This window comes from Fibrobacter sp., from assembly GCF_045131395.1.
Lineage (GTDB): Bacteria > Fibrobacterota > Fibrobacteria > Fibrobacterales > Fibrobacteraceae > Fibrobacter.
The window spans coordinates 1-176,175 of the sequence record NZ_JBGUQY010000022.1 but is presented as its reverse complement, the minus strand read 5'-3'; the positions used below and the strand labels follow the sequence as shown (position 1 = coordinate 176,175).

Annotated in this window: 143 protein-coding genes and 3 tRNA genes; 72 read left to right on the top strand and 74 right to left on the bottom strand. The window is 50.8% G+C overall.

Annotation, left to right across the window (positions count from 1 at the left end; all coding sequences use genetic code 11):
* Positions 1-43 precede the first annotated feature (43 nt).
* From ACJMNB_RS06520 to ACJMNB_RS06510, 3 genes are all read right to left on the bottom strand, one after another.
* Positions 44-116: transfer RNA gene (locus tag ACJMNB_RS06520), tRNA-Gly, on the bottom strand.
* 31 nt (positions 117-147) lie between these two features.
* Complete coding sequence (locus ACJMNB_RS06515) at positions 148-1,161, bottom strand: adenylate/guanylate cyclase domain-containing protein (RefSeq protein ID WP_405340256.1); 1,014 nt, start codon at positions 1,159-1,161, stop codon at positions 148-150.
* 70 nt (positions 1,162-1,231) lie between these two features.
* A complete protein-coding gene (locus tag ACJMNB_RS06510; RefSeq protein WP_405340253.1) occupies positions 1,232-1,411 on the bottom strand; it encodes a hypothetical protein in 180 nt (59 codons plus the stop codon).
* Positions 1,412-1,476: 65 nt separating this feature from the next.
* Here ACJMNB_RS06510 and hemW point away from each other — a divergent pair, with 65 nt between their 5' ends.
* The 3 genes from hemW to ACJMNB_RS06495 all read left to right on the top strand — a co-directional run bounded on the left by hemW (position 1,477) and on the right by ACJMNB_RS06495 (position 9,790).
* Positions 1,477-2,646: a radical SAM family heme chaperone HemW gene (gene hemW, locus ACJMNB_RS06505; RefSeq protein WP_405340262.1), complete on the top strand. Its 1,170-nt coding sequence runs from the start codon at positions 1,477-1,479 to the stop codon at positions 2,644-2,646.
* Positions 2,647-2,783: 137 nt separating this feature from the next.
* Entirely contained in the window at positions 2,784-5,495 is a 2,712-nt protein-coding gene (locus ACJMNB_RS06500) for a hypothetical protein (protein WP_405340250.1), read from the top strand.
* A gap of 23 nt (positions 5,496-5,518) precedes the next feature.
* Positions 5,519-9,790, top strand: coding sequence for a hypothetical protein (locus ACJMNB_RS06495; protein ID WP_405340247.1), 4,272 nt, complete (start codon positions 5,519-5,521; stop codon positions 9,788-9,790).
* 272 nt (positions 9,791-10,062) lie between these two features.
* Here the strand turns inward: ACJMNB_RS06495 and ACJMNB_RS06490 are convergent, their stop codons facing one another.
* Positions 10,063-10,875 carry an RNA polymerase sigma factor RpoD/SigA gene (locus tag ACJMNB_RS06490; protein WP_072800257.1) on the bottom strand — a complete coding sequence of 271 codons (813 nt, stop codon included), beginning with the start codon at positions 10,873-10,875 and terminating at the stop codon, positions 10,063-10,065.
* A 267-nt stretch (positions 10,876-11,142) separates the two neighbouring features.
* Between ACJMNB_RS06490 and ACJMNB_RS06485 the strand changes: the two genes are divergently transcribed.
* From ACJMNB_RS06485 to ACJMNB_RS06460, 6 genes are all read left to right on the top strand, one after another.
* A complete protein-coding gene (locus tag ACJMNB_RS06485) occupies positions 11,143-11,922 on the top strand; it encodes a class I SAM-dependent methyltransferase (RefSeq protein ID WP_405340244.1) in 780 nt (259 codons plus the stop codon).
* A 3-nt stretch (positions 11,923-11,925) separates the two neighbouring features.
* Entirely contained in the window at positions 11,926-13,068 is a 1,143-nt protein-coding gene (locus ACJMNB_RS06480) for a glycosyltransferase family 4 protein (RefSeq protein ID WP_405340241.1), read from the top strand.
* Positions 13,061-14,095, top strand: coding sequence for a lysylphosphatidylglycerol synthase transmembrane domain-containing protein (locus ACJMNB_RS06475; RefSeq protein WP_405340238.1), 1,035 nt, complete (start codon positions 13,061-13,063; stop codon positions 14,093-14,095). Before ACJMNB_RS06480 ends, ACJMNB_RS06475 begins: the two co-directional genes overlap by 8 nt.
* A gap of 62 nt (positions 14,096-14,157) precedes the next feature.
* Positions 14,158-16,374 carry a UvrD-helicase domain-containing protein gene (locus ACJMNB_RS06470; protein ID WP_405340235.1) on the top strand — a complete coding sequence of 739 codons (2,217 nt, stop codon included), beginning with the start codon at positions 14,158-14,160 and terminating at the stop codon, positions 16,372-16,374.
* A complete protein-coding gene (gene murI, locus ACJMNB_RS06465) occupies positions 16,371-17,180 on the top strand; it encodes a glutamate racemase (protein ID WP_405340232.1) in 810 nt (269 codons plus the stop codon). The genes ACJMNB_RS06470 and murI overlap by 4 nt, the downstream gene beginning before the upstream one ends.
* A gap of 140 nt (positions 17,181-17,320) precedes the next feature.
* Positions 17,321-17,959: a hypothetical protein gene (locus ACJMNB_RS06460; RefSeq protein ID WP_072800263.1), complete on the top strand. Its 639-nt coding sequence runs from the start codon at positions 17,321-17,323 to the stop codon at positions 17,957-17,959.
* Positions 17,960-18,085: 126 nt separating this feature from the next.
* Here ACJMNB_RS06460 and ACJMNB_RS06455 read toward each other — a convergent pair whose 3' ends face one another.
* Positions 18,086-19,672 carry a T9SS type A sorting domain-containing protein gene (locus ACJMNB_RS06455; protein WP_405340229.1) on the bottom strand — a complete coding sequence of 529 codons (1,587 nt, stop codon included), beginning with the start codon at positions 19,670-19,672 and terminating at the stop codon, positions 18,086-18,088.
* A gap of 158 nt (positions 19,673-19,830) precedes the next feature.
* On the opposite strand from ACJMNB_RS06455, the gene ACJMNB_RS06450 reads away from it, so the two are divergent.
* Entirely contained in the window at positions 19,831-20,523 is a 693-nt protein-coding gene (locus tag ACJMNB_RS06450; RefSeq protein WP_405340226.1) for a hypothetical protein, read from the top strand.
* On the opposite strand, the gene nth is transcribed toward ACJMNB_RS06450, so the two are convergent.
* The 9 genes from nth to ACJMNB_RS06405 form a co-directional block, all read right to left on the bottom strand.
* Positions 20,524-21,138, bottom strand: coding sequence for an endonuclease III (gene nth / locus ACJMNB_RS06445; protein WP_405340223.1), 615 nt, complete (start codon positions 21,136-21,138; stop codon positions 20,524-20,526).
* 17 nt (positions 21,139-21,155) lie between these two features.
* Positions 21,156-21,944 carry a serine O-acetyltransferase gene (gene cysE / locus ACJMNB_RS06440; protein ID WP_405340221.1) on the bottom strand — a complete coding sequence of 263 codons (789 nt, stop codon included), beginning with the start codon at positions 21,942-21,944 and terminating at the stop codon, positions 21,156-21,158.
* The gene (locus ACJMNB_RS06435) at positions 21,941-22,447 is read right to left on the bottom strand and encodes a hypothetical protein (RefSeq protein ID WP_405340218.1); all 507 of its coding nucleotides are present in this window, start codon (positions 22,445-22,447) and stop codon (positions 21,941-21,943) included. The genes cysE and ACJMNB_RS06435 overlap by 4 nt, the downstream gene beginning before the upstream one ends.
* Positions 22,448-22,993 carry a hypoxanthine phosphoribosyltransferase gene (gene hpt, locus ACJMNB_RS06430; protein ID WP_405340215.1) on the bottom strand — a complete coding sequence of 182 codons (546 nt, stop codon included), beginning with the start codon at positions 22,991-22,993 and terminating at the stop codon, positions 22,448-22,450.
* A gap of 2 nt (positions 22,994-22,995) precedes the next feature.
* A complete protein-coding gene (locus ACJMNB_RS06425) occupies positions 22,996-25,410 on the bottom strand; it encodes a DUF3536 domain-containing protein (protein ID WP_405340212.1) in 2,415 nt (804 codons plus the stop codon).
* Positions 25,411-25,431: 21 nt separating this feature from the next.
* A complete protein-coding gene (locus ACJMNB_RS06420) occupies positions 25,432-27,348 on the bottom strand; it encodes a glycosyl hydrolase (protein ID WP_405340209.1) in 1,917 nt (638 codons plus the stop codon).
* Positions 27,349-27,364: 16 nt separating this feature from the next.
* Positions 27,365-29,113, bottom strand: a complete 1,749-nt coding sequence (locus ACJMNB_RS06415) for a glycosyl hydrolase (RefSeq protein WP_405340206.1) — start codon at positions 29,111-29,113, stop codon at positions 27,365-27,367.
* 132 nt (positions 29,114-29,245) lie between these two features.
* Positions 29,246-31,075, bottom strand: coding sequence for a glycosyl hydrolase (locus ACJMNB_RS06410; protein ID WP_405340203.1), 1,830 nt, complete (start codon positions 31,073-31,075; stop codon positions 29,246-29,248).
* Positions 31,076-31,236: 161 nt separating this feature from the next.
* On the bottom strand, positions 31,237-32,262 hold the full coding sequence (locus ACJMNB_RS06405; protein WP_405340200.1) for an aldose 1-epimerase: 1,026 nt from the start codon (positions 32,260-32,262) through the stop codon (positions 31,237-31,239).
* Between the two features lie 110 nt (positions 32,263-32,372).
* Here ACJMNB_RS06405 and mnmE point away from each other — a divergent pair, with 110 nt between their 5' ends.
* Together mnmE and ACJMNB_RS06395 are read left to right on the top strand one after the other, a co-directional pair.
* Positions 32,373-33,689: a tRNA uridine-5-carboxymethylaminomethyl(34) synthesis GTPase MnmE gene (gene mnmE, locus ACJMNB_RS06400; RefSeq protein ID WP_405340197.1), complete on the top strand. Its 1,317-nt coding sequence runs from the start codon at positions 32,373-32,375 to the stop codon at positions 33,687-33,689.
* Positions 33,679-34,551 carry a GRP family sugar transporter gene (locus tag ACJMNB_RS06395; protein ID WP_405340194.1) on the top strand — a complete coding sequence of 291 codons (873 nt, stop codon included), beginning with the start codon at positions 33,679-33,681 and terminating at the stop codon, positions 34,549-34,551. The genes mnmE and ACJMNB_RS06395 overlap by 11 nt, the downstream gene beginning before the upstream one ends.
* Here ACJMNB_RS06395 and ACJMNB_RS06390 read toward each other — a convergent pair whose 3' ends face one another.
* Complete coding sequence (locus tag ACJMNB_RS06390; protein ID WP_405340191.1) at positions 34,552-36,726, bottom strand: glycoside hydrolase family 9 protein; 2,175 nt, start codon at positions 36,724-36,726, stop codon at positions 34,552-34,554.
* 169 nt (positions 36,727-36,895) lie between these two features.
* Between ACJMNB_RS06390 and ACJMNB_RS06385 the strand changes: the two genes are divergently transcribed.
* The 6 genes from ACJMNB_RS06385 (at position 36,896) to rplI (ending at position 42,528) form a co-directional block, all read left to right on the top strand.
* Positions 36,896-38,914 (top strand): hypothetical protein, encoded by a 2,019-nt coding sequence (locus ACJMNB_RS06385; protein WP_405340188.1) that lies wholly within the window; start codon positions 36,896-36,898, stop codon positions 38,912-38,914.
* A gap of 385 nt (positions 38,915-39,299) precedes the next feature.
* Positions 39,300-40,241, top strand: coding sequence for an aldolase catalytic domain-containing protein (locus tag ACJMNB_RS06380; protein WP_405340185.1), 942 nt, complete (start codon positions 39,300-39,302; stop codon positions 40,239-40,241).
* A gap of 235 nt (positions 40,242-40,476) precedes the next feature.
* Positions 40,477-41,316, top strand: coding sequence for a hypothetical protein (locus ACJMNB_RS06375; RefSeq protein WP_405340182.1), 840 nt, complete (start codon positions 40,477-40,479; stop codon positions 41,314-41,316).
* A 125-nt stretch (positions 41,317-41,441) separates the two neighbouring features.
* Complete coding sequence (gene rpsF / locus ACJMNB_RS06370) at positions 41,442-41,813, top strand: 30S ribosomal protein S6 (RefSeq protein WP_072801479.1); 372 nt, start codon at positions 41,442-41,444, stop codon at positions 41,811-41,813.
* Positions 41,813-42,064: a 30S ribosomal protein S18 gene (gene rpsR, locus ACJMNB_RS06365; RefSeq protein ID WP_072801474.1), complete on the top strand. Its 252-nt coding sequence runs from the start codon at positions 41,813-41,815 to the stop codon at positions 42,062-42,064. Before rpsF ends, rpsR begins: the two co-directional genes overlap by 1 nt.
* A 14-nt stretch (positions 42,065-42,078) precedes the next feature.
* Positions 42,079-42,528 carry a 50S ribosomal protein L9 gene (gene rplI / locus ACJMNB_RS06360; RefSeq protein WP_072801475.1) on the top strand — a complete coding sequence of 150 codons (450 nt, stop codon included), beginning with the start codon at positions 42,079-42,081 and terminating at the stop codon, positions 42,526-42,528.
* Between the two features lie 116 nt (positions 42,529-42,644).
* On the opposite strand, the gene ACJMNB_RS06355 is transcribed toward rplI, so the two are convergent.
* Positions 42,645-43,283 (bottom strand): PolC-type DNA polymerase III, encoded by a 639-nt coding sequence (locus ACJMNB_RS06355; protein ID WP_254794079.1) that lies wholly within the window; start codon positions 43,281-43,283, stop codon positions 42,645-42,647.
* A 51-nt stretch (positions 43,284-43,334) separates the two neighbouring features.
* Positions 43,335-43,850: a lysophospholipid acyltransferase family protein gene (locus ACJMNB_RS06350; protein ID WP_405340177.1), complete on the bottom strand. Its 516-nt coding sequence runs from the start codon at positions 43,848-43,850 to the stop codon at positions 43,335-43,337.
* Between the two features lie 82 nt (positions 43,851-43,932).
* Between ACJMNB_RS06350 and ACJMNB_RS06345 the strand changes: the two genes are divergently transcribed.
* Positions 43,933-44,005 (top strand) — tRNA-Cys (locus tag ACJMNB_RS06345).
* Positions 44,006-44,131: 126 nt separating this feature from the next.
* Here ACJMNB_RS06345 and ACJMNB_RS06340 read toward each other — a convergent pair.
* Entirely contained in the window at positions 44,132-44,782 is a 651-nt protein-coding gene (locus ACJMNB_RS06340; protein ID WP_405340174.1) for a hypothetical protein, read from the bottom strand.
* 148 nt (positions 44,783-44,930) lie between these two features.
* On the opposite strand from ACJMNB_RS06340, the gene ACJMNB_RS06335 reads away from it, so the two are divergent.
* The 3 genes from ACJMNB_RS06335 to ACJMNB_RS06325 all read left to right on the top strand — a co-directional run bounded on the left by ACJMNB_RS06335 (position 44,931) and on the right by ACJMNB_RS06325 (position 48,931).
* On the top strand, positions 44,931-45,593 hold the full coding sequence (locus tag ACJMNB_RS06335; RefSeq protein WP_405340171.1) for a DNA alkylation repair protein: 663 nt from the start codon (positions 44,931-44,933) through the stop codon (positions 45,591-45,593).
* 103 nt (positions 45,594-45,696) lie between these two features.
* Entirely contained in the window at positions 45,697-47,670 is a 1,974-nt protein-coding gene (locus tag ACJMNB_RS06330) for a 4-alpha-glucanotransferase (RefSeq protein WP_405340168.1), read from the top strand.
* A 1-nt stretch (position 47,671) separates the two neighbouring features.
* Positions 47,672-48,931: a glycoside hydrolase family 13 protein gene (locus ACJMNB_RS06325; protein WP_405340165.1), complete on the top strand. Its 1,260-nt coding sequence runs from the start codon at positions 47,672-47,674 to the stop codon at positions 48,929-48,931.
* A 21-nt stretch (positions 48,932-48,952) separates the two neighbouring features.
* Here the strand turns inward: ACJMNB_RS06325 and ACJMNB_RS06320 are convergent, their stop codons facing one another.
* Positions 48,953-50,146, bottom strand: coding sequence for a class I SAM-dependent rRNA methyltransferase (locus ACJMNB_RS06320; RefSeq protein ID WP_405340163.1), 1,194 nt, complete (start codon positions 50,144-50,146; stop codon positions 48,953-48,955).
* 60 nt (positions 50,147-50,206) lie between these two features.
* Between ACJMNB_RS06320 and ACJMNB_RS06315 the strand changes: the two genes are divergently transcribed.
* Positions 50,207-50,635 (top strand): VanZ family protein, encoded by a 429-nt coding sequence (locus ACJMNB_RS06315; protein ID WP_405340160.1) that lies wholly within the window; start codon positions 50,207-50,209, stop codon positions 50,633-50,635.
* Positions 50,636-50,639: 4 nt separating this feature from the next.
* Here ACJMNB_RS06315 and murB read toward each other — a convergent pair whose 3' ends face one another.
* A complete protein-coding gene (gene murB, locus ACJMNB_RS06310) occupies positions 50,640-51,566 on the bottom strand; it encodes a UDP-N-acetylmuramate dehydrogenase (protein ID WP_405340157.1) in 927 nt (308 codons plus the stop codon).
* Positions 51,567-51,603: 37 nt separating this feature from the next.
* Here murB and ACJMNB_RS06305 point away from each other — a divergent pair, with 37 nt between their 5' ends.
* From ACJMNB_RS06305 to ACJMNB_RS06295, 3 genes are read left to right on the top strand one after another with little or no spacing between them, the layout of a single operon-like run.
* Positions 51,604-52,725: a CHC2 zinc finger domain-containing protein gene (locus tag ACJMNB_RS06305; RefSeq protein WP_405340155.1), complete on the top strand. Its 1,122-nt coding sequence runs from the start codon at positions 51,604-51,606 to the stop codon at positions 52,723-52,725.
* Positions 52,725-53,750, top strand: coding sequence for a monofunctional biosynthetic peptidoglycan transglycosylase (gene mtgA / locus ACJMNB_RS06300; RefSeq protein WP_405340152.1), 1,026 nt, complete (start codon positions 52,725-52,727; stop codon positions 53,748-53,750). The genes ACJMNB_RS06305 and mtgA overlap by 1 nt, the downstream gene beginning before the upstream one ends.
* 48 nt (positions 53,751-53,798) lie before the next feature.
* Entirely contained in the window at positions 53,799-55,070 is a 1,272-nt protein-coding gene (locus tag ACJMNB_RS06295; protein ID WP_405340149.1) for an argininosuccinate synthase, read from the top strand.
* Positions 55,071-55,205: 135 nt separating this feature from the next.
* Here ACJMNB_RS06295 and ACJMNB_RS06290 read toward each other — a convergent pair whose 3' ends face one another.
* A complete protein-coding gene (locus ACJMNB_RS06290; RefSeq protein ID WP_405340147.1) occupies positions 55,206-55,706 on the bottom strand; it encodes a hypothetical protein in 501 nt (166 codons plus the stop codon).
* Between the two features lie 114 nt (positions 55,707-55,820).
* Here ACJMNB_RS06290 and ACJMNB_RS06285 point away from each other — a divergent pair, with 114 nt between their 5' ends.
* Positions 55,821-56,693, top strand: a complete 873-nt coding sequence (locus ACJMNB_RS06285; RefSeq protein WP_405340144.1) for a DUF3078 domain-containing protein — start codon at positions 55,821-55,823, stop codon at positions 56,691-56,693.
* 72 nt (positions 56,694-56,765) lie between these two features.
* Here the strand turns inward: ACJMNB_RS06285 and rdgB are convergent, their stop codons facing one another.
* Both rdgB and ACJMNB_RS06275 read right to left on the bottom strand, forming a co-directional pair.
* Entirely contained in the window at positions 56,766-57,389 is a 624-nt protein-coding gene (rdgB, locus tag ACJMNB_RS06280; protein ID WP_405340142.1) for an RdgB/HAM1 family non-canonical purine NTP pyrophosphatase, read from the bottom strand.
* Positions 57,389-57,580 carry a TM2 domain-containing protein gene (locus tag ACJMNB_RS06275; RefSeq protein WP_405340139.1) on the bottom strand — a complete coding sequence of 64 codons (192 nt, stop codon included), beginning with the start codon at positions 57,578-57,580 and terminating at the stop codon, positions 57,389-57,391. The genes rdgB and ACJMNB_RS06275 overlap by 1 nt, the downstream gene beginning before the upstream one ends.
* 72 nt (positions 57,581-57,652) lie before the next feature.
* Between ACJMNB_RS06275 and ACJMNB_RS06270 the strand changes: the two genes are divergently transcribed.
* Both ACJMNB_RS06270 and ACJMNB_RS06265 read left to right on the top strand, forming a co-directional pair.
* The gene (locus ACJMNB_RS06270; RefSeq protein WP_405340136.1) at positions 57,653-58,297 is read left to right on the top strand and encodes an ABC transporter permease; all 645 of its coding nucleotides are present in this window, start codon (positions 57,653-57,655) and stop codon (positions 58,295-58,297) included.
* Positions 58,298-58,554: 257 nt separating this feature from the next.
* A complete protein-coding gene (locus ACJMNB_RS06265) occupies positions 58,555-60,384 on the top strand; it encodes a polysaccharide lyase family 1 protein (protein WP_405340133.1) in 1,830 nt (609 codons plus the stop codon).
* Here ACJMNB_RS06265 and ACJMNB_RS06260 read toward each other — a convergent pair whose 3' ends face one another.
* Together ACJMNB_RS06260 and ACJMNB_RS06255 are read right to left on the bottom strand one after the other, a co-directional pair.
* The gene (locus ACJMNB_RS06260) at positions 60,385-61,275 is read right to left on the bottom strand and encodes a hypothetical protein (protein WP_405340130.1); all 891 of its coding nucleotides are present in this window, start codon (positions 61,273-61,275) and stop codon (positions 60,385-60,387) included.
* Between the two features lie 373 nt (positions 61,276-61,648).
* Entirely contained in the window at positions 61,649-64,396 is a 2,748-nt protein-coding gene (locus tag ACJMNB_RS06255) for a valine--tRNA ligase (protein ID WP_405340127.1), read from the bottom strand.
* A gap of 101 nt (positions 64,397-64,497) precedes the next feature.
* Here ACJMNB_RS06255 and ACJMNB_RS06250 point away from each other — a divergent pair, with 101 nt between their 5' ends.
* The 6 genes from ACJMNB_RS06250 (at position 64,498) to ACJMNB_RS06225 (ending at position 69,859) form a co-directional block, all read left to right on the top strand.
* Positions 64,498-65,010 carry a pyridoxamine 5'-phosphate oxidase family protein gene (locus tag ACJMNB_RS06250; RefSeq protein ID WP_405340124.1) on the top strand — a complete coding sequence of 171 codons (513 nt, stop codon included), beginning with the start codon at positions 64,498-64,500 and terminating at the stop codon, positions 65,008-65,010.
* A gap of 180 nt (positions 65,011-65,190) precedes the next feature.
* Positions 65,191-66,933 carry a DUF262 domain-containing protein gene (locus tag ACJMNB_RS06245; RefSeq protein ID WP_405340121.1) on the top strand — a complete coding sequence of 581 codons (1,743 nt, stop codon included), beginning with the start codon at positions 65,191-65,193 and terminating at the stop codon, positions 66,931-66,933.
* A 49-nt stretch (positions 66,934-66,982) separates the two neighbouring features.
* Complete coding sequence (locus ACJMNB_RS06240; RefSeq protein WP_405340118.1) at positions 66,983-67,732, top strand: PIN domain-containing protein; 750 nt, start codon at positions 66,983-66,985, stop codon at positions 67,730-67,732.
* Positions 67,733-67,888: 156 nt separating this feature from the next.
* Entirely contained in the window at positions 67,889-68,377 is a 489-nt protein-coding gene (locus tag ACJMNB_RS06235; RefSeq protein WP_405340115.1) for a hypothetical protein, read from the top strand.
* 93 nt (positions 68,378-68,470) lie between these two features.
* Positions 68,471-69,541 (top strand): hypothetical protein, encoded by a 1,071-nt coding sequence (locus ACJMNB_RS06230; protein ID WP_405340112.1) that lies wholly within the window; start codon positions 68,471-68,473, stop codon positions 69,539-69,541.
* A gap of 3 nt (positions 69,542-69,544) precedes the next feature.
* Complete coding sequence (locus tag ACJMNB_RS06225; RefSeq protein WP_405340109.1) at positions 69,545-69,859, top strand: hypothetical protein; 315 nt, start codon at positions 69,545-69,547, stop codon at positions 69,857-69,859.
* Positions 69,860-70,046: 187 nt separating this feature from the next.
* Here ACJMNB_RS06225 and ACJMNB_RS06220 read toward each other — a convergent pair whose 3' ends face one another.
* Positions 70,047-70,211, bottom strand: a complete 165-nt coding sequence (locus ACJMNB_RS06220) for a hypothetical protein (RefSeq protein WP_405340106.1) — start codon at positions 70,209-70,211, stop codon at positions 70,047-70,049.
* Positions 70,212-70,224: 13 nt separating this feature from the next.
* Here ACJMNB_RS06220 and ACJMNB_RS06215 point away from each other — a divergent pair, with 13 nt between their 5' ends.
* Entirely contained in the window at positions 70,225-71,727 is a 1,503-nt protein-coding gene (locus ACJMNB_RS06215) for an RNA-binding domain-containing protein (protein ID WP_405340103.1), read from the top strand.
* 34 nt (positions 71,728-71,761) lie between these two features.
* Complete coding sequence (locus ACJMNB_RS06210) at positions 71,762-72,130, top strand: hypothetical protein (protein ID WP_405340100.1); 369 nt, start codon at positions 71,762-71,764, stop codon at positions 72,128-72,130.
* An 11-nt stretch (positions 72,131-72,141) separates the two neighbouring features.
* Here the strand turns inward: ACJMNB_RS06210 and ACJMNB_RS06205 are convergent, their stop codons facing one another.
* From ACJMNB_RS06205 to ACJMNB_RS06195, 3 genes are all read right to left on the bottom strand, one after another.
* A complete protein-coding gene (locus ACJMNB_RS06205) occupies positions 72,142-73,218 on the bottom strand; it encodes a hypothetical protein (RefSeq protein WP_405340097.1) in 1,077 nt (358 codons plus the stop codon).
* A 101-nt stretch (positions 73,219-73,319) separates the two neighbouring features.
* Complete coding sequence (locus ACJMNB_RS06200; RefSeq protein ID WP_405340094.1) at positions 73,320-74,840, bottom strand: DUF4832 domain-containing protein; 1,521 nt, start codon at positions 74,838-74,840, stop codon at positions 73,320-73,322.
* Positions 74,841-74,874: 34 nt separating this feature from the next.
* Positions 74,875-76,083 (bottom strand): glycoside hydrolase family 18 protein, encoded by a 1,209-nt coding sequence (locus ACJMNB_RS06195; protein WP_405340091.1) that lies wholly within the window; start codon positions 76,081-76,083, stop codon positions 74,875-74,877.
* Positions 76,084-76,219: 136 nt separating this feature from the next.
* On the opposite strand from ACJMNB_RS06195, the gene der reads away from it, so the two are divergent.
* The 3 genes from der to ACJMNB_RS06180 are packed head-to-tail and all read left to right on the top strand — an operon-like array spanning position 76,220 to position 79,304.
* On the top strand, positions 76,220-77,662 hold the full coding sequence (gene der / locus ACJMNB_RS06190) for a ribosome biogenesis GTPase Der (RefSeq protein ID WP_405340088.1): 1,443 nt from the start codon (positions 76,220-76,222) through the stop codon (positions 77,660-77,662).
* On the top strand, positions 77,595-78,230 hold the full coding sequence (gene plsY, locus ACJMNB_RS06185; RefSeq protein WP_405340085.1) for a glycerol-3-phosphate 1-O-acyltransferase PlsY: 636 nt from the start codon (positions 77,595-77,597) through the stop codon (positions 78,228-78,230). Before der ends, plsY begins: the two co-directional genes overlap by 68 nt.
* Before the next feature lie 42 nt (positions 78,231-78,272).
* Positions 78,273-79,304 (top strand): NAD(P)H-dependent glycerol-3-phosphate dehydrogenase, encoded by a 1,032-nt coding sequence (locus tag ACJMNB_RS06180; RefSeq protein WP_405340082.1) that lies wholly within the window; start codon positions 78,273-78,275, stop codon positions 79,302-79,304.
* 69 nt (positions 79,305-79,373) lie between these two features.
* On the opposite strand, the gene ACJMNB_RS06175 is transcribed toward ACJMNB_RS06180, so the two are convergent.
* Both ACJMNB_RS06175 and ACJMNB_RS06170 read right to left on the bottom strand, forming a co-directional pair.
* A complete protein-coding gene (locus ACJMNB_RS06175) occupies positions 79,374-80,321 on the bottom strand; it encodes a lysylphosphatidylglycerol synthase transmembrane domain-containing protein (protein ID WP_405340079.1) in 948 nt (315 codons plus the stop codon).
* A gap of 17 nt (positions 80,322-80,338) precedes the next feature.
* Complete coding sequence (locus ACJMNB_RS06170; protein ID WP_405340076.1) at positions 80,339-81,427, bottom strand: glycosyltransferase family 4 protein; 1,089 nt, start codon at positions 81,425-81,427, stop codon at positions 80,339-80,341.
* 148 nt (positions 81,428-81,575) lie between these two features.
* Here ACJMNB_RS06170 and ACJMNB_RS06165 point away from each other — a divergent pair, with 148 nt between their 5' ends.
* The 3 genes from ACJMNB_RS06165 (at position 81,576) to ACJMNB_RS06155 (ending at position 88,393) form a co-directional block, all read left to right on the top strand.
* Positions 81,576-83,408, top strand: coding sequence for a LamG-like jellyroll fold domain-containing protein (locus ACJMNB_RS06165; protein ID WP_405340073.1), 1,833 nt, complete (start codon positions 81,576-81,578; stop codon positions 83,406-83,408).
* Between the two features lie 79 nt (positions 83,409-83,487).
* On the top strand, positions 83,488-87,348 hold the full coding sequence (gene dnaE / locus ACJMNB_RS06160) for a DNA polymerase III subunit alpha (RefSeq protein WP_405340070.1): 3,861 nt from the start codon (positions 83,488-83,490) through the stop codon (positions 87,346-87,348).
* The gene (locus ACJMNB_RS06155) at positions 87,335-88,393 is read left to right on the top strand and encodes a lipid-A-disaccharide synthase (RefSeq protein WP_405340067.1); all 1,059 of its coding nucleotides are present in this window, start codon (positions 87,335-87,337) and stop codon (positions 88,391-88,393) included. The genes dnaE and ACJMNB_RS06155 overlap by 14 nt, the downstream gene beginning before the upstream one ends.
* Here the strand turns inward: ACJMNB_RS06155 and mutL are convergent.
* Positions 88,361-90,259, bottom strand: a complete 1,899-nt coding sequence (gene mutL / locus ACJMNB_RS06150; protein ID WP_405340064.1) for a DNA mismatch repair endonuclease MutL — start codon at positions 90,257-90,259, stop codon at positions 88,361-88,363. The two genes, ACJMNB_RS06155 and mutL, sit on opposite strands and share 33 nt — an antisense overlap.
* A 111-nt stretch (positions 90,260-90,370) precedes the next feature.
* Between mutL and ACJMNB_RS06145 the strand changes: the two genes are divergently transcribed.
* Entirely contained in the window at positions 90,371-91,669 is a 1,299-nt protein-coding gene (locus ACJMNB_RS06145) for a hypothetical protein (protein WP_405340061.1), read from the top strand.
* Between the two features lie 480 nt (positions 91,670-92,149).
* Here the strand turns inward: ACJMNB_RS06145 and ACJMNB_RS06140 are convergent, their stop codons facing one another.
* Together ACJMNB_RS06140 and ACJMNB_RS06135 are read right to left on the bottom strand one after the other, a co-directional pair.
* On the bottom strand, positions 92,150-94,960 hold the full coding sequence (locus ACJMNB_RS06140; RefSeq protein WP_405340058.1) for a DNA topoisomerase: 2,811 nt from the start codon (positions 94,958-94,960) through the stop codon (positions 92,150-92,152).
* A complete protein-coding gene (locus ACJMNB_RS06135; RefSeq protein WP_405340055.1) occupies positions 94,957-95,580 on the bottom strand; it encodes a hypothetical protein in 624 nt (207 codons plus the stop codon). Before ACJMNB_RS06135 ends, ACJMNB_RS06140 begins: the two co-directional genes overlap by 4 nt.
* Positions 95,581-95,798: 218 nt before the next feature.
* Between ACJMNB_RS06135 and ACJMNB_RS06130 the strand changes: the two genes are divergently transcribed.
* A complete protein-coding gene (locus ACJMNB_RS06130; RefSeq protein WP_405340052.1) occupies positions 95,799-98,585 on the top strand; it encodes a fibro-slime domain-containing protein in 2,787 nt (928 codons plus the stop codon).
* A 95-nt stretch (positions 98,586-98,680) separates the two neighbouring features.
* Here ACJMNB_RS06130 and ACJMNB_RS06125 read toward each other — a convergent pair whose 3' ends face one another.
* The 11 genes from ACJMNB_RS06125 to ACJMNB_RS06075 all read right to left on the bottom strand — a co-directional run bounded on the left by ACJMNB_RS06125 (position 98,681) and on the right by ACJMNB_RS06075 (position 108,418).
* Positions 98,681-100,024 carry a tRNA (N(6)-L-threonylcarbamoyladenosine(37)-C(2))-methylthiotransferase gene (locus tag ACJMNB_RS06125; protein ID WP_405340049.1) on the bottom strand — a complete coding sequence of 448 codons (1,344 nt, stop codon included), beginning with the start codon at positions 100,022-100,024 and terminating at the stop codon, positions 98,681-98,683.
* 4 nt (positions 100,025-100,028) lie between these two features.
* The gene (locus tag ACJMNB_RS06120; RefSeq protein ID WP_405340046.1) at positions 100,029-101,534 is read right to left on the bottom strand and encodes a SpoIID/LytB domain-containing protein; all 1,506 of its coding nucleotides are present in this window, start codon (positions 101,532-101,534) and stop codon (positions 100,029-100,031) included.
* Positions 101,535-101,656: 122 nt separating this feature from the next.
* Positions 101,657-102,196, bottom strand: coding sequence for a peptide deformylase (gene def, locus ACJMNB_RS06115; protein WP_405340043.1), 540 nt, complete (start codon positions 102,194-102,196; stop codon positions 101,657-101,659).
* A gap of 10 nt (positions 102,197-102,206) precedes the next feature.
* Entirely contained in the window at positions 102,207-102,587 is a 381-nt protein-coding gene (gene yajC / locus ACJMNB_RS06110) for a preprotein translocase subunit YajC (RefSeq protein WP_405340040.1), read from the bottom strand.
* A gap of 50 nt (positions 102,588-102,637) precedes the next feature.
* On the bottom strand, positions 102,638-103,549 hold the full coding sequence (locus ACJMNB_RS06105) for a Crp/Fnr family transcriptional regulator (protein ID WP_405340037.1): 912 nt from the start codon (positions 103,547-103,549) through the stop codon (positions 102,638-102,640).
* Positions 103,546-104,463, bottom strand: coding sequence for a cyclic nucleotide-binding domain-containing protein (locus ACJMNB_RS06100; RefSeq protein WP_405340034.1), 918 nt, complete (start codon positions 104,461-104,463; stop codon positions 103,546-103,548). The genes ACJMNB_RS06105 and ACJMNB_RS06100 overlap by 4 nt, the downstream gene beginning before the upstream one ends.
* Before the next feature lie 14 nt (positions 104,464-104,477).
* Positions 104,478-104,825 carry a 50S ribosomal protein L19 gene (rplS, locus tag ACJMNB_RS06095; protein ID WP_297700928.1) on the bottom strand — a complete coding sequence of 116 codons (348 nt, stop codon included), beginning with the start codon at positions 104,823-104,825 and terminating at the stop codon, positions 104,478-104,480.
* 15 nt (positions 104,826-104,840) lie between these two features.
* The gene (gene trmD, locus ACJMNB_RS06090; protein WP_405340031.1) at positions 104,841-105,545 is read right to left on the bottom strand and encodes a tRNA (guanosine(37)-N1)-methyltransferase TrmD; all 705 of its coding nucleotides are present in this window, start codon (positions 105,543-105,545) and stop codon (positions 104,841-104,843) included.
* Positions 105,542-106,168, bottom strand: coding sequence for a ribosome maturation factor RimM (gene rimM / locus ACJMNB_RS06085; RefSeq protein WP_405340028.1), 627 nt, complete (start codon positions 106,166-106,168; stop codon positions 105,542-105,544). Before rimM ends, trmD begins: the two co-directional genes overlap by 4 nt.
* A gap of 45 nt (positions 106,169-106,213) precedes the next feature.
* Positions 106,214-106,654, bottom strand: a complete 441-nt coding sequence (gene rpsP / locus ACJMNB_RS06080; RefSeq protein WP_072798517.1) for a 30S ribosomal protein S16 — start codon at positions 106,652-106,654, stop codon at positions 106,214-106,216.
* A gap of 288 nt (positions 106,655-106,942) precedes the next feature.
* Complete coding sequence (locus ACJMNB_RS06075; RefSeq protein WP_405340025.1) at positions 106,943-108,418, bottom strand: amidophosphoribosyltransferase; 1,476 nt, start codon at positions 108,416-108,418, stop codon at positions 106,943-106,945.
* Between the two features lie 153 nt (positions 108,419-108,571).
* Between ACJMNB_RS06075 and ACJMNB_RS06070 the strand changes: the two genes are divergently transcribed.
* Both ACJMNB_RS06070 and ACJMNB_RS06065 read left to right on the top strand, forming a co-directional pair.
* Entirely contained in the window at positions 108,572-110,359 is a 1,788-nt protein-coding gene (locus tag ACJMNB_RS06070; RefSeq protein ID WP_405340022.1) for a GGDEF domain-containing protein, read from the top strand.
* A 73-nt stretch (positions 110,360-110,432) separates the two neighbouring features.
* Complete coding sequence (locus tag ACJMNB_RS06065) at positions 110,433-111,917, top strand: DUF1846 domain-containing protein (protein WP_405340019.1); 1,485 nt, start codon at positions 110,433-110,435, stop codon at positions 111,915-111,917.
* A 251-nt stretch (positions 111,918-112,168) separates the two neighbouring features.
* On the opposite strand, the gene ACJMNB_RS06060 is transcribed toward ACJMNB_RS06065, so the two are convergent.
* The 5 genes from ACJMNB_RS06060 to ACJMNB_RS06040 all read right to left on the bottom strand — a co-directional run bounded on the left by ACJMNB_RS06060 (position 112,169) and on the right by ACJMNB_RS06040 (position 117,762).
* Positions 112,169-112,873, bottom strand: a complete 705-nt coding sequence (locus tag ACJMNB_RS06060) for a hypothetical protein (protein ID WP_405340016.1) — start codon at positions 112,871-112,873, stop codon at positions 112,169-112,171.
* A 20-nt stretch (positions 112,874-112,893) separates the two neighbouring features.
* The gene (dapA, locus tag ACJMNB_RS06055; protein WP_405340013.1) at positions 112,894-113,850 is read right to left on the bottom strand and encodes a 4-hydroxy-tetrahydrodipicolinate synthase; all 957 of its coding nucleotides are present in this window, start codon (positions 113,848-113,850) and stop codon (positions 112,894-112,896) included.
* Between the two features lie 101 nt (positions 113,851-113,951).
* On the bottom strand, positions 113,952-115,034 hold the full coding sequence (locus tag ACJMNB_RS06050; RefSeq protein ID WP_405340010.1) for a hypothetical protein: 1,083 nt from the start codon (positions 115,032-115,034) through the stop codon (positions 113,952-113,954).
* Positions 115,035-115,115: 81 nt separating this feature from the next.
* On the bottom strand, positions 115,116-116,927 hold the full coding sequence (locus ACJMNB_RS06045) for a hypothetical protein (RefSeq protein ID WP_405340007.1): 1,812 nt from the start codon (positions 116,925-116,927) through the stop codon (positions 115,116-115,118).
* A gap of 1 nt (position 116,928) precedes the next feature.
* Positions 116,929-117,762, bottom strand: coding sequence for a TIGR02147 family protein (locus tag ACJMNB_RS06040; RefSeq protein ID WP_405340004.1), 834 nt, complete (start codon positions 117,760-117,762; stop codon positions 116,929-116,931).
* 220 nt (positions 117,763-117,982) lie between these two features.
* Here ACJMNB_RS06040 and ACJMNB_RS06035 point away from each other — a divergent pair, with 220 nt between their 5' ends.
* The 6 genes from ACJMNB_RS06035 to ACJMNB_RS06010 all read left to right on the top strand — a co-directional run bounded on the left by ACJMNB_RS06035 (position 117,983) and on the right by ACJMNB_RS06010 (position 126,439).
* Positions 117,983-119,656, top strand: a complete 1,674-nt coding sequence (locus ACJMNB_RS06035) for an FISUMP domain-containing protein (protein WP_405340001.1) — start codon at positions 117,983-117,985, stop codon at positions 119,654-119,656.
* A 254-nt stretch (positions 119,657-119,910) separates the two neighbouring features.
* On the top strand, positions 119,911-121,524 hold the full coding sequence (locus ACJMNB_RS06030; protein WP_405339998.1) for a phosphomannomutase: 1,614 nt from the start codon (positions 119,911-119,913) through the stop codon (positions 121,522-121,524).
* Positions 121,525-121,547: 23 nt separating this feature from the next.
* Positions 121,548-122,360: a hypothetical protein gene (locus tag ACJMNB_RS06025; RefSeq protein ID WP_405339995.1), complete on the top strand. Its 813-nt coding sequence runs from the start codon at positions 121,548-121,550 to the stop codon at positions 122,358-122,360.
* Positions 122,361-122,389: 29 nt separating this feature from the next.
* Positions 122,390-123,133, top strand: coding sequence for a YebC/PmpR family DNA-binding transcriptional regulator (locus ACJMNB_RS06020; RefSeq protein ID WP_072798534.1), 744 nt, complete (start codon positions 122,390-122,392; stop codon positions 123,131-123,133).
* 79 nt (positions 123,134-123,212) lie between these two features.
* A complete protein-coding gene (locus ACJMNB_RS06015) occupies positions 123,213-124,997 on the top strand; it encodes a DNA repair helicase XPB (RefSeq protein WP_405339991.1) in 1,785 nt (594 codons plus the stop codon).
* Positions 124,998-125,140: 143 nt separating this feature from the next.
* Positions 125,141-126,439, top strand: coding sequence for a hypothetical protein (locus ACJMNB_RS06010; protein WP_405339988.1), 1,299 nt, complete (start codon positions 125,141-125,143; stop codon positions 126,437-126,439).
* Positions 126,440-126,483: 44 nt separating this feature from the next.
* Here ACJMNB_RS06010 and ACJMNB_RS06005 read toward each other — a convergent pair.
* Positions 126,484-126,556: transfer RNA gene (locus ACJMNB_RS06005), tRNA-Thr, on the bottom strand.
* Between the two features lie 109 nt (positions 126,557-126,665).
* On the opposite strand from ACJMNB_RS06005, the gene ACJMNB_RS06000 reads away from it, so the two are divergent.
* Positions 126,666-127,349 (top strand): tetratricopeptide repeat protein, encoded by a 684-nt coding sequence (locus tag ACJMNB_RS06000; RefSeq protein WP_405339985.1) that lies wholly within the window; start codon positions 126,666-126,668, stop codon positions 127,347-127,349.
* Here ACJMNB_RS06000 and ACJMNB_RS05995 read toward each other — a convergent pair.
* Genes ACJMNB_RS05995 through ACJMNB_RS05980 form a run of 4 tightly spaced genes read right to left on the bottom strand, consistent with a single transcriptional unit; the run spans position 127,346 to position 131,718 of the window.
* Positions 127,346-128,353, bottom strand: coding sequence for a rhomboid family intramembrane serine protease (locus ACJMNB_RS05995; protein ID WP_405339982.1), 1,008 nt, complete (start codon positions 128,351-128,353; stop codon positions 127,346-127,348). The two genes, ACJMNB_RS06000 and ACJMNB_RS05995, sit on opposite strands and share 4 nt — an antisense overlap.
* Before the next feature lie 9 nt (positions 128,354-128,362).
* The gene (locus ACJMNB_RS05990; protein WP_405339979.1) at positions 128,363-129,940 is read right to left on the bottom strand and encodes a hypothetical protein; all 1,578 of its coding nucleotides are present in this window, start codon (positions 129,938-129,940) and stop codon (positions 128,363-128,365) included.
* Positions 129,940-130,857, bottom strand: a complete 918-nt coding sequence (locus ACJMNB_RS05985) for a hypothetical protein (RefSeq protein ID WP_405339976.1) — start codon at positions 130,855-130,857, stop codon at positions 129,940-129,942. Before ACJMNB_RS05985 ends, ACJMNB_RS05990 begins: the two co-directional genes overlap by 1 nt.
* A gap of 6 nt (positions 130,858-130,863) precedes the next feature.
* Entirely contained in the window at positions 130,864-131,718 is an 855-nt protein-coding gene (locus ACJMNB_RS05980; protein WP_405339973.1) for an outer membrane protein assembly factor BamD, read from the bottom strand.
* A gap of 64 nt (positions 131,719-131,782) precedes the next feature.
* Between ACJMNB_RS05980 and ACJMNB_RS05975 the strand changes: the two genes are divergently transcribed.
* The 8 genes from ACJMNB_RS05975 to nrdG all read left to right on the top strand — a co-directional run bounded on the left by ACJMNB_RS05975 (position 131,783) and on the right by nrdG (position 142,033).
* Positions 131,783-133,195, top strand: coding sequence for an LptF/LptG family permease (locus tag ACJMNB_RS05975; protein ID WP_405339971.1), 1,413 nt, complete (start codon positions 131,783-131,785; stop codon positions 133,193-133,195).
* Positions 133,192-134,331 (top strand): LptF/LptG family permease, encoded by a 1,140-nt coding sequence (locus tag ACJMNB_RS05970; RefSeq protein WP_405339968.1) that lies wholly within the window; start codon positions 133,192-133,194, stop codon positions 134,329-134,331. Before ACJMNB_RS05975 ends, ACJMNB_RS05970 begins: the two co-directional genes overlap by 4 nt.
* Before the next feature lie 10 nt (positions 134,332-134,341).
* A complete protein-coding gene (locus ACJMNB_RS05965; RefSeq protein ID WP_405339965.1) occupies positions 134,342-136,177 on the top strand; it encodes a sensor domain-containing diguanylate cyclase in 1,836 nt (611 codons plus the stop codon).
* Positions 136,178-136,197: 20 nt separating this feature from the next.
* Positions 136,198-137,691, top strand: a complete 1,494-nt coding sequence (locus ACJMNB_RS05960; RefSeq protein ID WP_405339962.1) for a sodium:solute symporter — start codon at positions 136,198-136,200, stop codon at positions 137,689-137,691.
* 20 nt (positions 137,692-137,711) lie between these two features.
* The gene (locus tag ACJMNB_RS05955) at positions 137,712-138,482 is read left to right on the top strand and encodes an SIMPL domain-containing protein (protein ID WP_405339959.1); all 771 of its coding nucleotides are present in this window, start codon (positions 137,712-137,714) and stop codon (positions 138,480-138,482) included.
* A 400-nt stretch (positions 138,483-138,882) separates the two neighbouring features.
* Positions 138,883-141,213 (top strand): anaerobic ribonucleoside triphosphate reductase, encoded by a 2,331-nt coding sequence (locus ACJMNB_RS05950; RefSeq protein WP_405339956.1) that lies wholly within the window; start codon positions 138,883-138,885, stop codon positions 141,211-141,213.
* Between the two features lie 26 nt (positions 141,214-141,239).
* Entirely contained in the window at positions 141,240-141,386 is a 147-nt protein-coding gene (gene nrdD, locus ACJMNB_RS05945) for an anaerobic ribonucleoside-triphosphate reductase (protein WP_144264974.1), read from the top strand.
* An 83-nt stretch (positions 141,387-141,469) separates the two neighbouring features.
* On the top strand, positions 141,470-142,033 hold the full coding sequence (gene nrdG / locus ACJMNB_RS05940; RefSeq protein WP_405339952.1) for an anaerobic ribonucleoside-triphosphate reductase activating protein: 564 nt from the start codon (positions 141,470-141,472) through the stop codon (positions 142,031-142,033).
* A 3-nt stretch (positions 142,034-142,036) separates the two neighbouring features.
* Here nrdG and ACJMNB_RS05935 read toward each other — a convergent pair whose 3' ends face one another.
* Positions 142,037-143,029, bottom strand: a complete 993-nt coding sequence (locus ACJMNB_RS05935) for a bile acid:sodium symporter family protein (RefSeq protein ID WP_405339949.1) — start codon at positions 143,027-143,029, stop codon at positions 142,037-142,039.
* A gap of 183 nt (positions 143,030-143,212) precedes the next feature.
* Positions 143,213-146,320 (bottom strand): GH116 family glycosyl hydrolase, encoded by a 3,108-nt coding sequence (locus ACJMNB_RS05930; protein WP_405340259.1) that lies wholly within the window; start codon positions 146,318-146,320, stop codon positions 143,213-143,215.
* 239 nt (positions 146,321-146,559) lie between these two features.
* Here ACJMNB_RS05930 and ACJMNB_RS05925 point away from each other — a divergent pair, with 239 nt between their 5' ends.
* Genes ACJMNB_RS05925 through ACJMNB_RS05915 form a run of 3 tightly spaced genes read left to right on the top strand, consistent with a single transcriptional unit; the run spans position 146,560 to position 149,414 of the window.
* Positions 146,560-147,606 (top strand): outer membrane protein, encoded by a 1,047-nt coding sequence (locus tag ACJMNB_RS05925; RefSeq protein WP_405339946.1) that lies wholly within the window; start codon positions 146,560-146,562, stop codon positions 147,604-147,606.
* A gap of 28 nt (positions 147,607-147,634) precedes the next feature.
* Complete coding sequence (locus ACJMNB_RS05920) at positions 147,635-148,072, top strand: hypothetical protein (RefSeq protein ID WP_405339943.1); 438 nt, start codon at positions 147,635-147,637, stop codon at positions 148,070-148,072.
* Positions 148,073-148,082: 10 nt separating this feature from the next.
* Entirely contained in the window at positions 148,083-149,414 is a 1,332-nt protein-coding gene (locus tag ACJMNB_RS05915; protein ID WP_405339940.1) for an FISUMP domain-containing protein, read from the top strand.
* A gap of 65 nt (positions 149,415-149,479) precedes the next feature.
* Here the strand turns inward: ACJMNB_RS05915 and ACJMNB_RS05910 are convergent, their stop codons facing one another.
* From ACJMNB_RS05910 to ACJMNB_RS05835, 16 genes are all read right to left on the bottom strand, one after another.
* Positions 149,480-150,913, bottom strand: coding sequence for an NADH-quinone oxidoreductase subunit N (locus ACJMNB_RS05910; protein WP_405339938.1), 1,434 nt, complete (start codon positions 150,911-150,913; stop codon positions 149,480-149,482).
* A gap of 8 nt (positions 150,914-150,921) precedes the next feature.
* Complete coding sequence (locus ACJMNB_RS05905) at positions 150,922-152,433, bottom strand: NuoM family protein (protein ID WP_405339935.1); 1,512 nt, start codon at positions 152,431-152,433, stop codon at positions 150,922-150,924.
* Between the two features lie 14 nt (positions 152,434-152,447).
* Positions 152,448-154,403 carry an NADH-quinone oxidoreductase subunit L gene (gene nuoL, locus ACJMNB_RS05900; protein ID WP_405339932.1) on the bottom strand — a complete coding sequence of 652 codons (1,956 nt, stop codon included), beginning with the start codon at positions 154,401-154,403 and terminating at the stop codon, positions 152,448-152,450.
* Positions 154,396-154,692: an NADH-quinone oxidoreductase subunit NuoK gene (gene nuoK / locus ACJMNB_RS05895; protein ID WP_255369194.1), complete on the bottom strand. Its 297-nt coding sequence runs from the start codon at positions 154,690-154,692 to the stop codon at positions 154,396-154,398. Before nuoK ends, nuoL begins: the two co-directional genes overlap by 8 nt.
* Positions 154,693-154,697: 5 nt before the next feature.
* A complete protein-coding gene (locus tag ACJMNB_RS05890; RefSeq protein ID WP_405339927.1) occupies positions 154,698-155,276 on the bottom strand; it encodes an NADH-quinone oxidoreductase subunit J in 579 nt (192 codons plus the stop codon).
* Positions 155,276-155,749 (bottom strand): 4Fe-4S binding protein, encoded by a 474-nt coding sequence (locus tag ACJMNB_RS05885; protein WP_297697658.1) that lies wholly within the window; start codon positions 155,747-155,749, stop codon positions 155,276-155,278. The genes ACJMNB_RS05890 and ACJMNB_RS05885 overlap by 1 nt, the downstream gene beginning before the upstream one ends.
* A 1-nt stretch (position 155,750) precedes the next feature.
* Positions 155,751-156,869 carry an NADH-quinone oxidoreductase subunit H gene (locus ACJMNB_RS05880; RefSeq protein WP_405339924.1) on the bottom strand — a complete coding sequence of 373 codons (1,119 nt, stop codon included), beginning with the start codon at positions 156,867-156,869 and terminating at the stop codon, positions 155,751-155,753.
* Positions 156,870-156,872: 3 nt separating this feature from the next.
* On the bottom strand, positions 156,873-158,012 hold the full coding sequence (locus ACJMNB_RS05875) for an NADH-quinone oxidoreductase subunit D (protein WP_405339921.1): 1,140 nt from the start codon (positions 158,010-158,012) through the stop codon (positions 156,873-156,875).
* A complete protein-coding gene (gene nuoB / locus ACJMNB_RS05870; protein WP_405339918.1) occupies positions 158,012-159,271 on the bottom strand; it encodes an NADH-quinone oxidoreductase subunit NuoB in 1,260 nt (419 codons plus the stop codon). The genes ACJMNB_RS05875 and nuoB overlap by 1 nt, the downstream gene beginning before the upstream one ends.
* A gap of 4 nt (positions 159,272-159,275) precedes the next feature.
* On the bottom strand, positions 159,276-159,656 hold the full coding sequence (locus ACJMNB_RS05865) for an NADH-quinone oxidoreductase subunit A (RefSeq protein ID WP_405339915.1): 381 nt from the start codon (positions 159,654-159,656) through the stop codon (positions 159,276-159,278).
* A gap of 30 nt (positions 159,657-159,686) precedes the next feature.
* A complete protein-coding gene (locus ACJMNB_RS05860) occupies positions 159,687-160,280 on the bottom strand; it encodes a hypothetical protein (protein ID WP_405339912.1) in 594 nt (197 codons plus the stop codon).
* Positions 160,277-162,376: a RelA/SpoT family protein gene (locus ACJMNB_RS05855; RefSeq protein WP_405339909.1), complete on the bottom strand. Its 2,100-nt coding sequence runs from the start codon at positions 162,374-162,376 to the stop codon at positions 160,277-160,279. The genes ACJMNB_RS05860 and ACJMNB_RS05855 overlap by 4 nt, the downstream gene beginning before the upstream one ends.
* Positions 162,377-162,808: 432 nt before the next feature.
* The gene (locus ACJMNB_RS05850; RefSeq protein ID WP_405339906.1) at positions 162,809-163,885 is read right to left on the bottom strand and encodes a TIGR04133 family radical SAM/SPASM protein; all 1,077 of its coding nucleotides are present in this window, start codon (positions 163,883-163,885) and stop codon (positions 162,809-162,811) included.
* A gap of 35 nt (positions 163,886-163,920) precedes the next feature.
* Positions 163,921-164,289, bottom strand: coding sequence for a hypothetical protein (locus tag ACJMNB_RS05845; protein WP_405339903.1), 369 nt, complete (start codon positions 164,287-164,289; stop codon positions 163,921-163,923).
* Positions 164,286-165,014 (bottom strand): hypothetical protein, encoded by a 729-nt coding sequence (locus tag ACJMNB_RS05840; protein WP_405339900.1) that lies wholly within the window; start codon positions 165,012-165,014, stop codon positions 164,286-164,288. The genes ACJMNB_RS05845 and ACJMNB_RS05840 overlap by 4 nt, the downstream gene beginning before the upstream one ends.
* Positions 165,015-165,031: 17 nt before the next feature.
* Positions 165,032-165,694, bottom strand: a complete 663-nt coding sequence (locus ACJMNB_RS05835; protein WP_405339897.1) for a hypothetical protein — start codon at positions 165,692-165,694, stop codon at positions 165,032-165,034.
* 408 nt (positions 165,695-166,102) lie between these two features.
* On the opposite strand from ACJMNB_RS05835, the gene ACJMNB_RS05830 reads away from it, so the two are divergent.
* The 7 genes from ACJMNB_RS05830 (at position 166,103) to trpA (ending at position 175,574) form a co-directional block, all read left to right on the top strand.
* A complete protein-coding gene (locus ACJMNB_RS05830; RefSeq protein WP_405339894.1) occupies positions 166,103-167,551 on the top strand; it encodes an anthranilate synthase component I family protein in 1,449 nt (482 codons plus the stop codon).
* Between the two features lies 1 nt (position 167,552).
* Complete coding sequence (locus tag ACJMNB_RS05825; protein ID WP_405339891.1) at positions 167,553-169,148, top strand: bifunctional anthranilate synthase component II/anthranilate phosphoribosyltransferase; 1,596 nt, start codon at positions 167,553-167,555, stop codon at positions 169,146-169,148.
* 126 nt (positions 169,149-169,274) lie between these two features.
* Positions 169,275-170,201, top strand: coding sequence for a LysR family transcriptional regulator (locus ACJMNB_RS05820; RefSeq protein ID WP_405339889.1), 927 nt, complete (start codon positions 169,275-169,277; stop codon positions 170,199-170,201).
* 108 nt (positions 170,202-170,309) lie between these two features.
* Positions 170,310-171,497: a cytosine permease gene (locus ACJMNB_RS05815; protein ID WP_405339887.1), complete on the top strand. Its 1,188-nt coding sequence runs from the start codon at positions 170,310-170,312 to the stop codon at positions 171,495-171,497.
* Between the two features lie 19 nt (positions 171,498-171,516).
* A complete protein-coding gene (locus ACJMNB_RS05810; RefSeq protein WP_405339885.1) occupies positions 171,517-173,028 on the top strand; it encodes a bifunctional indole-3-glycerol phosphate synthase/phosphoribosylanthranilate isomerase in 1,512 nt (503 codons plus the stop codon).
* A gap of 516 nt (positions 173,029-173,544) precedes the next feature.
* Entirely contained in the window at positions 173,545-174,816 is a 1,272-nt protein-coding gene (trpB, locus tag ACJMNB_RS05805) for a tryptophan synthase subunit beta (protein ID WP_405339883.1), read from the top strand.
* 5 nt (positions 174,817-174,821) lie between these two features.
* Complete coding sequence (gene trpA, locus ACJMNB_RS05800) at positions 174,822-175,574, top strand: tryptophan synthase subunit alpha (RefSeq protein ID WP_405339881.1); 753 nt, start codon at positions 174,822-174,824, stop codon at positions 175,572-175,574.
* Positions 175,575-175,628: 54 nt separating this feature from the next.
* Here the strand turns inward: trpA and ACJMNB_RS05795 are convergent, their stop codons facing one another.
* Positions 175,629-175,943 carry a YbjQ family protein gene (locus ACJMNB_RS05795; protein ID WP_405339879.1) on the bottom strand — a complete coding sequence of 105 codons (315 nt, stop codon included), beginning with the start codon at positions 175,941-175,943 and terminating at the stop codon, positions 175,629-175,631.
* Between the last annotated feature and the right edge of the window lie 232 nt (positions 175,944-176,175).

Below are 176,175 nucleotides of genomic sequence, written 5' to 3'. Positions count from 1 at the left end.
AAAAAAAGAAAGCCACCTGATAGGTGGCTTTTCTTTTTTTTAGAGCGGGAAAAGGGACTCGGACCCTCGACCCCGACCTTGGCAAGGTCGTGCTCTACCAACTGAGCTATTCCCGCGGGGTGACCCAATTATAGAATAATATTTAGGCTATGTCAAGGGCAAATGAAGAGAAAAAATCAAAATTCCATTTTTTTTGCCCCTTAATTCGAAAAATCCGGCTTTTACGCTGATAAATCCGTGGGGTAGGGGCAGGGGGAGCTTGGTGTATAGGTCTTCCGATATCAAGAAATCTTGCCCTAGCTTGGAGCAGAGGGCCTGGATTCTTGAGGTGGTGTTCAGTACGTCGCCGTGATAGGCCATTTCGCTTCCGAAGTTTCCGACTTCGGTGGAGATGACTTTTCCGCAGTGGGCGGCGGCCTTGAATGCGGGGATTACTCCGTAGCGTTTCTTGAACTTGTATGCAGTGCGTTCCAGGCATTCCTTGAAATCGTAAAAGCAGTCGATGGGTCTGGCCTGTTTTCTGCAGTCGCTGATCTGCCAGGTCAAAAAGGCTCCGTCGCCTGCAATCTGGTAAATTTCGCCGTGGTTTTCTTCGCAGCAGTTTGAAAGCAGCCTATAGTAGTCCCGAATGTAGTTGCTGTACTTGACATGTCCCAGTTCTTCGGCAATTTCTGTGGAGTGCTTCATGTCGATGAACATGAATACCAGGTCTTCTTCCTTGGGATCCTGGTTCTTGCCGAGAAGGGTATTGATAAAGACTCTGGTTCCGAATTTCTTGTGGACCGAACGGATAAAGGTAACCAGGTGCCCGAGCAAGAACAGCTCGAAAATCAAAATGTGCGTGCTAGACAGTTTGAACACGTCCAGTATGTGCCGCATGGCGGCTTCGTTGATAAGGCCTTCGCTTCGGTCAATGTCCCAAATGAGAATGCACAGCGTAAGGTTCGCACAAATGCTGGCCAAGAAAAACCAGGAGCGGATACACAGGGCCGCAGCGACCGGTCTCTTGTCCATTTCGTCTTGCAGGATCATCACGTCATAAATGGCGTGAGAAAGTCCGGTCAAGAGCGACAACTGTAGCATGTACAGCATGCGGGTTGAATCGAACCCATTGCCGGCGCCATAAGTAAAAAGGGCCGAGGCGCTCAAGGTAAATGCCACCCAGGTCAAGATATAGAAAGCAATTGCTTTGCATTTGCGTTGTGTTAGTCGAGACATGGCCATAGCAACTTCAGTGGATAAATAGGGGCAGCGCCCAAATCATGGCGATAATGATGATGTCTTTATAGGATTCGTCCAGTAGCAGGGTCGATGCCAAAAAGAAGATGGTGGTGGACAACGTCAGAAAAATCAGGAGCGGAATCCGCTTCTTCAGTTTTTTCTTGAAATTGTTTCGTTTCTTGTCGCCCATACTACTTATATAATCTAAATTTTGGTAAAAAGGTAGGAATTAATTTTTTTTAATTGTTGAAAAAGATGTTCGGTGTTTACATCCATATCCCGTTTTGCCGAAAAGTCTGCGATTATTGCGATTTTCGCGTCATGCCATCGCAATCGAAGCTTTTCGGTGAATTCACGGGTCTGCTTTGTAAGCAAATTGTATGTTTTGAAAACCTGCATCCGGGACTGCTTTCCTCTGCAGAAACCCTTTATTTGGGTGGTGGAACTCCGTCGGAGCTTCCGCCGGAATTTTTGCGCCAGATTTTCGATTGCCTAAAGTCTGTGGGCGTTGATCCTTCCAGGCTGAAAGAAGTCTCCATGGAATTCAACCCGGAATCGACAAGCGAGGCGACTGTACAAAATGCCCTGGATTTAGGGGTGAACCGCGTCAGCCTTGGCCTCCAGAGTTTTGACCCTGCCATATTGAATATGGTGGGACGAGCCCATTCGGTGGAGACGGGGATTGCTGCGTTGCGGCTTTTGACCTCTATTCCCCATTTGCAGGTGAACGGGGACCTGATGTTTGACTTGCCGGGGCAAAGTGTGCAGGGGTTCTTGGACGATGTGGACCGCCTTTCGGATTTTCCCTTGAATCACGTGAGTTTTTACGGATTGAACGTTTCTCCCCGTTCCAGGCTGGGGCATAGGGTGAGTCGTGGCGAACTGACCGTAAACGAGGACCTGTACGAATCCATGTACACGGGCGGTGTCGAAATCCTTGAAAAAAAAGGTCTGAGGCGTTACGAGGTATCGAATTTTGCGCGACCGGGTTTTGAAAGCGCCCACAACCAAAATTACTGGAATCGTGGCGAATATGCGGGTTTTGGCCCCGGTGCCCACAGTTATTTGGGGAAAACGCGTTATTATGCCCCGGAAATTTACCCCCGCTGGCGGGAATATGTGCAAAAAAATTGCCCCAAATTCCTGCTTTCTCTAGATGAATTGGATAAAGAGGCTGCAATCATGGAGTTTTTGTGGCTATCTCTCCGGCAGTCCAAGGGGATTTCTGCCGAGGAACTGCAAAAAATGGGTATTTCCCTGGATAAATCGGTGTGCGACCGATGGATTTCGAAGGGTTTCCTAAAACACGAAATTATGTCAAATTTATTACAACGTAAATCTTGCTTTCGCCTTGAAGGGCGCGGCTGGATTTTTATGGACGATATTGTCACGGATTTGGCGAATTCTTATTCCAACTTGGAATAATCCTCGTTGGAATCGCCTTGCGATTAGGGTCACAACGTAAATTTTTGTTGTCCGTTTTCTAAAAAAAAATCATATCTTTGGTATTGATAGTTTGCAAAGAAATGTTTGCAGAGTTTGGTCGCTATATTGAGGTTGCAATGCGGTTCATAAAAGGTCACATTCTTTCGTTTGTCTTGGTATCGTTGCTTAGTCTTGCAACGGGTGCTTTGGGTGTCGAAAGCATTGATTGCATTAACTACACTGGCAAGCCCGACGTGCGCTGCATGTACTATCGAATCTTTGATAGTCGCGGAGCTAGCCTTTACGTAGTTCACCCTGGTGACACTCTTAAAAAGAAATATGCAATCAAGGGAGCGTCGTTCTATGTCTACGCTCCACAAGAAAAAGAAATTGGCCGTGATACTTTGACCTTGCAGCTGTCTGCAGACTCCTCGGATATCTTTAACCTCAGGGCTGTCAAAGCCGACGAAGATTCGGGCCTTGTAAAGTTGCGCATCAAGAGCAACTACAAGCTCTACAACTTCCAGCTGGGTACTTCCGATGACGCCTCTGCGACAGACCCCATTGTGAGCCTTGTCTACAACTTTTATGTTCCCTACCTCAAGTATTATGTTAAGGGTGAAGAAGTGACCGACGTGTCCAAGCTTTCGTTCGAAGTGGGCGATACCATGCATGTGGACGTGGAAGCCATTATCCCCATCGGAAAGGCGAAGGACCGTGTTGATTCCGCTCTTGACAGAACCTTCTACTTTGAAGCCTTTGGTGAAAGCCAGAACCTGAAGTTCCTGAGCGAAGGCGGTGAAGACTTGAAACTGTCGGACGGCACCATCAGGCTCAATATCCAGAAGGGCAAGGGCAAGTTCCTGGTGGTTGCACCCAAGGCCATTACCGATGGTTCGAGCTTCAGCATGAATGCATTCAAGGACCCGAAGGATACCACCAAGTTTATTCTGACCGATCCGTTCCCCGGCGAATACCAGTTCACGAACCCCGACATGCCGACTCTCGATAATGCTGCCATTTACGATACCGATGGCGATGGCATTGGCGACAGCATTGCGACCTGGTTCGGCGGTAAGACCGATTCCATGAAGGTGAACGGTTTCTATTACAGCTGGCCGGACGACGAATCCTTTAAAAAGTACAGTGGCGAAGAAAAGCCGAATGGCGATCGCGATATGTATGGCCTGCCCGGTGTGGAAGTCAAACTGCAGACCGATTCTGCAACGGGTGCCGTGAAGGCTTACGTTTGCTCGGTCGGTAATCGCTGCGATACCTTGAAGACCGCTCTTGCCGATAGCATCGGTGCCGCCATTCAGTCGGCAACTCTCGTGAAGGGCAATGGCGGAACGGATACTTTGATTGTTCGCTTCAACAAGGATATGGATCCGTCTTGGACGAGCGGTCGTGGTTTGAAACTCAACGGTGACGCTATCGACGTGACTGCCCTCTCTAAGAAGGGTAACCAGTGGGCCTTCGTTGTGGAGTCTGGCGTGGTGTCTGTAGGCGACATGCTCAAGATCGAAACGATCTGCAGCAGCAAGGAATGCCCCGATGGAATTCTCACCGCCGCCGATGGTGTGCCCACTAGCAAGAACAACCAGGAAGTGCCGGTGCAGAATGCGGGCCGCATTTACGTGGACAACGAGAAGAACGGCTTCTATGACCGCGATGGCGATGGCCGCATGGATTCTACCTCCCTCGGTTTCGAAACACCCATTACCGAAGACGATCTCAAGAAGATGGATATCACCTTCTACTGGCTCGACAATGACGGCGAACTGGTGGCCATCAAGCCGAACCTTGCCGACCTCACGATTTCGGAAGGCGGTACGTTGCTTGGCTTTGCCCTTGATCCCGAAAAGTACGACGTCAAGAATATGCTGACAGGAATTGACAAGTCCTATTCGAAGGACGGCGAAATCGAATACGGCTACGCTTCGATTTCCAACAAGGTTACGGTTGAAGGCAAGGAATCGGAAGAGGAAATGTTGTACGGCATGAACGACTACATGGCTCCGGTAATTTCTTCTACCTTCTTGAACCCGGAATCCTTCCAGATGATGGAACCGGATAAGTTCAAGATTACCTTCTCCGAAGCCATGGACCAGAAGAACGTGAATCTCTCTGACGATTGCCTCGCCTTCTATGTGGATGGTCAATGGGTGCATTTCAGCCTGAGCTCTTCGGAATGGAGCGATGACGGTCTCGAACTGACTCTGTTCATGGAAGCGGGCGAAGACCTGGCCTCCCGTATGAACCCTGCAGATTCCGTGCGCTTTGACAACTTTACCAATGGCTTGGTTGACAAGAAGGGTAACAAGGTTTCTGAACTTGCGCCGGCCGTAATGGTTGAAGGTGACCCCCGCGTGATCATGAAGACCAATTCCTTTGCAGACTTGAACAAGGCTGAAGAACTCAGCGAACGCGTAAAGCCCTTTACCATTGAACACGTGAAGGATGCCAAGCAGGCTTCTGACCAGTCTTCTCTGGGCGTGCTCATGGATATCGGTTATTCTACCATCATGCAAAAAGATTCTACTGGCCAGTCTGTACCGAATATGGAAGACATTGGCCTCCACTGGGAACTTTATGTGTACACCAACATCGGCAACTATGTGGGTGGCGCTTCGGGCAGTATCGCTTGCGATGACAAGTTCTTCGACGGAAACTGCCTTGAAAATCCGGACAAACTCTACGTTCGTTGGAACATGCGTTCTGATAAAGGCCGTAGGGTGGGCGCCGGTATCTATCTTGCAAAATTCAGAGTGAAAGTTTACGGAGCAAAAAGTGACTTTAAGGTTGAAAGAATCTTTAGGTGGGGCATTTCTGCAAAGAAGTCTAAATAGGGATTCTTTTAGAGGATAGGAACATGAGAAAACCAGCAAAAATCATATCGATGCTTTTATGGTCTGTGGTTGCAGCTTCTGCTGCAGACATCGAAATTCCTGCCCCGGAAAATCCGGCGACAGGTATTTGGATTCAGCAGATCGGAGACATTGTTCCCCATGCCTCGACGAAGGCGACCTTGTTCTATACCAAGTACGAGAAGGAAGACCGCGTGAAGAGCATCAGTTATCTGTACGATGGTGCAGGTTACTTGCTTATGAAACCTTCCGACAAGAAAACCCTTTGTACAATGACTGATGGTATAGAAGGTGCTGACGGTATTGTTCACCACCCCGATGGTGACCTGTTGGTTGCCGGTCAGGGCGAACGCATTTATAAGGTGAGCAAGACGGCAAAGGCAGCGAATGATCCGAATAAAAAATGTCGTGTAGCTACGGCGACTCCTGCAACGCAGAGGGGCGGCTTTTGGCATTTGATGATGGACCCGAAGGGTGATAACCTTTGGGCAGCCGGTATTCCTGGTTATCTGTATCGTTTCTCTACCAAGGAGGATCCTGCTAATCCTGGTAGCCATAACTTTGCAACGACCGGTTATCAAGTAGAACTGAATCCCAAGGGTCCCAAACATAAGGACGTCAAAAAGTTGGCAACCGTAATTTGGGATGGCGAAGGAACAGCCTTCTTTACGCATTCCGACTATTATGGCGGTGGTTGTGAAGCCGGGGGTGGAACTAGGCCTTGTGATGCTAAGGAACGCGCGGATCATGAAAAATATCATTCGTATGGCATTAAAAATTCCTTCTTTGGTGTGTTTACCGATACCACTTGGGTGACCGTGGATGATGGAAATATTGGTAAGTATGGTGGAAAAAAGGGTGATAGGGTTATTGCTTCGATTGGAACCAAGGTCCTGATTGACTCCCTGGAAGGTGCCCATGGTGGTGCCTACGATACCTATTCCAAGACAATCTTTGTGTTCGGTGGCTCCAAGATTGTGCAGATTCAGCCCTATCGCGAAAATGGCACTGTCAAGGCGAAGGTTGTCGCGGAAATTGACTTGCGTGAATATTTCTTTGTGGAATCCAATGAAAATTTGACTGGACCGAGAACAAGTGGCGTGGGTTGGCGTCTTGACCAGGGTACCACAGATGGTTACGGTCATCTTTTTGTCGCATCTAATACGGGTCACATGATTTTTGTGGACTTTGCCGCAAACCCCAAGAAGTTGATTAAGGACAATGTCTTGATTCACGTGCAGTGGATTGACAATTACTTGGATGACTTGGCCCCGCTTTCGGGTGTGGGTGTTGTCCGTGATCCCGGCCATTCTGGTGAAGATGAAGATCTCTCTAGCAGTTCCCAGAGCAGCTCTTCGCTTGTGGAATATCATGAATCCTCTAGCAGTGCAAAGTCCAGCAGCAAGCTGAGTTCTAGCTCCAACAATGGCGGCAATTCTAGCGGCGGAACCAACCTGAGTTCTACAGGCAATGGCAATTCCAGTGGCGGTGACTCTAACTTGAGCTCTGCCGGTGGCGATGGCTCCAGTTCCAATAGCAACAATGGAAGCTCCAATAGCAATGGCAACAGTTCTGCCAATGATGGCTCCAGCTCTGATAGCCAGGGTGGAGGCAGCTCCGGTAATGACAATGGTAGCAGCGGAAACGACGGCACTAGCAGCGGTGGCGAATCCAACTTGAGCTCCGGTGGCAATGGTGGCGATGGCTCCAGCAGCGACAGCAATGGCGGCAATGGCAACGGTTCTTCTTCTAGCCGTGATAATGGCAATGGCGAAGATAACGGTGACAAGTCCTCTTCTAGTAGGTCTATCGGTGCTGGCGAAGATGACGGTGGTAAATCCAGCTCGTCCAGAATGTACTTCGGTGCAGAAGACTACGAAGATGACGATGACAGCGGCTTTGACCTGTATCCGACGGTGGAACGTTTCGAAAAGGGTGACTCCATTGTTTCCAAGACGGTTGTCCTTGTTCCTACTGATCCGGATCCCAGCGACCCGAAGGTTGTCAAGATCAATGGCAACAACTATAGGCTGACCAATGATCCTACGGGTATCCCCATGGATTTGCGCTACAATTCCGGTCTGGATTCCGCCAAGGTGGGCGACGTGGTGGCCATTACTCTGGATCCCAAGAAGGTGAAGGAATACTTCGGTTCTTCCGAAAACTTGAGAATTGAAGCCAATTCCGATATCAAGCTGATTAATCCTGCTACGGGCGAAAAGGTGGATGTAATCGAAGTGAACGCAGATGGTTCTGTCACCGTGTTCGTGACTGCCGACAAGGTGGTTCAGGGTGGGTCCATTAAGGTGTTCGGCGACAACGAAATGGTTGTTATCGACAACATCAACTTCTACGATCCGATTCCGGATACCCATATCGGCTACATCAAGGATACCGATGGCGACATGGCTTTGGACTACGTGGAAATCCTCCTGAAGGATACCTTGTCCTCTAGCTATGACCTTAGCGGCGTGCAGCTCGTAATCGACGGCAAGGTTCTGGATTGCGTGGACTACAAGCTGAACAAGTCTCGTGACCGCATCCTCGTCGATGTCTCGGATCTGAAGGGTATCCCGGCTGTGGGCAAGTTCCCGAAGGATGCCAAGGCCCTTGTGTCTTATATCGACAAGAAAACCCCGGATGCAAGCTACGTGCGTGAATCCCCGATTGTCGAAGTGGGTAGCAACGTGATTAAGGATGCCTATGCCATTCGCAGCGTGAAGGGCACGGACTCCCTGTTTGTCCAGTACAATATCGACCTGTTCCCGGTTGATATCGAAATCCCCGAAATGATGGTGATGCTCAAGCATGAAATGTCTGAACGTTATGGCTTCGATGTGGACCAGATCAAGAAGGTTTACATGCCGGCCAAGGATATCGTCATCTTTGTCGGAAAGGATTTCAAGCTGAAGGGTGATAATAAGGACAGCGTGTCGCTGTATCCGGGTGCAACCTTCACGAACCTGCCCTACATTACTTCTGACGAATACGAACGCGAAGTTCCTGTTCAGGTGGTGGACAGATTCCCGCAGGTCAAGAACGTGGAATACTGGGATACCGATGGCGATGGCGTTCTGGATCGTATCGTGGCCGTGTTTGACAAGAAGTTGACGAAGGATGACCTGGATGAATCCCTCTACATGAGCTTCCCGTGGTACAGCTATCGCGGCATGATGATTCAGTTGCAGGCTCAGCCGGAAGACATGAAGATTGACCCGAAGGATCCGACCCGTGTTATTTGGGATGTTATCTCGACTACAAGGCTCACCTCCGGTGTTACCAGCATCAGCGACGATCTGCCGCAGGCCAATATCTACACCTACTACAAGGTCTTTGGTGAAACCTTCGTGACCGAAGAAGCCGCTCCGCTGGTTGACAAGATGTCTCCGATCGTGTCCAGCGCAACGCTTAGCTACGGCAAGAAGATCGATACCTTGGTGATTGTGTTCTCTGAACCGATCATGACCAAGAACCTGAAGGATGTCGATTACTTCTCCTATATCCATGGTGACTCGGTGCATGTGCTGAATCCCACGAGAATCGACTGGTCTTCTGATGGCCGTACCGCAAAGCTTGTCCTGAACGGTAGCGATGGTACGATTATGCCGGGTGACTCCATTATGGTGCATAAGGGTGTCAAGGATGCTATCAAGGATAACTACGGTAATGTCGCTGGCGAAAATCCGCAGTCGGTCATTATCGGCGGTCTCTTGAACCACTTGGTCGAAGCCACGCAGATGGGTACCTTCGATATCAATGACGATACCCCGAAGGAAGATGCTGATGGCAAGACCTACACCTTGCAGACGGTAAGCTCGGTGAACCTGCGCTATGTGCCGGGTTCTACCACCAAGGAAGACATGGAAAAAGAAGGCGCCCTTGGACAGTTGGTGCAGCTGGGCGAACGCTTTGTGCCGCAGCTCCTGGACCGCGCCCAGGTTTCCGATGACGGTTCCTATGACCCGTCGGTGCTGGATTCCTTGAAGCCCGAAGACGTGTACATCTCCTTCATCGTGAACTACTTCGATCACCTGGGCCAGTACGTGAACGACACCATTATCACGGTGCCTTGCGAAAGCCCGAAGTTCGGTGGCAACTGTCTTGAAACCGACAAGAAGGTCTTTGTGAACTGGAACTTCAAGGATCACAAGGGTCGCTTCGTGGGAACCGGCGTTTACAACGTCCAGTTCAAGATGGTGGTCCGCTACGAAGACAAGAAGATCGTAGAAGAGATCAAGGACAAGTGGGGCGTGCGCCGCAAGAAACACAAGAAGTAGCGGCTTGCGTCGCCTTAGACGCTTGTATCAATAATTGTAAAGTGACCGCCTGGTAGCGGTCACTTTTTGTATATGTATAAAAAGCAAAACGCCCCGGTTGTTGAACCGGGGTGGCTTGCGGGGTGAAACGAAGTGAACCCTTTTATAGATGCTGATCAATTTCTGGGGTAAGGCATAAACGTGGGTGAGAGCGCGAAGCGCGAACAAGTATAAAAAGCAAAACGCCCCGGTTCTTAAACCGGGGTGGCTTGCGGGGTGAAACGAAGTGAACCCTACTTATTAATGGCTGCCAAAAACGCGTCCTTCTTGTCTTGGAGGAATTCCTTGCTGTTGTACTTGCGGATGCGGCGGAGGGCCTGGTCACGCAACTGGCGCACACGTTCGTGGGAGATGTTCATGGATTCGCCCACTTCGCGCAACGTCTGCGGAGCTTCCTGGTTGATACCGAAGATACCGGTAATCACCTTGGCTTCGCGTTCCGGGAGCTGTTCCATGAGGTCGCGGGCCAAAGCTTCGACGCTCTGGATTTCGGATTCGTTTTCCGGGTTCGTGGCGGTGCCATCGGGCAGCACTTCGGCATAGGTTGCCTTGGAGTCTGCCTTCAGAGGGCTATCGAAGGAAACGCCGCGCTGACCGATCTGGATAAGTTCACGGATTTCTTCGTTGATTTCTTTACCGCGGCTCTGTTCGTGCAAAGCCTTACGCACACGGAGGTGCTGGTTAGCCGGCAAACGAATCAAGTTGCCCTGTTCGTTAATGGCGCGGGTAATATAAGCCTTAATCCACCACACGCCGTAACTAATGAACTTAAGACCACGAGTGTGTTCAAAGGATTCAATTGCACGTACAAGGCCCATGGCGCCTTCGCTCACCAAGTCCGGCAGAGGAATGGGGCAGCCACGGTATTGAATTGCAACTTTCAAAACGAAACGCATGTTTGCAGAAATAAGCTTCTTACGGGCGATTTTGTCGCCTTCTTTTGCTTTCTGGAAAAGAATCTGCTCTTCTTCACGGGAGAGGGGAGCGGTGCGTCTAATATCTTCGAGGTAACGTTTTAGAGTAGTATCAGTAGAATCAATATGCATTTTATAACCTTACGTCCTTAATATCGTTTATTTTTTAAGCAAGATGCGTGCCAAAAGTGTAAAAAAAATGCAAAGTGTATCAAATTTCTCGTATATTGTCACACTTTGCTGAATTTTGTCGTTAAATATACAAATTTTGTTTCTAAATTTCAACTATTGTCATTATTTTATGACTGATGCGGGGCTTTAAGGGCATAACTCCTATGCCGAGAGGTTGTAAAAGTCCCGGCTGTTGCCAGACAAATGAATTAGTATATTTTACACGCTATGTCTATTAAAGAACCCGATCAGTCTGTTTGGAACAGATTTTGGCAGCAGAAGAACGATATGGAGAAGGTTTACCCTTCGTCCCCGTCCGTGCTGAATACGATTAAGAAGAATTTTAAGCTCGAAGGCCTGAAGGTTTTGGAAGTGGGCGCCGGTACCGGTCGCGACAGTGCAGAACTTGCTCGCCTGGGTGCCGATGTCTATGTGCTCGATTATGCTGAAAATAGTTTGAAGATTGTAGACGCCATTCGAGCCAAGGATAACCTTTACGACAATTTGAAGTTGGTCCGCGGCGACGCCTTCAAGGCGCCCTTCCCGGATTGCACATTTGACTTGGTTTTCCACCAGGGCCTGGCCGAACACTTCAAGGATTCGCTCCCCCTCATTAAGGAAAACTACCGCATTCTTAAGCATGGCGGTCACTGCCTTTGCGATGTGCCGCAGACGGTTCACCCCTACACGGTCATCAAGCATATCTTGATTGCCATGGACAAGTGGTTTGCCGGTTGGGAAAAGCAGTTCACCATGCCGCAGCTCAAGAAGCTCATGACCGATGCGGGCTTTGAATGCGTTTACGATTATGGCGACTGGATGCGCCCGAACCTGTTCTACCGCATTGTGCGCGAAGTGGGTTTCAAGGTGGGGGTCGAACTCCCGAAGTATCCGCTGCAGGGTTCTGCCTACCAGAAGGTCAAGGACAAGATTCTTGATTCTCTCGAAAACAATTCGCTTATGCACTACACGCAGTTGTGCATTGGAGTCCTGGGCAAAAAGCCCTAGCTGATGAACATCCTTGTCGTAAATTATCGCGATCGGTTGCATCCCGCCGCTGGGGGCGCCGAGAAACACTTACACCGCATTTTTTCCCTGATTGCAGAATCGGGGCACAAGGTTGTGCTCCTGACGACGGCTTTTCCCGGTTGCAAGCCTCGCGAGACGGTGGACGGTATCGAGGTGATTCGCAAGGGTGGCGATTTGCTGTTCCAGCTTACCGTGGCGATGAATATCCGCAAGCTGGATCGTGAATTCAATTTTGACATGGTGGTGGAAGACCTGAACAAGCTTCCGCTGTTCACGCCTTTCTTGACGAAGAAGCCGGTGCTGGTGCAGATGCACCACTTGTGGCGCGGCTCCATATTCCACGAGGCCTCGTTCCCGGTGGCCTTTGTGGTGTGGGCTTTTGAACGGATGATTCCCTGGTTCTACCGCAAGCAACCCTTTGTGGTGGTGAGCCCGAGTACCAAGCGGGAACTGGAAGAAATCGGGATTGCCGAAGACCGTATCTCGGTAATCTACAATGGGTCTGATGATGAGGTCCCGGTTTCTGCTTCTGATGCACCGGTCGAAGAAGAATCTTCTGTGCCTTATTTCTTGTGGCTGTCCCGCGTGCACCGCTACAAGGGCATTTGGACGGCGTTGGAAGCGTTCAAGGAATTTGCCGAGAACCATCCGGATGTGAAGCTGGTGGTGGCCGGCGACGGTCCGCTTTTGAAAAAGATTCCTGCCTGGCTCAAGGAACAGTGCCTTGAGGAACACGTTGAACTTTTGGGATTTGTTTCGTCCGAGAAGAAAAAGAAGCTGCTGGCAAATGCGGTGGCTCTCTTGCAGACGAGTTTCAAGGAAGGCTGGGGTTTGACTGTCGTGGAGGCTGCCAAGCTCGGAACCACGACGATTGCCAGCGATGTGCCTGGGCTCAGGGACAGCGTGCGCAATGGCGAAACGGGACTCTTGTTCCCGGTGGGCGATGCCCACACTTGTGCCATGGAAATGGATAGGCTTTATAGCGACGACGACTTGCGTACGAGACTTTCGCAGGCGGCCAAAAGCTATGCGGGGGAATTCCGTTGGGATAGCGCTGCGGAGCAGACTCTTGACCTGATTCAAGAGGCGGTTATCCAGCGTCAGGTAGGGGGAGGAGATGAGTAAAATTGATGGCCGACTGAAGTCGGCTCTGATTTTTTGTTTGAAGCTGGTGGTGACCATTGTTCCCGCCTACTTTGTGTACCGAAACATCGTGATGGCTCCGGACTGGAGTGTCGACGATCTGTATCGCCTGTTCAGTACGCATAGCATTTGGCCTTTGTTCGTGGCGCTTTTGTGCCTCGGCCTTTCGAACTTTACGGCTTGCTTGCAGTGGAAGCTTTTGCTTGAAAAGCAGAACGTGAAGCTCGGTTATGGGCATTTGCTCAAGCTCTATTACGTGGGCCTGTTCTTCAACAACTTTATGCCTGGCAACGTGGGCGGTGATGCCAAGAAGGTTTACGACATCCGCATGCAAGGCGGACAAGATTCCGTGGGAGCCGGGCTTACGGCCACAATCTTTGACCGTCTTTATGGGCTTTACTTTATTACGTTGTTTGCGCTGGCGATGGGCCTATTGTTCTTTATGCACGACGAAGCCCAGCGTTCCTTCATGTGGCCTTCGGTGTGGATTTTCTTGGGTTTCTGTGCGCTCTTTGCCGCCCTTTGCAGCCGTAGACTCGGTCGCCTGCTGTGCAAGGTGTTAACGAAGGTTTTCCCGAAAAAGATTAACGAACGCCTGATCCACATGTTTGAACGGTTCCAGCATTTCCGTTCGATGAAGCTGCTGGTGTTGGTCAACTTGCTTTCTGCAGTGACGCAGGGACTTCGAATTCTGGTGCATTATTTTTGCGGAATCGCGGTGGGCGTGGACCTCTCGATTTCGTGGTACTTCTATTACATTCCGCTGGTGGCAATCGTGAGCGCGCTCCCGATTTCCATTGGCGGCTTTGGCCCGAGAGAACTTTTGGCGCAGTCGCTGTTTGCGCGTGCCGGAGTGCCCGGGCTTGAATCGGTGGTAATCCAGCTGTTGGCTTATTTTGTAAGCCTGGTGCTGAGCCTGTTCGGTGCGTTTGTTTTCTTGCTCGGAAACGGACCTGCCGCAGTGAAGGTTGCCCCCGATGTCAATGACGGTGTTGCCTCTAAGGGGTAGCAACGGTTTTTAGATAGCGGTGGCGATTTACATGTACTTCGCCCCATTCCATACGAGGCGTTATGGACGCCGAAGAAATTTTGAAGGGATTGAATTCCGACCAGCGTGCAGCGGTGTTGCACGACCATGAGAAAAGTGCGCAACTCCTGATTTTGGCGGGGGCCGGCTCGGGCAAGACTTCCGTCTTGACCAAGCGAATCCAGTATAGGATTCTTTGCGGTGTAGAACCTGAAAAAATCTTGGCGCTGACCTTCACCGCAAAGGCCGCCGCCGAGATGCGTGAACGGGTGCAGAAGCTGTTCCCCAATGCGGGCGTGCGACTTTGCACGTTCCATTCACTTGCTCTATACATGCTCAAGTGCAAGGTTCCCTGCGGTGGGGAAGGTGCGGGCGGTGAATGCCCCGCTTACGAAATCCTTGGCTTCAAGAAAATTCCTTCGCCCACGGAATCTTCGGAACGGGAATTTTCCCAGGCGCTTTCAAAACTCAAGCTGAAAGCTAAAATTTCACGTGAAAATCTTTTCTCGGATTGTTATGGTGCGGCGGTGTCGACGAAACTCCGCCCCCTTCGTGAAACCGTGTTGCAGACGGGACAGGTGGTTTTCGAAGACTTGATATATCTTGCGATTCACCTGCTTGAAACGAATGAGGTTGCCTGTAATTATTTCCGGGAACAGTGGAAAGAAATCCTGGTGGATGAATACCAGGATATCAATCCATCTCAATACAGGCTGGTCAAGAACTTGCTAGGGGAGCGAAAGCAACTGTTCGTGGTGGGGGATGACGACCAGGCCATTTACGGTTTCCGCGGAGCCGATATCGGAAACATTGAACGCTTTTGCGAGGACTTTAAGGAAAGTACGCTGATTCGTCTGGAGTGGAATTACCGCTCGGTACCCAACGTACTGTACCTTGCCAATGACATCTTCAGGAACAAGCCCGTTCACTTGCGCAAGGTGCTTCGGGCGGGGAACATGAACGGTTCCGGCGGCAACCCCTTGTACAAGGAGAATCGTAAGCCAGTCGTTTGGGTGTCCGACAATCCGGTTGAAGAAATCCAGAAAATCGTCTTGTCCATCAAGGAACTTCGGGAAGGCTACGACTTGGCATGGAAAAACTTCGCGATTCTGGTGCGCTACAACCGCCAGCGCCTTTACTACGAGCAGGCTCTCCGGGACTACAACATTCCCATTGTTGGTGATGTGGTGGAGATGGCCGAGCCGGGGTCAAGTGCGGAGGGCTCGCCAGAGGTGACTATAGAAGATGGTGTGCATGTGGAGACGGTACATGCATCCAAGGGACTCCAGTATGCGGTGGTGTACTATGCGGGGCTTTGCGAGAAACTTACCCCCGGCCAGTGTACGGGGAGCCGCAAGGCTCGTAAAAAGCAACTGGACGAGGAACGTAGGCTTTATTACGTGGGGGTGACTCGTGCAGAGGCCGGCCTGTTTTTGTTATATTGCAAGCGTAGATTCTGGAAAGGTCGATTGCGTCGGTTTAGACGTTCCCGGTTTTTGCCTAAGGAATCGAAAACGAATTCGGTAGAATTTATGCCTGTTATTTTATTTAAAGTCTATGTGGCCGTTGCGGTGCTTTCGTATATGCTTTTTTATATACTTGCGTTGCCGTACTTGAAGCTGCGTTACGGAAAAAATTTTGATGCATGGCTCGAACATAAAATTCAGGATTTTTCGAGATTCTGCATGAAGGTGCTTCGTGTGGACTTGACCATCGAAGACCAGGCTCAGTTGGGTAAAGTGGATTGGAACCGCCCTGTGTTCGTGGTGGGTAACCACAATTCCTTCGCCGATATTCCGATTGTATTTTTGACTCTCCAGAAGACGGTTGGCTTTGTGGCGAAAAAATCCCTTGGCCGAATTCCGTTCCTGAATTTCTGGATGTACAAGATTGGTTGTATTCTGGTGAACCGCGAAAAGGGGGGGGCGGCCAAGGCCGTGCGTAAGGCCATTGCCGAAAGGGGTAATGCCGTGCGTGTCTTTATCTTCCCCGAAGGTACCCGCAGCAAGACCGGAGCTCTCGGAAATTTCAAGAGTGGAGTATTCCGCTTTGCCTGCGAAAACAATGCCCTTATGCTTCCGCTGGTGATTACGGGCTCGGGCCCTGTTTGGGAACGCCGTAAAGATATGGCCCGTTGTAAGGTGAATGTGAAGGTCCTTTCGCCCATTGATGTCTTGGAATGCCGCAAGGAAAACGAAAAGTTTGACCCGAAGGTGAATTTGCTCCCCATGGTCCACAAGATGATGGAGGATGCCCTGTGATAGGCGTTTTCGATTCGGGTTTTGGTGGCTTGACTATTTTAAGGAACCTGCAGAAGGTTCTTCCGCAGTACGACTATCTTTACCTGGGCGATAACGCTCGGGCCCCTTATGGTTCCCGTAGCTTCGAAACGATTTTCCGCTATACCCTGCAGGCCGTTCGTGAGCTTTTTAGCCGGGGCTGCCCCTTGGTGATCCTGGCCTGTAATACAGCGTCTGCCAAGGCGCTCCGTAGCATTCAGCAGGACGTGCTCCCGTACGAATTCCCGGACAAGCGTGTCTTGGGCATTGTGCGGCCCACCGCCGAAGAAATCGGCAAGTTCAGCAAGTCCGGCCATATCGGTATTTTCGGTACGGCGGGAACGGTTTCTTCGGGGAGTTACCTGATAGAAATCAACCATTTCTTCCCGGACCTGAAGGTGACGCAGCATGCCTGCCCCATGTGGGTGCCCCTGGTGGAATATGGCGAACGGGAATCCGAAGGTGCGAAGTTCTTTGTGAAAAAGGACGTGGATGCCCTTTTGAAGGAAGATCCGGAAATCGATACGCTCTTGCTGGCCTGTACCCATTATCCGCTGCTGGAGGGGGCTATCCGTGCCGCCCTTCCCGAAAACGTGAAGCTGGTGTTCCAGGGGGATATTGTTTCCGAGAAGACGGTGGATTACCTGAAACGCCACCCGGAAATGGAATGCCGTCTTACAAAAAATGGAAAAACCCGGTTCCTGACCACCGATACGGCGAAATTCTTCGAAAAAGGGGCATCTCTCTTTGGAATGACCGGTTTTTCGGCAGAATCTATCACTTTTTAGCTTATAAATTTGTATCTTGCATATTGAAAATAAGCATCGGACTGCCATATGTAGTCCGTTTGTAAGATTTATATAAAAAGGGGACTCCGGGCCTAAAGTTCGGGGTTCCCAAAGTTTAACCTAACTAGAGTGGATGACAAATGCCTAAAACACAGATCAATCTCGAAGGTTGGCAGGACTACCGCGGTAACGCTGCCGGTAGCTTGCTTTACGTCGAAACCAGCCACCAGTCCGAAATGCCGGTCCGCGACCAGCTGAACGAAAACGGTAAGGGTTTCCTTTATGAACCCAACTACGAAACCAGCACCTACGGTCTGATGAGCTGCTATAACGTGAAGGCGATCAACGCAATCCTCAAGGCAAAGAGCCGCTATATTCTGTTTGGCACCCGTTACGAAGGCCTGAGCGATTCCGAACTCCGCAACAAGTACTTGATTATGGGTTACATGCGCGTCGACAAGATCAAGGACGTTCGTACCCGCCACATCCAGCGCTACATGGCTAACCCGGAACTCCAGGAACCGGAATGCATGCAGATGGAACACAACTGGGCTGTCTATGGCCCCATGCGCTTTGTCTCTATGAACGACGCCTTCGTGGTCACCGACGAAATCCTCAAGGAATGGGGCTACCGCGGTCACGCATCTCGCCAGCTCAAGGCCGTGTTCAAGAAGGAACACTTGGAACAGATCCTTTCTTACCTCGATTCCAAGGAAGACAAAATTGACGAATACATCGCTACCGTCGATGAATTCAAGGAAGCCCTCGAAGAAGGGTAATTGCGTCGCTTACGCTCCGCAAAAGCAGAAAGCCTCCGTTATGCGGAGGCTTTCTGCTTTTTATGTGGAATGTGTGGTGTGTAGTGTGAAATGATTAATTATACATCACACATTAGTCATTGCACATTATTTTTTGATTGCCTTGACGGTGGAAGACTTGGTCTTCACGAGGTACATGCCCTGATGGAGGTCCAGGCGGAGGCTTCCGTCGGCGTTAAGGGCTGCATTCTTGAGACCGGTCCATACCAGGTTGCCGTTCAGGTCGAAGACCTTGGCGGTAGCGTTCTGGTCGTTGACCAGGTTCGATGCAACAGGGGTGCGGATGCTATTGGGAGTATCCGAAAGGAACACGACTGTCGTGATAGATTTTGCCGGAACGGAAATCGTTTCCTGGGGTGAGATTTCCTTGCTCTTGTCGCCGTTCTCAACGGATTGCACGGCGTAGATGGCGGAATAGTTGTCAAGAGGAATGCTCAGTTCCGTTGCTGCGGACTTGTTGATGGCTACCACGGTGATGGAGTCTCCGTTTGCGCTGCTGAATGCGACCGTATACAGATTGTTGTTGTCGCTAGTAGAGCTGATCACTTTCCAGCCCGGATTCACGAACTTGGAATAGTGACGCATGGCGTGGTATTCGGGGAAAATCTTGATTTCCTTTTTTTCGCACACGTGCTTGCCGTCTCCGGAGAGATCCCAGCCTGCACCGGGGCAAACGCCGATCATTTGAGCATGGTAACCGTAGAAAAGCTGCCAGGCGATGTAGCCGCTCAGTTTTCCGTCGGTGAAGCCGACCTGCATGATATGGGCGAGGCCGAGCATGTCCTCTTCGCGAGGTTCGTCAAGCATCGGGCAGAATTCCGTCATGAAGATGGGCTTGGTGCCGTAAGTACTGGCAATCGATTTCATGGGGGCTCGGAAATTTTCCGGGTTCAGGTAGTTGGTTCCGGAGTTGTCTCCGTTCATTGCATGGTACAGATGGTAGGCATAGCCGTCCAACTTATTTGCATCGAGTTCCTTGGCGTATTTGTCGAAGTTGCCGTATCCGATTCCAAGAGGTTCGGGACCGAGAATTTTGGCTTTCCCTTTGACGGCGTCATAGACGGCGTTCAAGGCTTCCTTGTAGCCTGCGATTTCATTTGTTTCTGTGGGCTCGAACAGGGTTTCTTCGTAGGAAGCTTCCATGTCCGGCTCATTCTGAAGGCTGATGTAGTCCGGAACGATGCCCTGTGCGGCGTAGGATTCAAGGCTCTTCTTCCACCAGTTGGCAAAGTCGGTGTAGGCGTAGGCGCCGTAGGCGTCCCCGTTCGCCTTTTTCAGGGTCTTGTCTGATTTGGAATGTCCTTCGTAGCCGTTGAGGCCGCCGCTCGGCTTTAAGTTGCCGGGGGCGCTCCAGCTGGACATTTCGATTTTCAGGTGGTTGCCAAGGCGCTTTTGGGCTGCCTTTACAATGTTGATGTCGTCAGTTAGGTCCTTGCTTTCGTCCTGGAGCCAGTTCGCGATACGGAGTATCGAAAGGTTCAGTCCCGTGAAGGCGGTGTCAAAAAGCGCTTCCTGGTCTTCGGCGGGAAGGTTCGCAATCCAGTTCTGATAATAGACGGATGCACCACCGAAGCCAATAATTTCTTGCTTGGTATCGGCGGGATCTACGGTAATGTTTGCTGCAGAAGCGATTGTGGCTGCAGCGAGGGCTGTAACAATTGTTTTTTTCTTCATAAAAACCAACTCCATTTTCTTTGAAGATAGCTTTATTTTGCCGTTCTGTTTACCCTTGAAATGTAAAAAAGAAAGGGAGAAATAGGGGGTATGCGTGAAAGCCGTATTTTTAGGAACAGATTGTTCCGTGTTGTAAGTTTTTGGGTATATTTGAAGCAATGGAAAAACAGAAGGCTACAGAACAGGTGCAGTTGAATCTGGTGACGGTAAAGCATGAAACCCCGTCGTCATTTCACTTAGACGATCCCGGAACGTGGCCCGTGGTGGTTCAGTTCTTGCTGTACCCGAAAACGCTGGGCGGAGCGCATTTAGTTCCCTTCAGGTTGCTGCTGGTGGTTGCCATGATCTTCTTTACGGTGCAACTGATGCGCGACGGTTACGATGCCTGGATTGCGCAGTACTTGCATTGTTTGAATCTGCCGGTGCATGAAACGGGTCACCTGGTTTTCTCGATATTCGGAAACCGCGTCATCCATTCCCTGGGCGGTTCTCTGTTCCAGATTATAATGCCTCTTGTATTCTGCTTTGCGTTATGGATTAAACCGCGGGATATTCTTGGCGCGTCGGTGGCACTTTGGTGGGCTTTCGAAAATTTTATTGATGTGGCGGTGTACATCGATGACGCTCTGCATATGAGATTGATGCTTATCAGTGGCGGTACTGGGGCCGAAGCTCCCTATGGTTTTCATGACTGGAACTTTATCCTGTCAGAAATGGGATTGCTTTTGAAGTACGATACGATTGCAAACGCTGTTTATACGGCTGGCTACGTAGGAATGTGGCTTTGCGTGCTGTGGGGCGGCTGGAGCCTGTTTTATTACTGGTTCTACCAACGCAAGAATTTAGACTGATTACAGCTTACTGCATATCGGGCATTGTTCGGGCTTGTGGCCCAGAGCCTTGCAGTATGTACGTCCGAACAGGATGATTTGCAGGTGACGCTTTTCCCATTCGCATTCAGGGAAAATTTTCTTCAGGTCTTTTTCGGTCTGCTCTACGGAGGAACCGTCGGAAAGTCCCCAGCGCTTGGCGAGGCGGTGAATGTGGGTATCCACGGGGAAGGCCGGAACCTTGAAGGCATGAATCATCATGACGCTGGCGGTCTTGTGACCCACACCGGGTAAAGCCTCTAGTTCTTCGAATGTGCGGGGAACTTCGCTGTTGTATTTTTCTACAAGAATCTTGGACAGGTTGAATATGTTCTTGCCCTTGGTGGTAGAAAGCCCGCAAGGCTTAATGATTTCGGTGATTTTTTCGACGCCCAGCTTGACCATGGCCTTGGGCGTTTTCGCTTTCTTGTAGAGTTCCTTGGTGACAATGTTGACGCGGACGTCGGTGCATTGGGCGCTCAAAACGACGGCGACCAAGAGCGTGTAAGAATCGGAATAATCCAGCGGAATCGGCGGATCGGGGAATAGCTCGTCGAGCTTGTCCCCGATGAATTTGATTTTGCTCGCGCGATTCATAAATCCGGTTTCTGAAATTACACGCAGTCCTGCGTGAAGTCCTGCTGCATGTTGAAGCTGGGCATTTCGTCGTGGGGCTTACCGACTTGTACGGCAGGCACGCCTGCGTAAGTCGTGTGGGCCGGAACGTCGCTCACCACCACAGCGCCTGCGCCAATCTTTGCTCCGTCGCCAATGTGGATGTTGCCGAGCAACTGTGCATGGGCACCGAGCATCACGCCGTTTCCGATTTTCGGGTGACGGTCACCGACTTCGTTGCCGGTACCGCCGAGGGTCACGCCGTGCAAGAAGCTCACGTTGTTCCCGACCACGGCGGTTTCGCCGATGACAATGTTCGTGGCGTGGTCAATCAAAAGACCATAACCGATTTTGGCGGCTGGGTGAATGTCCATGCCGAACTTGCGGCTAATGATACTCTGGAGCATCTTGGCGGGGAAGGATCTGCCTTCCAGCCACAGGGCGTGGGCGGCGCGGTAAGCCTGCAGTCCCTGGAATCCCTTGAAGAACAGGAGCGGTTCCAAGAAACTCGTGCAAGCCGGATCGCGAAGGACCGTAGCGTACAGGTCCTTGCCTGCGCAGGTCACCAGTTCCGGATACTTGAGATAAAGAATTCCGAAGACTTTTTCAAGTTCATTACGGTCAATAACTTCGCCGGCAAGCTGACATGAAAGAGTGACTGAAAGCATTGCGGCAAAATTCTTGCTGTTGAGAATTTGCTCCGTAATCATCAGTACCGAAAGGGGCTCGTCGTGAACCAACTTTTCGGCTTCGCGGCGAATTTTCTGTTCTATCTCTTCGATGTTCATTTCTTGGCTTTGTCCTTAGCTTCGCCTTCGTCTTCGTCTAAAGTCGGAATAACCTTGTTTTCGCGGCACAGGTTTTCTTCGCGGATCTTAAAGGTGAAGTCTACGAGGTTGTTTTCAAACATTTTCTGGTAGGGCTTTTTCTTCTGCACGCTTTCTAGGGCGCAGGTGCAATAGTTGATACGCTGGATGAGCGTTTTTTCGCTGCTAGGCGTGCCCTTGCCAAAAACGCATTCGTGCATAATGGCGTATTCCATGGCGCGGTCGTAGCGGTACTTGCACTTGTTGGGCATGTCGGGCTGGGCGGCCACGCGTTCGATAATGCCTTCGTTCGGAATGCTCGTGAATATGCTACAAGTGATAATGCCTGCAACAAAGAACAGCAGGCATACGCCAAGGTTGATCAAGAAACGCTTGCCGCGACCAATCTTGTTGTAGCTGCGTTCCACAGCTTCGAAAGCTTGGGTGGCATGGAGTCGGACGTCATCTAAATCGTTATTTGCCATTTAGTTGGTCTCCTGTAGTGTCCAAATGTCCGGTAGGAATCGGTAATCGTTTGCGTAGTCGAGCCCGTAACCTACCACGAATTCGTTTGCTATTTCAAAACCTACAAAATCTGCCGTGATATCAACTTCGCGGCGCTCCTGTTTGTTCAGTAAAACGCAGGTGCGAACCTCTTGGGCGCCCCCTTCCTTGAGCATTTTGCATAGCCCGAGCAGTGTGGTTCCCGTGTCGGCGATATCGTCGACCATCAGGATCCTTTTACCCTTGAGGTCGACTTTTTCGAGACCCCGTACCTGGAGCTTGCCGCTTGATTCGGTAGAATCGCCGTAGCTGGAGGCCTTGATAAAGACAACCTTTTTCTGGACGGCCTTGTCGCTATGAGCGTTGGCGAGTTCTCGGCTTAGGTCGGCGGTGAACATGTAGGCCCCCGTGAGGGCCGAAAGCAGGATGTCGTAATCGTAGGCAGCCGTAATTTCGCGGGCGAGTGTAGCCACCCGTTCGCGAATTTCGTTTGCGCTAATCAGCGGTTTTTCGGACATCCTGAACATTCTTACACCTCGAAGTTCAACCAGCTGAACATGGGCTTCAGTGCCGAAAGCTTGCCCGCAGGATCCTTGATGAATTCCTGGTAGGCGGGGAATACCTTGTTTTCAAGGCTGGTCTTGTCGATTTCCAGCTTGAGCCAGTCGGCAACGGTGATAAGCCCCGTAATATGGTGGACGGAATCTGCGTCGAAACTTTCGATTACGGAATTGATCAACTTGACAAGCTTTGCATGGAACATGCGACCCGTTCCGCCAAAGGAATAATGGGTGTGCAAGGCGTTTGCTTCGTCAATCAGGTCCTTGATTTCGTCGTAAATCTTCTGGTCGTCGTTTTCCTTGTATTCCAGCGCCAGGTGGTGGATCTTGGAATTGATTTCCAGCGAAAGGATTTTACGCATGGTATCCGGCAGCGTATGGTCCAGGTCTGCAAGGCTGTCGATGGAAAGCCCGTGGGATAGCGCGAAGTTCGAGAAGGATTCCGTCAGGTCGTTCAGATATTTCTTGGTAGAAATCTGGTTGATGCGCTTGATGGAATCGCTCATGAGGTTGCGCATACGCACCACGTAGGCGGTGGGGTACACGTTCTGCAGTTCCTGGGTGCTCATGTTGGGGTTTTCGACGAACTTGAGGCCGTTCTGCTGGTTTTCGCCGTCGGCGACCACCAGGTTGATGCGTCCCAGCATGTCGGTAATGGCCAGTACGGTAGAAATGCGGCGTTCGTTGATAAACTTGTCGTAGTACTCCGTACGTACAAGGGTCTGGCGCCTGCGAGAAGCGATCTTGGTGGCGACAATCTTCTTGTTCTTTTCGGAGTTGTCTTCCAAGTTCAAGTGGAACATGGCTGCCTGTTCGGCCATTTCCTTTACGACCACCGGCACTTTTTCTTCGGCATAGTTGGTAAAGACTTCGGCTCCGTTCCACTTGTGTTCGTTACTGGTGGCGCGGGCGAGAATGCTGATGACCTCGTTCTTGATATGGTGACCATAAGGCAAGAAGGGTTCCAGAAGTTCCATGGCACGGAGGGCGTAACGCATGTTCTGTACCGGTTCCAGACCTTCGATGTCGTTGAAGAACCAGCCGCAGCTCGTGAAACTGAACAGGCAGAATTTCTGGATTTCCAGAAGGCGGATTGCCTTGGCGCACATGTCGGCGTCGTTGGGGTCCTTCACGGTCTTTTCGAGGTAGGCCTTGACGCGGGATTCGTCTTCGGGGGCCACCAGGGCTTCTACGTAGTTGTTACGTGCATCCCACGGATCCACCTTCGAAATCTTTTCGAATTCGCGTACGAAAATATCGTCGGCCAGCTTTTTCAAGTGATTGAATGCGTCGCGGAGCGGACCACGCCATTTCTGATTCCAGTCCGGGCCACCGCCTGTCGAGCATCCGCAATCGCGGTACCAGCGTCCAACGCCGTGGGCACAGCTCCAGGCGCAACCTTCGCTGTAGAAATTCTTGAGCAGGACTTCGTGTTCGGGCGGGAATTCTTCCAGGAACCAACCGTAGTTCACCGGCACCATGTTGTGTTCAGGTGCGTAGTGGTTGTAGAGCCAGGCGGCGCACATGTCGCCGAAGGGTTCGTGGTGGCCGTAAGATTCGCCGTCGGTACCGATGCTGACCAGCTGCGGGTCCTTGCGCTTATCGTCCCAGGCGTCCTTGATGCGATTGCCGAATGTTTCGGCGTTGCGGAGCAGGTGTTCAAAACCTACGGCAGAAGAAAGCCAGGGGTTGTAGAAGAACACGTCCAGGTAACCGTCGCAAACAAGCTTGCCTTCCTTGTCGCGGGGGTAAATGCGGTAGGGGCGAGTGGTGTCGATGTCGGTGTTGCAGCAACCGGTCCATTCGCTGTCGCCCAGTTTGCGGAACTTGTCTGCCTGGGTGGGAGAAAGGATGGTGAACTTGATGCCCGCCTTGATGAGTTCCACTACCGTTTCAAAGTTGATGGCGGTTTCGGCAAGCCACATGGCTTCGGGCATGCGGCCAAAGTGGAACTTGAAATCTTCGATACCCCAACGGATCTGCGTCTTTTTGTCTTCGGCAGAGGCGAGAGGCATAATGATGTGGTTGTAAACCTGGGCAATGGCGTTGCCGTGACCGTTCAGGCGTTCTTGGCTCCGCTTGTCGGCTTCCTGGATACGCTTGTAGGTGTCTGGAGTATTGGTGCGGATCCATCCCATAAGGGTCGGACCCATGTTGAAACTCATAAAATCGTAGTTGTTGACAATGTCGACAATACGGCCCTGAGGATTCAAAATACGGCTTGCAGAATTGGGACTATAACACTGGCTTGCAATACGGTCATTCCAGTCGTGAAAGGGACGCGCGCTGGGCTGGTTTTCGATAACGCCAGTCCAGGGATTTTCGCGGGGCGGCTGGTAAAAGTGACCGTGAATCGTAAAATAGAGGGGATGCTTCTTTTCCATGATGGGAAAGATAGCATTTTTTTACTTCACCCTTATTCTTTTAGAGTAGTTAGCTCCGCCGATTTTAGCGCGGACAATGTAGTTGCCGCTAGCGATGCCTTCAAGGTTGAATTGTGCAATTCCCGCTGTAATATTTCCGTATGCAAGGGTTGCGATTTTGTGGCCCAGCATGTCGAACAGGGCTATGTTTGCGCTGCTTGTAGCGGCATCGCCGATATTGACTTCCAGTGTCTTGTTATTTAAACTGATTGTTAGTTTGTTTGTGATTGTGGGGCGGCTTGCCAACGGGATTTCTGAAGGGGCGATGATGGCGCCCTTGGAGCTGGTGTCGGCAACGACTTTATCCCAGCCGGGCATATCGTCCAAGGCGATAACGCGATCGTCGTCCAGGTTCTTTTTCCACATGTCGATAGGCGTCTTTTCCAAGAAGTTTCCGCTCCAGGTCTGGCTCCAGGTCATCCAGTAACTCCAATAAGCCTTGTCTTCGGCGATGCTGTCGATATCCGGAATGGCTCCGTTTTCGCTCAGGGCTATCATCTTCTTGGTGCCTACATCGCTGACGATTTTATTGAAGTAGTTGGCACCGGAATTATGGTCGTTCAGCGGATCGTAAATATCGACCGCTACGATGTCTACATATTCGTCGCCAGGGTACCAGGCCGCATTGAGGGCGCTGTAATCGTAGCCGAATTGGGGATCTGTATTGATGTTCCATACCCAAATCAGGTTCTTGAGGCCGTTGGTACCGACCATACGGTTAAATACCAAACGGTAGAGTTGCACATAGCATTCGGCGCTGCCAGCACCCCACCAGAACCAACCACCGCTGGCTTCGTGAAGCGGGCGCCATACCACGGCGATACCCTTGTCTTGCAGTTGCTTGAAATATCCGGAAACGATGTCGATGTCTGCAACGATATCCTTGTATTCCTGGGAGGTGGCGTCAATTTCTTTGCACTGTTCGCCCTTGAATGCCTTGGTGTAATTGAAGCAGGTGTTGTTTTCACTGGTGCCCTTGACGCCTTCGGTGCAACCGCTGGCGTTGAAACCGTTGTTGGGGTAGGTATCCTTGGTGTAGAATACGGTGTCTTCGCCGACTTTCCAGTGCCACGTGTAGGTCGGGATGCCTCCCATTTTCCACAGGTCTTCGGTCATGAGCAGGTTGTTTTCGGTGTAACCCTTGAACCAGCCTTCTTCATGGTGACCGCCTGCGGCAAACAGCATGTCGAAACCGCCAATGGCAGGGTAGTGGCCGCTACGCTTGTAGAATTCGGCAATGTCGGTCTGGCCCTTCCACGACACTTCGGCATCGCTGTACTTGCAGGAGTCTGCAGGGGTGCAGCCACCGGGCGGAATAATCTTCATGTTGCCGTAATCGTAGTTGAAATTCTGGTCGCTAATCATCATGCCGCTGATGGTCTTTTTCATGAAGTTGTCGCGGAGGAATGTCTTGACCTTCTTGGCGCTCTCGGTGGCGTTGGGCGTCACGGGGAGGGCGCTAATCTTGAATTCCGGATCTGGATGGCGTTCCACGGTAATGTAGTCTACACCAAGAGCGCCGCCGTTACCGACGGTAATGGTGTTCTCGCCGACCTTCATCTTGGCCGATGCCGAAATTACGAAGGCGGAATCGCAGGTGCGGGGCTTTGTCAGTAACGATCCCGCTTCGACGCCGTTTACGACAATCTTCGATTCGAACCAGTCGTATTGCTTGATGAGTACCTTGGTGGTAATGTCGTAGACGGCAGTTTCTTCCACCTTGACGATGAAGGAGAGTCCGCTTGCATCGGTGGGTTCCGCATACTTGCCGCCCGAAAATTCGGCATTTTCTTTAACGCTTGCACCAGTCAAGGATTCTGCTTCGTACTTGGTGGGGGCGGCAAATGTGATTGCCACCGCCGATAACACGGCGATAGCCGTCAAAGTTTTACATCCCATAACACACTCCTTAGATTTACTTGATTAAAATTTTCTTCGCAAGGGCTTTGCCCAGGCCTTTGACTTGTACGATGTATTGTCCGCGGGCGAGGCGCGAAAGCGAAATGGAGCCGCTTCCGTTCATGTTCTTTGTCAGAACATGGTTGCCTTGCATGTCGTAGATGGCGAGCTGGGCGGCAGTATTCAGATTCACCTGGAGTTCGCGGCCGGCAAGGAAAAGTGTTGGGGCACTCTTCGCAGTCTTTGCGATGATGGTGGTCTGCATTTCGTAATTGTCCCAGCCGGGCATATCTTCCAGTGTGATGATGTAGTCGTTGTTCATCACGGTCTTCCAACTTTCGGCGGTGTTGTCGTTAGCCCAGCCTTCCATGGCGTAGTCACCGTACCAGGGCATGAACCAGCTCCAGTTGGCCCCATCGGCCTTCATGCTGTCGGGGTAGGGGACAGAACCGTTTTCGGACAAGGTGACAATCTTTCTGGCTCCGTACATTTCCTTGATTTTTTCGAAGGAACTCACGAGAGAGGCGTGGTTCGCTTCGCGGGGGTAGTAATAGTAGTCGCGGCCCACAACGTCCACGTATTCGTCGCCGGGGTACCATTCCAATGCATCGGGGGCCTCGTCGGTGGTCCATACCCAAATCAGGTTGTGGAGTCCCTTCTTGTTCACGAAGGTGTCGAACATGAGTTTGTACAAGGCCACGCAGGCCTTAGCGCCGTCGGTACCCCACCAGAACCATTTTCCGCTGGCTTCGTGAAGCGGGCGCCACAGCACGGCAACACCTTCTTTCTGCAGTGTGAGCAGGGAGTCGGCTATTATTTCCATGTCATGCATCAGGGCCTTGTATTCGTCGCTATCGGTTTTCCATTTTCCGGTGGTGGTATCGTAAGCGAGACCGATGCTGAATTTGGTGTAGGGATCGTTATCGCTAGATTGGGTGTAGAAGGCTTCTACGATCTGCGTGGGGTCTTTCCAGTGCCAGTTGAATTGCGGAATGCCGCCCTTCTTCCAAACGGTCTTTGCCATTTCCAGGGAAGCGTGGGTATAGCCCTGGTACCATTGTTCGCCTGAGTTCAAGCCGGTGGAATGCAAAAAGTCGAAACCGACGAGAACCACGTTCTTGCCGCTAGTCTTCTGGATGTAGCTGAGTTCGGTCTGGGTGTCAAAATCTTGGGGGGTGTACTGCCCGTTGTTTTCGAAGGGGCGTTCTGTCATCACGCCACTGATGGTGCGCTTGCCGAAATTTGCAAGCAAGAAGTTGTAGAGTTTCTGGGCGCTTTCGGTGGGCTCCGGAGTCACGGGCTTGGGGCTGATGTTCCAGGGGGTTGCTTCGTATTCGGTAATTTCGATGTAGTCGATATCGACCCATCCCCAGGAATGAACGATGCCGATGGTGTTCTTGCCCTTGGAAAGCTTTAGTTTGCCGGCTGCCTTGATCTTGGCGAAGTCGTCGCTTGGGCCGAAGGTGACCTGCCCTGCGGAGCTGCCGTTTAATGTCAAATTCTGGGTCTTGTTTCCGCGATCGGAGGGAAGCAAGTAGTTGATGAAAAGTGTGTAGTAGCCATCGCTGGGCATGTCTACGGTGAATTCGAGGTTGCCATCGGCCATTTCCACATACTTGCCGCCCGAAGCCTTTTCGTTAGTGACGGTTTTGATCTTGTGGTCATCGGCAGGTACGGCGTTTTCGGCTTCGAAACGCAGGGCTTCTGCCATGGAATAGGTTGAAAGTGCGAAAGCTGAGATTGTTAAAAATTTATAGATGTTCATACCACCTCCAGTTCAATTTAAAATACATTTTTTTTGCTTTTTCTGAAAAACTGTAGCGTAAAAAGAAGAATCCCCGCAGCCAACTTGCGTTAAACCACGGGGATTCTAGGAGTCATGAAGAGAAACTTGTTGTTAGTTCCCGTTACCCATGATGGTGGCGGTCACCAGGTTGCCTTCTTCAACCTTGATAGTTTGCTTTGTGTTGAAATCAGCGATGACAGTTGCGTCGTCAATCTTGATATCGTCGTAATAAACGGTTCCGTTGAATCCTTCAGCATAGACTTCGAGATAAAATTTCGAAATGTTGCTCATGAAACTGGTGTAGTCGTCACCTTCCAAGACAACTTTGTCTTTAGCGGTGGTAGCAAGATCAATTTCACAGAGTGTTTCTTCGCCTGGGTTGATCCAGCATCCGTCGGGTTGTGCCCATGCCCAATCCGGTGCGCCTGTAAGGAATGCGATAGTGAACCAAATTCCAGACATCTGGTTGGTGTTATAGACCTTCAGGGTGACCTTCTTTGCTGTAGACAGGTCGGGAATATTCTTGTCGAGAACGACGATATTGCCCTTTGCTGTATCTTCTGCACCGGCAGTAAGTTTTACCTGCAACCAGCCGTTTGTTTCAATGTCGCTTGGGAAAACTTCTTCGATGATGCGGGCGGTGTCAAGTTTGCCAAGTTCGTAGCCTACTTCGCAAGCGGCAACAGGGGTGCTCGAAATGGTGTACTTGTCCCAGCCCGGCATCGATTCTAGGCTAATGGTGCAGGGACTTTCCATATTGGCTTTCCAGACGGCGCTAACAGTCTGGTCGAGATACTTTCCGCTCCAGCTTTGGTACCAGGGCATCCACCAGGCCCACTTGCTGTTGTTTGCGGCCATGGCCGACATGTCGGGAATGGATCCGTTTTCGGAGACGGCGAACATTTTGCCGGAACCATAATTTGTAGTGAGTTCGGAGTATGCCTTGGTGTACAAGGTTGTGTAATCCCAAGCGTTGTAAATGTCGAGGCTGATGATGTCGTATTTGGCTGCACCCGGATTCCAGTCGGTATCCTTGCTGTATTCGGGGTTCCAAACCCACACCAGGTTCTTGACACCCTTTACAGAAACCATTTCGTCGTAGACGAGGTTGTAGAGAGCCTGGAAGGCGGCTCCGCCCTTGGTGCCCCACCAGAACCACTTACCGCTTGCTTCGTGAAGCGGACGGAAAATAGCGGCAACGCCGGCATCCTGCAGGCCGAGGAACATATCGGCGATTTCATCGATGTCGCTGACGAGCTGCTTGTAAGTCTCGGATTCGGTGTTCCATGCACAATTTGCGGTGCAGGCGGGGTCAACAAAACCCTGGGTAAAATCGAAGTCCGTGTATTCGCTGGAGTTTCCAGACTTGGTGTAGAACGCGTCAATTTTGTCGCTGGGGTCTTTCCAGTGCCAGGTAAAGGCCGGAATACCGCCCTGATTCCACAAGTCCTTGGCGGCGTCGAGAGCCATCTGCGTGTAGCTCTGGTACCAGGCATCCGTTGCCTTTAAGCCAGTGGCGAACAAGAAATCAAAGCCTACGAGGGCGGGGTACTTACCAGTGTAGACAAAGAATGTGTCTACATCGACGAGTTCCTTGAGGGTGGAGGAATTCACGTCGCCGGTCATAACGCCTGCGACGGTTTTTACGCCGTAGTTCGTGGCAAGGAAATTGTAAAGCTTTTGAGCGCTTTCTGTGGCTCCAGTTGTGACTGGAGCGTAGCTGAAGGCGCCAGGAGTTGTGTTTGCTTGAGTAGACGAACTCGATCCTTCCGGATTTTGGGTTGCTTCTTCAGAAGAACTGGACTCGATTGCAGGAGTCACATCGGGTGTCACATCAGGAGTCACATCGGGTGCGCTGCTAGATGAATCGTCCGAGCAGGCAATGAAAGATGCTGCAATTGATGTTAGTCCAAGAGAGAGGATTATCTTTGAAAGATTCATACATGCTCCTATATTTCACTTGGAAAATAGGTTTATAAATACGGGATTCAAAGGAATTTTTGAAGGCCGTTGAATAAAACGTTGGGTAATTCTCAACAAAAAAATCCGCCTGAAAAGGCGGATTTTGTAAAGAATTGTCTACGTATGTTTTGCGTAGTAAATTACAGCTCGATGCCCATTTTTTCGTGGAAACGGAAACCGAAGGTAAACGTGCGTTCTTCGCCAGGCGGAATCACGATGAGACCGCGATGGTGGTTCAATGCATCGGGTTCCGTAGTCATGGGCTCGATGGCAATGCTCATACGGTCAGGCGGAGTGTATACTTGAATGGCGTTGTACTGTTCAATTCCGGCCTTCTGCCAAATGTCCAGGGTGTAGCGGTCACTTTCGAGCAAAACATGGGCGTTGTTGATAAAGTCGGAACCTACGGCCTGTAACTGGGTGACGTCCTTTTCCAGGCAGAAGCAGTCGTTAATGAATTCGTCGTTGATCTTGCGACCGCTTTCAAAACGGGTGTCTTCCTTGTATTCGCCGGTGGGAATGTCGGCTTTGTCCAGAAGGGCCAAGGAACACTTGGGCAGCTTCAAGCTCAGATTGTCGATTTTTTCGCCCAACATGAAGTAGGGGTGCCAGCCTTCGGAGTAGGGCATGTCGGTCTTGCCGACATTCTTGACAGTCGAAGAAATGGAAACGCTTTCTCCGGTAAAGGTGACGGCATTCGTTGCGCGGTAGGGGAACGGGAATCCAGCAAAGGCGCCCGGCCAGTCGCAGCTGAATACGGCGGTGCAGCAGTCGGCTTCGCTTTCGAAGGATTCGAATTCCCAGGGCTTGTCCTGCAAGAATCCGTGGAGGGCATGGGGTGCCCAGCTTACGTTATTGACGAGTTCGTAAGTTTTGCCCTGCCAGCTGAATTTTGCGAAGGCGGTACGTCCCGGGAAGGGAGTGAGCCTGCAGCCGGCATTGGTGTCAGGAGAAATTTTACGGAGAGTCGCTTCGTCCCTGTAGCCGTAGAGCAAGTCGAGCATGGTCGAGGTGCGTGTGTTCTGGGTGTTTTCGACGGGTACTCGCCAGGCGTTCAAGCCGCTGCCGAAACCGCTCAAAATTTCGATTTCGGCTCCGTCGTCACGTTGTAACACAAAACAGGGGATAGTGCCCAAGGGGCGGGAAATAAGCTTGAATTGACTCATATGGAAGTAATTTAAATAAAAAACCGGTTAAAGTGTTCCTTTGCAACAATCAAATAAGAAAATATTAAAATACAATGCGACGGTGGACTGGTTTTACTATCTTTCGCCCTATGGATTCCCAAACCATAGTTGCACCGATGACGCCCATGGGCGTGAGTGCCGTGGCAGCCCTCCGTGTAAGCGGCTCCCGCGTCCGAAATGTCGTTGAGGCCCTGTTTGGCCCCAAGGCCGCCGAAAGGCTTGAACCCCGAAAGGCGAATCTCGGAACGGCTCGCGACCCGGAGTCGGGAAAAGTTCTCGACAGCCTCTTGTTCATCTATTTCGAATCGCCCAATTCCTACACCGGCGAAGACGTGCTGGAACTCTACCCCCACGGAAACCCGCTGATTGTCAGGGACCTGTTGCAGGCCATTCGTGGCATCCAGGGGGTACGCCTTGCGGAACCGGGGGAATATACCCGTCGGGCCTTTTTGAACGGAAAGATGGATTTGACCCAGGCCGAATCCGTGGCCGACGTGATTCACAGCGCGAATCGTGCGGAACTGGAAAATGCCCACCGTCTCTTGTCGGGGGCTCTCTCGAAAAAAATCGCGACTCTCTCGGCCCAGGTGAAGGATATCTCTGCCCGCCTGGAACTGGATGTGGATTTTGCCGAAGAAGAGGCGGATCCGGATTTCGCCGGTTGGGAAACGCGGTTTGTGTCGATCCGTGAATCGATCCAGCAAATTTTGAACAGCTTCCGTGGCAAGGCCTCTTTGAGCAGGCTTCCGCTGGCGGTGCTTTATGGCGCCCCCAATGCGGGCAAGTCCAGCTTGGTGAATGCGCTCCTCGGCGAAGACCGCGTGCTCGTAAGTAATGTGCCGGGTACCACGAGAGACTTTGTAGAGGTAAGATTGTTCTTGGACGGCGGTGAAATCCGCCTGGTGGATACCGCGGGCATTGCGGACAAGGCCACCGACGAACTGGATGCCCTCAGCATGAAAAAGAGCCGCGAAATTTTGGAAGAAGCGGACCTCAAGATTTTAGTCGTCGATGGAACCGATTCGAAGGATCCGGTTGTTCCGCCCGATTTTGTAGTCCACTCCAAGTGTGACTTGCGTGAGTCTGTTCCCGAAACCGGACTCTGCATTTCTTCTAAAACGGGTGCGGGTCTCGCGGACCTCAAGAAGTTCATGAATGGGGCCTTGTTCAAGAAGAACGAAAATCAGGAAGACCTCTGGATTACCAGTGAACGGGAAAAAACTTGTCTCGAAGAGGCCCTCGCCGGAGTCAACCGCGTACTGGACCTGCTCAAGACAAATCCGGCTGTGGAATTGCTGGCTTTTGAAATGCAGTTGGTGCGTCGCGCTCTGCAGAGCATAACGGGCGAAATTTCGTCCGAAGATATTTTACAATCCATATTCGCGGGGTTCTGCATTGGAAAGTAGTTACATTGGTGCGATTCTTGCCATTTTTGTCTTTGGCTCCTACATGGTGCCGCTAAAAAAATGGCCGTCCTATTCTAGCTGGGCATATCTTTCGATGATGACCTTGGGTGCTCTCCTTAGCGCCTTGGTGGTGGCTTTTTATACGGGAACCTTCAATCTTCATCCGGTGGGCCTCTTTTGCGGTCTTCTGTGGGTGGCGGGTGGAGCTTTCTGTTTTTGGGCGGTGCAGGCCGAAGCGGATCTTGCCGGGGCTGGCGTTCGTTCCATGGGCGTGAGCATTCTGGCCTCCTTCCTTTCGGGGGTGTTCCTGTTCCACGAAGAGTCGAAGTTCATTCTTTCTGTTCCGGCCATCGCTTGTTTTTTGATTGGACTTTCCCGCCTTTCTCCGTCTCACGGTGGTTCCGTTTTCAAGAACTGGCGTTCCCTTTTGGGCGGTCTCGCTTTTGGCTCTTACCTGATTCCTTTCAAACTGTCGGTCCAGTCTGGGCTTTCCATGACGGATGTGGAATTCCTGTGTCCTTTTACGATTGGCCTGTTTGTCGGTAGCCAGGTTCTCATTGCCATCATTGAAATTCGCCGCAAGAAAATGTTCAATTACACTCGTGTCCCGAGCCTTGTGACCATTTTGATGGGTGTCCTGTGGATGGTCGGCATGCACGGTTGCTTCTGGGCTATCGATGTGAACGGGGTGCTGGGTTATGCTATCGGTTACCCTCTCACGCAGTTGAATTTGCTGGTAAACTTGGGCTGGGGAGTGTTTGTTTTTGGCGAATACAAAACGGCCCGCGAACGAATCAAGCTGCTTCTTGCAACCTTTATCATTCTTGCGGGCGCAGTACTTTTGACTTTGTCAAAAGGGTAATTACTTTACCGCAATTTTCTTTGTGCCAAGGCCTTCGACCTTGACCAGATAGATTCCGCCGTGGACGTTGCCCAGATTCAGGGTGGCGTGACCGGCAGTCAAGTTGCCTGATGCGATTTTTGCGCCGTTCAGCGTGAATAGCTCCACTTGCCCTTGCTGTTTTCCCGACACGGCGATGGACAGGGTGCGCCCTTGCTGTTGAACGCTCATGTCTTTAGCGGAGGCAATCCTTTTATTGTGGATACCGGAGCTCACAATGATCTTTTGGGGGTTCTCGTCGTAACGGGTGACCAGTGCGTTCAAGTACCAGGTGCTATGGGGGAGCCATTGCTCGATCCATCGCCAATTGTTCCAAGATTCCTTGAGGGGATCGAAACCGACTGCCGATACTCCGTCGTCATCCCAGGCAATTCCGGAGCCATCGTTATTCTTGCCGGTGATTCCATTGGCGATGCCACCCTGCAGGGTGGTGGCGTAAATGGATTGGCCGCTATATTTGGCGGGGTTCTTTTTACCGATACCGTACATCATGCAGGTGCCGTAGGGGTTCTTGCCCAAGATCCAGTCTAGCTGATCGGTGGCGTACTTTTTTGCCGCACTGGAATTGCTGTAACTCAGGGCTTTGATGGCGTAGGTAGTTGCGGCGGCCAGGCTTGCGATACGGGCGTCTTCGCCTTGCCACCAGTAATTGCTCTCGTTGTCGTGGGGGATAAAGAAACCGTCCTTGATGGATCCGTTGGTCTTGTAGGTCTGACGGGCGTAACCGAAGGGATTTTCGACTTTGTTTGTGATAGAGAGTAGCCAGTTTAAATGTTTGGTGACTGCTTCATAAGCTTTGCTGATTGCGATTTCGCCTGGGTTAAGGGAGCAGTCCGCGTTGGCGGGGCACGGTTCTCGCTCGATTCGCATTTCTGCTTCGAGGAATCGTAAAAGAGCGATTATCGGGAGGCCCGCGTCGCTGGCGTGCCAGAAGGGACGAGTCTTGGCGTTGTCGCTCCAGAAGTAACCATCGTTGCTGATACGTTCTGCCAGGTTGGCGGCGCGTTCTTCCATGTCGTTCATGTATTCACCTTTCCCGTTGGTGGCGAAGAAAAGTTCTGTTGCGGCAAGAAGCGCGGTGTAGTCGTCGATGATGTTTTCTTTGTTGTCGTCGCAGTAGGCGCAGCTGCCGCCGATGCTTTGTTTCGATTTTAAGTGGGCGTAGGCTTTTTGAGCCGCGTCCAAGTATTGCTCGCTGGTATAGTCGCCCTTTGCGCCGAGTTTAGAAATTCGGGCGAGGGCTGCGATCGCCATGCCGCCGCCTTCACGGAATGCGGTCTGGTAGTTGGCGCTCAAAGTGCCGTTGGAACCGGAAAAGGCGCACAGTTTGCGAGAACTTGCTCCCCAGCTGTCGAAAACGGTCATGTAGAAGAATCCCTGGTCGTCTAGCATGCGGACCAAGAAATCTGCGCCGTAGGCTGCTTCATCGCTGGCCGTTGCCTTGGTAGGGGTGCTTTTGAGGAGGCTCGGAATGCGTTCTGCGGCAAAGGCGAGCGACCATACGGTCAAAGGAATCTGCTGCGGGTTCAAGTAGTTGGCGTAAGAAAGGTGGCTGAGGTATTTGCTGGCGTCTCCGCTGGCGTCGTACCAGCCGCCCCTTGCATCGTGGGTGACTCCGCTGCTTCCGTAGACAGGGAGTTCTTTGTCTTCTTTCTGGATGGCGTCTGCGGAGGCGCGGTCATTGTAGAAGTAGTCCATGACCATGCCGAGCGTTTTTTTGGCAAGTGTCTTTTCGCCGACGTAGAATTTGTCTGATGACGATGGACTGCCTGTAGCCACTTCAATGTGAAAGTGTCCCGGTTCTATAATGGGGTCGGCGGGCAAGACTGTAGTGTATGTGGGGAGCTTTTGGGTCAAATCAAGGAAGTAATACTTGCCGTTTTTGGCCCAGTTGTCCGGGTTAACGCCTTTGCCGAATGTTCCCGTTGATACGGATGCCCCGGTTGAGCCGTCTTCGGGATCGTACCAAAGAGTCCATTGGGTGCCTTCGAGTTCATCGGTGCTTTGCACCACAATAGAAACCGGCTTGTCGTTGTCGTAGCCGGCCTCGTTGATGAAAAAGGTGTTGTTGGCTGAAACTGCGGTGGCTGCAGTCGAAACAGCCAAAGAAATCTTTGCAAGGCTCTTAAAATTCATAAGGCCAATATAAACTAAAACGCCATTGATTTCAAATGCTTTGTTACGGATGTTCTGAATATGTGATAATCGTCAATGTTGTTTTACCGGGCAGCGATATTTGTAAATATTTCTTGACATTATCCATTTTTGTATATATATTATGGCGGTAAAAAAGAGGTGTTCCTTTATGAAATTTGAAAAAATTCTCTTTTCCGCTGCTCTCGTATTAGCGGCCTGCGAATCCACTAACGTGGTTGATTCAAACCAGTCTAACTCCGGTACGCAGAATTCCGTATCAGGCTCGATCCAGAATGTGGCGACCTGCAAGATGTCCCAGACCTCTGCTGGAATCGATGTGGTGTGTGATGGCGAGGTTGTTGGTTCCCTGATCAATGGCGCAAATGGCAGCGACGGCGTTGGCTGTTCCTTGACCGAACTGGACGACAATTTGGGCTATACCGTCCGATGCGGAGACAAGACCGGAATCATTCTTAATGGCGCAAAAGGCAAAGATGGTACGGACGGTATTGACGGGACTTCTTGCGAAACATCCATGATTCCCGATGGGAGCGGTATCTATGTCATTTGTGGCGAGACCGCTGTCGCGGTGCTGAATGGAAAGAATGGCATCAACGGTATCAATGGCGTTGATGGCAAGAGCTGTTACGCAACGGCATACGAAGTTGGCGACGATTCCGGATACAGTCTCTATTGCGCCGATACCTTGGTTGGCGTAATCCTCAACGGGAAAAATGGCGTCGACGGTATTAATGGAAAGAATGGCATCGATGGTATCAATGGCGTTGATGGCAAGAGCTGTTACGCAACGGCGTACGAAGATGGCGACGATTCTGGATACAGTCTCTATTGCGCCGATACCTTGGTTGGCGTAATCTTCAATGGAAAAAACGGCAAGGACGGGAAAAATGGTGAAGATGTTAGCGGTGCAGGCTGTTCTGCCAAGGCTTTAGGCGACACCGCCGTGGCGTTTATCTGTGGCAAGGACTCTGTAATCATCAGTAATATAATTCCTGGCGAAAAGGGTAAGGATGGCGAGAGTTGTAAAATTGCGTCCGCCACCGACACCACCGTTACCTTTGTTTGCGGAAAAGACACTAGCACCATCAAGGGGAACATCAACATCACGAATAATTATAACGGCAAGGGTGAGTTGATCAGCACCACCATGGATCCCATCACCGTTTACGTGTCCTCCAGTTCCCGTTCTTCATCTTCTGCTACGGTTATCATCATCAATGGCAGCTCCGCCTCCACGGTGGAGTACACACCGGGAACCGGAAATGTGACAGGGTATTGCCAGCCGTTGGGTTATGGACATTGGCATGATGAATACGGAAATTGTCATGATTCAAAATGGGTTTATCGAGGTGACACGGCAACATGGAAACTCTATACCTATGATTCTTCATCTATCGATGACATTGCGTCATCAACCTACGAATGGAAACTGAAGGGCGCGGAGATTGCAACCTATGTCGGTCAAGGTACAGATGGCTTAACGGTAAAAAGCGTGTACGACAGAATTGGTACCTGGAAAGCTTATCTTTCCATCAATGGCAATGACAGCATCCAATGTCAAGGTGTCGTAGAGGTTCGCCCCTCTACCCTCACGGGCTGTTCCTGCCGCGAAAATACAGATGCCTCCACAAAGGAATCTACTGCCTGGGTGGTTTCAGGTTGCAAGTCATATGCTCCCATTGCCAACTACACCTGGACGGGAGTGGATTCCGCCGATACCGAAGGCAATGCCTACACCTCCAAGAGTTACACCGGCATCACCAAGGTTACCGTCATGAACGAGGATTCTACCACCATGGACTTGTCTTGTGGCTACTCCTGTGGCACCAATTGCGGTAATGCCTTGAACAGCACCACGGGATTGACATTTGATGTTGGCACCTACGATCTGACATACGCCTGCTCTGAAATTGGCTACAACAGCGTTAGGTTTTATTCCTACTACTCCGAATACGACGAAGATACTGGAGTTACCGTATCGGGCTATGGTACTGGTACCTGGTTGACTAGCACCAATTCCGGAGAAATTACTGGCACAAATTCCAGTAGTTACTACGAATACAGCACCCTTTTTGGTAGCAGTTCCAACGAATCTGCCTACGGTTCCACTATCAGGCTTACTGTTAAAACAGGAAAAATCAGGGTCAGTTGTAACGATTGGCACTAATTATTGGTGACAACATTCTCGACATTTGGCGGATGCTCCGTGTTGGAGCGTCCGTTTTCTTTTGTTGGTTTTGTTCTTTGCTGGTTGTCGGATGTTTTTTTTACGCAGATAATGCGTTAAATCTTAAAATGGTGGGAAATGACGTTCCGTTTCATTTGTGTTCGAAATTGCAGTAGGAGGCGATTCTTACATTTTGTAGAAGATGATTACTCTGTTGGAACGTGCTCTAATGTGTTGAAATTTACGGATTTATAGCTCTTTATTCTTTATTGACGCAAATATTGCGTTGAAAATAGTCTTTTTTGAACTCTTTTTATTGCGACTATTGATTCCTCGGATTTATAGAGCTACATTTGCTCGCGAAAACAATTAAAGGATAGTCACTATGTACTACGAAAGCATTAAGGTTTTGGACTGCACCATCCGTGATGGCGGTCTTGTGAACAAGCACGACTTCTCCCTCGAATTTGTGCGTCGCCTTTACACCCTCCTGTCTGCCGCCGGTGTGGACTACATGGAAATGGGTTACAAGAACTCTCCGGATCTCTTTGACCCCAAGGAATATGGCCCGTGGAAGTTCTGCGATGATGACCTGCTCTGGAAAGTCAAGGATGGTATCGATTCCAAGATCAAGATGGCTGTGATGGCTGACGTGGGCCGCGTGAACATGGACGCCGTGAAGCCCGCCAGCGAAAGCCCGTACCAGATGTTCCGCGTGGCTAGCTACGTGAAGAACATTGACAAGGGTATCGAAATGGTGAATGCCTTCCACGACATGGGCTACGAAACCACCCTCAACATCATGGCCGTGAGCCGTGACCGTGGTCCGGAACTCGACGAAGCCCTGCACCAGGTCAACGAAGAATGCAAGGCTGACGTGCTTTACCTCGTGGATAGCTTCGGCGCCTTCTACCAGGAAGACATCGATAAGGAAATTGCCCGTTACCGCGGTATCGTGAAGGGCAAGAAGTTCGGCTTCCATGGTCACAACAACCAGCAGTTGGCCTTCTCCAACACCATCCAGGCTATCATTGACCACGTGGATTACCTCGACGGTTCCGTGTCCGGTATGGGCCGTGGCGCCGGTAACTGCACCACCGAACTCTTGCTCGGCTTCCTCAAGAACCCGAAGTACGATCTGCGTCCGGTGCTCGATGCCTACCAGGAACTCTTCCTCCCGCTGAAGGAAAAGTACGAATGGGGCTACATCATCCCGCAGATGATTACCGGTATGCTCAACCGTCACCCGCAGGACGCCATCGCCATCCGCAAAACCGAAGACAAGGACAACTACACTAAGTTCTATAATCATATGATGAACGATTAATAAAGCGAATGCCGCGACGGCAAGTGTGGTGAATTTATCGAAGAAGGAGTGCATTAATGCACTCCTTTTTGATAAATGAAACCACGGACGCGAAGCGTCTGTTAGACTTGCCGGCATGGCTGAGCTAAAAAATCGCGGACTTGAGCCCGTAGGGCGAAAGTCCCACGACTAATCAAGAGGCGATTCATTTAAAAAACGGCCCTATATCGGGCCGTTTTTTTTCTAACTTAGGGTCGTGCCTTTCTTATTCTTGCTGATTGCGCTTGTGTTTGGTTCTTCTGTCGCCTTTGCCGCAGAAGACGTGGATCCCCTTTCCTTGGATACCCGAGAAACCATTCCTCTTCCGGGGCAAACGGCTTATATGGGCGAGGGCCTTTCTTTTGGTCTTAGTTTGGGTGTTTATGACCCGCTGGCCGAATGCGACTGCATGGGGGCGTGGCAAGCCCAGTTGGAATACTTCTACAAGGAATGGCTGAGCGGTGGCACGAATGTCCGCTTTTTTGGCGGGGACTTGGACCGTGATGTGATGGTATTGTACCAGCGTTACCGCTTGAACCTGCGTTTCCACAGTTTTTCGGACAAGTTCGACCTGTATGCAGAACCGTTTCTTGGCTTCGAAAATACCAGCATCTCTTCTTTCAGAAAACAGGTGCGCGGTAAAAAGGTTGAAGAACAGCATTACTGGTGGGAAAAGGCTGCCGATACAGACGATGAATTTCATAAGAGAGAAGTAGAAGAAATTGAAGACGATTCTACTCTGGCCGAAAAAGACGATTGCCAAAAATTGTTTGCCCTAGACGGTTTCTCTATTGGGCTGGGTATTGGCGGCGGTGTTAATTTGTCTAGACTGTTCGGTGCGACCGGCGAAATACATGTGGAATACAACTTCTCGAAGGAATTGCTGCTGAACGTGATGCCGGGAGTTGCCTTTAATTTCCGTGAAGTGTGGCCTTGGGCCAAGCGTACGCTCCGCGCGATGTGGATTTCTTTCGAAATTGGCGGTCAAAAGACCTTCAACCGGGGGGTTGATGGGTGGTCGAATACCTATTTCCTGGGTGCGCAGCTAGGGGTGTAAGACCTGACCTCCACTCCAGGTTTGACACCAAAACCTCGTTTTTCTATATTTGGGGCACCGATTTTAATCGGAACCCTCCCGGAGCCAATGTCGGTTTTCCGGGCGATAGACCAAAGGGACTCATTATGAGACAATACGAAACGATGGTGATCATCGACGCTATGATCTCTGACGACGCTATCAAGGCCGAAATCGAGACTATCGCCGCTAACATCACCAAAGGCAACGGAGAAATCCTCCGCCGTGACGATTGGGGCAAGCGCAAGCTCGCTTACACCATCAAGAAGCGTCAGCATGGCTTCTATGTGATTTTCTACTACAAGGCTGAAGCCGCTACGGTCGCCTCTGTGGAAGCCGCTCTCAAGCTGAACGAAAACGTCCTCCGCTGGATGACTCTCGCTGATTATCCGATGAGCGAAATTGTTTACGACCAAACTCAGACCCAGTCCACCGAAGAAATCATTCCGGTTGACGCAGAAGAAGGGGAGGCTGAATAATGGCTTTTGAAGATAAGAAGCAGGCAACCCGTATCCGCCGCAAGAAGACTTGCTGGTTCACGGAAAACAACATCAAGTTCATTGACTATAAGGACGAAAAGACTCTTCGTCGCTTTATCTCTGAACGTGGTAAGATCATTCCTCGCCGCATTTCTGGCACCTCTGCCAAGTATCAGCGTATGCTGAACGAAGCTATCAAGCGTGCCCGTCAGATGGCTATTCTCCCGTTCGTTTCGGACAGTCTGCGCTAAGGAGGAACTAGACTATGGAAATTATTCTTAAGGCCAACGTTCCCCACTTGGGCAAGATGCTTGACGTCGTGAAGGTTAAGGACGGCTATGCCCGTAACTACCTCTTCCCGCGCAAGCTCGCTGTTCGTGCTACCAAGGAAGCCAAGCTCGAAATCGAAAACAACCGCGCTGCTGTTGAAGCTCAGTTCCAGAAGGAACTGGCTGCCGCTGGTGACGTGGCTGCTAAGCTTTCTCAGATTTCTGTTAACCTCGAACGCCGCGTTGTGGAAGGCGAACGTCTGTACGGTTCTGTGACCGCTTCTGACATCGCTGACGCCATCACCAAGCAGGGCGTTAAGGTTACCCGTGCTCAGGTTGCTCTCGAAGAACCGATCAAGCAGCTCGGTGTTTACACCGTGACGATCAAGGTCTTCAGCGACGTTGAAGCTCAGGTCAAGGTTTGGGTGGTTGCAGAGAAGGCATAAGTCTTTTCTTAATCACTAAGAATCTTAAAAGCCGTTCCTTCGGGAGCGGTTTTTTGTTTATAATAAAAAATGCGGACAAATGAATGTCCGCATCAAAAGCTGTATCTTGAGAATGCTTACTTGTTGATGAACTGGGGAATGCCCTTGTACTTTTCCATGTTCTTCATGATGCAGGCCATTTCCCAGTCCTTTTCCTTGAAACGGCGACGGAGCAGGGCCACGAACACTTCCATGAGCATCAGGCAGTCGTAAACGGCACGGTGCATCTTGTCGGATTCAATCTTCATGCTGATTTCGTCGCGGCGCTGGAACATGTTTGCCAAGATGCCAAGCTTGTGGGAACTGGCTTCGGGGAGAATCGCCTTGGAAATTGCGAGGGAGTCGATGACCGGGTTGCCGGGCACCAGCTGCGGGTTGTTCTTGTAGGCCACGCGCAAGAAGCTTGCGTCGAAGTTGGCGTTGTGGGCGAGCAGGATAGAGCTCTGTCCGCAGAATTCAGTGAACTTCTTGATGGCATCGCCAACGGCCGGGGCGTCTTGCACGTCGCTGTCGTAGATGTGGTTCACGGCGGAGGCTTCGGCCGGAATCATCATGTTCGGCTTCACGAAGGTTTCCAGCTCGCCGAGCAGCTTGGGCACGACTTTGCCGTTCTTGGTTTCTACGGTGAACTTGACGGCACCGATTTCGATGATTTCGTCTTTTTGGTTGTTAAGACCTGTGGTTTCAAGGTCGAAGGCGACAAATTTGGGTGGCATTAAAATCACGATACAATCCTTAGTTTATATGAATATCACCTTGGTTGGTTTTCAGTCACAAAGATACTTAATTTCGATGTCTATAGATGTCAGCGGCAGGGGCAAAACAAACTTATCCCAGGTTTTTAGGGTGATGTGCGCTCCGTATTTGGCGTTGACAAGCCAGAGCGGGCGACCGCTGGATTTTGCAAGCCACGGGGAGCCTTGCTTGACTTGGAGAGCCGGTCCGCGTGGACCGTCCAGGGCCATGCCTACAAAGCGTCCTTCTTTAAGGGGTGTGAGCAAGTGGCGCACGTTGGTGGCACCGTGAGTGCTCGATCCGCGTGTGACGCTGTATCCGAGATTCTGTACGATGGTCGCAAACAGGTCGCCGTCATTGGACTCCGAAACGAGCGTGTGTACGCCCCAATTTTTAAAGGCGGCGGCGCAGGCCAGCAAATCTTTATGCCATACTCCAAGGATCCCGGGCTCAAGTGGCTGGGGTGTTTTGAGCCTGATGCGCAGGCTTTTAATCCACAGGGTTACAAGAAATGCCTTGAACCGGACCTTGAATGACGGCTTTTGCATGATTAAAAGATAAAAAAATGCAAAAAATGGCGGGTTTGCCCTTGAAAAGCGACGAATTATTACCTATATTGCGTTTCACTTTGGCGACGTACCCAAGTTGGTAAGGGGCGGCTCTGCAAAAGCCTTATTCATCAGTTCGAGTCTGATCGTTGCCTCTTAAAACTCCTTCTCACCCCGAGAAGGAGTTTTTTGTTTTTTGACAACATATCAAAAAAAGCGGGGCATAGCCCGCTTTTAGGTTTTCGTTTTAGTTTGTTTGCTGTAGAGCGCGAACGGTTGTTTTAAACAATCGGATTCTTACGGGGGCGTCCACGACCGCGCTTGATGGGCTGACCGTCAGGCATGGTGGTCGCTTCGGGATGCTTGGCTTTAAAGAAGTCCTGGATTTTCTTGGCCCGTTCCTCGGCCTTCTGTTTGGCGTGGTCTGCGGCCGATACGATTACGGCCTTGGGCTTGTCGCCGGTCTTTGCGCCAAAAGATGCCTTGAGTACTCGGCCCGAGGCGGGCTTGGGAGCTTCCGTAACCATGGCTTGCGGCTTGCCGTGTTCGGACTTTTCTTTAAAGTTGTAAACGCTGTAGCCTTGGCTTTCTTCGGTAAAAGAGGTCTTCAGCATCATCTGCTTTTCCAGGGGGAGTTCGCTCATGGGCGGGATTCCCGGAATCTGTGTCTTGGGCTTGAAGTACAGGTCTTTTTGCTTGGCGACGGAACCGAAAATTTCGGAGGCGATGTTTTCTGCTTCGAGATAAGCCTTCCGTTGCTTCAGGGCAATGCGGTCTTTCTTGGAGGGGCGGGCCGCACCGTTCTTGCGTTTGCCGTTAAAATCTTTCCGGTTCCTTTCGGAATTCTGGATGATTTCTTCGTCGGAGAGTCCCCGGAGTTCATGGGGAACTTCGATGATATTCAGCGCGATATTAGACAAATTCTGATTCATAAAACCTGGCTTTTTGGCGGTTTTTCGCCTGTCAAGAGTAAAAAAAGTCATTTTATTGTAAAAAATGCGACCCAAATTTAAAAAAAATGCAAAAAAATGCTTGTCAAGACCTAGAAAAAAAATTTTTTTTGGACTATTTTTGTAATACATGCTTCGGTTTACTCAAGAAATATTACTTGCTCTTCGCGCAATCTCCAATGAGGAGGAAGCGCACGAAATGTCTAAGAAGGCTCGTGAACAGTTCGATTTCCTCGGAATTCGCCTTGTTCCCCGTCGCGAAGTGACCTACCCCATATTCGACAGAAACCCGCCGAAGGACGGAGATGAATTGGTGGCCAGGGTTGAGGACATGTGGGCACAGCCGTATCGTGAAATCCAGTATGCGGCTTGTGACTATTTGTTCCGTCACAGGGCACTGCTCGGTGGACAGCACCTTGCCTTCCTTAAAAAGTTGATCAAGACCCGCGCCTGGCGCGATACCGTTGATACCCTCGCCGCTTGCGTGTTGGGTGACCTGGCTCTTCGTTTGCCGGCGCTCCGTGGAAAGATTGCATCTTGGATTCGCGACCCCAACGTTTGGGTTCGCCGCAGTGCGATTATTTTCCAGATTCAGTACAAGGACCGCACGGACTGGCCGTTGCTCAGGCAGTTCTGCTTGACTTGCGCCAAGGATGACGACTACTACATTCGTAACGGTATCGGTCGCGCTCTTTCTGAATATGCACGAATCAATCCTACCGAAGTCCGTCGCTTTGTGCAAGACAATACCTTTGCCGAACAGACCGCCCAGGAAATCCTGAGATTGATTTAAATAACAAATAAATAAACTATTGAAATTGCCTTTTCTGCACGGAATGTGGAAAAGGCTTTTTTTTGTTCTTGATTCCGAAAAGTGAATTAGTTAAATTTGGACTATGCGTTACGGTGACATTTCTTATTTCCAGAGCGGCGTGGCCGTTCCCCTTTTTAGTCTTTATAGCAGGCAGAGCATCGGTATCGGTGAATTCCTGGACCTGATTCCCTTTGCCCGTTGGGCCGCTTTTTGCAATTTCAATATTATCCAGCTTTTGCCGGTGAACGACACGGGTGCCGAATCTAGCCCCTACAGTGCCCGCAGTGCTTTTGCCTTGAACCCTGTGTTTATCAATGTGCAGTCGGTTGAAGGTTCTTCTGAATACGAAGACGAAATTCAGAAGGGCAAGACCGAATTCCAAAAATACGGAAAGATTGACTACTACAATATTTCTACCTGGAAGCGTTTGGTCCTTCGCAAGATTTTTGACAATCGCTACGACGATCTGAAAAAAGACAAGGTGCTTTTGCGCTGGGTCGATGACAATGCTTGGGCAAAGCCTTATTGCATTTACTGCACGCTGAAGGCCAAGAACGATGAAGCCAGCTGGAAGGAATGGAAGGATTATCGCGATCCCACCGCCAAGGATATCGAAAAGCTTTGGAAGAAGTTTGAAAAGGATAATTTGTTCCAAGCCTGGATGCAGTTCGAAGCCGAAAAGCAGTTCAGCGCTGCCGTTGCCGAAGTCTCGAAGATGGGTGTCCGCATCAAGGGCGACATTCCTATCTTGATCAACGAAGACAGTGCCGACGTCTGGGCTGACCGCAAGTACTTCTCGCTGGATGACCGCGCTGGCGCTCCTCCTGACATGTTCAGCTACAGCGGCCAGAACTGGGGATTCCCCACGTACCGCTGGGATGTCATTGAAAAGGATGACTTTGAATGGTGGCGCCGCCGCCTGGATCAGGCCAGCAAGTTCTATCATGCCTACCGCATTGACCATGTGCTGGGATTCTTCCGCATTTGGTCCATTCCGCAGACCGAAACCACGGGCATTCTGGGTTACTTTAACCCCTGCGTGCCGCTGACTTACGACAAGCTTGCTTCTGCGGGCTTTATGCGCGAGACTCTGGAATACCTGCGCCGCCCCAATTACGGCTATGACCAGTTGCGAGACTTCTTGGGTGATGATACCGATAGGCTTGCTCCCGTTTGCTTTATGCAGCTGGAAGGCCACCCGGATCGCCTGATTCTTAAGCCTGAATACAGTTCCGAAAAGGCTATCCTTGCCATGCCTGAATCCCAGGAAGTCAAGGACAAGTTGCTCAAGGTTTATTGGAACCGCGTATTTGTTCCCTCGGGTGACGAAAATACGTTCTACCCCTATTGGTACTGGTACAATGCTCCGGTGCTCTATACGCTCCCCGATTACGAACAGGAAAAGCTTCGCGGTCTCATGAAGGAAAACGAAGATTCCCAGAACGGCTTGTGGGAAGCCAACGCTACCAAGCTCTTGTCGGTGCTTTCTCAGGAAACCGATATGCTGGTTTGCGCCGAAGACCTGGGCGCCGTGCCGCCTTGCGTGCCCGCCGTATTGAACAAACTCAACATTCTTTCTCTGCGTATTGAACGCTGGGCCCGTAACTGGAATGCTCCTTATTCTCCGTATTACGATATGGATGAATATCCCCGCATGTCCGTGTGTGCCACTAGTTGCCACGATACGTCGACGTTGCGCGGCCTGTGGCAAGAAAAGGATTTTGACCGCCAATTGTACTGGTCTCACGCTCATTTGCCGGGCAAGGCTCCCGAAGAGGTTACGCCGTCGGTGGCTCGCCAGATTCTGGCCCATGTGTACTCGACCAACAGCCTGTTCTGCATTTTGCCCATACAGGATTACTTCGCCCTTTCGGCAAGCCTTTCCAAGTGCGCGCCTGAAGCAGAACGCGTGAATATCCCGGGTACCGTGGGCGGCACCAACTGGTGCTACCGTATGCCCTGTTCCGTGGATGAACTGATGGATTACTCTTCTCTCAGTTCCGATATTCGCATGCTCGTGGATGTGCGCAAGCGCCGCCCCATGTGGAAGATTTAGGATGTTCGCTCCAGCCTGGGTCAAAGACGCAATCTTTTATCAGATTTTCCCGGATCGGTTCTGCCGTTCGGAGCGTTACCATGCTGTAGGCAAGTTCGTGGAGTGGGGGAGCAAGCCCACTCGCGAAAACATGTTCGGCGGAAACCTGGCGGGTATCGAAGACAAGTTGGAGTACATTGCGGGCTTGGGCGTAAACGCCATTTACCTGTGCCCGATTTTCAAGAGCAATTCCAACCACCGCTACCATACGGTGGACTACTTCGAAATCGACCCGGTGCTGGGCACCATGGAAGATTTTGACCGTCTAGTCAAAAAAGCACACAAGTTAAAATTGCGCGTCATTCTGGATGGCGTGTTCAACCATTGCTCTCGCGGATTCTTCCAGTTCAACAGTCTCATGGAACTGGGACAGAATTCGCCCTACGTGGATTGGTTCCATGTGAAGGGCTGGCCCCTGAATGCCTACACCGATAAGCCCAATTACGAATGCTGGTGGAACTTTCCGGCATTGCCGAAATTCAATACAAATTGCCCTGACGTGCGGGAATACCTTTTCTCGGTAGGGGAATTCTGGATGCGCCGCGGCATTGACGGCTGGCGCCTGGACGTTCCTAACGAAATCAACGACGATTCCTTCTGGCAGGAATTCCGCCGCCGCGTCAAGAAGGTGAATCCGGATGCCTATATCGTGGGCGAAATCTGGGATGCCCCGGAGCGTTGGCTACAGGGGGACCAGTTCGACGGCGTAATGAATTACGTGTTCCGCAAGGCGGTGATGCAGTACCTCTTCGACGAGAATTCCATTTCTACAGAAGAATTCTGCAAGCGCTTGCGCGAAGCATTTCCCGAAGGCCGTGGCGATATGCCCATGAACCTGCTGGGAAGTCACGACACCACTCGCCTGAAATCGCAGCCCTGCGCCAGCTGGGAACGGATCCGCTTGGCCCTTACGCTGATGTTCTTTATGCCGGGTGCTCCTTGCATCTACTATGGCGAAGAACTGGGCATGAAGGGCGGCAAGGACCCCGATAATCGTCGGAGTGTGCCTTGGAGTAAGCTTCCCGAAATGCAGCGGGAACTGGTGTATGGCCTTGTGAAGGAACTGACGGAATTGCGCAACAAGAATGCCGTACTTCGTGACGGCAAGCTGGAGATTGTCTGCGATGGCGATTCCTTCTCGGTGGTACGCACCCTCGGCCGCAAGAAAATGACTCTTGCGGTATCCTTTACCGAAGACCAGCCTACGTTTGAAATAAAGTAGGCTGATAGAATTTCAAAATAATTAAATGACCTGAACCAGCAAGCCCTTGAGGTACTGGCCTTCGGGGAAGGCTGTATTCACAGGGTGGTCGGCGGGTTGGCCGAAGCGTTCAATGATTTGAACGCGCCGATGGGCATCGGCGGCGGCATCCGCGATAATCTTCTGGAATAAGTCCATTTCCATGAGTCCGGAACAGCTAAAGGTCGCGAGCATGCCGCCCTCGGCCAAAAGCTTCATGGCGAGCAAGTTGATGTCCTTGTAGCCGCGGGCTCCCTTCTGCAGGTTGTCCTTGCTTTCCACAAACTTGGGCGGGTCCAGCACAATCAGGTCGAAGGTTTCGGCCTTGTCGCGGCATTTGCGCAAGTACTGGAATACGTCGGCTTCCACGTGGGTGGCATGGGCGGTGCTGAGCTTGTTGCGCATGATGCCTTCCTTGGCGAGCTTGAGCGCGTCCTTGGAAACATCCACCTGATAAACTTTTTCGCAACCGCCGCGGAGGGCATAAAGTCCGAAGCCGCCGGTATAGCAGAAGCAGTTGAGGACCTTCTTGCCCTTCGAAAGTTCGCCAATGCGGCGGCGAGCGTCGCGCTGGTCCAGGTAGTAACCGGTCTTGTGGCCGTTCTTCACATCGATGGGGAAGAGAATTCCGTTTTCGTTGATGATGACCGGTTCGTCGGGCACTTCGCCGTATACGCAACCGGTGCGCAGCTGCAGGCCTTCTTTTTTGCGCACGTCAGAATCGCAGCGTTCGTAAATGCCGCGGCAGTGCGTTTTTTCGGCCAGCAGTTCATAAATGTCTTTGCGGTGGACTTCGGCACCGGCAGCCAAGATTTCCACGGAATAGATGTCGGCGTACTTGTCGATGATGCATCCCGGGATGCCGTCGTTTTCGGCGTTAATCAGGCGGAAGGCGCGGTCCTTGTCTTCGATGTCAAAGCCGCGGCTCTTGCGGGCGGCAATGGCGCGGTCTAGCAAGTCGCTAAAGAATTCGCGATCGATGTTAGCCTTTTCGCCGAAGGTCCAGAAACGCCCACGGATCTGGGACTTGGGCGAGTACGCCGCAAGACCCAGAAAATCGCTCTTGTAGCTGTAAACTTCAACGGTGTCGCCAAGTTCCGGGTCGCCGATAACTTCGTCAACGGCTCCGCTAAAAATCCAGGGGTGGTAACGCAATGCGGACTTTTCGCGTCCGGCTTTCAAGGTAATCGCTTTCATGAGTGTAAATGTAGAAAAAGCTGTTGCCGCCTAGGGAAAATTTCTACATTTGGCGCCACGATGTTTGAGAGTCTTTTTGACAAGTACCCTTTTTTCCGCGCAGTGCCTTGCGTGCTTTGCATGGCAATCATTTTCAAGTTGTCTTCGCTTACCAATGAAGAGCTTGAAGATTTTCCGCACATCTGGGATAAGCTGGCTCACTTTTGCGAATATGCGACCCTCGCCGGTTGCTACGCCATGCTCTGGACTCGCAATGAATGGTCCAAGCGCCAGTGGCTGCGCGTGCTGATTGTGGGCGTGCTTGCTCTCGCTTACGGTTGCACCGACGAATACCACCAGAGTTTTGTAGAAGGCCGCGACTGTAGTGCGCTGGACCTTGTGGCCGACTTGACCGGTGGTCTGACGGGCGGTGTGGTTTACGCCATTGTAACGCGGATTCTAAACCGCTACGACCCGGTGCCTGAAAAACAGCCCGCCGCCGAAGAATAAAATTTTAAAATTCGCCGAGCAGTATAATTTCGCGGTGCAATTCAATGCCGAATTTTTCGGCGACTTTCTTTTGCACGTGTTCGCTTAGTTGCTTGATATCGCTGGCGGTAGCGCCACCTGCGTTCACGATGAAATTCGCATGCAAGGTGCTGACTTCGGCACCGCCAATGCGGTAACCCTTGAGACCCGCTTGCTCAATGTAATAGCCCGGCGCAATTTGTGTGGGCATTTCTACGGAGCCGTGTTCCAGGCGCTTGAAGGTGGAGCCTGCATTCGGCATGTTCAGCGGCTGGCTAGCCTTGCGCTTGGCCATGCATTCGGCAAGTTCGGCTTCCAGGTCTGCGATGGATTTTCCTTCGGCAATCGGCAACTGGAATGTGGCGGAGATAATCGTTTCTGGATTGCTTCGGCCCTCGGCCTCGCAATGACGTAAAAAAATGCTGTGTCTGTAGCCGAAAGCGCATTCGTTTGCGGCGTGTTCGTGCAAGTTGCCGTCGGCGTCAATCGTCGTGACCATTGTGCAGCAGGTTCCGATTTCTTGGCCATAGGCGCCTGCATTCATGTAGATGGCGCCGCCCAGGGTTCCCGGGATTCCGGCCAGCTTATGGATGCCTGCAAAACCTTGCTTTAGTGTGGTGCGTGCAAATCGTCCCAACGGGGTAGCAGCGCCAACTTTGAATGATCCATTTCCAAGATCCTGAATCTCTGAAAATTCACCAGCAAGGGTAATGACGACACCGTCAAAGCCCTTGTCGGCAACCAGCAGGTTCGTGCCGTTCCCTAAAATAAAGTAGGGGAGCGCTTTTTCGCGGGCAAGGGCGAATGCCGCCTTCAAATCATCGGCGTTTTCTGCTTTTACGAAATAGCGTGCCGGCCCTCCCACCTTGAAGGAGGTGTGCTTGCACATGGGCTCATTTTCAAGAAGAATCATGGCAGAAATATAGAATTCTTGCTATTATTTCTCCACCATGACCAACGAAGAACTGAAACAATTCAAGTCGGCGATTTCGATTACGGCCGTCGCACAGAGCCTAGGGGTGAATGTATCCCATGGCAAGTGCCGTTGTTTCTTTCCCCTTCGTCATGCCCATGAAGACCGCACGCCCTCGGTGTCTATTTCCGAAGAACGGGGAACGTTCCGTTGCTGGGTTTGTGACGATGTCCGTGGCGACGTGATTTCGTTGGTGCAACTTTTAAAAGATTGCAGTTTTACCGAAGCGCTAAACTGGCTCATGGAACAGTTCCCGTTCCTGGTGCCGGCCTCGGCCCGTAAGGAAATGGCGAAAATTGCGGAGCGCGCGGCAAATGCCGCTGGACGCCCGCATTCGGTGTCGCCTGTTGCGCGGGTCCCTGAAGTGGCCCCGCCGCCCGAACCCGAAGAACCGCCCCTTGTTTCCGAAGATGACCGCAAAAAGATTATCCTTTCGTTCCTCAAACGATTGAGTCCGGTGGACAACACTCCCGCAGGCAAGTGGCTTTCTCGCCGCCGCATTTACAAGCCCGTGTGGGACAAAATGCTTTTGCGCACCATCACCAATTACGAAGAGGTGAACAACAGCCTTAAGGCGGACTTTGGCGAAGAAGTTCTGAAGTTCGTGGGCCTGTTTAACGACAAGGGGCATTTGCGCTACTATAAGCACCCCTTGATATTCCCGTATTTGGACCCCCAGCGCCGTGCGTTCTATTTCCAGTCCCGTGCGATTGACAACACAGTAGTTCCCAAGGAACTTAATTTGCGCGGTACCGTTCCTTACCCCTACAATATGGTGGCCTTGGATCAAAAACCGGGCTGGGTGTACCTGTGCGAAGGCGTGGTGGATACTCTCACCTTTTTAGGACAAAAGATCAATGCGGTGGGAATTCCGGGTGTCCGCAGCTTCAAGGTGGAGTGGTTGAATCTTTTTAGAAACAAAAATGTGGTACTTTGTCTGGATCATGACGAAGCAGGCCGCTCTGGCATGGAATATATCGGTAAGCTATTTACGCAAGCGGGCATCCATAATGTAATTTTGGGCGAAGGTATGGAAAACTTGCCGACAGCCATGAAAGAAGGCGAAGATATCAATGACTGGTTCGGAGGAAAGAAGTAATGGAAAAGGTGAAATTGTATTTTGACAAGGTGAAACACTTTTTTAAATGGTTTACGAACACCACGTTTGCCAAGGTGTCGGGCTTTATTATCAAGTGGCTTTACCGGACTATCAATTTCATTATCCGCCAGGCCTTATTGATTTTGATTATTTATTCGGCCGTTTTCTCGGTGGCGGCATCTTATGCCCTGTACCGCGCCTTTATTTACGGCTACGATATTTACGATGGCGTGTCCCAGCTTAAAGAGACCCAGCCCGAAATGAGCAAGTACATGGAAGCCCTGCGGGATTCGAACCCGAATATCGAAATCAAGCATACCTATGTACCGCTGGATTCCATTAGCCCCTACTTGCGCAAGGCGGTCATTGCAAGCGAAGACGCAGGCTTCTACTTCCACCCGGGTTTTGACATCCGTGCCATTGCCGAAGCGCTTGACGCAAACCAGATTGCCGGAAAAACCAAATTTGGCGGTTCGACCATTACGCAGCAGCTGGCCAAGAACCTGTTCCTGAGCGGCGAACGTTCTTTCAACCGCAAGTTCAAGGAACTGGCCTATGCCCTTTTGATGGAACATGAACTGGGCAAGGACCGCATCCTGGAACTGTACCTGAATTATGCCCAGTGGGGCAAGGATATTTTTGGCTGCCAGGAAGCTTGCCGTACGTACTATAAAAAGAGCTGTGCCAAGCTCAGCGTGGACCAGGCGATAAACCTGGCCGCCATGCTTGCAAGCCCGGGCAAGCACCACCCCAACATGCGCGAAAGCCAGTTCATGGCAAAGCGTCGCGCCGTGATTTACCAGAACATGTTCCCCAAGAAGGACAGCGTTCTGGTGGATTCCCTCCGCCAGCTGATGGCGCCGCTTCCGAAGGACAGCTCCGCAAAGAACGGGGCGAAGGGATCGGAAAAAACTATGGAAAGGGCCTCCGCTAAAACTTTGGACAAAAAAACGGAGAAGGGGTACTCGAAGAACTCTGCGAACGGCTCTGCAAAGGCTGAGAAAAGCTCTACCAAAAAGAAATAAAAGTTTCTATATTTTACTCGTCTAAAATTTTCTTAAAGGACGCTACAAATGGCTAAGAAAGAATCCAAGAAAAAGGTTGTCCTCGCTTATAGCGGTGGACTCGATACTTCCATCATCATCCCCTGGCTCAAGGAAAACTACGACTGCGAAGTGATCGCTTTCGCTGCCGACCTCGGTCAGAACGATTTCCCGGATGCCAAGGCTCTTGAAGACAAGGCTCTCAAGACTGGCGCTTCCAAGTGCTACGTTCTCGACCTCAAGAAGGAATTCCTCGAAGACTACGTTTGGCCCACCGTTCGCGCTGGTGCCAAGTACGAAAGCACCTACCTCCTGGGTACTTCTTTCGCCCGTCCGCTCATCGCCAAGTATCAGGTGAAGATTGCTGAAAAGGAAGGCGCCTACGCTGTTGCTCACGGTGCTACCGGTAAGGGTAACGACCAGGTCCGTTTCGAACTGACCTACGCCGCTCTCAATCCGAAGCTCGAAATCATCGCTCCGTGGAAGGACCCGAAGTGGACGTTCCACAGCCGCGAAGACGCTATCGACTACGCCGCTGCCCACAAGATTCCGCTTAACGGCATCAGCAAGAAGAAGATTTACTCTGAAGACGGTAACCTGTGGCACCTCTCTCACGAAGGTGGCGTCCTGGAATTCCCGGAACAGGAACACAAGTACGAATTCCTCAAGCACACCGCCACGTACGAAAAGGCCCCGAACAAGGCCGACCACGTGACGATTACCTTCGAAAAGGGTAATCCGGTGGCTATCGACGGCAAGAAGATGGGCGCTGTCGAACTCCTCGAATACCTGAACAAGATCGGTGGCAAGAACGCTTGCGGTCTGCTCGATATCGTTGAAAACCGCCTCGTCGGCCTCAAGAGCCGCGGCGTGTACGAAACTCCGGGTGGCACGCTCCTGTACAAGGCTCACGAATGCCTGCAGCAGCTCGTGCTCGACAAGGAAACTTTGTTCGAAGCCCAGAAGATGTCTATGACCTATGCAAACCTCGTTTACAATGGCCAGTGGTTCACTCCGCTCCGCCAGGCTATGGACGCCTTCTTCAACGAAGTCAACAAGGTTGTGACTGGTGAAGTGACCCTCAAGCTTTACAAGGGCAACATCATTCCGGCCGGCATCAAGAGCCCCTACAGCCTCTACGACATGGGCCTCGGTGGATTCACCGATGTGGACATGTACGACCAGAAGGACGCTACGGGCTTCATCCGTTGCTATGGTCTGCCGCTCAAGACTCGCGCCCTGTTGCTCGGCAACAAGACCAACGTGGACTTCGGCAAGCCGGTTGTGCTCCCGAAGAAGTAATGAGACCGCCTGTCATCCTGGAGCCGTAGGCTCCGGGATCCATCCGGTTTTATATCTGCGCTTGAAAAAAGAAAAATCCCCGGTCCAGTTCATCTGACCGAGGATTTTTTTATCTCACATTTGCCACATTTCACATTAAAACTCGAATATGTAACCCGCGCCCCAGAAAACTTTGTGCGCGTCGTGTTCGGCGAACTTTTTGGTGGGAACGCTAATTTGTGTGTAGAAGCCGTAGAGGCGGGTCCACAGTTCTATCGAAATGTCTCCGAGTTCCTTGTAATTGTAGGGGAACACGATAAGACCGTTGGCTTTGTCCAGGGCTTCGTGCATTTCGTTGGGGGCTCTGGTGTATTCGTACCCGCCGCCGATGCCTGCGTCAAGGTTGAAGGGGGAATCTTTGAAGAATGTCCAAAGAAGGCTTCCGCGGAATCCGCACCAGTAGTCGTTCTGGTTGCGGATATAGCCCATTCCCTGTGCGCGGAATATCAACTCTTTGTAGCCTAATCCAGCAATGGCGACAACCGGGGTCTGATTCCGGATACCGAGACCGGCATTAAAACGCCAGTCGCTTGCATGGCTGCAGACGGCAAAAAGAGAAATAAATAGCAGCGTACAAAAAAAACGGGAGCAAAACATAGTCCAAATATAGACAAAATGTGCGGTTATACTCGCAAAAAGGTGTTTTTATTCCTATATTGTTTTGCATAAAACTCGGCTCGCCGTAGCACGGGCCACAAAAAAGGAATCAATATGAAGATGAAATCACTTATCAAGGCGTGCGCATTTGCTTGCGCTTTTGCCGTTCCTGCAATGGCTGAAGGTGGCATGTTCGAAGGGACTCTCCCTGAAAACTGGACCGCCGACGTGGTCGCTGCAGTTCGCTATAACTGGTACAACTTCAGCAACTGGCAGAAGGACGGTACCTCCAACTACACTTGGCTCGTGACCTACGATGCCGATGTACAGGGTAAGTGGAAGGTGGCCAACTGGCGTAACCTCATCGATATCGATCTCGGCCAGACATGGACCAAGGGCGTGGGCAAGCGTAAGTCCAATGACCGCCTCTTCTGGGAATCCATGGTGGACTTCAACATGACCGAAGTTCTGAAGCCTTACATTGGTAACCGCTTCGAAACCCAGTTCATGAAGGGCTACGAATATAGCGAAGACGAAGATGGCAACGAAGTCAAGAAGGCTATTTCCAGCTTCATGGATCCGGCCTACGAAACGCAGGTCGCCGGTCTTGCTTACATCCCGAACGACAACTTCTCTCAGCGCCTCGGCTTTGCTAACCGCATGACCATTTCTAACGGTTACGGTTACGCAGACGATCCGGACACCGATAAGTTCGAAAAGTTCCGTGACGAACCCGGTCTCGAATCTATCACCGAAGCCAAGTATGCCTTCTCTGACATTGTGAGCTTCAAGACCCGTCTGTGGGCCTTCTGCAACTTCGAAGGCACCGAAAAGATTGACGGCCTTTGGGAAAACCTGCTCTCTGTCATGATTGCTCCGCTGATTGAACTTCAGGTGGGCTTCGACATGGCTTACGACTGGGATCTGGACGAAGATACTCAGTACAAGAGCATGGTGCTCTTCGGCCTGACCTGGCGCTGGTTTTAATAGAAATTAAAAAGCGGATAAAAAATCCTCGGTTGCTGCCGAGGATTTTTTTTGTATGGGATGAATTTCTGTTTAGCCTTCCAGGTCTTTTTTCATGGCGCGGATGGCGTTGCCGCGATGGCTGATGCCTTTCTTTTCAGAGAGTTCCATCTGGGCGAAGGTGCGGTCGAATCCATCGGGTACAAAGAGGGGGTCGTAGCCGAATCCCATGTCACCGACGGGGGCGAAGTTGATTTGTCCGCGGCATTCGCCTTCGTAAATCTTGGGCTCGCTCACGGTCCACTTGCCGTCCACTTCGGCCACTTTCTGGTAAGAGAGTGCGCAGAAGTAACGGGCGGTGCGGTCCTTGACGCCTTCCAGCTTTTGCATGAGCTTGTCGTTGTTGGCCTGGTCGTTGCCGTGGTAGCCGCAGTAGCGGGCGCTGTAAATGCCCGGTTCGCCGTTCAAAGCGAATACTTCTAGACCGGAATCGTCTGCAAGCACCGAGGCTTCGATTTTCTTTTCACAGAGCCACTTGGCAACGGTACTCGACTTGATGATGGCGTTTGCCTCAAAGGAGTCGCCGTCTTCTACGATGTCCCCTTCAAAGCCGATGTCCTTGAGGGTCTTGAATTCCTTGTTCTCGGTTCCGAGAATGTGGGCAAAGTCCCTGATCTTTCCGGGATTGCCTGTTGCGATAACGAATAAATGTTTCATTAGTAGTGTTCCGGTTTCAACACGATGAGAATGGCGTCAACAATAACGCCTACGCCACAGAGGCCGCCGGTACAAAGCCATAGAATGCCGGTCCAAATTTTGCCTTCGTAAAAACGATGCAGGCCCAGGTAGCCCAGCAATATGCAAAGGGCCAGGGCAATCCATTTGTTGTGTTCGCCTTGTGCGGGCATAAAAACTCCTTGGTTTTAGGCTGTCCAAATATAGAAAATAGCGGTGCTGCAAAATTTTTCTAAATTAAGGTTGTGCTTCACGTATTTAAACACGAAATGCGACTGATTTTCAGGGATCCCCGATTCTGGATTCCCTTCATTATTCCGCCGGTGATTCTTGCGGCGTCCCAGGCTATAGCCGTATCGCGTTACGGTGGGCAGATTATGCAGGGCATGGAAGGCTACATGATGCTTCTGCTGGGTTGCCTGATGGCGCCCATGGGTTCGCCCCTGGCGGCTGACAGCTTTGCGGGGGAGCGTGAAAGAAATTCCCTGGAGCTTTTACAGCTCGCGCCCATCAAGCCGACCCGCCTCTTTTGGGGCAAGCTTCTGGCCGTGTTGCCTTTCCCGGTGGTGTTTTCGCTGCTGGCGGAACTTGCATACTGGTTTTCGCATCCCGTAATCTCTAAGACGGTGGCGGTGGCTTCTGTTTTGGGGGCTCTCTCTGCGGTTCTTCTCACGACATCTTTCTCACTGATGCTTTCGCTCCGGGTCAAGACGGTCCGTGCGGCGACCCATCTTTCGCTCTTCGTGGTGGTTCCCCTTTTGTTGCTGGTGCAGCTGGGCCACGAGGCCTTTTTGCAGGGAGTATTTATTCCTGCGGTTGTGTTGGTGATTTCTGTTATCATTTGCGCTCTTTCGATTTTTGTCGGTATGCGCAAGTTCGTGAGTCTGTAGAACTTCGATTTGCCGAATTTTGGCGGAAATCGCCGAAATTTCTGAAAAATGTCAAAAACGCCTCCCGGGGGCGTTTTTTTTTGTGTCCTGTTGACAAAAATCTTAAATTTGTAAAATATTTTTTGAGAACATGAAAACTGCGTAAATACTATTGACTTTAGCTAAAAATTAATGTAATTTGAGAAAGAAAATGAGAACATTTGGTGAGAACAGTGGTGTGTTTTTGCCGAATGTCCTATAAACATAAGGATGATGTTATGGGATGCAATTTGGTTTCGTTTAAAAAGTCGCTTTCGGCGGTACTTGCCCTCGGGGCAACTGTGGCGACTTCCGCGTTCGCTGTGACTGCTCCGGATTTGCCGATGGCGGGATGGGCCACGCAAAATGGCGGCACGACCGGCGGCGCGGGCAAAAGCGTCGTTACCGTGAGCAATGTGAGCGACCTCCGCAAATATGCCGAGGCGGGCAACTACACAATCTATGTGAAGCCCGGTACTTACACGGTGCCTTCCAAGAGTGCCATCAAGGTCGGTAGTAACGTGACCATTTACGGCTATCAGGGTGCGGTCCTTGCGCAGACCTATACCGGCAACAAAGACGAAGACAATACCATCATGAACGTGGCGGGTAAGAATGTCATTATTCGTAACCTCACCTTCAAGGGCGCGGGCGCTGTCGACAAGGATGCCGGCGACTGTTTGCATGTTCAGGGCGGCACCAACGTGTGGCTCGACCACTTGGATGTCTACGACGGCGAAGATGGTAACCTCGACGTAATCAACGGTGCAAACTACGTGACCATCTCTTGGACTCGTTTCCATTACACCAGTGCTTCCAAGGAACACCAGTTCTCGAACCTCATCGGTAATAGCGATAACAAAACCACCGACGATGGCAAACTCAAGACCACCCTTCACCATAACTGGTGGGATGATGGCGTCAAGGAACGCATGCCCCGCGTGCGTTACGGCCAGGTCCATGTGGCGAACAACCTCTTTACGACCAACAGTTCCAGCACCTGCGTGCGTGCGGGCAAGAGCGCTGACCTCCGCGTTGAAAACAACGTGTTCATCGGTGTGAACAATCCGATTGACCTTTACAATGGTGACTACAAGGCCGTCTATTCCGGTGGTAACTACACCGAAAACATCAAGAAGGGTGACGCCAAGGGCGATGCCAAGAGCGGTGCTTTCACGCCTTCTTATTCCATGAAACTGACCGATGTGAGCAATCAGTCCAAGGCCTATGCCCTCCGCGATTCTATCAAGCTTTATGCGGGCGCAACGCTCCCGGATCCGGGTTCTACGCAGGTGACGCCGGTTTCTTCTTCTAGCGTGCAGCAGTCAAGCTCTTCGCAGGCAAAGTCCAGTTCTTCGCAGGCGAAATCCAGCAGCAGTAGCGTTGTTCCGGTTTCCAGTTCTTCTGTCGCCGTTTCTAGCTCCAGCGTTATTGCTGGCGAGGCCACACTCACCAAGCACGGAACGGGAAGCTCTAACCAGGAAGTGGCTCAGGGTGCTGCCATTGTAGAGTTCTACTACACAATCGCTGGCGCAACGGGTGCATCTGTAACGGGTCTTCCGCAAGGTGTTACGGGTACGCTGAAGGGAATGGACTATTATATCTCGGGAACGGTTGCCTCTACAGTGGCGCCGGGTGCATACAAGTTCACCGTGACCACGACGGGAGCCTCCAAGAACGCTACCAAGAGCGGAACCATTACGGTCGCTGGCACGGGCTTTGGTGCGGGTACAGGGGCTACGGTTCCTGCATCCAGTTCAAGTATCACCGAGTCAAGCTCTAGCGAATCGGAATCCAGTTCTTCGGAAACGGTACCTGGCTCCAGCGAATCTTCTGAAACCAGTACGACAGCTTTAAATGTTTCTCAGGCTCCGCATTTCAATGTCTCTATCGAAGGCCGAACTATATCGGTGCTAGGTGCTACTCGTGCGGCGTACCTCCTTGACGCTCAGGGTAAGCTCATCGCGAAAGTTCAGCCCACGGGTAACGTGTGCTCTATTGCAGTGCCTCGCGCCGGTTCTTACCTCTTACGCATCGGTAATGAATTGCGCCGCGTGTCTGTGCGGTAATTAGTCCTTCAGATAAAGGCTTCGCCCGTCGTTCAACATCAGGATGACGGGCAATTTTTTTGCCGTAAATACGCCGTTATTCAAGATGCCGCTTTCCATCAGTTGGCCGTTCAGGCTGAATGCCTTGTAAGGCGTGGCGGGAGCGACGTCTGCGATTTGGTAGCGGTTAAAGCCGAGTCGTGCAAATTTGGCCTTTGCGCGGGTTTGGGGCAAACTTTGCGGCGGTGTAATATCTTCGGCCGGGTACTTGTAATCCGGGCAGAAGTTCAGTGTGTCGAGGATGATGCTGAATTCGCCGGCAACGGCAGACATCGCCAGCGGGCCGTCAGCCATGTCGACATCATGTCCTTGGTTGCGCCCTCTGTCGTAAGGAGGGTTGTATTCGCAGCCGGTGTAGCCAAATTCCTTGCAGTAGAATTTGCTGCATAGGTCAAAAACGTGGTTCACGAGAGAGTCCGCTTGTTCGGCCGTTCCCTTGAAAACTCCGGCCTTTTGCAGGCGTGGAAATTCGTCCTTGAATACGGCGTCGTGATGCACGGAGAAAAGTGAGTCTACGAAATCTCTATCGTTGTTGGAATAGGCGACTCGTGCCACCTTCACGAATTTTTCCGTCACAATCACGAAGAGTGTTGAGTCAAGCTCGGATTTGTACACCCATGCGGTGTCGGTACCCGAGACGTTCTTGACGGCGGGCTCGCGCTGGTCCATCTTGGAAATGTCCAGATAGCTGTCTTCGAAAAGGTAGATGGCTGTAGCCGGGTAGCCAAACGACATGTCGGCACTCGATGAGCCCCTTGCAGGGGGCGTAAATTCGCATTCGGCCGCATATAGGCTCACGGACAAAATGCCCACGGACAGAACGCCTGCACGTAAAATTGCTGTGAAATTCATGTTCTCTTCTCCTTATTAGTCCATCTCCTGAATAAGTTAGTAAAAAAAGAGACCGATTTTCAAGCATTTCAAAAATGCGTGATTTGAGTCATCGGAAAATGAAAAACAGGTGCCCGCTTGGAGCGCCTGTTTTAATTTTACGTCATTGCGCAAGCGCATGAGTGCTGCGGCTCGCGAATGCGTCCATAAATGGCCGCGCTTGCTCGCCTTGCAACGTCATTGCGAGCCCCAAAGGGGCGAAGCAATCCATCGCAGAACTACTTCAACTCTTTAAGAGCAGGCTGTACTTTCGCTTCGCTCAAGTACCAAATGCTGGGCTCGGTCATATCCATGCAAGCATGGCTGCGACTCTCGCCCTACGCATTTGTCATTCTTATCTTAGCTCAGCAAGAGCTTTTTCATTCTTTTCGATAATATCCTGCTGAGTTGCGAGCTTGGTGCGTTCGGCGTTCACCACGGCTTCCGGAGCACCAGAAACGAACTTCTCGTTAGAGAGCTTCTTTTCGATGCTGGCGGCGAATGCCTTGGCCTTTTCGATTTCCTTTTCGAGGCGGGCGATTTCTGCAGCCGGGTCGAGGATTCCTTCCAGCGGGATGTAGAGTTCGCCACCGGGAACCACGGCGCTCGCGCTGAACTTCGGCTTGGCGGCCTTCACGGCGACCGTGAGGTTTTCAAGACCGGAAAGTTCGGTGATGATAGCCATGCAGTCCTTCACGCTGGCTTCCGTTGCGGCATCGTCGACGCTCACCACGGCGTTGAGCTTGGTTGCGGGGCTCACGTTGTAGCGGCCACGCACACCACGCACGCTTTCCACCACGGCGAATGCCTGGTCGAATGCGGCTTCGATCTTAGCGTCGATGAGAGATTCGTCGGCCTTGGGCCAGGCGCGGCTGATCACCAGTTCGGAACCCTGGAACAGAATGCCGTTCAGCTCTTCGGTAATGAAGGGCATCACCGGGTGCAGCAGGTCAATCACGTTCTTCAGCACGTGGCTGAGGATTGCCATAGCGTTCTTCTTTTCGGCGTCGAGCGTTTCGCGGTTGATTACGGCCTTCTTAATTTCCAAGTAGCTGGAGCAAACGTCATCCCACACGAAGCGGTACAGGAAGCCGGCGAGTTCTGCGAAGTGGTATTCTTCGAGCATGCGCGTGGCGTCCTTGATGGTCGTCTGCAGGCGGCTAAGAATCCAGCGGTCTTCGAGAGCGAACAAGCTAGAATCCATCGGGAGTTCGGTAGCCAGAGCCCCGGCCTGTTCCAGGTGCGGGTACAAGAAGCGGCAGGCGTTCCACAGCTTGTTGCTGAAGTTACGGCCGATTTCGAACTTTTCCGAAGTGTTGATTTCGCGGCCATCCGGCTGCTTTTCCTTCTTCACCGGCAGGCGCACGTCCTGGTTGTCGGTGCAAAGGCTTGCCATCACAAAGCGCAGAGCGTCGGTGCCGTACTTTTCTTCGATATCCATCGGGTCAACGCCGTTGCCCTTGGACTTACTCATGGTCTGTCCGTTGCCGTCGAGGATCTTCGGGTGGATGTACACCGTATGGAACGGGACCGTACCCATGTTTTCCTGGCTGAACAGCACCATGCGGGCGACCCACAGGGTAATGATGTCGCGGCTCGTCACCAGCACGCTAGTGGGGTAGTAGCGCTTGAGCGTGTCGGTGTTTTCCGGCCAGCCCATGGTGGAGTGCGGCCACAAGCCACTGGAGAACCACGTGTCGAGCACGTCTTCTTCCTGCTTGAGCACGCGGCCCGGCACTGCGTCTTCCTTCAGGTCTTCTTCCTGGCTGCACACGAGGTAGCCACCGTTTTCGGCCTTGTAGAAGAAAATGTCGTCGCGGCCAGCAAATGCGGCCTTCAATTCGTCTTCGCTAGCGTCCGTGTGCCAAATAGGAATGCGGTGGCCCCACCAGAGCTGACGGCTAATGCACCAGTCGCGCTTTTCGGCGAGCCAGTCGAGGTACTTGTTGGCGTAGCGTTCGGGGATAATCTTGATTTCGCCCGACTTCACGGCGTTCATCGCGTTTTCGGCGAGCACGTCCATCTTCACGAACCACTGGTCGCTGAGGTACGGCTCGATAACAGTCTTGGAACGGTCGGAGTGACCCACCTGCATTTCGTGGTCTTCCACCTTGATCAACAGGCCCAGTTCTTCGAGACCGGCCACCACGGCGTCGCGTGCGGCCTGGCCCTTCAGGCCCTTGAACTTGCCGGCATTCTCGTTCAGACTGCCATCGTCGTTCATGATGTTGATCATCGGGAGCTTGTGGCGCAGACCCGTCGCATAGTCGTTGGGGTCATGGGCCGGAGTCACCTTCACGGAACCCGTACCGAAATCCTTGTCCACCAAGATGGCGTCGGCAATCACCGGGATTTCGCGGTCCACGAACGGCACCTTCAAGGTCTTGCCGATGAACTGTGCATAGCGTTCGTCGTTGGGGTGCACGGCGAGGGCGGTATCGCCCATAATCGTTTCAGGACGGGTGGTCGAAACGGGGATGAATCCCGAACCGTCGGCCAGGGGGTACTTGAACGTCCAGAAGTGGCCCTTGACGGTTTCGTAGTAGATTTCGTCATCGGCGACGGCGGTCTGGAGCTTGGTATCCCAGTTCACCAGGCGCTTGCCGCGGTAGATGAGGCCCTTCTTGAAAAGGTTGAAGAAAGCGTGGCGCACGGCCTTGGCGCAGACCGGGTCCAGCGTGAAGCGCTGACGGCTCCAGTCGCAGCTGACGCCCAGGCTCTTGAGCTGCTTCGTGATACGGGCTTCGTATTCGTCCTTCCATTTCCAGATGCGTTCCACGAGGGCGTCGCGGCCGATGTCGTGGCGGGTCTTGTGTTCGTCCTGGAAAAGGCGCTTTTCGACGACCGCCTGCGTGGCGATACCTGCGTGGTCGGTGCCCGGAATCCACAGGGTGTCGCGGCCGGTCTTACGGCGGTAGCGGACCAGGATATCCTGGAGCGTGTCGTTGAGGGCGTGGCCCAAGTGAAGCGCGCCGGTTACGTTAGGAGGCGGAATCACGACCGAGAACGGTTCGCCCTTTCCGCTGGGTGCAAAACTGTTTTTTTCGGCCCAGGACTTATGCCAACGGGCCTCCACATCTTTAGCGTTATAACGAGTTTCCATAGTGCGGGCAAATTTAGAAAAAAACGAAGGTTATGGCAAAAGTGTTTTTATATTTCCTAGGGGTTTCATCCCTGCAAAAAGCTAAAACTGGTGGCGAAAACATGCGACGTAAAGACCGCGAAATCAAGGAATTTGACGAAATCATCGACGTTCTCAGCCGGTGCAAGGTCCTGCATCTGGCTTTAATCAGCGACGGCAAACCCTATGCCGTACCGGTCAATTTCGGGTACGCCGTAAGCGAATGCGACGGTCAAAAGAAACTCGCGCTCTATTTCCACGGAGCAGGCGAGGGCAAGAAACTCGACGCCATCAAGGCAAACCCGCAAGTGAGTTTTTGCGCAGAAACATCCGTCGAAGCCAGCGGCCCGCAAGATGCAAACGCAGATGCCTGCAAATGGACCTGCTTCTACGAAAGCGTCATCGGGTTTGGAACCGCCACGCTCGTAGAAAATTCAAAAGAACGCACCGCCGGGCTAGATACCATTATGCTCCACAACGGCTACAAGATTCCCTTCGGCGTCAAAACCATCGCCTACAGCGCCATGGCCCTTGCACGCACCGCCGTCGTCAAGATCGACGTTTCTGAGATTACAGGGAAACATCACTTGAAATAATTTGAAGGGGAAAGCCTTCCCCTCGCTCGCACTTCGTCGCTCGCTACCCCTTCGCCTAGGGGCTCCGCCCCTAAAACCCCGCACTATCCCTGCTTTCTTTTTAGGTTGTTGCAGATGCTTTTTTTTTGAATGATTGAATAGAATTAGTTTATATTTTAGATGTTAAACAAGGAATATTATATGTCTAAACTAAATATCGATCAAAAAACGATTAGTGAATTGTTTGCTGATAAAAAGGCTGATTTTCTCATTCCCGATTATCAGCGCCCATATGCATGGGAAGACACTGAATGCCAAACTCTTTGGGAGGATATTTTTTCGTTTGCGTTCCCAGACAATGATTATTCAAAATTCAATAGTGATAATGATGAATATTTTCTTGGTCCGATAGTTACATTTAAAAATGATTCTGGAAAAATGGAAATTATTGACGGGCAGCAGCGCTTGACAACATTGATGTTGCTGTTACGAGCCTTTTACGAAAAATATGGAAACATGAAAGATGAAAATTCTAAGAAAACGAGGGAAAGACTTGAAAAATGCATATGGAAAACCGATGAATTTGGAACACCGAATAAGGATGCTTTAAAAATAAATTCAGAGGTCGCTACAGATAATGACAAGGATGAATTCCTTACTATACTTCGTTCTGGAAAAATTGCAGAAAAAATGAAGAGTAAATACGCTCTTAACTATCAATTTTTCCAAGATAAGATAAATGATTTTTTGAATGATTATCCGAGTTATTTCTCATATTTGCCAACGCGCATATTGAATAATTGTATTCTGTTGCCTATTGAAGCAGAATCTCAAGATACCGCATTGAGAATATTCTCTACATTAAATGACCGAGGATTGCCTTTGTCGGATGCTGATATTTTTAAAGCTCAATTTTATAAATATTATTCAGCAAAAGGTGAGAAAGATACTTTTATAAGAAGGTGGAAGTCGCTAGAGGATTTATGCGAAAAGAATTTCCATCCGATAACAGGTACTGCGATGGATGAATTGTTTACGCGCTATATGTATTACGAACGCTCGTTGCAAAAGAATAAATCGTCGACGACTGAAGCTCTGCGTAAATTTTACGAGAAAAATAGTTATGCTTTGTTAAAAAAAGATGATACGCTGGATAATCTTGAATGCTTGGCAGATTTTTGGAATGATGTGTCTAATCAGGATTCGGAACGGTTCTCTGAACGAATCTTGAAACAATTGTTCGTGTTGAATTACGCTCCCAATGGAATGTGGAATTATTTTGTATCAGTGTATTTTATGCATAACAAAAATACAGAAAATATGCTTGATGAAGAAAAGTTCAGTATATTTCTCAATAAAATAACTGCTTTTATTTGGACTTATGCATTTGTTCATCCAGGCCTTAATGCTCTGAGAACGCCTGTTTATACGGAGATGATAAACATAATTGAAAATAAATCGATAGAATTTTCGGATTATCTCTTTGATGAAGAAAATGTGAGGGCTGTATTCCATAGTTTTAAATTTGATAACAGACGTCCTATTACAAAATCAATGATTACATGGTGGGCTTTCCAGAACGAAGGACAAGAACTTCTTTCTCTGGAAACAACTCTTGAAATTGAACATATATACGCTAAAAAGAGACAAGAAAATGAACAATCGTTAAAAGATTCGAAAAATTTAGAGATTTTAGGCAATAAAGCCTTGTTGGAAAAACGCATAAATATCAGGGCTGCTGATTATCGAATAGAAGATAAGAGAAAGTATTATATTGGTTTTGTTAATGGGAAAAAGAAGAAAAGAGAGGGAACAAAAATTGTAGAACTTCGTAGGTTGGCTGAAGATAAAACTGACTTTATGGAATCCGATATAGTTGCTAGAGATGCGGATATATTGAATGCGTTCATTCGTTTTCTGAGAGAAAATAAATTGCTGGCTTAAACGTTATGTTATTTATTAGTTAGTATTTTTTGCTGGACAAATTGAACCTATGTCAACCTCTAAATATCCCATATCTCATGTCCTTGTGGATTGCGAAAATGTCGGGCTGAACGGCTTGACGGATTTGGTCGTGAATACTGATGGATCTCCGCTGAAGTTCATCCTGTTCCACAATTCTAGCAATAAGATTAATCTTTCGCTCACGCAACTGAAAGATTTTGGCTATGCGTTGAATGAAGGTCGCGTTGAACTCGTTGAGCTTGCGATTCCTGAAAAGATGACCAAGAAACAGGCTGAAAATGCGCTCGATTTTTATATCGCGTTCTATATGGGCACGGTAATGCCTTTTGAACCGTTTAACAGCCACTGCGTAATTCTATCTAAGGATCATGATTACGATCCGCTCATTCTGCATGTGCAGAGTCAATTTGGTATGGATCGTTGTGAACGGGTGGAATCTTACGATGATCTTGCGAAACTTCTTGGGGTTGAGGTAAAGCCCAAAGAAACGAAAAAAGTCCAACAGCCTAAAAAGCCTGTCGTACAGCCGACGAAAGCGACTAAGAAGACCCCGACACCGAAGGCCTTTGATTTGCAAAAGTCCCTTGAAAAAGCGAAGTCGAATTTGAAGGGAATGTCAAAGAATCGTCCTACGACCAAGACTAAGTTGCTTAAGTCCCTTAAAAACTGGTTTACAGCAGAAAAACTTACCGATGCAAATATTCAAAGCCTAATAAACTCCCTTCAAAAGGTAAATTTTCTGGAAATCCTAGATAATAATCAGGTTAAGTACAAATAGTTTTTTATGATTTTGGTGAAGCTTCTCGAATATGTTCGTGTGTGGGCGCAAATGGAACGTGGTGTGTTCCCAATTGGAAAAAGTAATCAAGTAAAATTTAAAAATGTCATTATTTGACGTATTGTTTTTCTATTTTAAGGGGTGAGGTACTTGATTATGCGTTCAAAGAACTACGAAAATCAAATTTTTACGGAAAAAGTTGAAGTCTTGGAGGGGTCCTCAACATTTGAAAATTGCTTTTTCGAAAAAGGTGTATATATCAAGGGCGATAATAAACGTCATTTTCTTGTGGGTGGAGTAGTGCGTGCGAATTTCTTGTCCTGCATCTTTCGCTCCAAGGGCGATGAACCATGCGTTGCTCTTTGGACGCGTGCTCAAGGTGAGTTCGTTGGTTGCAAAATGTCCTCTGAAGACTTTGTTCCGGTCCGTATAGATTCGGGATCCCATGGGGTATTCCGTGATTGTTCTATAGATTATCCCGCTAAAAGATGTGGCGTTGCGATTATGGTCGCCGCGTCGGGAGATTTTGAAAACTGTCGCTTTTGCCGTTTTGGAGAAGATCCTGTTAAGGTTGACCCGGTGTATTTTGATGCTCACGATAAAGAAAAAACTCGTTTTGAGAACTGTTTCTTCTGCAAAAAGTAATCTGGCGGATTGTTAAAACGTTTATGTATTTTTGTCACTTTATGACATCTATTTGAATGTATATTTATAGGTGGCTCTAAAAAGGAGGCTCCTATGCAGGCAAACAACGAAAATAAGAACTTGGAATACTGTCGCTATTATCATGGCGAACTGCGGAATCCGTATTTGGACTCCTTCAAAGAGTGCGCGTGGGAGGCCGAACAATTGGCTAGTGAAGAGGCCTTTGATGAGGCGAAAGATTTCTTGTCATTTGTTGTGACGCACATTCCCATTAGGATTTCCAGTGGTAATGAACTGAATGTTAATCGCTATATAGCTTTTTTTGAACATTGCTCTTTAGAAGAAAAACTTGAAATTGCGAGAGAATTTGGGCTGCGTGAGGTCTTTTTAACGGAAAAACCCAGGGGACGGACTGTGTTTGAAGAGTTCTGGGAGGGAACGTACACACCTACCTACGGTGGACTATTTCTGTATTATGATGGTCGAATTGCCGTGAAAATAGGCAATCGCTATCCGGATGATGTCGCTTATTATTTGTTGATCGCTCGTGATAAATATGTTGCCGATGCTGTGAAAAAGCTTATCAAGGAAAATTGGGCCGCCATATCGGCATTGCCGAAAAAAAGCGATTGTTTGGAAATTTGTGATGGCTCTTATAATTACTATAAATTCTTGACTAAGCGTTGTGGTGGATATGAGTACGAGGAATCTGAGGGCGGAAAGGCGGTAAAACCTTTTCATGACCGGATTCTCAATATTTTCTATCGGACGAATACTCCGTCATACGAATGGTTTGAATCCATAACAGATGTAGAAACCTTTGTTGAAATGTGGAGCTTATTATTAGACGAAATAGATGCGGATGAAACCCGTGCCAAAGTTTATGATTTTATTGATGCTCGGTTTGCGGAAGATTGTCAAAATCTGGGCTTTGAAATGGATGTTTTTGAAAGTTTTTACAAACACTGCGATTATGATCCTGAAAAAGGACCAGAAAAAACATTCGAAGAATTACTTTCCGTTTGCACGGATTATCATATTCTAGGTAATGCGATTTATAGCCAGTGGCGTTATTATAACCACTGGGCCTACGATGTAAAGGCTGAGTTTGAAACACGATGGTTTAGAATCGCTTTTAAAAGGCTCTCAGAATTGGCTGGTTAGCATATGACAGCTCAGAAAGTGATAAAGTTCTTCAAATATTATAAGGGTGAAGCAGAGAACCCTTTTATTCAAAAGGATGAAAATGCCGCATTGTGGTGGAATGGCGAAAGACAACTTCTTGAAAACTTAAAGAATGAGCCTGGATTTTGGAATAGAATGAAATGTTCCTATAATGAGGCTTTAGAGAATGGGGACTGTTCTGGCGTTCTTGCAGACATGAGCATTCCAAAGGAAAAACGTATTATAGTGTATTTCCTCGATCTTTGGCATGGTAAATGGTTCCCTTACGATTCTTGGGACGCCATCAAGGAATATTGAAAAACAACTAACTTTTGTCCTTGACATAGCCATTCCGTTTATATATATTACTCCCGTAATTCGATAATCCTCGCGACAGTCGACATAGACCATTCGGTCCGTACGTGCATTCGCGGCGGGGCCCTTCAACTTTCTTGATGGTCCTGTTGGATAGCTGGCAGGAACACGACCTGCTCGGGTGCGTTTGCTAAAGCGAACGCCAAGTAACGCCGGGGAAAGCCCCCGCCAACAGGATTGCAAGATCATCCCATTCCGCGCTAGACGTGGAAAATTCCAATACGAAGTAAACAAGCAAGAGCATGGTTTGCGCCGTTCCTGTCGGCGTATTTGTGCGATTGTGACGTATTCTCACAATGGAGAATAGAATGGGAGATTTATTAAAAGATTTCAATATTGACTCGTTCAGAGAAGGTAACCGATTCGAAGCGAAACTAGCCAAAGGCGGTTTTCCTAAAAGCCTCTGGGAAACTTATTCCTCGTTTGCAAATACCGATGGAGGGTTGATTCTTCTTGGTGTAAAGGAAAATAGGGACCATTCATTTACCATAGAAGGTGTAGAAAATCCTGAACACATGGAGAAGCTGTTTTGGGACAATGTGAATAACAAAAAGGTTGTAGATATTAACATTCTAAGCAATAGCGATGTTGAAGTAAAAGAAATTGCCGGAAAGCATATTCTATCTATCGTGGTTCCTAGAGCGGATCGGATATATCGTCCCGTTTTCTTGGGTACAGACATGTTCTCTGGAACATTTAGGCGCAATGGTGAAGGTGATTATCTTTGTTCAAGAGATGAAGTTGGTGCTATTTTCCGCGACGCCGGTCATATAAGCCAAGACTGCAAAATCATAAAAGAAGTTAGTCTAACTTCCCTTTGTAAAGAGACTATCTCTCATTATAGGCAAAGATTTCGCTTGTCTCACGATGGACATGTTTGGAATAGTCTTCCCGATATGGAATTCTTGAAAAAGATTGGTGCAGCAAAAATAAACCAAGATGACGGGAAAGTCTATCCGACGGCTGCAGGTTTGCTGATGTTTGGATACGAGTCGGAAATCGTTTATGAATATCCGCTTTATTTCTTGGATTATCAGGAACATTTCGATGAAACGACAAGATGGTCTGATCGATTTGTTTCAAACTCGGGTGAATGGAGTGGAAATATATTTGACTTTTTCTTTAAGGCTGTAAACAAGCTGTCTGAAGACATAAAAAGGCCGTTCAAACTTGATGGAATCTATAGGGTCGATGATACTCCCATTCACAAGGCTATTCGAGAAATCCTTTTGAATACGCTGGCAAATGCGGATTATTATGGGCGGGCCGGAGTCGTCATCAAAAAATACAAGGAATATTTTGCCTTTGAAAATCCGGGAATGTTCAGAATTAGCGTGAAGGAAGCGATAAATGGTGGAATGTCTGACCCGCGTAACGCGACCATTCTCAAGATGTTTTCGATGATTGACATCGGTGAACGGGCTGGCAGTGGAATTCCCGGGGTGTTTTCTGTATGGAACAAAGAATTTGGACTTTTGCCTGAGTACACGCAGAGAATAACACCTGAAAGAACCATAACGGTGCTGAAATTGACGAATGGTGTCCTGAGTTATAAAAAAACGGATAATGTGTCAGATGACACAATAAATGATACAATAAATGACACGATAAAATTGAGCGAGCCGGAATCAAAGATTTTGAAACAGATTGAAAAAGATAACGAAGTTACACGCGAGCGATTGGTTTTTAATACAGGACTTTCTGACAGTACTATTGCCAGGGCGCTCAAAACATTGCAAGAAAAGGGGATTGTTGGGCGTCAAGGAAGTAAGAAAACTGGATTCTGGAAGATTCTCAATCAGAAGAATTGACAATTCATCTTAAAATATGACTAAGGAGAATAATATGTCCGGTGGAACATTCAATTACCAAGAAATGCATATAGAAAGAATGGCTGAATATGTACGTAGTACATATTTAAAGCACAAAAGTAAAGAGTGGATGCTTTTTGCGCAGACTCATAGAAACGAATATTTTCAACCGTATTCAAAAGAAACTTTGGCTGTTTTTAAAAGGGCTTACAAAATCCTGCGTATGGCCTATATCTGTGCGAAGTGTATAGACTATTTGCTATCTGGCGATGACGATGAACAGTCATTTCTAGAAAAAATACGACAAAAAGAAGAGTCTTTAAATAAAGAATTTAAAGACTCGTTTAAGGTTTCACCAGAAGATGTTGAATCTTGGAAAACTGAAAAAGAGGATTCGTTCTGAATAGAATCCCTCTAATCATCCTTCGTCAAGCACTTGTTAATTTGCTTCCTGACGTATGCCTTGTTGGAATCGAGTTTTGCCTGATAGCGCGGGTTCACGGTGGTGTCGCCGTCGCAAATCTGCTTCGTGGCTATGGGGCCTCGCGGGTTCATGTAGGTGGTTCCGCCGTCGATATCTTTTCTCATATTCATGGACGTAACGTTCGAATCAAGACAATTTTTCAGTGCGTCGGGAAGGTTGTTGCCGAATGTAGCCTTTACGCTGTCAATCAAAGTTTCCTTATCCGATTCGAAATTGTTGGGTAATGAACCAACGAATGTCCTTTCTTTTCCTGATTCCATATACGGGGCCCCGCCACAGAGGATAAAGTCGGTTTTCTGGCAAAGGGGAGAGGGCTTGTCGGGATCCTGGTTGGGGAATTTTTCCTTGTATTCTTCTCTGGTGTATAGCACGCCATCTTTGGCGACGTGAGTGCTTGTCGTGTAGGTGGAATCGTTCGTGCATTCGAATTTTGAGGGGTATGTTGGCCCTCCTGTTGTACTTGGAGAACCGTAAAGAACTCCGTAGTTGAGCGATTCTTCGAGGTTGTCTTCGACTAACTCAAGTGCTTCAACTGAAAGGGTCGTGTTGTTTTCGAGAGAGTCCATTAGTTCAGTGGGACTGCTTATGCGTGAACTCAGATAAGTTCTTACGACTTCAGTCACTTCGCATGTGGTGCTGGTGTCGCGGGCCAGTTTGTACGTGCCAAAACTGGGATATGTTGTCTTGCTGGAACTGGATTGTGCGATTTCGCTGGAACTTGATTCAGCTTCGCTAGAACTGGACTGTATCTCTTCAGAGGAACTTGAACAGGTGTCGGCGCTGGATACTGCGCCCGAGTCAGCGTTGTAAACAGGCCTGATTCCGTAAAGGGTGTCAATCTTGATTCCGTCTAGATCGTCGGGATTGACAATGGAATCGGGGTTAACAGGGTCTTCGTTGATTGTTCCGCCTGCTACAGACGAACTTTCGCTGTCGCCGCCACAACTAGCCCAAAAGAGGGCGGTAGAAGACAATAAAATCTTTTTCCAGTGTTTGCGAATATTCATATGTTCTCCTCGATTTTCTATAACAGAAAATACCCTTTTTTAAGGGCATTTTCTACATAAAATTGATTTTGTTATGGATTATTTGTATAAAATTGTGTAAACTAATGCTTTGAAACGGGGTAGTATGCTCCGTGGGCGGCTTTACTCGGCACATTTCTACCCTTAAGGTCGGTGGCGCGATTTTTGCCACTAATGATTGAATCGTCAGTTCTGATCAATCGACCCTTATTGATTCCGGTGGAGCTTTCGTCAATCAACCCTTCGATTGGCTTTGCGTTGCCGTCGAGGCTTGCCTTATAGGGGATGGTTGCATCTTTCAGCAATTTGTCGCTGGTAATGGTCGGTTCGGGAGATTCCTTGTCTCCGATTTCAATGCCCGATACCGTGTAGATGGCTTCTTTGCCGGGCAAGAGTCCCTTGAGCGATTTTTTGCTGCGCACGCCCTTCACGGTCACGTAGGCATTGTGGTAAAGCGGAGCGATGCCGATGTTTTTCACGCGTACGGCGGCAGATATCTTGTTCACGGCGTAACCGGTAATCTCGAATTTATAGCCGGCGAAGGAACTGGCACTGTCTACGCGGTTTTTGGTGGCGTATTGGCCTTCGGGGGCATCGTTGCCAATCACGTAGGTCATGTGGTACTTGCTGGCGGCAGCTTCCCAGGTAATGCCATAAAGCCCGGCGGGGTTCAGAAACTCGTGCTGGTCCTTTGATGTGTAGTAGCTGATTTCACCGCCGGCGGGGGCGTTTTTCCAGCGGGTGGTGTCGAGGGTTATCCAGTTCTTTTCGTTGTCGCCGTCACCCTGCGAAATGTCGTGTTCCTTGTGCATAAAGGAGTCGTCGAAGAGTCCGAACCCTAGCGCTAGCAAAGTCTTGTTCCCGGCGATGGGTGTGTAGTGGTTGTCGGCGGCATCGATCGAGATGCTCCACGGCGTTTCCTTGAACAGCGTGTCGACATGCTTCAGAAATTCGGTTTGGTAATCCTTGCTGGCGAAGTTCGTGCCCAGTTTCAGTGTTGTTCCGTAGATGTGGTATTCTGCCCAATGGCCAAAGCCCACTTGCACAAAGGCGATACGCGGATCCTTGTCGTATTTGGCGGCAAAGTCGGTGTAGAATTGCTTGTAGAACCACTGCAATTCGCTGTGTCCCCAGCCTGCGTAGTCCGTGGGACCATCGTCACCGGGGTTGTCGGCATGGGTTTCTTTGTAGTCGCTTATGGCCTTGATGTATTTGGGGACGGCGGTGGCGCCTAAAGAGTCTTCAACGCAGTTGGGTGCGTTATTGATTTCTTCGTTCGGGTATTCGATACGGAAGCGTACGATGGCCTGGTGCCCGCGGCTTTTGACATCGTCCAGCATTTTTTCAAAAATGCTCCAGTCATAGTTGATCTTGCCGTCAGATTTGCCCTTCACCACGGCGCAGGGGAGACAATAGGAAAATTCCAGAGAAATGGAACCCTGTAAGTCCTTTTGCTTCTTTGCCTGGTCGGGCCAGAAGACGATTCCCTTCATGGGCTCCAGCGATTCGATGCTTTTGTTGAGTGCGACGGAACGGCCCGTCGCGAATGTAGCGGTTGCCAAAAATGCAATCGCGCTACCTGCGATTATCAAGTTTTTCACCATACACACTCCGTTTAAAAACGTAACCTTTATTAATCTATCGTTTTGAACGTTTGGAGTCAAGTAAAATTATGGATTTTTTGCCCTCAACTCGGTGGCCGCGAATGTCGATTTTCTTGCCGGCTGCGCTGTTGGCGCGAATATTGCCATTGCGAACCTTGCGAATGGCAGTTCCGTTGTCTTGTAACGCAATGTAAATGCTGTCGAGAATCGGGTTTCCGGTGCCTTCGATGTAGTCGTGGGAAACTTCCCACACCATGATGCCGGCGTAGCCGTTTTCTTTGACCCAGCGGGACTTGATTGCAGAAGAATGCGGATCTTCGAAGGTCACGTAGCCCGTTGAAGATACACCGTAGGGTTCTACGGAAACGCTGTCGTAGAAGTATTCCCAGTCGGTGTTCGCGACGATATCTTTGTAGGCCACTTGCTTTGCAGAAGTAAAGTCGGTGCCGGGTCCCGTAGCTCCTTCAAATTGGAACCCGAAAGAGGGAATGCCAAAGACCATCTTTTCGGTAGGGACTCCGCGCTTTTTCCAGTAGTCGCGGGTTTCTTCCCATGACCAGGTGGTATAACCTTCGTGGGGGTAAAGGGGCGAATCGAACATGGCTTCTTCATCCCAATCACCGGTCATGTCGTAGGTCATGAATCCGAACCAGTCCAGGTTTTTCACGAGGACTTCGGGCGTGAACCATTTGCCGTAATAAGGCGAGCAGGGAAGTGCCGCAGAAAGGCTCTTGTCTTTGGGGAGGGCTGCGCGGAGTTCTGTAAGTAACTTGCTATAGGCGATGGTGTCCGCTTCGGGCACGGGGTTGTATTCCCATTCCCAGTCCATGTCGAGACCGTCCAGGTTATGGTCGGCAACGAACTGCACCAGGTTCGCAATAAATTTGCCGCGGAGGGCGTCGTTCGAGGCGACGGGTACAAAATTTTCGCTTTGTCCGCCACCACCCAGCGACACAATCACCTTGGTGCCAGCGTTATGCGCAAGCATCACCATGGAATCAAGGGCGCTGGGGTCTTCGGCTGCATCGCCGCGCAAGGAACCGTCGGTATCCGGCGTAATAAAGCTCCACAGTACATGAGTCAATTTGTCGTAGGGAACTTTGTCCACCGTGTAGGCGGGCTTGTGCCATTTGCCCCAGTCGGGGTAGTAGCCGATGAACAGGGGTGCTGCCCACACCGAAGAAATCCCGGCGATGGCCCCGAAAAGCAGGGCGATTTTCTTAAAGGGCTGGCAAAACTTCATTAATCCTCCCGACGGAACCGCGTATTTTCAAAATAATATTTTTTTATGAATAGAGGACTCCTGTCTGTGCGTTTCTCGCTGGAAAACTTTCGTCTTTCGTCTCTAGTCTCCCGTGTAATTCCTATATTTACAATTGATGAAATTACCAGTCGTATGTATAGTTGGACGCCCGAACGTGGGCAAGTCCTCGCTCTTTAATCGTATTCTGGGGCGTCGTGCCGCTGTCGTGTCTGACCGCGATGGTGTGACCCGCGATCGCCATTATCAGAATGCGAATTACAAGGGCCATGAATTTACGGTGGTCGATACTGGCGGATTCTTGCCGGACGATTCCATCGACGTGCTCGCCGATAGCGTGCGCACCCAGATTTTCAATGCCGTGGAAGAGGCCGACCTGGTGCTCTTCATGGTGGATGTCCGCGTGGGCATTACCAAGCTGGACGAACAGTTTGCCCGCATGGTCCGCAAGCTGGACAAGAAGGTGATTCTTGTGGCCAACAAGAGCGAAAACGGTGCCGACCGCCAGGAAAGCTACGAGTTCCTGAAGCTGGGCTTTGGCTTGCCCCGTACCATCAGTGCGCTTACGGGTTACGCCTGTCTTTCGCTCATGGACGAAGTCATTGCAGTGCTCCCGACTCCCGTTCGTGGAGAACGCCGTGAAGAACGTCCCATTCGCTTTGCCATTCTCGGCCGCCCGAATGCCGGTAAGAGCACCTTGCTCAACCGCTTGCTGAACGAAGACCGTGCCGTGGTGTCCGACATTCCGGGTACTACCCGCGATTCCATTGACTGCGACTTTGCCGTAGATGGTCAAAAGTTCGTGGTGACCGATACGGCAGGCCTCCGCAAGAAGGCCAAGGTGGAAGACGAAGTCGAAATTTTCAGCAACATGCGTACCCTCGAAAGTATCCGCCGTTCTGACGTGTCGGTGCTTATGGTGGACTGCACCCGCGGTCTTGAAGTCCAGGACTTCCGCATTATTACCGAAATTCGCAAGGCCGGCAAGGGCCTGGTTCTCGTGCTCAACAAGTGGGATATCTTCCCCGACAAGACCGAAAAGTCCTTTGACCACATGGTCAAGGAAATGCTGGAACGCGAACCCATGCTGGAATACGTGCCGATTATTTCGGCCAGCGCCAAAGAAGGCCAGCGCGTCAACCGCATTGTGCAGGCCATTCAGACGGTGTATGCCAACTGCCGCCGCGTCCTTGGTCGCGATCGCGTTGCAACCGCCTTTGCTAGCTTCCTGGAAAAGAATCCGGTGCCCAGCCAGAATGCCCGTACCGTTCAGCTTACCCGCGCCTGCCAGATTATGGTGGAGCCGCCGGTAATCGCCATCGAAACCCGTACGCCGGAACTGGTGGCCGATTCTTACAAGCGTTACTTGCTCAAACAGTTTTACGAAGAATTCCAGCTGCAGGGTGCACCCCTCCGCTTGAACTTCGACCAGAAATTAACCCTTAGAAAGGATGAAGATCTTGAACAGTTTACTGAGTCTTCCAATAGCGTACTTGCTGGGGTCAATCCCCAGCGCGATCTGGATCGCAAAACTCGCAAAGGGAAAGTCGTTCGACATTAGAGATTACGGCTCCAAGAACGCGGGGCTCACCAATACCTTCCGCGTGCTTGGCTGGAAACCCGCTCTTCCGGTGGTGTTCTTGGATTTGATCAAGGGTATCCTTGGTCCGTGGATTGCCTTGAAAATGTGCGAAGCCCAGGTGGCTGCCGGCGGTGCCGATTATTCTCACTGGGTGCCGCTTGTGGCTGGTCTCCTGGTGATTCTTGGTCACAGCTTTACTTGCTTTGCCGGTTTCCGCGGCGGTAAGGGCGTGCTCGCTGCTTTGGGCGTGTTCCTGGCCCTTTGCCCGATTACCGCGCTTTCTGCTTTTGGCGTGTGGATTATTTTCACCTTTGCATCGAAGTATGTGTCGGTGGGTAGCATCGCGGCCTGCGTGGCACTCGGCGTGTTTGCCGTCATGGGCTACTTGAAGTTGCCGTACCCGCCGGACGATATTAATCTCGGTTTGATGATTACCTGCCTTGTGGTTGCCGTTTTCGTGATTGTGAAGCACAAATCCAATATTAAGCGCCTGTTAAACGGCACCGAAAACGGTTTTGGCAGCAAACGCAAGACTCCGAAGGCGTAATTATTGTAGATTATAGGAAAAAGTGATAGGTAAGGATTTATTATGAAGGTTACTGTACTTGGAACGGGTGGCTGGGGCTTGTCTCTTGGCCAGGTGGTGTACGAAAACAAGAACGACGTGATGTTCTGGACCAATTCCCAGGCCGAAGTAGACCTGCTTTCTACGGAACACCAGTATAAGGACAAATTGCCGGGCGTGATTTTCCCGGAAGACTTTAAATACACGACCGACATGAATGCCGCTCTCGAAGGCTGCGACATGGTTTTGATCGTGGTGCCTTCCCAGTTTATGGGCGGTGTCGCCAAGACTCTCGGCCAGTGGACTCCGGTCAAGGGTAAGGAACCGGTGGTGGTCTGTGCTACGAAGGGTATTCTCGAAGGCACGAACCAGCTCATGAGCGAAGTCTTGCTCGAAAATGTTCCTTGGCTCACCGAAGACAAGATGGTTGCCTTTAGCGGCCCCTCTCATGCCGAAGAAGTTAGTCGCCATATTCTCACGGCCATTGTTTCTGCTTGCGTGAACGAAGAATCCGCCAAGCTGGTGCAGAAGGCCATGAGCTGCTCTTACCTGCGCGTTTACACTTCTACTGACATTGTGGGTGTGGAACTTTGCGGTTCCGTGAAGAACGTGATTGCCATTGCTTCTGGTGTGCTTTACGGTTTGGAAGCCGGTGGCAAGTTCAAGATTGGCGACAATACCCGCGCCGCCATTCTCACTCGCGGTCAGGCTGAAATGTGCCGCCTGGGCAAGGCCCTCGGTGCAAAGCCCGAAACCTTTGCCGGTCTCGCTGGCATGGGCGACCTGATTGTTACCTGTCTCTCCCAGCATAGCCGTAACCGCTACGTGGGTGAACACATCGGCAAGGGCGAAACCATCGAACAGGTTCTCGGCGGCATGAAGATGGTTGCCGAAGGCGTCCCGACTTGCAAGAGCACCAAGGCTCTCGCCGACAAGCTGGGTGTGGAAATGCCTATCGTGAATGCCGTTCACGCTCTCTTGTTCGAAGGCAAGAAGGTGGATGAGGTCATCAAGGAAATGTGGGGCCGCGAACTCAAGACGGAAGTCTGGGAATAACGCTTCAACTTTTGACTTTGTTAAAAATTTCCGCTGGATTCAACTCCGGCGGATTTTTTTATGTGAATGCTACGCTTGTTTTTTGCTTGCTACAAGTACGATGGCGCCTTGTATGGCCTGGAATACCAGCGGAAAATATCCCAGAAGTCCAGCCGATAGAACTACTGGCGCAGGGATTCCTAAAATTCCCGTGAACAGGGCTACCTGAATGCCTTCGCGGACTCCGATGCCGTTCAGCGAAATGGGGAGCATGGAGACGATGGTGGTGATGTAGGTGAATACCACCAGGATACTGATGTCAATGCTTTGACCGACAGCCTTAAAATAGGCGAATGTCATGAACACCGCTAAAAATTGCAACCACAGGGAATCCAAAGATGATAGAAGGACCTGCTTTTTGTGCTGCCTATAAATGGATAGACTCTTTTGCAGCTTCGGAATAAAGGTGAGTTTTTTTAAAACGATTTCCGGAATAGGAACTTTGTCCGAAAAAAGGCAGAGAACCACAATGGCGGTACAGACCAAAAGGGCGATGGTCATGATGACAGTGTATATAAAAGGAATTTCGGCCTTGTTCAGGGCGAAGGGGAGGGCTGCAAAAAAGCAGAGGAACATGGCCAAAAGCCCTTGGATGCGCGCCAGGAATACTGCTGAAACCGATTGGCTGGTCTGGTTGAATTTTTTTCCGAAGGCCAGGGATTTTACGGCATCACCCCCGAAACCGGTGGGGAGCAGGTTGTTGAAGAAGTACCCCATGGCGGTAAAGGCGTAGTATGTCTTGAAGGGAATTTCTGGCCCTTGGACCGAAAGGCCTTTCCAGCGGTTAGCCTGGATAATCATGGTCAGGTTTGCGGCGACAAGAGTGGCAAGGACCCATGGGGTCATTCCGAGGCTCCAGTTGTCCACGACACTTGCCAGGGGAATCTTGTAGAAGATGTAGGCGAAACCGCCCACGCTAACAACGAGCTGGAGTATCCGCTTGACAAAGAGCTTTACATCTGTCTTATTGTCTGCCATTGATCTCAATATAGAATTTATAGGCTTTCGGCAACTTCACGGATTTTCCGGGCGCTTTCTTCCCAAGAGAATCTAGATACCCAGGCGTCGATTTCGGCGTCGTATTTGCCCTTGTCGTCAATGGATTCTTCCAGGGCGCTGGCGATACTTGCCGGGTCGTTTGGGTCAAAGTAGTTGGCGATGTTTCCGCCTACTTCGGGCATAGACGAAGTCTTGGAGCAGGCAACGGGGGTTCCGCAGGCGAACGCTTCCAGGATCGGCAGGCCGAATCCTTCGTATAGCGAGGGGAGTACGAATAGGTCTGCCAGGTTGTAAAAGTTCACCAAGTCATCTTGGCTGACCATGCCGGCGTGAATGGTCAAGTCCTCGATTCCCAGCTCTTTTTCCTGGGTGGCCTTGGTGCGTCCGTCAAAGGCCTTGCCAACAAAAATCAAGCGGCAATTTTCCTTGCCCTTCATTTGGGCAAACCCCTTCAGCAGTCCGTTCAAGTTCTTGTGGGGTAGCAGGTTCCCTACGTACAGCAGAATTTTCTTGTCCCGGGGAATGTTGAATTTTTCGTATAGGTAGTCGTATTCTTCGGGCTGCTTGCGTACAAATTCCTTGCCGACTCCAGAGGGTATGACGGTAATCTTGGATTCGTCAATCTTGTAAAAGCGCAACAGGTCACGTTTAGTACTTTCGGAAACCGTAATAATCCGGTCGGCACGCTTGCTGACGAACCAGAAGATAAACTTGAAATATAGGTGCACTAGCTTGAAGGGCAAGAATTCGGGGTAAATCAGGTGGGTGAGATCGTGGATCGTCACCATCATCTTGCCTCGGTAGAGCAACGGCACATTGCAGTGGGGAATGTGCAAAACGTCGGGCTTTTCGCGGTAGAGGGCCCGATAGGGGAATTTCAGCTGTTCCTTGTACCCGTAAATGCTGCTGATAAATGGAATATGCTTGGGAACTATCTTGTAGGCTTCCAAGTCTTTGGGGTCCCCAAGGGCAATTTTGTAGCCCACGTCCCTGAGCCAATGCTGAATGCAGGTGCCAATGCCTGAACGGGAGACCATGCGGGCGTCAATGGCGATTTTCAAGTCTTTTTTGGGGGTGCCGTTCATCGTATTCTTTTGTAAAAATAGGCCTTTTCTTAAGAAAAATACATTTTTTTGCAAAAACAGATGATTCTAATTACATCTAAAATGAAAAATTTGCAAAAGAAAACGTGTTTTGTTATATTATTCTTACTTGAAAGAAATGGAGAACAAAATGAGTAAGAAAACAGTGAAATGGCTTTCGGCTTCATCTTTGGTGCTGATGGGCGCTTTTCTTTGGGGATGCTCCGGGTCGGAATCTTCGGCAGAAAAGGTGATTTCCAGTGATGAACCCGCGTATCAGAAGAACGATGCCGCACAGATGTGGGCTCGAATCGATGAACTGGGCATTGCCGGCTATTTCGATTCTCTTTCTCAAGACCTGGGGTCTCCCGTTATTGGCGGTTCTGCCCTTGTGAATGGCCGTTGTGCCGCTCCGGCGCTCGCCATGGATGACAACACACGCTACCTGGACGAACTGGAAATTCTCTTTGACGAAGGTGAACAGGTCGAAGGCGTTTGCGGCAAGGGCCTCAAGCTGCAAGATGGCCAGGTGGCTCCTCTCGGTGTGAACCTGATTGACTCCATGAAGGTGGGGACGGTGGAATTCTGGTTCCGCCCGAACGAAGACTTTTATGACAAGGCCCGTACCCTTCTGGGTAACGATGGTGCCCGTATCCATTTTTTCTACAAGGATGGCGAACTTTATTTCCAGAAGAACCATCATAACCTGCATTACTACGTAAACGGCAAGGCAAAGCTCAAGGACGACTGGAACCTGATTGCAGGCCAGTGGGGTGATGGTTACATGAGTGTGTGGCTCAATGGCAAGATGGTTGCCCGTTGGGAACATGCTGAAGGCTATGCTCCGGCACAGCGCGGAATCCCGTTTGAAAACCTGGTGGTTATCGGTTACAAGTCCAGCTGCTGCATGGAAGGCCCCGGTCAGTATGCTGCTATGACTACATCGGGTTCTTTCGACCAGTTCAGAATTTCCAATATTCCGCGTTACAAGATGGCTGACGTTGCCGAAATCGATATTTCGAGCCTCGATACAGCTGCTGTCGATACTCTGCCGAAGAACCCCGTGTTGGATGATACTTTGGTTAACGATACGGCGGTGTTTGATACGGTTCCTCAATGTTGCTATGATACCATTCCGTTTGATACCAACGAAAAAATCGATACGTTGCCTCCGTTGGTTCCGACGCTGTGGACTCAGTTGAATACTTACGGTTCCCGCTACTTTGTAAATGTTGACGCTCCGGTGGCTTCTGTCGCTGTACAGAAGTGCCCAAGCCCGGCTTTGGTCATGGACGATTCTACCCTTTATATGGATGAACTTGAAACCATTTACAGCGAAGGTGAATTGGTGGATGGCGTTTGTGGCAAGGCTCTTTCCCTGAAGAGTGGCGAGGTTGCTCCTACCGGAATCAACCTGATTGACCCCATGGCAGAAGGTACGGTTGAATTCTGGTTCCGTCCGGGTGAAGATTTCAACGAAAATGCCCGCACCCTTTTGGGTAATGACGGAGCCCGCGTTCACTTCTTCTATAAGGAAGGAGTCCTTTATTTCCAGAAGAACCTTTCCAATCGTCACTACTTTGTGAAGGGTTCTGTTGAATTGAAGAATGATTGGAACCATATTGCCGGTCAGTGGGGCAACGGAAAACTGAGCCTTTGGGTAAACGGCCAGGAATTGGCTAGTATCGATCATAACGAAGGTTATGAACCGGCAAGCCGTAACAACCCCTACGAGAATTTGTTCGTGATGGGTTTCAAGTCCAGTTGCTGCATGGAAGGCCCGGGTCAGTCCAGCGCCATGACGACTTCGGGTGCATACGACCAGCTGAGAATTTCCAATGTGGTTCGTTATATCCCGGAAGATTTGTCCTCGGTAGTTGAACCGGATACCACAATTACTTTTGATGCGGCCTATACCGGAGTTATCGATATCATCGATACCCTGCCCGCAATTAAGCCGATCATCCCGCGCGACTCGCTCTAAAAAATCGGATTTTTCAGAATCGCAAGCACCCCGCCGGGGTGCTTTTCTTGAATGAAGAACTATTTACTAAATTGCAGGTATGGCCTTTGTTCACCTGCAAGTTCATTCCGAGTTTTCTGTTTTACAGGCTTCTGCCCGTCTAGATGATATTTTGGCTGCTGCAGCCGATGCAAATGCACCTGCAGTGGCGCTTACAGACCATGCTGCCATGTTTGGTATCTTGGAAATTCAGACCCGCGGAAAGGATATGAACAAGGCCCGCAAAGAAAAAGGGCTTCCGCCGGTAAAGACGATTTATGGTTGCCATGTCTATGTAGATACGTCGAGTGCAAATCAGAAAGACCCGATGACCTTTGAACGGTTGACCCTTTTGGTGGAAAATGAGAAGGGTTATTATAACCTGCTCCGCATCGTGAGTTACCGTTACGAAGACGGGGATCGCTGGGCCGAAATTCCCTCGGTTCCGCTTTCGGTAATTGAAGAACATAAAGAAGGCATTATCGCCATTGCAGGCGATTTCTTCAGTAAGTACGGTCAGAATGTGGCTTCGGGGCGCAATAGCGTTGCCCGTGAATACATGGAATCTCTCGACAAGATTTTTGACCACGACCATCTATACATTTCGGTTTGCGACAACGGGGTTCCGGCACAAAAACTTCTGAATGATTTTAATGTCCAGCTGGCCGGTGAAATGGGCCGCGAAATCGTGGCTGTGGGCGATGTCCATTATATTAAGGCCGAAGATGCCCAGGCCCACAAGATTCTGCGCTGCATTTCTCTGAAAGAAACCTTGAACGGTTTTGATGATAAGCGTTTCCCGTCGGACAAGTTCTATTTCCGCAGCGAAGCCGAAATGGTGGAACTGTTCGGACATATTCCGGGTGCCATCGAAAATACGGTCAAGATTGCAGAACGCTGCAATTATACGGTCAAGACCGGTATCGGGGATGAATTCTGGCCGCGTTTTAAAATTCCCGATGACTTCTTGGCCTCCGATGAGTACCAGAACATCAAGGCGATTATGAAGGCGGAATACGACGCGGAATATCCCGTTGTCCGTGAACGCGAAGTCAAGGGCGTCATCAAGGATAAAAAGAAGAAGGTCACGGCAACCTATTGTGCCGATAAGGGAATTGCCGAGGACGCCCTGACCGATGAAGACAAGGCCGAAATTGAACGGTTGTCTCAGCCGGAATTCTTTGATGACGACGATAAGAAAGCGTGGGATAAGGCAGTCCATCGTTGGTGTAAGCCGGGTGGCGATGCCGATATTTACATTACGCACCTCTGTAACGACTTTTTGCATTGGCGTTTCCCTGACGAAAATTTCAAGTTCCCTGAACATGAAACGGATGTGGGCAAGCGCATGTACAAGGAACTCAACTGTATCCGCAACATGAACGTGGCGGGCTACCTGTTGATTGTGTGGGACTTCATTAACTGGGCCCGTCGAAATGGTATCCCCGTGGGTCCGGGCCGTGGTTCTGCTGCAGGTTCCTTGGTGACTTATATTATCGGTATCACCGACATAGATCCCTTAAAGTTCGACCTCCTTTTTGAACGTTTCTTGAACCCGGAACGCGTGTCCATGCCGGATATTGATACCGACTTTGCGGACCGTGACCGTGGTCGCGTGATTCAGTACGTGACGGACAAGTACGGCAAGGAATGCGTGGGCCAGATTATTACTTACGGTATGCTCAAGTCGAAGGCGGTGATTACCGACGTGGCTCGTGTGCTTGGGTTCCCGCCGACTGAAGCGAAGCAGATTACCAAGTTGTTCCCGCAACGCACCTTGAACTTTAGCCTGAAGCAGGCATGGACGGGTAAAGACAAGAAGGGCAACAACCTGGAAGATGGTTATAGCCCGGAACCTCTGCAGGCCATGATTAACAGCCGCGCCAGTTACCAGAACCTGTGGGATGTGGCTAAAAAGCTGGAAGATTTGCCCCGTCAGACGGGTGTGCATGCTTGCGGTGTGGTGATTACGCCGACTCCGATTTATAACCTCGCTCCTTTGTATCGAGCCGCCCCCGAAGATACGCCGGTGGTGATGTACGACAAGCACTACGCCGAAGACATCGGTCTACTTAAGATGGACTTCCTTGGGCTAATTAACTTGTCCATCATTCAAGATACGGTGAACATGGTCAAGAAAAATCGCAAGATTGAAGTTGACATGAGCCATATCCCGCTGGATGACAAGGAAACATTTGAGTTGCTTGGCCGCGGCATGACGACGACGGTGTTCCAGTTCGAATCTCCGGGTATGCAGAAGTACCTGCGCGAACTGAAACCGACCCGAATCTTTGACTTGATCGCTATGAACGCCCTGTATCGTCCGGGGCCGATTGACCAGATTCCGCACTTTATTGCCCGTAAGAATGGCCAGGAAGAAATTGACTGCTATCACCCCGACTTGGAACAGGTGCTTGGCGAAACTTACGGTGTGATTGTGTACCAGGAACAGGTGATGAAGCTGGCCCAGATTTTGGGCGGCTATTCGCTGGGTGGTGCTGACAACATTCGCCGTATCATGGCTAAAAAGATGCCTGAAAAAATGGCGAAGCTCGAACCGGAATTTTTCGAGAAATGCCTTGCCAAGGGTTACGACCGTGCCATGATCCAGAAGGTTTGGGATGCGGTGCTCCCGTTCTGCGGATACGCATTTAACAAGAGCCATGCTGCTGCGTACGCTTACGTGGCTTACCAGACGGCTTACCTCAAGACTCATTACGGCCCTGAATACATGGCCGCTTCGATGACCTCGAAGATGGGTAAGACCGAAGATATCGTGACGATTATCTTGGAATGTAAGCGCCTTGATATCGAAGTGGTGTCGCCCAACATTAACGCCTCCATGGGTGAATTTGTGGCCAATACGGAAGGCCAGATTTTGTTCGGCCTGGCGGGCATTCGCAACGTGGGTATCGCAGTCGTAGAAGATATTGTGGCAGAACGTGAACGTCGTGGCAAGTTCAAGGATATCTTTGATTTTTGCAAGCGTGTCACTGAATACCAGGGCGAACAGAAAGAAAAACGCCCGCCCATGAACAAGCGCCTTATCGAAAGCTTGATTATGGCCGGCGCCTTGGATGAACTGCCGGGAAGCCGCGCCGTATTGATGGCAACGGTGGACCGCGCCATGGAAGTGGCGTCGAGGTTCCAAGAAGATAAAGATCGCGGCCAGATGTCCCTCTTTGATATGGGCGGCGGCGCACCTTCGATGGATAGTTCTGCCGAGGTCCTTGAAGAAGCGGAAGAATGGACCGCCATGGAAATGCTCAACAAGGAACGAGACGTCCTTGGCTTATTCCTGTCGGGCCACCCGCTGGATGAATTCCGCCCGGAACTGCAGGGCTTTACTTCTTGCTCCTTGGACGAAGAAGAACTGGCCAAGCACGAAGGCGGGACCGTGATTGTGGGCGGCGTGGTGACCAAGCTCCGTTCCATTGAAACCAAGCGCGGTGATACTATTGGCGCAGGCTCCATCCAGGATTTCCATGGCGACTTGGAAATGTTCTTCAAGAAGGACTTGTGGGAAAAGTTCCGCGATACCGTAGCCCTCGATGACCGCGTGTTGGTGAAGGGCGTGCTTGAACACCAGCGTATGGGCGATGGCATGCAGCTGGTGGTGGAAGAAGTCATCCAGCTGGATCGTGTACGTTCGGACATGGTGAGCCACATTCATGTGGTACTCTATTCTTCGATGGTGGACGATGACTTTGCCGACAAGCTTTTGACGCTCATGGAAAAGTACGAACCTTTCGAAGGGGAAAGAGGTTGTGAAATCGTTGCCCACGTGGAAACGGAATCGGGCAATATTCATGTGCTTTCCCTCAAGAACAAGAAAGTGGTTTACACTCCCGAATTGTTGCAGTATCTGCGCAAGGATTTAGGTGCCTTGAAGGTTTGGGTCTCGAACCGTGCCAAACGATAAATTTGTTCTTTTTTGTGCAGGCGAAGATTCCGGGGATTGCATCGGTGAATCCCTGGTAAAGGCGGTTGCTTCTCGTTGCTTGGTAAAGGGCTCCGGTGGCAAGCGCATGCAAAATGCGGGACTGGCTCCATTAGTTGATTTCGAAAATTTGCCGGTGTCAGGCTTTGGCGATGTATTGCCCAAGTACTTCAAGTTGCGCAAAAGCTTTGATGAACTGAAGGCTGCTCTAGACTCGCCGGATTGTCTTGGACTTGTGGCAATCGATTACCCTGGCTTCAACATGAAGTTGGTGAAGCGGGCGGGGGAGTTGCGCAAGCCTGCATTGTATGTGGCGCCTCCGCAGGTGTGGGCCTGGAAAAAGAAACGGGCCGCAGAACTTGCGAAAAATCCTTATGTCAAGTTGGCGGTGTTCTTTGATTTTGAAGAGGCTGTGTACCGCGAAGCTGGCTGCAATGTGGTCCGAGTGCAGCACCCGTTTGTCGAAATCAAAAATGAATTTTTCATTCCATATTCTGAATCCTACACTCTTCTCTTTCCGGGAAGTCGCAAGGCGCAGGCGCTCCGCAATTTGCCTCTTTTCTTGAATGCGGTGCAAGGAGCCGAGAATGTGGTTGTGGTGGCGGCGCGACAAGAACTGGTGAGCGTTTTTGAAAAGTTTAATGTTCCTGTAGTCGTTGCGCCACAAAGCGCTATCGAGCGAATGGCGTTTTATCAAAGCGCAGAATATGCGGTGACCGCCCCCGGAACTTCGACTTTGGAACTTGCCTTGTCGGGAGCTCCCTTCACGGTTTGCACCAAGCCTGACCTGCTGACCTATTGTCTTGGTCGCTTGTTTGTCAAGACGGAATTCTTCGCTTTGCCCAACATTATAATGGGTCGTCTTGTGTTCCCAGAACACATCGTCCCCCCGTGGTCGGGGGTGAAATTGCAACTTGAAAAGAGTTCGAAACCTAAAGAAAGAATCTTAAAAGAGCTTTTTGAAAAGCTTGCTGTCGGGAAAAAACTTGAACAATTAGCGCTTGAATTTCTTGGCCAACTCGTCTAGTGTAAATTGAAGTAATGTGGGGTGCCCGTAGGGCGACTTGAGGGGTTCTTCGGTCAGCATGAGCTGGCTTACCAGGGCGGCCATTTCTTCTGGCTTTAGCTTGTCACCGGCCTGGTAGGCGTTGGTGCTTGCCCAAGCCTTGGCGATGGTGTCTTGGATTTTAACCATGTCACCTTCGCCCTTGCCTTCGTCCCCGATGCTATCCAAGAAATCCTTGACCGCCTTGATGGCGCGAGAAAGGGGGAGGGCGCTGGGAATGGCTCGAATCTGGTAAGTCTCGCCGCCAAAATGCTCGATATAAAAGCCCAAGTGCTTGAACTGGTCTTCCACGCTCTTGAGGGCTTCTACTTCCAGTTTAGAAAGTTCCAGAAGTTCCGGGAACAAGAGCTCCTGGCTGTCCAGGGCGGATCCGTTCCTTAAGGTGTCCAAAGCCTGTTCGTAAAGCACGCGGGAATGGGCCGCATGCTGGTCTATGACCAAAAGTCCGCTGGAATCGTCACCTGCAATGTAGGTGTTGGCGATCTGGAAAAAGGTGGGGGGCACCCATTGGGTCGCTGGTTCCGGAGTCTCGTTTACGTGCCCTTCCAGCGATATGACCTTACCCGCTTCGGGGGTGCTGAACAGGTCTTGTGCTAAGTCATTGAATGACGCTGTCTTACGGGGTTTATCAAATGTAAAGGACGCCGTAGGGCGGTTGGACATTTCGGGAATGTCACCGCTGGATTCCTTGGTCGTAAAACTGGGGGCGGGCGTGATTGCCGGCTTGGAAAGGGGTTCCTCGAATCCGTAAGGGACTTTCGGGGCGCTGTCCTGTAGATCGCTGACCTTGTCTAGGCCTGTAATTTCATCGCTGAGGTCGATTAGCGGAGATTTCGCCTCCATGTCCTTTGTAAACGTGTCGCGAATGGCGTGGGAGACTACCAGAAAGACCAAATTCTGGTTTGCAAAACGGACTTCGCGCTTGGCGGGGTGCACGTTTACGTCGAATTCCATGTCGGGCATGTCCAGGAACAGCACCGAAACGGGCTTGCAGCCAGCTCCGTAAGGCTCGTAGGCCTGCTGCACAGCCTTGCTCACCATCTTGCTTTCGATGGGACGGTTGCGGATGAACAGAAATTGGTGGTTGCGCTTGCCGTTTGTTTCGGTGGTAGGGGAGACGTAGCCCCAAACATGGACTCCCGCTTCGGTATAGTCTACCGGCAAAAGAACTTTGGCAATCTTGGAGCCAATGGCTTCTGCAATGCGGTTGCGGAGTTCCCCGGGAATTCCTGTAAACACCGTTTTATCGCCTACTTTGTAGTCAAAACGGATTTCGGGGTGGGCTATGGCGGTCTTTAGAACAACGTCAAAAATGCGGGTCCCTTCGGCGGTATCGCTGCTTAAAAAGGTGCGGCGCACGGGGGTGTTGTAAAACAAGTCTTCGACCAGGAATGTGGTGCCTCGGCTAGCTTGTACGTCCTGTTTTTCTACAACGTTTCCGCCTTCCAGTTTGATTCGGCCGCTATCGCCCTCGTCGGTGGCGCTGGTAATGGTTAATTTGGACACCGCGGCAATGGAGGCCACTGCTTCGCCTCTAAAACCATTTGTATGTAAATGGAATAGGTCGTCTGCGCTAAAAAGCTTCGAGGTGGTATGGCGTAAATAGCATAAATCCAAATCGGCGGCATTCATGCCTTTCCCGTTGTCAATAACCTGGATTTTTTTCTTGCCACCTTCTTCAATGGCGACCTGTATACGGGTCGCTCCGGCATCAATTGCGTTTTCAATCAGCTCTTTTACTGCCGATGCAGGGCGTTCTATGACTTCACCTGCAGCTATTTTATTGATGATTTCATCCGATAAAACGTGTATTTCAGCCGATTTCATGCCCCAAATATAGCCTTTTGGGGTTTAAATCGTATTTTTTTTGCTAAATTATTAGTACGAAAAGGCTGAGTGGCGTTTTTCAAAAATACCATTCAATAGAGTGAGGTAAAAGTGCTTTCTAACCTATTCCTACAGTTGACTCACATTGAGTTGCTCATCTCATATCCTGTCAAGGACATCTTGACCCTTATCAAGCGAGATCCTCGCTTTAATGTCAAGCTGCTAAACGATATCTACTTCGAAGATTCGTTCGTTGACGAGGGCGTTTACCGCTTTATGATGAACAATGTGGTGAACTGGCTCTACGAACGCGGTGAAAATCCGGATGCATTCGTCCAGCGCATTATGGATCGCTGCGCAACTTTCGAAGCGATTCCGGCTCGTAGCGTGCTTCGCTCTTACCTCCCGTACGTCTCCCAGTTCTATGCTACCGAAGACGTCCGTCAGCTCTGCCTCGATATTATTCCGAAGCGTTATCCGCTTCTGACCAATGCAAAATTCATCCGCCGCGAATTGGCCGATGGCTTCCGTAAGGAATACTTCACCTACCGTTTCGATTCTCCGGGAATGTTGGTGACGAACCCCATGCGCTGGTTCAACGGCTTGGTTCAGATCGGTGCGATTCTTTTGAACACCCCTCCTTACGAAAAAATCGAATACAAGGCCAGCCAGACCTCCTTTGTGGAAGCTCTCGAAAACCGTATTGCAGCCGAAGTTCGTGATGACGGATGTGTTTATGTGAACGGCCGTCAGGTCGGTAAGTACATGACCTTCGGTGATTGTCTTGCTGAATATGGCCTGGAATGGGAATTTGAAGCCGAAAAGAAGATGGCCTGCATTCGCGCCACCGAAGATGTGGTGGACGACAAGGTGGGTGCAGTCCTGATTCATAAGGGTTGCTATTACGGTGCACCGGCTAGCGTGGTCTACTTTGATTATAAGGCCAACGTGGTGGCTCCGGAACCGTTCAACAAGCTCATGAGTGCCGTTGTTAAGCAGGAATTCGACTCCTGGGAACCCATCCAGAAGGCTCAGGAACAGCTGCTTGAAGCCATGAACGACTCCGTGACGATCATCTACTACAAGAGTGATGACTCTATCTCGGTGAACAACAAGCACTTGATGCGTAACGTGCCCGCCCGCATTCTTCGCAACTTGCTCCGCGAATATAGCGCTACCGGCCGTGAAGAATTTGAAAACCGCGAATTCAAGCGCGATCCGTCCATTTGCATGGATCCGCTCCGTCCGAACTTCGAAAGCCGTTTGAACCGCGTGATCGCTCATATCAACGGTTCTGACGATCCTGAACATCCGTCTGAAGGCGTGAAGAAGTTCTTCGAAATCGAACGTCACCGTCGCGGTGGATTCCGTTTTGTTCCGAAGTGCAAGATTATTTTCCACGAAGAGTAAACACCAGTTTACTAAATCCAAAATGTAATCGAAACGGATTTAGAAAATAAGCAAATTGGTAGTTCTCAAGGGCAAATAAAAGGGTATATTTGGAATTGTGAACGGTAGAAGGGTAAATCCTGAAACAACTCTATCATTGCTCCCCTCCTGGTAGGTTCAAGGTTCCACATACCGATTCATATTTTCTCCTTCTTAGGAAAGGCTCCTCGTCAGAGGGGCCTTTCTTTTCTATTTGACCAAGGGTCAAATAGAAAAGAAGGTTCTGCGGCTCGGTCATAGGAAATGCAAGCATTTCCTGCGACGCTCGCCTTACGAACCTGTCTTTGTTTCAAGTGCAGAATAAGGCTGATTGTACGGCTCGGAAATGGCAATGCAAGCATTGCCGCTTCACTCGCCTTACGAATTTGTCTTTTTACAAAAGACAAAGGTTGAGGCTACGTCATTGCGAGGGGCTTTGCCCCGAAGCAATCCATAGTAGATTTATTTGGATGAAGTTTCAATGACTTCGACGGTCAGCTTGTTAAAGGCCAGCTTGCCGCCGTCGCGGATCTCGAGGGCGGCGCGGAAGATGATGTCGTTCTTCTTGAACGGTTCAAGGACTGGCGTTAGTTTGTTCTTGAGTAAACCTTCTACTTCTTCGTCGGTAAATTTCCGCTGGTAGAATACCTGCGGAATTCCAAAACCGCATTGCGGATTCATGCACACGTAAGCGGCGTGGGTGGCCTCGTTTGTGCCTTGGCCCGATGTTCCGGTGCGGAATCGCAGCTGGTCTCCGCAAACGGGGCAGGGGAGGTTCCTATGCAAGAATTCAAAGGTGGTGCGGCCCTTGTCGGCGCCTTCGCCCCATTTAAGGCTAGCGGCGAATTCGGTCCCCTTCTTGCTCTTGAAATCCTGAATCAGGGGCGTGCGGCCGTTAGTAAAGAGCTCGTTGATTTCGCTTGCAGTAAGGGTGTGTCCGGCAATCGTTTTAAACAGCGTGAATTTGCAGTCGGCGCCTTCGTGAGTGCCGGTGCAGAATATGGCGTTCTTGTTTTCTTCAAGAGCGGCTCCGCAAAGGGGGCACTTGTATTCTGTCTTTTGACCGTGGAATTTGCCGTCGCTTTCGAATTCAAACTGGATGTTGAAATCTTTATCGATAGAAAGCTTCGCTGCAAACTCGGTGCCTTTCTTGCTCTTGAAACCGGCAATGGGGCCAACGTGGCCTTCGGCAAGGAGCGTCTTCATTTCGGAATGAGAAAGCATCTTGCCTGCCAGGGTGTGCCCGATCTTGAATCCGCATTCGGCTTTGGGGCACACGTAGCCCCAGGGGGCTACTTCGAGCGCGCTCCCGCACTTAGGGCAGGGGATGGCCTCGGTCACGGTTTCGCGCTCGAACTGGCAGCCGTATCGCGCGTGTAAGTCGGCGAACAGCTGCTTTACATATTCGACGATTCCGTCGCGGAATTCCACCGGCGTAAGGGTTCCCTTTTCCACCTGTGAAAGCTTGTATTCCCATTCGCCGGTCATTTCGGGAGACTTGACTTTTTCGTCCATGAGCGAAATGACTTCGCGACCGCGGGGGGTACTCACCAGGTAATTCTTTTGGGCTTCAATGAATCCGCGTTTCTTGAGGGTTTCGATAATGCCAGCCTGTGTGGCCGGCGTACCCAAGCCGCGGTCCTTCATGGCTTCGGCAAGTTCTTCGTTTTCGATCTGCTTGCCGGCGGTCTTCATGGCGGCCAAAAGGGTAGCTTCGGTGTAATACTTGGGCTTGCTCTTCTTTTTCTTTTGAAGCTCTACGCTGTCAAAAGGCGCATGTTCGCCGACAGCCCATTCCGGGAATGCTTCGACCAGGTTTGTAATTTCGTCGCTATCGCCCTTGGCGTCATCGGTTGCGTTTGCCTTGTCGGATTCCGCTCCGGCCTCTGCACCGGAATCCCCCTTTTTCTTTTTGCCCTTTTTCTTTTCTTCCTTGACAAGGGCTCGGAATCCTAGATCTTCGTTGCGCTTGAGCTTTAAACGGAAAATGTCTTTTTCTGCGTTGAGCAACACTTCCATTTCGTCCCACACGTACGGCTTCAGCCACGCTTGAACAAAACGCTCCTTGGCCAGGTCGTAAATCTTCTGCTCCATTTCGGGCAGGTCGTTGGGAACTTCGCCGGTGGGGATAATGGCAAAGTGGTCGGTCACCTTGCTGGAATTGATAAAGACGAAATTTTCCCCGACATCTCGCATGATGTTTTTCTGCTCGGGCGTTGCCAGCCTTTGCGCCAGGGCGTAGGCCTCTTGCTGCATGGTGTCGGGCAGATACTGCGAGTCGGTACGGGGGTAGGTGAGCAGTTTCTTTTCGTACAGGTTCTGTGCACAGTCCAGAACTTGCTGGGCGCTGTATTTAAAACGCTTGTTGCCCTCTTTTTGCAGTTCGGTCAAGTCAAAGGGCTTTTGCGGGAACTGTTTTTTTTGCTGGGTGTCAATCTTTGCGATGGTCGCTTCTGTTGGCGGATTGCATCGTGTTACTACCGCATTCGCTGCAGCTTCTTTCTCAAAGACGGCGACCTTGAGGTTTCCCGTATTTCCGGTCTTGGCGCCGGATTCTTTATCTTCGACTACATATTGGGCCTGGTAGTTTTTCCAAGTCCCTACGACGCTGTAGTAGAACAGTTCCTTGAATTGTTCCACAATCGTATCGCGTTCCACAATCAAGTTGAGAGTGGGAGTCTGCACGCGTCCTACCGAAATCATCTTGCCTCGGCCTGCGGTAAGCGTGTAGGCTCTCGTGGCGTTGAGACCCACCATCCAGTCGGCGCGTTGCCTTAAACGGGCTGCGTAGCTCAAATTTAGGCGCTGGGTGGCGTCCTCCAGGTTTTTCCAGGCCTTGTCCAAATCCTTGGCCACATAGCTGTTCACCCACAGGCGTTTGATGGTCTTTTGTTTAAAGGCGGGGGTGTAGTCTAGAACCAGGTCGAAAATCAGGTTACCTTCGCGACCCGCATCCGCGCCGTTCACCAGTACGTCTGCCTGTTCCATCATCTGTCGCACCACGTTTAGCTGTTTCTTGGTGCTTTCGATTTCCATGAGTCGGAACTTTTCGGGCAACAGGGGCAAATTCGAAAGTCGCCAGCCCCCTTCAAAGCCGGGGTAGGCGTCCAAGGGTGCAAGGGTGATCAAGTGACCTACGCACCAGGTAATGCAGTGGTTCTTGCCGATGAGGCAACCGTCGCCTTGGGTGAATTTTTCACCCTCCAGCCGTTCCAGCATGGGGCGGTAGTGTTGGTTTGCGACAGACGGTTTTTCGGCGACCAGTAGAATCACGATTCAACGTCCACTTGCAAAAGGTCTTTTTCCCAAGCTTCCTTGGCAATGCGTAATTTTTTCAGCGATTCGTCGTCGGCACCACTGTGGTCCCGCAAGTCCATAAGGTTGCGGTATCCCTGGGCAATTTGCTCGGCTTTGGGATAATCCTGAACTAGGGCTGCTAGTTCGCTTAAAATGGATGTGTCCGAATAGAGTTTGGCGATTCCTTCCAGCGAGCGTAAGATATAGTCTTCATGCCGGTTTTCTTGCTTGGCCAATTTGGCTTCTTCGAATTCCAGGGGCTTGATTTGGTCGATCCATTCAGCTTCGGCGGTAAAAAGTTCGTTGTCCTCGGCAAGGGCGTCTTTACGGCGGCTCAGGTCCTGCTGTTTTTTAAGGAAGGGCCTGTAAGATTCGATAACGAGACTTATGCCCTGTTTTTCGGAGAATTCCTTTAAATTCTGCAAATTTGTGGCAGTAGGGTTGTTCAAAAGACATTCTTTCAAGACCGAAAGCTGGTCTTTGGCCGGGAGATTCTTGAAAGATTCGCTTTTCATGCTCACATCCTTGATTTTTAACCAAAAAATGCGTAGAAGCACGAGCGCAATCACGATGGTAAAGAGAGTCGAAAACGTCATTCTGTGCCATTATTTAGAAATTTAAACGGAACCATGGGGATTTTGTGATAGAATGTTCCGCCAGGAAGCAAAAAATAAGTGCTCTGGGGCACGGACATTCTGCAAATGGCTTTTTTAAAGGAATTTTCACAATAAAAAATATAATAAATGGGAAAAAAAGGGTTATATTTAGGGTGGAATATTCTAAACCTAGCCATAGGTGTGGAGATTGGAAAATTATGAATCTGTTTGGAAAAAATAGTAAGAGCGTCATCGGAGTATTAATTGGTTGTACTTCGATGTTATATGCTGCTGGTTCGGATGATTTTAGACAGTTGGATATCGTGATTCGCGACTTCCGTCCGAGCCATCCTGATTTTGAAAACTTTTCGGAAGAAGCTGTTGTATCGCTGAATAAAATCTATAACTATAATGTAAATGGCGTTGCTTTGAATACGCAGGGCTATAATTCAGATTGGTTTGCCAAGCAGGATCAGTATCATAAAACTTGCGGTAACAAGGAATCAAAGACGGGTGCCTTGATTGGCCAGGATGGTCTTCCGATGGTTCCGAATGATGCTTTACCTCAATATTTGAGAAGAACGTCTTCGGCTTCTGCTGAATTGGAATATGGTGAATGTCAAAACTCGACTGTTGGTGGAATTACGCAGCGTGGTTATAAGCAGGTGCAGGGAGATGTCAGAGGTTTTGTTTGCCAGGGAAATGCAACGGCGTGGGCAAATCCGGTTTATTACACTCCTGGAATGGTGCAAACTTATTTGAAGTTTGACGATCCCGTTGATGGTGAGTATGATATGTACGATGGCGTGCATATTGTAAAAGCCGCTGAACTTTGCGATAACCAGTATTTTGACCAATGGTATTCCGATGTCGAAGGGCAGAATTTGAGAACGAATATGACATTGGATATTCCGAGAGACGGTAATACCAATTATTTCGTTTTCGACTATAACTATAATAATGGTGGATATTCGCCACTGGATTCCATTAATCCGGCTACGATGGAATGGGTTGGCCCAAGACAATGTGTTCCTGATGTTCAGCCTAACAAAAAGTGCGAACAGTTTGGCCCGCAGTCCTTTTCCATTTTCTGCCCGCCCTATGAATATCAGTATGCTGTGACTCAGACTGATTATAAGAAAAACAAAACTTTTGTTCTGTGTGCAGCCTGGCTTGCTAATGGTGGCCCCAAAAATGATGATGCCGCTCTTAACGCCTATAATAGTTATCTGTCGGGCTTTGACAGATATTATAATCTCGCAAATGATCTGGCTGTAAAAGGAAAGATGAACCAGAGCGAGACTGTTATAAGAAATCATGATGAGTTTGCTGCTACCGCTACAACTTTGCCGAAACTTCACCTTCGTAACTACGCATTTACGATGATGGGCTATGCCAAGTTCAAGTACCGTGTTTCAAACCAGAGCCCGGCTCCTGAAGTGTTTGAATTTGCTGGTGACGATGACATGTGGATTTTCGTGGATGGTGTGCTTGCTGTTGACTTGGGCGGTACGCACCTTTCTGCTCCGGGTAGTGTGAATATTCAGACTCTTGCCCAGAACAATCATGGTTGCCATGCTGGTGAACCTTTGTCTGGCTATACGAACTGCGAAGGCGCGTCGGATGCTACGGGTTGGGCTGATAATACCTGGCACCATTTGCACTTCTTCTATGCAGACCGCCAGACGGATGGTTCTAACATCTTGATTCGTACGTCTCTTGCTGAAATTGCTGCGACCCGCTATGGTCAGCCGGCTATTTCTAGTGCCCTTGTGACTGTTGATGAAAACGGTAACCAGAAGGTGAGTATGAATTTGAATACTCCGCTGGATGAAAACACCCTGAATAGCTTAAAGAGTAGTGGTGCGCCGGCTATTATCATTGTTCGCGAAGAAGAAGTGAATGGTGTTCCGACAAAGGTTGTTTATGGATTCTACATCTATGATGTAATTCAAGGCCAAAACGAAGGTGCTGCTGGCGTGCAGTACGACTTTATGGGTGAACTGCGTGATTTGCAGGGCAATCGTGTTCCTTCGGGTATTGTCGCCAATGACAAGATTGCCTTTAACTATCAGTATAACGAAGAACTTTTCGGCAATGGAAAAGTTGATGACAACTATGCTATGGATAATTTGTGGCAACAGTTGGCAAACTGGAGCTCCTTGATGACGTTCACAGTTATGTCTACTTCTGGCAAGGGTGTGGTTGGTCCTCCCAATAGCTTGGACGAATGGGCTGTTACCCAGTTTATCCCGAATACAAAGATTGCTACGTTCTCGCTGGATAGCTTGATTGACCGTCCGGACTTTACGAATCAGTCTAACAGGTTGACTGAAATTGCCAAGAACAATGACGGCAAGTTGCCTTTGAATGCTACGGCTGACTTGCAGATTACTCCTATTCCCCTTGATTGCGGTCTTGGACCGGGATCTTGTGGCGTGGGTGGTAACCCGCTGGATTTGAAGAACGAATTCAAGAGAGACTTCTCTGCAGCCTTTGTCAATGGATCCTCCCAGGTGTATGGTTCTACCCCCACAACGTTTGTTGGCGGTCAGAATAGCGGTTCTACCGGATTGTGCTATGGTAATGGTGACGGTTCCAACGAAAGCTGCGTCAGTATCGCATATCCGGTGGCTGGCCCGTTCCGTTTGAACATCCGCATCTTTGACCATCTGGGTCACTTTGTGAACCAGTACCAGCAGGTGGTGACAATCGATATGCTGAGCGAAGCTCTTGGTGGTGCTGCAAAGACGACTCACCCGAAGAGCTGCCAGAACCCCTTGTATGGTGAAACTGGCGCTGCATGGATTACGGCTAAGGTTTACCCGGTTTCTCAGAGCGGTCGTCTGCTTGCAACGGGTCCCTATATTTACCAGGTTACCTTCGTGCAAGAAGACTACGTTCCTTGCGTGATGGTGGGTTCGATGCCGCAGGATGGTACGATTTCGTACAGCCGCTCCAACGACACCTACAGGCTTGGTTATCGTCGTAACAAGAAGAAGTAATCCGCCTTCTAAAAAGAATTTGCCCCTGCTGAAAGCGGGGGCTTTTTTTCTTAGGAGTCATCCTGGCACCGTTGGCGTCGGGATTCCATACATTTCTAGTTGTTCTTGAACGAGCCGATTAAAGCGAAGGGTTCGGCGTCAGTGATGGTGACGGTGAACCGTTCGCCAGGCTGTAGCGGTGTTTCGCTGCTGATGGCCACGGGGCGGTAGGCGGCGTTCCGGGCGATGTAAGTGCCCTTGCGGTAGCCGGGCTTCTCGATGACGACGGTTTCGGTTTGACCAATCCAGCGGGTGTTATTTTCGGAGGCTATCTTCTGGAAGGCTTCGGCAAGGGCGGCGGAGCGCACATGTTTAATTTCGTCGGAAACGGCGCCTTGCATGTTGAAGGCGGGGGTGTTTGGGCGTGCCACGAATCGGGTGATATTGCAGACCGTGGGGCGGGTCTTTTGCAGCACATCCAAGGTGTCTTGAAAATCTTGCTCCGATTCGCCTGGAAATCCGACAATCAAATCGGTACTTAAGGTGAATAGGGGGTACTTGCTGTTGAAGGCGTTCGCAAGCTCGATGTAGTCTTCTACATTGTGCTTGCGGTTCATGGCCTTAAGCACGGAATCGCTTCCGCTTTGCACGGGCAGGTGAATGAACTTGTAGACACGTTCGTCGTTAAAACATTCTAATAGCGAATCCAGGTAGCGCAACATGTGCCGCGGGTTTCCCATGCCAAGGCGCATCTTGTAGTTGCCGGGGACTTCGGTCAAAATCTGTTGCACCAGTTCGGCAAGGTTTGTGTCGGTATCGAATCCGTAACAGCCGCAGTCTTGGCCTGTTAATTGGATTTCGACACAGCCGTCGCTTACAAGACGCTTTACTTGCTGGATGATGTTTGTGGCAGGGTAGCTGTGCAAACGTCCTTTCACGAGCCTTGTGGAGCAATAGGCGCAGGCATCCAGACAGCCTTCTTCGATGTTCACGATACCCACCAGCGGTGACTCTCGCAGCGTATATGTGGATTGCTTCGTCGCTTGCGCTCCTCGCAATGACGTCAGTAAAAATACGTCATCGCGAGCTCCGTTAGGGGCGTGGCGATCCATTGCCAAATCTTTAAGGTTTGTAAATACAACCTTATCGGTTATCTTTGCGACTTCTTCCCTAAAGTCCCTGGGCGCACAGCCCGTAATAAATAGCTTTGCATCGGGGGCCGTGCTTAGGGCTTCGCGCAACAACTTGAGTGCGCCCGCATTCCCCTTGACGGTACATACATTCAGCACGAAGGCGTCGGGCTTTTCTGCGCCACTTTTGCTTGTTGCGTCTTTAGGCATTCCGAATACAACGCGGTATGCATCTGCGAATATCCGGGCAATCTTTTCGCCGTCGCCAAAGTTGGCTGCGCAACCTTGGCTAATCACAGCTAAAAGCGGCTTGTTGTCGGCGCTTTCCATCGCCTTACCGCTCAAATTTTTCCAGGGTGATTCCCGGGTAATAGTGGCTTAAAATTTCCTGGTAGCTTTGACCGGCCTGGGCACGAGCCCGCACTCCCATTTGGCACATGCCCACGCCGTGCCCGAATCCGGTACCGGTAAGCACCCATTCCTTGCCTTCCTTTTTAACGGTAAAGAAAGAGGAGGGGAGTATGGTGCCGGCCTTCTTGAATAGCCAGCGGGTGCGGTCGGTAAGCACATCGAAATGCTCCTTGTCGGTTTCGACGCGGAGAGTCATGATGCGCCCGCTCTTAAGCTTGTCTTTAATCTTGATGGACTTGACCTTCTTGAAATCGGCCCCTTTCGCTTCGCTGAAGGTGGCCTTGGCTTCACCCACGTTCGACTTGAACAGCTTAGCAATTTCTTTGTCTGCAAAGCGGCGTTCCCACTTGATGTAGCTGGATTCATCGCACCAGGGCTTGCCATTGGGGCGCTTGTCCGGCTTACTTTGCAAATACGGAAGGTCAGGGCGGTTCCAGGTCGCTAGCGTTTCGGTAACGCCACCGCAAGTGGAATGGTAGTAGGCGATAATGAATTCTCCACCATAAGTCATCACCACGCCTGCTGTTGCCTTTACGGCTGCATCGGTCAAAGGCGTTGCCGATTCCAGTCCCTTGTATACCTGGTCCTTGGTGTCGGCGTAAACGTCGAATCCCATGGATTCTCGGCTATTGAAATGCTTGTAGGCGTAAGTGCGGGCAGCCACGGCCTGTGCCTTCAAGGCTTCTATACGGCTGCTGTCCAGTTTCCCGATTTCGTAGGGGACAACGCCACGCAGGTAATCTTCTACATCTACCGAGTTAATGGCATCCAGCTTACCGTTTGCTGTACGGAACATGATGCTTCCGGGGTAGCATGCCTTGCCGAGACTCTTCTTGTCGGGGGCGACCGATAGACATCCGCCATCTTCGCTGTTGAATTCGTGCGAAATGTCTTCGGTGGAATTTCCGTCGGCTTCGAACCGCACCATTTTGCCGCGGGGAGTAACATGTACCGTTTCGCCTTGGTACAGCAGGTAAAGTTCTTTTACGCCGGTATAAACCCCTACGCGAAGTGGCCTGTCCAGTTCCTCGGGGATTTTATGCGCTTTAAATGCCGCCGGCTTGTCCTCGTCAAAACGAACATTCTCAGCTGAAGCCGTTACCGCGTCTTTCGAAGTCTTTCCCTCGTCCTTTGCGGGAATCTCCTTCCCAAGTTGACTATTCGTATTGGGGACAGAATCCTTGTTGCTGCTTGCTTTGGATTGCTTCGTCGCATTCGCTCCTCGCAATGACGTGCTTGGTTCTACAGCGGATTCGCTTGTAGTCGTCGCTTCAATGGGTGCGAAGTTGACTGGACCATCCGGAACATCTTCGACGCTAGTAGGCACTTCCGCTTTTTGCACGTCATCGGGCAAATCGAAATCATCGTCTGCAAAGGCAGTCGAAATTCCGAAAGTGAATGCAAAAATCAGTGGAAGCTTAAAAGACATTACGGGTGTAATTATACAAATTATTCTTTGCCTAAAAAAGGAGATGCCGCAACAAGTGCGGCATGACAGCTTTCGCTCAAGATGACACCTCTACTGAAGTGTCATTCGAACTTTGAATGTTTCTACTTCTTCTTCAGCTTAGCCTGGGTGTCCTTGGCCATCTTCTTCAGCTTGGACTGGTTCATGGTGCGGTCTGCCGTCGAAATCTTGTCGACGAACAGATCCCCATTCAGGTGGTCCGTTTCGTGCTGAATGCAACGTCCGAAGAGTCCATCGCAGTTGTGGATTTCCTGCGGTTCGCCGTTGATATCGAAGAAACGCACGCACACCTTGTCGGGGCGCATGACGTTGCAGAAAATATCCGGTACCGAAAGGCATCCTTCGTCGTAGGGCACGGTCTTGGCATCAGGTTCGGCTTCCCATTCCGGGTTGAACATGATGTAAGGGCGCGGGTCTTCTTCACCGGGAATGGCGGTGTCGATTACGACCAGGCGGATGTTCTTGCCAATCTGCGGAGCGGCAAGGCCGCAACCCGGAGCATCGTACATGGTCTCGAGCATGTCCTTGGCAAGCTGACGCAGTTCAGGCGTGATTTCGGTGATGGGCTCGCATTTTTTGCGGAGCACCGGGTCACCGTAAGTTCTGATGGGGAGAAGTGCCATTGGCTACTCCTTATTTCTTTTCATCGGTCTTGGCAGCGGGGGCTGCGGTTTCGGCGCTCAGAACGCGGAGAATGGCAGACTTTTCGAAGTCGATGAGCGTGGTGGAACCCGTACGCACGGTAATGGTGGTGGCGGTTTCGTCAATGTTGGTGACGGTACCGATAATGCCGGCGGTGGTAATCACCTTGTCGCCCTTCTTGAGGGCCTTGCGCATTTCTTCCATCTTCTTCATTTCCTTATTCTTCGGGCGAATAAAGAACAGCCACATCACCACGAACAAGAGGATAAGCGGCAAGAAGCTACCAATGGCGCTCGGCTGCTGTTCGGGAGCTGCTTCTTGGGCGAAGGCTGCAATGGAGGAAAGGGTCACGAGAAGTGCAGAAAGTTTCATGATTTTACCTGCTAGGGGTTAATTGATTTTACGAGTGTAAATATAGCAAACTACTTCACCAGCTTCTTGTCCAAAAGCGGGTAAATGCGGTTCAGTTCCATCAGGTCGAGAATCGTGTCAAAATCGCCGGAGAACGACGGAATGGCTTCGATTTCGGGGAGTACGTCGCCTTTGGTCAAGGGAATGGATGCATTCAGCAGTTTGCGTTCCAAAAGCGGGAGCATTGTGCGTGTGGTGAGGGTGGCTCCGAACATGGCCCGCTTTGCAACCTTCATCAGGGAATCTGTCTTGACGGTGAATGCCCCGTTCTTGAGTGGTTCATTGCTTTGGTGTACCGTCTTTATCACGGCGTTCAGAACCATCTGTTCCGTCATCGAAAGAATCTGCGGGGGCGTCTTCTTGTAACGTGCACGGTAAAGAATGGATTCGTACAGGAGGTGTACGACATTCCTGTTCTTGACATGGACTTGCGTTCCCTGGATTTTCAGGATTTCAAGGTCATCTAGAATTTGGAGTAATTCGTTGATGCAGTCTTTTGAAATGTTGAAGAGGTTGTGAACGCTATTGGAAATTTCGTTGACCGAATGGTCCGAATCCAAAATGTAGAGCAGGCTCGGAAGGGCCTTGATCTTGTCGCTCTTGCGCTTGTTCTCGCCGGCAATTTGCAGTCTGCCGGTGAGGAAGGTGATAATGGATTTAAACCAGGCCGGCTCTTGCTCCAAAGATTCGTCCAGTGCGTCTGGGGTGATTTCAATCAGCTCGCAATCTTCGGTTGCCGTAATGGTTTCGGTGTAGGGTTCATGCTTAAGAAAAGCCAACTCGCCAATTAAGGCTCCGGGGCCGTAGGTGTTGATGGCCGTGCCCAAGGTGCTTTTGCCTTGCAGCTCGCCATCGCGGACCACATAAAGGTTTTCGCCGGGATCCCCTTCGCGGAATAAAATCTGTCCTTCTTCCAGCGTCATAGCACCCCTCGAATGTTGGTCTCGTAGCGTAGCGCTTTCAAGAAATACTGAATCTTGTTCTTATTGATGCTGTACAGATCGCAGTCAGGATCGCTTGCGTCTTTTTTCGCAAACCATTCCATTTTCAACAAATTAATCCATTGCGAGACGTCGGCATCGGGGAATTTTTCGTGAATGTAGGCAATCCAGTCGGGGCCGGTCTTTTCGGGGGATTCTTCCATGGTCGATAAAAAGACCAGAATCTTTTTTTGGACAATGCTTAACTTGTAGGGCGCAAAGGCCATGTCGCTTTCTTGAATCTGGATGTAGTCCGTAAAGATGTGCAACAGTTCCGGGTCAGTGATCTTGCAGAATATGCGTTGACCTTTTTGCGAAAGCTTGATCAGGTGCCTGCGTAAAAGCGATTTGAAATCTTCCTGGGCCGTAGCGGTAGAAATCTTGGTCAAGAAACAGAATTCGCGAATGAGTTCTGCCAGGTTGAATTCCGTATCCTGGGGTTTGTGGCTCAGGTATTCGGCAAGGCTCTTGAGGGTGTTCTGTACGCGGGTTTCTATGGCGGCGCGCTTCAACAGGTGAGTCTTTGCAGAAAGGTTCCGGATCAGGGCTAGCAACCAGAGGGGGAGCCGCTTGAGTTCCGATTCCATGCATTCTTCGGTCACCACGGTAATGCGGGAATCCTTGCTTGCCGAAAGTTCGTACTTGAACGGTTCCCGTTCCAACAAGGCGGCAACACCGACCAGGTCTCCCGGTCGCATGGTAAAGACTATGGAATAGGGGGGAGTGGTTTCTCGGGCGATAAGTTCGCCTTCTTCGAGAATGACAATGCTCCGGTCTTCGCTCTTAGGCGAATAAACAACAAACCCCGCCTTCACGCTCATTTGCGTGGGCGGGATTAATTGTTGACGCGAGGTCATAATCCTCGGGCTAATTAAGCCTGACGTTCGTCGATACGTGCAGCCTTACCGCGGAGGTCGCGCATGTAGTAAATGCGAGACTGGCGAACCTTACCCGGGCGGTCAAGCACGATAGAGTCGATGCGGGGAGAGTGGAGCGGGAAAATACGTTCCACGGCCACAGAACCGGACATCTTGCGGACGGTAAGAGTTGCAGAAATACCGGAGTTCTTCTTCTGGATCACGACGCCCTTGAACGGCTGGATACGTTCCTTGGTGCCTTCGATCACCTTCACGTTCACGGTGACGGTATCGCCAGCGCGGAGTTCAGGAAGGTCGGTCTTCAAGTTTTCGTTATGGATTGCTTCAATGTTCAGGGACATTTGTGTACCTCGTTTTTATTTGATGCCAAATTTAGTATCTTCTTCAAGATTTTTAAAGATGTCTGGGCGTCTTTCTTGCGTTCTTTTTAACGATTCTTGGCGCCTCCAGGCTTTAATGTTCGCGTGATGACCCGATAAGAGCACTTCGGGCACCTTTTTTCCTTCAAAAACTTCGGGTCGAGTATAGACCGGCCATCCTAGTACGCCCTGGGCGAAAGAGTCCGTTTCACCGGATTCCTTGTTGCCGAGAGCTCCGTCCAGGAGTCTCACGACGGCGTCGGTCACGAGCATGGCAGGCAGTTCGCCCCCGCTCACGACAAAATCACCGATAGAAATCTCCAAGTCGACCTCGGACTGGCGGATGCGGTCGTCGATTCCCTTGTAGTGCCCGCAAACCAGTACCAGGTGGCTTTCCTTGGAAAGTTCCTTCGCTAGTTTGTGTGTAAACGGCACTCCGTCGGCTGTAAGGTAGATTACCTTGCCGCCGTCTTCCTTGACTCCCGTGCTGCGGATAGCGTTGGCGAGCGGTTCCGGTCGCAGGACCATTCCCGGTTCGCCGCCGTAGGGCACGTCGTCTACCTGGCCGTAGTCGTTGATGGCAAAGTCGCGCAGGAAGATGGTGTTGAATTCCATCAGGCCTTTGCTCTGGGCGCGACCCATGATCGATTGCTTCATGGGAGTGAACATCTCGGGAAAGATGGTGATGCAGTCGATCTTCACCTTTCCTCCGGGCACAGGCTTTTTAAGTAGTCTGCGCTGAACTTGATGCTCTTGCCTTCTTCGTCTATGTCCAAGACACAGTCGTCTATCCAGGGAGCGAGGATTGTTTTTGCGGAAAATTCGCTCTGGAATGGGGCGTCGAACTTGACGTGAAACGCGTTCACGGTAGGCAGTTCCTGGACTTCAAGAACTTCGCCAATGTCGCGGCCATCTTCCAGTTTTACGCGGAAACCTTCCAAATCGTCCAGGTAATATTCGCCTTCGGGGGCGGGGAGCCTCTCCGATTCGGGAATCATTACGTCTGCATTGACGAAATGTACCAGGGATTCCGGCGTATCGTACCCCTTGAACTTGAGTAACCACAGATTGTTTGCAAGCCTGGAATCTTCCAGAGTCAATTGGACCTGTTCACCATTGGTCTTCTTTAGCATCACATCCTTAAGCATCTCATGACGGTTGATGTCATGAGTGAACGGCATCGCCTTGATGTAGCCTTTGACGCCATGCGTGCGCATGAGCTGGCATACGGTGATGTATTCTTCGGATTCAGACATGAAAGACTTAGTGGGGTTTTGAATCAGCGGAAGGTGGTTACCTTGGTTCAAGCGGTTTTTGCTAGACAAAAAAGCCCCGTGCTTTTAGGCACGAGGTTTCTTTTCGAGCGAAAATTATGCTTCGGCAGCGGGTGCTTCTGCAGGAGCTTCTGCGGCGGCAGCAGCTTCAGCAGCGGCGGCTTCCTTAGCGGCCTTTTCAGCTTCGATCTTGGCGAGAGCCTTAGGACCGAGCTTGGCCTTCTTGGCCTTTTCAGCACGCGGAGTAGCGGTCTTGCCTTCGATAGAACGGCCAGCGCGGATTTCGTGGAACAGGTCCATGATGCCGACCTTCTTGAGGAGGCTGCGGACGGTGTCAGACGGCTGAGCGCCGATCTGGAGCCACTTCAGAACCTTTTCCTGGTCGAACTTGATGTCCGGGGTCTTCTGGTTCGGGTTGTAGAAACCAACCTGTTCGATAAAGCTATCGTCGCGGGCCTTGCGGGAGTCGATGACCACAGCGCGGTAGATGGGGTTGTGACGCTTGCCGAAACGAGCGAGACGGATAACGGTTGCCATTTTAACCTCTTTAAGTTTATTTTCCCGTTTTTCAGGGAAAATGGGGTTTGTTTTATTGTTTTGGGCCAAAGATAGAAAAAAAAATCTTGTGTGTAAAGGACGGAATGTAAAATTTTTCCGTTCTTTGCAAACAAATTAACTCAAAAATAGGCGGGTAAAGTGCTCCCCAAAGGGTGAAAATTGGCTTTTTTAACTGAAAATCGACGATTTTGAGCGGCCCTGGCCAAGAAAAAAGAACCCCGCCCAATGGGCGGGGTTGACACTTGTAATGCCGTTTTCAGGACTTAACTATTCCTTGTCCTTGCTATGGCATCCGCCTTCGCAACAGGGGCAGTGGTAACAGTCGCCCGTTTCGGCGTAGTCTTTACCGCTCCAGCAGTAGGTGCAGAGCTGGTCTTCGGGGAGGCCGATAGCCTGGATCACGTCGTCGATGCGCTGGAAAGCGAGAGTCGTGAGGTTCAGCTTCTGGCGGATGTATTCCACCATGCCCTTGTAGGCTTCGCCATCGGGGTTGGTGTACTTCTCGATATCGGCATTTTCACCTTCCTGGTCGCGGATGTAGCGGCGGGTGATCAGGTCGTATTCGTTCTTGGAACGGGAGAAGTTGATGAACTTGCAGGGGTAAACCAGCGGCGGGCATGCAATACGCATGTGGGTTTCTTTACAACCAAGCGAATAAAGCTTGAGGGCCTGCTTACCGAGCTGAGTACCGCGAACGATGGAATCGTCGCAGAACACCAGGCGGCGGTCCTTGATGAGTCCCGGAATCGGAATCAGCTTCATGGAGGCCACGCGTTCGCGCTGCTTCTGGTCTTGCGGCATAAAGGAACGGGCCCAAGTCGGCGTGTACTTCACGAACGGGCGGGCGAACTTGATGCCGGCTTCGTGGGCGTAACCGAGGGCGTGAGACGTACCGGAGTCAGGAATGCCGCAGGCGGCGTCGGCTTCGGTGGGAGTACGCTTGGCGAGTGCGGAACCGCAGCGGTAGCGGGTCATTTCCACATTGCGGCCTTCGTATGTGGATGCCGGGTAGCCGTAGTAAACCCAGAGGAAGGAGCAAATGGCCATCTTCTTGCCCGGGGCAACGAGCGTCTTGTCGCCATCGGGTGTGAGTTCAGCGATTTCGCCCGGACCCATGTCACGTACGTATTCGTAACCCAAGTTGTGGAGGGCACAGCTTTCTTGCAGGGCAATCATGGCGCCGTCTTTCTTGCCGAGCACGATCGGCGTACGGCCCCATTTGTCGCGGCTTGCGTAGAACGTTCCGTCTTCAGCCATCAAGAGAATGGAGCAGCTGCCCTTGATTTTCTCTTGTACGTACTTGAGGCCGTCGACAATAGAATCTTGTGTGGCGATTAGGGCGGAAACCACTTCGGTCGGTCCGACCATTCCGCTGGTGGTGGAGTACTGGAGCTGCATGCAGTTGTTGCGGAACAGTTCGTTCTTGAGCTCTTCGATGTTGGTCAAGAGGCCAACGGTCACAATGGCGAAGGTGCCCAGCTTGGACGTCATGACGAGCGGCTGCGGGTCCGTATCCGAGATAACACCGATACCGACGTTACCGGCGAAAGAGGGCAAGTCGTGTTCGAACTTGCTGCGGAACGGGGTGTTCTGGATATTGTGGATCGAACGATGGAAATGTCCGTTGGACTTGAGAACCGCCAAACCGCCACGGTGGGTTCCCAGGTGAGAATGGTAGTCGGTCCCGAAGAAAAGATCGCTTACGCAATCTTCTTTAGAAACAACACCGCAAAAGCCGCCCATATGTACTCCTTGAGTGATTGGGGAAATTTTATTCCAAAGGTAGAAATTTTGAGTGTTTTTTTCATTATTTTGGGGGGTGTTCGCGAATTTTTTTGTTGCTTTTGCTTAAAAATATGATAGTTTTAAGCAAAGAATATAAGTTTGGGAGCAACTATGGATACGCAGTTTACGTTTGCTGATTCGGCTATTGCACTATCGCTAGACTATGAATGTGTGTTTTTTGTTGATGTGGAAAATGCCAACTATGCCATGTATGCCTTTCATGGCAACCATAAATCCCTAAAGTTAAGTGAATCCAGTGATTTTTGGGCTGACACCCGGGTGAATCTACAGACTGTTGTTTACGAAGAAGACCGCCAAAGCTTTAATGATACTGTGTCCAAGGAATACTTGATTCCTGCCGTACAGAATGACGGGGTCGTCCTTTACAAGTACCGTATTCTGGTTGACGGTCAACCCGTTTGGTATTCGATGAAAGTCGTGCTGGGCCAGTCTAGAGGTCGCAGCTACCTGATTATTGGCGTAAACAATATTGATAAGCAGGAACGGGAACGGCTGGCATTGGAACACAAGGCTTCCAAGAGTGCAACGTATGGCCAGATCGTGATGGCCCTTGCTGAACGTTACGATGCCTTGTACATGGTGGACCTGGAAACGGACCATTATATTCAGTACAAGAGTGAACGAACCTTCTGCGAATTGAGCATTGCTCTCGAAGGCGATGACTTTTTTAACCAGTTGCGCAAGGATGCCCTGTCTGTCATTTACAAGGACGATGTGGAACTGATTACGGATGCACTAAAAAGAGATGTGTTGTTGAAGGAACTGAATGAATACGGTGTATTTACGTTGACATACCGTTTGAATACGCCCCAGGGGCCGCAGTATGTGAAACTGGTGGCGGTGTATTCCGACAAGAAGCATGTCGTTATTAGTGTGACTAATGTCGACGCCCGAATGCGTCGTGAAATAGAACTTAAAAAGAAGGCCTCCAAGAGCGAGGTGTACGGCCAAATCGTGATGGCTCTTGCCGAACGCTACGACGCTCTTTACATGGTGGACTTGGATACGAACCGTTACGCCTTGTACAAGGCGGAACGTGTGTTCAGCGAATTGAGTGTCGCTCTCGAAGGCGAAGATTTCTTCAACCAGCTGCAGAAAGATGCGGAAACAGTGATTTTTAAGGAAGATGTTCCCCTGATTCAGGCGGCGCTTCATCGCGAAACACTGCTCAAGGAACTGGATGAACAGGGGATGTTTACCGTTAGCTACCGGTTGAATTCGCCGACGGGTCCTGTGTTCGTGAGCCTGGTGGCGGTGTATTCCGACAAGAATCATATTGTTATCAGTATTACCAATATCGATGCCCAGGTTCGCCGCGAACAGAAGATTAGGGAAGAAGCTAGCCTTGCATACGAAAAGGCTCGTCGAGACGACTTGACCGGCATCAAGAACAAGAATGCCTATGGCGAGTTCGAAAAGAAACTGGACCAGCAAATTCAGTCGGGTGAAGACGTAGAATTTGCCATTGCCATTTGCGACGTGAACGGCCTTAAGGTCGTGAATGATACGCAGGGGCACATTGCGGGCGACAAGTATATCCGAATGGCTTCAAAGCTTGTTTGCGAAACCTTTAAACATAGTCCCGTATTCCGTGTGGGCGGCGATGAATTTGTTGCAATTCTTCGCGGGTCTGATTTTGCCCGTCGCGAAAAGCTGCAAAAGGACCTTTCAGAAATCGTAACACAGAATGCCAAAGAAGGCAAGGTGGTCGTGGCTTGTGGAATCTCTGTCTTCGACAAGAAACAAGACAAGTCTGTTTCAGAAGTGTTCGAAAGAGCCGACGCCATGATGTACAAGGATAAGATGAGCCTGAAGGGCGGTCGCGACGAAATCATCAATACGATTATCCGAACGATTGGGGCCAGAACGTCCGTTTAGAGCCGAAAAAATTCCCTGCATTTTTTTATTTTTGTGCAGATAATTTTTACGATTTTTTAGATGGACAAAAAAGATGTTTAAAGTTGGTTTTGATAACGCGGCGTACCTCAAGACGCAGTCCGAAAAAATTGCCGAGCGCATTGCGAAGTTCGGCGGAAAACTTTATCTGGAATTTGGCGGTAAACTGTTCGATGACCATCACGCATCTCGCGTGTTGCCTGGCTTTGCGCCCGACAGTAAGATCCGCATGCTCGAAAAGCTGAAGGATAAGGCCGAAGTTATTATCGCCATTAACGCCGGCGATATCGAAAAGAACAAGGTCCGTGGTGACCTGGGCATTACCTACGATCAGGATGTCTTGCGCCTGATTGACGCCTTCCGCGGTTATGGCCTTTACGTGAGTTCTGTGGTGCTGACCCGTTGGCAGGAACAGCCCAGCGCCATCTCTTACCAGAAAAAGCTCGAAAGCTTGGGCCTGAAGGTTTATCGCCATTACCCGATCGCAGGCTACCCGAGCAATATTCCGCTGGTGGTGAGCGACGATGGTTACGGCAAGAACGAATTTGTCGAAACGACCCGCGAACTCGTGGTGGTGACTGCACCGGGGCCGGGAAGTGGAAAGATGGCCGTGTGCCTTTCCCAGATTTACCACGAAAACAAGCGCGGCGTAAAGGCCGGCTATGCCAAGTTTGAAACCTTCCCGATTTGGAACATTCCGCTGAAGCATCCGGTGAACCTGGCTTACGAAGCAGCTACCGCCGACTTGAACGACGTGAACATGATCGACCCGTTCCACTTGGAAGCTTACGGCCAGACGACCATCAACTACAACCGCGATGTGGAAATCTTCCCGGTGTTGAACGCTCTGTTTACCCGCATTTTGGGCGAATCTCCGTACAAGAGCCCCACGGACATGGGCGTGAATATGGCCGGCAACTGCATTATCGATGACGATGCCGTTTGCGAAGCCGCCCGCCAGGAAATCATTCGTCGTTACTACAATACCCTTTGCGATGTGCGTAAGGGTAACGCCGACAAGGAACAGATTTATAAGCAGGAACTGATTATGGAACAGGCCCAGATCAGTACTGTAAACCGTCCGGTAATCGCAGCAGCCGTCAAGAAGGCCGAAGAAACCGAAGGCCCCTCTGTTGCCATTCAGTTGAGCGATGGCGCCATCATTACTGGTAAGACTTCTTCGCTGTTGGGTGCGTCTTCTGCAATGCTTCTGGACGCTCTGAAGCACTTGGCTGGCATTCCTGACGAAGTGCGTCTGCTTTCGCCCATGGTGATTGAACCTATTCAGAACTTGAAGACCAAGCAGCTGGGCCACAAGAACCCGCGCCTGCACATGGACGAAGTCCTGGTGGCTCTCTCGGTTTGCGCCCTGACGGACTACAACGCCAAAATTGCCATGGAAAAGCTTCCGGAACTCCGCCACTGCGAAGTTCATTCCAGCGTGATTTTGTCGCAGGTGGATGTGGGCGTGTTCCGCCGCCTCGGCGTGAATCTTACCACGGAACCGACTTACCAAACCAGCAAGCTCTATCACGGCTAGAAAATCGTCTAAGCTTCGCATAGCGGCGTTTCCCCAAAGGGGATAACTCCACTAAAGGAGCAAAGCTCCAAGTGTCGTATATCTCGCCCCCTCACGTACGCTTTAGTACGCTACGGGGGCTCGTGCCTTGTCTTGCTTGATTATCCAACGTTCTACAATTAGCTCAATATTGTTCTAGTTTAATAAAAGAAAAAGGTTGCGAAACAATCGCAACCTTTTAAATTTGTCTGAAAAACGCTAGTTTGTCCAGATTACTTCTTCTTGGAAGCCTTCTTGCCACCCTTCGGCGGGTGTGCAGCGATCTTCTTCACGCTCTTGTCTTCAGCTTTGGCGAGTTCTGCTTCTTCGGCTTCGAACATGGCCTGAGCCTGCTTCAGAGTGTCGGTCGGATCGATTTCGATAGCTTCGGAAGCTTCGTCCACCAGTTCGGCGAATTCGTCGTACCAGTCAGCGAAGATTTCGACTTCCAGGTGGTCGACGCCAGGAACCGTGAGGCGTGCGCCGCAGGCTTCGCCGATGCGGTCAAGGTACTTGGCCATTTCCGGCTTCAGGAGAGTGAGGTCGAGACCGTCGAGATCTTCGGGTTCGAACCAGACGCCGTCGACATCGGAATCGTCGTCTTCCTTGACGTTCTTCTTGGACTTCTTGCCTTCGCACTTGCCGCACTTGCATTCGCCGTTGCAGCAGTCGTCGTCGTTGCCATAGATGGCGAGGTATTCGTCGTCATCCATGCCGCTGTCGTAGTAGAATTCGTCTTCTTCGAGGTAGAGGGTTTCAACAAAGATGCCCTTGGCGCCGAGAGTCTTGGCGGCAGCAATGAATTCCTTGAGGTCGCCACCGAAGTAGCGGGTGGTTTCCATGTCTTCGTTCAAGGTCTGAACGGGAATGGGGGAGAGCTTCTGCTTCTTGAGGTAGTCGCAGATTTCGTCACTGATGGATTTCTGAATCTTTGCCATGTGAATCTCCTTGGATAAATTTAAACGTGGTACTTCTTGAGGCTCGGAGCCTTTTCTTCGATGAGCTTCATGATGCGGGCTACGGCGTCTGCACCGTTTGCCGTATCCTTCACGCTCACGAGGGGCTGGAACAGCGGGCTGTTGAACAGCGTGCCCAGCGGAATGGGGTTCTTGCGGCAGAAGGTGATGTCGATAAAGTCACGAGCTTCCTTCTGCAGGTTGTGGGCCTTGTCCTTGTCGCCAGCCTGGAAAGCCTTGTAGAGTTCGACGAAAGTCTTCGTTGCTTCGGGAATGTTGCCGGAAGCGCTGATGAGACCGGTACCGCCCATTTCGAGGAGGTCTGCGAAGAGACCGTCTTCACCGCTCATGACGGCGAAGTCCTTGCCCTTGGTTTCCTTGATGACGCGCATGGTGTCTTCGTGGTACTTTTCGCCAAAACCGAATTCGACAGCCTGCTTAAGACCGATGATGTTCTTGTCTTCGGCAAGAGCGATCAGGGTATCCGGATGGACGTAGCTGGAGGTGCGGCCCGGAACGTTGTAGATCACGATCTTGGCGCCGGTTTCGCTACTGAGGGTCTGGTAATGCTTGAGGAGACCTTCCTGCGGCGGGTTGTTGTAGTAGCCTGTAACGCAGAGAACTGCCACCGGGGCAATCTTCTGCACATTTTCGATCATTTCGATAGATTCGCGAGTGCAGTTGGAACCGGCACCGGCAATCACGGGCACGCGGCCGTCCACATAGTCCAGCGTAAACTTGATAACATCCAGGTGCTGCTGCGGAGAAACCGTCGCACTCTGACCCGTGGTCACGGCAGGGAGCACGCCACTTGCACCGTTGGCAATCACGTCATCGATCATCTGACCCATCTTCTTGTAGTCGATGGAATTGCGGAGGTTCTTGGGGTCGTCGTTCTTGAGCGGAGTGAACAACGCGGGGAAAACACCAGTAAGTTGAGAAGCGTTAGTAATCTGCATAATGCCTACAATGTAGTAATTTTGTTCTTCTGTACAAGAAAATAATAAAAATCCTCGACCGTAATCCGTAGTCGAGGACTTTTATTGAAATATTTTTTTAACTACTTTTCAGAATCTTTCAGATTTCCGTAATCCGGATCGCGTTCAGGCAAGTCTTCTGCGATTCCCATAAGGCATTCGTCAAATTCATCACTGTTTTCAAGCAAATAAAGATTCCTGTCCTTAATCTCAGTATCACTGGCAAAATCGTATTCGGTCATATAGTTATCTTCGTATTTGGCGCTGCACTGGTCCTGCCCCACTTCCCTTAAATGGTAATCACCAACGCAGGTCGTCTTGCCATCGGTAATTTCGACATTGATTTCCATCAAGAAATAATTTGTTGTGCTGAGACTTTGTTCCGCCTGATTGATCTTGAACGTGTAAGTCTTTTTGCGAACAGTAAAAGTCTGGCTTGAATCAGAACTGTCAAGGACTTTGATGCCATATTTTTTAATTGTAGATTCAGTTTCGTCATTACCATTGGAATAAAAAATACCAGGCAAATACATGCCAGGATACCAACCGACTAAAGCTTCGTAAACGGAGTTCATATAGTTATCTACGAGGCTCGTCTTTTCGACATCATTGAGGTAATCTTCAAAGAAACGATCAACCTTTTTGGTGAATTTTCCATTAGAAAATACTAGAGAAGTTTTTTTGTATTCGCTGTTAAAACATGCTGTTTCTTTACTGTATGTTGTATATTCGCAATATGTATTCATCCAAAGCCCTTCTATTTCACCTTCTTTGCCGCCAACAAATATGGTGCCATATTCACTCGACTCACCATCAAAGACTTCAAAAAATACTAACGTGTCGCCGAAGAACTCGTATTTGAAAGTGCCGGACGGAACAACCTTTTTCGAGGGTTTCCAGGAATATTCGCCGTCTTCAAAATTGCATACATCTTGCTTGCCCGCGTCCTCTGTCATGACAATCAGCTGCTTTTCCTTGTTTATGGTGTAAGTACCCGAAGTTGTAAACGTAACGGGTTCGCCCGCAAAAGCCGTTCTCGTGACAAGCTCACCAATGAAGGGTTCACTCTTTGTTTCGACTTCAGTGACTCCTGAAGTACTGCTGTTTGAACAAGCCGTGATTAAAGTTGCAAAAGCCGCTAAGACGCTAATCAGGGAATATTTCATATAATACTCTAATTTGTTGTAAGTAAAAATGTATAAAGGATGCCACGATTTCTCGTGGCATCCTCCTCCTTGTCCCAATTGTTAGTTTCCGCACTGATCGTAGGAGCCAAACTTGTCGATGACAAATTCGCCGTCACTGGGGAACTGAAGCTGAACCGTAGTGACTTTTCCCAGAACATCTTCAATTTTTTCGCTAGATTTTTTGTCGATATTCTTGAATGCATCCCAAGAGACCTTGCCCCACACCATGTTGTTGGAATATTCAACTTCGGCATACCAGTATTTATTTTGGGCGAAATTGGTAATGAGAGCTATTCTAACAAAGGAATCTGTCTTGTAATGTATGCAGAAACCTCCCCATGCACTGATGTCGGCCGGTTCCTGGTTCGAACTGACGGTATTAAAGCCTATAGAAGCAATGCTGGCCAAATCAGTGAGATTATCGTCAGTCTTCACGTAGGCGGTAAGCTTGTGGTGCTTGCTCACCAAGGACGGAATGAAATTACCGTTATCGTCAGATTCCACGTCATCCGGGAAAAGGAGGGAATAGTAGTCGCTATCTTCAGCAGAGTTGACCCAATTTCCGCCAGCCGAGGCATTCGTGATGTTGGCGTCCACATGGTCACCATCAGTGGCTCCATTCCACAAGAAACTCTTTCCGGCCTTGTAATCGGACGAATTAGTCGGCTTTACTTCCTTGTAATCGCCAATGTCCCTGATTGCACTATCTTCCGGCAGCAGATTGCTAATGCGTCTAATCCCGAATTGGGTGCCAGACTTGTTTTCCTTTACGAATTTCATGCGAATGGTTGTCAGATTCTTCAGAACTGCATCGGTATTTTGCAGGTCTTCGAATGCGATACACCTTGTTTCCAGGTCATTGTTCTTTGCAAAAGTCGTCTTGAGAGATTTTTCTGCAGTCTCGCTGACAAGAGATATTTCGATATCCATCTCCGATTCATACTCTAGACAAAAACCCTTCCATTTGGTCGTTACGTCGGCCGAATGAATAACTTCTTTACCCTTTTTGGTAGATTTCCCGGCAACGAGGAACTGAATGCCGACATCAGGATTCGAACTGGAATTTTCGAAAATGACGTTGCCATAAAGGCCTTCGCTGTATTCGATTATTTCATCCAGAGATGAATATCTATTAGAATTATTCAATTCAACGTAGGCTTCGGAAGAATCTCCGAAAAGGGACAATTCACCGGAGGTTCCCTCGTCGCCTTCTTCAAAACCGGTCTTTACGTGGTCTTCGCCATCTTTGCCGATCCACATGTCCCAGCGGACGTAGGGAGCAAATCGTTGAATGTTGAATTCTCCCGATGCTCCGGATTTGCCGACAAAGACAATCTGTACGGAACGGACTTTCTTGGCGAATGAATCATCATCCACGTCGGATTTGTTCTTTTTGAATTCTTTCCAAGAGACGCATTTAGTTTCCTGCCCGTTCTCCTTCATGTTGAAGCTTGCGTAGGGCAAATCCTTATCGATAGAAGAGCTTGTGTAATCGCCTTCATCTAGGCGAATTTCCACGTCGAGGTCGGAGGCGTAAGCAACGCACAAGCCGCCGCTGGTTTCAGAGAGGTCGACAGGAGACCCTTCTGCATCTGTTGCGTCAAAGACCATGCCGGCGCGACTTAAGTTGTTTCCGCTTGTTCTTGCAAGAGCGACGCGGCCTGCCAAGGTCTTCTTGCTGGCGTCCAGCTTAATGTCGGAGCCGTCCATGACGTTCCATGCGCTAAGATCGGAAATCTCTTTCCAGAAAGCGTTTTTTTCTTCGGTCGTGCCGAAATTTTGAGAAGCTACGGTATCATTAGAACACGCTGTCAATGAAAGGGCGCATAATAAACCCAAGCAAAGAACGTTTGTTTTCATATACGTATTCATCTTAACCCTCTTGTTTTTGTTGTGTATTTTTAGACAATGGGAACATCTGCAAGTTTAAACGATAAACTTGGCTCGGTTCCTTACTCATGTTGGCAATAGCCACAATCTTTCTGCGGCAGGAATCCAGTTCCCGCACAATCTGTTCGTAGGCTTCGCGATCGATTCCCATGGTTATACCAGAAATATCGCGTTCCTGCGGTTCAAACTCGTCAATGGCTTTTTGTGCAAAGCCGGCCATTTCTCGATGCATGGAGCGTAGCACCAAGGGCATCACGTCGGAATTGCCGACCAAAGCCTTTTCCGTCTGCACATAGACATTCTTGGACTTGCGCTGCAAAATGCCGACGCTCACCATGAAGTCAAGCGACTTGCGAACATCGTCTGCAGTGATCGGCTGCCAGCACATTTCGGCGACAGCCTCGGGAGTGGCACCCGGCATCATGGCGACCAGTTCGCGTAAAACCGGATTTCGCCAAGATTCAAAATAGGTGAAGGCGTCTCCATCTATGACTCGAATCTTGTTTGCGTTCGCGATGTCTTTCATGTTGGCAAAAGCATTCTTTTTTGTTTCGTCGTCTTTCGCCTGGTTATACCGCACCAAGTGGCGGAAATAAGCGCTTTCGAAGCCGCCCAAGTTCATGGCCGAAGAAACTCTTTCTATTCCCAATTCGCTGAGGCTGCTTTTCCCTTCGCACACTAACTTTAGGTACGTTGGCGACGTGAAGCCTGCAAGCCTGGCGAATTCACGCCATGTGAATGAGCTTGTCTTCTTGTGCTCATCATAAAAGTCCTGCATGCAGCGACGATAGTCTCTATATTCAGTTAAAGGTTTCATATAACCGCCCAAAAAGAACTGTTAGGAAGTGATTCCGTTCGTTCAACCTTAATATAACAAATTTTGTATCATAAGACAAGTAATTGATGATACAAATTTATTTTTTTTGAAAAAGGTGCAAAAATAGGGTGGGAGAGGGGTTTCCCATATGAAAAGTTCAGATTGCAAAGCAGGACTTTTAGTTACATTTGGAAGTGTTTAAGCATTTTAAGGAGCCCGTATGAAAACAAGAAATGTGGTTATCGCCCTCGGAATGGTCTCTAGCCTTGCCTTTTTAGCTTGTAGCGAAGAAGATGCCGTGAAAGGTGTAGATGGTAATGATGGTTCTAGCTGTGTTGCAACTGCGCTAAAGGACAGCTCCGGTTTTGAACTCTATTGTGGTGGTGAATATGTGGGCACGCTGAAGAATGGCGAGGACGGCGCCAAGGGAGACAAGGGCGACTCCGGTGCTAAGGGTGATGCCGGCGACAAAGGCGACAAGGGTGATCCGGGCGCTCCTGGTGAAAACGGCAAGAACGGCCTGAACGGAGAAAACGGCAAGAACGGGACATCGTGTACGGTGGAGCCGCTTGCGACTAAGGACGGGTACAAGGTTATCTGTGCTGGGGATTCCATTGGCGTTCTCGTGAACGGATTGAATGGAGCCAATGGCAAAAATGGGACAAACGGTACGAACGGCGAAAACGGCTTGTCGGCCTATGAAATTGCGGTAGTAAATGGATTTAAGGGGACTGAAGAAGAATGGGTTGCTTCCCTGAAGGGCGACAAGGGCGATCAGGGCGCTCCTGGTGAAAATGGTAAGAATGGCTTGAACGGTGATAACGGTAAGAACGGAACGTCCTGTACGATGGAACCGCTTGCGACTAAGGACGGGTACAAGGTTATTTGTGCCGGGGATTCCGTGGGTGTGCTGCTGAACGGGACCAATGGAACAAACGGTACGAACGGTACGAACGGTGAAAACGGCTTGTCGGCCTATGAAATTGCGAAAGCCGGCGGCTACGCAGGGACAGAGGAAGAGTGGGTAGCTTCTTTGAAAGGCGCCAAGGGTGATCCGGGTGAAAACGGCACGAACGGTGAAAACGGTTTATCCGCCTATGAAATTGCCGTGGCGAAAGGTTTTACGGGTACTGAGGAAGAATGGATTGAATCGCTGAATGGAACCCCGGGTACTAACTGCGAAATTGTCGAAAATAAGGGGGGCGCTGTGGAGTTGAAGTGCGGTCCACAAACTATGTCGTTCTATATGTCTAAGTGCGGAAGTGTTTTTTATGACCCTGCGAGACAATTCTGCGATACCCGTGATAACCAGGTTTACAGGTATGTGATCATTGGGGGGCAGACGTGGATGGCGCAGAATCTGAATTATAGATATGTCCAGCGGACCTATAATGGAGGTGTTGGGGATACTTCTAGCTACTGCTATAACTGTGCTGAGTATGGTCGCCAATATAAGTGGAGTGCTGCCATGGACAGTGCGGGAATCATTCCGGGCAACGTTGCTAGTGGTTGCGGTTATATGGGATCTTGCTCTGTTTCGGGAAAAGTTCGTGGCGTATGTCCTGAAGGCTGGCACATGCCTAGCAAAAGTGATTGGCAAACTCTGTTTACTACAGTGGGTGGGTATGCTGTGGCTGGGAAGAGACTCAAGTCCAAGGAAGGTTGGGATAGTTATCAAGGGAAAGATGGTAACGGCACGGATGATTACGGCTTTTCCGCGTTGCCTGCTGGTTACGGTGGCTCGTCTCAAGGTGGTTACGCGTACTTTTGGAGTTCTACACCAGACTCTGATGGATTTGCTTTTATTATGGACGTGAGATCCGGTGACGATGATGGGAAAGTGCGTGCATTTAACAATAGGATTAGTCTTTCTGTCCGTTGCGTCAAAGACTAGCTTTGAGGCTAATTTAGTTCCAACCTACTCAAATTCGATAAATCAGTGATTTAAGCGATTAATCATCGGGTGAAAATTTTCCAAGTGCCGTTTTCTTCGCGGAAACGGCATTTTTCATTTGTTGTAAATCGGGGGGGTAGGGGGTGCCCCCCTAGGCGAAGGGGGATTCTTCCCCTTTTCTATAGGTTCCAAAGCCTGTGTTTTGCCATTTTTTTCTACATTTTCCCCGTAAAATTTCAAATACAGGAACCCTTATGGAAAACATTACGCAGATTTGGAAAAAGATCCAGTCCCCGGAATTCAACCCCGCAACAGACATGAACCTGGTAGAACAGGTGAAGCAGGTCGCCCTGACCTCCCAGGAAAGCGCCAAGGTTAGCTTTGGTACGTCCGGCTGGCGCGGCGAAATTGGTTCTGAATTCACCCTTCGCAATCTGCAGGTCGTGGGTGCCGCCATTGTGCGCCTGTATAAGGAAGCTACTCCGGAACTTTTCGAAGCTCTCGGCGTGAAGGACTTTGCCGAACTCCAGAAGCGCGGCGTGGTCGTGGGTCACGATAACCGCTTGCTCGGTCACGAATTCTGCGAAGCTGTGGCTGACCAGTTTGCCAAGGCCGGCGTGAAGGTCTACTACGGTGGCGAAATGCCGACTCCGGAATTCAGCGCCTGCATCGAAATGCTCGGTGCCGCCTGCTCCATCAACATGACTCCGAGCCACAACCCGAGCCACTACAACGGTATCAAGTTCAACCCGGCTGACGGCGGTCCTGCCGGTCCGGAAATCACGAACGTCATTACCAAGCTTTCTAACGAAATGATGGCCACCTGGAAGTTTGAACCGGTGGGCAAGGTCGACTGGGAATTGATTGACTCCCTCAAGATTTACAAGGAATTCTTGGTCAAGCAGGGCACCATCAAGTTCGACCGCATCAAGGAATTCATCAAGAAGGGTCGTCTGACTCTCGTGTGCGACCACGTTCACGGTTCTACCCGTCGTCGTCCGGCCGCTCTCCTCGACAATCCGGAATGCCTGATTACGCTCCGTAACGAAGACGACTCCCTGTTCGGCGGTATCGCTCCGGAACCGTCCAGCAAGAACCTGGAAAAGGTCCGCAAGGTCCTGGACGAAAGCAAGTCCTGGTTCCGCCTGGGTGCAATCTTTGACCCGGATGGCGACCGTATCCGTTTCTACGACGGCACTCGCGAAATCGATATGAACCAGTTCGGTGCTATCGCTTTCCACTACATGGCTACCTGGCGCAAGGAACAGGGCTGCGTGGCTAAGTCCGTTGCTACTTCTAACTTTGTGAACATCATTGCCGAAAAGCTCGGCGTGCCTGTGATGGAAACTCCGGTGGGCTTCAAGAACTTCCGCCCCTGGCTCTCCCGCAATGCTAAGCAGAAGGCTCTCGTTGCCTTCGAAGAATCCGATGGTATTTCTGGCCTGAACAACACGCTGGAAAAGGATGCCCAGTTCGGTCTCCTCATCGCTCTTGAAATCATGGCTGTCACCGGCAAGAACCTCGGTGAATACCTGGATGCCTTGTATGAAGAATACGGCCGCTTCTACCCGACCCGCTCCGGTTTCGAAGTGGACAAGTCCCTCGTGGGTGCCCCGCTCAAGGCCAAGGTTGACGCTATCGCTACGATTGCCCAGCCGGGTGCCAAGGTCATGGTCGGCAACAACGAAAAGACCGTGAAGCAGCTCCTCACGCTCGACGGCGTGAAGGTCATCTTCGACGATGACTCCTGGATGCTCGTCCGTCCGTCCGGTACCGAACCGAAGGTGCGCATTTATACGGAATGCCGCAACCCGGATGAAAAGGACCCGATGTTCGAGGCAGCCAAGGCTCTGTTCTTCAAGAATTAATAAGCTTTTCAAGGGAGGTTCCTATGAAAAAACTTATCGCGTTCCTTTGTCTTGTCTTTGTGGTAGTTTGTTCGGCGCAGACGCTGGAGCCTGAGTTCCAGGCTTTTTCGGGTGCGCTCCTCAAGCTGAAAAAGGCTGAGAAGGGTTATCACAAGTTCCGCTTGACGGTGGATGTGGCTCCGTGGGCTTTTCAGGCCGACGGTGAAGTGCAGGCCCCGGGCGGTGACGGCGATGCCTTGATTACAGGACTTTTTGACGGCGATGTCTATGCTGTGCTTGCCTATGTTCCGTCTACTGCTGTTGGTTCTGACAGCAAGGAATATCAGGTTGGCCTCTTTGACATGATGCTTTATTTCGAAGACGAACCCACCAGAATTCGTAACCTGCGCTTCAAGCTGTTGCCGCCGGCAAACGATGAATGGGCCATGGGCATTCTGAAGGACGCCTTGGAATCTGGTTCCCTGCTTGGCAACGTGTGGGGCGGCAAGTACGACAAGGCCATTACCAAGGCTTCTGCCGATCCTATGGATAAGGCCAAGCTCCGCGCTCTCCAGAAAAAGAACAATAAGGCTCCTGAAGAAGAAGCTACGATTACGACCCGCAAGCGTCGCGTAGAGGCGAGCGATGACGAGGTCGCCCCGAAGAAAAAGAAGGCCGCCAAGCCGGTGGAAGATGACGCTGCGATGAACAAGCGCAAGCGCCGTGTTGATGCCGAAGCGGAAACTCCGGCTCCGACGGGCAAGAAGAAAAAGAAGAAAAAAGTTGCTGCCGACGAATGTGACGATCCTAATCTCTCTGTCAAGGAAAAGCGTCGCTGCCAGCTGAAGAAGAAGTAATTTTAAACTAATCCAACTAGAGGTAATCTATGTCAGGTCACTCCAAATGGGCCACCACCAAACGTAAGAAAGCCAAGACTGACGTTGCTCGCGCCAAGGCTTGGAATAAGCTGATTAAGGAAATCTCCATTGCTGCTAAGCTCGGCGGCGGAAACCCCGATGCAAACCCCCGTCTGCGTGCGGCAATCCTCAAGTCCAAGAGCCAGAGCCTTCCGACCAAGAACATCGAAAGTGCCATTGCCAAGGGTACGGGTGCCAACTCCGGTACCGAAATGACGGAACCGCTGTACGAAGGCCGCGGCCCGGCCGGCATTGCCATCATGGTGCAGTGCCTGACGGACAACAAGGTCCGTACCGTTGCCGAAATCCGCAACATCTTCAACAAGAACAACGGTGCCATGGGCGAATCCGGTTCCGTGTCTTGGGCATTCACCTACAAGGGTGTGATTATTGTCGATGCTGAAAAGTATCCTGAAGACCAGGTGATGGACCTCGTGCTCGAAGCCGGTGCCGAAGATATGAGCACCGAAGACGGCGTGCATGAAATCTCCACCTCTCCGGAAGCCTTTGACGCTGTTTCCAAGGCTCTCGAAGCTGCCGGTATCGAAATGATGAGCGCTGAAATCACCTACGTCGCCAACGACCCGGTGAAGCTCGGTCACGACGATGCCCAGAAGCTCCTGAAGCTTATCGACAAGTTTGAAGATCACGACGACGTTCAGGACGTATACCACAACGCCGAAATCGACGAAGCCGATATGGACGCTGAGTAAGTCTTAATCTTCTTATTTAAAGATATCATTGTTCTCCCGCTTAAACGCGGGAGACTTTTTTTTACTAAATTTGGCGCCTATGAATCCGAATGGCGCCATTATTGTTCAGAGTAATATGGAAATTATGGTGGAGGTTGATGCCCCTACCTACGAAGCAGCTCGCGATGCGATTGCCCCCTTTACTGAGCTCGTTAAAAGCCCCGAGCACTTGCACACTTACAAGATTAGCCCCCTGAGTTTGTGGAATGCCGCAGCTACCGGGCTCCGTGCTAAAGAAGTGCTGGAACGTCTCGAAAGCCAGAGCCGATTCCCGATTCCGGAATCGGTGGTGACGGAAATCGAAGACTACATGGCCCGTTACGGTTTGCTCCGCCTTAAAAAAGACGGCGACCGCCTGATTGTGGAATCTGATGACAAGTACATGTTCACCGAAATCTGCAATCTCAAGGAAGTGCAGCCCTATGTGCTCCACTTTATCGATGACTTGCATGCCGAAGTGGATCCGGAACGCCGTGGTCACTTGAAGATGGTTTTGACGAATGCCGGCTTCCCGGTGGAAGACTTGGCCGGTTATACCGTGGGCGACCCGCTGCCCATTCACCTGCGCGAAACGACTGTGGGCGGCAAGCCCTTTGCTCTCCGCGATTACCAGAAGGAAGCTGCCCAGGTGTTCTACGCCAGCGGTTCCGAGAAGGGCGGTTCGGGCGTGATCGTTCTGCCTTGCGGTTCGGGTAAGACGGTGATCGGTCTTGCCACCATGGCTTTGGTACAAACTAAGACCTTGATTTTGACGCCGAATATTTCGGCTAGCCGCCAGTGGATTCGCGAAATTTGTGACAAGACGGACTTGACGCTCGACCAGGTGAAGGAATATTCCGGCGAAGTCAAGGAAATCGGCCCGGTGACGGTTGCCACTTACCAGATTTTGACCCAGCGCAAGCGCGCCAAGAAGGCTGAAAGCGAAAAGCCCGAAACCGAGCTGGACGACTTTACTGACGAAGAAGTCAAGAAGGAACTGGCCAACTTCCCGCTGTTCAGTCAGGAAAAGTGGGGCCTCATGATTTATGATGAAGTCCACTTGCTGCCCGCACCGGTGTTCCGCTTGAGTACCGAAATGCAGGCCACTCGCCGCTTGGGCCTTACGGCTACGCTGGTGCGTGAAGACCACAAGGAAACGGAAGTCTTCAGCTTGATTGGCCCGAAAAAGTACGACATTCCGTGGCGTATTCTGGAATCCCAGGGTTGGATTGCTACCGCCGACTGTAATGAAATCCGCATTCCTATGGAAGCGGAACTCAAGATGAAGTATGCGCTTGCTCCGGTGCGCGAAAAGATTACCCTCGCTTCTACGAACCCTGAAAAGACGGATATCGTGGAACGCCTGCTCAAGTACTACGACAAGCCCGATGACCGCGTGCTGATTATTGGCCAGTACATTGACCAGTTGGAAGCCCTTTCCGAAGATTTGCAGATTCCGCTGATTACCGGTAAGACTCCCAACAAGGACCGCGAAAAACTGTATGCCGCTTTCCGTAACGGTAGCCAGAAGAATTTGATGGTTTCGAAGGTCGGTAACTTCGCTATCGACTTGCCCGACGCCAACGTGCTCATTCAGATTTCGGGTACCTTCGGTAGCCGACAGGAAGAAGCCCAGCGCCTCGGTCGCGTGCTTCGCCCCAAGAGCGACGGTGGCGCGGCCCACTTCTACAGCATTGTGACCCAGGATTCCAAGGAACAGGAATTCGCCATGAACCGCCAGCTGTTCCTTACGGAACAGGGCTACGCTTATAAGATTATCAAGCGCGGCGACTGGGATATTCTGGCTCGCACGCCAGAAGAGTTAGCGGCAAGAGCTAAATCGTAAGGTTCGCTTCTAGCTTCGGCTTTTTTGAAGAATAGAAATCCCGCTTTTTGCGGGATTTTTTGTATTTAGAATAATTACTGATTGACTATGCAAATTTTTTAGTTACTTTTAAGAATGTAACTAACCTATCAGGGAGATTGCAAATGAAAGAGCGGTTTGTTCGTAGCGTTGCTGCAATGAGTCTTGCTACGGCATTTATGTTTTTTGGATGCTCGGATGATTCTTCGTCTGTTGTGACTGTTGAAGAGCCTGAAACCTTGTCGTCTTCAGATGTTTCTGATGCCGAATCCAGCAGTTCTGCAAAGCTTGATGAAAAAACTTCATCAAGTTCATCCAAGAAAGTTTCAAGCAGTTCTTCTGAGGAAGAAGAATTATCAAGTTCTTCGAAGAAAGAGCGAAAGTCGTCCAGCAGTTCAGTAGAGGACGACGAAACGGATTCTAGCAGTTCTCTTGAAAACTCGAGTAGCAGTAAAACTGATGGCCCGGAAATCATATATGTGCCACCTGCAGAGGATGCTTCGGTTATTGTTTTGAGTAGAGAACTTGTCGGTGATGGTCTGTTGACCAATTCTAGACTTTCTGGCGACGACATGCGATTCAAGGGCCGTTTCGGTCTCGACATTACCCAGGACTCCTCCGAAACCGCCATCAACATTAAGTTTACGAACATCGAATACAAGGTGCTCGATACAGAATACAGGAATGTCGCCGTAGCAATCAATTCAAACCCGATCACGTTCCCCACCTCTAACGACATCGAACTGAACTCGATGAATTCGGCCGGCGTGAAGGTCAGTATGACCGACCCGGGTTTTACGGCATGCGGCAAATATAACCTCATGGTTACTGTGACGGCTTCCAATGGAGTTCACGATTACATGAGCACAGTGCTTATTCCGTTTGAACGCGAAGCTGCCGAATACTGTCGCAATACATATTCCTCTTCTTCTGTCGCTCAGTCTATAGAGATTCCGATGGCCTCTTGCGAGGTTGAACTCTCTACGAACTTGAATCCGGGGCTTGATTTTGCAAGTTGCACTGCCGTTCCGGCACCTGCGACTACTGCAGACATCATCTTCAGCAAGGCCGGTACAAGAGACAATCCGGAAATCACCGCCACCAGCGGTAATGGAATCCAGTTCGGTCCGATCAGCAATGGAGAACAACCTCCCTACACTGACGACTACGAAGTGAATTTCTGGCCCGAGGACATGAACCCCGGCCGCTCCCCGGCAACCGCCTATGTCAGCGACTTTATGTACAGGACCCTCGGTTCTACGATTACGGGAATGATCGAAAATATCAACCAGATCTACGTTGCTGCAACTACCGCTCACAATAAGGATACTGGCGCTGGCTTCTATGCATTCGCCATTACTGACGCGAGACAGGGTAACGACGGTGATTTCTCCTTGACCATCAAGGTATACAAGGCCCTGTAAAGACAAATGAAAAAAATCCCGCTTTAAAAGCGGGATTTTTTTCGAGCCACCCAGCAGATTTGAACTGCCGACCTGCTGATTACGAATCAGCTGCTCTACCAGCTGAGCTAGAGTGGCATAGTAGGCGCAAAATTAGCAAAAGGGGGGTCTTTTGTCAAGGTGTGCTGACAAGACAAGTTTTTTTTTCTATGATTGGAACACAAAAATTTAAACATGGACGCTAAAAATGGCTAACGAATCGAATACCAACAATTCTGAAATTAAGGAATTTTTTGTTACTCACGGCTCTAAGGTTGTAGCTGCTCTCGTAGTGGTTATGGTTATTGTCGTGGGTGTGGTGCAGTTCCGTGATTATCGCAAGGCTGCCGCCGCAGAACAGGCTGAACTCCTTGGTCCGGGCATGACTCTCCTTTATGCCGACCAGAAGGATTCTGCTCTTGTTGAATTCGAATCCAAGATCAATTCCGGCAAGCTGAGCGGTGTGGCTCTGGCCAAGGCTGCTCTTTATGCAGGCAACATCAAGTACCAGGCTGGCGACTTTGACGCCGCTGCAGTGTTCTTCCAGAAGAGCCTCGACAATGCAGGTTCTGTTGCTCTGGTTCGTTCGGCTGCCATGCACGGTCTTGCCTCTGTGAAGATCGAAAAGGCTGACTATTCTGCCGCTGCTGGTCTCCTTGAAAAGTATGTGGCTGAATTTGCCAAGCGTACGGGTGACAAGGAAGACCGTTTCCAGAAGGACGAACCGGTAGACGAAGTCCCGATGGTTGCTGATGCCATGTGGAAGCTCACTCTCGTTTACGAACAGCTCGGTGCTGCCGACAAGGCCAAGAAGACTGCTGAACGCATTCTTGAAGTCTACGGCGACAACCAGAATTACGCCGACAAGGCCAAGAAGTTCTTGAACATCTAATTGAATGCCATTTTCCACGCGGCGATATACAGCCCGTAGAAAAAGAGCAATCCAATTCCGTCTGCGCTTGAAAGGGGAGTCCCCCAGCGCAGGCTTTTTTTATTGGGTATAAATCCGCAGAACAGGCCTGCAATGAATCCGTAGGCGTGGCCGAGAATGTCGGCGTTTTCACCCAGGCCGAGGAATACGGCGAGGGAGGCTGCGCCACAGAGTGGCGCGAAACGCCGGAGCAGTCCGTGGGTTTCTTTGGGCATGAGCCTGAATTCAATGACCGACAGGCAGCCGATGGCGGCGAATACGAAGGTGGAAAAACCGAGGGAACGGAAGTGGGTTTGCACCGTCAAGGAAACGCAAAGGTTCGCTACAGCAGAGGCGATGGCGATAAAGGGGGCTAGCCTGAGTAGGGGAATGCGGAAGGTAATCATATTCATCACGATGTATCCGCACAGGATATTTGAGGCAAGATGTCGCACGTCGCCATGCAGGGTCTGTGCCGTGAAGCTTCGGAACCATTCGCCTTTAAGGACTTTGCTGGCGTCAGAAATCCCTCGGGTATGAAAATTTACTTTGTCTGTAAAATCAATGAGGGTGACAATGGTGGGGGCGAGCAGAACCCACAGTGGCTGCAAGCTAAAACTCAAGGGCAGTGGCGGGTTTTCTTCTTTGGGTGGGTTCTCTTTGCGGTATAGGGCGAGCTGCACTCGGGCGCGGTCTTCGTGCTCGGGCAAAATGAAAATCTGGAAAGGCCCCTCTTCTGAGCGAATCAGGCGGTGAGAAATCCCTTGGGAAAGAAGAACCAGACTGTCATCACGAATCTGGCGGAAGGTTCCTTCAGAAGCGCATACGGTTTCTGGATACTGGGGTTCTTCTGTTTCGTCGCTACCGTTGTTGGTGTTGGCGGGTGCCGCAGGCTGTGGCGTCGGCGTGATTTGCAAGCCTTCGCGGGGAATGTCCGAAGGAGAACGCATGTAGCGCGGCCGTAACGGCGACATAAAGCGTGGCATGGATCCTCCTTAAAGTACGGCGGCCGACGTCATGGCGAATTTGCCGGTGGCGGTTTCGCATTCGGCGCGCAGGTAAGCAAAGTCGTCCGTGTTGACGGTTATGTCTGTACTGGCTGGCGGCAAGACCAGGCTTTCCATACAGATGCTTTCTTGGGCGGCAAGTTTCCCGCTGTTGTTGCGGCGTCGGCCAAAAATGCGAATGTAGCGGAAGGCTCCGCCAAAGTCCTGGGTATTGCGGGCGTGGAATGTAATCTTCTTTTCGCCTAGCTCCCACCAGAGGGCCGGACCATCGGTAATGTAGCAGTTGTCTCCGGCGAAAGCTTCGTTTAGAGATTCCAGGGAGACTTGCTTTACGTCTGATTTTACAACCGTTCTGACTTTCCCGAAAACATGGTGGCGGCTATGCTTCAGGGAAATCAGCGGTGTGCTCACAGACGTGTTGTCGTTCAAGTCTCCGTGGGCGTCGTTTCCGCCTATGGGCAACAGGTAATTGCCCTTGCCCAGCTCCTCGATCCACCATTCACGCCCGAGTTTAAAGCCTTCGTCGCGAATGCCGTTCCAGAATTGGATGCCGCGAATCTTGTGGGCGGCGTCCAGGTTCAGGTCCTTGTGGCTCCAGTAGCCGCGGCGGAAAATGAATTTCTCGATGTAGCCCATAGGCTGCATGGGGTGGGCCGCAAAGCAGTGGGCGTCGGTCATTTCCAACAGTTTTGCAATCTTGAGCGTAGGCTTGTTGTCGAGCCAGTTGCGTCCGCAATCACCTAGCCCCGGCAGGTATCCGCTGGGCCCGAGGGCTGTCATGTGGACGTTTTCTCCCTTGGAATTGCCTGCAGAGACCTCTTCGCCTGCAATCATGAGTGGCATGTCGGCGGCCTGGTTTAGAACGCTGATTTCTTCTCGGAGGGAGTCAAAGCGGGTGAGGGGCGTGTCCGCCTCTTTGGTGTAGTCTTCGGTGGTGTAGGCAAAATCGTAAGCGTGGTCTGTGCAGCTTACAAAGTCTAGGCCTACGGCTTTGGCCGCCTGCTGCATTACTTGGGGCGAAGCACCGTGTTCCACATGGTCTGCCGAATAATAGGTGTGGCAATGCATTTCGCCTGCAACAAAGCCTGGTGCCTTGGGAGGTTCCTCTGCAAGAACTTGAATCTTCAGGGGGACCGGTTTTAATCCCGGATAGTTCCAACGGCTAAATACCTTTTCTTTTCCGATGATTTTCCCGCTACCGGCTTCAATTCGCCTGGCGTAAATCTTGCAATGGATTTCGTAGCTGCCGGCAGGGAGAACGCCCAAGTGTATGGGGTAAAAGCAGAATTGTTCCGTTGCCCGGAATTGCAAATCCAGGGATCTTTCGGGAATTTGTTTGGCGTTGTCCCCAGTCCCGACAAAATGGATTTCCATCTTTTTGATGAGAGTCGGGAACCGCTGGGCGTCTCGCACCACGATCCATAGCAGTGGCTTTGCGCTAGGCACAAACTGAAACGGCGCATCCACCAAGATTTCGGGCCAAGGCCTGTATAGCAGTGACCACGGAAGTTTGAACTTGAAATGCGTCTCGGCGTAATGCAGCTTCTCGCCTGGAATAATGCTCATTATTCCTCCGTGACGTTTTCTTGAACGGTTTGCTCGCTTGAATCAGTTGAAGTTTTTTCGGTGGTGTCGGGCTTGGCTTGTTCCGGACTCACTTCTGGAGTTTTGACGTCGTCGTCATCGTCATCGTCGTCTGTTTCTTCGACGGGTTCGGGCTCGTTCCATAAGCCGAAGCCGATGCGTATTTGCATGGTGAGTCCGCCAATATTCCACTTGGCTCTTTGATCGGGGCCATCGGGAACGAGTTTAGAAAATTTCTTTTCCGATTCAACCTTGATGCTGCTGAATCCGATATCGCCGTAAATGTTGAAATTTTTCCAGTTTGCAATCAGGTAGCCGACGCTTACCCCAAAGCCTGCTCCCAGCAGGGGCGTCTTGGCGTCAAGCTTGCCCCAGGTGGAATAGATTTCGGTGCCGGGCAGAACCCAGTACCAGCGCACGGCGATGCTGAAAAGGCTTTCGCCCGAAAGGGTCATGAGGTTTTTCGGAACGCCTAGACGGTATTCCAGAAAGAAGGGTATCCCTTGGATAGTATAGCTGTAATTGTGTGTACGGTTCTTGCGGTCGGTAAGCACCACCGATTCGTTGTCGTAGATAAAGCTGACGCCCGCGCTAATGAAGTTGTCCTTGAGAATCTGGTATTGAAGTCCGGCAGAAAGCGGAAAACAGAAGTTCACCTTCTGAAAATCCTGCTTGGCTACACTGAGGGATTCGCTTTCGGTTAGGGCATCTTCTTTAAAGCTGTAATAGAGCGTGTCGATGGCGTTCTGGAAGTATTCTCGTTCAGGAAAGTCCAGGAATGAGACTGCCGGCTGCAAAAAGATGGAAAGCCTAGAACGGTCACGGGTCGAAGATTCTTCGTCGGCCATGGCAGATGTGGCAAGAATTGCCACCAATACTATTTCCAGTAAGCGCTTCATACCGAACTAGTTCTGCATTTCGCGGTCTTCTTTAAAGAAACGCTTCTTCTGGGAATCCTTCTTCATGCGCTTGGCAAAAGCAATTTCGGCCTTGTCGATTTTCTTTTCGGTCTTGGCAATTTGCTTCTGGATTTTCTTGTCGTCGGGCGAGGCTTCGTTGCGGGCGATGTTCAGGTAGAGCTTGGCCGTTTCGAACTGGTCCAGTTCGTTGTAGGCCTGGGCAATCATGAACAATGCTTCGGTGCGGCGCTTGCTGTTGGGGTAGGTTTCCAGGAATTCCTTGAAGTAAATCACGGCGGCCTGGTACTTGTCCATGCGCAGGTAAAGTCTTGCGGTCTGGAATTCCTTTTCTGCCAAACGTTCTACCAGCAGGTTGTAGTAGTAGTTCACCGAGTCGCGGAGCGGAGATTCGGGGTAGTTGGACAGGTAGCGTTCAAAGTCCTTCATGGCAACGGTGGTGTTCGCTTCGTCGCGGCTCACGCGGAATTCCATGTTGAAGGAAGAAACGGCCTTGCGGAATTCGGCGGTTTCGATAAAGGGCGAACCCGGGAAGTTCAAGATGAAGCTGCCGTATTCACCGCGGGCTTCGATCCAGTCTTCCATGTTGAAATAGCTTTCGGCGATCAGGAATTGGGCCTGTTCCATATAACCGGTACCAGCACAGGTGGCAAGAATTTCTTCCAGCTTGTCGGTGGCGCGGCCATATTTTTCTTTCTTGAAAAGTTCCTCTGCGTTTTCGTAGCGGATACGGCACCATTCGGTATGTTTCATCTTGGTTTGTCCGCTAGAAGAACATCCTACTAAAAATGCTGTTTCGGCTAAAATACAAAGGAATATGGGAATCTTTTTGAACAGGTTCATTTTTTTTCTTTGGTTAATTCTAACTTTACTCCCGTAAAGTAGAAAATTTTGTAAGTTCAGAAAAATGATTTTAGTCCGCTACGTGTTGAAAGAGCTCATCGGTCCCTTTTTGGCCGCTCTTTTTGGAATCACGTTCCTGTTCGTGGTGGATTTTCTCGTTAAAATCCTCGATAACGTTCTTTCCAAGGGCCTACCGGCTTCTACCGTCCTTGAAATATTTGCGCTGAATCTGGCGTGGATGCTTTCTCTTTCTATTCCCATGGCTGTGCTGGTGGCAAGCCTGATGGCATTCGGCCGTCTTTCGGGAGACCAGGAGATTACGGCTTGCAAGGCTGCCGGTGTTTCGCCTCTTTCGCTGATGCGACCGGTGCTCCTTGTGTCCATGCTGATTTCGGTGTTGATGGTGGTGTTCAATAACTGGGTGTTGCCCGAGGCGAACCATCGTTCCGTGGAACTCATGAATGCGGTGTCCCGCAAAAAGCCCCACGTGTTTATCGATGCCGGCAGACTCATTACCCAGTTCCCCGACGTGCAACTGTGGGTGAACCGCATTGACCCTGTAACGGGGACTTTGTACGGAATCCAGATTTTTGAAATGGAAAAGAAGGGCGCTCCCCGCATAGTGTATGCCGATAGCGCCACCATGGAATACGAAGACAACGGGGCCACCCTCATGCTCCGCCTGCGTAGTGGCGAAACCCACATGACCGATGCGGACAATCCGGAAAACTATTTCCGTATCCGTTATTTCTCTCAAGACCTGGCCATGAAAAACGTCGACGACCGATTGGAACGCCGCAGCCGTAGCTATCGTAGCGACCGTGAAATGCCTATCGAGATGATGACCGAAGTGGTGGAAGATGCCGAAAAACGCTACGGGGAATATCGAGAACAGGCTCTTGAAAAAAGGCTGAATACCTTGGTAGAGTTGCGGGAGCATGTCCTTGGTGACTCCATTGTGCCTGATGCAGTTGAAAGCGGAACGCAGATTGATTCAGTCCAGCGCAGGCGGTCCTTGCAGCGAGTCCGTGTCCAAGAAATTGCGGCTCAGAAAACAACCGAAAGATTGTACGGACGAATGGAATCGGAACTCAAGCGAAAGGCGCAGTATACGGTGGAAATTCACAAGAAGTACAGCACGGGCTTTGCTTGCTTTATCTTTATCTTGATCGGAGCTCCCCTGGGGATTATGGCCCGCAAGGGCGGTATCGGCACGGGTATCCTTTACAGTCTTGCTTTCTTCGTGATTTACTGGATTTGCTTAATCGGTGGCGAAAACATGGCGGACAGGCTCCTGATCGATCCGGTGCTTGCCATGTGGGCCTCGAACATTATCATTGGAACCTTCGGCATATTCATTACCGTTGCCATGGTGCGTGACCGCTTCTCGGGCGATTCCAAGTTCTTCAGGTTCTTGCGTGCCATCGGTGGGTTCTTCAAGAAATTCTTCGGATTCTTTACCAGGAGGATTGGATGAAGTTCACCCGGTACATGATGTGGAATTTCTTGAAGATGTTCCTGATTGTGCTTTTGGGCGCAATCCTGATGTTTGCGGTCATCGACTTCGTGGGTAACATCAAGACTTGGCTGGCTCGTGACACCAAGGATGCCGTTGACTACTACGTAAGTTACATTCCCTACATGCTTTACCTGATTTCTCCGGTGGCGCTGTTTATTGCGGTGCTGGCCTCTATCGGTAACATGACCCGCCACCTTGAAATGAGTGCCATGCAGAGCTCTGGCCAGGCGCCGTTCAAGACGCTGGTTCCGATTTTTCTGTTTGGTGTCCTGGTGTCTATCGGCTCTTACGAAATGAGTGAACTCTGGCTTCCTGACGCAAACCATAAGCGCCTGGAAACCATGGAGACCAATGCCCAGAGAAAGAAAAATCCCCGTATCAAGGAAAAGCGGGACTTTACCTTTATCGACAGCGAACGGGCCAGCTGGTTCTTTAGGCATTATTCCGGCAAGGGCCGCTTTGGCCGCGACGTGGTTCTGCTTCTTCGTGAAGATGGCCGCCTGGTAGAACGCTACGATGCTAAAGTTGCCCGCTGGATCGAAGATGCTCCCAGGGATTCCCTGGATTCCATCGCTAGACTGAAAAGCATTGACCCGCCATCGGGATGCTGGCAGTTTGAACGAGGCAACCGCCGTGAATTCCATAAGGACGGAACGGTCCAGGTGTATTCTATTCAGCGAGAGAAGTTGTGCGGAAAGGTGACGACTTATCCGGGCGACTTGATTAACGAACGCCAGACTGCCGACGAAATGGATTCCAAGATGGTCATGGCCCGAATCAACGTGCTTAGGCGTTCCGGTGAAGACACGCGAGCCATGGAAACGGCGTTGCATTTTAAGCGTTCTGCCCATTGGATGAATTTGATTGTACTACTCATCGGTGCAGCCCTTTGCCACCGCTATAGTCGTTCTGGGGGCCTTTCTCAGAAGTTCGGGGTTGGCCTCTTGATTGTTTTTAGCTATTATATCCTAGAAAGAATTGGTTTGAAGATGGGAGAAAATGGTGCGCTTTCGCCTTTTTGGGCGGCATGGATCAGTCATTTCGTATATGGTGGCGTCTCGGTGGTAATGCTGTACCGTTCCTTCCGTTTATAACGGGATAGATATGTCTGTTGCAGAAATTTTGTTCGTGGTCGCAGGGCTTTTGCTTGGCCTTGCATTCCAAGGGGGAATGTTCCTGTTCCTCATTCCCTTTGCCGTTGTCGCGTTTGTACTTGCCTGCATGAACCGCCCGCGCCTTGCCGGTCCGAATGCCCAGCAGCCTGCAACGGCTCCCATTCCGACGATTTTCAAGAATCGTTCGACAACGAACACTCCGGTGATTACCCCGACTTTGCAGAACGAATTTTCCAATGCTCCCAAGGGCATGGCGAATGAACCCGAGGCCGCTCTCAAGGTGAGCCAGGTTTGGGCCCGTGCCAATGCCGACATTAACCGTTCCATGACCGACATGTTGTTGGCCCTGAAGATTGTGGTTCCCCATGTGAATTCTGTCATCGTTTTTACGCAGATGGAAAACCAGAAGGAATGGGGCATTCGCAATTTTGCAAACGACAAGGAAATTTCTGTAAATCTTCGCACCCGCATTACGGAAACCTCGGGGCTTTTGGGCCAGCTGTTCCGTAGCAATGTGAACCGCCTTCTGGAAGGCGACCTTCCGGGGGCCAAGAGTGTCATGTACTATATCGACAATCCGTCTATCAAGTCGGTGGTGGCGGTACCTTTGATTGATCATGCCTCTGGACTTCGCGTAGGCGCCTTGGTCATGGATTCTGTGTACCCCAATGCCTTCAACGACACGACGGCCAGCGCTCTCAAGTTTATTGCCAGCGCAATTTCGATGCTGGATTACAAGGGCTTCTATTCGGCTCAGAAGCATATTGCCCTGCAGCAGTACGGTGGACTTTACAGTTACCTGCGCAAGTTCTTCCAGACCATGACGGTGAAGGACATTTACAAGCAGATTATCAACTACGTGAAGGCCAACATGGCATACGACCGCTTGACGATTCTCGCCTTGGATCAGGGCGACGATATGAATGGTCATGTGGTGTACTGCGACGGCGTGGACTCCGAACAGTTCGCGAACAAGACCTTTACTCTTTCGGACAAGGGCGTCTTTGTGCTGGCCCTCTTGCGCAACCGTCCCATGGAACGTTCTTTCTTGCCGGGCTTCAAGGACTACCTGCCTCGGTTGAACGATTCCGAACGCAAGAACTTGAACTTGCGCCAGATTTTGGTGATGCCTATTGCTGCCGAACACGATTCTGAAACTGCAGAAATTGCCATTTGCCTTGAAAGCAGCAGTTCCATGCCCTACAACGATCACGAAAAGGAATTGCTCAAGGCCTTTGCCGGTGTTGCTGGGTTTGCCTACAATCGTGCCCGCAAGTTTGAACAGGGTTGCGACCAGGCCATGCGCGACGGCCATACGGGCCTCATTAACAAGAAGACCATGTTTGAAAAGCTCAGGGCCGAAAAGGTTCGTGCCGACCGCAGCAAGTATAGCATCGGTCTGTTGATGATGGATATTGACCACTTCAAGCACGTGAACGATACCTACGGACACCCCATCGGTGATGTGGTTATCAAGGGTATTGCCGACACCATCAGCAAGGAAATCCGCGGCGAAATTGACGTGGTGGCCCGCTTTGGTGGCGAAGAATTCGTGGTGGCCTTGATCGATACCAATGCCGAAGGCATGGTGGAAACCGCCGAACGAATCCGCAAGTCTGTAGAAAAGCTGGTGTTCGATGTGCATCAGGCAGAACCGTTGCGTGTCACGGTAAGTGTCGGCGCCTTCTTGCTCACTCAGGGCTTTAATGGCGACCTGCAGAAGGCTATCAATAATGCTGACCAGGCGTTGTACCGTGCTAAGGAAGGTGGCCGCAACCAGGTCGTGCAGTTTGAAACCGTCGAGAAAGAACCCGCAGCGGTTTAACTAGACGAAAGAGATTGTTTATGTTCACTGTCGTCGATTGGATTGTCCTTGTTGCTTACCTGTTGCTTTCTGTGGCGATAGGTCTCTTCGTTTCTCGCGGAAATAAGAATCTTAAGGAATACATGCTTGGGGGCGGTTCGATCCCTTGGGTAGCAGTGGGCATTAGCCTTATTGCAACCTCCGTTAGCGCCACCACGTTCCTCGGTGCTCCTGCCGATGTGTACGGCGACAACATGACATTCCTCATGTTCCAGATTGGTGCTCTCATCAGCATTGTGGTGGTGGGCTTTGTTTTTATACCCCGGTTCCGTACTTCGGGCATTAACAGCGCCTATGAACTTTTCGAAGTCCGCTTTTCCAGGCCCGTGCGCCGGATTGCGGCGATTTTCTATTGCTTGCATTTGCTGCTCCGCACGGGGATTCTCCTGTTTGCGCCGTCCTTGGTGCTTGCGCAGATTTTGCATATCGACTTGAAGCTTGCGATTATCGTCTCGGCGGCGGTGGCCATTTTCTACACCTGGTTCGGCGGAATCAAGGCGGTCATCTGGACCGACGTGATGCAGTTTGCCGTGTTCTTTGGCGGTGGCGTGCTGGTGCTCTTGATAATTTCGAATGCGGTGGGCGGTTTCGGCGAAATGGCTGCCCTTGCCAGCGAAGCGGGCAAGACCAAGTGGTGGGATGCGTCGATGGATATTTCCAATGCCCGCACCCTTGTTTCGGCTGGTTTTGCCTATGCGATTCTTGAAATCGCCATTCGCGGTTGTGACCAGCAGTTTGTGCAACGCTACTTGAGCTGTAAAGATGTGAAAGCGGCTAACCGCTCCAGTGTCCTTTCCATGGTGCTTGGCTGTGCGGTATCTATCCTCTTTTACTGGGTGGGGGCTGCTCTCTACGTTTATTACCAGAAGGCTCATGCGGCACCGCTTCCCGAGGGCTTGGGCCAGAATGACGTGTTTCCTTACTTTATTGTAAATGGACTTCCGGTGGGCGTGACGGGGTTGATCGTTGCGGCCATTTGTGCTGCAGCCATGAGTAGTCTTTCGGGGGCCATCAATTCCTTGGGCAATACCTCGGAGCGAGACTTTTTGGGCTGGGACGAAAACGCTGGAATCGGGGGCCTTAAGCGCGCCAAGATCTGGACGGTCGTCTGGGGAATTCTGGGAATCTTCTTTGCCTTGTTTGCGGCAACGCAGCAGGGGAGCCTTCTTAAGAACGCGCTGTTCTTTACGGGGCTTTTCACGGGCCCGCTTCTGGGTATGTTCCTGCTGGCCTTCTTTGCCGACAAGGTCTTCGGAACGGGTACAAAAAAGCTGCGCGGCTGGGTTGTCATTGTGGCGGTGGTTTGCGGAATGGCTAGCCTTATTCTGGTGCAGGGTATTCCGGCCTTTGGCGTGCCCGCTGTATTGGGTGGAATTTTCAGCTGGCCCTGGATGCCCTTTATCAGCATGACTACGACGATCGCGATGGCCTTGCTGATAAATGCGATTGTGAATTTGTTCGCCGCCAAGAAATAATTTTATACAAGGGGTTGTATATGAATAAGGTTACATTGGGTCTAGTATTCTTGGTGGTGCTGCTGGGATTCCTGCTGCTCACTACGGATAACGGTTGTATGTCTTCGAAAGCTGGCCAGCCGGCTTTGAAGGTTCCGTCGGCTTTTGGTGACCAGAACTCCACGGTAACGGTATCGGCTTCTGAATCTCGCAAGTACGAGGCCAATGAATTCGTGACGGTGGCTATGCTTGAATTGCGTGGCCGCGACAAGGAACTTCTCTACAAGCAGCTTGAGGTTCGCCGTCAAGCAATTTTTGAACAAATGAATAAGCTTGATATCCAGAATGCCGATATCGAGCAGAACAGTGTGGACATGCGCAAGGAATGGTCCTACGACAAGGGTACCCGTAGCCTTACGGGTTATGTGGTGAGCCAGTCTTTTGCAATCCGCAGTTCGTCAAGACCTGTGGCCGCTGCAGCGGTAGCTGTGCTTTCTGCAGAATTGGATGTAGAAATTGAACGCACGTCTGCTTGCCTCAAGGGCGAGGATTCCCTGCGCAAGGAGCTGGTGCTTTTGGTCGGCAAGAAGGCTTTGGATAAGGCCGGAAGCTACGCCGAAAGTGTTGGCGGCTCTCTTGGCAAGGTTATCTCGGTCAGCGAAAATGGCGGTAATGAAGGCTTCGCCTACGGAAGAACGCTTTCCAGCGTTGCCAAGTTCAATGACTATAACGAAGAAGCCATGTTGGCATCCATTGCCGACTCGGTGAGCATTTCCGCGTCGATTCATTTGGTTGTAGAATTGCTCCAATAGCGTGGCTAGTCACACTAGTTTTATTTGTCAAGGCGTTGTTTACGAAAAACTTTTATTTTTCTGTTGATAAATGCTCTTGATGGTTACAATTAGCTAACTGCTTATAAATAAAGGCGTTAGCTTTTTTTATGTTTATTTTGTTCAAAACGGGTTGTGTCCCGTCTGTTTTGAATTGTTGATAAGTTTAGTTTTGTATACTAAAATTTACTTAAAAAGCGTTATTTTTTTGAAAAATGCCTTCCAATGACACTTACATTTATTATATTGTTTTCCATATCTTGTGCTTCGCCCCAAAACTTAGACACAAGATATAGTAAATACCGGAATTGAAAGAAAAAAGTATGCTCGACACGAATTTTGCTCATCGGGAGCCTATTCGCCGGGCAGCAAGGATTGGTAGATGATAGTTTCTGTAAGGAAGCGCGACGGCCGTGAGATGCCGTTCAACATTGAAAAGATTGCCGACGCCATTGTCAAGGCATTCCGCGCATCGGGCGAGCTCGACGAACAGATTAAGGCCGCCCAAAGTCAGTTGAATTTGTTGGGAAGCGATGACGTGCTCACGAGCACGGCCCTCAAGGTGTCCGCCGATGTGGTGGGCAGGCTTGAATCCGAGGGCAAGAATATTCCCGAAATCGAAGAAATTCAGGACGCTGTCGAAAAGGCTCTTACCGAAGGTGGCTATGCCGATACCGCCAAGAGCTATATCCTGTACCGTGCCGAACGTACCCGCGTGCGCGAAGTTAACACTCGTCTCATGCATACGCTCCGCGACATTACTTTCAGTTCTGCCAAGGAATCTGACCTCAAGCGCGAAAATGCTAACATCGATGGCGATACCGCCATGGGCACCATGCTCAAGTACGGTTCCGAATCGGCAAAGCATTTCTATACCATGATGATGCTCAAGCCCGAGCATAGCCGCGCCCACATGGAAGGCGATATCCATATCCACGATCTGGATTTCTATTCCCTTACCATGACTTGCTGCCAGATCGACCTGAAGAGACTCTTCAAGAACGGCTTCAATACCGGTCACGGCCATCTGCGCGAACCCAAGGATATTCGCAGCTACGCTGCCTTGGCCGCAATTGCCATTCAGTCTAACCAGAACGACCAGCACGGTGGTCAGTCCATTCCGAACTTTGACTACGCCATGGCCGACGGCGTGCGCATCACTTACCGCAAGGCCTACCTTTCCAACATGGTCAAGGCCCTCATTCTTCTCACCGGCAAGACCGAAGAAGAAATTCAGCCGGTGGTGAAGAAGCTCCATTCCGAAATGGCTGAAATGGGTATGGTGGCAACGCTCGTGCCGAACGAAAAGTTTGTGGAAGCCGAAGCCCGCGAACTGTCCAAGACCTATGGTGAAGAAACCACCAAGAATGCTCAGAAGTTTGCCGAAAAGATGGCCTACGAAGAAACCGACAAGGCTACCTTCCAGGCTATGGAAGCCTTTGTTCATAACTTGAACTCCATGCACAGCCGCGCCGGTGCCCAGACTCCGTTCTCCAGCATCAACTACGGTATGTGCACCGAGCCCGAAGCTCGCATGGCTATCCGTAACTTGCTCCTCACCACCGAAGAAGGCTTGGGTGGTGGCGAAACGGCTATCTTCCCGATCCAGATTTTCCGCGTCAAGGAAGGCATCAGCCTGAATCCGGGCGATCCCAACTATGACTTGTTCAAGCTGGCTTGCCGCGTGAGTGCCAAGCGCCTGTTCCCGAACTTCAGCTTCCAGGATGCCCCGTACAACTTGCAGTACTACAAGCCGGGCCACCCTGAAACCGAAATTGCCTATATGGGTTGCCGTACCCGCGTGATCGGTAACCATTACGACCCGAGCCGAGAAATCAGCTTTGGCCGTGGCAACTTGAGCTTTACTTCGATCAACCTTCCGCGTATCGCCATCAAGATGAAGTCTGTGGACCTGTTCTTCAAGGAACTCGACCGCATGATGCAGCTGGTGAGCGACCAGCTCATGGAACGCTTTGCCGTTCAGAGCAAGCGCAAGGTCAAGAACTTCCCGTTCCTCATGGGACAGGGCGTTTGGATCGATTCCGAAAAGCTCGGCTGGGAAGACACCGTGGACGAAGTCATCAAGCACGGTACGCTTTCCATTGGCTTTATCGGTCTTGCCGAAACCCTGGTGATGCTCACGGGCAAGCACCACGGCGAATCCGAAGAATCTCAGAAGCTGGGCCTCCAGATTATCGGTCACATGCGCGAATTCTGCGACAAGGAATCCGAACGTCTCGGTCTCAACTTCAGCTTGTTGGCCACTCCGGCCGAAGGCCTTTCTGGCCGTTTCGTCCGCATGGACAAGAAAAAGTTCGGTATTATCCCGGGCGTTACCGACCGCGATTACTATACCAACTCTTTCCATGTGCCGGTGTACTACAAGATTTCCGCTTTCAAGAAGATTTCCTTGGAAGCACCCTACCACGCCCTCACCAATGCGGGTCACATCAGCTACATCGAACTGGATGGCGACCCGACGCAGAACCTGGATGCATTCGAAAAGATCGTGCATCACATGGCAAAGTCTGGCATCGGTTATGGTTCTATCAACCATCCGGTGGACCGCGACCCCGTCTGTGGATTCGTGGGCGTTATCGGTGACTGCTGCCCCCGTTGCGGTCGTACCGAAGGTCACGCAATTGCCCCCGAAAAGATCGAGGAATTGCGTAAGCTTTACCCTGGAATGCCGGTATTCAAGGGTATCCGATAAATTTTAACTAGTAAGGAGAAGTAAAAATGTCCGAAAAAGAACTGAATAAGTATGGCGAAGGTGTTGGCTTCGAACGTATCCGCCGCATCACGGGTTACCTCGTGGGTACAGTTGATCGTTTCAACAACGCCAAGCGTGCCGAAGTGAACGATCGCGTCAAGCACGGAGTGTAATTCCTAGGGAAATCCTAGCAAATTACCTGCTGTAAGATTTCATGGCGGGCAGGTCCCGCCATTCTTTTATTTTGAGAGTGGAAATGGAACAAGAAGAGACACCGAGGCTTCGCATTGCGGGAATCGAACCCGAATCCTTCGTGGATGGACCCGGAATCCGTATGACAATCTTTACCCAGGGTTGTCACCATAATTGCCCCGGGTGCCAAAACCCGCAGACCCACGATTTTAACGGGGGTCATTTTATTGAAATTGACGAAATCCTTGAAATGATCGAGGAAAACCCGTTGCTGGATGGCATTACCTTCAGTGGCGGCGATCCCATGGACCAGGCGGCAGCCTTGATTCCGTTGGCTCGTGAAATCAAGGAACGTGGCATGAACCTGGTCATTTTTACCGGTTATACCTATGAACGCCTGATGGACCTTGCCCACGACCGTCCCGATATGTTCGAACTGTTGACTTTTGCCGACATCCTGATTGACGGTCCGTTCATTATGGCGAAAAAATCCCTGGAAATCAAGTTCCGGGGATCTACAAACCAGCGTATTATCGATGTGCAACAGAGCCTTGTAGAAGGCCATGTGGTGCTTCACCAGATCCAGCTGGACGAAATGAAAGCCCGTCCGGACCTGGTGATGGCATAAACCTTATGCCTTTTTCTTGTCGCGCCAGGCAAAGATGTTGGCGAGTACCGTACCGCTAATGGAATGGTAAGCGCAGCTCAGGGCGCAGGGAACCACACAAAGCACCGCTTCGGGGTGCTGCGCCACATTATCGGGATTCGCGAAGAAGGCGGCCGCAAGAACGGTCGCCATTCCTGCATTCTGAACACCTACTTCGATGGCGATGGTGCGCTTTTTGGCGGTGTTGAACTTGAAAAGACGACCTACGCTATAGCCTAAAACATAGCCCAAGGCATTGTGGCAGAACACCACCGCAAGTACCAAGAAAATGAGGCCGAGGCCGTTTGTCAAAAGTTGCGGACGCACCGTTACGACCACTCCGCCCACAATGCACATAAGGCCAATCACGCTTACGGCGGGCATGTTCGCCTGAATTTCCTTGAATACGGCGCGCTTGCCCAAGAAGTGGTTACAAAGGAAACCGATTGTGATCGGGGCGATGGTTACGTACAGAATGTTCAAGAACATGCCCTTTGCGTTCACGTCGATGCTAGTGTCTGCAAGCCACAAAACCAAAAGCGGGGTCATGATCGGTGCAAGAAGCGTTGAGACCATGGTCATGCTCACCGAATAGGTGACATCGCCTTTGGCAAGGAAACTCATCACGTTGCTAGAAACTCCGCCCGGGCAGCAACCTACCAGAATAATGCCTACGGCCAGGTAAGGGTCGAGTCCGAACAGCTTCGTGAGTCCGAAGGCTACAAACGGCATAATGGTGTACTGTGCGACAGCGCCGAGCAGAATGTGGAGGGGCTGTTTCATCAGGTTTCGCACATCGTCCATCGAAATCGTGAGTCCCATGCTCAGCATGATAATGCCGAGAATGACAGAGGAAACATTCCCGTGCACCCATCCGAAGGCGATGGGGAGGAAGAATGCGACGACTGCGCTTGCGATGACGAATGGGGAAGCGTAAGAAGAAAGAATGCGGCAGAATGCCTTAACTATCTTAAACATGTTGCAAATATAGATATAAAATACCAATGCAAGAACAGCCTGTCCAACGGACAGGCTGTTCTATTTCTGCAAAAACGGAGCTTATAAGTAACACTTGTAAGGCGAGAGAGATAAGTCGTTAAGCGAACATTCCGGAACGGCCATGTGAGCGAGACGAGCTTATCTCTTGAGCCTATTTGAAATTTACTTATAAAGCAAAGCGAAAACCATGCCCGGACGGAAGTACTTACCGGCGGTGTACTTCAGAGCGGTGCTGTGGAGCAGCATGAACAGAGCGCTTGCTTCAACCTTGTTGCTCTTGGCAATGGCGCCGAATGCCTTGGTAAAGGCGGGCAGATTGCGGGGGAGCTTCGGGCTAATGCGGCTGTCGGCAAGGAGGGCGCCCTTCTTCAGGAGTTCCTTGTGCATCTTGTCGGCGGCGGTAGCGCTGAGGCCAAAGGCTTTCACGAGAGCTTCCGGGTGCAGGCGGCAGGAGCCGTTGAATCCTTCCGGTGCGGCGAACGGAATGCGGGCTTCGTCGTAGAGGTTGCGGATCATGGAGTCGCCCATGACGGCAGCTTCTTTTTCGAGGCCGTGGAACATCATGGCGGTCATGATGCTGTACTGAATACCGATCCAAACGTCGTGAGCCTGGAAGTTGAATTCATCCAGCGGAGAACCGTCCTTACGGACAAGGTTAGCGGCACCGATAAGCGGGCTGTTGGCCTTGTAGTTGGTGTTATAGACGCGGAGCAGGTTTGCCTTGGCCTTCTTGCTGTCGCAAATCGGCTTCAGGTCCAAGAGTCGCAGGTACGTGTCGGCGAGCATCGTGTCGGCAAAGACGTCATCGCAGTCATTGGTAATCTTGGCGTTCCAAGAAGCGGTAAAGGCTTCCTTGCACTGGGCGGTGAGCCATGCCTTCTTGAGGCCGCGGAGTTCATTCTTCGAAAGTTCCACGTCGCTCGGGATTTCGCCGGCGTTGAGCCATTCGTTGATAGCCTTGAGGGAGGCCTTCACATCGCTTGCGTCGATGACGAGTGTTTCCTTGATGGCGTCAGCCAGTTTCGGGAGCTTGTCGGCAACAACGTCCTTGGCTTCCATCGGAGTCACGAAGAAGTGGTAGTAGCCTTCGGCGTCGTCCCACAGGGCTTCGTCGAATTCCTTGTTGGCGGCGTCTGCCTTGGCGTTCCAAGTGTCAGCCTGCTGCTTGTCGCCGAGGATTTCAGCAATCTTTGCTGCAGCGCGGAGGCCTGCAATCCAGAGGCTACCGCAGTACACGGAAATGCCGTGGCTGGAGAGGTTGTCGAAGGTGTCGTCGGTACCGTGGGTGAGCGGGAAGTTTTCGCCTTCATTCACCATCTTTTCGAGGTACTGCATGGCGGCGTAAACGGCTTCCTTGCAATCCTGCAGGTTCTGCATGTCCTGAGTCTTGTGGAAATGACGGAGAACCATCAGCACATACTTCGGAGCGAGATCCTTCCATTCCTTCACATTGTGCCAGTCGTAGGCATCGGGTTCAGCGTCGAAGGGACTTCCGAGGTCGTGAATCACGGCGCCACGAACAGCGCGGGGGCCTTCGAGTTTCGGATCCGGAAGGTCCGCGAACGGGTGGTTCACGTATTCATGGTGACGGCGACGGTTTTCGTTCACGGCGAGAATGGCGTCACCAAAGCGCTTCATCACCACACCGTCGAGGCGCGGCATCAGAGCCATGAGGCTGAAGCTACCGTAGAAGTAAACGTCGAGAGAGTTGAAGAACGGATAGTCGGCGCATTCGCGAACCAGGAAGCGGTCGTCCTTGTCCCACACGGTGGCTTCGGCGAGGAAGCTAAGGGTGTTGATAGCGAGGCTCTTGAATTCGTCCTGCTTGGCGGCCGTCTTGTAAATCTTGGCCACAGCCTTTTTCGGAACCAAGTTTTCGAAGGCCTTGAGGCGAGCGTCGAAGTTCTTGTCGGCGGCCAAGGCTTCGTCGAGCATGGCTTCTACGCGGCCGAATGCTTCGGGGTAGAAGGCTGTGTACTTCTTGGCGGAAGTGAGCTTGTTCAGCTTGATTTCGGGGAAGTCCAGCACCAGGTTGAACTGGAAGCTGACCTTCTGCTTCGGCTTGAGAACGACGGTCACGGCAACGGCGCCGGCCATAGTTTCGCGGCCGCTATAAACATTCTTCACCCAGGATTCGCTGACGCGGCCGCTACGGAGAGCGCCCTTCAGCACGGAGGCTGCGTCGTCCTGATAGAACATCGGCTTCACGGAAACGTTCAGGTTGTCCTTCTTGTTCCAAGCAACGGAAACGCCCATGCAACCGTTGAAGTCGCTTTCGGCGAGAGCCTTTTCGTTGTAGAACTGCAGACCGCGAACTTCGCGACCGTCGCTAGCCTGCTTGCTGAACTTCACGCCCTTCGGGAAACGAGCGGACGGCACCAGCACGAAGCTGGAGTCCTGCACACCCTGGCGGTCCTTCTTGGCCATGTAACCGGCGATGCAGTCCTGCACCTGCACGATGGTGATTTCGCGGGTTTCCTTGGTGGTATTTTCGAGGGTGAACACGGTGGCGTTCACCGGGAGGCTGGAGAGGCGTTCGTCACCCGGAGTCACGTAGCTGGACTGGGTCTTGGTAATCTGTACACCCTTGCCTTCATACTTGGTTTCGCTCACCGGGTAGAGTGCGCTGTACTGCATCTTGGCGGCATCGTAGCCGTCCTGACCCAGGAACACAGAGTCGTTTGCCCATGCGGCGGTGAGGGCACCCTGACGGGCAACCTTTTCGCCGACAACACCGTTAAAGAAATCGATGACGGCGCTACGGTTGAGTTCTGCACCGGCCTTGTTCAGAAGAGCTGCAGTGCGGTCGCTCCATTCGATGTGCCAGCGTTCAAAAGCGGCAGCATTGTTCTTGAAGAAATCCTTGTCGGCAATGGCCTTGTTGAGCTTGGCTTCGGCCTTCTTCTGGTTGGCAAGTTCTGCGGCGGTAAAGAGAGCTTCGCCCTTGGCGTCTACCAGCGGGTACTTGGCGAGCATCTGAGTGAAACCGGCGAAGTCGCCGATTTCCAGTGCGGCCTTGTCGCTAACGACGGATTCACGGAAGAAGAAGTTGTTGAAGCGGAGGTCGCTCGGCTTTTCGGTACGAACCTGCACGCCCGGCATCACGTTCATCACTGGAGTGGTACCAGCCGGAGTGGTGGTGAAGGTGGAACCGATACCGCCGACTGCGATACCCGTTGTAGAGGGGGTAGTGGAAAGCGGTGTGTACCAGGGCTGGATAAATTCCACGGCAAGGCCCGGGGTCATCAGCTTCTGGACGGAACCGGCCATCTTGGCGCCGGCGAGGTAATCTTTGATGCTCATAGTATATTCCATGAATAGGGTTAATTTTCGTGCTAAAAATTAAAAATTATAAGGGAAAAAGGGTGTTTTTTTAGCGAGAATGTGTATACAAAATGGGTTCCCGTAAAAAAATGGTAATAAAAAGGTGATGAAATGTAAAAATGAGGTCTTCAATTGTTAACGCCTGTCTTAAAAATAAGGTATATTTTTTGTCGTAAGGAGGTCTTATGAAAAAGATTTTGTTTGCAATTGTAGCTTTGTCCGTGGCCCTGTTTGCCGCAGAAAAAGTTTATCTCGCCCCGGTGGGCCTGACTGGCATGCATGGCGATTATGCCGTAGCTTCTTCTAAGTTGATGAAGGCTTATATTGAAGATGACGGTCGCTTTATTCTGGTGGTGGGTTCAAGCCAAGATGGTGTGACTGCCGACAACCAGGAAGCGGTTCGCGCCAAGGCTGTTGAAAAGGGATGCTCCAAGTACATTATCGCTGAATTTACGCGCCTTGGAGAAAGCGTCATCATGTCGTTCAAACTCTACAGCGTCGACAAGGAAGCTCCCATCTGGGATGACCGCCTCAAGGCTCGCAACCCCGATGACTTTGACCCGATTATTCAGCGCGTGGCCCGCAATATCGGCACCAAGAACAAGGCTGTGGACGATTCCGATATTTACAGCGTGACCGAACAGGAAACGAAGACTCCCAAGCGCAAGGGCGTAAATGCCTATATCGGTATGTCCGTGGGCGGCCTCATGGCTGTTCAGCCCGAAGTGGAAGTGTTTGCAGGACTTGATTTCTGGCTGCTCTACGATGCCCAGGTTATTTTGTTCGGCATCGACTGGGATATGTACGGCTTGGGTGGCGATACTCCTCTTGACTACATGGACTTTGCCATTTCTGCCTATTACCCCTTTGGCACCAGGGCCATTACTCCCTTTGTGGGCGGTGGTCTTGCCTTTAGCCAGACTGAATACGAAAGCAAGGTCCCGAGGGCAGAACGTTATACCGATAGCGATGTCTACTCTTACAATTATCGCAGTGACGACTACGAATACAACGATGAAAGCTCGGGCCTTACGGGTTTCGTCGGCGGCGGTGTGATGTTTAACCGTTCTAGCCGCGTGATGTTCGTTGCTCAAGTAAAGTACATGCTCAACTTCTACAAGAACGATATCTACAAATCGAAAAAGGACGAAAAGGGCAATACGATTATTTCCGTCAAGGATCACGCCATTCAGGGTATGATTTTCAACGTGGGTATCGGTTACGGGTTCTAGCATGTTTGCTAAACGTATGAGCCGGATAATGCTAGTCGCTTTTTCGGCGGCAATGCTTTCCGGCTGCTATTTTGGGCGTTCAACCATTAGGACGTCAGATGGTGGAAGTTACGACATCTATGCCGATGGACGCTATGTTTGTTCCACCGATGAAGATTGCTCTATTGGAACTCGCGGAGCGATGGGCAAGACCCTTTTTGAAGCCCAGAAAGGTGAAACGGTTGTAGGTCAGGATATTGTGGCCCGTGAGATCACGTTTGCAAGCGTTATCTGGATGCCTTTCACCTATTGTCTTTCGCTGTTTGTCTATCAGGCATATCCAGACGAAATTGTAATTCCCATTGATCAGGACAAGGTGGCTCAAACAACCACTTCCTGGCAGCCGGGAACGTCTACGGTTCCTTCGGCATCATCCGAGACGAACAATGCGACGGGTGGAAGCGTCTGGGATAAACCCATTTATTAATTGAGGTCCTATGAAGACTTTGTGGAGCCTTGTTTCGGGAGCATTTTTATTTTCCGTATTCCTTTCGGCGTGTTCAGAAGGCGAAGAAGAGGTGGTCAAGACCATCTCTGACTACGAAATGAACGGGATGACTATCAAGAATGGAATCTATACCGATAAGCGGAATGATCGCGAATACCGGATTGTGAAAATCCCCAAGCCTCTTGCATTGGCAAACGATTTCAACTTGTGGTTTGCAGAAAATTTGGATTATGTCGATTCTACGCTAGAAAAGATTTCCTGGTGCTATGAAGACCGCAAGGATAGCTGCAAGGTTTACGGCCGACTCTATACTTGGGAGGCTGCCCAGAAGGCTTGTCCGGAAGGTTGGCATTTGCCTAGTCATGAAGAGTGGAGCGAGCTTTATCAAGCCGTGGGGGACAGAATTGAACCTGCAGGAACCAAGCTGAAAACCATTGACCATTGGCAGAATGCAGAATCAGTTTTGCAAGGTTCGAACCGTTTTGGCTTTTATGGACTCCCTGCGGGCCGAAAGAATGTGGAAGGCGGTTGGCTGCCTACGGGCAAGTTCGCTTATTTTTGGACGAGTTCGGTTTATGCAGATGACATTGCCTATGGTTGGCAGCTGACTTATGAGACGGACATGTTCAACTATGGGGAATATTACAAGGGCCATGGCATGTCTGTGCGTTGCATGGCGAATTATCCGTCATCTTGGGACCATAATGATATTCATATAGAAGGGGACTTTGATTCTACCTATCTAGATGAAATTCCGCTTCATACGGGGACATTAAAATACGAAGGCCAGACATACAAGACTGTTGAAATATGGGGAAAGACCTACATGGCCGAAAACATGAATTATAAAACAGGCAATAGCTGGTGCTATAACAATAGTGCCGATTCCTGCAAAAAGTATGGTCGCCTCTACGATAAGGAAACTGCCGCTAAGGTTTGCCCTGACGGTTGGAAGCTGATGACGATTACAGTTTCTGATGAAATAGATACCAGCGAACGCGCTGCCGTTTTGCGTGCCATGGGTACATCCCGAGCCCTTTATGATTATACGGCAGAGGAAACGAAGTCGGCAGAAGGATGGGCGAAGGAACCTGGCAACAATTTGTCTGGCTTCAACCTGCTTCCGGCCGGTGGCTATGATGTTGGCAGCGAGTCCTTCTTTGATATGGGCTATACGGCCTATCTGTGGGTGAACAGGGAGCTTGTTGCAGAAGGCACTAACGATGTCGTTTCTGTTGCCCTGCGGTATTTTGACGTGAATTTTAATCTGGCAGAAAATGGCGAAGACTTTGCCTACGCTGTCCGTTGCATGAAAGAATAAACCTTAAATTTCCCACTAAAAAAGACCCGTTTGTAACGGGTCTTTTTTGCTTGTTTTAATTCTATTTAAAACGTAAATCCAGCGAAGATGTTGTCACTGAGGAACGGCAATACGCCGAGAACAATCACCGCTACCGTCAAGAGTCCAATCACGGCGCGCTGACGCTTGGTCATGCGCAGCGGATTCAAGTGGTCATCCGTTTCATCAATCCAGGCGCTCTTGATCAGCTGCAAGTAGTAGAACAGTGCAAGCACGTTGTTCAGTACGGCGAAGGCGACAATGCCGTAGTGTCCGGTAGCGGCACCACTGAAGAACAGGTGGAACTTACCGAAGAACCCAGCAAGGGGCGGAATGCCTGCAAGGCTGAACATGGCAACGGCAAGAGCAATGGCAAGCATGGGTTTCTGCTTGGAAAGTCCACGCAAGGAATTGAAGGTTTCTTCGCGGTGGTGACCGATAATGCCGAAGATAAAGAAAGCCAGGTAGTTGGATACCGCGTAAACGAACAGGTAGTAGATAATGGCTGTCTTTGCAGTGGCTGCCGGACCGAGGAGGGCTACCATGATGTAGCCGGCTTGGGCAATAGAACTGTAGGCCATGAAGCGGCGGAGCCTTGTCTGCTTCAAAGCGCCCAAGTTACCGACAAAGAGGGTTGTACCTGCCAGCAGGGCGATGAAGGGGGCAATTTGCTCTTGAATCGGAGCCAGGGGGCCAAAGACGAGAACCACGAGGAAGGCGATAGCGGTTGCCTTCGAGGTCACCGAGAGAATGGCGGTTACCGGCGTGGGAGCGCCTTCATAAACGTCGGGGGCCCAAGTGTAGAACGGGAACAGGGTGAGCTTGAAACCGATACCTGCAAACAGGAACAGCACGGCAATCCACAGAAGTGGAGAGGGACCGCTTGCCACGGCGTCTTGAATGGCGTCGAAGTGAATGGAGCCCGCAAAGCCGTAAAGATAGCTGAATCCGAAAAGTTCAAAGGCTGTGGCTACGGAACCCATCAGGATGTACTTGGTGGCTGCTTCGGAACCGTATTGGTCTTGCTTGTTCCAAGCGGCAAGGGCGTACATGGGGATGGTGGCAATTTCAAGGCCCAAGAAGAACGTGAGCAGATCGCAGGCAGAAACGACGGTGACTCCGCCGAAGGTAGCGAAGGCGACCGTTCCGATAAATTCTGCAATCTGGTGCATGGCGGGCTTTCCGTCGCCGCCGTGTTCAAAGTAATCCTTGGCAAGCCAGATTCCGAGAATGGCCGATACCATGAGGACTTCGCGCATGAGCACGCCAAAGTCGTCGATGTGCCAGTTGCTAATGAAGAATCGGCCCGTTCCACTGGCCAGCGGAATGAAGTTCAGCAACACGAAAATCAGAATGAATCCGATGTTCGCGATGCGCCAGGACACCTTGGAACGGTTGGTGCAAAAGAGCCTACTCCCGATAACGATAAACGGGAATAAAAGCAGTAGCAGGTCTGGGATAATGAAGTTCTGTATATACATGGTAAAATCTATAATGCGGAGTTAATCTTTGCAAAAATAGGTGCTATACTCTGGTCAAGCATGTCTGCAATCCATCCGGGGAACACACCAATCAAAAGGAGGCAAAGTACCAGCACCACCACCACAATCTTTTCGCGGAAGCAAGCGTCGGTAAGCGATTCGTACTTGGCGGGCATATTGCCGTGCAACATGCGGTTTGCCGTTTGCAAGATGTAGACTGCCGTTGTGGTAATCGAGAGAATTGCAAGCACCGTCACAACGCGGGTGATGGTGGAATCTTGCTGGAAGGCTCCGATAAAGATGTTGCTTTCGGCAATGAATCCGCTGAAGCCCGGCAGGCCGAGGCCGGCAAAGCCTGCAATCACAAAGCCCACACCAAGGAAGGGGAGCTTGCGCATGATGCCGCCCATTTCGGTGATGTCGCGGGTGTGGGTGCGTTCGTAAATCATGCCGATGGTGGCGAAGAACAGGCCCGTCAAGAAACCGTGAGAAATCATCTGGAGGCTGGCGCCGCGGAGACCCACGGGAGTCATGGCTGCAAGGCCGAGGAATATCAAGCCCAGGTGGCTAATGGAACTGTAGGCGGTAATGTACTTGAGGTCTTTGTGGCGAAGCGCAATGAAGGGACCAAGCACCACGTTAAAGATCAGGAGTGCTACCACGTAGGGGAGCCAGATCTTGGCTGCTTCAGGCATCAGGAACATGGCAACGCGCAAGCAACCGTAGGCGCCCATCTTCATCATCACGCCTGCAGCCAGCATGGAAACGGCTGTCGGAGCTGCCGAGTGGCCATCCGGACTCCAGAAGTGGAACGGGAACAGGGAACTGGAAACGGCGAAGCCCATGAACATGAGGGGGAATGCCCACATCTGGAAATCCATGGGAAGCGTCACCTTGGAAAGCTCCACGATGCTCCAGCTGCTGATTCCGCTTTCGAAATAAAGACCGAATAGTGTTGCCAAGATCATGGAAGATCCGAAGGCCAGCGTCAAGGTCAGCTTTTTACCGCCGTAGTCCTTGCGGCCCGAACCGTAGCCTGCAATCATCAGGTACATGCACAGGGCTTCCATTTCGTAGAATACAAAGAACAGCACCAAGTCCATGCTCATGAACACACCGTAGACGCTGGTGGCCAAAAGCTGGATGAGAGCGAAGAATACCTTCTGGTTGCCCTTGATGTTCCAACTGACGAGAATGCCGCCCCAGACGATCACTGCCGTCAGGAACAACAAGAACATGTTCAGACCATCGGCGCCGACAGAGTAGTGGGCGTTCAATGTGTGAATCCAAGGGATGTCCATGTAGTAGTGGAGCAAAAGCGGAGCTGAATCTTTAGCGGCGCTTTCGATGCCGAGCTTGTAAAGGTGATAGGTTAAATAGCCTACAAGCAACAGCACGAGTGTTCCCGAGAATGCATGGATGGTCTTGAGGAGCGATTCCTTATGGGACGGAATCGGAGCGCAGACCAGCACCGTGAAAAGCGGGATAATCCAGATGAAGTTAAAAAGCAAAGTATCCATAATCAAACCTTACCTTACAGCGGAAGCTGTCCCAAAAAGCGCCACAACAAAAGGCCGACAATCAGGGTGCCCAAGTAGAAACTCAAATTGCCACCCTGGGCGAAGCGTACCAGGTCACCCAGCTTATGAACAAACCAGACGCAGAAGGCGAGAATTCCTTCGATAATGTAGTCTTGAATGAATCGGGCCACGCGGGCGATGCCGCCAATGACAAACTGGCGAACCACGGCGTAGTACATTTCGTCGAAGTAGAACTTGTGATAGACCACTTTGTAGAGACCGCTGCGGTTGGTTTCGTCGAGGGCGCGTTCCACTTTAGCCTTGGGGCTTGCGTAGAAGAACCAGGCAATCAAGAGGGCGACGGCTGCTACAGCCACGGCAACGTAGGGAATCCATTCGGCGTGGGGGAGCAATACCAGCTGCGGGACGCGGAGTCTACCCGGCACGAAGTAATGTTCGAAGAGACTCTTGCCCAAGATACCGCTCAGGAGAGCCGGTACCGCGAGAATCACAATGGGAAGCGTCATGAAGAAGTCTTCGTGCACATGGCCTTCGGCAACGGACTTGCAACGGGGCTTGCCGTGGAAGGCGAGGAAGAACAGACGGAACATGTAGAAGGTGGTGAGGCCGCTGGTGAGGAGTGCCAAGGCGAATACCACGTAGTGGTGACCCTGGAAGGCTGCCAAGATGATTTCGTCTTTCGAGAAGAATCCGGAGAAGGGCGGAATGCCTGCGATAGCCAGCACGCAGATGAGGCTGCTCCAGTAGGTCAAGGGCATCTTCTTGCGGAGACCGCCCATGGCATCGAGATCGTTGGTATGCACCTGGTGAATCAGGCTACCGGCAATCAAGAACAAGGCGCACTTGAAGAAGGCGTGAGTGAAAATGTGGAAGGTGGAGGCTGTCCAACCGGTGGTAATCACTGCGTCGCCGATTTTGCAGGCGCCCAGCGCAAACATCATGTAGCCCAGCTGCGAAAGGGTTGAGTAGGCGAGAATGCGCTTGATGTCTTTTTGCGTGCAGGCAATGACTGCGGCAAAGACCATCGTGAAAGCGCCCACCCACATGATCAGCGTGAGGGAGTTGCCGCAAACGGCAAAGAAGGGGAAAAGTCTTGCAACCAGGTAAACGCCGGCCACCACCATGGTGGCACTGTGAATGATAGAAGAAACCGGGGTCGGACCTTCCATGGCGTTCGGCAACCAAATATGCATCGGGAACATGGCGGACTTGCCCCAGCCACCCGTAAAGATCAGGATAGAACCGAGAATGAGGGCGTCAGCCTTGGTGACCACCGTCAAGCCCAAATCAATGGTTTCTTTTCTGAAAGCGGAAAGGGTGAGACCGTTCAAGGTAAAGAAATCAAAGCTCTGCACCACATAGCTCACGATCACGATGCCCAGCAAGAAGAAGCTGTCGGCAAAGCGGGTGAGAATGAAGGCTTGCTTCGAGGCGCTCACGGCCGAGGGCTTATGGTACCAGAAACCGATGAGCAGGTAGCTGGAAACGCCCACCAGTTCCCAGAAGATGAACATCTGGAAAAGGTTGGTGGCGGCGACGAGGCCCAGCATGCTGAAGCTGAACAGCGAAAGGATGGAGAAGAATCGGCCGGAACTGCGGTCGCCCCTCATGTAACCAATGCTGTAGATGTTCACCAGGAAAGAAATGACCGTGACCACCACAAGCATCATGACGGACAGCGGATCAATCAGAAGCCCGATGTTTGCGGCGAAATTTTCGGCAAATCCAATGAAGGGGAACTGGAAAAGGACCGCTTTCTGGGGTGCGAATGTAGAACCGAAATAGTGGACTGCCACAATCAGGGCGGCAATCATCGCGATTCCGTTACCGATGACGGCGAAGCCTGCGGCGGCTTTGTCCGATTTACGGCCCAAGAAGAGTCCGTTTACCGCGAATACGAGAAGCGGCATCAAGAAAATCAGGTAGCTGATGGAAACGTCATTAATCATGGAGGTCCCTCAACTGTTCAACGTCCAGACTCTTGTAGCGGCGATACATGGACACGATAATGGCAAGTGCGATTGCCATTTCACAAGCGGTCACTGCAATCACGAAGATGCTGAAGAGCGCTCCTGCGGTAGAGTCCTTCGCGCTAAAGTAGGCAAAAGAAATAAAGTTGATGTTGGCAGCGTTCAGCATGAGTTCGATGGAAATCAGCATGCCAATCAAGTGGCGGCGACGCATCAGGCCCCAGACGCCAATGCCGAACAGCAAAAACGCAAGAATGAGACAATTCATCAAAGTCATTTTTCTTCGTCCTCCTTACCTTTACGGGCGATAGTGATGGCGCATACCAGAGTCATCAACAGGAGAATACTTACTACTTCAAAAGGAATCACGAAGCCATCGGGGCCGTATCCCAAAAGCCTGAGAGCGAATGCCTTTAACGAGGCGTAGCCTTCAGGGGCAGCCACCGCGCTGGTGGAAAGACCTTCAATGGGCAACAGGCACTTGACCATGATCAGGGTGAAAATAATGGAGAGGGCGAAAGCCGCAAAGACTCGCGGGATTTTCACGGCGAAGGCGTCTTCGCCGAGGCGGCTTGTCAAGAGAATGGTGAATACCACGAAAATCACCACGCCGCCCACATAGACCATCACCTGTGCCAGGGCCGTAAATTCGGCGTGCAGCAGCAAGTAAAGGATGGCGGTTCCCACAAAGGAGAAAATCAGGAACACGGCGCTCTGCAGAATGTTCTTGACGGCTACCGTGCAGACGGCGGTCACCAACATAAAGAGAGCGACTACATAAAATGCAAGATCCATGCCGCCGGTGGGGAAGGCAAGGTTTTGGGGAATTAAACCGGAAAGCGTTGCAAGCATTAGCCTTGGCCCTCCTTCTTGTTAAGAATCATTTCAAGCGTGTTCGGGTCAGTAGTTGCGACTTCGAAGGCCTGGCTCATGCGGATGGCTCCAAAGGGGCAGGCTTCTACGCAAAGGCCGCACTGGGTGCAACTGGCGAAATGGTAAACGTAGCGGCCCAGCACCTTCTTACCAGCGATGTTCTTGGTCGAAAGCACGTTAATGGAGGCGTTGGGACAGGCTCGTTCGCACATGCCGCAGGCGGTGCAGTGGTTGTTGCCGTCGGCGTCTTCGATCATTTCGAGACGGCCACGGTAACGTTCGTGCATCTTGAGAGTCTTCCTGTTCTCGGGGTATTGTTCCGTAACAATGCGCCGAGGGTCAAAAAAGTACTTTAGTGATACGGACAAACCGCAGATAAGGCTCCACGGGCCCGTAATACAGCGCTTCAGGTAGCGCTTGATGTATCGACGTGTTGAAATTCGTTCTTGCATATTAGACCAAAATCATGTAAACTGCGCCGGCGGCCAGGAGAACCAGGTTTACCGGCAAAAGGAACTTCCATTCAAAGGCCATGAGTTGGTCCACACGGGGGCGGACAAAGGTCCAGCGAACCATCATGTAGCACCAGATCATAAAGTAAATCTTCGCGAAGAACCACACGAAACCGGGAACCATCTGCAGGTGGGTATCGATTGCTTCGATGCCGATGCAGGGGGCATGGAAACCGCCCAAGAAGCAGGTGGCGGCCAAAGCCGAGTTGGTGACCAGGGCGATGTATTCGGCCAGGTAGAACATGGCGAACGGAGTGCCGTTGTATTCCGTGTGGTAACCACCGGTGAGTTCCTGTTCCGCTTCGGCAATGTCGAAGGGGGCGCGGTTCATTTCGGCGGTACTAGAAATGAAGAACAGAATAAAGGCGATGAATCCGATGACCGGAATCTTGAAGATATACCAGTCGGCGATGGTACCGGATTGACCGAGCGTAATATCCATGAGGTTCGTGGAACCGGAAACCATCACGACGAACAAGAGGATCATGGCGAAAGAGATTTCGTAGCTGATCATCTGGGCGCCGCTACGGAGGGCTCCGAGCAAGGAATACTTGTTGTTACTGCTCCAGCCGCCCAGCAAAATGCCCAGCACGCCAAAGCCGTTCACGGCGATGATCATGGGGATGCCCATGTCGATATCGGCAACCACCAGGTTCTTGTCAAAGGGAATCAGGGCGCAAACGATAAACGGGGCGATGAGCACGATAAGCGGAGCCACGTAGAACATCAGCTTGTCGGCGCCACTGGGGGAGTAGACTTCCTTGAAGAGCATCTTGATCACGTCGGCGATGGTCTGCAGAGTACCGTGCCAGCCGAGGCGCATGGGGCCCAAACGGCATTGTACATGGGCGCAAACCTTGCGTTCCATGTAGATAAGAATCGGTGCAGAGCCGATGTTCACCGCGCAAACGGCCACGATGCAAATCACGGCGTTCACGAGGAAGGCGGTGATGCTGTCGAGAGTCGCATTGTGCAAGGCATCCGGCAAGTATGCCGTGAGTTTAGGAACCCAGTCGCGAACGAAGTCGCCAATCGGATGTGTTACAGAAGGTACAAACATAAATTACCTGTCGATTTCAGGAATCACGGGGTCAAGGGTTGCCATAATTGTCACAAGGTCCGAAATCTTGTGCCCCTGGGCCATCTTGTTGAGGGCGGCGATATGGGGGAAGCTAGGACCGCGTGTGTGAATGCGGTACGGCTTTTCACCAGTGGTGGCTGCGACTACGTAAGTGGCGTAAAGTCCCTTGGCCGTTTCAATTTCGCTGTAGTAGCGACCCACGGGCAGGCGCACGGGCTTTTCTTTACTGCGCCACGGGCCATTTTTCGGGAATTTCTCGATGCACTGGTACAGGATTCGCATGGACTCGTGGATTTCGGCGATACGGACGGTGTAACGGTCGTAGCAGTCGCCGTTATAGGTCACGGGCACGTCGAATTGCAGCTGGTCGTAAATGCTGTAGGGGTTCGACTTGCGGACGTCGAAGTCGATGCCGCTGGCGCGAAGCACCGGGCCGGAGCATCCGTAAGCGATGGCGTCTTCGGCGGAAAGGATGCCGATGCCCTTGCTACGTTCCAGCACGATGACGTTTTTCGAAAGGAATCTTTCGTAATCGCTCATGGCGCCTTCCAGGTGCTTGAGGAATGCCTTCACGCGGTCGATAAAGTTTTCGGGAACATCGTAACGGCTGCCACCCGGTCTAAAGAAGTTGGTGGTCAGGCGCGATCCGGTGACTTCTTCCAGAATGTCATGGATCATTTCGCGTTCCTTGAAGCCGAACAGCAAGCAGGTTTGGCCGCCAAGGTCGCCGCCGAAGCAGCCGAAGAACACCAGGTGGCTTGCAATACGTCCCAGTTCCGAAAGCATGACGCGGATGTATTCGCCTTTTTCGGGAACGCCGATGTTCATGCCCTTTTCAAGAGCGATGACTACGCCCAGGTTGTTCTGGATGGCCGTCAAGTAGTCCTGACGGTCAGACATGGCAATGTACTGGAGGTAGCTCATGGATTCCGCTTGCTTTTCCATACCGCGGTGGATATAGCCAAAGTGAGGCACCACTTCCACGATGGTTTCACCGTCCATACGGAGGGCGAGACGGAGTGCACCGTGGGTACTGGGGTGCTGCGGACCCATGTTGATGAAAAATTCTTCGGTATTGGTATCGCGGGTAATCTTGAATCCCGGGGGAAGTCTCGTTGTCATTATACGGGCCTCCTGATGATTTCGGGATGGGTAAAGTCTTTACGCAAGGGGTAACCTACAAAGTCCTTGTCCAAGAAGATACGGCGCAGGTCGGGGTGACCTTCGAAGTCAATGCCGAACATGTCGTAGACTTCGCGTTCCTTGACTTCGGCACCCGGGTACAGGTGGCTGATGGTCGGAACCTTGCCGAGCAGCGATGTGGGACGCGCCTCTTCGGGTATGTCAAAGTTTTTCTTGATCTGCACGCAGAAGAAGATCTTGTGGCCTTTTTCGATGCTGCGGAGTTGCGTTACCATGTCAAAGTGGTCGTCGTAGTCGATGGCGGTCACGTCGATCAGGTAGTTCATCTTGAATTCAGGATCGTTCTTCACGTATTCCACGGCGGGCAGGTAGTCTTCCACATCGATCATCACTTCGAGCGGTCGGTCGGCCGGCATGGCTGCCACCACATCTTCGACGGGGTCTTCGCTGTGGGTATGCACGGTGATGTTCGGGAACTTGGCCTTGAGCTTCTTGTAGATGTCAAGCTGGCTTAAGCCAAAACGCTTGCAGGCGACGCGTTCCACTTCGGGGAAGTCTTCCTTCTTGACGCGCACGGGCTTAAAGCTGCTCTTGTAATCCGGATTTTCTTCCTTGAACTTGGCGCGGGCTTCGGCCATTTCCTCGTCCTTGATACGTTCGAGGGCCGCCCATGCCTTTGCGGCTTCGCGGTAGCGGTCCATGGTAGACACGTTGCGGATGTCGCCTTCGTGCCAGGGATCGCGGCAAGTTTCCTTAAGGATCTTTTCGCGGAGGGTCAAAAGTCCATGGAACAATGCTTCTGGACGGGGCGGGCAACCGGGAACGAATACGTCCACCGGAATCAGGTTCTGCGCCCCGCGCACCACAGCGTAGTTGTCATAAACAAAGGGGCCACCGCTGATGGTGCAGGCGCCCATGGCGAGCACGTACTTGGGACCAGGCATCTGCTCCCAAAGCATCTGGAGAGCGGGCGCCATACGGCGGGTAATGGTTCCTGCGATAATAAAAAGGTCCGCCTGGCGGGGCGAAGCGCGGAACACTTCGGAGCCAAAGCGGGCGATATCGTAGCGGGCCATGGAGCTGCTCATCATTTCGATGGCGCAACAGCTGGTACCATAAGTAAGGGGCCAAATAGAGTTGGCACGAGCCCAGTTGACAACGTAGTCAATCGCATTGACGACGTACTTTCCACCGGGTATCGGGTCTAAAATCTTAGGAGCGAGGTTAATTATTCCCATAGGGTTATTCCCACTTAAGGATTCCTTTTTTCCATGCGTAGGCAAGACCGGAAACCAGAATTGCCATGAAGATCACTAAGTCAATGACGACAATCGTAGGCGAGAGGGGAGAATTCCCTGCCATGATTTCCTTGAAGTTCGCCATAACGGGGAACAGGAAAAGGGCTTCGATGTCGAACACTAAGAACAGGAGTGCGAAAAGGTAGTAGCCTACCTTGAACTGGATTCGCGCGTTGCCGATGGTTTCCATGCCGCATTCGTAGGGCGCCATCTTGTTTTTGGTTTTCTTGGTGCGGTACCCCAGCAGAAGACCGGTAACGGTGGCCGCTGCCGCGATGAACGCGCCCAGGAAAAGGAATATGGATAGAATGATATACTCTGACATTTTCTGTGTCTCTTGTCTTGCGTCTCTCGTCTAGTAAAAGTTCTGCAGCTCCTGTACGGTTCCAAACAGGGTGTTGCCGATTTGGAATCGGTCCAGCACGTGCCGCAACAAGTCCTTGAATTCGTCCAGGGTGGCGGCGTTCATTTCGTTCAATTTCTCTTGAATGGCGTTCACGTAACCCGAGGCCACAGGCTTGGTCTTGAGGTCCTGCATTTCGCCGGCCCAGCGCTGCACCATTTGGTCCGTTTCAATTCGGGCAATCACGTAGCGCGTGGTAGAAAGCAGTTCCTGCAAAAAGTGAACCAAGAAGATTTCTTCTTGCAGAATACCCCAGCGCTTGTCCTTGGAATACATGGCCTTGTTTTCGGCCTTGCCATAGAAGATGGCTGCCTGGGCGTATTCCAGGCAGGTCATGATCAGTCTTTCGTAGCGCTTGATTTCTTTGCTCAGGTTCTGGAACCAGATGGTGTCCACCACGGGATTCTTTTCGGTCCGCTCGGCGACTTCGTTAGGGAAAATGGCCCTGAACGCATAGTACACTTCTTCGTAGTAGCGGTTGCGCATTCTGCAGTTGAAGGCGCGGTTCTTTAAAGTGTAGTCGCTGTGGTGGAGCTTTGAAATCATGATTTTACCACCTGCTTAACGCCAGCAATGTTCTTGATAGCGGTAATGATTGAATCTACTTGTTCTTTGCGGAACGCCTTGAACACCAGTTTGATTCGTCCTGAATAATGTTGGCTTGCCGCAGTGATTCTTTCCAGGAATACATTGGCCCGCTTGAGTTCCTGTAGCACATCGAAGGTCATGTTCTTGCGGTTTTCCGTTTCGATGGTCAGGTGGGTCTCGAAGGAATGCTTGATGTCTTCGCTCCATTCCACGGCAATGCGCTGTTCCATGGGCAGGTTTTTAAGCTGCGGACAGTCGGCATTGTGGACTTCGATACCGATCTTCGGGCGCAAGACGCCAACGACCGGATCGCCGGGAATCGGGCTACAGCACTTGGCAAAGTGGACCACCAAACTGGTCTCTTGGCCAATCTGCAGGGGCATCTCGTCTCTACGGTCGGCTTTCAGGTCCTTGTTGAACATGGGGAAGAACCGGAGGGAATTCGATTCCTTCTGCGTGGTTTCGCCATCGTTCAAGAAACGCTGGATGTCCGACAGGGGCAGTTCGCCCTGGCCCAGTCGTTCGTAGAAATCGTCCAGGGTGGGGGTGCCAAAGTACTTGCAAATAGACTCTTCGGAGGGACGCTTGTCCTTTTCGATTTTCTGGAGCCTGAGTTCGCGAATCCAAATTTCTTTACCCAGGTCAAGAGCCTGCTTCATGATGCTGGTTTTCATCCAGCGGCGCAGTTCCTGCTTGGCCTTGACGGTCTTGACCATATCCAGCCATTCGGGGCTGGGTTCCTGGTTCGGGCTCTTGAGCACCTGGATGGTGGCGCCATGTTCGATTACCGTGTCCAGATTGACCACTTCGTCGTTGATCTTGGCGCCAATGCAGTGCAGGCCCAGTTCGGTATGGACCGCAAATGCGAAGTCCAAGACAATGGAGCCTTGAGGCAGCTCCACGGAGGTTCCCTTGGGGGTAAATACGGTCATGCCCGAAGGTTTCAGGTCCACCTTCAAGAAATCAAGATACTCTTTGGAGTCGGAAATTTCCGATTGGAGCTTCACCATGTGGTTGAGCCATTCTAGCTCTTCGCCTTCGTGCTGGGTTTCCATCTTGTAGGCCCAGTGGGCGGCGAATCCCTTTTCGGCGGTGAGGTCCATGTCCTTGGTGCGGATCTGGACTTCCACCATCTTGTTTTCGGGACCGATCACGGTGGTGTGAATGCTCTGATAAAGGTTCGGCTTCGGGGTTGCGATATAGTCTTTAAAGCGACTTTGCAGGGGCGTCCACAGGTTGTGGACGTAGCCCAGGGCCAGGTAGCATTCGGGAATGGTGTCGACGATAATGCGTATGGCGAAAATGTCGAAGATGTCTTCGAACTGGCAACCGCGGCTGAGCATCTTGTTGTAGATGCTGTAAATGTTCTTGGTGCGGCCCTGGATGGTGCAGTCAAAATCTTCCAGCGCCATCTTGATTTGCAACGGTCCGATCACCGACTGGATATACTTCTCGCGGGATTCCTTGTTTTCGATAAGGAGATCCACCAGCTTCTGGTATTCGTCGGGGTTCACGTACTTGAAGCTCAAGTCTTCAAGTTCGTTTTTCAGCTTGTAGAGACCGAATCGGTGGGTAAGCGGAATGTAGATGTCCAGGGTTTCCTGGGCAATCAACTGCCTTTTTTCGGGTTTCATGTACCGCATGGTGCGCATGTTGTGGATGCGGTCTGCGATTTTGATCATGATGACCCGGGGGTCTTTTGCCATGGCCGTAATCAGTTTACGGTAGGTTTCCGCTTTTTGGGCCGTTTTGCTCGATTCTTGGGCAGCAGTAATTTTAGTGACGGCATCCACCATGAAGGCGGTGTCGTTTCCAAATTTTTCGGCTATTTCTTCGAGGGAATGGTCGGTATCTTCGACCACATCATGGAGTAACCCTGCCAAGACCGTAGATTGGTCCTGTTTGAGGTCGGCAAGGATTTTTGCCACTTCATAGGGGTGCTCGGTGTAGGGCATGCCGCTCTTGCGGTATTGACCCTCATGAGCCTCGGCTATAAAGGCAACAGCCTTTTCAAGAATCTCCCGGTCAAGGTTGGGATTCTTCTTTAAAAGCACATCTACAATGTGCGTTTGGTTCGATGTGAGGCTCGCTTGTAACATCACCCTAAATAATATCTAAAAAAAAGCTTCTTGGAATGACGATTCTTGCGAAATAAGCGAAAAATAAGGGTTTTTGCAGAACGTTTGTCTGTTGTTATTGCGAACAACACTTTGTTTTTCCCAACTATTTAATTCGGGCTTGCAAATACCTAATTTGCGACTAGGTAAAAACACCTAAGGCTAGAGCTTGGTTTGGAAATATTCTTGACTGCCCAGGGAGTTGTTTGGGGGAATCGGACAACTGCGGTCAAGGTTCTAGCCCCGGTAGTTTCTCTACCGGAAAAGCCGTGTCCAACTTGCGGGACACGGCTTTTTTATAGGTCATTCTCGCAAAAGCGAGAGTCCATACGTTTCATGCAGCACTAGATATACAGACGGAAGTCTGGATTATGCTCCTGCGTCTTCCAGGCGCTTTACATGGCAGTAGGCGAGTTCCTTGGTCTTCTCATCTCTGAGGTGGAGGCTGGAGCCTTCGCAGTAACGCCAGTACTTGCAGGTCTTGCAGTCGCCAATCTTGGCCCAGCTGCGGTCGCGCATGACTTGGTAACGCTTCTGCCAGACTTCCCATATGTCGTCCTTGTAGATGTTGCCTTGGATGTAGTCTCCGCGGAGGCTCGGGCAGGCAGAGATGCTGCCGTCGCAAAGCACAGAAGACACGTTCACGCCGGCGCGGCAGAAGAACGGGTAATTGCGGGCGTCTTTTTCGTAGCTGCCTAAGAAGCCTTCGCAGCCGTAATTCACGTTGATCACGTTCAGTTTCTTGACTTCGCGAATGAAGTCGAATACCTGTCGGAATTCCTGGTTCGTGAGCTGGAATAGCGGATTGTCCTTGGCGCGGCCCTTGGGGAACACGGTGGCGATTCTCCAGCGCTTCACGCCGATTTTCAGGAGCATGTCTAGAATTTTTGGCAGTTCCTTGAGGTTCTGGCGGTTCACGCAGGTCATCACATCGAAGGTCAGGCCTTCGGTGTGAGCGGCCATGTCAATGGCACGCAGCGCTCGCTCGAAGCTATGCGGGTCGCCGCGGAAATGGTTATGGCTTTCTTGCAGGCCGTCCAGGCTAATGGTAAGCGAGCGTAGACCTGCGTTCAGAAGTTTCACGAAACGTTCCGGCGTCATGGCGAGACCGTTGCTGACCATGCCCCAGGGGTAGCCGCGTTTCTTGATTTCTTGGCCACATTCTTCAAGGTCGGGGCGCATCAAAGGTTCGCCTCCGGTAATCACCACAATGAAGTGTTTCGGGTCGATGTGCGGGGCCAGTTTGTCCAGTGCTCCCATAAAATCTTCGCGGGGCATGTCGGGAATAGCGTCTTTTACGCAGTCGCTACCGCAGTGTAAACAGTGCAAATTGCAACGCAGGGTGCATTCCCAGAAAAAGTAAGTAAGCGGATGTGCCTTGATTTCGTTATGACGGTAAAGGCGGTAAGCTTCGAGAGCGAGTTTCTTTTTGAGAGAGAGCTTCATAAAAAATGTGAAGTGTGAGGTGTGAAGTGTGAAATTTAGTGAATGCGTTCGCTTTCAACGTAGTATTTTGATTTGAATTCGTCTTCCGTGATTGAAAAGTCTTTGTCTTGCTTGTCGGAGCAATTTAGAACGGTATCACCTTCATTAGCCCAACAAGTCACATTGTCTTCGCATTGATAATATCTGGAACATGTTGGTGCTGGAATGAAGGTACAGTTCTGACCGTTATCGTCTCCGTAAAAGCCGTCATCGCAAGAATAACCGGCGACGCCGTATTCGGGACAGATTTGCTCCAAATCGCAGGCAATCAGTTCCTTGCTGTCGCTTGACGAATCGTCGCTGCAACCGTTCCAGAATAAGGCGAACAGGCTAAAAAGAATTTTTTTCCAATGCTTGTGAATCATTTGTCGATCTCGTCGTTAGAGCTGTTCAGACACTTGTTAATCCGCTGTTCGATTTCCTTCAGCTTGTCTTCATAAGTTTTCTGGAGTTCTTCTTCTAGCGCGGATTTGTTCGCTTCCCACTCTTCCTTCATCTTCAGGAACTTGGCGTATTCTTCGCTAGGTTGGATGGTCCCGTCTTCGCAAGACTCCACCGCGTTCATGATGATGGTCGGGGCACCGTAAAGGGCTACGAAACGGTCTAGTTCCGAGCGTAGATCTTCGAGGCATTTGGGTGTTTCTGCCAATGTCTGCTTGATGGAGTCGATAATATCAACGGCTGCGTGCTTGGCCGCTTCCTCTTTCCACATTTTTGCTATGTCGACGCTGTAATCTTCAGAGAAATAAGTGACCGAGGAATCCATGGGCACGCATCCAATAACCCCATAAAGAGGAACGTCTGGGAATTCGCTGCTGGAGCTTGGTTCTTCGGCAATGCTGGAGCTGGATTTTACTTCTTTGGAAGAGCTAGAATTCTTGGCTTCGGAAGAGCTGGAATTTATTTTTTCAGAAGAACTTGAACCCTGAGCCAGGTCTACACTGGAACTGGACACCGGGTTTTCGATGGGACTGCTGTAATTGGGGTCGGGACCATAAAGGCATACGGCCGAAGATGCAGAATCGTCACAGCTGGCCCAGAATAGGGCGGTTAGTGAAAGTGCGATTTTTTTCCAGTGCTTGTAGAACATGTTCTCCTTCCTCTTTGTTATTCCTTGTCGTCGTTGCAGGTGCCGTCAAAGACGCAGGGCGGACCGTAAAGGGCCGGTTGCATTTCTCCTTGGAATGAGGAATCCTGTTCCTCTATGATCATCTTTTGGTAACGGGCGTGAAATTCGGCTTCGTTGTAGGTCTTGCCGTCGCATTCGTAGGTGTTTTCAGAAATCTGTACCACGCCGTAATCGGGGCAGATTTCGTCACTGCAGGGGAGGCTGCCCCAGTGTTCTTCCGATACTTGCTTGCAGATGGCTCCGTCTTCGCAGGTCATTGTTTTCTCGCCTGGCTTTTGGATACAGGCGATTTTATCAGGAACTCCGTAGGCCGGCATGACTTCTGTAAAGCTGCTTGAAGATTCTTCTGCGCTGGAAGAGCTAACGAATTTTTCGTATTCAACACCGTATAGCGGCATTACTTTGTTGAAATCTTCGCTACTGGAAACAGGCTTTTGTTCTTCGGAAGAACTAGAAGTTTCTGTTGCGCTGCTCGAAATATTGCCTTCGGTGCCAGAACTGGACTCCGGGTTTTCGGTGGCGCTGCTGTAATTGGGGTCGGGACCATAAAGGCATACGGCCGACGAGGCAGAGTCGTCACAGCCTGCCCAGAAGTATCCGGTTAGGGCAAGAGCAATCTTTTTCCAATGTTTGTAGAACATACTGTTCTCCTGGCTTGATTCCTTATACGATCGGAATATATATAAATGATTATAACCCTGCAACGGAGGGGCAAAATAGTGTGATAACAGGGGGATGTTTTTTGTCTTTTTGGGCTGTTTTTTTCAAATTTTTTACGAAAATTATAGGAATACCCCTTGCCAGCCGGAATTTCGTTTGATATTTTTGGTGGCATGATGAACTTTGTGACATGTGCAACCCTGAACCGTCGTTGGTGGCGCGGACTCTAACATAGAGCCCGGTATTTGTCGCAAATCACCCAAGATTTTAAAGCAAAGGCTTCCGGACTCACGGAGGCCTTTCTTTTTTACTCACGAAAATCCTCCGGGAACAAAAAAGCCTTTGTGGAACCAAAAAGGCAAAAGAGTTTTAAACTAGAGGATTAAAAAATGAGTAACAACACTAGACACATTACCGAAACCCAGGGCTACGAGCCGCGCACAGATAGCATCTATGTGGCGCTCCCGGGTGAACGTTACACCCCGTTTTCGCTGGGCAAGAAGCTTGGTGCGAAGGCTATCTTCGAATCGGCTTCGTTCGCCCATGGCCGCAGCCGTTATTCTACCTTGATGGTGGATGAAGGTTTCCGTCTGCGCCAGAACGACAAGGATGTGAGCATCGTTGTCGATGGCAAGGAAAGTGTGTTCCTTAAAGAAGGTGAAGGCGATATTCTCGACGCCCTCATGTTGATTTCCGCCGAAAACACGGTGCCGCCTAACCAGATTCCGATTCCGTCTTCGGGCGTGGGCTACCTGGGCTATGAATTCTGCGCCCGTTGTGATACCATTCGCCTTGCTCCGCAGGTGGACGAGCTGAACATTCCCGAAGCTGAATTCTTGGTGGGCCACATCTACATCGTGTTCGACCACTTTACCGAAAAACTCCACCTGTTCGCCCTGAACTACGAAGAACACCAGATCGATTTGAAGGCTGCCATTGAACGCGTCAAGGCTCGCCTCGCAGACTTGGACTTCAGCTACCTTGCTCCTGAAAGGCAGTACAGCAAGGGCATCACCATGACCGACCTGGAACAATCCCGCAAGGAATATGTGGAAAAGGTGGAAGCCCTGCAGAAGCACATCGTCGCCGGCAACATTGTGCAGGCCGTTCCTTCTCGCCGCATCCAGTTTGCAAGTGATATCGAAGCCCTCGACATTTACCGTCGCCTCCGTACGGTGAACCCATCTCCGTACATGTTCTTCCTGGATTACGGTACCCACCAGTTTATCGGTGCATCGCCGGAAAGTTTGGTCCGCGTGCGTGATGGTATCGCCACCATCCACCCGATTGCAGGTACCCGCCGCCGCGGTAAGGATGACGCCGAAGACGAAGCCTTGATGAAGAACCTTAAGGGCGATCCGAAGGAACGTGCCGAACACTTGATGCTGGTGGACCTGGCCCGTAACGACCTTGGCCGCGTCTGCGAAGCCGGTACGGTGGAAACCACCAAGTACATGGAGTGCGAAAAGTTCAGCCACGTGATTCACCTGGTCTCTGATGTGCAGGGCCGTGTGGCAAAGAGCAAGAAGGCTATCGAAGTGCTGCGTTCCAGCTTCCCAGCCGGTACCGTGAGCGGTGCGCCGAAGATCAGCGCCATCGAAATCCTCTCCGGTCTCGAAAAGGTCAAGCGCCGCTTCTACGCGGGTGCCGTGGGTTACATGGAATCCGATGGTGACCTGGATTTCTGTATTGCTATCCGTTGCTGCCTCAAGCAGGGCAAGACCATTAGCCTGCAGGCCGGTGGTGGCATTGTGGCCGCCTCTAACGCCGACCGCGAATTCGAAGAAACGAACGAAAAATTGGGTGCTGTCCGCGCCGTGCTCGAAGGAGAAAATTAAGATGATCGTCATTATTGATAACTACGATTCCTTTACTTACAATGTCTATCAGGCCATTGCCAAGATTACTACTGAAGAAATCCGCGTGCTCCGTAGCCGCGAATGCACCATTGCTGACATCGAAAAACTGAATCCGAGCCGCCTCATTGTGAGCCCGGGTCCGGGCCGCCCTGAAGATGCTGGCGTCTCTGTGGAAGCCATCAAGCATTTTGCCGGCAAGCTCCCGATTCTCGGCGTTTGCCTCGGTCACCAGGCTATCGGTTATGCCTTCGGTGCAAAGATTGTGCAGGCCAAGTTCATCAAGCACGGCATCGCCGAAGAAATCGACTTGGATGGCAAGGGACTTTTCCGCACCATCGGCAAGAAGAACATCTTCACCCGTTACCATAGCTTGGTCATCGATGAATCCACGCTCTCTTCTGATTTCGAAGTGACCGCCCGCGCTACCGACGGCGACATCATGGGTATCCGTCACAAGACTTTGCCCATTGAAGGCGTGCAGTTCCACCCGGAATCTATCGCCAGCGGCCGTGCCGACGAATTCTTCAAGGCGTTCCTCAACTACCGTCGCGAACCGCTGGATGTCCGTGGCATCTTGAACACGCTTACCGCAGGCCAGGACCTGAGCCGCGAAACGGCTGAAATGTTCATGGAAGACTTGACCGACGGTATCATGGATGAACGCCAGATGGCTGCAATCCTTACCGCTCTTTCCAGCAAGGGGCCTGTTGCCGAAGAAATCGCTGGTTGCGCCAAGGTGCTTAGCAGTAAGAAGCGCAAGTTCCCCTACAGCGGTGACGAGCTCACCGATATCGTGGGTACCGGTGGCGATGGCAAGGGTAGCTTCAATGTGAGCTCTCTCTCTGGCCTTATCGCCGCCAGCTGTGGCGCCAAGATTGCCAAGCACGGCAACCGCGCTGTTTCCAGTAAGTCCGGTGCCGCTGACTTCTATACAGCAGCCGGCTTCAAGTTGGATATGACTCCGGACAAGGCCGCCAGCGTTATCGACAAGACGAACTTTGTGTTCCTTATGGCTCCGGTCTACCACAGCGCCATGCGCTTTGCCGGCCCGGTTCGCGGTGCCCTCGGCGTGAAGACCATCATGAACCTGCTCGGCCCCCTCACGAACCCGGCCGAAGCCAAGTACCTCATGCTCGGCGTTTATAGCAAGGCAATTCTCGAACCGTTCACCAAGGCTGCAAAGTCCCTCGGCGCCAAGCGCGTGATGGTCGCCATCTCTGACGACGGTTACGACGAAATTTCTCCCTGCGTCCCGACGACCGTTGCCGAAATCTTGGAAGATGGCGAATATCGCGAATACCGCATCGATCCGAAGGACTTCGGCGTCCCTGCCGTGGACCCCGAAGATCTCGCTGGCGGTACTGGTGTCGATAACTTCAACCTCGCTCTTGACGTTTTGAACGGCAAGGGTCGCCCGGGCATCAAGTACGCTTGCGCCCTGAACGCTGGCGCCGCTCTCTACATCAGTAAGCAGGCCGCAAGCCTCAAGGAAGGCTTCGACAAGGCCATCAAGGCGATGGAAGACGGCTCGGTCCTCAAGAAGATTGAAGAAGTCAAGGTTGCAACGAACTCGTAAATTCATGAGTAGGTGAGTTGGTAGGGGGCTTAATAGCCCCTTGCCAACTCAATAGTTTTTATCTATATTACATTCCTATCAAACAACTAGGAAAAAAGAAACCAAATAACCAGGAGGCCGAAAAACATGACTCTACAACAATTACGTTATGCCATCGGCATTGCAGAAACTGGCTCTTTCAATAAGGCCGCCGAAAAGCTTTATATTTCGCAGCCGTCGCTTACGGCCGCCATTAAAGATCTGGAAGACGAATTGAATATTCTCATATTCAACCGCACCAGTCGCGGCGTCAAGCTTACTAACGAAGGCGAAGAATTCATTTCGTACGCCCGCGAACTTTACCATCACTACGAAACGGTGTTGGACAAGTATGGCAAAATCGGCAAGCGCAAAAAGAAGTTCGGCGTCTCGACGCAGCACTATTCCTTTGCGGTTAAGAGCTTTGTGGAAACCGTCAAGCTTTTCGATACCGATAAGTACGAATTCGCTATCCGCGAGACTCGCACCAAGGAAGTCATCGAAGATGTGGCTTCTTTCAAGAGTGATATCGGCATTCTTTACCTGAGCGATTTCAATCGCAAGATTATTACGAATTTGCTGAACGCCCGTGACCTCGCTTTCCATAAGCTCATCGACTGCAAGGCTTATGTATACTTGTGGAAGGGCCACCCCTTGGCAAACAACAAGTTCATAACTCTCGATGAACTTGCGGAATACCCTTGCCTTTCTTTTGAACAGGGTGATAACAGTTCCTTCTATTTCGCAGAAGAAATCTTGAGTACTAACGAATATAAGCGTACCATCAAGGCAAACGATCGCGCAACAATGTTGAATTTGATGGTGGGCCTGAATGGTTACACTCTGTGCTCGGGCATTATTTGCGAAGAGTTAAACGGTTCCGATTTCTTGGCCGTGCCTTTCAAGGACAAAAGTGAAGAATCTCGCCGCGTTATGGAAATTGGCTATATCGCCAAACGCAATATGTTGCTTGGTTTGGTAGGGGAGCGCTATGTGGAAGAGTTACAACGTTACCTTGCTACCTGCAAGTCGTAGTAATAACTTTTTCCTATAATGAAATATCGGGAAACAGTATGAGTCCACGCCTTGCGTATAGGCGTGGGCTTTTCTATTTTTGCGCCGTCTTTTAACAGGAGGCGTTAAATGGAAAAACGTACAAGTCTTTTAACGAATGGTGTCATTTGGTTCGGTGTCGCAATCTCGGTTTCCGAAATTGAAGCAGGTATTGAAATCGGTGCGGCGTCTTCGTTAGATACTGTTTGGCTTCCGTTGATTTTGGGCCATGTACTTGGCGGCATTTTGCTGTTCTTTGTGGGCCTTATCGGTGCACGCGTTCGCTTGAATGCCATGGAAACCACACAGTCGGTTTACGGTACTTATGGCTCCAAGTTTTTTGCATCGCTGAACTTGTTCCAGTTGGTGGCTTGGATTGCCGTGTTGAATGCCCAAGGCGCTTCTGTTTTGGCGGGTCTCAATCTTCCCATCTCTTTCCCGCTTACTTGCGTGCTCTTGGCGGTGCTGATTGCCATTTGGGTCTTTGTGGGACTCCGTCGTTTTGCCAAGGTCACGACTTTTGTGATGGCCGTGCTTACGGTGCTTTTGATTGCGTTGACGGTGAAACTGTTCGGCGTGGAATCTTCTGTCGCGCCCGCTGCAGAACATGCGCTTAGCTTCTGGAATATCTTTGAAATTTCGATGGCTTTGCCCCTTTCCTGGTTGCCGGTGATTTCGGATTATACTAAGGATGTGGAAAAGCCCACGCGCGCTACGGCAGTTTCTGCCATTGCATATTCTGTTGCCAGTTTCTGGATGTACTTTATCGGTTTGCAGATTGCTGGTGCCGGAGTCGGTAACGATATTGCCCGCGCCATTTTGCTTGCTGGTCTTGGAATCCCCGGAATTATTATCGTCGTGCTTTCGACTGTGACCACGAACTTCTTGGCTGCCAATTCCGCTGGTGAATCGGCAAAGGCAATTGTCCATAAGCTCAATCCCAAGATTACGGGCGTGGTGGTGAGCGGTATCAGCGCTGTCCTCGCTATTTCTGGAATTATGGATCATTACATCGGATTCCTTTATTTAATTGCTTCGGTGTTTGCGCCTATGGCTGCAGTGCTCTTGGTTTCGTTTTTCTTGGCGAAAGAACACCAGGTGGGTCACAAGTACTGGATTTTGAATTTATTCGCATGGCTGGTGGGCTTTGCCGTTTATCAGGTCACCTCTCATTTGGACTCGGTATTCCTCGGCCCCACGCTTCTTTCTATCCTCGCTTCGGCTGTAATTTCCTATCTTTTCTCTAAGACGCTGACAAAAGCGCATAAAACTGCATAAAAGCGCCTAGGGAAATTTAATGAGCGAAGACATTTTAGCGAAAATCGTACGCATGCGCCGCGAGGATATCGAGCGGCTTGGCTTGAATTTTGGAATTGAAATTCCTGAAAAACGCCAGGTGGGCCATACAGAATTCCTCGGTAATGCGGGTGCGATTCTCGAAGTCAAGCGAGCATCGCCTTCGAAGGGCGACATTGCTCCGGATCTTGATCCGGTGGGGCTTGCAACGACTTACGCTGAAGCTCATGCTCAAGCGGTTTCGGTTCTTACCGAAGGCAATTTCTTCAAAGGTTCGCTTCGCGATTTGATTGCCGTTGCGAATCTGATGGATTCCCGCCGCAAGCAGGGCTTGCATGCCTGCGCGGTGCTTCGCAAAGATTTCCTTTTGTTCGAAGATGAAATTGATATCGCTTACCGTTGCGGTGCCGATGCTGTGCTCCTGATTGCCCGCATTCTGGATGATGCCCAACTGGTAAAGATGGCAAAGCGTGCCCAGAGTTTTGATATGCAGGCCTTTGTGGAAGTCCGCGAAACCGATGACCTGCGCAAGCTGAAGCTGGTGACCGAAGCATTGGGTGATGCCGCTGCCAAGACGGTGGTGGCGGGCGTCAATTCTCGTGACCTTGCTACCTTCCATACGGACCCCTTGGTTCCCGCGTCTATTCGTAGCAAACTCCCGGCGAAGGCTGTTTTTGAATCTGGCATTCACAGTGGTGCCGATGCGGCCTATGCTCGCAGCCTCGGTTTTACGGGCATTCTCGTGGGCGAAGCAGTTGCCAAGAATCCGCCCCTTGCAAAAGAGGTGGTGGGCTCCTTTGAAAACGGAAGCGAAAATGCAAAGGGCAAGTTCTGGAAGAATTATGCTGAGCGTCGTGCCTCTTTGCCCATGGTGAAAATCTGCGGCATTACCCGTGAAGAAGACGGCTTGCTCGCCGCCGAACTGGGTGCCGACATGCTGGGCTTCGTGTTCAGCACCACCAGGCGCCTGACCACTGAAGAATTTGTACGGAACTTTGCTGCAAAACTGCGTCAAAATGGATCGCCACGTCTCTCTGAGGCTCGCGATGACGTTCCTCTCCTTGTTGGAGTCATTACGGATCCTGAATCGGTTGAAGGCAAGACCGCTATCAAGCTTGCCCGCGAAGGTGTTCTTGATGCAGTCCAGTTCCATGGTGTAGTGCCTGGAGCCGAATACAGCGACTTGCCGCATTACTGCGCCGCCCGCGTGGGTGAAGAATCGGATTTCGACAAGGTGGCTGCTCTCCGCAAGAGTGGTGAACCTCGTATTCTTTTGGATGCCAAGGTCGAAGGGATTCCTGGCGGCACGGGCAAGCAGATTCCCGAAAGCCTGCTTCGCGAAAAAGCGGGGGATATCCCTCTCTGGCTTGCAGGCGGAATCAACCCTGAAAATGTGGCGGGGATTGTGTCCAAGTTCAGCCCCGAACTGGTCGATGTCTCTAGCGGCGTTGAAGATGCTCCGGGCATCAAGAATGCCGACAAGCTCAAAGCGCTATTTGCTGCCCTTTCGTAAAATACTCCAAATGGCCAAATTTAGGCCTTTTTGTACAAATTATGAAAGAAAAATTTACAAAAATATCGTTCTAACCTATTGACAATCAATGAGTTAGTAAGTATATTATAAACATAAAGATGAAATTGGCAATCCGCTTTGACGCTAGCGCCGCTATCGACGAGGTTCTCAAAGAAGGGATTAAGGCATTGCCATTTCATCAAGTGTTTACGTGAGACCTTCGAATGCGACGAAGGTCTCCTTTTTTATATCTGGAAATCGCTGGGTCAAGGTTTTACACTTTCTGGAAACCATCCTGTTTTCTTTATTTTTATCCGGTCTACCCCTTGCCATAGAAAAAAGACATTCCTAAATTAGGGCACATGAAGATGAATAAGGCAATTCGTTTCAACCGTTGGTGGTGGGGCTCTAAGAAATAGAGTCCGTTTTGCCGATTTCATCAAGTGTTTATAAAAAGGCTTTCGGACTCCCGAAGGCCTTTAATTTTTTGCTTTTAACCACTAACCCCTAACTCCTATGATCACTTCTAACAACGGTTTCTTTGACAAGTTCGGCGGCAAGTATGTTGCCGAAATCATCCGTCGCCCGCTCGATGACCTCGAAGAGGCGTTCAACAAGTACATCCATGATCCGGAATTCCTCGAAGAACTCCGTATCATCCAGCGCGATTACATTGGCCGCGAAACGCCGTTGTATTACGCTCCGACGGCAACGGAACTGTTGGGTGGCGCTCAGATCTACATCAAGCTCGAAGGCCTCGCCAATACGGGCGCACACAAGATCAACAACGCTATCGGTCAGTGCCTTTTGGCTAAGAAGATGGGCAAGACCCGCATTATCGCCGAAACGGGTGCCGGCCAGCACGGCCTTGCAACGGCCGCTGCCTGCGCAAAGCTGGGTCTCGAATGCGTGGTGTACATGGGCGAAGTGGACGTACGCCGTCAGCAGCCGAATGTGGCTACCATGGAAATGTATGGCGCAAAGGTCGTGCCGGTTACCAGCGGTGCCCGCACCCTTAAGGATGCCGTGAACGAAGCCATGCGCGACTGGGCTACGAATTTCAAGAACACCCACTATGTGCTGGGTTCCGCTCTCGGCCCGGCTCCGTTCCCGGATATCGTTCGTACCTTCCAGTCTATCATTGGCGAAGAAGTCAAGCGCCAGGCTGCCGAACGTAATATTGACATCGCAGCCGTTGTCGCTTGCGTGGGTGGCGGTAGTAATTCCATCGGCGTGTTCACGCCGTTTATCGAAGACAAGAACGTGCGCTTGATCGGTGCCGAAGCCGGTGGCATCGGCCCGAACAAGGGTGAAAACGCTGCCCGCATGACGGGCAACGCCAGCCGCGAAGGCATTCTGCAGGGCTACAAGAGCCGCTTCCTCATTGACGAAGACGGTCAGTCGCTGCCGACTCGTTCCATCTCGGCAGGCCTTGACTACATGGGAATCGGCCCGCAGCTCGCCGCCCTCGGCGAATCTGGCCGCGTCGAATTCACCGCCATTCTCGACAAGGAAGCTCTGGAAGCGGTGAAGTTCTTCGCCCGCAACGAAGGCATTCTCTTCGCCCTCGAAAGTGCCCACGCCGGTGCCGCCGCCATGAAGATCGCGAAGGAACTCCCGAAGGACAAGGCTCTCATTATCAATATGAGTGGCCGCGGCGACAAGGACATCTTTATCACCAGCCCGGTGTTCCGCCCTGAAAAGTGGAAGGACTTCTTGAAGGCCGAACTCAAGCGCCTCGACAACAACGAAGATATTCACGACGCGGAAATCATGACAAGGAAGTAATCACTATGAATTTAATGTCTCATCTCATTGCCGGATTCCCGGACGCAGAAACTTCTATTGCTATCGCCGATGCCCTTGTGAAGGGTGGTGCCACCATTCTCGAAATCCAGCTCCCGTTCAGCGACCCGAGCGCCGACGGTCCGGCTATTCAGACGGCATCGACTATTGCTCTCGACAACGGCTACTCCACCAAGCAGGGTCTTGAAATCGTGAAGAAGATTCACGAACGTCACCCGGAAACGCCCATCTACATTATGACCTACGGCTCCCTGGCCTTTACGCCGGGTGTGGAAAACTTCGTGAAGATGTGCAAGGACGCTGGCGTTTCTGCCTGCATCATTCCGGACTTGCCCTTCGATGGTGACGAAGGCCTGACGGCCGCTTGCAAGAAGCATGGTCTCGAAAACATCCCCGTGGCTGCTCCGAGCATGACCAAGGAACGTCTCGAAAAGATGGCTTCTGCCGGCTACAAGTACATCTACGCGGCTCTCCGCGCAGGTACCACCGGTAGCGAAACGATTATCGAACAGTCTACCCTCGACTTTATCGACACGGTCGGTAAGGGCGGTGCCAAGGTGCTGGGCGGTTTCGGTATTCGTAACGGCGAACAGTCCAAGGTGCTCAGCAAGCATGTGTACGCTGTGGTTGCGGGCTCGGTGTTCGTGAACATAGTGCTTAACAACGAAGATTACGCCGAAGGCCGCAAAAAAGCCATCGCCGAAATCGAGGCGAAGGCTAAGGAAATTTCGGGAAATTAATTTTATTTTCTCTGAGAGAGAAAGCCGGTGGATTGATTCCATCGGCTTTTTGTTTTACTTCTTGAATTTGACGGCGGTTCCGTAGGCGATGATTTCGGCGGAGCCTGCCATGACCGAGGCCGTTGCAAAGCGAACGTTCACGATGGCGTCGGCGCCGATGATTCCGGCTTGGTTTTCCATACGTTCAATGGCGATGTTACGGGCGTCGTTTAGCATTTCGGTGTAGCCGGCAATTTCGCCACCCACAAGCGTCTTGAGGCCTGCAAACACGTCGCGGACAACGTTCTTGCTAAAGACCACGCTGCCTCGGACCATCTGAAGGGTTTCGATTTCTTTTCCGGTGATAAAGTCTGTTGTGTAGAGCTTCATATTATTCTCCTGTTTGTATACCTAAATATAAAATCCCTCAGGGCGAATGGCGTGCTTTTTGTCAGCTTGAATAAATACTTTGTCGGAAAATAAGGCTCTAAATAAAAAAAGGCTAACCTTTTACGGCTAGCCTGAATAAAGAATAGAGTCGAGCGGTCTTACCGTGAACAACAAACGCCTCGTATTAACGAGGCGTGGTTGTGAGAGCGAGGCGATATCACATTCTTATTTA

Bases quoted from the DNA above. Each gene is read 5' to 3' on its own strand.
- ACJMNB_RS06120 (WP_405340046.1), bottom strand. From the start codon at position 101,534: ATGTCTTTTAAGCTTCCACTGATTTTTGCATTCACTTTCGGAATTTCG.
- ACJMNB_RS06170 (WP_405340076.1), bottom strand. From the start codon at position 81,427: ATGAACGGCACCCCCAAAAAAGACTTGAAAATCGCCATTGACGCCCGC.
- ACJMNB_RS06470 (WP_405340235.1), top strand. From the start codon at position 14,158: ATGGACGCCGAAGAAATTTTGAAGGGATTGAATTCCGACCAGCGTGCA.
- nrdD (WP_144264974.1), top strand. From the start codon at position 141,240: ATGTCCGAAAAAGAACTGAATAAGTATGGCGAAGGTGTTGGCTTCGAA.
- ACJMNB_RS05980 (WP_405339973.1), bottom strand. From the start codon at position 131,718: ATGAACCTGTTCAAAAAGATTCCCATATTCCTTTGTATTTTAGCCGAA.
- nrdG (WP_405339952.1), top strand. From the start codon at position 141,470: ATGGAACAAGAAGAGACACCGAGGCTTCGCATTGCGGGAATCGAACCC.
- ACJMNB_RS05955 (WP_405339959.1), top strand. From the start codon at position 137,712: ATGAATAAGGTTACATTGGGTCTAGTATTCTTGGTGGTGCTGCTGGGA.
- ACJMNB_RS05850 (WP_405339906.1), bottom strand. From the start codon at position 163,885: ATGAAGCTCTCTCTCAAAAAGAAACTCGCTCTCGAAGCTTACCGCCTT.
- trpA (WP_405339881.1), top strand. From the start codon at position 174,822: ATGAATTTAATGTCTCATCTCATTGCCGGATTCCCGGACGCAGAAACT.
- ACJMNB_RS05865 (WP_405339915.1), bottom strand. From the start codon at position 159,656: ATGTCAGAGTATATCATTCTATCCATATTCCTTTTCCTGGGCGCGTTC.
- ACJMNB_RS05935 (WP_405339949.1), bottom strand. From the start codon at position 143,029: ATGTTTAAGATAGTTAAGGCATTCTGCCGCATTCTTTCTTCTTACGCT.
- ACJMNB_RS06195 (WP_405340091.1), bottom strand. From the start codon at position 76,083: ATGAAGTTTTGCCAGCCCTTTAAGAAAATCGCCCTGCTTTTCGGGGCC.
- ACJMNB_RS06480 (WP_405340241.1), top strand. From the start codon at position 11,926: ATGAACATCCTTGTCGTAAATTATCGCGATCGGTTGCATCCCGCCGCT.
- ACJMNB_RS06165 (WP_405340073.1), top strand. From the start codon at position 81,576: ATGAGTAAGAAAACAGTGAAATGGCTTTCGGCTTCATCTTTGGTGCTG.
- ACJMNB_RS06460 (WP_072800263.1), top strand. From the start codon at position 17,321: ATGCCTAAAACACAGATCAATCTCGAAGGTTGGCAGGACTACCGCGGT.
- ACJMNB_RS05975 (WP_405339971.1), top strand. From the start codon at position 131,783: ATGATTTTAGTCCGCTACGTGTTGAAAGAGCTCATCGGTCCCTTTTTG.
- ACJMNB_RS05890 (WP_405339927.1), bottom strand. From the start codon at position 155,276: ATGCTTGCAACGCTTTCCGGTTTAATTCCCCAAAACCTTGCCTTCCCC.
- ACJMNB_RS05910 (WP_405339938.1), bottom strand. From the start codon at position 150,913: ATGTATATACAGAACTTCATTATCCCAGACCTGCTACTGCTTTTATTC.
- ACJMNB_RS06290 (WP_405340147.1), bottom strand. From the start codon at position 55,706: ATGTTTTGCTCCCGTTTTTTTTGTACGCTGCTATTTATTTCTCTTTTT.
- ACJMNB_RS06235 (WP_405340115.1), top strand. From the start codon at position 67,889: ATGCGTTCAAAGAACTACGAAAATCAAATTTTTACGGAAAAAGTTGAA.
- hpt (WP_405340215.1), bottom strand. From the start codon at position 22,993: ATGTTCAGGATGTCCGAAAAACCGCTGATTAGCGCAAACGAAATTCGC.
- ACJMNB_RS05845 (WP_405339903.1), bottom strand. From the start codon at position 164,289: ATGATTCACAAGCATTGGAAAAAAATTCTTTTTAGCCTGTTCGCCTTA.
- der (WP_405340088.1), top strand. From the start codon at position 76,220: ATGAAATTACCAGTCGTATGTATAGTTGGACGCCCGAACGTGGGCAAG.
- murB (WP_405340157.1), bottom strand. From the start codon at position 51,566: ATGATTCTTCTTGAAAATGAGCCCATGTGCAAGCACACCTCCTTCAAG.
- ACJMNB_RS06335 (WP_405340171.1), top strand. From the start codon at position 44,931: ATGCTTCGGTTTACTCAAGAAATATTACTTGCTCTTCGCGCAATCTCC.
- ACJMNB_RS06130 (WP_405340052.1), top strand. From the start codon at position 95,799: ATGAATCTGTTTGGAAAAAATAGTAAGAGCGTCATCGGAGTATTAATT.
- ACJMNB_RS06260 (WP_405340130.1), bottom strand. From the start codon at position 61,275: ATGAATTTCACAGCAATTTTACGTGCAGGCGTTCTGTCCGTGGGCATT.
- ACJMNB_RS06420 (WP_405340209.1), bottom strand. From the start codon at position 27,348: ATGGGATGTAAAACTTTGACGGCTATCGCCGTGTTATCGGCGGTGGCA.
- nth (WP_405340223.1), bottom strand. From the start codon at position 21,138: ATGAATCGCGCGAGCAAAATCAAATTCATCGGGGACAAGCTCGACGAG.
- ACJMNB_RS05835 (WP_405339897.1), bottom strand. From the start codon at position 165,694: ATGTTCTACAAACATTGGAAAAAGATTGCTCTTGCCCTAACCGGATAC.
- hemW (WP_405340262.1), top strand. From the start codon at position 1,477: ATGTTCGGTGTTTACATCCATATCCCGTTTTGCCGAAAAGTCTGCGAT.
- ACJMNB_RS06135 (WP_405340055.1), bottom strand. From the start codon at position 95,580: ATGACGTTTTCGACTCTCTTTACCATCGTGATTGCGCTCGTGCTTCTA.
- ACJMNB_RS05880 (WP_405339924.1), bottom strand. From the start codon at position 156,869: ATGTTTGTACCTTCTGTAACACATCCGATTGGCGACTTCGTTCGCGAC.
- ACJMNB_RS05970 (WP_405339968.1), top strand. From the start codon at position 133,192: ATGAAGTTCACCCGGTACATGATGTGGAATTTCTTGAAGATGTTCCTG.
- ACJMNB_RS06450 (WP_405340226.1), top strand. From the start codon at position 19,831: ATGGAAAAACAGAAGGCTACAGAACAGGTGCAGTTGAATCTGGTGACG.
- ACJMNB_RS06000 (WP_405339985.1), top strand. From the start codon at position 126,666: ATGGCTAACGAATCGAATACCAACAATTCTGAAATTAAGGAATTTTTT.
- ACJMNB_RS06390 (WP_405340191.1), bottom strand. From the start codon at position 36,726: ATGAATTTTAAGAGCCTTGCAAAGATTTCTTTGGCTGTTTCGACTGCA.
- ACJMNB_RS05830 (WP_405339894.1), top strand. From the start codon at position 166,103: ATGAGTAACAACACTAGACACATTACCGAAACCCAGGGCTACGAGCCG.
- ACJMNB_RS06455 (WP_405340229.1), bottom strand. From the start codon at position 19,672: ATGAAGAAAAAAACAATTGTTACAGCCCTCGCTGCAGCCACAATCGCT.
- ACJMNB_RS05820 (WP_405339889.1), top strand. From the start codon at position 169,275: ATGACTCTACAACAATTACGTTATGCCATCGGCATTGCAGAAACTGGC.
- ACJMNB_RS06490 (WP_072800257.1), bottom strand. From the start codon at position 10,875: ATGCATATTGATTCTACTGATACTACTCTAAAACGTTACCTCGAAGAT.
- ACJMNB_RS06265 (WP_405340133.1), top strand. From the start codon at position 58,555: ATGGGATGCAATTTGGTTTCGTTTAAAAAGTCGCTTTCGGCGGTACTT.
- ACJMNB_RS06340 (WP_405340174.1), bottom strand. From the start codon at position 44,782: ATGAATCAGAATTTGTCTAATATCGCGCTGAATATCATCGAAGTTCCC.
- ACJMNB_RS06330 (WP_405340168.1), top strand. From the start codon at position 45,697: ATGCGTTACGGTGACATTTCTTATTTCCAGAGCGGCGTGGCCGTTCCC.
- ACJMNB_RS06415 (WP_405340206.1), bottom strand. From the start codon at position 29,113: ATGAACATCTATAAATTTTTAACAATCTCAGCTTTCGCACTTTCAACC.
- ACJMNB_RS05930 (WP_405340259.1), bottom strand. From the start codon at position 146,320: ATGGCCGGTTCCGTCCAGAAGCTGATGACCCCGGGCCTTGCCGTGGAA.
- rdgB (WP_405340142.1), bottom strand. From the start codon at position 57,389: ATGAAACATTTATTCGTTATCGCAACAGGCAATCCCGGAAAGATCAGG.
- mutL (WP_405340064.1), bottom strand. From the start codon at position 90,259: ATGAAATCGGCTGAAATACACGTTTTATCGGATGAAATCATCAATAAA.
- ACJMNB_RS06100 (WP_405340034.1), bottom strand. From the start codon at position 104,463: ATGACCTCGCGTCAACAATTAATCCCGCCCACGCAAATGAGCGTGAAG.
- yajC (WP_405340040.1), bottom strand. From the start codon at position 102,587: ATGAAACTTTCTGCACTTCTCGTGACCCTTTCCTCCATTGCAGCCTTC.
- ACJMNB_RS06245 (WP_405340121.1), top strand. From the start codon at position 65,191: ATGTCTAAACTAAATATCGATCAAAAAACGATTAGTGAATTGTTTGCT.
- ACJMNB_RS06125 (WP_405340049.1), bottom strand. From the start codon at position 100,024: ATGGAAAGCGCCGACAACAAGCCGCTTTTAGCTGTGATTAGCCAAGGT.
- ACJMNB_RS05885 (WP_297697658.1), bottom strand. From the start codon at position 155,749: ATGCAAGAACGAATTTCAACACGTCGATACATCAAGCGCTACCTGAAG.
- ACJMNB_RS06215 (WP_405340103.1), top strand. From the start codon at position 70,225: ATGGGAGATTTATTAAAAGATTTCAATATTGACTCGTTCAGAGAAGGT.
- ACJMNB_RS06075 (WP_405340025.1), bottom strand. From the start codon at position 108,418: ATGGGCGGCTTTTGCGGTGTTGTTTCTAAAGAAGATTGCGTAAGCGAT.
- ACJMNB_RS05875 (WP_405339921.1), bottom strand. From the start codon at position 158,012: ATGACAACGAGACTTCCCCCGGGATTCAAGATTACCCGCGATACCAAT.
- def (WP_405340043.1), bottom strand. From the start codon at position 102,196: ATGGCACTTCTCCCCATCAGAACTTACGGTGACCCGGTGCTCCGCAAA.
- rpsP (WP_072798517.1), bottom strand. From the start codon at position 106,654: ATGGCAACCGTTATCCGTCTCGCTCGTTTCGGCAAGCGTCACAACCCC.
- ACJMNB_RS06230 (WP_405340112.1), top strand. From the start codon at position 68,471: ATGCAGGCAAACAACGAAAATAAGAACTTGGAATACTGTCGCTATTAT.
- ACJMNB_RS05925 (WP_405339946.1), top strand. From the start codon at position 146,560: ATGAAAAAGATTTTGTTTGCAATTGTAGCTTTGTCCGTGGCCCTGTTT.
- ACJMNB_RS05990 (WP_405339979.1), bottom strand. From the start codon at position 129,940: ATGAGCATTATTCCAGGCGAGAAGCTGCATTACGCCGAGACGCATTTC.
- rpsF (WP_072801479.1), top strand. From the start codon at position 41,442: ATGAGACAATACGAAACGATGGTGATCATCGACGCTATGATCTCTGAC.
- ACJMNB_RS06255 (WP_405340127.1), bottom strand. From the start codon at position 64,396: ATGGAAACTCGTTATAACGCTAAAGATGTGGAGGCCCGTTGGCATAAG.
- ACJMNB_RS05815 (WP_405339887.1), top strand. From the start codon at position 170,310: ATGGAAAAACGTACAAGTCTTTTAACGAATGGTGTCATTTGGTTCGGT.
- ACJMNB_RS05825 (WP_405339891.1), top strand. From the start codon at position 167,553: ATGATCGTCATTATTGATAACTACGATTCCTTTACTTACAATGTCTAT.
- cysE (WP_405340221.1), bottom strand. From the start codon at position 21,944: ATGAACATCGAAGAGATAGAACAGAAAATTCGCCGCGAAGCCGAAAAG.
- ACJMNB_RS06045 (WP_405340007.1), bottom strand. From the start codon at position 116,927: ATGAATACGTATATGAAAACAAACGTTCTTTGCTTGGGTTTATTATGC.
- ACJMNB_RS05840 (WP_405339900.1), bottom strand. From the start codon at position 165,014: ATGTTCTACAAGCACTGGAAAAAAATCGCACTTTCACTAACCGCCCTA.
- ACJMNB_RS06070 (WP_405340022.1), top strand. From the start codon at position 108,572: ATGGATACGCAGTTTACGTTTGCTGATTCGGCTATTGCACTATCGCTA.
- ACJMNB_RS06180 (WP_405340082.1), top strand. From the start codon at position 78,273: ATGAAGGTTACTGTACTTGGAACGGGTGGCTGGGGCTTGTCTCTTGGC.
- ACJMNB_RS05960 (WP_405339962.1), top strand. From the start codon at position 136,198: ATGTTCACTGTCGTCGATTGGATTGTCCTTGTTGCTTACCTGTTGCTT.
- ACJMNB_RS05915 (WP_405339940.1), top strand. From the start codon at position 148,083: ATGAAGACTTTGTGGAGCCTTGTTTCGGGAGCATTTTTATTTTCCGTA.
- dapA (WP_405340013.1), bottom strand. From the start codon at position 113,850: ATGCAGATTACTAACGCTTCTCAACTTACTGGTGTTTTCCCCGCGTTG.
- ACJMNB_RS06315 (WP_405340160.1), top strand. From the start codon at position 50,207: ATGTTTGAGAGTCTTTTTGACAAGTACCCTTTTTTCCGCGCAGTGCCT.
- ACJMNB_RS06320 (WP_405340163.1), bottom strand. From the start codon at position 50,146: ATGAAAGCGATTACCTTGAAAGCCGGACGCGAAAAGTCCGCATTGCGT.
- ACJMNB_RS06350 (WP_405340177.1), bottom strand. From the start codon at position 43,850: ATGCAAAAGCCGTCATTCAAGGTCCGGTTCAAGGCATTTCTTGTAACC.
- ACJMNB_RS06325 (WP_405340165.1), top strand. From the start codon at position 47,672: ATGTTCGCTCCAGCCTGGGTCAAAGACGCAATCTTTTATCAGATTTTC.
- ACJMNB_RS05905 (WP_405339935.1), bottom strand. From the start codon at position 152,433: ATGGATACTTTGCTTTTTAACTTCATCTGGATTATCCCGCTTTTCACG.
- nuoL (WP_405339932.1), bottom strand. From the start codon at position 154,403: ATGATTAATGACGTTTCCATCAGCTACCTGATTTTCTTGATGCCGCTT.
- nuoK (WP_255369194.1), bottom strand. From the start codon at position 154,692: ATGAATTGTCTCATTCTTGCGTTTTTGCTGTTCGGCATTGGCGTCTGG.
- ACJMNB_RS05810 (WP_405339885.1), top strand. From the start codon at position 171,517: ATGAGCGAAGACATTTTAGCGAAAATCGTACGCATGCGCCGCGAGGAT.
- ACJMNB_RS06205 (WP_405340097.1), bottom strand. From the start codon at position 73,218: ATGAATATTCGCAAACACTGGAAAAAGATTTTATTGTCTTCTACCGCC.
- ACJMNB_RS05995 (WP_405339982.1), bottom strand. From the start codon at position 128,353: ATGCCACGCTTTATGTCGCCGTTACGGCCGCGCTACATGCGTTCTCCT.
- ACJMNB_RS06200 (WP_405340094.1), bottom strand. From the start codon at position 74,840: ATGGTGAAAAACTTGATAATCGCAGGTAGCGCGATTGCATTTTTGGCA.
- ACJMNB_RS06295 (WP_405340149.1), top strand. From the start codon at position 53,799: ATGGCTAAGAAAGAATCCAAGAAAAAGGTTGTCCTCGCTTATAGCGGT.
- ACJMNB_RS06425 (WP_405340212.1), bottom strand. From the start codon at position 25,410: ATGGAAAAGAAGCATCCCCTCTATTTTACGATTCACGGTCACTTTTAC.
- ACJMNB_RS06010 (WP_405339988.1), top strand. From the start codon at position 125,141: ATGAAAGAGCGGTTTGTTCGTAGCGTTGCTGCAATGAGTCTTGCTACG.
- ACJMNB_RS06485 (WP_405340244.1), top strand. From the start codon at position 11,143: ATGTCTATTAAAGAACCCGATCAGTCTGTTTGGAACAGATTTTGGCAG.
- ACJMNB_RS05860 (WP_405339912.1), bottom strand. From the start codon at position 160,280: ATGATTTCAAAGCTCCACCACAGCGACTACACTTTAAAGAACCGCGCC.
- rplS (WP_297700928.1), bottom strand. From the start codon at position 104,825: ATGTCCCTGAACATTGAAGCAATCCATAACGAAAACTTGAAGACCGAC.
- ACJMNB_RS06240 (WP_405340118.1), top strand. From the start codon at position 66,983: ATGTCAACCTCTAAATATCCCATATCTCATGTCCTTGTGGATTGCGAA.
- ACJMNB_RS06355 (WP_254794079.1), bottom strand. From the start codon at position 43,283: ATGCCACCCAAATTTGTCGCCTTCGACCTTGAAACCACAGGTCTTAAC.
- ACJMNB_RS06385 (WP_405340188.1), top strand. From the start codon at position 36,896: ATGAAATTTGAAAAAATTCTCTTTTCCGCTGCTCTCGTATTAGCGGCC.
- ACJMNB_RS06210 (WP_405340100.1), top strand. From the start codon at position 71,762: ATGTCCGGTGGAACATTCAATTACCAAGAAATGCATATAGAAAGAATG.
- ACJMNB_RS06475 (WP_405340238.1), top strand. From the start codon at position 13,061: ATGAGTAAAATTGATGGCCGACTGAAGTCGGCTCTGATTTTTTGTTTG.
- ACJMNB_RS06105 (WP_405340037.1), bottom strand. From the start codon at position 103,549: ATGACGCTGGAAGAAGGACAGATTTTATTCCGCGAAGGGGATCCCGGC.
- ACJMNB_RS06250 (WP_405340124.1), top strand. From the start codon at position 64,498: ATGCGACGTAAAGACCGCGAAATCAAGGAATTTGACGAAATCATCGAC.
- ACJMNB_RS06275 (WP_405340139.1), bottom strand. From the start codon at position 57,580: ATGCCCGCACAAGGCGAACACAACAAATGGATTGCCCTGGCCCTTTGC.
- ACJMNB_RS06380 (WP_405340185.1), top strand. From the start codon at position 39,300: ATGTACTACGAAAGCATTAAGGTTTTGGACTGCACCATCCGTGATGGC.
- ACJMNB_RS05950 (WP_405339956.1), top strand. From the start codon at position 138,883: ATGATAGTTTCTGTAAGGAAGCGCGACGGCCGTGAGATGCCGTTCAAC.
- ACJMNB_RS05795 (WP_405339879.1), bottom strand. From the start codon at position 175,943: ATGAAGCTCTACACAACAGACTTTATCACCGGAAAAGAAATCGAAACC.
- dnaE (WP_405340070.1), top strand. From the start codon at position 83,488: ATGGCCTTTGTTCACCTGCAAGTTCATTCCGAGTTTTCTGTTTTACAG.
- ACJMNB_RS05920 (WP_405339943.1), top strand. From the start codon at position 147,635: ATGCTAGTCGCTTTTTCGGCGGCAATGCTTTCCGGCTGCTATTTTGGG.
- rpsR (WP_072801474.1), top strand. From the start codon at position 41,813: ATGGCTTTTGAAGATAAGAAGCAGGCAACCCGTATCCGCCGCAAGAAG.
- rplI (WP_072801475.1), top strand. From the start codon at position 42,079: ATGGAAATTATTCTTAAGGCCAACGTTCCCCACTTGGGCAAGATGCTT.
- trpB (WP_405339883.1), top strand. From the start codon at position 173,545: ATGATCACTTCTAACAACGGTTTCTTTGACAAGTTCGGCGGCAAGTAT.
- ACJMNB_RS06305 (WP_405340155.1), top strand. From the start codon at position 51,604: ATGACCAACGAAGAACTGAAACAATTCAAGTCGGCGATTTCGATTACG.
- ACJMNB_RS06040 (WP_405340004.1), bottom strand. From the start codon at position 117,762: ATGAAACCTTTAACTGAATATAGAGACTATCGTCGCTGCATGCAGGAC.
- ACJMNB_RS05965 (WP_405339965.1), top strand. From the start codon at position 134,342: ATGTCTGTTGCAGAAATTTTGTTCGTGGTCGCAGGGCTTTTGCTTGGC.
- ACJMNB_RS06500 (WP_405340250.1), top strand. From the start codon at position 2,784: ATGCGGTTCATAAAAGGTCACATTCTTTCGTTTGTCTTGGTATCGTTG.
- ACJMNB_RS06410 (WP_405340203.1), bottom strand. From the start codon at position 31,075: ATGAATCTTTCAAAGATAATCCTCTCTCTTGGACTAACATCAATTGCA.
- ACJMNB_RS06065 (WP_405340019.1), top strand. From the start codon at position 110,433: ATGTTTAAAGTTGGTTTTGATAACGCGGCGTACCTCAAGACGCAGTCC.
- mtgA (WP_405340152.1), top strand. From the start codon at position 52,725: ATGGAAAAGGTGAAATTGTATTTTGACAAGGTGAAACACTTTTTTAAA.
- ACJMNB_RS06060 (WP_405340016.1), bottom strand. From the start codon at position 112,873: ATGGCAAAGATTCAGAAATCCATCAGTGACGAAATCTGCGACTACCTC.
- ACJMNB_RS06025 (WP_405339995.1), top strand. From the start codon at position 121,548: ATGAAAAAACTTATCGCGTTCCTTTGTCTTGTCTTTGTGGTAGTTTGT.
- ACJMNB_RS06015 (WP_405339991.1), top strand. From the start codon at position 123,213: ATGAATCCGAATGGCGCCATTATTGTTCAGAGTAATATGGAAATTATG.
- ACJMNB_RS06495 (WP_405340247.1), top strand. From the start codon at position 5,519: ATGAGAAAACCAGCAAAAATCATATCGATGCTTTTATGGTCTGTGGTT.
- ACJMNB_RS06285 (WP_405340144.1), top strand. From the start codon at position 55,821: ATGAAGATGAAATCACTTATCAAGGCGTGCGCATTTGCTTGCGCTTTT.
- ACJMNB_RS06225 (WP_405340109.1), top strand. From the start codon at position 69,545: ATGACAGCTCAGAAAGTGATAAAGTTCTTCAAATATTATAAGGGTGAA.
- ACJMNB_RS06175 (WP_405340079.1), bottom strand. From the start codon at position 80,321: ATGGCAGACAATAAGACAGATGTAAAGCTCTTTGTCAAGCGGATACTC.
- ACJMNB_RS05985 (WP_405339976.1), bottom strand. From the start codon at position 130,857: ATGAAGCGCTTACTGGAAATAGTATTGGTGGCAATTCTTGCCACATCT.
- ACJMNB_RS06020 (WP_072798534.1), top strand. From the start codon at position 122,390: ATGTCAGGTCACTCCAAATGGGCCACCACCAAACGTAAGAAAGCCAAG.
- ACJMNB_RS06510 (WP_405340253.1), bottom strand. From the start codon at position 1,411: ATGGGCGACAAGAAACGAAACAATTTCAAGAAAAAACTGAAGAAGCGG.
- ACJMNB_RS06435 (WP_405340218.1), bottom strand. From the start codon at position 22,447: ATGGCAAATAACGATTTAGATGACGTCCGACTCCATGCCACCCAAGCT.
- nuoB (WP_405339918.1), bottom strand. From the start codon at position 159,271: ATGGGAATAATTAACCTCGCTCCTAAGATTTTAGACCCGATACCCGGT.
- ACJMNB_RS06030 (WP_405339998.1), top strand. From the start codon at position 119,911: ATGGAAAACATTACGCAGATTTGGAAAAAGATCCAGTCCCCGGAATTC.
- ACJMNB_RS06050 (WP_405340010.1), bottom strand. From the start codon at position 115,034: ATGAAATATTCCCTGATTAGCGTCTTAGCGGCTTTTGCAACTTTAATC.
- ACJMNB_RS06035 (WP_405340001.1), top strand. From the start codon at position 117,983: ATGAAAACAAGAAATGTGGTTATCGCCCTCGGAATGGTCTCTAGCCTT.
- mnmE (WP_405340197.1), top strand. From the start codon at position 32,373: ATGGATTCCCAAACCATAGTTGCACCGATGACGCCCATGGGCGTGAGT.
- ACJMNB_RS06405 (WP_405340200.1), bottom strand. From the start codon at position 32,262: ATGAGTCAATTCAAGCTTATTTCCCGCCCCTTGGGCACTATCCCCTGT.